213 protein-coding genes, 1 tRNA gene, 2 other RNA genes and 1 pseudogene (2 of these 217 only partly in view) are annotated in these 225,059 nt (G+C 61.9%); 106 read left to right on the top strand and 111 right to left on the bottom strand.

The features are described from left to right. The 4 genes from OIM99_RS22065 to leuD form a co-directional block, all read right to left on the bottom strand. A protein-coding gene (locus OIM99_RS22065) for a lytic murein transglycosylase (protein ID WP_311852635.1) crosses the window boundary here: on the bottom strand, nt 1-275 show its beginning. The gene continues 919 nt to the left of window position 1, outside the view; only the first 275 of its 1,194 coding nucleotides appear in the window; it begins with the start codon at nt 273-275; its stop codon lies off the left edge, out of view. 102 nt (nt 276-377) lie between these two features. Further along, nucleotides 378-797 carry a RidA family protein gene (locus tag OIM99_RS22060; protein ID WP_311852634.1) on the bottom strand — a complete coding sequence of 140 codons (420 nt, stop codon included), beginning with the start codon at nt 795-797 and terminating at the stop codon, nt 378-380. 23 nt (nt 798-820) lie between these two features. Next, nucleotides 821-2,203: a cytochrome P450 gene (locus OIM99_RS22055; RefSeq protein ID WP_311852633.1), complete on the bottom strand. Its 1,383-nt coding sequence runs from the start codon at nt 2,201-2,203 to the stop codon at nt 821-823. Nucleotides 2,204-2,388: 185 nt separating this feature from the next. Beyond that, nucleotides 2,389-2,994: a 3-isopropylmalate dehydratase small subunit gene (gene leuD / locus OIM99_RS22050; protein ID WP_311852632.1), complete on the bottom strand. Its 606-nt coding sequence runs from the start codon at nt 2,992-2,994 to the stop codon at nt 2,389-2,391. 239 nt (nt 2,995-3,233) lie between these two features. On the opposite strand from leuD, the gene OIM99_RS22045 reads away from it, so the two are divergent. The 4 genes from OIM99_RS22045 to OIM99_RS22030 all read left to right on the top strand — a co-directional run bounded on the left by OIM99_RS22045 (nt 3,234) and on the right by OIM99_RS22030 (nt 6,678). After that, on the top strand, nt 3,234-4,034 hold the full coding sequence (locus OIM99_RS22045) for an ABC transporter ATP-binding protein (RefSeq protein WP_311852631.1): 801 nt from the start codon (nt 3,234-3,236) through the stop codon (nt 4,032-4,034). Continuing rightward, the gene (locus OIM99_RS22040; protein ID WP_311852630.1) at nt 4,034-4,771 is read left to right on the top strand and encodes an ABC transporter permease; all 738 of its coding nucleotides are present in this window, start codon (nt 4,034-4,036) and stop codon (nt 4,769-4,771) included. Before OIM99_RS22045 ends, OIM99_RS22040 begins: the two co-directional genes overlap by 1 nt. Beyond that, complete coding sequence (locus OIM99_RS22035) at nt 4,762-5,589, top strand: ABC transporter permease (protein ID WP_311852629.1); 828 nt, start codon at nt 4,762-4,764, stop codon at nt 5,587-5,589. Before OIM99_RS22040 ends, OIM99_RS22035 begins: the two co-directional genes overlap by 10 nt. A gap of 69 nt (nt 5,590-5,658) precedes the next feature. Beyond that, the gene (locus OIM99_RS22030) at nt 5,659-6,678 is read left to right on the top strand and encodes an ABC transporter substrate-binding protein (RefSeq protein WP_311852628.1); all 1,020 of its coding nucleotides are present in this window, start codon (nt 5,659-5,661) and stop codon (nt 6,676-6,678) included. 633 nt (nt 6,679-7,311) lie between these two features. Here OIM99_RS22030 and OIM99_RS22025 read toward each other — a convergent pair. The 4 genes from OIM99_RS22025 to OIM99_RS22010 all read right to left on the bottom strand — a co-directional run bounded on the left by OIM99_RS22025 (nt 7,312) and on the right by OIM99_RS22010 (nt 10,513). Further along, complete coding sequence (locus tag OIM99_RS22025) at nt 7,312-7,734, bottom strand: metallopeptidase family protein (protein ID WP_311852627.1); 423 nt, start codon at nt 7,732-7,734, stop codon at nt 7,312-7,314. Beyond that, on the bottom strand, nt 7,734-7,901 hold the full coding sequence (locus tag OIM99_RS22020; RefSeq protein ID WP_311852626.1) for a hypothetical protein: 168 nt from the start codon (nt 7,899-7,901) through the stop codon (nt 7,734-7,736). The genes OIM99_RS22025 and OIM99_RS22020 overlap by 1 nt, the downstream gene beginning before the upstream one ends. Before the next feature lie 32 nt (nt 7,902-7,933). Further along, nucleotides 7,934-9,355: a 3-isopropylmalate dehydratase large subunit gene (gene leuC / locus OIM99_RS22015; RefSeq protein WP_311852625.1), complete on the bottom strand. Its 1,422-nt coding sequence runs from the start codon at nt 9,353-9,355 to the stop codon at nt 7,934-7,936. Between the two features lie 201 nt (nt 9,356-9,556). After that, nucleotides 9,557-10,513 (bottom strand): tripartite tricarboxylate transporter substrate-binding protein, encoded by a 957-nt coding sequence (locus tag OIM99_RS22010; protein WP_311852624.1) that lies wholly within the window; start codon nt 10,511-10,513, stop codon nt 9,557-9,559. Nucleotides 10,514-10,687: 174 nt separating this feature from the next. Between OIM99_RS22010 and sfsA the strand changes: the two genes are divergently transcribed. After that, nucleotides 10,688-11,395, top strand: a complete 708-nt coding sequence (gene sfsA / locus OIM99_RS22005) for a DNA/RNA nuclease SfsA (RefSeq protein WP_311852623.1) — start codon at nt 10,688-10,690, stop codon at nt 11,393-11,395. Between the two features lie 11 nt (nt 11,396-11,406). Here sfsA and OIM99_RS22000 read toward each other — a convergent pair whose 3' ends face one another. Continuing rightward, nucleotides 11,407-12,381: a tripartite tricarboxylate transporter substrate-binding protein gene (locus OIM99_RS22000; protein WP_311852622.1), complete on the bottom strand. Its 975-nt coding sequence runs from the start codon at nt 12,379-12,381 to the stop codon at nt 11,407-11,409. A 57-nt stretch (nt 12,382-12,438) separates the two neighbouring features. Then, a complete protein-coding gene (locus OIM99_RS21995) occupies nt 12,439-13,341 on the bottom strand; it encodes a LysR substrate-binding domain-containing protein (RefSeq protein WP_311852621.1) in 903 nt (300 codons plus the stop codon). Between the two features lie 175 nt (nt 13,342-13,516). Here OIM99_RS21995 and OIM99_RS21990 point away from each other — a divergent pair. From OIM99_RS21990 to OIM99_RS21970, 5 genes and pseudogenes are all read left to right on the top strand, one after another. Continuing rightward, nucleotides 13,517-14,517: pseudogene (locus tag OIM99_RS21990) on the top strand (AMP-binding protein); the annotation flags it as partial. Between the two features lie 195 nt (nt 14,518-14,712). Then, nucleotides 14,713-15,285 (top strand): AMP-binding enzyme, encoded by a 573-nt coding sequence (locus tag OIM99_RS27880; protein ID WP_409371559.1) that lies wholly within the window; start codon nt 14,713-14,715, stop codon nt 15,283-15,285. After that, a complete protein-coding gene (locus tag OIM99_RS21980) occupies nt 15,282-15,692 on the top strand; it encodes a nuclear transport factor 2 family protein (protein WP_311852618.1) in 411 nt (136 codons plus the stop codon). Before OIM99_RS27880 ends, OIM99_RS21980 begins: the two co-directional genes overlap by 4 nt. A gap of 8 nt (nt 15,693-15,700) precedes the next feature. Beyond that, complete coding sequence (locus tag OIM99_RS21975; protein ID WP_311852617.1) at nt 15,701-16,486, top strand: enoyl-CoA hydratase/isomerase family protein; 786 nt, start codon at nt 15,701-15,703, stop codon at nt 16,484-16,486. Then, on the top strand, nt 16,476-17,030 hold the full coding sequence (locus tag OIM99_RS21970) for a gamma carbonic anhydrase family protein (protein WP_311852616.1): 555 nt from the start codon (nt 16,476-16,478) through the stop codon (nt 17,028-17,030). The genes OIM99_RS21975 and OIM99_RS21970 overlap by 11 nt, the downstream gene beginning before the upstream one ends. A gap of 133 nt (nt 17,031-17,163) precedes the next feature. Here the strand turns inward: OIM99_RS21970 and OIM99_RS21965 are convergent, their stop codons facing one another. The 3 genes from OIM99_RS21965 to map all read right to left on the bottom strand — a co-directional run bounded on the left by OIM99_RS21965 (nt 17,164) and on the right by map (nt 21,031). Beyond that, complete coding sequence (locus OIM99_RS21965) at nt 17,164-19,287, bottom strand: EAL domain-containing protein (protein WP_311852615.1); 2,124 nt, start codon at nt 19,285-19,287, stop codon at nt 17,164-17,166. Nucleotides 19,288-19,520: 233 nt separating this feature from the next. Continuing rightward, nucleotides 19,521-20,201 (bottom strand): RadC family protein, encoded by a 681-nt coding sequence (gene radC, locus OIM99_RS21960; protein ID WP_311852614.1) that lies wholly within the window; start codon nt 20,199-20,201, stop codon nt 19,521-19,523. Beyond that, nucleotides 20,198-21,031 carry a type I methionyl aminopeptidase gene (gene map / locus OIM99_RS21955; RefSeq protein ID WP_311852613.1) on the bottom strand — a complete coding sequence of 278 codons (834 nt, stop codon included), beginning with the start codon at nt 21,029-21,031 and terminating at the stop codon, nt 20,198-20,200. The genes radC and map overlap by 4 nt, the downstream gene beginning before the upstream one ends. A 171-nt stretch (nt 21,032-21,202) precedes the next feature. Here map and OIM99_RS21950 point away from each other — a divergent pair, with 171 nt between their 5' ends. Then, complete coding sequence (locus tag OIM99_RS21950) at nt 21,203-22,042, top strand: FkbM family methyltransferase (protein ID WP_311852612.1); 840 nt, start codon at nt 21,203-21,205, stop codon at nt 22,040-22,042. Nucleotides 22,043-22,241: 199 nt separating this feature from the next. On the opposite strand, the gene OIM99_RS21945 is transcribed toward OIM99_RS21950, so the two are convergent. From OIM99_RS21945 to OIM99_RS21910, 8 genes are all read right to left on the bottom strand, one after another. Continuing rightward, the gene (locus OIM99_RS21945) at nt 22,242-22,862 is read right to left on the bottom strand and encodes a nucleotidyltransferase family protein (protein ID WP_311852611.1); all 621 of its coding nucleotides are present in this window, start codon (nt 22,860-22,862) and stop codon (nt 22,242-22,244) included. A gap of 74 nt (nt 22,863-22,936) precedes the next feature. After that, entirely contained in the window at nt 22,937-23,956 is a 1,020-nt protein-coding gene (locus OIM99_RS21940) for a molybdopterin-binding protein (protein ID WP_311852610.1), read from the bottom strand. Continuing rightward, nucleotides 23,953-24,681 carry an XdhC family protein gene (locus tag OIM99_RS21935; RefSeq protein ID WP_311852609.1) on the bottom strand — a complete coding sequence of 243 codons (729 nt, stop codon included), beginning with the start codon at nt 24,679-24,681 and terminating at the stop codon, nt 23,953-23,955. Before OIM99_RS21935 ends, OIM99_RS21940 begins: the two co-directional genes overlap by 4 nt. Further along, nucleotides 24,681-25,004 (bottom strand): XdhC family protein, encoded by a 324-nt coding sequence (locus OIM99_RS21930; RefSeq protein ID WP_311852608.1) that lies wholly within the window; start codon nt 25,002-25,004, stop codon nt 24,681-24,683. Before OIM99_RS21930 ends, OIM99_RS21935 begins: the two co-directional genes overlap by 1 nt. A 92-nt stretch (nt 25,005-25,096) precedes the next feature. Further along, nucleotides 25,097-25,744: a class II aldolase/adducin family protein gene (locus tag OIM99_RS21925; RefSeq protein WP_311852607.1), complete on the bottom strand. Its 648-nt coding sequence runs from the start codon at nt 25,742-25,744 to the stop codon at nt 25,097-25,099. Further along, nucleotides 25,741-26,832 (bottom strand): S-methyl-5-thioribose-1-phosphate isomerase, encoded by a 1,092-nt coding sequence (gene mtnA, locus OIM99_RS21920; protein WP_311852606.1) that lies wholly within the window; start codon nt 26,830-26,832, stop codon nt 25,741-25,743. Before mtnA ends, OIM99_RS21925 begins: the two co-directional genes overlap by 4 nt. Next, entirely contained in the window at nt 26,832-27,371 is a 540-nt protein-coding gene (locus OIM99_RS21915) for an adenine phosphoribosyltransferase (RefSeq protein WP_311852605.1), read from the bottom strand. The genes mtnA and OIM99_RS21915 overlap by 1 nt, the downstream gene beginning before the upstream one ends. A 16-nt stretch (nt 27,372-27,387) precedes the next feature. Then, entirely contained in the window at nt 27,388-28,263 is an 876-nt protein-coding gene (locus OIM99_RS21910) for an S-methyl-5'-thioadenosine phosphorylase (RefSeq protein ID WP_311852604.1), read from the bottom strand. A 214-nt stretch (nt 28,264-28,477) separates the two neighbouring features. Between OIM99_RS21910 and msrP the strand changes: the two genes are divergently transcribed. Beyond that, nucleotides 28,478-29,434: a protein-methionine-sulfoxide reductase catalytic subunit MsrP gene (msrP, locus tag OIM99_RS21905; protein ID WP_311852603.1), complete on the top strand. Its 957-nt coding sequence runs from the start codon at nt 28,478-28,480 to the stop codon at nt 29,432-29,434. Nucleotides 29,435-29,630: 196 nt separating this feature from the next. Here the strand turns inward: msrP and prfA are convergent, their stop codons facing one another. Together prfA and ptsP are read right to left on the bottom strand one after the other, a co-directional pair. Then, nucleotides 29,631-30,704: a peptide chain release factor 1 gene (prfA, locus tag OIM99_RS21900; protein WP_311852602.1), complete on the bottom strand. Its 1,074-nt coding sequence runs from the start codon at nt 30,702-30,704 to the stop codon at nt 29,631-29,633. Between the two features lie 70 nt (nt 30,705-30,774). Further along, nucleotides 30,775-33,045 carry a phosphoenolpyruvate--protein phosphotransferase gene (ptsP, locus tag OIM99_RS21895; RefSeq protein ID WP_311852601.1) on the bottom strand — a complete coding sequence of 757 codons (2,271 nt, stop codon included), beginning with the start codon at nt 33,043-33,045 and terminating at the stop codon, nt 30,775-30,777. Nucleotides 33,046-33,348: 303 nt separating this feature from the next. On the opposite strand from ptsP, the gene OIM99_RS21890 reads away from it, so the two are divergent. From OIM99_RS21890 to OIM99_RS21860, 7 genes are all read left to right on the top strand, one after another. Then, entirely contained in the window at nt 33,349-33,762 is a 414-nt protein-coding gene (locus OIM99_RS21890) for a hypothetical protein (RefSeq protein ID WP_311852600.1), read from the top strand. A 157-nt stretch (nt 33,763-33,919) separates the two neighbouring features. Continuing rightward, nucleotides 33,920-34,222: a hypothetical protein gene (locus OIM99_RS21885; RefSeq protein ID WP_311852599.1), complete on the top strand. Its 303-nt coding sequence runs from the start codon at nt 33,920-33,922 to the stop codon at nt 34,220-34,222. Between the two features lie 212 nt (nt 34,223-34,434). Next, nucleotides 34,435-35,409 (top strand): thioredoxin-disulfide reductase, encoded by a 975-nt coding sequence (gene trxB / locus OIM99_RS21880; RefSeq protein WP_311852598.1) that lies wholly within the window; start codon nt 34,435-34,437, stop codon nt 35,407-35,409. Between the two features lie 31 nt (nt 35,410-35,440). Continuing rightward, complete coding sequence (locus OIM99_RS21875) at nt 35,441-36,331, top strand: LysR family transcriptional regulator (RefSeq protein WP_311852597.1); 891 nt, start codon at nt 35,441-35,443, stop codon at nt 36,329-36,331. 356 nt (nt 36,332-36,687) lie between these two features. Further along, complete coding sequence (locus OIM99_RS21870; RefSeq protein ID WP_311852596.1) at nt 36,688-37,221, top strand: formylmethanofuran dehydrogenase subunit E family protein; 534 nt, start codon at nt 36,688-36,690, stop codon at nt 37,219-37,221. Nucleotides 37,222-37,299: 78 nt separating this feature from the next. Then, the gene (locus OIM99_RS21865) at nt 37,300-38,343 is read left to right on the top strand and encodes an ABC transporter substrate-binding protein (RefSeq protein ID WP_311852595.1); all 1,044 of its coding nucleotides are present in this window, start codon (nt 37,300-37,302) and stop codon (nt 38,341-38,343) included. A gap of 122 nt (nt 38,344-38,465) precedes the next feature. Continuing rightward, a complete protein-coding gene (locus OIM99_RS21860) occupies nt 38,466-39,458 on the top strand; it encodes a tripartite tricarboxylate transporter substrate binding protein (RefSeq protein ID WP_311852594.1) in 993 nt (330 codons plus the stop codon). 34 nt (nt 39,459-39,492) lie between these two features. Here the strand turns inward: OIM99_RS21860 and OIM99_RS21855 are convergent, their stop codons facing one another. The 5 genes from OIM99_RS21855 to htpX all read right to left on the bottom strand — a co-directional run bounded on the left by OIM99_RS21855 (nt 39,493) and on the right by htpX (nt 46,032). Then, nucleotides 39,493-39,774, bottom strand: a complete 282-nt coding sequence (locus tag OIM99_RS21855; protein WP_311852593.1) for a heavy metal-binding domain-containing protein — start codon at nt 39,772-39,774, stop codon at nt 39,493-39,495. A 156-nt stretch (nt 39,775-39,930) separates the two neighbouring features. Beyond that, on the bottom strand, nt 39,931-41,523 hold the full coding sequence (gene purH / locus OIM99_RS21850) for a bifunctional phosphoribosylaminoimidazolecarboxamide formyltransferase/IMP cyclohydrolase (protein WP_311852592.1): 1,593 nt from the start codon (nt 41,521-41,523) through the stop codon (nt 39,931-39,933). A gap of 87 nt (nt 41,524-41,610) precedes the next feature. Beyond that, nucleotides 41,611-43,311 carry a heparinase II/III family protein gene (locus tag OIM99_RS21845; RefSeq protein WP_311852591.1) on the bottom strand — a complete coding sequence of 567 codons (1,701 nt, stop codon included), beginning with the start codon at nt 43,309-43,311 and terminating at the stop codon, nt 41,611-41,613. Nucleotides 43,312-43,444: 133 nt separating this feature from the next. Then, nucleotides 43,445-44,809: a transcription antitermination factor NusB gene (locus tag OIM99_RS21840; protein WP_311852590.1), complete on the bottom strand. Its 1,365-nt coding sequence runs from the start codon at nt 44,807-44,809 to the stop codon at nt 43,445-43,447. 290 nt (nt 44,810-45,099) lie between these two features. After that, complete coding sequence (htpX, locus tag OIM99_RS21835; protein ID WP_311853154.1) at nt 45,100-46,032, bottom strand: zinc metalloprotease HtpX; 933 nt, start codon at nt 46,030-46,032, stop codon at nt 45,100-45,102. A gap of 183 nt (nt 46,033-46,215) precedes the next feature. Between htpX and OIM99_RS21830 the strand changes: the two genes are divergently transcribed. Both OIM99_RS21830 and OIM99_RS21825 read left to right on the top strand, forming a co-directional pair. Beyond that, on the top strand, nt 46,216-46,440 hold the full coding sequence (locus OIM99_RS21830) for a DUF1674 domain-containing protein (RefSeq protein ID WP_311852589.1): 225 nt from the start codon (nt 46,216-46,218) through the stop codon (nt 46,438-46,440). Nucleotides 46,441-46,447: 7 nt separating this feature from the next. Continuing rightward, entirely contained in the window at nt 46,448-47,704 is a 1,257-nt protein-coding gene (locus OIM99_RS21825; protein WP_311852588.1) for a VWA domain-containing protein, read from the top strand. 121 nt (nt 47,705-47,825) lie between these two features. On the opposite strand, the gene OIM99_RS21820 is transcribed toward OIM99_RS21825, so the two are convergent. The 5 genes from OIM99_RS21820 to OIM99_RS21800 all read right to left on the bottom strand — a co-directional run bounded on the left by OIM99_RS21820 (nt 47,826) and on the right by OIM99_RS21800 (nt 52,619). Continuing rightward, nucleotides 47,826-48,494, bottom strand: a complete 669-nt coding sequence (locus tag OIM99_RS21820) for a transglycosylase SLT domain-containing protein (protein ID WP_311852587.1) — start codon at nt 48,492-48,494, stop codon at nt 47,826-47,828. A gap of 278 nt (nt 48,495-48,772) precedes the next feature. Next, the gene (locus OIM99_RS21815; protein WP_311852586.1) at nt 48,773-49,378 is read right to left on the bottom strand and encodes a nuclear transport factor 2 family protein; all 606 of its coding nucleotides are present in this window, start codon (nt 49,376-49,378) and stop codon (nt 48,773-48,775) included. Between the two features lie 29 nt (nt 49,379-49,407). Continuing rightward, a complete protein-coding gene (locus OIM99_RS21810; RefSeq protein WP_311852585.1) occupies nt 49,408-50,427 on the bottom strand; it encodes a MaoC family dehydratase in 1,020 nt (339 codons plus the stop codon). Between the two features lie 42 nt (nt 50,428-50,469). Next, nucleotides 50,470-51,567: a redox-regulated ATPase YchF gene (gene ychF / locus OIM99_RS21805; RefSeq protein ID WP_311852584.1), complete on the bottom strand. Its 1,098-nt coding sequence runs from the start codon at nt 51,565-51,567 to the stop codon at nt 50,470-50,472. Nucleotides 51,568-51,743: 176 nt separating this feature from the next. Next, complete coding sequence (locus OIM99_RS21800; RefSeq protein ID WP_311852583.1) at nt 51,744-52,619, bottom strand: branched-chain amino acid aminotransferase; 876 nt, start codon at nt 52,617-52,619, stop codon at nt 51,744-51,746. A gap of 154 nt (nt 52,620-52,773) precedes the next feature. On the opposite strand from OIM99_RS21800, the gene OIM99_RS21795 reads away from it, so the two are divergent. The 4 genes from OIM99_RS21795 to OIM99_RS21780 all read left to right on the top strand — a co-directional run bounded on the left by OIM99_RS21795 (nt 52,774) and on the right by OIM99_RS21780 (nt 56,671). After that, nucleotides 52,774-53,307 carry a MarR family transcriptional regulator gene (locus OIM99_RS21795; protein WP_311852582.1) on the top strand — a complete coding sequence of 178 codons (534 nt, stop codon included), beginning with the start codon at nt 52,774-52,776 and terminating at the stop codon, nt 53,305-53,307. Continuing rightward, nucleotides 53,304-54,038, top strand: a complete 735-nt coding sequence (locus OIM99_RS21790; protein WP_311852581.1) for a response regulator — start codon at nt 53,304-53,306, stop codon at nt 54,036-54,038. The genes OIM99_RS21795 and OIM99_RS21790 overlap by 4 nt, the downstream gene beginning before the upstream one ends. Further along, the gene (locus OIM99_RS21785) at nt 54,038-55,402 is read left to right on the top strand and encodes an ATP-binding protein (protein ID WP_311852580.1); all 1,365 of its coding nucleotides are present in this window, start codon (nt 54,038-54,040) and stop codon (nt 55,400-55,402) included. Before OIM99_RS21790 ends, OIM99_RS21785 begins: the two co-directional genes overlap by 1 nt. A gap of 273 nt (nt 55,403-55,675) precedes the next feature. Then, nucleotides 55,676-56,671, top strand: a complete 996-nt coding sequence (locus OIM99_RS21780) for a cation diffusion facilitator family transporter (protein ID WP_311852579.1) — start codon at nt 55,676-55,678, stop codon at nt 56,669-56,671. A gap of 4 nt (nt 56,672-56,675) precedes the next feature. Here the strand turns inward: OIM99_RS21780 and OIM99_RS21775 are convergent, their stop codons facing one another. The 10 genes from OIM99_RS21775 to OIM99_RS21730 all read right to left on the bottom strand — a co-directional run bounded on the left by OIM99_RS21775 (nt 56,676) and on the right by OIM99_RS21730 (nt 63,101). Next, complete coding sequence (locus OIM99_RS21775) at nt 56,676-57,374, bottom strand: TetR/AcrR family transcriptional regulator (protein WP_311852578.1); 699 nt, start codon at nt 57,372-57,374, stop codon at nt 56,676-56,678. Nucleotides 57,375-57,438: 64 nt separating this feature from the next. Beyond that, the gene (gene proC / locus OIM99_RS21770) at nt 57,439-58,269 is read right to left on the bottom strand and encodes a pyrroline-5-carboxylate reductase (RefSeq protein WP_311852577.1); all 831 of its coding nucleotides are present in this window, start codon (nt 58,267-58,269) and stop codon (nt 57,439-57,441) included. Further along, nucleotides 58,266-58,763, bottom strand: coding sequence for a YbjN domain-containing protein (locus OIM99_RS21765; protein WP_311852576.1), 498 nt, complete (start codon nt 58,761-58,763; stop codon nt 58,266-58,268). Before OIM99_RS21765 ends, proC begins: the two co-directional genes overlap by 4 nt. 254 nt (nt 58,764-59,017) lie before the next feature. Then, nucleotides 59,018-59,278, bottom strand: a complete 261-nt coding sequence (locus OIM99_RS21760) for an accessory factor UbiK family protein (protein WP_311852575.1) — start codon at nt 59,276-59,278, stop codon at nt 59,018-59,020. Between the two features lie 76 nt (nt 59,279-59,354). Beyond that, the gene (locus OIM99_RS21755) at nt 59,355-59,810 is read right to left on the bottom strand and encodes a molybdenum cofactor biosynthesis protein MoaE (RefSeq protein WP_311852574.1); all 456 of its coding nucleotides are present in this window, start codon (nt 59,808-59,810) and stop codon (nt 59,355-59,357) included. A 5-nt stretch (nt 59,811-59,815) separates the two neighbouring features. Continuing rightward, on the bottom strand, nt 59,816-60,067 hold the full coding sequence (gene moaD / locus OIM99_RS21750) for a molybdopterin converting factor subunit 1 (protein ID WP_311853153.1): 252 nt from the start codon (nt 60,065-60,067) through the stop codon (nt 59,816-59,818). A 22-nt stretch (nt 60,068-60,089) separates the two neighbouring features. Further along, the gene (gene pgsA / locus OIM99_RS21745; protein ID WP_311852573.1) at nt 60,090-60,683 is read right to left on the bottom strand and encodes a CDP-diacylglycerol--glycerol-3-phosphate 3-phosphatidyltransferase; all 594 of its coding nucleotides are present in this window, start codon (nt 60,681-60,683) and stop codon (nt 60,090-60,092) included. A gap of 167 nt (nt 60,684-60,850) precedes the next feature. Beyond that, complete coding sequence (locus OIM99_RS21740; RefSeq protein ID WP_311852572.1) at nt 60,851-61,453, bottom strand: glutathione S-transferase family protein; 603 nt, start codon at nt 61,451-61,453, stop codon at nt 60,851-60,853. 5 nt (nt 61,454-61,458) lie between these two features. Further along, nucleotides 61,459-62,061: a glutathione S-transferase family protein gene (locus OIM99_RS21735; protein ID WP_311852571.1), complete on the bottom strand. Its 603-nt coding sequence runs from the start codon at nt 62,059-62,061 to the stop codon at nt 61,459-61,461. A 38-nt stretch (nt 62,062-62,099) separates the two neighbouring features. Beyond that, entirely contained in the window at nt 62,100-63,101 is a 1,002-nt protein-coding gene (locus OIM99_RS21730) for an AbrB family transcriptional regulator (protein WP_311852570.1), read from the bottom strand. Nucleotides 63,102-63,318: 217 nt separating this feature from the next. Here OIM99_RS21730 and OIM99_RS21725 point away from each other — a divergent pair, with 217 nt between their 5' ends. Further along, on the top strand, nt 63,319-64,584 hold the full coding sequence (locus tag OIM99_RS21725; RefSeq protein ID WP_311852569.1) for a low temperature requirement protein A: 1,266 nt from the start codon (nt 63,319-63,321) through the stop codon (nt 64,582-64,584). 966 nt (nt 64,585-65,550) lie between these two features. Further along, complete coding sequence (locus OIM99_RS21720) at nt 65,551-66,264, top strand: AprI/Inh family metalloprotease inhibitor (RefSeq protein WP_311852568.1); 714 nt, start codon at nt 65,551-65,553, stop codon at nt 66,262-66,264. Here the strand turns inward: OIM99_RS21720 and OIM99_RS21715 are convergent. Beyond that, nucleotides 66,247-67,206, bottom strand: a complete 960-nt coding sequence (locus OIM99_RS21715) for a helix-turn-helix domain-containing protein (protein WP_311852567.1) — start codon at nt 67,204-67,206, stop codon at nt 66,247-66,249. The two genes, OIM99_RS21720 and OIM99_RS21715, sit on opposite strands and share 18 nt — an antisense overlap. A 255-nt stretch (nt 67,207-67,461) precedes the next feature. Here OIM99_RS21715 and OIM99_RS21710 point away from each other — a divergent pair, with 255 nt between their 5' ends. Further along, nucleotides 67,462-68,295, top strand: coding sequence for an outer membrane beta-barrel protein (locus OIM99_RS21710; RefSeq protein WP_311852566.1), 834 nt, complete (start codon nt 67,462-67,464; stop codon nt 68,293-68,295). Nucleotides 68,296-68,493: 198 nt separating this feature from the next. Then, nucleotides 68,494-69,132 carry a hypothetical protein gene (locus tag OIM99_RS21705; RefSeq protein ID WP_311852565.1) on the top strand — a complete coding sequence of 213 codons (639 nt, stop codon included), beginning with the start codon at nt 68,494-68,496 and terminating at the stop codon, nt 69,130-69,132. Between the two features lie 51 nt (nt 69,133-69,183). Here the strand turns inward: OIM99_RS21705 and OIM99_RS21700 are convergent. Continuing rightward, nucleotides 69,184-69,260: transfer RNA gene (locus OIM99_RS21700), tRNA-Met, on the bottom strand. A 171-nt stretch (nt 69,261-69,431) separates the two neighbouring features. Next, on the bottom strand, nt 69,432-70,265 hold the full coding sequence (locus tag OIM99_RS21695; RefSeq protein WP_311852564.1) for a tripartite tricarboxylate transporter substrate binding protein: 834 nt from the start codon (nt 70,263-70,265) through the stop codon (nt 69,432-69,434). A 445-nt stretch (nt 70,266-70,710) separates the two neighbouring features. Here OIM99_RS21695 and ligD point away from each other — a divergent pair, with 445 nt between their 5' ends. Then, on the top strand, nt 70,711-73,305 hold the full coding sequence (ligD, locus tag OIM99_RS21690; RefSeq protein ID WP_311853152.1) for a DNA ligase D: 2,595 nt from the start codon (nt 70,711-70,713) through the stop codon (nt 73,303-73,305). 59 nt (nt 73,306-73,364) lie between these two features. Here ligD and OIM99_RS21685 read toward each other — a convergent pair whose 3' ends face one another. Further along, nucleotides 73,365-73,928: an NAD(P)H-dependent oxidoreductase gene (locus tag OIM99_RS21685; protein WP_311852563.1), complete on the bottom strand. Its 564-nt coding sequence runs from the start codon at nt 73,926-73,928 to the stop codon at nt 73,365-73,367. A 99-nt stretch (nt 73,929-74,027) separates the two neighbouring features. Between OIM99_RS21685 and OIM99_RS21680 the strand changes: the two genes are divergently transcribed. After that, a complete protein-coding gene (locus OIM99_RS21680) occupies nt 74,028-74,453 on the top strand; it encodes a helix-turn-helix domain-containing protein (protein ID WP_311852562.1) in 426 nt (141 codons plus the stop codon). Here the strand turns inward: OIM99_RS21680 and OIM99_RS21675 are convergent. Both OIM99_RS21675 and mnmA read right to left on the bottom strand, forming a co-directional pair. Beyond that, on the bottom strand, nt 74,425-75,084 hold the full coding sequence (locus OIM99_RS21675) for a class I SAM-dependent methyltransferase (RefSeq protein ID WP_311852561.1): 660 nt from the start codon (nt 75,082-75,084) through the stop codon (nt 74,425-74,427). The genes OIM99_RS21680 and OIM99_RS21675 overlap by 29 nt on opposite strands. 72 nt (nt 75,085-75,156) lie before the next feature. Then, complete coding sequence (gene mnmA / locus OIM99_RS21670) at nt 75,157-76,347, bottom strand: tRNA 2-thiouridine(34) synthase MnmA (protein ID WP_311852560.1); 1,191 nt, start codon at nt 76,345-76,347, stop codon at nt 75,157-75,159. 360 nt (nt 76,348-76,707) lie between these two features. On the opposite strand from mnmA, the gene OIM99_RS21665 reads away from it, so the two are divergent. Continuing rightward, a complete protein-coding gene (locus tag OIM99_RS21665) occupies nt 76,708-76,983 on the top strand; it encodes a DUF1153 domain-containing protein (protein ID WP_090696103.1) in 276 nt (91 codons plus the stop codon). 14 nt (nt 76,984-76,997) lie between these two features. On the opposite strand, the gene OIM99_RS21660 is transcribed toward OIM99_RS21665, so the two are convergent. The 4 genes from OIM99_RS21660 to OIM99_RS21645 all read right to left on the bottom strand — a co-directional run bounded on the left by OIM99_RS21660 (nt 76,998) and on the right by OIM99_RS21645 (nt 81,362). After that, nucleotides 76,998-77,750, bottom strand: a complete 753-nt coding sequence (locus OIM99_RS21660) for an SGNH/GDSL hydrolase family protein (protein ID WP_311852559.1) — start codon at nt 77,748-77,750, stop codon at nt 76,998-77,000. A gap of 3 nt (nt 77,751-77,753) precedes the next feature. Then, entirely contained in the window at nt 77,754-79,466 is a 1,713-nt protein-coding gene (locus tag OIM99_RS21655; protein WP_311852558.1) for a carbamoyltransferase C-terminal domain-containing protein, read from the bottom strand. 247 nt (nt 79,467-79,713) lie between these two features. Next, nucleotides 79,714-80,769 (bottom strand): YbhN family protein, encoded by a 1,056-nt coding sequence (locus tag OIM99_RS21650; RefSeq protein ID WP_311852557.1) that lies wholly within the window; start codon nt 80,767-80,769, stop codon nt 79,714-79,716. 197 nt (nt 80,770-80,966) lie between these two features. Further along, nucleotides 80,967-81,362 carry a flagellar export protein FliJ gene (locus OIM99_RS21645; RefSeq protein WP_311852556.1) on the bottom strand — a complete coding sequence of 132 codons (396 nt, stop codon included), beginning with the start codon at nt 81,360-81,362 and terminating at the stop codon, nt 80,967-80,969. 521 nt (nt 81,363-81,883) lie between these two features. Between OIM99_RS21645 and ctrA the strand changes: the two genes are divergently transcribed. Next, the gene (gene ctrA / locus OIM99_RS21640) at nt 81,884-82,585 is read left to right on the top strand and encodes a response regulator transcription factor CtrA (RefSeq protein ID WP_311852555.1); all 702 of its coding nucleotides are present in this window, start codon (nt 81,884-81,886) and stop codon (nt 82,583-82,585) included. Nucleotides 82,586-82,651: 66 nt separating this feature from the next. Here the strand turns inward: ctrA and OIM99_RS21635 are convergent, their stop codons facing one another. From OIM99_RS21635 to OIM99_RS21585, 11 genes are all read right to left on the bottom strand, one after another. Next, a complete protein-coding gene (locus tag OIM99_RS21635; RefSeq protein WP_311852554.1) occupies nt 82,652-83,494 on the bottom strand; it encodes a protein-glutamate O-methyltransferase CheR in 843 nt (280 codons plus the stop codon). Then, nucleotides 83,491-84,135 carry a CheB methylesterase domain-containing protein gene (locus tag OIM99_RS21630; protein WP_311852553.1) on the bottom strand — a complete coding sequence of 215 codons (645 nt, stop codon included), beginning with the start codon at nt 84,133-84,135 and terminating at the stop codon, nt 83,491-83,493. The genes OIM99_RS21635 and OIM99_RS21630 overlap by 4 nt, the downstream gene beginning before the upstream one ends. Before the next feature lie 18 nt (nt 84,136-84,153). Further along, entirely contained in the window at nt 84,154-84,519 is a 366-nt protein-coding gene (locus OIM99_RS21625) for a PleD family two-component system response regulator (protein WP_311852552.1), read from the bottom strand. 25 nt (nt 84,520-84,544) lie between these two features. Further along, on the bottom strand, nt 84,545-85,072 hold the full coding sequence (locus tag OIM99_RS21620; RefSeq protein ID WP_311852551.1) for a chemotaxis protein CheW: 528 nt from the start codon (nt 85,070-85,072) through the stop codon (nt 84,545-84,547). Beyond that, a complete protein-coding gene (locus OIM99_RS21615; protein ID WP_311852550.1) occupies nt 85,069-87,603 on the bottom strand; it encodes a chemotaxis protein CheW in 2,535 nt (844 codons plus the stop codon). Before OIM99_RS21615 ends, OIM99_RS21620 begins: the two co-directional genes overlap by 4 nt. Nucleotides 87,604-87,684: 81 nt before the next feature. Continuing rightward, entirely contained in the window at nt 87,685-88,344 is a 660-nt protein-coding gene (chpT, locus tag OIM99_RS21610; RefSeq protein ID WP_311852549.1) for a histidine phosphotransferase ChpT, read from the bottom strand. Between the two features lie 204 nt (nt 88,345-88,548). Beyond that, on the bottom strand, nt 88,549-89,352 hold the full coding sequence (locus OIM99_RS21605; RefSeq protein WP_311852548.1) for a class II aldolase/adducin family protein: 804 nt from the start codon (nt 89,350-89,352) through the stop codon (nt 88,549-88,551). A 12-nt stretch (nt 89,353-89,364) separates the two neighbouring features. Next, nucleotides 89,365-90,348, bottom strand: a complete 984-nt coding sequence (locus OIM99_RS21600) for a tripartite tricarboxylate transporter substrate-binding protein (RefSeq protein WP_311852547.1) — start codon at nt 90,346-90,348, stop codon at nt 89,365-89,367. A 177-nt stretch (nt 90,349-90,525) separates the two neighbouring features. Further along, nucleotides 90,526-91,500 (bottom strand): ABC transporter substrate-binding protein, encoded by a 975-nt coding sequence (locus tag OIM99_RS21595; protein WP_311852546.1) that lies wholly within the window; start codon nt 91,498-91,500, stop codon nt 90,526-90,528. Between the two features lie 123 nt (nt 91,501-91,623). Beyond that, nucleotides 91,624-92,205: a c-type cytochrome gene (locus tag OIM99_RS21590; RefSeq protein ID WP_311852545.1), complete on the bottom strand. Its 582-nt coding sequence runs from the start codon at nt 92,203-92,205 to the stop codon at nt 91,624-91,626. A gap of 5 nt (nt 92,206-92,210) precedes the next feature. Then, the gene (locus tag OIM99_RS21585; protein WP_311852544.1) at nt 92,211-93,497 is read right to left on the bottom strand and encodes a PQQ-dependent sugar dehydrogenase; all 1,287 of its coding nucleotides are present in this window, start codon (nt 93,495-93,497) and stop codon (nt 92,211-92,213) included. A gap of 186 nt (nt 93,498-93,683) precedes the next feature. On the opposite strand from OIM99_RS21585, the gene OIM99_RS21580 reads away from it, so the two are divergent. Continuing rightward, the gene (locus tag OIM99_RS21580) at nt 93,684-94,322 is read left to right on the top strand and encodes a cupin domain-containing protein (RefSeq protein WP_311852543.1); all 639 of its coding nucleotides are present in this window, start codon (nt 93,684-93,686) and stop codon (nt 94,320-94,322) included. After that, nucleotides 94,322-94,939, top strand: a complete 618-nt coding sequence (locus tag OIM99_RS21575; protein ID WP_311852542.1) for a cupin domain-containing protein — start codon at nt 94,322-94,324, stop codon at nt 94,937-94,939. Before OIM99_RS21580 ends, OIM99_RS21575 begins: the two co-directional genes overlap by 1 nt. Nucleotides 94,940-95,121: 182 nt before the next feature. Here the strand turns inward: OIM99_RS21575 and OIM99_RS21570 are convergent, their stop codons facing one another. Continuing rightward, entirely contained in the window at nt 95,122-96,165 is a 1,044-nt protein-coding gene (locus OIM99_RS21570; protein ID WP_311852541.1) for an extracellular solute-binding protein, read from the bottom strand. Nucleotides 96,166-96,191: 26 nt separating this feature from the next. Next, nucleotides 96,192-97,556, bottom strand: a complete 1,365-nt coding sequence (locus OIM99_RS21565) for an FAD-dependent oxidoreductase (RefSeq protein WP_311852540.1) — start codon at nt 97,554-97,556, stop codon at nt 96,192-96,194. Between the two features lie 159 nt (nt 97,557-97,715). Between OIM99_RS21565 and OIM99_RS21560 the strand changes: the two genes are divergently transcribed. Next, a complete protein-coding gene (locus tag OIM99_RS21560) occupies nt 97,716-98,750 on the top strand; it encodes a hypothetical protein (protein WP_311852539.1) in 1,035 nt (344 codons plus the stop codon). A 58-nt stretch (nt 98,751-98,808) separates the two neighbouring features. Here OIM99_RS21560 and OIM99_RS21555 read toward each other — a convergent pair whose 3' ends face one another. After that, on the bottom strand, nt 98,809-99,921 hold the full coding sequence (locus OIM99_RS21555; RefSeq protein ID WP_311852538.1) for an RluA family pseudouridine synthase: 1,113 nt from the start codon (nt 99,919-99,921) through the stop codon (nt 98,809-98,811). 67 nt (nt 99,922-99,988) lie between these two features. Between OIM99_RS21555 and OIM99_RS21550 the strand changes: the two genes are divergently transcribed. Continuing rightward, entirely contained in the window at nt 99,989-101,194 is a 1,206-nt protein-coding gene (locus tag OIM99_RS21550; protein ID WP_311852537.1) for a TIGR03862 family flavoprotein, read from the top strand. Between the two features lie 4 nt (nt 101,195-101,198). Here the strand turns inward: OIM99_RS21550 and OIM99_RS21545 are convergent, their stop codons facing one another. Both OIM99_RS21545 and OIM99_RS21540 read right to left on the bottom strand, forming a co-directional pair. Then, entirely contained in the window at nt 101,199-101,951 is a 753-nt protein-coding gene (locus OIM99_RS21545) for a class II aldolase/adducin family protein (protein ID WP_311852536.1), read from the bottom strand. Nucleotides 101,952-101,975: 24 nt separating this feature from the next. Beyond that, complete coding sequence (locus OIM99_RS21540; RefSeq protein ID WP_311852535.1) at nt 101,976-102,911, bottom strand: tripartite tricarboxylate transporter substrate-binding protein; 936 nt, start codon at nt 102,909-102,911, stop codon at nt 101,976-101,978. A gap of 220 nt (nt 102,912-103,131) precedes the next feature. On the opposite strand from OIM99_RS21540, the gene OIM99_RS21535 reads away from it, so the two are divergent. After that, the gene (locus OIM99_RS21535) at nt 103,132-103,983 is read left to right on the top strand and encodes an SDR family oxidoreductase (protein ID WP_311852534.1); all 852 of its coding nucleotides are present in this window, start codon (nt 103,132-103,134) and stop codon (nt 103,981-103,983) included. 148 nt (nt 103,984-104,131) lie between these two features. Here the strand turns inward: OIM99_RS21535 and OIM99_RS21530 are convergent, their stop codons facing one another. The 3 genes from OIM99_RS21530 to rnpB all read right to left on the bottom strand — a co-directional run bounded on the left by OIM99_RS21530 (nt 104,132) and on the right by rnpB (nt 107,209). Then, nucleotides 104,132-106,210 (bottom strand): tripartite tricarboxylate transporter permease, encoded by a 2,079-nt coding sequence (locus tag OIM99_RS21530; RefSeq protein WP_311852533.1) that lies wholly within the window; start codon nt 106,208-106,210, stop codon nt 104,132-104,134. A gap of 174 nt (nt 106,211-106,384) precedes the next feature. Next, nucleotides 106,385-106,687 (bottom strand): hypothetical protein, encoded by a 303-nt coding sequence (locus tag OIM99_RS21525; RefSeq protein WP_311852532.1) that lies wholly within the window; start codon nt 106,685-106,687, stop codon nt 106,385-106,387. Between the two features lie 139 nt (nt 106,688-106,826). Then, nucleotides 106,827-107,209: RNase P RNA component class A (rnpB, locus tag OIM99_RS21520), an RNA gene on the bottom strand. A gap of 411 nt (nt 107,210-107,620) precedes the next feature. Here rnpB and OIM99_RS21515 point away from each other — a divergent pair. Genes OIM99_RS21515 through OIM99_RS21505 form a run of 3 tightly spaced genes read left to right on the top strand, consistent with a single transcriptional unit; the run spans nt 107,621 to nt 109,452 of the window. After that, nucleotides 107,621-107,905, top strand: a complete 285-nt coding sequence (locus OIM99_RS21515) for a hypothetical protein (protein ID WP_311852531.1) — start codon at nt 107,621-107,623, stop codon at nt 107,903-107,905. A 42-nt stretch (nt 107,906-107,947) separates the two neighbouring features. Continuing rightward, nucleotides 107,948-108,751, top strand: a complete 804-nt coding sequence (locus tag OIM99_RS21510) for an N-acetylmuramoyl-L-alanine amidase (protein ID WP_311852530.1) — start codon at nt 107,948-107,950, stop codon at nt 108,749-108,751. A gap of 11 nt (nt 108,752-108,762) precedes the next feature. Continuing rightward, a complete protein-coding gene (locus tag OIM99_RS21505; protein WP_311852529.1) occupies nt 108,763-109,452 on the top strand; it encodes an SDR family oxidoreductase in 690 nt (229 codons plus the stop codon). Between the two features lie 9 nt (nt 109,453-109,461). Here the strand turns inward: OIM99_RS21505 and metH are convergent, their stop codons facing one another. The 5 genes from metH to OIM99_RS21480 form a co-directional block, all read right to left on the bottom strand. Next, nucleotides 109,462-113,217: a methionine synthase gene (metH, locus tag OIM99_RS21500; RefSeq protein WP_311852528.1), complete on the bottom strand. Its 3,756-nt coding sequence runs from the start codon at nt 113,215-113,217 to the stop codon at nt 109,462-109,464. After that, nucleotides 113,217-114,122: a methylenetetrahydrofolate reductase [NAD(P)H] gene (gene metF, locus OIM99_RS21495; protein ID WP_311852527.1), complete on the bottom strand. Its 906-nt coding sequence runs from the start codon at nt 114,120-114,122 to the stop codon at nt 113,217-113,219. The genes metH and metF overlap by 1 nt, the downstream gene beginning before the upstream one ends. Continuing rightward, nucleotides 114,122-115,126: a metalloregulator ArsR/SmtB family transcription factor gene (locus OIM99_RS21490; protein ID WP_311852526.1), complete on the bottom strand. Its 1,005-nt coding sequence runs from the start codon at nt 115,124-115,126 to the stop codon at nt 114,122-114,124. The genes metF and OIM99_RS21490 overlap by 1 nt, the downstream gene beginning before the upstream one ends. A 225-nt stretch (nt 115,127-115,351) precedes the next feature. Further along, complete coding sequence (locus OIM99_RS21485; protein WP_311852525.1) at nt 115,352-116,215, bottom strand: GDSL-type esterase/lipase family protein; 864 nt, start codon at nt 116,213-116,215, stop codon at nt 115,352-115,354. Nucleotides 116,216-116,223: 8 nt separating this feature from the next. Beyond that, nucleotides 116,224-117,588, bottom strand: coding sequence for an OpgC domain-containing protein (locus OIM99_RS21480; RefSeq protein ID WP_311852524.1), 1,365 nt, complete (start codon nt 117,586-117,588; stop codon nt 116,224-116,226). Nucleotides 117,589-117,735: 147 nt separating this feature from the next. Between OIM99_RS21480 and OIM99_RS21475 the strand changes: the two genes are divergently transcribed. The 21 genes from OIM99_RS21475 to OIM99_RS21375 all read left to right on the top strand — a co-directional run bounded on the left by OIM99_RS21475 (nt 117,736) and on the right by OIM99_RS21375 (nt 142,764). Then, nucleotides 117,736-118,224 (top strand): division/cell wall cluster transcriptional repressor MraZ, encoded by a 489-nt coding sequence (locus OIM99_RS21475; RefSeq protein WP_311852523.1) that lies wholly within the window; start codon nt 117,736-117,738, stop codon nt 118,222-118,224. Then, nucleotides 118,221-119,261 carry a 16S rRNA (cytosine(1402)-N(4))-methyltransferase RsmH gene (gene rsmH, locus OIM99_RS21470; protein WP_311852522.1) on the top strand — a complete coding sequence of 347 codons (1,041 nt, stop codon included), beginning with the start codon at nt 118,221-118,223 and terminating at the stop codon, nt 119,259-119,261. The genes OIM99_RS21475 and rsmH overlap by 4 nt, the downstream gene beginning before the upstream one ends. 2 nt (nt 119,262-119,263) lie before the next feature. Further along, nucleotides 119,264-119,665, top strand: coding sequence for a hypothetical protein (locus tag OIM99_RS21465; RefSeq protein WP_311852521.1), 402 nt, complete (start codon nt 119,264-119,266; stop codon nt 119,663-119,665). Nucleotides 119,666-119,700: 35 nt separating this feature from the next. Next, on the top strand, nt 119,701-121,470 hold the full coding sequence (locus OIM99_RS21460; protein WP_409371546.1) for a peptidoglycan D,D-transpeptidase FtsI family protein: 1,770 nt from the start codon (nt 119,701-119,703) through the stop codon (nt 121,468-121,470). 32 nt (nt 121,471-121,502) lie between these two features. After that, nucleotides 121,503-122,915 carry a UDP-N-acetylmuramoyl-L-alanyl-D-glutamate--2,6-diaminopimelate ligase gene (locus tag OIM99_RS21455; RefSeq protein WP_311853150.1) on the top strand — a complete coding sequence of 471 codons (1,413 nt, stop codon included), beginning with the start codon at nt 121,503-121,505 and terminating at the stop codon, nt 122,913-122,915. Next, nucleotides 122,915-124,354 carry a UDP-N-acetylmuramoylalanyl-D-glutamyl-2,6-diaminopimelate--D-alanyl-D-alanine ligase gene (locus OIM99_RS21450; protein ID WP_311852520.1) on the top strand — a complete coding sequence of 480 codons (1,440 nt, stop codon included), beginning with the start codon at nt 122,915-122,917 and terminating at the stop codon, nt 124,352-124,354. The genes OIM99_RS21455 and OIM99_RS21450 overlap by 1 nt, the downstream gene beginning before the upstream one ends. Beyond that, nucleotides 124,348-125,493, top strand: a complete 1,146-nt coding sequence (mraY, locus tag OIM99_RS21445; RefSeq protein ID WP_311852519.1) for a phospho-N-acetylmuramoyl-pentapeptide-transferase — start codon at nt 124,348-124,350, stop codon at nt 125,491-125,493. Before OIM99_RS21450 ends, mraY begins: the two co-directional genes overlap by 7 nt. A gap of 5 nt (nt 125,494-125,498) precedes the next feature. Beyond that, nucleotides 125,499-126,635 carry a putative peptidoglycan glycosyltransferase FtsW gene (locus tag OIM99_RS21440; protein ID WP_311852518.1) on the top strand — a complete coding sequence of 379 codons (1,137 nt, stop codon included), beginning with the start codon at nt 125,499-125,501 and terminating at the stop codon, nt 126,633-126,635. Beyond that, nucleotides 126,635-127,732 carry an undecaprenyldiphospho-muramoylpentapeptide beta-N-acetylglucosaminyltransferase gene (gene murG, locus OIM99_RS21435; protein ID WP_311852517.1) on the top strand — a complete coding sequence of 366 codons (1,098 nt, stop codon included), beginning with the start codon at nt 126,635-126,637 and terminating at the stop codon, nt 127,730-127,732. Before OIM99_RS21440 ends, murG begins: the two co-directional genes overlap by 1 nt. A 78-nt stretch (nt 127,733-127,810) precedes the next feature. Continuing rightward, nucleotides 127,811-129,214 carry a UDP-N-acetylmuramate--L-alanine ligase gene (murC, locus tag OIM99_RS21430; RefSeq protein WP_311852516.1) on the top strand — a complete coding sequence of 468 codons (1,404 nt, stop codon included), beginning with the start codon at nt 127,811-127,813 and terminating at the stop codon, nt 129,212-129,214. Next, nucleotides 129,211-130,158: a UDP-N-acetylmuramate dehydrogenase gene (murB, locus tag OIM99_RS21425; protein ID WP_311852515.1), complete on the top strand. Its 948-nt coding sequence runs from the start codon at nt 129,211-129,213 to the stop codon at nt 130,156-130,158. Before murC ends, murB begins: the two co-directional genes overlap by 4 nt. Next, entirely contained in the window at nt 130,155-130,640 is a 486-nt protein-coding gene (locus OIM99_RS21420) for a cupin domain-containing protein (RefSeq protein ID WP_311852514.1), read from the top strand. The genes murB and OIM99_RS21420 overlap by 4 nt, the downstream gene beginning before the upstream one ends. Nucleotides 130,641-130,751: 111 nt before the next feature. Continuing rightward, nucleotides 130,752-131,675, top strand: coding sequence for a D-alanine--D-alanine ligase (locus OIM99_RS21415; RefSeq protein WP_311852513.1), 924 nt, complete (start codon nt 130,752-130,754; stop codon nt 131,673-131,675). 104 nt (nt 131,676-131,779) lie between these two features. Further along, the gene (locus tag OIM99_RS21410) at nt 131,780-132,664 is read left to right on the top strand and encodes a cell division protein FtsQ/DivIB (protein WP_311852512.1); all 885 of its coding nucleotides are present in this window, start codon (nt 131,780-131,782) and stop codon (nt 132,662-132,664) included. Continuing rightward, nucleotides 132,661-133,977 carry a cell division protein FtsA gene (ftsA, locus tag OIM99_RS21405; RefSeq protein WP_311852511.1) on the top strand — a complete coding sequence of 439 codons (1,317 nt, stop codon included), beginning with the start codon at nt 132,661-132,663 and terminating at the stop codon, nt 133,975-133,977. The genes OIM99_RS21410 and ftsA overlap by 4 nt, the downstream gene beginning before the upstream one ends. Before the next feature lie 101 nt (nt 133,978-134,078). Continuing rightward, nucleotides 134,079-135,899 (top strand): cell division protein FtsZ, encoded by a 1,821-nt coding sequence (gene ftsZ, locus OIM99_RS21400; RefSeq protein ID WP_311852510.1) that lies wholly within the window; start codon nt 134,079-134,081, stop codon nt 135,897-135,899. Between the two features lie 379 nt (nt 135,900-136,278). Continuing rightward, complete coding sequence (lpxC, locus tag OIM99_RS21395) at nt 136,279-137,223, top strand: UDP-3-O-acyl-N-acetylglucosamine deacetylase (RefSeq protein WP_311852509.1); 945 nt, start codon at nt 136,279-136,281, stop codon at nt 137,221-137,223. 162 nt (nt 137,224-137,385) lie between these two features. Then, the gene (locus OIM99_RS21390) at nt 137,386-138,264 is read left to right on the top strand and encodes an outer membrane protein assembly factor BamD (RefSeq protein WP_311852508.1); all 879 of its coding nucleotides are present in this window, start codon (nt 137,386-137,388) and stop codon (nt 138,262-138,264) included. Between the two features lie 75 nt (nt 138,265-138,339). After that, nucleotides 138,340-140,010 carry a DNA repair protein RecN gene (gene recN / locus OIM99_RS21385; protein ID WP_311852507.1) on the top strand — a complete coding sequence of 557 codons (1,671 nt, stop codon included), beginning with the start codon at nt 138,340-138,342 and terminating at the stop codon, nt 140,008-140,010. 61 nt (nt 140,011-140,071) lie between these two features. Further along, nucleotides 140,072-142,183: an NAD-dependent DNA ligase LigA gene (gene ligA, locus OIM99_RS21380; RefSeq protein ID WP_311852506.1), complete on the top strand. Its 2,112-nt coding sequence runs from the start codon at nt 140,072-140,074 to the stop codon at nt 142,181-142,183. Between the two features lie 32 nt (nt 142,184-142,215). After that, nucleotides 142,216-142,764 carry a DUF3828 domain-containing protein gene (locus OIM99_RS21375; RefSeq protein ID WP_311852505.1) on the top strand — a complete coding sequence of 183 codons (549 nt, stop codon included), beginning with the start codon at nt 142,216-142,218 and terminating at the stop codon, nt 142,762-142,764. A 30-nt stretch (nt 142,765-142,794) separates the two neighbouring features. Here OIM99_RS21375 and OIM99_RS21370 read toward each other — a convergent pair whose 3' ends face one another. Both OIM99_RS21370 and OIM99_RS21365 read right to left on the bottom strand, forming a co-directional pair. Then, nucleotides 142,795-144,606, bottom strand: a complete 1,812-nt coding sequence (locus OIM99_RS21370) for an aminopeptidase P family protein (protein WP_311852504.1) — start codon at nt 144,604-144,606, stop codon at nt 142,795-142,797. Between the two features lie 20 nt (nt 144,607-144,626). Then, nucleotides 144,627-145,595, bottom strand: coding sequence for a 50S ribosomal protein L11 methyltransferase (locus OIM99_RS21365; protein ID WP_311853149.1), 969 nt, complete (start codon nt 145,593-145,595; stop codon nt 144,627-144,629). Between the two features lie 140 nt (nt 145,596-145,735). Here OIM99_RS21365 and OIM99_RS21360 point away from each other — a divergent pair, with 140 nt between their 5' ends. Both OIM99_RS21360 and OIM99_RS21355 read left to right on the top strand, forming a co-directional pair. Then, nucleotides 145,736-146,410, top strand: a complete 675-nt coding sequence (locus OIM99_RS21360) for a dienelactone hydrolase family protein (protein WP_311852503.1) — start codon at nt 145,736-145,738, stop codon at nt 146,408-146,410. 116 nt (nt 146,411-146,526) lie between these two features. Next, nucleotides 146,527-146,712, top strand: coding sequence for a hypothetical protein (locus tag OIM99_RS21355; protein WP_311852502.1), 186 nt, complete (start codon nt 146,527-146,529; stop codon nt 146,710-146,712). Nucleotides 146,713-146,862: 150 nt separating this feature from the next. Here OIM99_RS21355 and OIM99_RS21350 read toward each other — a convergent pair whose 3' ends face one another. Beyond that, nucleotides 146,863-149,253 carry a UvrD-helicase domain-containing protein gene (locus OIM99_RS21350; RefSeq protein WP_311852501.1) on the bottom strand — a complete coding sequence of 797 codons (2,391 nt, stop codon included), beginning with the start codon at nt 149,251-149,253 and terminating at the stop codon, nt 146,863-146,865. A 134-nt stretch (nt 149,254-149,387) separates the two neighbouring features. After that, a complete protein-coding gene (locus tag OIM99_RS21345) occupies nt 149,388-149,978 on the bottom strand; it encodes a hypothetical protein (protein WP_311852500.1) in 591 nt (196 codons plus the stop codon). A gap of 65 nt (nt 149,979-150,043) precedes the next feature. Between OIM99_RS21345 and OIM99_RS21340 the strand changes: the two genes are divergently transcribed. Beyond that, nucleotides 150,044-150,589 carry a DUF924 family protein gene (locus OIM99_RS21340; RefSeq protein ID WP_311852499.1) on the top strand — a complete coding sequence of 182 codons (546 nt, stop codon included), beginning with the start codon at nt 150,044-150,046 and terminating at the stop codon, nt 150,587-150,589. Here the strand turns inward: OIM99_RS21340 and OIM99_RS21335 are convergent. Then, nucleotides 150,569-151,336, bottom strand: a complete 768-nt coding sequence (locus tag OIM99_RS21335) for a helix-turn-helix domain-containing protein (RefSeq protein ID WP_311852498.1) — start codon at nt 151,334-151,336, stop codon at nt 150,569-150,571. The two genes, OIM99_RS21340 and OIM99_RS21335, sit on opposite strands and share 21 nt — an antisense overlap. A 198-nt stretch (nt 151,337-151,534) precedes the next feature. On the opposite strand from OIM99_RS21335, the gene OIM99_RS21330 reads away from it, so the two are divergent. The 3 genes from OIM99_RS21330 to OIM99_RS21320 are packed head-to-tail and all read left to right on the top strand — an operon-like array spanning nt 151,535 to nt 155,044. Beyond that, nucleotides 151,535-152,878, top strand: a complete 1,344-nt coding sequence (locus OIM99_RS21330) for an MFS transporter (RefSeq protein WP_311852497.1) — start codon at nt 151,535-151,537, stop codon at nt 152,876-152,878. Between the two features lie 52 nt (nt 152,879-152,930). Beyond that, nucleotides 152,931-153,983: an aromatic ring-hydroxylating dioxygenase subunit alpha gene (locus tag OIM99_RS21325; protein WP_311852496.1), complete on the top strand. Its 1,053-nt coding sequence runs from the start codon at nt 152,931-152,933 to the stop codon at nt 153,981-153,983. An 11-nt stretch (nt 153,984-153,994) separates the two neighbouring features. Next, nucleotides 153,995-155,044, top strand: a complete 1,050-nt coding sequence (locus OIM99_RS21320; RefSeq protein ID WP_311852495.1) for an aromatic ring-hydroxylating dioxygenase subunit alpha — start codon at nt 153,995-153,997, stop codon at nt 155,042-155,044. A gap of 196 nt (nt 155,045-155,240) precedes the next feature. On the opposite strand, the gene OIM99_RS21315 is transcribed toward OIM99_RS21320, so the two are convergent. Further along, nucleotides 155,241-156,929: an amidohydrolase gene (locus tag OIM99_RS21315; protein ID WP_311852494.1), complete on the bottom strand. Its 1,689-nt coding sequence runs from the start codon at nt 156,927-156,929 to the stop codon at nt 155,241-155,243. 17 nt (nt 156,930-156,946) lie between these two features. Continuing rightward, nucleotides 156,947-157,387, bottom strand: coding sequence for a hypothetical protein (locus tag OIM99_RS21310; protein ID WP_311852493.1), 441 nt, complete (start codon nt 157,385-157,387; stop codon nt 156,947-156,949). Nucleotides 157,388-157,605: 218 nt separating this feature from the next. Between OIM99_RS21310 and OIM99_RS21305 the strand changes: the two genes are divergently transcribed. After that, the gene (locus tag OIM99_RS21305) at nt 157,606-158,379 is read left to right on the top strand and encodes a hypothetical protein (protein ID WP_311852492.1); all 774 of its coding nucleotides are present in this window, start codon (nt 157,606-157,608) and stop codon (nt 158,377-158,379) included. Between the two features lie 2 nt (nt 158,380-158,381). Here the strand turns inward: OIM99_RS21305 and miaA are convergent, their stop codons facing one another. Further along, nucleotides 158,382-159,278, bottom strand: coding sequence for a tRNA (adenosine(37)-N6)-dimethylallyltransferase MiaA (gene miaA, locus OIM99_RS21300; RefSeq protein WP_311852491.1), 897 nt, complete (start codon nt 159,276-159,278; stop codon nt 158,382-158,384). Between miaA and serB the strand changes: the two genes are divergently transcribed. Further along, nucleotides 159,172-160,275, top strand: coding sequence for a phosphoserine phosphatase SerB (gene serB, locus OIM99_RS21295; RefSeq protein WP_409371545.1), 1,104 nt, complete (start codon nt 159,172-159,174; stop codon nt 160,273-160,275). The genes miaA and serB overlap by 107 nt on opposite strands. Before the next feature lie 73 nt (nt 160,276-160,348). Here the strand turns inward: serB and OIM99_RS21290 are convergent, their stop codons facing one another. The 5 genes from OIM99_RS21290 to OIM99_RS21270 form a co-directional block, all read right to left on the bottom strand. After that, nucleotides 160,349-161,902, bottom strand: a complete 1,554-nt coding sequence (locus OIM99_RS21290; protein ID WP_311852489.1) for a DegQ family serine endoprotease — start codon at nt 161,900-161,902, stop codon at nt 160,349-160,351. A 197-nt stretch (nt 161,903-162,099) separates the two neighbouring features. After that, on the bottom strand, nt 162,100-163,014 hold the full coding sequence (gene hflC, locus OIM99_RS21285) for a protease modulator HflC (protein WP_311852488.1): 915 nt from the start codon (nt 163,012-163,014) through the stop codon (nt 162,100-162,102). Next, entirely contained in the window at nt 163,011-164,189 is a 1,179-nt protein-coding gene (gene hflK, locus OIM99_RS21280) for an FtsH protease activity modulator HflK (protein WP_311852487.1), read from the bottom strand. The genes hflC and hflK overlap by 4 nt, the downstream gene beginning before the upstream one ends. 99 nt (nt 164,190-164,288) lie before the next feature. After that, complete coding sequence (locus OIM99_RS21275; RefSeq protein ID WP_311852486.1) at nt 164,289-164,831, bottom strand: dihydrofolate reductase; 543 nt, start codon at nt 164,829-164,831, stop codon at nt 164,289-164,291. Beyond that, nucleotides 164,828-165,622, bottom strand: a complete 795-nt coding sequence (locus tag OIM99_RS21270) for a thymidylate synthase (RefSeq protein WP_311852485.1) — start codon at nt 165,620-165,622, stop codon at nt 164,828-164,830. The genes OIM99_RS21275 and OIM99_RS21270 overlap by 4 nt, the downstream gene beginning before the upstream one ends. A gap of 297 nt (nt 165,623-165,919) precedes the next feature. Here OIM99_RS21270 and OIM99_RS21265 point away from each other — a divergent pair, with 297 nt between their 5' ends. From OIM99_RS21265 to OIM99_RS21225, 9 genes are all read left to right on the top strand, one after another. After that, entirely contained in the window at nt 165,920-167,098 is a 1,179-nt protein-coding gene (locus tag OIM99_RS21265) for an ABC transporter substrate-binding protein (RefSeq protein ID WP_311852484.1), read from the top strand. A 41-nt stretch (nt 167,099-167,139) separates the two neighbouring features. Then, nucleotides 167,140-168,336, top strand: coding sequence for an ABC transporter substrate-binding protein (locus OIM99_RS21260; RefSeq protein ID WP_311852483.1), 1,197 nt, complete (start codon nt 167,140-167,142; stop codon nt 168,334-168,336). Between the two features lie 78 nt (nt 168,337-168,414). Then, nucleotides 168,415-169,284: a branched-chain amino acid ABC transporter permease gene (locus OIM99_RS21255; RefSeq protein ID WP_311852482.1), complete on the top strand. Its 870-nt coding sequence runs from the start codon at nt 168,415-168,417 to the stop codon at nt 169,282-169,284. Further along, nucleotides 169,281-170,294, top strand: a complete 1,014-nt coding sequence (locus tag OIM99_RS21250) for a branched-chain amino acid ABC transporter permease (RefSeq protein ID WP_311852481.1) — start codon at nt 169,281-169,283, stop codon at nt 170,292-170,294. Before OIM99_RS21255 ends, OIM99_RS21250 begins: the two co-directional genes overlap by 4 nt. Then, nucleotides 170,291-171,049 (top strand): ATP-binding cassette domain-containing protein, encoded by a 759-nt coding sequence (locus OIM99_RS21245; protein WP_311852480.1) that lies wholly within the window; start codon nt 170,291-170,293, stop codon nt 171,047-171,049. Before OIM99_RS21250 ends, OIM99_RS21245 begins: the two co-directional genes overlap by 4 nt. Beyond that, nucleotides 171,046-171,750 carry an ABC transporter ATP-binding protein gene (locus OIM99_RS21240; protein ID WP_311852479.1) on the top strand — a complete coding sequence of 235 codons (705 nt, stop codon included), beginning with the start codon at nt 171,046-171,048 and terminating at the stop codon, nt 171,748-171,750. Before OIM99_RS21245 ends, OIM99_RS21240 begins: the two co-directional genes overlap by 4 nt. A 129-nt stretch (nt 171,751-171,879) precedes the next feature. Next, complete coding sequence (locus tag OIM99_RS21235) at nt 171,880-172,827, top strand: sulfurtransferase (RefSeq protein ID WP_311852478.1); 948 nt, start codon at nt 171,880-171,882, stop codon at nt 172,825-172,827. Nucleotides 172,828-172,832: 5 nt separating this feature from the next. After that, the gene (locus OIM99_RS21230; RefSeq protein WP_311852477.1) at nt 172,833-173,222 is read left to right on the top strand and encodes a hypothetical protein; all 390 of its coding nucleotides are present in this window, start codon (nt 172,833-172,835) and stop codon (nt 173,220-173,222) included. 129 nt (nt 173,223-173,351) lie between these two features. Further along, on the top strand, nt 173,352-177,056 hold the full coding sequence (locus OIM99_RS21225; RefSeq protein ID WP_311852476.1) for an AsmA family protein: 3,705 nt from the start codon (nt 173,352-173,354) through the stop codon (nt 177,054-177,056). A 1-nt stretch (nt 177,057) separates the two neighbouring features. Here the strand turns inward: OIM99_RS21225 and OIM99_RS21220 are convergent, their stop codons facing one another. The 11 genes from OIM99_RS21220 to OIM99_RS21170 all read right to left on the bottom strand — a co-directional run bounded on the left by OIM99_RS21220 (nt 177,058) and on the right by OIM99_RS21170 (nt 185,924). After that, a complete protein-coding gene (locus OIM99_RS21220; protein WP_311852475.1) occupies nt 177,058-177,315 on the bottom strand; it encodes a ribbon-helix-helix domain-containing protein in 258 nt (85 codons plus the stop codon). Further along, a complete protein-coding gene (locus tag OIM99_RS21215; protein ID WP_311852474.1) occupies nt 177,308-177,505 on the bottom strand; it encodes a DUF4169 family protein in 198 nt (65 codons plus the stop codon). Before OIM99_RS21215 ends, OIM99_RS21220 begins: the two co-directional genes overlap by 8 nt. Nucleotides 177,506-177,530: 25 nt before the next feature. Beyond that, nucleotides 177,531-178,163: a ClpXP protease specificity-enhancing factor SspB gene (locus OIM99_RS21210; protein ID WP_311852473.1), complete on the bottom strand. Its 633-nt coding sequence runs from the start codon at nt 178,161-178,163 to the stop codon at nt 177,531-177,533. A gap of 52 nt (nt 178,164-178,215) precedes the next feature. Then, nucleotides 178,216-178,571: a transfer-messenger RNA gene (gene ssrA / locus OIM99_RS21205) on the bottom strand. 60 nt (nt 178,572-178,631) lie between these two features. Beyond that, the gene (locus tag OIM99_RS21200; protein ID WP_311852472.1) at nt 178,632-179,375 is read right to left on the bottom strand and encodes a TerC family protein; all 744 of its coding nucleotides are present in this window, start codon (nt 179,373-179,375) and stop codon (nt 178,632-178,634) included. A gap of 43 nt (nt 179,376-179,418) precedes the next feature. After that, on the bottom strand, nt 179,419-179,739 hold the full coding sequence (locus tag OIM99_RS21195) for a hypothetical protein (protein ID WP_311852471.1): 321 nt from the start codon (nt 179,737-179,739) through the stop codon (nt 179,419-179,421). Nucleotides 179,740-179,996: 257 nt separating this feature from the next. After that, nucleotides 179,997-180,611 carry a response regulator transcription factor gene (locus OIM99_RS21190; RefSeq protein WP_311852470.1) on the bottom strand — a complete coding sequence of 205 codons (615 nt, stop codon included), beginning with the start codon at nt 180,609-180,611 and terminating at the stop codon, nt 179,997-179,999. Beyond that, nucleotides 180,608-182,263, bottom strand: a complete 1,656-nt coding sequence (locus OIM99_RS21185) for an ATP-binding protein (RefSeq protein WP_311852469.1) — start codon at nt 182,261-182,263, stop codon at nt 180,608-180,610. The genes OIM99_RS21190 and OIM99_RS21185 overlap by 4 nt, the downstream gene beginning before the upstream one ends. A gap of 19 nt (nt 182,264-182,282) precedes the next feature. Then, entirely contained in the window at nt 182,283-183,266 is a 984-nt protein-coding gene (locus tag OIM99_RS21180; protein WP_311852468.1) for a tripartite tricarboxylate transporter substrate-binding protein, read from the bottom strand. A 226-nt stretch (nt 183,267-183,492) separates the two neighbouring features. Then, a complete protein-coding gene (locus OIM99_RS21175) occupies nt 183,493-184,908 on the bottom strand; it encodes an FAD-binding oxidoreductase (protein WP_409371544.1) in 1,416 nt (471 codons plus the stop codon). Between the two features lie 65 nt (nt 184,909-184,973). Next, nucleotides 184,974-185,924 carry a helix-turn-helix domain-containing protein gene (locus OIM99_RS21170; protein WP_311852467.1) on the bottom strand — a complete coding sequence of 317 codons (951 nt, stop codon included), beginning with the start codon at nt 185,922-185,924 and terminating at the stop codon, nt 184,974-184,976. A 158-nt stretch (nt 185,925-186,082) separates the two neighbouring features. Between OIM99_RS21170 and glcF the strand changes: the two genes are divergently transcribed. Continuing rightward, on the top strand, nt 186,083-187,438 hold the full coding sequence (gene glcF / locus OIM99_RS21165) for a glycolate oxidase subunit GlcF (protein WP_311852466.1): 1,356 nt from the start codon (nt 186,083-186,085) through the stop codon (nt 187,436-187,438). A 13-nt stretch (nt 187,439-187,451) separates the two neighbouring features. Beyond that, nucleotides 187,452-188,972 carry an FAD-binding oxidoreductase gene (locus OIM99_RS21160; RefSeq protein WP_311852465.1) on the top strand — a complete coding sequence of 507 codons (1,521 nt, stop codon included), beginning with the start codon at nt 187,452-187,454 and terminating at the stop codon, nt 188,970-188,972. Nucleotides 188,973-189,107: 135 nt separating this feature from the next. Here the strand turns inward: OIM99_RS21160 and OIM99_RS21155 are convergent, their stop codons facing one another. After that, complete coding sequence (locus OIM99_RS21155) at nt 189,108-189,716, bottom strand: DUF1287 domain-containing protein (RefSeq protein WP_311852464.1); 609 nt, start codon at nt 189,714-189,716, stop codon at nt 189,108-189,110. Nucleotides 189,717-190,012: 296 nt separating this feature from the next. On the opposite strand from OIM99_RS21155, the gene OIM99_RS21150 reads away from it, so the two are divergent. The 14 genes from OIM99_RS21150 to OIM99_RS21085 all read left to right on the top strand — a co-directional run bounded on the left by OIM99_RS21150 (nt 190,013) and on the right by OIM99_RS21085 (nt 206,040). After that, nucleotides 190,013-191,077 carry an endonuclease/exonuclease/phosphatase family protein gene (locus OIM99_RS21150; protein ID WP_311852463.1) on the top strand — a complete coding sequence of 355 codons (1,065 nt, stop codon included), beginning with the start codon at nt 190,013-190,015 and terminating at the stop codon, nt 191,075-191,077. A 76-nt stretch (nt 191,078-191,153) separates the two neighbouring features. Continuing rightward, nucleotides 191,154-192,470 carry an ImmA/IrrE family metallo-endopeptidase gene (locus OIM99_RS21145; protein WP_311852462.1) on the top strand — a complete coding sequence of 439 codons (1,317 nt, stop codon included), beginning with the start codon at nt 191,154-191,156 and terminating at the stop codon, nt 192,468-192,470. A gap of 2 nt (nt 192,471-192,472) precedes the next feature. Further along, nucleotides 192,473-194,101 (top strand): adenylosuccinate synthetase, encoded by a 1,629-nt coding sequence (locus OIM99_RS21140; RefSeq protein WP_311852461.1) that lies wholly within the window; start codon nt 192,473-192,475, stop codon nt 194,099-194,101. Then, nucleotides 194,098-194,763 (top strand): DUF7002 family protein, encoded by a 666-nt coding sequence (locus OIM99_RS21135; RefSeq protein WP_311852460.1) that lies wholly within the window; start codon nt 194,098-194,100, stop codon nt 194,761-194,763. The genes OIM99_RS21140 and OIM99_RS21135 overlap by 4 nt, the downstream gene beginning before the upstream one ends. 257 nt (nt 194,764-195,020) lie before the next feature. Then, nucleotides 195,021-196,781 carry an acetolactate synthase 3 large subunit gene (locus tag OIM99_RS21130; protein ID WP_311852459.1) on the top strand — a complete coding sequence of 587 codons (1,761 nt, stop codon included), beginning with the start codon at nt 195,021-195,023 and terminating at the stop codon, nt 196,779-196,781. A gap of 110 nt (nt 196,782-196,891) precedes the next feature. Next, a complete protein-coding gene (gene ilvN / locus OIM99_RS21125; protein ID WP_311852458.1) occupies nt 196,892-197,440 on the top strand; it encodes an acetolactate synthase small subunit in 549 nt (182 codons plus the stop codon). A 211-nt stretch (nt 197,441-197,651) separates the two neighbouring features. After that, nucleotides 197,652-198,257, top strand: a complete 606-nt coding sequence (locus tag OIM99_RS21120) for a LysE family translocator (RefSeq protein ID WP_311852457.1) — start codon at nt 197,652-197,654, stop codon at nt 198,255-198,257. 169 nt (nt 198,258-198,426) lie between these two features. After that, nucleotides 198,427-199,446, top strand: coding sequence for a ketol-acid reductoisomerase (gene ilvC, locus OIM99_RS21115; RefSeq protein WP_090696195.1), 1,020 nt, complete (start codon nt 198,427-198,429; stop codon nt 199,444-199,446). Between the two features lie 74 nt (nt 199,447-199,520). After that, nucleotides 199,521-200,375, top strand: a complete 855-nt coding sequence (locus OIM99_RS21110) for an ABC transporter ATP-binding protein (protein WP_311852456.1) — start codon at nt 199,521-199,523, stop codon at nt 200,373-200,375. Further along, a complete protein-coding gene (locus OIM99_RS21105) occupies nt 200,372-201,160 on the top strand; it encodes an ABC transporter permease (protein WP_311852455.1) in 789 nt (262 codons plus the stop codon). The genes OIM99_RS21110 and OIM99_RS21105 overlap by 4 nt, the downstream gene beginning before the upstream one ends. A 34-nt stretch (nt 201,161-201,194) precedes the next feature. Beyond that, complete coding sequence (locus tag OIM99_RS21100; protein WP_409371543.1) at nt 201,195-202,172, top strand: Bug family tripartite tricarboxylate transporter substrate binding protein; 978 nt, start codon at nt 201,195-201,197, stop codon at nt 202,170-202,172. Nucleotides 202,173-202,231: 59 nt separating this feature from the next. Then, on the top strand, nt 202,232-203,254 hold the full coding sequence (locus OIM99_RS21095) for an ABC transporter substrate-binding protein (RefSeq protein ID WP_409371558.1): 1,023 nt from the start codon (nt 202,232-202,234) through the stop codon (nt 203,252-203,254). A gap of 108 nt (nt 203,255-203,362) precedes the next feature. Further along, on the top strand, nt 203,363-204,994 hold the full coding sequence (locus tag OIM99_RS21090; protein WP_311852453.1) for a hypothetical protein: 1,632 nt from the start codon (nt 203,363-203,365) through the stop codon (nt 204,992-204,994). A 44-nt stretch (nt 204,995-205,038) separates the two neighbouring features. Beyond that, nucleotides 205,039-206,040, top strand: coding sequence for a glycosyltransferase family 2 protein (locus tag OIM99_RS21085; protein ID WP_311852452.1), 1,002 nt, complete (start codon nt 205,039-205,041; stop codon nt 206,038-206,040). Between the two features lie 25 nt (nt 206,041-206,065). On the opposite strand, the gene OIM99_RS21080 is transcribed toward OIM99_RS21085, so the two are convergent. Then, entirely contained in the window at nt 206,066-207,583 is a 1,518-nt protein-coding gene (locus tag OIM99_RS21080; RefSeq protein WP_311852451.1) for a hypothetical protein, read from the bottom strand. Nucleotides 207,584-207,601: 18 nt separating this feature from the next. Between OIM99_RS21080 and OIM99_RS21075 the strand changes: the two genes are divergently transcribed. The 4 genes from OIM99_RS21075 (at nt 207,602) to OIM99_RS21060 (ending at nt 210,569) form a co-directional block, all read left to right on the top strand. Beyond that, entirely contained in the window at nt 207,602-208,426 is an 825-nt protein-coding gene (locus tag OIM99_RS21075) for a methyltransferase domain-containing protein (RefSeq protein WP_311852450.1), read from the top strand. Beyond that, nucleotides 208,423-208,773, top strand: coding sequence for a DMT family transporter (locus OIM99_RS21070; RefSeq protein ID WP_311852449.1), 351 nt, complete (start codon nt 208,423-208,425; stop codon nt 208,771-208,773). Before OIM99_RS21075 ends, OIM99_RS21070 begins: the two co-directional genes overlap by 4 nt. 135 nt (nt 208,774-208,908) lie before the next feature. Continuing rightward, the gene (locus tag OIM99_RS21065; protein WP_311852448.1) at nt 208,909-209,820 is read left to right on the top strand and encodes a PhzF family phenazine biosynthesis protein; all 912 of its coding nucleotides are present in this window, start codon (nt 208,909-208,911) and stop codon (nt 209,818-209,820) included. After that, complete coding sequence (locus tag OIM99_RS21060; protein ID WP_311852447.1) at nt 209,817-210,569, top strand: NUDIX hydrolase; 753 nt, start codon at nt 209,817-209,819, stop codon at nt 210,567-210,569. Before OIM99_RS21065 ends, OIM99_RS21060 begins: the two co-directional genes overlap by 4 nt. On the opposite strand, the gene OIM99_RS21055 is transcribed toward OIM99_RS21060, so the two are convergent. Then, nucleotides 210,554-210,925, bottom strand: coding sequence for a hypothetical protein (locus OIM99_RS21055; RefSeq protein ID WP_311852446.1), 372 nt, complete (start codon nt 210,923-210,925; stop codon nt 210,554-210,556). The two genes, OIM99_RS21060 and OIM99_RS21055, sit on opposite strands and share 16 nt — an antisense overlap. 141 nt (nt 210,926-211,066) lie before the next feature. Here OIM99_RS21055 and OIM99_RS21050 point away from each other — a divergent pair, with 141 nt between their 5' ends. The 3 genes from OIM99_RS21050 to OIM99_RS21040 are packed head-to-tail and all read left to right on the top strand — an operon-like array spanning nt 211,067 to nt 214,054. Beyond that, complete coding sequence (locus OIM99_RS21050; protein WP_311852445.1) at nt 211,067-212,035, top strand: tripartite tricarboxylate transporter substrate binding protein; 969 nt, start codon at nt 211,067-211,069, stop codon at nt 212,033-212,035. Nucleotides 212,036-212,091: 56 nt separating this feature from the next. Continuing rightward, nucleotides 212,092-213,063 carry a tripartite tricarboxylate transporter substrate binding protein gene (locus OIM99_RS21045; RefSeq protein WP_311852444.1) on the top strand — a complete coding sequence of 324 codons (972 nt, stop codon included), beginning with the start codon at nt 212,092-212,094 and terminating at the stop codon, nt 213,061-213,063. Between the two features lie 25 nt (nt 213,064-213,088). Beyond that, entirely contained in the window at nt 213,089-214,054 is a 966-nt protein-coding gene (locus tag OIM99_RS21040; protein ID WP_311852443.1) for a tripartite tricarboxylate transporter substrate binding protein, read from the top strand. A 4-nt stretch (nt 214,055-214,058) separates the two neighbouring features. On the opposite strand, the gene OIM99_RS21035 is transcribed toward OIM99_RS21040, so the two are convergent. Both OIM99_RS21035 and OIM99_RS21030 read right to left on the bottom strand, forming a co-directional pair. After that, a complete protein-coding gene (locus OIM99_RS21035; protein ID WP_311852442.1) occupies nt 214,059-214,928 on the bottom strand; it encodes a CoA ester lyase in 870 nt (289 codons plus the stop codon). 4 nt (nt 214,929-214,932) lie between these two features. Further along, complete coding sequence (locus OIM99_RS21030; RefSeq protein ID WP_311852441.1) at nt 214,933-215,433, bottom strand: MaoC family dehydratase; 501 nt, start codon at nt 215,431-215,433, stop codon at nt 214,933-214,935. 143 nt (nt 215,434-215,576) lie between these two features. On the opposite strand from OIM99_RS21030, the gene OIM99_RS21025 reads away from it, so the two are divergent. Both OIM99_RS21025 and OIM99_RS21020 read left to right on the top strand, forming a co-directional pair. Further along, nucleotides 215,577-216,809, top strand: coding sequence for a DUF2336 domain-containing protein (locus OIM99_RS21025; RefSeq protein ID WP_311852440.1), 1,233 nt, complete (start codon nt 215,577-215,579; stop codon nt 216,807-216,809). 364 nt (nt 216,810-217,173) lie between these two features. After that, complete coding sequence (locus OIM99_RS21020; protein WP_311852439.1) at nt 217,174-218,613, top strand: porin; 1,440 nt, start codon at nt 217,174-217,176, stop codon at nt 218,611-218,613. A gap of 135 nt (nt 218,614-218,748) precedes the next feature. Here the strand turns inward: OIM99_RS21020 and OIM99_RS21015 are convergent, their stop codons facing one another. After that, nucleotides 218,749-219,753, bottom strand: coding sequence for a hypothetical protein (locus OIM99_RS21015; RefSeq protein ID WP_311852438.1), 1,005 nt, complete (start codon nt 219,751-219,753; stop codon nt 218,749-218,751). Nucleotides 219,754-219,982: 229 nt separating this feature from the next. Here OIM99_RS21015 and OIM99_RS21010 point away from each other — a divergent pair, with 229 nt between their 5' ends. Both OIM99_RS21010 and OIM99_RS21005 read left to right on the top strand, forming a co-directional pair. Beyond that, on the top strand, nt 219,983-221,116 hold the full coding sequence (locus OIM99_RS21010; protein WP_311852437.1) for an NAD(P)/FAD-dependent oxidoreductase: 1,134 nt from the start codon (nt 219,983-219,985) through the stop codon (nt 221,114-221,116). After that, nucleotides 221,113-221,901: an enoyl-CoA hydratase gene (locus tag OIM99_RS21005; RefSeq protein ID WP_311852436.1), complete on the top strand. Its 789-nt coding sequence runs from the start codon at nt 221,113-221,115 to the stop codon at nt 221,899-221,901. Before OIM99_RS21010 ends, OIM99_RS21005 begins: the two co-directional genes overlap by 4 nt. A gap of 6 nt (nt 221,902-221,907) precedes the next feature. Here OIM99_RS21005 and OIM99_RS21000 read toward each other — a convergent pair whose 3' ends face one another. The 4 genes from OIM99_RS21000 to OIM99_RS20985 form a co-directional block, all read right to left on the bottom strand. Then, entirely contained in the window at nt 221,908-222,384 is a 477-nt protein-coding gene (locus OIM99_RS21000; protein WP_311852435.1) for a hypothetical protein, read from the bottom strand. Nucleotides 222,385-222,497: 113 nt separating this feature from the next. After that, nucleotides 222,498-223,493: an ABC transporter substrate-binding protein gene (locus OIM99_RS20995; RefSeq protein WP_311852434.1), complete on the bottom strand. Its 996-nt coding sequence runs from the start codon at nt 223,491-223,493 to the stop codon at nt 222,498-222,500. 26 nt (nt 223,494-223,519) lie between these two features. Continuing rightward, the gene (locus OIM99_RS20990) at nt 223,520-224,791 is read right to left on the bottom strand and encodes a Rieske 2Fe-2S domain-containing protein (RefSeq protein ID WP_311852433.1); all 1,272 of its coding nucleotides are present in this window, start codon (nt 224,789-224,791) and stop codon (nt 223,520-223,522) included. 240 nt (nt 224,792-225,031) lie between these two features. Further along, nucleotides 225,032-225,059 carry the 3' end of an ABC transporter ATP-binding protein gene (locus tag OIM99_RS20985; RefSeq protein WP_311852432.1) on the bottom strand. 761 nt of this gene lie beyond the right edge of the window, so only the last 28 of its 789 coding nucleotides appear in the window; its start codon lies off the right edge, out of view; its stop codon occupies nt 225,032-225,034.

Below are 225,059 nucleotides of genomic sequence, written 5' to 3'. Positions count from 1 at the left end.
CGGCCTTCGGCGACCTTCTGTTCATCGACCAAGGTGGCGAGATAATCCCAGATCGGCGTTTTGAATTCCGGCTGGGCATTCATCGATTCGATGACTTTGGGATCGGGCGTGACTCCGGCCATCACATTGTCGAACGTGCTGCCGGAGACACCCTGCTGGGCGGCGCTGGCGCGAATGCCGGCGAGGCAGGAGTTGAAATCGGCCTGTGCCCTCGCCGTTCCGGAGGTCGCCAGGGTGGCGGCGCAGAGGGCAGCAGCAAAGGGCAGGCGAGACATGGTGATCCTTCCTCAACAATAAATAGCGATCAATGCGCCCGATTATGTTTAACAAACCATGAAAAGCCGGCCTGTCTCTAGCCGTGCTTCTACGCCTGCGACTCATTGCGCCGCTTGCTGGGCTTCCCGCTCGACATTCTGGCGTTTCTTGGCGGTGATCTCGATTTCCACTTTCATCGCCGGATCGAGCAGGCCCGAGACGACGTAAATGGAGGCGGCGGGGCGAATGTCACCGAAGACCTGGCCGCACACTTCGATCACCGGCAGCATGTAACCGGCGTTGGTGACGAAGATCTGGCTGCGCACCACATCGGCATATTCGAAGCCGGCATCGGCGAGTACGCCGCCGATGGTCTTGAAGATGTTGCGCGCCTGGGCGCTGATGTCTTTTGGAATTTGCTTGGTCGCATAGTCGTAGCCGGTGGTGCCAGAGATGAAACACATGTCACCCTCGATCACCGCGCGCGAATAGCCGTAGCGTTGTTCGAACGGCGAGCCCGTCGAAATCAGTCGTCGAGTCATGGTCCTCCCCCCAAGAAGTGCGCTCAGCGCGGATGGATATGCATGGCCAATCTTTTGTCCGGTCGCAAAGTGATCCGTTGTAGCGGGCGGGGCTCCTGGCCTTCGACGAGGGACAGGCGCGCCTGCCGCAGTATTGTAGCCAAAACGATGATCGCTTCCATCATCGCGAAACGCATGCCGATGCAGACGCGCTGGCCGCCGCCAAACGGCAGGTAGGCAAAGCGGTCGATCTTCTCGCGCGCCTCCGGCAGGAAGCGTTCGGGCAGGAAGGTGTCCGGCCGCTCCCACAACAGCCGGTGGCGGTGCAGCAAATAGGGCGAGATGATCATGAAGGCGCCTTTCGGCACCTCGACGTCGCCGAGCCTGTCGGCCTCCTGCGCCTGCCGGGTGAGCGTGGCGGCGGGCGGATAGAGGCGCATGCTCTCTTCGAAAACCGCGCGGATGACAGGCATTTCGTCGAGCCAGTCGCCAGGATTTTCAGAGGCCGCATCGGCCTCCGCTTCTGCCTTGGTGCGCCAGTGGGGCGAACGCGACAGGAGATAGAGCGTCCAGGCCAGGGCGCGGGACGTGGTTTCGTGGCCGGCGACGATGAAGGTCAAGAGATTGGCAATGACGTCCTCGGTCGAGAGACCTACGCCGGTTTCCGGATCGCTGGCGCGCAGCAGCGCGGTCAACAGATCGTCCGGCGCTTCGCCGCCGTCGGCGATCTGGGCCTGGCGTTCCTTCACCATGCGCTCGGTGGTCTTGTTGAAGAAGGCGAGCGACTCACGGGCGCGGATGGCCGAGACGCGTGGCAGCCAGGACGGTGCATTGAACACGTCAAGCGGGTCGATCGTGCCTATGGCGTCGAGGAATTGCATCATCGCCCGCTCAAAGCCGGCGCTGTCGCCGGCGATGGCATCGGAGAACAGCGTTGCCGACAGAATATCATAGGTGACGCCGGTCATCTCACGATCGATTTCGAGGATGGCGCCGGGGCGGCGGCGCAGCCAGCGATCGACCCGCGCCTGCGCCAGCCGCTGCATCATCGGCGCGAAAGCGGCGACGCGTTTCGGCGTGAACAGCGGGCTCAGGGTGCGTCGTGTGCGCCGCCAGCTTTCGCCGGTTGCCGTGAACAGGCCTTCGCCGCCCGTCGAGCCGGTGCGTAGAATGCGCAATTGCAGCGGATCGCGCTCGTAATTCGCCACATTGTCGACGAGGACGCGGCGCACCGCCTGGGGATCGTTGACCACCACCGTATAGCCAAACAGCGACGATGGGCCGGCGAGCATCGGTTGTTCGAAATGCGCCTGCGTCCAGCTTTCCAGCGGATTGCGAGCCAACAGCCATAAAGTCTTCAATCGCCCCGCCGGCTTGGCGAGGGGCTTGGGCGCATAGGGAATGAACGGACGGGCTTCGGCGAGCATCAAACGCGGCTCCCTTGTTCCTAGTTTTGACGTGTCTTTGCGCGTTTGGCTAAGCCAAACTTGCAAAACGCTATCGAAACAAAAACGCCCGACGCGAAGGCCGGGCGCTTGAGCTTTACACTAGCTCGGAACGGAGGCGTTTCGAAGGCGAGAGTTCCTTCAGATGGCACTCTCGTTTCGAGGCATTAGAGCCAGGGACGCTCCGCCTTGGTCTGGGTCTCGAAGCCGCCGATCGCGGCGTCCTTCTTCAGGGTGAGGCCGATGTCGTCCAAGCCTTCCAGCAGGCAATGCTTGCGGAACGGATCGATCTCGAACTTCACCACGCCACCATCGGGGCCGTAGATTTCCTGCTTCTCGAGATCGACGGTCAGCGTCGCATTGGCGCCGCGGTTGGCGTCGTCCATCAGCTTGGCCAGGTCTTCCTTGGAGACCTTGGCCGGCAGGACGCCGTTCTGGAAGCAGTTGTTGTAGAAGATGTCGGCGAAATTGGTCGAGATGACGCAGCGGATGCCGTAGTCGAGCAGAGCCCAGGGGGCATGTTCGCGCGACGAGCCGCAGCCGAAATTATCCTCGGCGACGATGATCTGCGCCTTGCGATAGGCCGGCTTGTTGAGCACGAAATCCGGGTTCTCCGAACCGTCTTCCTTATAGCGCAGCTCCGAAAACAGGCCCTTGCCAAGGCCCGTACGGGCGATGGTCTTCAGGTACTGCTTCGGAATGATCATGTCCGTGTCGATATTGGTGATCGGCATGGGCGCGGCGACGCCGGTCAGCTTGGTGAACTTGTCCATGGGGCTCTTTACCCGTCCTCGGTTTTATAGCTGGGGCCTTCTACACCCTATGTTCCGGGTTGTCAGCTTTCCCGCAAAAGGTGGGCACCAGCCATGCATTTTTCCCACCTGTGACCCACTTGACTGAACCACTGGGCGGGCGGCTGGACGGTGAAAAAACCGGCGGTTAGGGTCAGTCTCCAGCGCGCCGGCCGGAGGGGCATGGTGGCGGGGCGCTGAAGGGTGAGGGAACAATACGTATGCAGGCGCCTGCCGCAGCACAAATCGTCGTCGATCAAATCACTCATATGTACCGCCCCGCTCATGGCCAGCCCGTTCTGGCCATCGACGATGTTTCGCTGGAGGTGCGACCGCGCGAATTTCTGGCGCTGCTCGGTCCCTCGGGCTGCGGGAAATCGACCCTTCTTTATCTGATGGGGGGATTCCTGCCGGTTGAAACCGGCCGCATTCTGATCGACGGCAAGCCGGTGACCGGGCCGGGGCCGGATCGTGGCGTGGTGTTCCAGCATTTCGCGCTGTTTCCGTGGAAGACGGTGCGCGGCAATGTGCTCTATGGGCTCGAGCGTGCCGGCATACCGAAGGAGGAACGGCTGAAGCGGGCGCAGGCCTATATCGACATGGTCGGCCTGCAGGGGTTCGAGAACAGCTATCCGTCGCAACTGTCCGGCGGCATGCGTCAGCGCACGGCGATTGCCCGCACGCTCGCCATCGATCCGAACATTCTTCTCATGGACGAACCGTTCGGCGCGCTCGATGCGCAGACGCGCAGTCTCATGCAAAGCGAGCTGCTCGCCATCTGGCGACGCTCGCCCAAAACTGTGATCTTCGTCACCCATGACGTGCAGGAAGCGGTTTATCTCGCCGAGCGCATTGCGGTGATGTCGGCGCGGCCGGGCCGGATCAAATCGATCATCGAGACCAATTTCGACCGCAGCGATCCCAATCTGTTCAAACAGCCGGCCTTCATCGAGAAGGTCGACGAGATCTGGGGGCTCGTGCGCAACGAGGCGATGTTGGCGCAGCGTTTGGCGGCCGGCTGATGCAACGTCTGATCCGTTACTCCCCTTTGCTCATCCTGGCGGTGGTGTGGGAAGCGGTGGCGCGTTCGGGTCTCGTGGCGCGTAGCGCCTTGCCGCCGCTGAGCGATGTCATCCTGGCTTGGGTTCAACTGGCCGGCACGTCGGATTTTTGGATTAACGCGGCGGATTCGCTCTATCGCACGTTCGCAGGTTTGATCCTCGCCATCGTGATCGGCGCGCTGATCGGCATCGCCATGGCCTCGTCGAGGCCGATCCGCACGCTGCTCAATCCGATCGTCGAAGTGTTCTATCCGCTGCCGAAATCGGCCTTGATCCCGGTGACGGCGCTGTGGCTTGGTTTGGGCGATGCGTCGAAAATCCTGCTGATCTTTCTCGGCTGCATGCTGCCGGTGACATTGGGCGCCTATAACGGGGCGCGCGGCGCCGAACAGAGCTTGATGTGGTCGGCGCGCTCGCTTGGTGCCAGCCGCTTGCGCATGCTGTTCGACGTGGTGGCGCCAAGTGCTTTGCCGGAAACGTTGAACGGCATCCGCACGGCGCTCGCCACCTCCTTCGTGCTGCTCGTCAGTTCCGAAATGATCGCGGCCCGCAGCGGCCTTGGCTTCATGATCGGCTTTCTGGGAGATGGCGGCAATTTCGACGCCATGTTCGCGGTGGTCTTCACGGTGGCTTTCATGGGGTTCATCGCCGATCGGCTTTATCAGGCGGCCATGCAGCGGGTGCTCAGATGGCGTTGACGCAAGCTTTCGCGCGATCCGGGCAGCGGCGTTCCTGGCGCTGGCAGACACTTGGCTACAAATTGCTCGCCTGGTCGCCGTTGATCATCCTGTTGATCGCCTGGGAAGCGACGACGCGGGCTGGCCTGTTCACGCCCTTCATGCTGCCGTCGCTCTCCTCCGTCTTCGGGCGCATCGCCGATGACTACGCCTCGGGCGATCTGATGCTGTCGATCGGCACGACCTTGTGGCGGGCGCTGGCTGGCTTTGCCATTTCGGCGGTGCTCGGCGTGGCGCTTGGCATTCTGATCTCGCAATATCGGTTGATGCGCTGGTTCTTCGATCCGATCATCTCGGTCGGATTTCCCATGCCGAAAATCGCCTTCCTGCCGATCATGATCCTCTGGCTTGGCCTTTTCGACGTGTCGAAGATCACCATGATCGCCTTCAATGCGATTTTTCCCGTCGTCACCGCCACCATCGCAGGCATCGAAGGCGTCGAGAAGCAGGTCATCTGGTCGGCGCGCAATCTCGGCACCAGCCGTCAAAGGCTGATGTGGGACATTCTGTTGCCGGCAGCCTCGCCGCAAATCCTCACCGGCCTGCAGGTGGCTTTGCCGATCGCTTTGATCGTCGGCGTACTCACCGAAATGGCGATGGGCGGCTATGGCGTTGGCGCGGTGATGCAAACCGCTTCGCGCATGGCGGATTCCCCTGGTGTTTTCGCTGGCATCATCGAGATCGCCATCGTCGGCTATGTGCTGGTGCGGCTGATGAACATGGTTCGGCGCTGGCTGTTGCGTTGGCACCCGGAAAGTCTGGATGCGACGGCCAGCTGAGCGCTTGACAAGGATGACAGGGCGGACCGACCCTCCGGGGAAGGGGAAGCCGAAACGAGGAGGGAGAGAATGAAAATAGCCAAATGGATCGCGCTCGCCGCGCTGGCGGCTCTGCCTCTTGTGGCAGCACCGGCGCAGGCGCAGGCGCCCGTCAAAATCCGCGTCGCCTGGGTGGTGCCGATCGCCAACCTGCCATCGCTCTTGATGGTGAAGCCGGAACTGATGCGCAACAACGGCAAGAGCTATGTGTTCGAGCCGGTGCGCTTCCAGGGCACGCCGCCGATGATCACGGCGCTGGCCACCGGTGAACTCGACATCGCCGACTTTGCCTATTCGTCTCTGGCGCTCGCCATTCAGAATGCCGGCATGAGCGATCTGAAAGTCATCGCCGATGAATCGCGCGATGGTTACGCCGATTATTATACGGCGCCCTATTTCGTGCTGAAGGACGGGCCGATCCAGACCGTCAAGGACCTCAAGGGCAAGAGCGTGGCGTCGGTCGGCGCCGGCTCGGCGGTTGATATCGCCTTGCGCGCCATGCTGCGCAAGAACGGCCTTGAGGACAAACGCGATTATAACGTGGTCGAAGCCGGCTTTCCGAACATGGCGGCCATGCTGACCTCGAAGAAGGTCGATCTGATTTCGAGCGTGCTGCCGTTCTCGCTCGATCCGGAATTGCAGAAGGTGGCGCGGCCGCTCTTCACCATCAGGGATGCGATCGGCCCGGCGCAGTTGGTCGTCTGGGCGGCGCGTGAACCGTTCCTCACCAAGAACCGCGCCGCGGTGCTGGACTTCCTGGAAGATTCCATCCGCGTGCAACAGTGGCTGGTCGATCCGAAGAATCGCGCCGAGGTGTTGCAGCTCGCTGGCAAAGTCGCCAATCAACCGCCGGAGCGCTTGTCGAGCTGGCTGTTCACCAAGGCCGACAACTACCGCGATCCCAATCTGGTGCCCGACATCAAGGCGCTGCAAAGCAATATCGACGTGCAAAGCGAGTTGGGTTTCCTGAAAGGCAAGATCGACATTAGCAAATATGTCGATCTCAGCCTCGTGCAGGAAGCGGCCAAGCGCTACGCGCAGAGTAAGTAAGCTAGCCGGCATGGGCCGACACCTTCGTGTCATTCCCGACGCGCCCAAAGGGCGCGAGCGGGAAGCCAGAGCGAGAGGTAGAGCCAAAGGAAATATGGTTTTGACGACGACCTTAAACTGAAGCGGTCGCTCTGGATTCCCGCTCAGCCGCTGCGCGGCCGTCGGGAATGACACGGAGGCGTCGGCAATGCCGCTGGCAAACGGAAGCGGCCATGATAGCGCCCTTGCATGGGGTTGTTCCTCAGAATCCCGTGCTACCCCCTCCCCAATGGGCGCAGTCGGGTGGCGACGTGCCGGTGGGTCTCGACGAAGAATTTCTGTTTCCCGGTCCAAACACCGTTCTCCCCGTTGCGGACACCGTGGCGCTCCCCGCGGTGAAATCGGGCTCAAAATACGAAAGCGGGGCGGCAGAATTATGTTCTTGTTTTGTTCTTTTTAATGAAGGCGTCCGCAAGATGACGCCGACACCTCCGTGTCATTCCCGACGCGCGAAGCGCGAGCGGGAATCCAGAGCAAGCGGTCGTGTCTGCGACGATCGGTTCCCTTACGGCAAGGATCATGCGGCTTGCTCTGGATTCCCGCCCAGCCGCTGCGCGGCTGTCGGGAATGACACAGAGGTGTCCGCGCCGCGCTCTAATCCGCCAGCTTTTCGATGTTCTCCATGTCCTCGTCCGAGAAGCCGAAGTGATGGCCGATCTCGTGCACGAGCACGTGGGTGATGATGGTGCCGAGCGCTTCTTCATGCGCGGCCCAATAGTCGAGGATGGGGCGGCGATAGAGCCAGACCATGTTGGGGAATTCACCTGTCTGGAGCGTCGCGCCGCGCTGGGCGAGGCCACGGCCCTGAAACAGGCCGAGCAGATCGAATTCGCTCTCGGCCTGCATTTCATCGAGAACTTCGTCGGTCGGAAAATCCTCGATGCGGATGACGACGCCTTCGCAGAGCGCGCGGAATTCGGCGGGCAGGCGGGCGAAGGCCTCATCGGCCATGGTTTCGAAATCTTCCAGCGTTGGCGCGGTGGCGGTGCGCCAGTCAGGCTTATCTGGATCAGCCATCAGAAAAACCAGCCCGTGACGAGATTGAGCGCCAGGATGGCGACAAGGACGAGGCCGATGATGCGGCCGATGCGCTTGGCCCAGACTTCGATCGGGTCAGCGCTTGTGGTCGGCGGCGGCGCGACGGTTTCGAGCTGGGTGGAGAAGAGGTCGGTGTCGCGGGGCATGGCGCCCCGCGACGATGCGTTTGGATCGCGGTTTATTTCCACGTCCGGACGTCGACGAAGTGGCCGGCGAGGGCCGCTGCCGCCGCCATCGCGGGGGAAACCAGATGCGTGCGGCCACGGAAGCCCTGGCGGCCCTCGAAGTTGCGGTTCGAGGTCGAGGCGCAGCGTTCGCCCGGCGCCAGCTTGTCCGGATTCATGGCCAGGCACATGGAGCAGCCGGGCTCGCGCCATTCGAAGCCGGCGGCGACGAAGATCTTGTCGAGACCTTCGGCTTCCGCCTGCTGCTTTACCAGGCCAGAGCCCGGCACGACCATGGCGTTGATGCGCTCGGGCACCTTCTGGCCACGGGAGACGGCGATCTTGGCGATCTCGGCGGCGGCGCGCAGGTCTTCGATGCGCCCGTTCGTGCACGAGCCGATGAAGGCGCGATCGATCGCAAGATCGGTCATCTTCTCACCGCCCTTGAGACCCATATAGGCCAGGGCGCGTTCGAACTTGGCGCGCTGCTGATCGGTCTTGGCATCTTCGAGGCGCGGCACGGTGCCACCGATGGTGGTGACGTCTTCCGGTGATGTGCCCCAGGTGAGCAGCGGCGGCAGTGCGGCGGCATCGAGCTTCACGTGACGGTCGAAATGCGCGCCGTCTTCGGTGCGCAGCGTGTCCCAATAGCGCAAAGCCTTATCCCAATCGGCGCCCTTCGGCGCTTTCGGGCGACCCTTGAGGAATTCGTAGGTCTTCTGGTCCGGCGCGACGAGGCCGGCGCGGGCGCCGCCTTCGATCGACATGTTGCAGACGGTCATGCGGCCTTCCATCGACAGGGACCGGATCGCCTCGCCGTCATATTCGATGACGCTTGAGGTGCCGCCGGCGGTGCCGATCTCGCCGATGATGGCGAGGATGATGTCCTTGGCGGTAACACCCTCCGGCAATTTGCCGTCGACGGTGACGCGCATGTTCTTGGACTTTTTCTGGATCAGCGTCTGTGTGGCGAGCACGTGCTCGACTTCCGACGTGCCGATGCCATGCGCCAACGCGCCGAAGGCACCGTGGGTGGCGGTGTGGCTGTCGCCGCAAACGATGGTCGTGCCCGGCAGGGTGAAGCCCTGTTCCGGCCCGATGATGTGGCAGATGCCCTGACGGACATCGACGCCGTCATAATATTCGAGGCCGAAATCGGCGGCGTTCTTCGCCATCTGCTCGATCTGGGCCTTGCTCTCCGGATCATCGATCGGCTTCGAGCGATCGGTGGTGGGGATGTTGTGGTCGACCACGCACAGGGTCTTTTCCGGCGCGCGCACCTTGCGGCCGGACATGCGCAGACCTTCGAAAGCCTGCGGCGAGGTCACTTCGTGGACGAGGTGGCGATCGATGTAGAGGAGGGTCGTGCCATCCGGCTGAGCCTCGACGACATGGTCGTCCCAGATCTTGTCATAAAGCGTGCGTGCCTTGGCCATTTCGGTCGGGTCTCTCTACTTGGGACCGCGCACGTGGAGCGCGCGGATTTTTTCTCGGCGGACTTCTAGCGGTTTGGATCGGCGGAAGGAAGAGGCGTGCATGGGTCGCAACGCAGGTATTCCTTCGCCGATTTCAGTCAGATAGGCGCGAGATTGGTAAAATTCCAGGGTGTCACGTCGGGCCTAAAAGCCGAGCTGGCGCTATTTCCCCAGCAATACCCGGTATTTTTCGACCTCCTTCGGCACGAGCTGGCGGACATAGTCCGCCGTCAGTTCCTCGCCGGAGGCGGGAAGGGCCGACAGCTCGGCCAGGCGCGATTGTACCGTGTCGCTCGCCACCGCTTTGCGCAGGGCCTCATTGAGCTTGGCGATGACCGGCTCCGGCGCGCCAGCCGGGAGGAACAAAGCGTTCCAGCCTTCGGCCTGGAAGGCGGGGACACCGGCTTCCTGGGCGGCCGGCACTTCGGGCAGGTTTTTCAGCCGCTGGTGGGCGGAGACGACGAGGCCTTTCACCTCGCCGGCATTGATGGCGGCGGCGACAGAGGTGGCGGCATCGCAGACGCCATCCACATGGCCGCCCATGGCGTCGTTGAGGGCAGGGGCGGCACCGCGATAGCTGACCAGCGACACGTCGATCGCAGCGGCCTTCACGAAGCTCATGCAGATCAAATAGTTGGACGAGCCGACGCCGGCATGGCCAAGCGTCATCTTGCCGGGATTCTGTTTCGCATAGGCGATTGTCTCGGCGACGGTCGCGGCGGGGAAGTTCTTGCGCAGCGCTATGACTGGTGAGGTCTTGGCGACCAAGCCGACGGGCGCGAAGGATTCCGGCTTAAAGGGCACGTTTTCCGTCGTCCAATAGACGGCGGCATTGGTGCCGGCATTGCCGATCGTCAGCGTATAGCCATCGGGCGCGGCGCGAGAGGCGCGCGTCAGGCCGATCGAACCGCCGGCACCGCCAACGTTTTCGATGACCAGGCGCTGATCGAGCGCCCGCCCCATTTCATCGGCGGCGAGGCGCGCGATGACATCGGAGGTGCCGCCGGCGGCAAAGGGGACGATGAAGGTGATCGGTTTGGAGGGATAGGATTGCGCCATGGCGAGACCGGACGACAAAGTCAAAGCCGCCACAGCCAAAAAACGTACCGATCCAATCATGCGCACCCCTCCGTTCGCGCCGTCTGAGGGGCAGGAGGTTAGGCAAGGGCGTCGTCCCTGACAATGCAACGGAAGGTGGATTTGAGACGTGCCGGGCGAAGAAAACGTGCGAACAAAAACGTGGATGAGCGCAGGGCGCTGCGGATTTGCCAGCGGGGCATGCGATAAGGCTCCATGAAATTCACCCCACCTCTCGTTCCCGGCCGCTTGATCGAACGCTACAAGCGCTTTCTCGCCGACATCACCCTCGACAGCGGTGAAACCATCACCGCCCATTGCGCCAATCCCGGCGCCATGCTCGGGCTGATCGATCCGGGCAATCGGGTGTGGCTGTCGAAGTCGAACAATCCGGCGCGCAAGCTCAGCTTTTCCTGGGAGATCGTCGAAGCCGATTTTGGTCGCGGGCCGGAATGCGTCGGCATCAACACGTCACATCCCAACGGCATCGTGTTTGAAGCGATCGGGCGCGGTTTCTTTCCCGAACTCACGGGCTATGCCTCGGCGCGGCGCGAAGTGAAATATGGCCGCAACAGCCGTGTCGATATTCTGCTCGAAGGCAATGGTCGTCCGTCATGCTATGTGGAGATCAAGAACATCCACATGATGCGCCAGCCAGGCCTGGCCGAATTTCCCGATTGTGTCACCGCGCGCGGCACCAAACATCTCATGGAACTCGGCGATATGGTGGAGGCCGGCCATCGCGCCGTGATGATCTATCTCATTCAGATGCAGGCTGACCGTTTCACGCTGGCGGACGACATCGATCCTGCCTATGCGAAAGCGTTCGCCCTGGCGCGCTCGCGCGGGGTCGAGGCCATGGCGGTGTGCTGCGAAGTGTCGCCGCAGGAGATCGAAGTCGATCGGCGGGTTGAGGTGGTGTGAGGGGCGCGAGGTCAATCGACAAAAGCCCCCGCCGCTTCGATCAAGGGTCGCCATTTTGCCACTTCCGCTTTCAGAAATGCACGATGGACATCACGCGACATGCGCTCTTCAGTAACAGGCTCGGTGCCGAGGTCGACGAAGCGTGCGATAACGCGGGGATCTTTGAGGGCATATGTAAGAGCGGCGTTCAGCCGCTCGAGAATATGTTTAGTTGTGCTCTTTGGTGCATAGAGACCATGCCAGACGCTGATCTCGAAAGCTTTGAGGCCGGCCTCGTCGGCTGTTGGGACATCCGCCATGAATTTCAGCCGAGACGGTGTCGTCACCGCGAAAACCTTGACTTGCTGCGATTGAATCTGGCTGCTGGTATTGGTTGTTTGATCGCATCCGATATCGATGTGTCCCCCGACTATATCTCGCAATGATTGGGAGCTGCCCTGGTAAGGGATGCTGGTGACTTGAGCTCCGGCAGTCGACATCAACAGGAGACTACATAGATGAGCAGCCGAGCCAACACCCGCATGCCCAAAGTTTATCGCCGGCCCTTTAGCCTTTAGAAGGGTGAGAAGCTCGCCCAGATTTTTAGCTTCAAGGCCAGTCCGTCCGATAATCGTCATAGGGACGTCGGTTACCAATCCAATCGGCTCAAAGTCGGAAATGACATTATACGGAAGCTTGCGAAAGAGCGTGGCGCTTGTGGCATGTCCAATGTTGTGTAGCAGCAATGTGTATCCGTCAGATGCAGATCTAGCCACGTAGCTGGCTCCTCGTGTGCCACCGGCGCCCGCTAGGTTCTCGATCAAGACGCGAGTCTTGAGGGGCTCCGACATTGAATCGGCTATCAATCTACCGACGACGTCGGTGGGCCCACCAGCCGCGAAAGGTACGACGATCGTGATCGGTCGGATGGGAAACTGGTCCGCCTGGGCGAAAGACGTGCCAAATGCTATCAGTATTCCAGCAATGCGGCCGAGGCTTGAAAGCATATCGCGCTCCAATGTCTTTGTGGTGGTCGGTGGTAAGGATTGGCTTGCCTGCGGCGATTAGGCTTTTGCGGCTTTGGCCTCGCGCTTCACAAAGGCGACAAATCTTTCCAAATAAAGCGGTCGCTCTTGTCCACGTTGAAGGCAAAGGCTGAGTTTCCGCTTGGCCCAACCGTCCGTGAGGCGGACGATTTTCAGTGGCATTGTCTTGCTGGCGCGTTGCGCGGCACTCTCTGATACAATTCCCGGTGCGACACCTTGTGAAACCATTCCGCAAACGGCGAGAAAGTTAGGTGCCTGAACGCGCCATCTTATCTTTCCGCCTATCTTGGCTGCCTGCGTTTCAAGATGTTCCGTCAAAGCATTCGTGCCGAGAAGGCCGATGAGTTCGCTCGCAATGGCCTTGGAAAAATCGATGGTCGTGCGGGGTGCAAAGAGATGCCCCTTTGGGACCACAAGGACCAGTTGATCAATCGTCAAGGGGAAGAGTTCAAGATCTCTTGCAGGTGTAAAGTCTGCGACGATACCCGCGTCTCGTTCGCCATTGCATATGGCCTCGATGATCTCGTGACTTTGCCGCTCTTCGACATCAAGATCGATGGCGGGATGTTCCATTAGATATTTGGCCATCAACGTGGGCAGCACCTCGGACAAGCCGGCGGTGTTCGAGAGCAGTCGGATGCGTCCTCTCAAGCCTTTAGAATATTCCGCGAGATCGCCCTTCATTCTCTCGCTTTGAGCGATGATCGTGCGTGCATGCTTGAGAAGGGCCATTCCTGCAGGCGTGGGACGCACGCCTTTCTTGTCTCGCACAAGGAGAGCGGTGCCTATATCGAGCTCCATATGCTTTATGCGTTCGCTGGCTGAGGCGGCGGTAATGCATGTATCATTCGCGACCAAACTAATGCTTGAGCGCTCAACGACATTGGCGAACAACCGTAGATCGGAGAGGTCAAACCTCATTTCGATTTCCTCTCATTTCATCTTCGCGATGCAGCAAGAGGATCAAATATTCCGCTGGTTAGGAAGTCCAAATTGTTATCAATTTGTGCTCAGTATTTGACGATTAGGATGTTCCTAAGCCTGAATTTGAATATTCCAGTTTGCGGCGTCGAAGAGAAACGGCCTAACTGGAAGCATGAACATTTTGCATGAAATCTTGCGCAACGATCCGCGATCGATTGCATTCGCCGATGCAATGAACGGCGGCAATGATCTTACATATGCCGATGTCTCGAATTGCGTCGAAGCCATTGCTTCCGCGTTTCGTTTAGAAGAGTTTTCCCCGTGCGATCGGATCGCCGTCACGACACCGCGCGGAAAGGATGGGCTTCTGGTCTTTCTCGCCGTGTCGTCCCATGCGATCTGTTGCCCTTTGGACCCACGACTCCTTGAGGATGAGATCATCGCCGCCCTGCGCGATCTTCAAGTCCGCGCCGTGATCGATACGACGGGTGAGCGACGGGTCGCCGATATTGTCGGCTCACTCGCCATTCCGTTTCAAAGCCTACGGCTTTCGGATTTATCTTTGAGCGGTCCCGTCAGGAAGACGAACGGAATAGGCAGCGGTGATGTGGCCCTATTGCTGCAAACCTCGGGCACTACATCGAAGCCGAAGCACGTCGCTCTCACCCATGCCAATATAATGGCGGCCGCTAGAGCGATAGGCTCAAGCTATGCGCTTGGCCCATCAGATATCTGCTTCAATCCCATGCCGCATCATCATGTCCATGGGTTGATCAGTGCCGGCATTTCCTCTCTGCTGGCGGGGGGGCGCAATATTGTGCGCCGTCCTTCGATCCCGCCGCTTTCGATCGGGCCTTGGCGGAGTTGGACGTGACTTGGTTTACGGGATCTCCTGCATTTCACCTAGGGCTTCTTGACTTCTACAAAGCTAACAACAGCCAGCCCCGATTTCGATCGTTGCGGTTCGTCCGCTCTTCTTCCGCGCCTTTTCCCGCGTCCGCCATCGCGCAGTATGAAAGGCTCTTCAACGTTCCATTGCTCGAAAATTATGGAATGACGGAAACCGCTTCCACGGTGTGCTCCAATTTATTGCCACCACGGCTGCGAAAGCCGGGATCCGTTGGATGCACCATCGGTGCGGAGATTCGCATCATTGATACCCATGGGGGGATCGCTGAGCGAGGCGCAGAAGGCGAAATCGTCCTGCGAGGCCCGAGCGTCATCACTCGATATGCCTCAGGCGAGTCGGGTTCGGATCATTTCATCGACGGGTGGTTGCGAACCGGGGATTTCGGTCGGATCGATGAGGATGGCTGCCTGTTCGTTCTTGGCCGCACCAAGGAGCTTATCAAACGTGGCGGACACTCGGTGTATCCTCTGGAAATCGACAGCGCCATCTTGTCCCATCCCGATGTGATGGAAGCCATAAGCTTCTCGCTGGAACATCCAACTTTGGGTGAGGAACTTGTTGCAGCCTTCGTCCCGCGAGCTGGGAGCTTGGTCGACAGCGGCAAAGTGAGGCGCTTCCTCGAAGATAAGCTTAGCACTTACAAGATTCCAACAGTGCTTCTTCGCGTTGCTGAGATTCCGAAGAACGCGACGGGAAAGACTGCGCGGCGCTCGATGCGCTCTGCTTTTGCCGACCATTTTCGCATTCAGGGAACTCCCGCCGCGTCTGAACTCGAGGGTGAGCTTGTGATGTACTGGCGACAGGTCATTTCGAAGCCGGATCTGGGCGTAACGGACAATGTTTTTATTCACGGCGCCGATCCCATTCGTGCTCAGCGCATGTGCGAAAAGATGCGGGCCATTCGAGGCTTGGAGTTGCGGTTGAAAGACATCATTCGCAATCCAACCGCCCGCGAGCAAGCGATCCTGCTGACTGAACTGGAGAAGCAGGCATCAAAGCCACGACATTCAACGATGGAGAACATGAAATGACGAGCCAAGCCTTTGCCTTCGTTCCGGAAGGTCGCGCGTCGGAGGCGAAAGATGTGGTAGCCCTCATTCGAAAATATCTGGCTGCCGTCAAGAATGGTGACGAGGTGGCGCTACGATCGACGTTTGAGCCGTCGGCCAATATCTCCCACTATTACGTAAAGGGCGATTCCGTTCGGGCCAACGATCTCGATGGTTTCATCAACGTTATTCGCTCCCTGCATGTCAAATACGATAATGCCGAGGAGATCGCCAAAGATATTGAAGTGCGGTTGGTCGGTCCACTGGCCAGCGTCAGGGTGCCGTTCGGCTTCGTGATGGGCGCAAATACTCTCGAAGGAGAAGACATCTTTAATCTCGCGTTCTGCAAGGGCGAGTGGAAGATCATTCATAAGAGCTATTATCTCTGAGCGCCGGCATGAAAAATATTGTCGAATATAGTTTGGATGGCCATGTCGCTCAAATATGTTTGAATCGGCCGGAGAAGCTCAATGCCTTCGATGCCGACCTTGTTCGCGGCTTGTCATCCGCCCTTCGCCAGTTTGATGAAGATCGAGAAGCTCGCGTGGCAATTCTCATGGGAGCCGGTAAGGCTTTTTCGAGTGGTGCCGACGTCAAGGCTCGGCAATGTCGAAGTCCGGAGGAGTTTGAGCGCCTTGGAGGTCCGCAAGAGCCTGATGCCCATTCCGGCGATCTCTTTACCAGGTCCGTGCAATGGAAGCCCGTGATCGCCGCGCCCCATGGCTATGTCATGGGATTGGCCGTGGGGATCGTGCTTGAGTGTGAGATCGTGGTGGCTGAGGCCGAAACGATGTTCCAAATCACGGAGACGCCACGCGGTCTTGGCGGCGCGCGCTATTGGGGCTTGGCGCATTACTGCGGTGCGGCTGCTTTTGCCACTGAGGTGGCGTTAACGGGCCGGTTCTTTTCGGCGGAGGAGGCCCATAGAGCTGGTTTGATCGCCCGGATTGGCAAGAAAGAAGAGTATCTTGAGATCGCCCGACAAATAGCGCGGGACATCGCGGCAAATCCGCCGTTAAGCGTGCGCGCTACGGTGCGTTCGCGGCGATATTTCATGGATAGTTTCGAGCGAGATATCGCGGCGCAGACCGATCCTCTTAAACTTTATCTGACAGAAGACTTTCGTGAATCCGTCAATGCCTATGTGGAAAAAAGACCAACGAGGCCGTTCAGTGGACGCTGATGTCAAAATACCAAGCGGTATGATCTACACGATCGGTTCTTCTCGGCCACGCATTGGGGATGCAGTATGGATTGCGCCCGGTGCTTTCGTCATCGGTGACGTTACTATCGGCGAAGGATCGAGCGTCTGGTTTAATTGTGTGCTGCGCGGAGACACAAACACGATTTCCATTGGCCGACGCTCAAATATTCAGGATGGAACGATCATTCACGTGGACCCGGGGCTGTCGTCAACGACGATTGGAGACGATGTGACGGTCGGTCACGGCTGTATCATTCACGGCTGCACGCTGATGGACCGTGTGCTGGTGGGTATGGGGGCGATTATTCTCAACGGCGCCACGATCGAATCAGACGGCATGCTGGCCGCCGGCGCTGTTTTGACTTCCGGGAAGCGAGTTCAGAAAGGGGAGTTGTGGGCGGGAGCTCCAGCAAAGCTTTTGAGAACACTTACTGAAGCCGAACGACGCGGATTGCGGGAAAATGCCGATCACTATTTGGGAAATGCTCGTCGCTTTCGAAAAGAACTCGACGTTTCTCGTTAGAGATCGAGGTTGTCGTAGCCCGAAGCCCCGCACGGCATTCCCTTTCACAAACGACTGTGCGCGCTGATCATCGGCCTAGTCGAGCGATTTGGCCAAGCGATCATGCCGGTAAGGCACCGATCGCCCCGGCCGCTCAAGCGCGGCCGGCCGCCGCCACGCGAATGGGGATGGAAGGTGTTTCCAACTTGGCCGCGTCCCGCAAAAGGCTGCCGAGTTCGCTTTGCCCGCGGCCCTTCAGGGTCAATTGACCGAGCGAGACGATGTGGCCGAGCGGCGCGGGATGGCCGAAATAATAGCCTTGTCCCTCATTGCAGCCTTCCGCGTTCAACACGGCAAGCTGCGTATCGGTTTCGATCCCTTCCGCCAAAACTGGAATTTGCAAACCCTCGCCCAACGCCAGCACGGCCCGCATGATCGCCTTGGACTGCGGGCTGGTTTCGATCTCGCTCATGAAGGAACGATCGAGTTTGATCTTATCGAACGGGAACGTCTTCAGCGTATCGAGCGAGGAATAGCCGGTGCCGAAATCGTCGAGCGATATTTCGACGCCGAGCGCCTTGATCTGCCGCAGCATGTGCAAGGAACGGACCTTATCGGAAATGATCGCCGATTCCGTCAGCTCCAATTCCAGGCGCGACGCCGGCAGGCCGGTCTCGACGAGAATTTCGAGAATAAGCTTCGGCAGATCCGGGTGTTTGAATTGAACCGGCGACAGATTGACGGCGACTTTATAGGGCGGTTCCCAATTGGCGGCGTCGCGGCAGGCGGTGCGCAGCACCCATTCGCCGATCTGCACGATGAGGCCGTTCTCTTCGGCCAGGGGAATGAATTCGGCCGGCGGAATAAGGCCGCGCACCGGATGTTTCCAGCGTAGCAGCGCTTCGTAGCCGGTGATCGCGCCTGTCGCGAGCGTGGCCTGCATCTGATAATGGACATCGAGTTCGCCCTGTTCGAGGGCGGCGCGCAATTCCGTGGCCAGGATGCGGCGCTGCCTGACCGTCTCGTCCATGGACTGATCATAAAAGCAGATGGCGCGCGCGATTTCCGCCTTGGCGCGATACATGGCGAGATCGGCATTGCTGATGAGCATTTCCTTGCTATCGGCATTGTCGGGATAAAGGGCGACGCCGATGCTGGCGCCGGTCGCCACCTCGAAATCTTCCACGGTGACGGGTTCGAAGAGCACTTTTTCGAGCTGCGTCAGAAAATCGAGCATATGTGCGGAATCGCTGACGCGAAGCGTGGCGCTGAATTCGTCGCCGCCGAGACGCGCCACGAATTCGTCCTTGCCAATCAGGCTGGCCATGCGCCGCGCCAGAATCTTGAGCGCTTCATCGCCGGCTTTGTGGCCGCGTAGGTCGTTGATCTCTTTGAAACGGTCGAGATCGATGCCGATGAGTGCGAACTTGCCGTTCGTCGCATTGGCCCAGGAGATTTCGCGGTCGAGATGATCGTGGAAACTGACGCGGTTCGGCAGTCCGGTCAGGCTGTCGTTCAGGGCCATGTGCCGTAAGCGGCGGTTGGACTCGATGCGTACCTGATCGTCGATGAGATAGCTGGTCAGGCCGGTGCCGACGATGACCAGAGCGGCGATGGCGACGGCGAAGGCCAGCACATGAAGCGCATCCGGATTGGTATAGGCGCCTTCAAGCAGGATCGGTTCGACCCGGAAAGCGGTCATCGCTGTGAAGTGCAGACTGACGATCGCGAGGACGAAAATTCCGGAGGCGGTCAATCGTGAAGAGGCCGAGACGTTGCGAGCCGCGACGTAGAGAGCGAGGGCGGACAGGACGATCGCCAGGACGATCGAGGCGATCAGGTAGGAAAGCTGCCAGTGGACGATGCCCTGAACGCGATAGGCGACCATGCCGGTGTAGTGCATGGCGGCTATGCCGAGCCCGACGACGGCGCCGCCGATCGTGGCCACCCGCACGCTGCGACCCTTGCTGGCAACAGCGAAGCCGAGCGCCGTTCCTACGACCGCCACGAGTAGGGAGACGATCGTCAGGACCGGATCGAGCTCCACCGGTGCTGCCGGTTCGTAAGCGAGCATGGCGATGAAGTGGGTGCTCCAGATGGAAGCGCCCGCCGCGACGGCGGTCAGGAACAACCAACCGGCGTGTTGTTGGCCAGATGTCCGATAGGCCCTGTGAAAGAGGCTCATGGTCGCCCAGGCGCCACAGGAGCAGACGATCGCAGCAACCAGAACGAGCCAGATGTTATGCTCGGTCGCAATGCATCCAAGAACGGTGATCATGCAAAAAATCGTCTTTCAAATATCGAAGCTTGAGCACGCTAATGCACATGCGAGCCAACCAGATGCGCGAAATAGATACGGATGGCTGATAAATTTGCGGTAAAAAAGCAGCGTTGAGTTTGACGATTTGGCCTGCAAATAGCAGGTTTCTTGCACTAAAATATGGGATACCGAAGTATCCTATGGTGTCGCGACGAATGCATCGTGACGGCGCGTCACACAGTGCCGGCGTCTCAGATCAACTTCAACGCGCGCAGGCTCGCGTGGCCGTTGCGGCCGACGATGATGTGATCGTGCAGTTCGATGCCGAGCGAACGCGCGATCACTTGAATGTCGCGCGTCATCTGGATGTCGGCTTGCGATGGTGCTGGATCGCCGGAAGGATGGTTGTGGACCAAAATAATCGCGGTCGCCGCCAGTTCCAGTGCCCGGCGCATGACTTCACGCGGATAGACCGGCGTGTGGTCGACGGTGCCGGTGCCTTGCACTTCGTCGGCGATGAGGCCGTTGCGCTTGTCGAGGAAGAGGATGCGAAATTGCTCGCGATCGGCGAAGGCCATGGCGGCGCGGCAATAGTCGACCACGTCCTTGCCTGAAGTCAGCACGCGCTTCTGCTTGACCTCACCCAGCGCCAGACGGCGGCCGGCGGCTTCGACGATTTTGAGGTCTATCGCCGTACTCTCGCCGACGCCTTTCACCTCAAGCAGGCGCTCGCGGCGCGCGCCGAGCACTTCGGCGAAGGAGCCGAACTGGGCGATCAGGGCTTTGGCCAGAGGTTTGACGTCGCGCTGCGGGATCGAGCGCATCAGAATGAGTTCGAGCAGTTCGTAGTCAGGCAGGCCTTGATCGCCGCCCTCGATGAAGCGCGCGCGCAGGCGCTCGCGATGGCCCTTGTAGTGCGGCTCGTCGCTCACGCCGCCGGCAGGATATAGGGCGGTTGCGTATAGCCGGCGGGGGAATTGGTGAAGATCTCGACGCCGGTCGCCGTCACGCCGACGCTGTGTTCGAACTGCGCCGACAGCGAGCGATCGCGCGTCACGGCGGTCCAGCCATCGGAGAGGATTTTCACCTGCGGGCGGCCGAGATTGATCATCGGCTCGACGGTGAACAGCATGCCTTCGCGCAGGACGATGCCTTCGCCGCGGCGGCCGTAATGCAGAATGTTCGGTTCGTCGTGGAAGAGCTGACCGAGGCCGTGGCCGCAGAAATCGCGCACCACCGAGCAGCGCTCGCCTTCTGCGAATTCCTGAATGGCGGCGCCGATGTCGCCGGTGGTGGCGCCGGGGCGGATGACGGCGATGCCGCGCATCATCGCTTCATAGGTAACTTCGACCAGGCGCTGGGCGCGGCGGTTGACCTCGCCGACGCAATACATGCGGCTGGAATCGCCATGCCAACCGTCGACGATCAAGGTCGCGTCGATGTTGACGATATCGCCGCTGCGCAGCGGTTTGGAATCGGGAATGCCGTGGCAGACCACGTGGTTGATCGAGGTGCACAGGGACTTGCGATAGCCACGGTAGCCCAGGGTCGCCGGATAGGCGTTGTGGTCCATGGCGAATTCGAACATCAGTTTGTCGAGCTTGTCGGTCGGCGTGCCGGGTTCGACATGGGACGTGAGCATGTCGAGGGCGGCGGCGGCCAATTGGCCGGCCTTGCGCATGCCGGCAAAGGCTTCCGGCCCGTGCAGCTTGATTTGTCCGGTCTTTCGGGTGGGCGCGCGTGCCGCGTCGACGAAGGTCATGGCTTCCAAGAATTTCCTGTGAGACCCAAGATTTAAGCCATTTAGGCGCTAGTGCAAGGGCGGAACCGGGCCTCGGCGGGGGCAGATTGCCCCATGGCGGGGGCGGCAGTCCTCTCAGGTGCTTTGCCTTCCGGCTGGCTTTTGGCCGGACCCGCGTGCTATGGCGCGGCCATGAAGCCTTTCCCTAACGATACCGGGCCGTTCGGCGCTTATGCGCCCGGCGCATTGGTGGCCAGCATTATTTCGCGTACCCGCCGGGCCTCCCAGAATTGGGCAGGCCGGCGCGGCGCCTTTGCGCTGCGCAAGGTCGCCTTGCGCCTGCTCGCGGGCCGGCCGGTCGACACCGAGGCGCTTGGCGCGCGGATGCGGCTCTATCCGTATAATAACGTTTGCGAAAAGCGTATTCTTTTCACGCCGCAATATTTCGACGAGCCGGAGCGGGCGCTGCTGGCCACGGCGATCAAGCCTGGTTTCGTCTTCATCGACATCGGCGCCAATATCGGCGGCTATTCCTTGTTCGTGGCGGCGACCGCCGGGCACGACGCGCGAATCCTGGCGATCGAGCCGCAGCCGGAGATTTTCGAGCGCCTCGTCTACAACATCCGCCAGAACGCATTCGCTTCGGTGAAGGCGCTCGATTGCGCCGTGTCGGACAAGGATGGCGAGATCACCCTGTTCCTGCCGACGCACAATCGCGGCGAGACCTCCATGCGCATCGTCAATTCCGATGCTGGCGGTCAAAGGCTGAAGGTGGCGGGGCGCACGCTGCTGGGATTGGTCCAGGATGAAGGCTACAGCCATATCGATGCGATCAAGCTCGATGTCGAAGGCGCCGAAGACCTGATCCTCGAGACCTTCTATCGCACGGCGCCACAGTCGCTGTGGCCTAAGCTGGTGCTGATGGAATATTCCAACGGCCGCTGGGCGCTCGATCTGCCGCGCATCATGCGCACGAACGGCTATCGCGAAACCCTGCGCACCAAGTCGAACGTGGCCTGGGTGCTGGATTAAAGCGTTTCATGGCAACATTGCCGACAGGCGGTGGGCAGGCTCCGTCATTGCGAACGAAGTGAAGCAATCCAGGAGTCAAGGTGCAGAGGCATTAATATAGATATGCCTGTACCACAGTCGCTTCTGGATGCCCTACCACGCGCTCCTGGATTGCTTCGTCACTGCGTTCCTCGCAATGACGGTTGATGATAAGAACGCTTTAGCCCTTCGCGGTGCGCAGCGCATCGAGTGCGTCGGGCGTGTCGACATCGGTGGCGATGGCTTCATTGTCCATCGTCACATAGATGATGCGCTCGTTCTTGGCAGCGGCTTCTATGATCGGCCTGGCGCCCTGGTCGCCTTTCAATTGCATGATCTGCGGGAACAGTGAGCGGGCCAGGAGCACCGGATTGCCGCGTGTGCCGTTGTAGACGGGCACCACCGCATCGGCGTCGGGATGGTCGATGAAAACTTCGATCAGCCGGTTGATGATCGCGCTCGAGACTTTCGGCATGTCGGCGAGCAGGACCACCGCGCCCTGGCTGTTGACCGGCAGGCGGCCGACGCCACGTTTGAGCGACGAAGCGAGGCCGGTTTCATAATCGGGATTGTGAACGAGGCTGACGTCGGCATCGGCCAGCGCCGCCTCCACCGCCTCATGGGCATAGCCCGTGACCACGACAACGGGCGCGCAGCGCGAGCACAAGGCTTCGTCGATGACATGGCGGACCAACGGCCGGCCATCGAGGTCAGCCAGCACTTTGGTGACGGCCTTGTCGTCTTGCGCCCGATAACGGGTGCCAAGACCGGCGGCGAGAATGACGGCAGCGACGTGAGCCATGGGGAAAAGTCTTTGTTTGAAGCGTCTTCATAAGTTCGGCGTCGCCCAACGGCCGAACACCGGAACGCTATGTATCAGTCTGACGGCGGGATGGCACGCGGCTGGCCGCGCTGGACGATTTCCATGAGCAGGCCTCCGGCACCCATGCGGCGGATGTCGCGGGCTTTCACGTCGAGACCGGCGAGCAGGCGTTGCAGCACCCAGTCGAAGCCGTTTTCCTTGGGCGAGCGGGCGCAGCCGGGGGCGCCGAGGACGGGTTTACGCTTGCCGTCGCTCTCGATGTCGCCGACCAGAAGCAGATTGCCGGGATCGACAGGCATGCCGAGCTGTTCGATGCGCCCGCCGGCCATTTCCAGCGCCGCCGGGATCACGTCGCGCCGATCGGTGATGGCCGAGGCGCCGAAGACGACGATGATGTCGCTTTCCTGTTTCACGTCGGCGATGGCGGCCGCGAGCGGGCCGGCCTCGTGCGGCACTCTGAGATCGGCGACGAGGGTGGCGCCGGCAGGCGCGATGCGCTCCTGCATGACGCGCAGCGTCTTGACGACGGTCGAAGGTTTCAGGCCGGGCAGCAGGGTGGAGACGACGCCGATCTTCATCGGCTTGTAGGCCGCGACATGTAGCGGCGCTTCTTTCGACGCGGCGATGGCTTGCTGGAGCAGGGTTTCGGGCACGGCGAAGGGAATGATCTTGACGGTGCCGATCATCTCGCCTTGCACCACCGCGCGCCACGGTTCGAGCGTCGCGACGGTGATGGATTCGTCGATGTCGTTGATGCCGTCGATGGCGGTGGTGTCGATCATCAACACGCCGGCCTGTTCGGCGAACAGATTGGAGCGGCCGGTGAAGGGTTTCTCGACGCTGACGTGATCGCCGGCGACGGTCTGGGCCAGGCGTAGCGCGGCATCGTCCTCGCCGACATCGCCGTTCTCCGCCTTGGCGACGACGATATCGAAAACACCAGCCGCCTTAAGGGCCTCGATCTGCGCCGCGCCGATGGTCTCGCCCTTTTTCAGGACCAGGCCATCCATGCGCACCGCATGGGCGACGATACCGCCCAGGGCCTCGTCTACCGGAATGGCACCAAATTTCACGCTGAGGCTCCAATCGCCGCGCCGGCGCGCTCTTTTTCGGCGCGCAGCGGTTTCTTGCGCAGGGACAGAATGATCTCGGCCAGAACCGAGACGGCGATTTCAGCCGGACTGACCGCACCGATATCCATGCCGATGGGGGCGCGAATGCGGGCGATCTGTTCTTCGCTAAAACCCTTGGCCTGCAAGCGTTCGACGCGGCGCGCATGGGTTTTGCGCGAGCCGAGCGCGCCGACATAGAAACAGTCGGCCGCGAGCGCCAGTTCCAACGCCGGGTCATCGATCTTGGGATCGTGAGTGAAACAGGCCAATCCAGAGTAGCGATCGAGCTTGAGACCGGGCAGGACATCCTGCGGCCATTCGGCAAGCAGTTTCACGTCGGCGAAGCGCTCCGGCGTGGCGAAGGCGGTGCGCGGATCGATGACGGTCATGTCGAAACCGGCGACACGGGCGAGCGGCGCCAAAGCTTGCGAGGCATGTACGGCGCCGATCACGAACAGGCGAACCGGCGGCACCTGCACGGTGAGGAAATAGCTTTTGCCGTCCACCTCCACCGTGCCGCTCTTGCCCGAGCGCAAGGCTGAATCCAGCACATCGGCCAAAGCGTCGCTGGCGATATCAGCGCCTTTGACCAGGCGCTGCGCGCCGTTCGACGTATCGGTGATCAAGATACAGGCGCGCCGAGCCGCGCGCTCGGTGTTCATCGCGGAGAGAAGTGCGAGATCCATTAGTCCACCTTCTCCACATAGACCTTGATGCGGCCGCCGCAGGACAGGCCGACCCGCCAGGCGGTCTCGTCGGCGACGCCGAATTCCAATGTCCGGGACTTGCCGTCGCCGATCACGTCGAGGGCTTCGGTGACGACTTCGCCCTCGACGCAGCCGCCGGAGACGGAGCCGAGAAACAGACCGTCCTCGTCGATCACCAGATGGCTGCCGACCGGGCGCGGCGCCGAGCCCCAGGTCTCGGTGACGGTGGCAATGGCAACGCCCTTACCGGCCTTCCGCCATTCCTCGGCTTTGGCCAGGATGTCTTCATCGGTCGCGAGCATGATTTCCTCACATGTCGGATGGTTCGGTGCTAAACCGCTATATATTCCCATATATAGCGCGCCCACCCGGAGATTTCCACTCCGGCGCCAGATTAGCCCTTGCGGCCATAAGTGGCGAATTGCACCAAAACCCTCTCCATTTCCGTTTTGCCTAGGATAACAGGTTTCAGTTTGGCGGCGAGCAGATCGAGATATTGGCCGCTCAGATTTTCGACTTCCTTGGCCACCGCCAGTGCGCCGTCGAGCGTGGCGCCGACGGCGATGACGCCGTGGTTGGACAAGAGCGTCGCCTTGCGCCCTTTGAGCGCACGCACCGCATGATCGGACAAGGCCTGCGTGCCGAACGTGGCATAGGGCGCGCAGCGGATGTCGTGTCCGCCGGCAATGGCGATCATATAGTGAAAAGCCGGCAGGCCGCGCCGCGCGCAAGATAAAGCCGTGGCGCGGGGCGAATGGGTGTGGACCACCGCATTGACCTCCGGCCGCGCTCGATAGATCGCCGCGTGAAAGCGCCATTCCGAGGAGGGCGGTCGTTTGCCAGTCAAAACCTTGCCGTCGAGATCGAGGAGAACGAGATCGGCGGGTTTGGTTTGCGCATAGGGCAGGGCCGAGGGCGTGATCAAAAGGCCGTGAGGGGCGCGGGCCGAGACGTTGCCGGATTTCGATGGCGCGAAGCCGAGGCGATCCATCTCCTGGGCGATGCTGATCACGTTGCGGCGAAGGGAAGCGTCGGTGCTCATATGCGCTCGGCTTGCGGATAAAGCGCGGCGAGGCCCTCGGCGGTGGCGGGCGTGACGCCGCGTTCGGTGATCAAGGCGGTGACGAGCCGGGCCGGCGTCACGTCGAAGGCCGGATTGGCGGCCTGCGATCCGGGCGCGACGATCCGGACGGCTCTCAGATGATCGTCCGCGTCGAGGCCGGTCATATGGGTGACTTCGCTGGCGGCGCGTTCCTCGATGGGGATGTCCTGCACGCCGTCGCCCAGCGACCAGTCGATGGTCGAAAACGGCAGCGCCACGTAGAACGGCACGCGATTGTCGAAAGCGGCGAGCGCCTTGAGATAGGTGCCGATCTTGTTGGCGACATCGCCCCGCGCCGTCGTGCGGTCGGAGCCGACGATGCACAGATCGACCTGGCCATGCTGCATCAGGTGCCCGCCGGCATTGTCGGCGATGACCGTGTGTTTGACGCCATGGGCACCCAGTTCATAGGCGGTGAGGGACGCGCCCTGGTTGCGCGGCCGTGTTTCGTCGACCCAGACATGCACGTCGAGGCCGGCATCATGGGCGAGATAGATCGGCGCCAGCGCGGTGCCATAGTCGACGCAGGCGAGCCAGCCGGCGTTGCAATGGGTGAGAATATTGAGGGGCCCGCTCTTGCGTGCGGCGGCCTTGTGCAGCAGCGGCAGACCCTGTTCGCCGATGGCGCGGCAAGTGGCGGCGTCCTCGTCGCAGAGGTTGAGGGCTTCCGTGCGGGCGCGCTCGGCGCGTTGCGCTGGCGGCAGCGGTAGCAGGACGGTCTGCATGCGGCGCAGCGCCCAATGCAGGTTCACCGCGGTGGGGCGTGTCGCACCGAGAGAGGCGAGGGCATAGGCCAAGGCGGCATCGGAAGGATCATCGCGCATGGCTAGCGCCACGCCCCAGGCGGCGGTGGCGCCAATGAGTGGCGCGCCGCGCACGATCATGTCCTTGATGGCTCGGGCCGCATCCGCCGAGGTGTTGAGCGTGACGGTCTCGAAGGCGAACGGCAGTTTCGTCTGGTCGATGACGACGACATGGCGCCGTTCGTCTTCCCAGATGGTGCGATAGGGCCGGCCGCCGATCTGCATCAGTGACCGTCGAACGCCATGAGCGTGCGCACGGGCACGCCGAGCGCCTGAATTTTCTTGGCGCCGCCAAGGTCAGGCAGATCGATGACGAAACAGGCGGCGACCACATCGGCGCCGATGGATTTCAAGAGTTTCACCGCCGCTTCGGCGGTGCCGCCGGTGGCGATGAGGTCGTCGATGACAATAACCCGTTCGCCGGCTTGAATAGCGTCGCTGTGAATCTCCATTTCGTCGACGCCATATTCAAGCGAATAGGCGATGGACGCTGTTTTGTGCGGCAGCTTGCCTTTCTTGCGGATGGGTACGAAGCCGGCCGACAATTGATGGGCGACAGCACCACCGAGAATGAAACCGCGCGCTTCGATGCCGGCCACCTTGTCGATCTTGGTGCCGGCGACCGGCTGAACCAATTCATCGACGGCGCGGCGGAAGGCTCGGGCATCACCGAGCAGGGTGGTGATGTCGCGAAACTGAACGCCCGGCTTCGGATAATCCGGAATGGTGCGGATTGCTTGCTTCAGATCATAGGTTGCGTTCATCGACAATCCATTCTGGTTAGGCGGCGTTGACGCGCGCCAGGATCACTTTCAACTTTTCCAATAGGGCGGGATCACGGGCCGATGGCGCCGTGATGAGTGCGGTGTCCAAGGCGCGATCGGAACCGACGGGGCAGGGTTCATGTTCGGCGGGAAAATCGCGCAGCACGCGCGCCAGCAGCTTCGCCGCCTTGCCGGCATTTTCATGGACGATCTTGATGACGGAGGCGACATCGACCGCGTCATGTTCGGGATGCCAGCAATCATAGTCGGTGACCATGGCGACCGTGGCGTAGGAAAGCTCGGCTTCGCGCGCCAGCTTCGCCTCCGGCATCGCGGTCATGCCGATGACGTCATAATTCTGCGCCTTGTAGGACAGCGACTCAGCATAGGAGGAAAATTGCGGTCCCTCCATGCACACGTAAGTGCCGCCTTTGACGATGGGCAGGCTTTCTGCCTCCGCTGCCTGCAACAGGCGTTGGCGCAAAAGCGGTGAGATGGGATGGGCCATCGACACATGGGCAACGCAGCCATTGCCGAAAAAGGATGAGGCGCGGCCGTGGGTGCGATCGACGAATTGATCGACGAGAACGAAGAGGCCGGGCACGAGTTCCGGCTTGAACGAGCCGCAGGCCGACACCGAAATCACGTCGGTGACGCCAACCTGCTTCAACGCATGGATATTGGCGCGATAATTGATGCCCGAGGGCGACAGGACATGGCCGCGTCCGTGGCGGGGCAAGAAAACCGCGTCGGTGGAACCGATCCGGCCGAAGCGCAATGCGTCCGATGGCTCGCCAAAGGGGGTGCTGACGCGTTCCTCGCGCAGGTTTTCTAGCCCTGGCAGGTCGTAAATGCCCGAACCGCCGATGATGCCGACAATCGCTTTGGTCATGGAATCCACCTTACCCGTCGAGTTATCCCGTCAATCGCGCGCGAATCAAGCGCCATCCGCCACCGAAAAAGCCAGCGATGACAGGCTCGTGACATCGGCCTGCGGCATCGTGATTTGCCGTGAACGGCGCATGGTCCTAAATTTTGGGCAGGAAAAGGGGGCGTATTCGCGCATCCAAGCAGGCATTGCGCGGAAAAGCTCATCGGAGGCCGTCATGAACGTCATTCACCGTCGCGGATGGGAAATTCCCGAACGCGAGGCGACGCCGGAACATTTGTTTTTCGATCGCCGCAACCTGTTGAAAGCGGGATTAGCCCTTGGCGCGGGATCGATGCTGCCGGGTGTCGCCGCGGCGCAGGCCGATAATCCGTCGGCGGCTCTGTTTCCGGCCAAGCGCAATGAAACCTACACGCTCGACCGGCCGCTGACGGCGGAAGACATCACGTCGCGCTACAATAATTTCTACGAGTTCGGCCAGGCGAAGAATATCTATCAGGCGGCGCAGCGTCTGGAGACGCGGCCGTGGGTGATCAAGATCGACGGCATGATCGAGAAACCCTTCGAGATCGGCATCGACGATCTGATGGCGAAGATGGGGCTCGAAGAGCGGCTCTATCGGCTGCGCTGCGTCGAAGCCTGGTCGATGACCATTCCCTGGACCGGCTTCCCGATGAAGAAACTGGTGGAACTGGCGAAGCCGCAATCGGGCGTCCAGTACCTGCGCATGGAAACCTTCCTCGATCCGAAAGTGGCGCCGGGCCAGCGGCAGGTCTGGTATCCGTGGCCTTACGTGGAAGGTGTCACCATGGCGGAGGCGATGAACGAACTGACCTTCGTCGTCACCGGCGCTTATGGCAAGCCGCTGGCAAAACAGCATGGCGCGCCGATCCGCCTGCACTCGCCATGGAAATATGGCTTCAAGGGCGTCAAGTCGATCAAGCGCATCACCTTCACCAATGAGCGGCCGAAGAGCTATTGGGAAGCCTTGCAGGCGTCGGAGTATGGCTTCTGGGCCAATGTGAACCCGGAAGTGGCGCATCCGCGCTGGAGCCAGGCGACCGAGGAGGTGCTCGGCACCGGCAATCGCGTGCCGACCCTGAAGTGGAACGGCTACGGCGAATATGTCGCCGACATGTACAAAGGGCTGGAGAAAGAAAAGCTCTATATGTGAGGGCTCGAGTTAGCCATCTCGGTGTCATCCCAGACGCGCGCAGCGCGATCTGGGATCCAGGGGCGACAGTTGAGAGCAATGTTATGTTGCCGCCGCATTGCATCGACAAGCAGCGCCGAGCCTTTGACTCCTGGATCCCGGATCACTTGCTGCGCAAGTGTCCGGGATGACACTGAGGTGTCGCGTGTAAGGCCGCTTACTTCTCGCTTTCCGCCAGCAGATCAGCCTGATGCTGGGTGATCAACGGATCGATCACTTCGTCGAGCGCTTCGCCGGTGATGATCTTATCGAGCTTGTAGAGCGTCAGATTGATGCGGTGGTCGGTGACGCGGCCTTGCGGAAAATTATAGGTGCGGATGCGTTCCGAGCGATCGCCTGAGCCGACCTGCGATTTGCGGTCGGCGGCGCGGGCGTTATCGAGTTTTTGGCGCTGCTCGTCATAGATGCGTGAACGCAGCAGCGCCATGGCGCGGGCACGGTTCTTGTGCTGCGAGCGCTCCTCCTGGACGAAGACGATGGTGCCGGTGGGAATGTGGGTGATGCGCACGGCGGAATCGGTCTTGTTGACGTGCTGGCCGCCCGCGCCCTGGGCGCGCATCGTGTCGATCTTGAGATCGGCCTCGTTGATCTCGATGTCGACATCCTGGGCTTCCGGCAGAACGGCGACGGTCGCCGCCGATGTGTGGATGCGTCCTTGCGTTTCCGTGTCGGGCACGCGCTGCACGCGATGCACGCCGGATTCGAATTTCAGCTTGGCGAAGACGCCGCGCCCTTCCACCTGGGCGACGATTTCCTTGAAGCCGCCGGCCGTGCCTTCGCTGGTGGAGAGAACTTCCATCTTCCAGCCGTGCAGATCGGCATAGCGCTGATACATGCGGAAGAGATCGCCGGCGAAGAGGGCGGCTTCATCGCCGCCGGTGCCGGCGCGCAGTTCGAGAATGGCGCCGTGTTCGTCGGCCGCGTCCTTGGGCAGCAGCGCCAGGCGCAGCGTGTGTTCGAGCTCAGCGAGCCGCGTTTCGGCGTCGGCTTTTTCCTCTTCGGCCAGTGCGCGCATTTCGCCGTCGATGGCGGGATCGGCCAGCATTGCCTCGACGCCAGCCAGATCGGATTGCGCCGTGCGCCAGCCGTCGATGGCGGCGGCCACCGGATCGAGTTCTGCCAGTTCGCGCGACAGAGCGACGAATTCGGCGCCGGTGGCGCCACCGGCCAGGCGCGCGGAAATCTCCTGATGGCGGCGGGAAATGAGATCGAGTTTGTCGGCGGGCAGCATGGGGAAACCTGAAGACGAGAAGACCTTGAGCGAAAACCTGGAGCGAAAACCTGAAGCGCGCGAAACGTCGCTACAACGGCACGCCCTTGGCTTCGGCGAAGGCGATCAGGTCAGGACGCAGCGAGGTCTGGCCGGTGCGCCGATCCAGGAGATCGCCGATGAATTCGGTGACTTCGCCGGCATCGACGCCCAGCACCATGGCTTTGACCGGTCCGATGCTGGCCGGCGACATGGACAGTGAACGATAGCCGATGCCGATGAGCGCCATCGCTTCCAGCGGCTTGCCACCGATCTCGCCGCACAAGGTCAGCGACTTGCCGGCGAGATTGGCGCGATCGGCGATGCGCTTGAGGGCGCGCAGTGCCGGCGGGCTCAGCGGATCGTAGCGCGACGACACGCGCTTGTTGTCGCGATCGGCCGCATAAAGATATTGCATCAGGTCGTTGGAGCCGACGGAGAGGAAGTCGGCGCGCTGCAGCAGTTCGTCGAGCTGCCACAGCAGCGACGGCACTTCGATCATGACGCCGAGCTTGAGGTCGGACGGCATGACATGGTTGTGGCGGCGCAGATGTTCGATCTCGCGGTAGACGCAGGCGCGCGCCGCGTCGAATTCCTCGACCGAGGCGACCATCGGAAACATGATGCGCAGCTGCCGCCCGGCACCGGCGCGCAACAGCGCGCGCAATTGCAAGCGCAAGAGGCCCGGCCGGTCGAGGCCGATGCGGATGGCGCGCCAGCCGAGTGCCGGATTCTCTTCCTCGAACGTCTTCATATAGGGCAGGATCTTGTCGCCGCCGATGTCCAAGGTGCGGAAGGTGACGGAACCGCCCTGCATCTGTTCCATCACCGCGTTGTAAAGCGCGTATTGCTTTTCCTGGCGCGGGAATTGCGGCGCCAGCATGAATTGCAATTCGGTGCGGAACAGGCCGATGGAGGTGACGCCGGCCTCGGCCATCAAGGGCAGATCGACCAGCAGGCCGGCGTTCATGTTCAAGCTGATGTCGACGCCATCCTTGGTCTTCGATGGCGTATCGCGCAAGGCGCGATATTGTTCCTGGCGGCGGGCGCGCAGCCGGGCCTTTTCGCTATAGGCCTGTTCGACGTCGTATTGCGGGCGCAGTTGGACTTCGCCGACGCTGCCATCGACGATGATCGCATCGCCTTGTTCGACCAGGCTGGTGATGTTCTCGACATCGCCGACCATCGGAATGCCAAGCGCGCGGGCGACGATGGCGACATGGCTTGAAGAGCCTGCGTCTTCGAGCACGAGGCCGCGCAGGCGCTTGCGGTCATATTCGAGCAGGGCCGCCGGCCCCATGCTGCGGGCGACGAGAATGGCGTTGTCCGGCAGGTTTTCCGGCGCGGTGATCAGTTCCTGCCCGGTGAGTTGATGGAGCAGGCGATTGGCGAGTTCGTCGAGATCGTGCAGGCGTTCGCGCAGATAGGGGTCGGCCTGGCGCTGCAGCCGGGCACGGGCTTCGTTCTGCACGCGCTCGACGGCGGCTTCGGCGGTGATGCCGCCGCGCACGGCTTCGCGCAGGCGGCGTAACCAGCCCCGGTCGTTGGCGACCATGCGGAAGGTTTCCAGTACTTCGCGATGTTCGCCACCGCCCATGCCGTCGTTGTCGAGCAATTCGTCGAGGTTGGCGCGCATCGCTTCGATGGCGGTGTTGAGGCGTTCCTCTTCGCGCTGGGTGTCTTCGGCGATGATCTGGGTAACGATGACGCGCGGCTCGTGCAGCACCACATGGCCAAGGCCGACGCCTTCCGAAACAGCACTTCCGCGCAAGGCCATCGGCTGGCGGTTGCTGAAGTCGACGCCGGGGCGCACGATCGCCTGCAATTCGCCCGAGGCGATCATCTCGGCCAAGAGCATCGAGATGGTTTCGAGAACCTCGATCTCTTCTTCCGAATAGATGCGCCGCGCCCGGTTCTGGACGACGAGAACGCCAAGCGTGTTGCCGCCGCGCAGGATCGGCACGCCGACGAAGGATTGGTAAATCTCTTCGCCCGTTTCCGGCTTGTAGGAGAAGGCTGGATGCGACTGGGCATCGCTCAGCGACAGGGGTTCGGCGCGCTGCGCGATCAAGCCGACGAGACCTTCGCCGATGCGCAGGGTGGTCAAATGGACCGCTTCGCGATTGAGACCTTCGGTGGCGAACAGTTCGAGCCGGCCGTCGTCGCGCGCCACATAGACCGAGCAGACTTCGGCGACCATGTTGGAGGCGATCTGAATGACGATCTTGTCGAGGCGCGCCTGTGCCGTCACCGGCTCCGCCATGACCTCGCGAAGCCGGCGGAGCAGAAGGCGGGGCCCGCCAATCGCGCCGCGCGTCGTCATACGGTTAACGCCCTCACATGCGGCCAATAATTGGCCAAATACCGGCAATCCCTCAGAAATCCCTGACGGTGCACCGATTCACCACCCCGGATAGGGAGACTGTCCGGCCCGTATAGCATGCAAGAGCCGTGCGGCAAGCTATCGGAGCAGCGCCGATCATCGGCGGGGAACTCCGAAATTGAACCATTTTTAGTCTCTTGCGTTGCAGTGACATGGTCGGGCCACCTTTGTCTTATATCGACTTTCGGTGGGTCGCGTGTAAACTAACCCCGTGCGGTCGGAAGGGGTCCAGAGGAGACTACGATGAAGAGTATTTATGGTCTTGCCGTTGGCGCGTCGCTCGCGGTCGCGGCTTTTGCGTCTGCTCCGGCATCGGCCATGCCGTTGTCTGCTGGCATGGCGCCGTCGGCCGCTGATGCTCACGCCTCGCCTTTGACTGAGCAGGTGCAATATCGCCGCTATGGTGGCCCACGCTACTACGGTGGTGGCCCGCGTTATTATCGCCGTGGCATCGGTCCGGGTGGCGCGATCGCCGCTGGTGCAGCGCTTGGCATCCTCGGTGCCGCAGCCGCGGCTTCCGCCGCGCCGGGCTATTACGCGGCGCCGGCTCCGGTCTATGGCTATGGTGGCGGCTATGGCTGCTACTGGGTCCGCCGGCCGGTGTATGACGCGTGGGGCAATCCGCGCGGCACCCATCCGTTCCAGGTTTGCAACTGAGTTTGCGCCTGAACTGCAACGGATCTGATTGAATCCATTGAAAGCCGCCGTCGGTTCACCGTCGGCGGCTTTTGAGTTTAATCGGAACGAATGTCGTCCCCAGGGGTTTTCATTCCAGACGCGTATTTGCGTCGGGGGGTCTATCCCTGGAGGAGCTATGAATATTCTCGTAAAAACCGCGTTGGCCTTTTCCTTGATGGCTGGCGCATCCGCTGTCGGCGCCGGGATGGCGCAGGCCGGGCCCATGAGCTTCGGCGCTGGCGGACACGACGCTGGATTGGTCCAGCAAGTCCAGTTCAATCCCGTGGAGCGGGCGATCCGCCACGAGGCCGATCGACGCGAGGCGCGTCGTGCGGTGCGTCATGAAATGATGCGTCGCGAAATGCGCCGGGAGATGCGGCGCGACGACATGCGCCGGGAAATGCGCCGAGACCGCATGCGGCGCGACATGTATCGCTGATCTAATCACCTGAATTGAAAAGAATTAAGGGCGTTTCGGCTGAAAGCCGGAGCGCCCTTTTCCTTTTTGGCAACGGGCCGCTGGTCAATTTGGCGTGCTTTCCCGCGCTCTGCGGCTTTCCGGCAAGCTCTGCATCTATTACATAACTGAGACGCCCTGGCGGCCGAGCGGGCCGTCGATTTCCCCGTATTCGTGCATTCTGAGCCCATAAGATGAGCAACAAGCAAGTTCCCCTGCACGCTAAAATGATCATCGTCGGTTCTGGCCCGGCTGGTTACACCGCCGCCATTTATGCCGCGCGCGCCATGTTGGAGCCGGTGATGATTTCGGGCTTCGAGCCCGGCGGCCAATTGATGATTACGACGGATGTCGAAAACTATCCGGGCTTCGCCGATCCGATCCAGGGGCCGTGGCTCATGGAGCAGATGAAGGCGCAGGCCGAGCATGTCGGCACGCACATGGTCTCCGATCACATCACGTCGGTGGATCTGTCGCGCCATCCGTTTCGCCTGAAGGGCGACAGCGGCGCCGATTACACCTGCGATACCTTGGTGATCGCCACGGGTGCGAAAGCCAAATGGCTCGGCATTCCCTCCGAGGAAAAGTTCAAGGGCTACGGCGTTTCCGCCTGCGCCACCTGCGATGGCTTCTTCTATCGCGGCAAGGAAGTGATCGTCGTCGGCGGCGGCAATTCGGCGGTCGAAGAAGCGCTTTATCTTGCCAATCTCGCCTCGAAGGTGACGGTGGTCCACCGCCGCGATGGGTTCAAGGCCGAGCGCATCCTGCAGGAACGGCTGTTCAAACATCCCAAGATCGAAGTGCTGTGGGATCACACGCTCGATGAAGTGACCGGCACCGCGACGCCGCCTGGCGTGACCCATGCGCGTCTGCGCAACGTCAAGACCGGCGAAGTCACGGAGAAGCCGGTCGACGGCGTCTTCGTCGCCATCGGCCACGAGCCGGCGTCGGAACTCTTCAAGGGGCAGATCGAGATGAAGCCGAACGGCTACATTCGTACCGCTCCCGATTCGACCGCGACCAACATCCCCGGCGTTTTTGCCGCCGGCGACGTGACCGATGACATTTATCGCCAAGCTGTCACCGCGGCCGGTATGGGCTGTATGGCGGCTCTGGAAGCCGAGCGCTGGCTCGCCGCCCATGAAGTGACCAAGGTGGCGGCGGAGTAAGCGCAGCGGGCAATTTGAAGGGCTGACAACGGTGGACTGGGACAAACTGAGAATATTCCACGCGGCGGCAGAAGCCGGGTCGTTTACCCATGCCGGCGAGGCGCTGGGGCTGAGCCAGTCGGCGGTGAGCCGGCAGATCAGCGCTCTGGAGGCCGATCTGCAGGTGCCGCTGTTCCATCGTCACGCCCGCGGCCTCATTCTCACCGAACAGGGCGACGTCCTGTTCCGCACCGTGCGCGACGTGGTGGTGAAGCTCGATGCCACCCGCACCCGCCTGTCCGACAGCCGCGAGCGGCCACACGGCGATCTGCGCGTCACCACGACGGTGGGAATCGGCACCAACTGGCTGACGCCGCGAATCGGTGAATTCCTGGAGCTCTATCCGGACATCAAACTGTCGATTCTGCTCTCCGACGACGAGCTTGACCTGTCGATGCGCGAGGCCGACGTGGCCATCCGCGTGCGCGAGCCGGTGCAGGCCGATATCATCCGCCGGCGCATCTTCACGATGCATTTTCATGCTTATGCATCAGTGGCTTACCTAAAGCGCTTCGGCGAGCCGAAGTCGCTTGAGGACCTCGATCATCACCGCGTTTTGACCTACGGGGTGTCGGCACAGAATTACCTCAGCAGCGTCAATTCCCTGCATTTCGCCGGTCGCGACGCCAAGAACCCGCGGCCCTCGACTTTGACGGTCAACAACATCTCGGCGCTGCGCCGGGCGGTGGAGAACGGCGTCGGCATCGCCGTGCTGCCCGACTATATCGCCCTGGCGGACACCCAGCTGGTCCGTATTCTTCCCCAGGCAGATATGCCTGAGCTCGAGTGCTACCTCGCCTATGCGGAAGAAATGAAGAACGTCGCAAGGGTTCGTGTCTTCAGAGACTTCCTGGTCGCGAACGCGCAACGCTGGGATTATTAAGCCTGTGCATAGCTGGAGCTAAGTTTGGTTACTGGCTATGCACTCTCTGCACAGGCACCATGCACATTGCGGCGTTGCGACGCACGACTGTGCCGCGCAATATGACTGGGTCGGCTGAAGTTTGAGCCAAGCCCCCTCCCTTCCGGTGAGGCTCGTAAAAGGACTTCATGCCGTTCCCCTCTGGAGACATCCGGCTTCCCCGCTGGATTGTCGGCCGGGCAGCAATGCCCGGCCTTTTTTCTTGCTCATTTTCTCGCCGATTTGCCTCAAATCCCGTTAGTCGCGCCCAAGCTCCGTTTTGCCCGCAGGCGGATTCCTGTTAGCGATGGGTGGGTATGAAAAGGGAGGCAAAACTTATGACAATGCATAGCTCGTTAAGCGATAGGCTTGTTTCGCGACTGGCTGGTGCTCTGGTCGCCCTGGCTTTTTCGGGCGGTCTGTCGATGGCGCAGGCGCAAAGCCGCGAGGAATGGATCGCGTTCGGCACGCGTGTGCACGGTGGCTTCGGCTCTTTCATTCCCGTTGGCATCCGCATTGGGCTCGACGCCCTGCAAAAGCTCAACGCCAAGCCGCGCGAGGTCAACGTCACTTTCTGGGCCGGGCCGAAAGCGCCCTGTGCTTGCCCGGCCGATGGCATCCTCATCGCCACGACCGCCAGCCCCGGCCAGGGCTCCTTGCGGGTGGCGGGGGAGAAGGCGCCGGACGGCACGTTCGCGGTCGCGGTTATCACCCATAAGCAGAGCGGCGCCTCGGTGAAATATACGATCGCCGAAAGCTGGATGCCGCGCCTGGTGGAGATGAACAAGACGCTCGACGAGGCCGGTCGCTTCGATGCAGTGATGAAAGCCGAAGGGCTCTTCCAAGCCGAGCTGACGCCCGCCAAGCCCTAACGTCGTCCTTGTGGTCGTGGTCTTGCTGGACCCGACGATCCTGCCTGGGCTATGAAATAAGGACCAGGGAGGACAATCATGATTACCAGACGCGCATTCGCGCTGTCGGGTGCGGCGGCAGCGACAGTGCTGGCCGCGCCCGCGCTCGCGCAAGGTCCAACCAAAGTCAAACTCGGCGTGCCAAACGCGGCCACGGATGTAGGCTATTTCGTTGCCCATGCGCGCGGCTATTTCAAAGACGAAGGGCTCGATGTCGAGATGATCCCCTTCGATTCCGCCGCCCGCATGATCGCGCCCATGGCATCGGGCGATCTGCAAGTGGCGGCCGGGGGCCCATCGGCCGGCTTCTATAACGGCTTCACGCGCGGTCTCGACATGCGCATGGTCGCCGACAAATCGCGCAACATCGTCAATCGCAGCAGCATTCGCTTGATGGTGCGCACCGCTTTGGTCCAGTCCGGCCGGGTCAAGACCATAGCCGATCTGAAGGGGCTGAAATATGCCAATGGCGCGCCGGGCAGCTCGGCGAGCACGCTGTTCTATCTGCTGTTCAAGAAAGCCGGCATCCGCATGGATGAAGTGCATGAAACATCCATGAGCTTCCCGCAGCAGGTGGCGGCTTTGGAAAGCGGCGCGATCGATTTCGCCATGCCGCCCGATCCCGCCGGCACGCTGGCGGTGAAGCGGGGCGCGGCGGTTGCGCTCATGCCGAGCTGGGAATTGATGCCCTCGCAGCAGGTAGCGGTGACGCTCTATGGCGGCAAGTTCATCAAGGAGCAAAACGAGCAGGGGCGGCGTTTCCTGCGCGCCTTCCTGCGTGGCGTGCGCGATCATAATGATTCTCTCGACGACACCGGCAACTTCAGCGGCGCCAAGGGCGATGCGATCATCGACATTCTGGTGAAATACGGGCCCTTCCGCGACCCGCAGATCTATAAGTCCTTCGTGCTGGCCTATTGCGATCCCGACGGCAAGCTCGACATGCAGGCCTTGCAGGCCGACATCGATGTGTTTGGCGAGCTGAAAATGCTGGAACGGCCGGTGGAGCTCGCCAAGGTCGTCGACACCAGTTTTCTCGATTGGGCCTTGCAGCAGCTCGGGCCCTATAAGAAAGCGGCGTAAACGCTGAGCGTGGAGCAGCTATGATGCGCGGACGTTTGAACGTTCGCGCATCACCTCTTTATAAGAGTGGCAGGCGATCGCCTAACAACAACAAATCGCCGCGATAAAAACAGGAGGAAACGATGCAGAACCCGTCCCGCCGGCGCGTCATCCAGGGATTGTCGGCTGCGACCGCCGTGCCGACACTTGCCATGCCCTCACTCATTTCGCCGGCCATCGCCCAGGATTATCCGACACGCGACGTGAGTTTTGTCTGCGCGTTTCCGGCGGGCAGCGGCGCTGATGTCATCGTGCGCTGGTATGCGGAGAAGATGCGGCCGCTGTTCGGGCGCACGGTCATCGTCGAAAACAAGACCGGTGCCATCGGCAATCTCGCCACCGAATATACGGCACGCTCGAAGCCCGACGGGCACACGATCTACGTCCATGGGGCGACGGCGGTGGCGGCCAATATGACCTTGTTCAAGCGCCCGCCTGTCGATGCGGAGAAGGAAATCCAGATCGCTGCGACCATCAACAAGCAGCCGACCATGCTCGTGGTGCGGCCCGATGCGCCCTGGCAGACGCTGGCGGAACTCACCGCCTATCTGAAGCAGAAGGGCGCTAAGGCGAGCTATGGCACGTCCAATCCGCTCGGGCGCGTCATGGGCTCGATCTACAATCAGACGATGGGACTGGAGTCGGTCGAGGTGGTCTATCGCACGGCGGGCGATTCATTGAACGATCTGACCAGCGGCGCGCTCGATTTCGCGACGCTCGACAATATCTTCAGCATCTCCCAGGAGCGCGAGAAGCGGTTGCGCATTCTGGCGATCAGCCCGCCGGAGCGCATGCAGGTGGTGCCGCAGTTTCCGACCATGACGGAACTGGGCGTGCCGATGAAGATCGTTGGGTGGTTTGCAGCGATGGTGCCGATGGCGACGCCGCGGCCGATCGTCGAGCGGTTGAACCGGATGTTCAACGAAGTGACCGGCAGCGCCGAAGGCAAGGCCTTTCTCAACAGCGTCGCCAGCGATCCCTGGATCACGACGCCGGATGAGGGGCAGGCTTTCCTGCGCGAACAGATCGCCGATTGGAAAACCTGGATCACCCAGGCGAAGATCGAGCCGCAATAGGGGCTCGATCAGCGCCGAGTGCTTAAAGGGTGGATCAGCCGCGGGCGAGGCGGACGGCGACGCCGCTGACGATGACGCGCTTCAGATCGCAGGCGGACAGGTCGCAGCTCTTGATGCCGTCGACCGAGTAATCGACGTCGACGATGGCATCGGCTTCGTAATCCTGCGCCTTGGCGATCAAGCGCCGCAGAGCCTGGGCACGCAATTCTTCCGAGGAGGCGCTGGCCACACCACCCCAGCCAGTGGCCGCCGAGATGCGTCCGATCTCGCGGACAACACGGCTACCTTGGATTTCATGGTTCGAACTGACTAACACGATAACTTCTCCTGGACCCCAACCTTGCTTGCTACGCGCCGCAGGTTTCGATCCCATTAATGGCAAGTTTGCGTCCGCTTTCTGTGCGGGCGCGCACTATTCGAAGACCAATAGTGTCTTGGATAGCGTCTTGCGCCTGAACCGCGTCTGAACGCGTCAGTGACGGAAGTGGCGGTGGCCGGTCATCACCATGGCGAGGCCAGCCTCGTCGGCCGCCTTGATCACCTCATCGTCGCGCATCGATCCACCGGGCTGAATGATCGCGGTGGCGCCGGCCTCGGCAGCTGCCAAAAGCCCGTCAGCAAAGGGAAAAAACGCATCGGAGGCGACAACTGAGCCCTTCGCCAAGGTCTCGGCAAGACCCGCCGCCTTGGCCGCTTCGGCGGCTTTCCAGGCGGCGATCCGCGAGGAATCCACCCGCGACATCTGCCCCGCGCCGATGCCTACCGTGGCCCCGTCCTTGACGTAGACGATGGCGTTCGACTTCACGTGTTTACACACTCGGAAAGCAAATTTGAGGTCGATCAATTCGCGTTGCGTGGGCGTGCGCTTGGTGACGACCTTCAGATTCATGTCGTCGACGACCGCATTGTCGCGACCCTGCACGAGCAAGCCGCCGGCCACAGTGCGCACCGTCAGCCCCTGAGCGCGGGGATCGGGCAGGCCGCCGGTGATGAGCAGGCGCAGGTTCTTCTTGGCGGCGACCAGGGCCACCGCCTCCTCATCGGCCTCGGGGGCGATGATGACTTCGGTGAAGATTTTGACGATCTCGCGGGCGGCCTCGGCGTCGAGGCGGCGGTTGAGGGCGACGATGCCGCCGAAGGCCGAGACGGGGTCGCAGCGCAGCGCCTTCTCATAGGCCTCACGCAGCGAGGCGCCCTCGGCGACGCCGCACGGGTTGGCGTGTTTGATGATGGCGACGGCGGCGGTGCGGGCCGGGTCGAACTCGGCGACGCACTCGAAGGCGGCGTCGGTGTCGTTGACGTTGTTGTAGGACAGGGTCTTGCCCTGGAGCTGCCGGGCGGTGGAGACGCCGAAGCGGCTTTCCGGCGTGCGGTAGAAGCCGGCCGCCTGATGCGGGTTCTCGCCGTAGCGCATCTTCTCGGCGAGCTGGCCGCCGATGGCGCGATAGTCGGGCGCGGTTTCGCCGATGGCATTGGCGAACCAGTTGGAGATCGCCGCGTCATAGGCGGCGGTGCGGGCATAGGCCTTCTGGGCGAGGCGCTGGCGCAGCGCCAAGGTGGTGGCGCCCTTGTTGGCCTGCAGCGCCTCAAGCACGGCGGCATAGTCGGCGACGTCGACGACGACGGCGACATCGGCGTGGTTCTTGGCCGCGCCCCGGATCATCGCCGGGCCGCCTATATCGATGTTCTCGATGCAATCGTCGTAGTTGGCGCCCTTCGCGACGGTGGCCTCGAAGGGATAGAGATTGACGACGAGAAGATCGATGGGGGCGATGCCGTGGGCGAGCATGGCCGCTTCGTGCTCAGGATTCTCCCGGATGGCGAGCAGGCCGCCGTGCACCTTCGGATGCAGCGTCTTGACCCGGCCGTCCATCATTTCAGGGAAGCCGGTGACATCGGATACGTCCTGCACCTTGATGCCGGCGTCGGCGATGGCCTTGCAGGTGCCGCCGGTCGAAATCAGCTCGATGCCGAGGCCGGTGAGGGCGCGGGCGAAGTCGATGAGGCCGGTCTTGTCGGAAACGGAAATGAGCGCGCGGGCAACGCGGCGGAGATCGCGGGGCATAGCGGGAGGGTCTCGGGCAGCAGGTGAAGCAATTGGTGGCCGGCGCTTAGCATGGGCGCGCGCCGGGGGAAAGCTTGGCTATTGCGGTTACTGTGACCGGCTCAAGACCCAGGCCACTTCCGGCTGGCTGGCGGCGTCGCCATGGACGACGATCTGGCTGGTGGCGCGGGGGCCGTCGAAGCCGGCGAAGAAAACGCTCTCTTCCAGGGTCAGCGGCAGGCCGGAGGCATGGAAAATCCAGGCTTCGCCGGTCGGCAGGGCGAGCAGGATGCCCTGGCCGTTTTCGATCAGGCCGGCGCGGACCTGCGGGTGCAGGTGGAACCGCAGGGCATAATCGACCGATTCGAGCCCCTGGCCGCCTTTGGCGGGCGACAAGGTATCGACGCCCTCCAGCCGCCAGCCGTCGGCGGCAAGCTTGAGGCGACGGCGGTGCAGCAGGTGGAAGGCCGTGCCATAGCCGTCGTGGCTGACATCGATTTCGCTGGCCAGTTCGTCATCGCCGCGGCGGGTCTCGACCTGGGACGGGCCCGCGATAATGGCGCCATCGCAGACGGCACGGGCGATGCCGCCGCTGGCAAAACGGCAGGACGACGTGTCGGCGACGGTCAGGGTCGAATGGGCGGCCGTCAGGCGCGCGGCTTCGCGCAGCGCGCCGCGCATCTGCGAGGGGGCGCCGCAATTGACGATGATGCGCTGGCCCTGGCTCGACATTTCGAAGGACAAAGTGCCGGCATGAGCCCTCATCGAATAGGGCGGCGGCGGCGGCGCGCCGGCATCGCATACGACAATGGTGTTGTCGCCTTCGAGCCGCTGATAACCGGCATAATGCGCGTTCATCACCGGCTGGCCGCGCGCGTCGTCGTAAGCGAGCACCGTCGCCAGCGTATCGGGCGCCGTCACGCCCATGCCGTTGAAGAGCGCCAAGGTCGCATCGCCATGGCGCATCATGCGCAGCATCGGCAGAACGCGATCGACGCAGGAGATGAGTTCCTGCGGGATCGACAGGCCGCGCGCGGTGAACGCCTGGCGCAGCGGCAGCAGATCGAGCAACAGATCGACGAGGACCTGCGGATTGCGCGAGATATGGGCGCCATCGGGCAGGACCTGCGCCTGCAAGGTGTTGACAAGCAGTTTCTCGTATTTGCGGCGCGAACTCTCCAGGCCCGTGGCGCACAGGCTCGCCTGCATCAAGGCGAGAACGGCGGTGAGTTTCGCTTCGCCGTCGAGACCGTCGGCCACCTGGCGTGACAGGAAGGTCACGTGACGGCCGATGCTCTTCATGAAGCGGCGATAGAATTGGGCGTCGGCCCCTTCGAGCGGCAGGGGCGAATGGGAAAGCCAGGAGATCAGCCGGCGTGCCGCCACCTGCGGCTGCCAGGCGACGCCACCGCTCTGGCGGCTCTGCCGAGTGATCCATTCGTCGATGAGCGAGCGGGCATTGGCCCGCGCGAGCGCGGTTTCGGCGGCGCGCAGATGGCGCAGCCAGACGAAGCCCATCAGCGCCGTTTCCCAATCCAATGGGGCTTCGGTGAAATCGAAAGGCGAGGTGCCGTGCGAATCGACGATGCGGCCGGCGAAATGGAAATGGCCGGCGTAGATGTCATCGGCGATCGCCGGATCGGTGGTGCGGATGTCCTGCGGCGCAATGGCCAGGGCGCGGGGGCCACGGGAACTCAGATCGGCGATTTGGCGGCCGGGCCATGCCAAGGCGCGCCGCGCGGCGCGCAAGCCCATTACCCACGCCAGACGGGCAACCGTCAGGCGTTCAGCCACGGTCACCGCCGTCACTGCGCCAAACCTCCTTCACACCCCGGCTGAAAGATCACCATGACCCTCTTGTCTCGACGACTCAGAGCCATTTCTTACCTGATTGGACGACGGAGAGCGAATGGAAGCTCATAAAACCGGCAATGTGTCTCGTTTAGATCGCCCGCCGCTGCAAACGCACCGCGAAGAAACCGTCGAGCCCGGCGAATCTTTTGTCCGCGTGGGGCAGGTGGGTCGGCAGCGTCCGCACTTCGCCCTCGTCGTTGATGCAGTCGGCCAAGCCGGTCTCGGCTTCTGTCACCGGCATGCGCAGCATGTCGGGGTTACGCCTTAGCAGCGCGGCGATGTGCTGTTCGCCTTCCTCGGGCTCGAGCGAACAGGTGCAATAGACCAGGCGGCCGCCGGGCTTCAGCAGGGAGCAGGCGCGGTCGAGCATTTTGGCTTGCAGCGTCGCGAGCGCGGTGATGTCGCTGATGCGTTTCGTCCAGGCGACGTCGGGATGGCGGCGAATGGTGCCCGTGCTCGAACAGGGCGCATCGAGCAGAATGGCATCGAAGCGTGCGGCGTCGAAACTCAATGCATCGCCGATGTGCAGTTCGGCGGAGAGGCCGAGGCGGGTGAGATTTTCCGCGACACGCTTCATCCGCTCGGCCGAGCGATCGAGCGCCACCACATGGGCGCCGTGAAGCGCGAGCTGGGCCGTCTTGCCGCCGGGCGCGGCGCACAGATCGGCGACACGCTCGCCGACGGCGGCGCCGAGCAGACGCGCCGGCAAGGCGGCGGCAGCATCCTGCACCCACCATTCGCCATCGTTATAGCCGGCAAGCGTCTCGATGGGCGCATGCGTGGCGAGGCGCACGGAACCGGTCGGCAAGACGATGCCGCCCAGTCGCTGCGCCCAGCCTTCGGCATCCGACTTCACGGTCAGGTCGAGGGTCGGCTCCTGCGCGTGCATCTGGGCGATGCCTTGCGCCGTCTCGTCGCCATAGGCTTTGCTCCAGCGCACGGCGAGCCATTGCGGCGTATCGGCGAATGGGTCGTCGAGCGTGGTTTCTCCGGCTTCGCTGGCGCGCACGATGGTGCGCAGCACCGCATTGGTCAGGCCGGCGAACGCGGCGGAACGGGGATCGCGTTTGACCGCATGGACGGCGAGATCGACCGCGGCGCGATCGGGCACATCCATATGAAGGATTTGCGCGACTGCGGTGATGAGATGCCATTCCAGCGCGCCCGACTTCTTCGGCAGGCCTTTGTCGAGCGCCTGGGCCAGGCGGGCGCGAATGGAGCCCAGATAACGCAGCGCCGTCGTAACGATCGAGCGGGCCAATGCCCGGTCGCGGGCATCGAGCTCGGACGTGCGCGTCGCAGCAAAACGATCCTCCACCGCATGGCCGGAAGCGAGAATGTCGGCGAGCGCTTGAGCGGCGGTGAGGCGGGCGGAGAGTCCGGGCGGTGGCGGCGGCACAGGCTCGGCGGAACGAGCACCAAAACCGCTGGAACGCTTTTTCAAGTCAGGCAACCCGCACCGTCCTACGAAGTCTGTCCCCACGAGGAAATGCGGGAACCGGTAAAGAGGCCGGCTGACGACTCAGCGTCGCTCGCCGGTGTGATGATGTTCAAGCTCTTGCGCGAAAGGCAACGCATTGCTTTGCGTTTTGTTCCCGCCACGGCTGATATGCACGCATCATCGTGCGCAAGTCAGGCCCATTTATGACCGGCCTTGCGATTGCGCCCGCTATTCGCAGCTATCCCCAAAGGGAGCGCTGCGAAAGCGGGCGCGGGACTCATCGTGAACCTTGTTATCCCGGCTTATCCCCAGGGGCCGCGCCGCGGATTTAGCGGATCGCCACCGCCGAGAAAGCCGCCCGCGCGTGTCGGCGCCGGTGCGCCACGGCCGAGGCCCATGCGCTGCGCCAGATCTTCCAGTGCGGCAATGCGGTTCTCCACATTTGGATGCGTGGAGAAGAGGTTATCCATGCCCTGGCCGATCAGCGGATTGACGATGAACATATGCGCCAGCGCCGGATTGGCTTCCGCCGCTTCGTTGGGAATGCGCTCGGCCGCGCCGGAAATCTTGGCCAAAGCCGAGGCCAGCCAACGCGGATTACCGCAGATTTCGGCGCCGAGACGGTCGGCTTCGTATTCGCGCGAACGGCTGATTGCCATCTGCACGATCATGGCGGCAAGCGGCGCCAGGATCATCAAGGCGATCGAGCCGATGATGCCGAGGCCGTTATTGTTGCGGTTGCCGCCGAAGAACAGGCCCCACTGCGCGATGGAAGAGATGGCACCGGCCAAGGTGGCAGTGACGGTCATCGTCAGCGTGTCGCGGTGTTTGATATGCGCCAGCTCATGGGCGATGACGCCGGAGAGTTCCTCGCGGCTCAACATGTTGAGCAGGCCCGTATGCACGGCAACGGCGGAGTTTTCCGGATTGCGGCCGGTAGCGAAGGCGTTGGGCTGAGGATCCTCGATCACATAGACACGCGGCGGCGGCAGGCCGGCGCGCTGTGCCAGGCCGTGCACCATGTTGACGAGATCGGGCGCCATGGTGGCGTCGACCTCATGGGCATTGGTGGAGGCCAGCGCCATGCGGTCGGAATTCCACAGGGCGTAGAGATTGGTCGCGGCTGCAATGGCGAGCGCGATCATCATGCCGGTGCGGCCACCCATCAGGGCGCCGACAACGACAAAAATGGCAGTCATGGCAGCAAGCAGGATCGCCGTGCGCATGATATTCATGGACTTCATCACCTCCGAATAACTTGGCTGGAAGACCAGCCGTTCGCGTCCTATGTGGGGAGGTGGAGGGGATTAGGGCAAGCTTGGCAGTTTGTATTGCCCTGTTCCTTTGTTAAAAACTGCCCAGAATTGGCGCCAAGGCCGGTTTTTGGCCTGGAAGCGCCCGATTTGGAGACGCTGGATATGTCTGAGCCGATCGATCAGCCCGCGCCGGAGGCCGTCCCCGCCGAACCGCGCAAGCCGCTGACGCCAGCGGCGCAGCGTGCCCTGGCGGAAGCCGAGGAACGCCGGCGCCAGGCGGAAGCCGCGGCCAAGGAACCGCCGCCGGTCGAACTCAACGGCCGAGGCGGGCTCGACCCGGTGCGCTATGGCGACTGGGAGAGCAAGGGCATCACCAGTGATTTCTGAGGCCGTGGTGGACGACGTCAGCGGTCTCGATCCAAGTTCCCCGCAAACCCCGGCGCCGGAAGGCACCCTGGCGCAGAACATCCTGCATTTTGCCCGGGCGTTGCGGGCCGCAGGCCTGCCGGTCGGCCCAGGCGCCGTGCTCGACGCGGTGCGAGCCGTGGAGATAGCGGGTGTGCGTCATCGCAGCGATTTCCGCGCGACCTTGGAGGCGGTGTTCGTCAGCAAGCGCGAGCATCTGGTCGTCTTCGATGCGGCCTTCCGCATGTTCTGGAAGCGGCGCGGCTTCCTGGAAAAGCTGATCGCGATGATGTCGCCTCTGGCCGAGCCGCAGCAGGAGGAACAGCAGAAGGCGAGCAAGCCGGAAGCGGGCTCGACCCGTGTCGCGCAGGCCCTGATGCCGCAGCGCGAGCCCAAGGAGATCGAGCAGGAGTTCGAGCTCGATCAGCGTTTCACCGTGTCAGCGTCCGAACTGCTGCAAAAGAAAGATTTCGCCCAGATGACCGCCGAGGAGATCGCGGCGGCAATGCGGGCCATCGATCGGCTCGATCTCAGCGACAATGAAGTGCGGACGCGCCGCTTCGTTGCGGATGCGCGGGGCGCGCGGATCGATCTGCGCCGTTCCCTGCGCCGCTCGCTGCGCGCCGGTGGTGCGACCATCGATCTGGCGCGCCGTTCGCCGGCCGTGCGTCATCCGCCGATCGTCGCCATCTGCGATATCTCCGGCTCGATGAGCGATTACACGCGGGTGTTCCTGCATTTCCTGCACGCGCTGACCAACGAGCGGCGGCAGGTGCAGACATTCCTGTTCGGCACGCGCCTCACCAATGTGACGCGCGCGCTACGCTATCGCGATCCCGATGAGGCCCTGAGCCAATGTTCGCTGGAGGTCGCCGATTGGTCTGGTGGTACGCGCATCGGTTCCTGCCTGCATCGCTTCAATCGCGATTGGTCGCGGCGAGTGCTGGGCCAGGGCGCCATCGTGCTTTTGTTCACCGATGGGCTCGAGCGGGAAGGCACGGAAGAATTGGCGCGCGAGATGGAGCGGCTGCACAAATCGAGCCGGCGTCTGATCTGGCTCAATCCACTGTTGCGGTTCGATCGCTTTGAAGCACGCGCGCTGGGCATTCGTGCCATGCTGCCGCATGTGGATGAGTTTCGCCCCGTGCACAATCTGTCGAGCATCGCGCAATTGTGCGAGGCGCTGTCGGCACATCGGCTGACAGCGAGTATCGATCCCAAACGCTGGCTCAAGCGCGCGGCTTGAGCCAAAGCGTTTTGCAGTTTGACTTTAGTCAAACGCCACAAAGACGCGTCAAAATAAAAGATGCTGGAGCAAATTGCGTTTCTGAAGAAACGCAATTTGCTCCAGCGTTTGGCTGTTCTTCTTAGAGATGGGCCATGTGCATGACGGAGCGGCCATAGGCCGAGCACGTCGGGCGCGCATAGATGCCACGCTCGTAAAGGCTCACGCCGGCGCATCCGGCGCCACCGCGCGAGATCGCCAATTTCAGATAGCGTGCGGCGGCTTCGACGCCGTTGTTGCAATCATACAGAGAGCCATGCACGCCGACGGAACGGGCCGTGGCGGTCTTGAGCTGGCCGACGCCATGCACCTGGCCGCGACCGTTGTAGGCGTTGCAGCGATAGTTGCTTTCCTTGCGGATGACGCCGTGCAGCAGCGCCGGCGGAACGCCGTTGCGAATGGCGGCGGCGGTGACGAGCGCATGAATGCCAGAGGCAGGCGCGGCGCGGCGCGTCAGGCGCGAGACGGGCGCGGCTTCAGCCGGTGCGCTCGCATCGTTCAGCGTGGTGCCGCTCACGGAGAGGCTGGCAACGCGAATGCGCTCCTTGCGGCTGGTCTTACGGTTCGGCTGCAGGCTCGCCTGTACTTGGGCGTTCGGCTGCGGATGTTCTTTTGCGAACATGGCGCGATCACGGGCGAAATATTCCGCCGACGATTCTTCTGCGCTGACATGAGTGGCGGCCATCGTGAGAAGCGCAGCCGGGATCAATGCCGAGGCCAAGCGGCCGCGGCGGAACAAAACGTCCCGCATTCGTGAGGTTTCCTTAGTCGATGTGATGGGTGAAGCCGCAGAATGCCGCAGATCAAGTGGGCGGCGCGGCGGGAACACGCGAAAGGACATTGCCTCTCGTCGCAGCGAAGGTGGCGGGCTTTTGCGGGCTAGTTTGGGCGAGAATGTGACGCGCGAGTCAAAAAGTGCCTGTGCCGCAAGGGTAATCTTTCCTAAGGATCATTAACGCGTTGTCATATTATTGTTTTAATTGATTAAATTCTGTCATTTGGCGCGCGGTGTGCGACAAGTCGAAGCATTCAGCGGGCGAGTTTTTTGCCCGCCAGCCAGGCATTTCCGTCGTCATAAAGGCCTAAAACCTCGGCGCCATGCAGGCCCGGCAGCGACGGATTGACCGTTCGTCCCTCTTTCGTCTGCGCATAACCCATGAAGCGATAGCCGACCGGAAAGCGTTCCAGCAGGCGCGGATCGAGCTTCGGTTGATGGCTGGGATCGAGCATATCGAAGCGATCCTTCTCATAGATCGGCTGGCGCAGAACGATGGCCCAGCGCCCTTCGCGCTCTTCGAAGAAATCATAGAAGCGGCCGACACAGGTGGTGTCGCAAGGCATGCCTTCAAGCGTCGATCGCGACAGGATCATCATCTTGGTTTGCGCGATGGCGCGCGCGCCTTTGAGCGTGATCGAGATGCCACCGAGAAAATGCTGCACGATGGCGCCTTTCTCAAAGCCGGCCTTGCAGCCAGCGATGAATTGCGCGGCGGGACCGGAGAACCATGTGGCGACCATGCGGCCATCGTCATGATAACAAGTGGCGAGGTTTTCGAAGTCGCCGCTGTCGCGCCAGATCGCCCAGTTCTCGATCACTTCACGGATCGCGACTTTCGCCTCGCTCTGGCTGCCCATGACGTTCCCCCTCTTTTGGCTTCGGCGGATTATCCGCGCATGGGCCAGAGACTCGAACTGGTGAACTCGAACACTTTGTCGCCGTTCTGGTTGATGCCTTCATTGCGATGAAAGGCGATGCCCCAGCCCTCGCGCGAGATATTGCGCTTTTCAAGCGGCGTCGTCGAATAGCTCAAAATATCGTCGACGTAGACCGGCTGGATCCATTTGAGATCGCGGAAGCCCGGCGAGGGACCGGCGGGCACGCGCGGCAGATTGCGCCGGCGCGCCTCGGCGGCATAGGCGTTGCGGGTGGCGACAAGCCGGCTCATGCAGGCTGCAGCCGTGTGCCAGCCGGACGCGGCAAGACCGCCGAAGAATGTCTGCTTCGCGGCTTCCTCATCGACGTGGAAAACCTGCGGATCATAGGCGCGTGCAAAGCGCAGCATGTTGTCGCGCGTGAACTGATAAGAGCCGATCTCGACGCGAAAGCCGATGACGAGATCGTCGAGCCAGCCGGTGAGAATGCCGTTGGTGTCGTCGATGGCCGAAAAATCCGGCGTGAATTCCGGAAGGACCGCAGGCGCGGGACGCGCGGGCGGCGTGCGCGGCGCCAGGGGCGGCGCGTCGCGTGTGCCCAGCATCATCAGTGAGCGCAGCCACATCACTTCCTGGCCGTTCTGGTCGAGCACGCCGAAACGCCACGTCAGAATGCCCATGCCGGGGCGCGAGCGCGACACGCGTGCATCGAGCACTTCGGCGCGCAGGCTCAAGATGTCGCCGGGGCGCACGGGCTTCAGCCAGCGCAATTCCTCGACGCCGGGCGAGCCGAGGCTCACCGCATCCTTCAGGATGCTCTCGAAGATGAGACGCATGGCGACGCTGGCGGTCTGCCAACCGGAACTGGACAGGCCGCCCAGGATGCTTTTCTTGCCGGCTTCCTCATCGAGGTGGAAGGGCTGGGGATCGAACTCGCTGGCGAATTCGATGACGTTTTCCTTGGTGACCAGATGAGCGCCGTATTCGCGCACGAAGCCTTTCGGGAAATCCTCGAAATAGAGCGACGGCATCGGCCCTCCCTTACAAATGCGGCTTGTACAATGCGCCTTGCTTTAATTGGCGAAGCGGAAATGCATCACGTCGCCGTCGGCAACCGTATAGTCCTTGCCTTCGAGGCGAAACTTGCCGGCCTCGCGGGCGCCGGCTTCGCCGTTGAAGGCGACATAGTCGGCATAGGCGATCGTCTCGGCGCGAATGAAGCCCTTTTCGAAATCGGTGTGAATGACGCCAGCCGCCTGCGGCGCGCGCGTACCGGTCTCGATGGTCCAGGCGCGGGCTTCCTTGGGGCCGACGGTGAAGTAAGTGATCAGGCCGAGCAGGCCATAGCCGGCACGGATGACACGATTAAGACCGGGCTCCGCCAGGCCCACGGCTTCCAGATAGTCCTTCTGCTCGTCGGCCGGCAGAATGGCGATTTCGCTTTCGATGCGCGCCGAGACGACGACTGAGACCGCGCCTTCTTCTTTCGCGCGCTGCGCGACGAGGGCGGAGAAATTATTGCCCTTGTCGGCGGAGGCTTCCTCGACATTGCAGACATAGAGCACGGGCTTGGAGCTCAGCAGGCCAAGACCGTCGAAGGTCTTGCGCTCTTCGGCTTTGACCTCGACGAGGCGCGCCGGCTTGCCGTCACGCAGCAGCACCAGGCAGCGGTTCATCAGATCGAGCGCTTCCTTGGCTTCCTTGTCGTTCTGCTTGGCCCTCTTCTCGAGGGCGGGCACGCGCTTTTCGAGGCTGTCGAGGTCGGCGAGCATCAGCTCGGTCTCGATGGTCTCGATATCGGCGACCGGATCGATCTTGCCTTCCACATGGGTGATGTCGCCGTCCTCGAAGCAGCGCACCACATGGGCTATCGCGTCGCATTCGCGGATGTTGGCGAGGAACTGGTTACCCAGGCCTTCGCCCTTGGAGGCGCCGCGCACGAGGCCGGCGATGTCGACGAAGGTCAGCCGCGTCGGGATGATCTCTTTCGAGGCGGCGATTTTGGCCAGCGCGTCGAGGCGTTCATCAGGGACGGCGACGTCGCCCACGTTGGGTTCGATCGTGCAGAACGGATAATTGGCCGCCTGAGCCGCCGCCGTTTGCGTCAGCGCGTTGAAAAGGGTCGATTTGCCGACGTTGGGCAGACCGACGATGCCGCATTTGAAACCCATGGAGCTATCCCGTTATCCCGTCGGCGCCAGGCCAGGCGGGCCAAAATCAAAATCCGCCCCGGCATATGCTGGTCGGGCCGGCAAAAGGCAAGGGCTACAGGCAAGGGCAAACGAATGCGGGCGGCGGAAAGGTCCGCCGCCCGCTTAAAACTCTATTTCTGTGCTGAAAACCCGGCTCAGTGCTTGTTCACCTCAGCCGTATAGTCTTCCATCAGCGTCCGCGAGATATTGCCCGGCGTGAAGCGGTAGGGGCCGATTTCCGACACCGGGGTCACTTCCGCGCCCGTGCCGGTGAGGAAGCACTCGTTGAAGCTCGCCAATTCGTCCGGCATGATCCGACGCTCGTGGACGCCAATGCCGCGGCGCTTAGCCAGATCGATGACCGTGCGGCGAGTGATGCCGTCGAGGAAGCAGTCGGCGATCGGCGTGTGGATCGCGCCGTCCTTGGTGAAGAAGAGGTTGGCGCCGGTGCATTCGGCGACGCGACCTTCCCAATCAAGCATCATCGCATCGGCATAGCCTTTACGCTCGGCCGCGTGTTTGGAGATCGTGCAGATCATGTAAAGGCCAGCAGCCTTCGATTGGCACGGCGCAGTGCGCGGATCGGGGCGGCGATATTCGGCGATATCGAGACGAATGCCGCGCATCTTCTCGTTGACGTCGAACATGCTCGGCCAATCCCACACGGCGATGGCAACATGGATCGTCGCGTTCTGCGCGGCGACCGCCATCATCTCGCTGCCGCGCCAGGCGACGGGGCGCACGTAGCAGCTCTGCATGCCGTTCTTGTCGACGACGAGCTGCTTGGCGGCTTCGATCTCCTCGATCGAATAGGGAATGGTGAAGTCGAGCAGCTTGGCCGAGTTATGAAAACGCTCGGTATGTTCGAGGCTCTTGAAAATCTTGCCGCCATAGGCGCGCTCGCCCTCGAATACAGAAGAGCCGTAATGCAGCCCGTGGCTCAGCACATGCAGATGCGCTTCCTTCCAGGGCAGCAACTTCCCGTTCATCCAGATGAAACCTTCACGCTGGTCGAATGGTAAAACGGACATCACAACTCCTCCTGGCGAACGGGGTTTCCCATATGAAACAGGGTGTTCGCCGCATTTCCGGCCGGTTTGCCGGTACTTTCGAGAGGCTTGACGAGTAGCAATCGACCTGAAATATGTCAATAGTGCTGACGTAATGGATTAGAGCGGATCAGCCATGACGCAGGCGCTTGACGATATACCCCTGGTCGGCGGGGCGGGACTGGCAGGCGCGGAGACGCCGGCGCCGCCGCATTATGACCTGATCGAACTTCTGTTCTTCGCCTATCGAGATTTCGTCGGCGATGCGGATCGTTTGCTGGAAACCTTACGGTTTGGCCGGGCGCATCATCGCGTGCTGCATTTTGTGCATCGCAATCCTGGCCTCACGATCGCCGAATTGCTCGACATTCTGCGTATCACCAAACAAAGCCTCAATCGGGTGCTGAAGGAATTGCTCGACGAACGTTTCGTCGAGGCGCGGACGGGCGCGACTGATCGCCGGCAGCGGCTCTTGTTCCTGACGGCGAAGGGCAAGGCTCTGGCGTTGGAATTGTCCGTCTTGCAATCGCAACGGTTCGCGCGCGTGCTGGCGGAATTGCCGAAGGGGGCTCAGGAAGCCGCTCAGCAATTTTTGCTGGCAATGATCGAGCCGGAAGAGAGGCCCAGAGTCGAAGCGCTGATCTGGCGCAACGAAAGGACCGGGGAATGAGCGAAGAGCAAAATGCAACGAGCGCCGAGCAGCCGACTTTCGTGCCTGCCGACGACGCGGCGCATCTGCTTGTCGTCGACGATGATAAGCGTCTGCGCGAACTGCTGTCGCGCTATCTGGTCCGCGAGGGCTATCGGGTGACGGCCGCCGGCGACGCGGCCGAGGCACGGCGCCATTTGAGCAATCTCGATTTCGATCTCATCGTCCTTGACGTGATGATGCCGGGCGAGAACGGTCTCGATTTCGCCCGTTCGCTGCGCGAGACGTCGCAAGTGCCGATCCTTATGCTGACGGCGCGAGCCGAGACGAGTGATCGCGTGCAGGGGCTCGAAACCGGCGTCGACGACTATCTGACCAAACCGTTCGAGGCCAAGGAATTGTCGCTGCGCATCGGCTCGATCCTGCGCCGCGTCGTGCCGAAGCCGCTCAATCAGCCGACCTTGGTGCGCTTCGGGCCGTTCGTCTTCCACTGCGAGCGCGGCGAATTGCGTCACGGCGAGGACGTGGTGCGGTTGACGGAACGCGAACGCTACATGCTGCAATTGCTGGCGAAGACGCCGGGCGAGCCGGTGGCGCGCGAATTGCTGGCTGGTTCGGCCGCCGCCGCCAACGAGCGCACGATCGACGTGCAGATCAATCGCCTGCGGCGCAAGATCGAACGCGATCCGGCCAATCCGATCTATCTGCAAACAGCGCGTGGCGCGGGCTATCGCCTGCTGCCCGAACGCTGATGAGCTTGGTGCTTCCCGGCTGGTTCGAGAGGCCGCGCGGCCTATGGCGCGGCTTTACCCGTTGGCTTGCCAGCCGTATGCCGAAGGGCCTGTTCGCGCGATCGCTTCTCATTGTCATTCTGCCGGTGGTGCTGCTGCAATCGGCCGTCGCTTACATTTTCATGGAGCGCCATTGGCAGCTCGTCACGCAGCGCCTGTCGGCAGCCGTCGTCGCCGACATTGCCGCCGTGGTCGATACCTACGAAAAGTTTCCGCTCGCCACCTTTGAACAGGTGGCGAAGATCGCCGGCGAGCGCTTTGAAATGGATTTCAAATTGCTGCCGAAGGAGCCGTTGCCGGCGACCTTGCCGAAGCCGTTCTTTTCGCTTTTGGACAGTTCGTTGTCGCAGGAGCTGTCGCGGCAGATCAACAAGCCGTTCTGGATCGACACCATCGGCAATTCCAATCTGGTCGAGATCCGCGTGGCGCTGAATGACGCGACCTTGCGCGTGATCGCGGCGCGCAATGCAGCCTATGCGTCGAACTCGCATATTTTCCTGGGCTGGATGGTCGGTGCGTCGCTGGTGCTGCTGGCAGTGGCGATCGCCTTCCTGCGCAATCAGATCAGACCGATCCTGCGCCTTGCCAAGGCGGCGCAGGACTTCGGCAAAGGGCGTGAGCCGGAATTCCGTCCGCATGGCGCGCGCGAGGTGCGCCAGGCGGGTTTTGCTTTCGTCGAAATGAAGCGACGCGTCGAGCGGGCGATGGATCAGCGCACGACCATGCTCAATGGCGTCAGCCACGATCTGCGCACCATCCTGACGCGCTTCAAACTGTCGCTTGTCATGCTGCCGCAAGGGCCGGATGTCGATGCGTTGCAGAAGGACGTCGACGAGATGCAGCGCATGCTGGAGGCTTATCTCGCCTTCGCGCGCGGCGACGGCGGCGAGCAGGCTTCCTCCATCGACATGCGCACCATGCTGGAAGAGCTGAAAGTCGATGCCGAGCGGCACGGCCATCCGACGCAGGTGTCGTTCAGCGGCGAGGCGATGGTAACGGTCCGACCCGATGCGTTCCGTCGTCTTCTCACCAATCTGATCGCCAATGCGCAACGCTATGGTCGCCAGATCGCTATCGAAGCGGTGTGCGAGCAGCGCTTCCTGACCATTCATGTGGATGATGACGGTCCTGGCATTCCGCCCGATCAGCGCGAAGAAGTCTTCCGCCCGTTCTTCCGCCTTGACGAAGCGCGCAATCAGGATCACGGCGGCACGGGGCTGGGTCTCGCCATCGCCCGCGACATTGCCCGCGCCCATGGCGGCGATGTCTCGCTGGCGTCCAGTCCGCTCGGTGGCCTGCGGGCGACGGTGCGCATCCCGCTTTAGCAGGTTGTCGAAACCCTTGGTGTCATCCCGGACGCCGCAGGCGATCCGGGAACCAGGAGCGCGTGGTAGAGTGAGGCGTCGCGAGTTACTTGATGGCTGGTCAAAGGTTCTACCGCTCGCCCCTGGTTCCCGGATCACGCTTCGCGTGTCCGGGATGACACCAAGGTTGCAGCAGGTGGGAAACGCTCCCTCGTCATCAACCGATCACGCTATATCATTACAGCAATATCATAACATGATGCCTTGCCGTTGCGGCGGTGCTATGGGGCCTTCATGACTGAAGCACATTCGCACGGCAATCACGGTCACTCGCATGCCCATGATCATGGGCATGGTCATTCCCATGGCCACTCCCATGAGCACACGCACGGACATGCGGGGCATTCCCATGCGCCGCAGGATTTTGGTCGTGCCTTCGCTATCGGCATCATTCTCAACACGCTCTTCGTGATCGTCGAGGCGGGCTATGGCTTCTTCAGCAATTCGATGGCGCTGCTTGCCGACGCCGGGCACAACCTGTCCGATGTTCTGGGCCTGCTCGTCGCCTGGGTGGCGGCGGTTCTCGCCAAGCGTCCGCCGACGGCACGTTACACCTATGGCTTGCGCAGTTCTTCGATCCTGGCGGCTTTAGCCAATGCGGTGCTGCTGCTCGTGGCGGTCGGCGCCATCATTCTGGAAGCGATCCAGCGCCTGCTCAATCCCGAGCCCGTGGCTGGCATGACGATGATCGTGGTGGCCGCCATTGGCATCCTCATCAATGGGTTCACCGCCTGGCTGTTCATGTCGGGCAAGGATGGCGACCTCAACATTCGCGGCGCCTATCTGCATATGGCCGCCGATGCGGCGATTTCAGCCGGCGTCGTCGTTGCCGGCCTCGTCATTCTGATGACCGGCTGGCAGTGGGTCGATCCGGTGGTCAGTTTGGTCATCGCCGTCGTGATCATCTGGGGGACATGGGGGCTGTTGCGTGGCAGCCTTGCCATGTCGCTGGCGGCCGTGCCGTCCAATGTCGATCCCGATCATGTGCGCGCTTTCCTGCTCAAACAGCCCGGCGTGTCGGCGCTGCACGATCTTCACATCTGGCCGATCAGCACGACGGAAACGGCGCTCACCGTTCATCTGTGCATGTTCGGCGGCCATCCGGGCGATGGCTTCCTGGTGCAGTTGGCGCAGGAACTCGAAATCCACTGCAGCATCCATCACGCGACGGTGCAGATCGAAACCGATCCGAATACCGTTTGCGTGCTGGCCGCCGATCACATGGTTTGAAGCTTCAAACCGGCGTCGCGTCGTCGCCTTGATCGCGCGTGCGCGCTCCCGGGCGTGGGCGGCCCGAGAGAACCGCATGGGCGAGCGAGCGCAAAGGCGCGGTGAGGCGCGTCATGTCGTCGAGGCGGGCGGTCAAGGTCTCGCCGCGGGACAATTCACGATCGAGCGCCGCCATGGTGCGATCGAGGCCCGGTTCATCGTCCTCGAACCAGACGTTCAAGACACGCTGCCAGGCGATGGCCAGCCCTTGCAGCTTCAGCGTGCCGGCGATGCCTTCGCTGTGCAGATGGGCGGCTTCGAGCATGAAACGCATGGAATTGAGCACGGTCGTGTTCAACGCCATGGCGCTGACAGGATCGCGCCGCACCCATTGCGAAATGCCCTTGAGGCCGGCCTTGTAGGGTCCCATGGCATCGATGCGGCGCATAAGGACGTCGAACAGCCGGTCGCGTGCGGTCTCGGCGGCGAGATCTTCGTTGGTGCCGTCGAGCACCTTGCGATCGATCATGCGGGAGAAGCCAGCGAGCACGGCGCCTTTGGAGGGAAATTGGTCGCGGAAATCGGCCAGCGAAATCCCGGCGCGCAGCGCCACTTCGCTGATCGTGATGTCTTCCCAGGGCATTTCGCCAGCCAGGGCCAACAGGGCATCGATGATGCGCTGTTTCACATCCGCCGGCGGGGCTTTCGTTTTGCTGTCGGCCATGGCGCGCTCCTGTCTCGTTTCCCTAAACTACGCCGGGAAGTCGACAGTTCCAAGGCGGGTCTGGTTAACCCGATAGCTCGCCGGCGCGCCGTTTCGCCGCGCCGATGGCCTTGGTCATCAGAGGCTCAAGGCCGTTCGGGTCCATGAGCACGTCGAGCGCGGCCGCCGTGGTGCCGCCGGGCGAGGTGACATTGACGCGCAATTGGCTGGCCGGTGTCGCGGCATCGCGGAACATCAGTTCGCCAGCGCCTTCGACGGTGGCACGGGCAAGCCGCATGGCGAGATCGGCCGGCAGGCCGGCGACTTCGCCCGCTTTTGCCATGCATTCGGCGAGATAGAAGACATAGGCCGGCCCGGAGCCGGAGACGGCGGTGACCGCATCGATCCAATCTTCCTGATCGAGCCATTCGACCGCGCCGATCGCCGACAGCAGAGCGGAAGCCGCCGCGCGCTGCGGCGCGCTGACACCGGCGCTGGCTGCGGCGCCCGTGATGCCGCGCCCGACGGCGGCTGGCGTGTTCGGCATCGCGCGCACGATCGCCTTGGCCTTCGGCAGGCGCTGGGTGATGTTGGCGATGGTCTTGCCCGCCATGATCGACAAGACAAGCGTGTTGGCGCCGACGAGCGGCGCGATGTCAGGAGCCGCGGCTTCAAGCGTCTGCGGCTTGATCGCCAGCACCAGAGCTTCCGGCGGCGAAATCGTGCCTGATGGCGGATTGACGAGGATGCCGTGTTCCTTGGCCAGTTCCATCAGATCGTCGGCCGGGTAAGGATCGACGATGGTAACGCCATGGCCGTCCATGCCGAGCGCAAGCCAGCCGCGCAGCATGGCGCTGCCCATCTTGCCCGCGCCGAGCAGGACTAGGGTCGTCGGCAGTGTGCTTGCGTCGTTCACGCTTCGCCCACGGTTTCAAACAAGGCGGTGTCGAGGGCTTCCTTGGCGGTGCGGCCGGACCACAGGACGAAATTGAAGCATTGATAGTAGCGGTCGCAGGCGGAAACACCGGCTTCGATCGCCGCTTCGCATTGCTCCGTCGTCGGCTCGAGGCCACCGGACAGGATGAGGGTGTGGCGGAAGATCACCACGCCTTCCTTCTCCCAGATGCCGAAATGGCCGATCCAGAGCTGTTCGTTGATGAGCGAGACCAGCTTGTTGAGTTCGTTGCGGCGGCGTTCGTTGATCTTCACCTCGAAGGCGCAGGCCAGATGCAGCGCTTCGACGCCTTCGAGCCAGGTGAAGGAAATCTGATAGGGCGACCAGCTGCCGTCGACGGAGATGCAGATCTCGTCCTCGGCGTCGCGGGCGAATGTCCAGTCGCGGACGGAAGCAACCCGCTCGATGACGTCGACGGGATGTTCGGAGCGGCTGGCTTCTGTTTCAATCATCATATGCTGTGGCCCAAAGGAGAAAGACTCGCGACGACACGCACAAGACGCTCGCGCGCCACACAATGATCCACGATCCAGCCCCGCCAGATTGCAGATTCTTATGACGATTCAGCGATTTGCCGACTCGTTACTTGCGTCAAGGTGCGAGATTCGACGGAATCCGTCCATCCCTGAACCTGCCCATGTCCACAACGTTCGGCCGACATGAGTCAATTTGCCGCGCCGGTTTGACGCAGGCCCGATTGCCGCAGCGCTCAGGACTGCTTTTGCGCCAGCTTCGCTTCGAGTTCGGCAATCTTCGCCGCAAGCTTGTCGTTTTCCTCGCGGGCGAGAACGGCCATTTCGCGCACCGCCTCGAATTCGTCGCGGGTCACCACATCCATGGACGACAGCAGCCGCTCCATCTGGGTTTTCACGACGGTTTCGACTTCCCGACGCACGCCATTGGCCATGCCGGCCGCATCCGTCATCAATCGGGCGAAGTCGTCGAAAATCGGTCCGCGCGTCTGGGGCATGGGAGGCTCCGGTGTTGTTCTCGCGAGGACATGGCAGGGGAATGCGGCCGATGCAAGGGCAGCAAGGTTAATCGGCTTATTTGGCCCATTTCTCCATTGCCTGGTCATCCGCCTCCTTGGCGTCGACCCAGCCGCCTTCGCTGCCGTCGGCACGAATTTCCTTTTTCCAGAACGGCGCTTGCGTCTTGAGATAGTCCATCAGGAAGGAGGCCGCCTCGAACGCGGCTTCGCGATGTGACGAGGCCGTGACGACAAGGACGATGTTTTCGCCCGGGCGAATGCGGCCGTAGCGATGAATGATGATCGTGCCTTGCAGCGGCCAGCGCCGTTCCGCCTCGGCGGCAACGCGGGCGATCTCTTCTTCCGCCATGCCGGGATAGTGTTCGAGTTCCAAGGCGGCGAGCGTGTTGTCCTCGCTGCGGCAACGGCCGGTGAAGGTGACGACGGCGCCGACATCGTTGCGGCCGGCCGTCAGCGCGGCGGCCGCGGCGGCAGCATCGAAGTCCTCGGCTTGAATGCGGATCGTGGCCATGGCGTTCAACCGCCGGTCATCGGCGGGAAAAAGGCGATCTCGCGCGCCCCGGCGATGGGCGTCTCGTGTTTGACGTGGACGCGGTCGATGGCGGCGCGGATGAACTGCGGGCGCTCGAAGGCATAGGCATATTCCTCGCCCCGGCCGCTCAACCAGGCGATGAGCTCGCCCACTGTACGCACCTCGGCCGGTGGCGTGATCTGTTCGCTGGCCAGTCCGATGCGTTCTCGCACCCAGGCGAAATAAGACAGTTTCACGGCTGCCGCATCCATCCGTTTCTCAATCTTCCGAGACGTGCTTGAGGCCCGCCTTGAGATAGTCCCATCCAGAGTAGATGGTGAGGATGGCAGAAATCCACAAAAGGGTCAGGCCGATCAATTCGGTGCCCGGCAGAACCTTTTCGCCGGCTGGTCCGGCGATCAGGAAGCCCAGCGCCAGCAATTGCACGGTCGTTTTCCACTTGCCGACCGCCGAAACCGGCATGGAGACACGCAGGCCGGCGAGAAATTCGCGCAGGCCCGAAACCAGGATTTCACGGCACAGAATGATGACGGCCGCCGCCAGCGACCAGCCGGCGATGGCACCATCCGCCGCCAGCATCAGCAGACAGGCCGAAACGATCAGTTTGTCGGCGATCGGGTCGAGCATGCGCCCCATCATCGATTGTTGCTGCCAGGCGCGGGCGAGGTAGCCGTCGAAAAAGTCGGTGATCGCCGCGACGGCGTAAACGCCAAGGGCCGTCCAGCGGGCCCAGTCCTTTTCCGGCCAGTAGAGCAAAGCGACGACAATGGGAACGGCGACGACCCTGCCATAGGTCAGCATGTTCGGCAGGCTGAAATGCTTGCTGCGGGCCGGGGTGGGGGCAGTCGTCATGGGGAGAACCGAACAGTCAGCGGCGGCGCACGTCAATAGCCAAGGGCATGGAGAACGGGGAAAAAGCTGAGGTCGTGGCAGAACCGTCAAGCCATCGTCCCCGGCTCCCAGGGTTTAGCTTGTTCTTGACCTTGTGCTGATCCATCTCGTCCATGCCGGCACTTCTTTCAGCTTTCAGCCTTGGTCGCGTCGAATTCCGGCACCTTTGCCCGGAACCTGTCGAGCCAAGCCACGAGGGCCGGATGGGTGCTACGCCAGTCGACCTGTTTGCGCCAGTCGAGATAGCCCAAGGCACACGCAAGTGTGATCGTGCCGACGTGGAAAGCCTCGGCATCAGGCGGATCTGCGGCGAAGGCTTCCAAAGCCCGCTCGATCTTGCCGCGCTGATAGGCAAGCCACGGTTCGTGATGGATTTCCTGCGGCCGATGACGGCTTTCATAAATGACGAGGATGGCGGCATCCATGATGCCGTCGGCGAGCGCCTGCTGGGTCAGTGCATCGAGCCGCGCTTGCCAATCCCGTGGCAGGATCGCGCCTCCGCCCATCAGATGGTCGAGATGTTCGAGGATGACGCGGCTGTCATAAAGGCGGCGGCCGTCATCGAGGATGAGCAGCGGCATTTTGCCGAGCGGATTGTCGCGACGCAGGATATCTGCCGCATCGAGAGGGTCGGCGGGCTCGATCCGCATTCGCTCGATGAGCTTGAGGCGCGTCGCCGCCAGCCGCACCTTGCGGCCGAACGGCGAGGTCAATGTGGAACGCAGCAGCACGACGCTTACCCTTCGGGCGTCGTCTGATCGAAGGCGGGCACGGCGGCGCGGAAGCGATCGAGCCAGGCGACAAGTGTCGGTTGGGCCGTGCGCCAATCGACCTGTTTGCGGAAGTCGAGATAGCCGAGCGCGCAGGCGAGCGCGAGGGTGCCGACGGTGAGCGTGGTCGGATCGGGCGGATTGGCGGCGAAAGCTTCGAGGCCACGTTCGACCTTGCCGCGCTGATAGGCGAGCCAGGGTTCGTGGTGAATTTCCTTCGGCCGATGGCGGCCTTCGTAGACGATCAACACGCCGGCATCGAGAATGCCGTCGCCGAGCGCCTGGCCGGTGAGCGCGTCGAGGCGCTTGTCCCAATCCTTCGGCAGCAGCCGGTCGCCGCCGGCGAGATGATCGAGATATTCGAGAATGACGCGGCTGTCATAGAGGCGGCGACCGTTGTCGAGACGCAGGACGGGGATTTTCCGCAGCGGATTGTCGGGACCGATCGATTCCACCGCATTCGCCGCATCGACCGTCACCAGGCTCATCTGGCTGTCGAGGTTCAAATGGTGCGCGGCGATGCGTACCTTGCGCACGAACGGCGAACTCGTGGTTCCGCGTAACAGCATAAAATCCTCCCGCAACCCTGCTTGTGATCCTCGCCCTCTTAACGTCCTTCGCTCTTGCGCATCCAGGACACCAAGAAAGGCAGGCTGAGACTGATCAAGAAAAACCGCGCCAGATGATGGGCGGCGACGAAAACCGGATCCGCGCCCAGCACCAAGGCAAGCACGACCATAACCTCCTGGCTGCCGGGCGCATAGCCGATGAGCGCGGCCCCGAACGGCACGCCGAGCAGTTTCGTTGCGGTCATGGCGAAAAGAATGGAGACGGCCAGCATGGCGGCGAGCGCGATGACCGTGCCGAGGCAGATGCGCGCGAACAGGCTCCAGTCGAAATTGACGAAACGCGAGCCGACCCAGGCGCCGAGCAGGCATTGGCCAATATTCATCAGCCAGGTCGGTGAGCGGCCGGGCGCGATGCCGAAATAATGCAGCGCGCCGGAGGCGACCATCGAACCGATGATCATGCCGCCGGTGATGTTGAAATAAGCAAAGAAGCCGCCGACGGCGAAGCCCGCCGCCAGCGACAGGACGATGGCGAGCGGCGGATCGATCGTCAGCGTGGTCAGCACGGCGAAATCGGCGCCAACCTCATGGACGATGATCCACGGCAGGACGGTGGCAAGAAAAATGACGCGCGACATCTGCACCACGGCGATGCGCGCCGCATCGGCACCCATGCTCATCGATACCGAGACGATGTAGCTCATCGATCCCGGCACCGAGGCGAGCATGGCCATGGACCGCGGCCAACCCATCAGCCAGACCCACACCGCAGTGGAGGCGAGCGTCATCATCACCACGCAAATGGCCATCAGCGCGATGCTCGCCGGATAGGCGGCGATGTGAGAAAAAGTGTCGGGGCCGACGACCGAGCCGATCGCCGTGCCGATGATGCCCATGGCGAGATAGCGCAAGGGCGCGCTAATGCTGGTTGCCCAGCCGAAGACCGACAGGAGCGCCACCGCCACCACCGAGCCGGACATGGCGCCGCCGGGGATGTTCAGCCAGGCGAACGTCAGGCCGCCGATCGCGCCAACTGCCACGGTGAAAGCCTCGCCCAGGGCTCCGAGGGCAGTGTAGTTCGACCTTTTTCCTGATGTCATCGTGCTAGGGGCTGCGGGGTGTATCGGGGCCGTGAGGGCGGCCGGGCTCCTGTCGCACGGAGGCGGCGGGGGAGCAAGCCCGGGGGATTTCCAAGCCCCGGTTCCGCGTTCTACTTTGCGGGTGTTTTCGTTTGGCGCTTATCTTGAGAGATTTTCAATGACGCAAGAGCATTCCGTTGCCGAAACACCCGCGCACCGCGCCGCCGCCCTGCGGGGCCGTGACCGGCACGAGGCGCATCGGGCGGCAACACCGCTCGAACTCCTGTTCGATCTCACCTTCGTCATCGCTTTCGGCATTGCTTCCGCGCAATTCGCGCATCAACTGGCGGAGGGCCATTACCAAGCGGGGTTGATCGGCTTTGGCCTGGCGATGTTCGCCGTGTGCTGGGCCTGGGTGAATTTTTCCTGGTTCGCCTCCGCCTATGACAACGATGACTGGATTTTCCGGGTCACCACCATGGTGCAGATGGCCGGCGTGCTCATCCTCGCCCTCGGCCTGCCGCGCATGTTCAAGTCGATCGACGGCGGACCCTATCTCGACAATATGATCATGGTGCTCGGCTATGTGGTGATGCGGCTGGCGATGGTGTTTCAGTGGCTGCGCGCCGCCGTGCAGGATCCCTCGCGCCGCCGGATTTGTCTGACCTATGCGATCAGCATCGTCATCGCGCAGGTCGGCTGGATCATCCAGGCCGTCGCCGACATTACCGTGCTGCAATCCTTCCTGTGCGGCGTTCCCTTGATCGCCATCGAACTGCTGGGGCCTGTCTTCGCCGAGCGGCAGCAGGGCGGCACGCCCTGGCATGCGCACCACATCGCCGAGCGCTACGGCCTGCTCGCCATAATCGCGCTCGGTGAAAGCGTCGTCGGCACGGTGGCGTCGATTTCGGCGATCGTCGAACAGCAGGGCTGGAGCGTCGACGCCGTGCTGATCTGTTTCGCCGGCACCGGCCTGACGTTTGGCATGTGGTGGGTCTATTTCGTCGTCCCGTCGGCGCAGGTGCTGCACGCGCATCGCGAGCGGTGCTTCGTGTGGGGTTACGGTCACATGTTCATCTTTGCCGCCATTGCCGCGATTGGCGCCGGCCTGCACGTGGCGGGGCTCTACATCGAGCATAAGGCGCATATCAGCGCGCTGGCGACGATGCTCACCGTGGCTGTTCCCGTCGGCTTTTATCTATTGATGATCTACGCGCTCTACACCTATCTGATGCAGGAGTTTGATCGCTTTCACTTCTGGCTGCTGGCCGGAACAGCCATCGTGCTGGCGGCGACGATCGTGATGGCGGCGGCTGGCGTGCGGATGACGCTCTGCCTTGCCGCGCTTACCTTGGCGCCGTTGGTGACGATCATCGGCTATGAATTGGTCGGATACCGCCATGGTTCGGTTGCGTTGCAACGCATGTCCGACCCGCATGAATAGCGCGTGAGACGACATGTCGGCGTTCAAGTTGCGACGGCGTGGAGACGCGCAAGTGCACAACTTCTGAGCGTCGGCGTGGAGCTGTTGATTGCGAGGATGATTGCCATACTATGGATAGACTGCGACTCACGTGCTGCGATTAACGCCCTAATAATCTTGCCCTCTGATGCTTTCTGAAGCTTTCTGAAGACAACGGCTTTGTCATTGCATGCGTGTCGTATTGATGTCACTTTCTGCAAGCCAGCCGGCGATGTTGTTTCTGGCTGGCCGTGGGAGTGGGGGAGGTTTGCATGAGCACTTATGAAGCGCTGCTTGCTTGCCGTCTTTCTGGTCAAATTTCAGATCGCAAATGGATCGAACATTTGCAGGATGTGCTCTTCCGCAAATGGCTCGTACGCCGAGGCTATAAGGTTATATAGCCGTTTCTCTCCGCTCGTTTGGAAAGCCGCCTCTCAGGGCGGCTTTTTTGTTGCCATATTTGCCGCAGTGGGGCCGGGAAGGGGCCGCAAAAGGTTGATAGCTACGGGCCTAAGGGTGGTCTGGAGGGCAGTGATTTAGGTACGCGCATGAGCGAATACGAAGCACTTTTGGCTTGCTGGCGATCGGGCCAGATCCCGGAACGAGCCTGGATCGAACATTTGAAGGACGAGGTTTTCCGGAAGTGGCTTGCCAAGCGCGAGGCCTCTTCCAATCCTCCCGACAACGACCGTGGCTGCAATCGAGCGCATCGACGGCTTCCGGCTGTAAAGCGGATCGCCCGCTGATGTTGCGCTGCAAAGAGTGGTGGCAAGATGAGACGACATGACCAGCGCGCGAGACGCTGCGCCTAACGCTCAAGTTGATGCTGGTCTAGGCTGAGGTGCATTTGCTTCAGGGACAGCCAGCACTGCTTCGATGTCGAGGATCGTTCTTTCCCGCTTCGCGAGGCTCCGGTCGACATGGTGCGTGATCGCATTGACGTTGGCTGTGACCACTTTGCCCCGTCCGGCCGAGGCGCAGTTCGATGATGTGAGTGGCACCTGGTCGATGATTATGACCGATCAATTCGGTCTTCGGCAGCAGTGCCGGTTGGAACTGTCGGGTTCGAGCAGTCTTCTCGGCGGCTATCGCGCCAATGTCTCTGGCTGTGGCGGGACGTTTATGTCGGTTTCGCGCTGGCAGATGGGCCGGCGCGGTCTGACGTTGACCGATATGTCGGGCAGCCCGGTGGTGACGCTGCGCCGGTCCTATGGCGGTTTTTCGGGCCGCAGCCGTTCCGGCCAGCGCGTGCAACTGCGTGGTGGCGGCTCGTCGGCGTCGCCGTTTGGGGAGTTCGGGCCTCCGATCGCCCCGCCGGCGATCAGTGCGCCGCGGGGCTGCGCCATCTACTATGGTGTGTCGCAACGCTGCGCCGGGGAGGACGACATTTATGCGCCGCGCCTGGCGCCGGGGCAATCCGTATCCGTGCGGCTGGTTTCTCCGGTCAATCTGCGACAGAGGCCGGCGCTCAGCGCGCCTCTCCTGACCGTGATGCCGCTCAATACGTGCGTGGTCGCCGACGCCTGCGGTCCGCAAGCCGACGGTGCGGAATGGTGTCGGGTGCGCTATGGCGATCAGATCGGCTACATGGCGAAAGTGTTCGAGCGCGACGGGCGCCGCTACACCTTGTTCTCCAACGCGTGCTCAGCGCCGCGAATGTAGGCTCGTGCGTGCGGCGGGCTCGCCGCCATCGCGCACTTGGCCGGGCGCCATGCCGAACCGCCGCTTAAACATTTTGTTGAAGCTCGATTGATCGAGAAAACCGCAGCGAAAAGCGAGATCGCTGATGGAAGCCAAGGGCTCGTCGATCAGCATGTCGCGAACCGAGTCCAGGCGGCAATCGCGGATCGTTTCGACGACGCCCGCGCCATCCCGTTCGAAGTGACGATAGAGCGTGGCGCGCGAGCAGCCCAGCGCGGCGGCGATCTGATCGGGCGTCAGATCGGGATCGCTCAACCGTTCGGCGATCAGCCGGCGCGCGGCGGCCATGAAAGCCGTGCCATCGAGCTTTTCAGGCGCGACCGGTTCTGACCGCAGCATCAGGAGCGCGAGCTGAATCGCGACCTCGATGACATCGCTCTGTTCGTCTGCGGAAAGGTGTCGGGCCTCGTTGGCAAGAAGCCGCAGATGCGAGGCAAACAGCGCCGTGAAGCCGGATCGAGACCGAAAGGCTTCGCGAGGTTTGGTGCAGGTAGTCTGGCCGAGCCTATCGATGACATGCTGCCGGTTGATGAGCAGGCCGAGTTCGCGATGAGGCAGCCATTCGGCGCGGACCGGCTCGCGGAAATCGACGACATAGATGTCGCCGGGCCGCAGAGCGAGCCGTTGATCGCCGAATTCAAGGTTGGAAAAGCCGTCGACGATCAGGCCGACATAGATTTCCTCGCCACCATCGCGGGCGCAGCGTTCGCGGGAGCGATCGACGTAGAGCGTATCCGAATAATGATCCCAGAATTCACCGCTCGGGCTGAGCGAACGACGCAACCGCGCCTGGAATGGCTTGGACGCCGATACGGCGCGCTCCACGCCCATGCGCTTGAGCACCGTCGCACTCCAATAGTGCAACGTGTCCCGTGCTGCCAAACCGTCAGTGGTGAATTCCATCGTAAACTATCAGCCCGCCGCCATGCCGAGGAATCATCATCGAGTATTGTCGATTCACAAGAGCGGTCAAGGCGTAGGATAAAGGGAGAAGAAACGCTTTCCTTAAAATGCCACCGGTATGAGACGGCGTGACCAGTCATCGTGAGATCGCAAGCCTAACAGGGCGATTGCCGCCGCGGTTATCCCTTATGCGCCGCCCATGCGAGCCGTGTTCGCAGCTTCAGGCGCGGCGCCATCTCACGAGTAGGGTGAAATATGAGGAAGACAGTTTTGCTGGCGGGCATCCTGGCCGCCAGTTTCAGCGGTATGGCCTGGTCGGCGGATCTGCAGGTTCGAACCGCGCCCATGCCGGCGATCATGGCCTATAACTGGTCAGGCTTCTATGTCGGTCTCAACGCCGGTTATACCTGGAGCCAGAACCGGACACGCTACAACTACGCGCTTGATGGTGCTGCCGATGCTGGGGACATCGCTGAGTTCAACGCGGCCGGTCTGGTGCCGTTGAGCTTTGGCGGCGCGCGTGGCGGTTTCGCGGGCGGCGCGCAGCTCGGCTACAACTATCAATTCGGTTCGCTGCTGTTCGGCCTCGAAGGCGATCTTCAGTATCTCGACTCCAAACGGTCAGCCAGCCAGGTCTTTAAATTTGCGGATGGCGTGGACGATCTGTCGATCGTCACGGCCGCGCGCTCCCGTCTCGATTGGCTGGGCACTGTGCGAACACGTGTCGGTCTGACCTTCGATCGCGCTTTGATCTACGCGACCGGCGGTCTGGCGATCGGCCGGGCGAAAGACGGAACGTCCATGTCGTCAATCGGCATCAGCAACGGCGTCGCCTATACCGGCCTGTGGAATGGCGGAAAGACGGGAACGCGCGTCGGCTGGGCGCTCGGCGGCGGTGTCGAATATGCGATCACGCAGAGTCTCTCGCTGAAGGCCGAATATCTCTATTACGACCTCGGCACGACGCGATACGCGATCGCCGGTGGATCGAGCGATCCGGCGGAAGGTTTCCTTGGCGGCGTGGCGAAAGCCAGGCTGAATGGCAGCCTGGCGCGCGTCGGTCTGAACTGGAAATTTGGCGCTTATTGAATGCAGCAAGCGCCGCAGCGATGTGTCGCTAGGCTCCTCATTTCCTTGCGATTGGGCATTTCCATAGCCCTCAGGTTCGTTTGAATTGATCTGACTTGAAGGGTTAAGTTGAGGAAATAATAATGAAATTTTGGCCTCGCGAATAGACAAGCTTGCCGTAAGCTGGTTAGATGCCATCAGTTCAAGTGGCGAATGATCATGCTTACGGCTTGGTGGGGCTGTTCACAGATCAGACTACGACTTGCGCTCCTGGCGGTGATGGCGCTCGCGCCCTTGCGGGCTGAGGCCGGTCTCCTGGACTTCCTGTTCGGCAATCGCCAACCAGAGCCGGCCGTCGCGCCTGCGCAGCCGTCAGCACCTCATCTGCGCATGAAACAGGCCCGCAAAGTGCGGCTCGAAAAGTCGAAGCTTGCGAAACCGAAAGTGGTGAAGGCCGAGCGCGATACGCCGGTCGCTGAAATCAAACGACAGCTTCAGCAAATCAAGGCGCTTGCCGACGTCGCCGAGGAAAGCGGCATCACAGCGGCCTTCATGCAGGATCCGACCTTGCGTTCGGGCGACATCGTCGTGACGCCGTCTGGGATCGCCGTCTTTCAAGGCGGCGAGGTTTCGCAGCGCAAGCTCGCACAATTCAAACCGTTGGCCGTGTCACGTTTCAGCCGCCGCAAGGATCTTCTGGCTCTCCAGCGCGCCAGCGGCTTTGACTTCGTGCGTTCACTGGCAGGCGAGCGCATGTCGCCGCTGGTCATCCATGCGCGAGGCAGAACCCCACCGCCATCGGCCGACGATCCGCGAACGACCGCGCAGGAGATCGAAGGCGTGACACGCTTGCCGTGACGCTGAACGAAAGCGTTGGCTGCGACGATCAACTTTCGATGGATCAGAAAGTGGTAGCGGAGGAGGGATTCGAACCCCCGACCCCAGGATTATGATTCCCGTGCTCTAACCAACTGAGCTACCCCGCCACGGGGTCTCCGGCGTGCCGGATGTGGCGGGGGTATAGGGGGCAGGCGGCGGCGGTGTCAAGCAGTGGCGGGCCGATCAGGCGGGAATAGCTTGTGCCTGGGCCTTTCTCACGGAAACTGCGGGATTTTTGGGGCGATTGGCCGTCGAGCCAGTTCGCCCCAAGGAGGGCTTTATTGGCCTGGTGACAGGTTGAGGTTGCCGCGTTCGATGATCGAGCGATAGCCCCGCAGATCGGTGTCGATCAGTTCGGCAAGCGCCTTGCCGGGCTGCGCCAGCACCACATAGCCGATCTGCTCCAGCCGGGCTCTGACGGCGGGCGCCTGCACCGCCGCCAAATAGGCCTCCGCCAGTTTGTCGACGGCGCCGGCCGGCGTGGCCGCCGGGACGGAAATGCCGGACCAGACGCGGAAGACCATGTCGAGACCGGCTTCGCGCAGGGTCGGAACATCGGGGGCGGTGTGCCAGCGGTTCGGCCCGACGCTCGCGAGCATGACCAATTGGCCGGCCTGAACGAAATCGTTCGGTGGCAGGCCCAGGAAAGCCGCCTGGATGCGGCCCGCCAACAGATCCTGCAGCGTCGCCGATTCACCTTTGTAAGGCACGTGGACGGCGCTGATGCCGGTGATCTGCGAGAGCTGTTCGAACATCAGATGATTGACGCTGCCGAGGCCATAGCTGCCGTAGGAAACCTCCTTCGGCCGGGCTTTCGCATAGGCGATGAAATCGGCTGTTGTCTTGACGCCAAGGGCGGGGTGGACGGCGAGCACGCCGTAGAATTCGGCGAGCAAGGCCACGTGGATGAAGTTCGTCTGGAAGTCGAAAGGCAGTTTTGGATTGATGGCCGCCAGCATCGGCGCGCTCGTGCTGAGATAACCGGCGGTATAGCCATCGGGCGCAGCTTGCCGCAGCGCGTCGAAGGCGATGCGGCCGGCGGCGCCAGGGCGATTGTCAACGACGATGGGCTGTCCCAGCCGCTTGCCCGCCTCTTCGGAGATGATCCGCATCATGACGTCCGAAGGGCCGCCAGGCGAAAACGGCAGAAGCAGACGGACCGGACGGGCCGGCCAATCATTCGCATGGCTCAGCAGCGGCCAACACGCGAACAACGCGGTGGCGATTGTAAAACGTTGAAGCCAACGGAGCTTGGAGCTTCGTTGCGAAAAGAAGTTTGAACGCACGACAGGGCCTTTCCTCACCAGAGGCCGGTCGGATGGCACACGCAGAGTCGAAGCTTCAAACGAACAAGCTGCAAACTCAGTCGCGCCCTTCCACACGACAGTTTCCGCCTTATTCAGATAACTTCATTTAATGTAGTAAACTTGCAGCGTCAAGGCGGCGCGCCGCGAAGCTGCCTTCGCGATGGTTTCTCCCGCCGATTTCTGCGCTATCGTGCGGCGCTTGGTGGATCGGGCTCGGAAGGCCGGTCGCCTGTTGCGGAAAGGCCGGCTGGTGGCGTCAGGCAAGCTCAAGACGTATCGCGCCAAACGCGATTTCGCGAAGACGAAGGAGCCGCAGGGCCAAGAACCGCGGAGGACTGCCGGTACGGTGCAGTCGAAGGCGCTGCGCTACGTCATCCAGAAACATGATGCGACCCGATTGCACTACGATCTGCGCCTGGAACTCGACGGCGTGTTCAAATCCTGGGCGGTGACGCGCGGGCCCTCGCGTGACCCTTCGGTCAAACGGCTGGCGGTCGAGGTCGAGGACCATCCGCTCGACTATGGCGATTTCGAAGGCACGATCCCCAAGGGCGAATATGGCGGCGGCACGGTGCAGATCTGGGATCGCGGCTATTGGCTCTCGGCCGATCCGCACAAGGAATTGCTGAAGGGCGATCTGAAATTCGTGCTCGAGGGCAAGCGGCTGAAAGGCGGCTGGGTGCTGGTGCGCATGAAACATGATCGCAACGGCAGCAATCGCACCAACTGGCTTCTGATTAAACATCGCGACGAATATGCGGTCGAGGGCGATGACGATGCCCTGCTTGAGGACGATCGTTCAGCCGCCTCCGGGCGATCGATGAAGACGATCGCGGCCGGGCGCGGCAAGGCGCCGGACGCGTTCATGACACGCAAAGGGCCTTCGCCCGATGCGATCTGGCATTCGAAACCGAAGGAGACCGTAGGCGCGCGCAAGCTGGCGAAACATCGCGAGAAAGTGGCGATGCCGCCCTTTGTCGAGCCGCAGCTCTGCGCGGCCTTCGATCAGCCGCCGACGGGCGCGGGCTGGGCGCATGAGGTGAAGCTCGACGGCTATCGCGTCATCCTGCGCGTCGAAGCGGGCAAGGTCGCGGTTTTGACGCGCACCGGGCTCGACTGGTCGAAGCGTTTTCCCGAAATCGCCGAAGCGGCGCGGGCTTTGCCCGATTGCATGATCGACGGTGAGATTGCCGCGCTCGATCAGGATGGCCGAACCGATTTCTCCATGTTGCAGGCGGCGCTGTCGGCTTCCGATACCGGGGAACTGGTTTTTTTCGGTTTCGATCTGTTGTTCCTGAAGGGTGAGGATTTGCGTGAGGCGCCGCTGGAGGAACGCAAACACCGGTTGAGCGTTTTCCTGCGTGGTCAGAAAGACGATCGTCTGCGCTATCTCGAACATTTTCTGTCCGATGGCGCGGATGTCCTGCAATCGGCGCGCGAGCTGCATCTCGAAGGCATCGTCTCGAAACGTCTGGAAGCACCTTACCGCCCCGGCCGCAGCGATCTGTGGCGCAAGATCAAATGCCGCGCCGGGCATGAAGTCGTCATTGGTGCCTGGACGTCGAACGGCAAAGCGTTCCGCTCGTTGCTCGGTGGCGTCTATCGCGATGGCAAACTGGCTTATGTCGGGCGCATCGGCACGGGCTATGGCCAAAGCGTCGTGCAGAAGCTGATGCCGGTGCTGAAAGCCCATGCGGCGCGGCGCAGTCCGTTCAGCGGCAAGAATGCGCCGAAGGCCGATAAGACGATTCATTGGCTGAAGCCGGAGCTGGTGGCCGAGATCGAATTCGCCGGCTGGACCGATGATGGCATGGTCCGGCAGGCGGCATTCAAGGGACTGCGCAGCGACAAACCGGCGAAAGAGGTGGAGGTCGAAATGCCCAAGCCCGCGCAACATGCGACCGCCGCGCCCGTGGCGCAGCCCTTGCCGCGCGCCGGCTCCCTGTCGCGGGTGATGGGCGTCGACATCTCCAAGCCCAACAAGGCGCTATGGCCGGATGGCGGTGACGGCAAGCCGGTGACGAAGCTCGATCTGGCGCAGTATTTCGAAGCGGTCGGCGATTGGATGATGCCGCATCTTTTCGGCCGGCCGTGTTCCATCGTGCGCATGCCCGATGGCATTGGCGGCGAGAGCTTCTTTCAACGCCATGCCATGCAGGGCATGTCCGATCTCATCGATCTGATGAAAGTGTCGGGCGAGAAAGTGCCTTATGTCACCATCGATCATAAGGAGGCGCTGGCGGCTCTGGCTCAGGTGGCGGCGCTCGAACTGCATCCGTGGAACGGGGTGCCGGGCGATCCTCTGCATGCCGGCCGCCTGGTCTTCGATCTCGATCCCGGTCCTGACGTGCCCTTCGATGCGGTGATCGACGCGGCGAAGGATTTGAAGGAACGGCTCGCGGCGGTGAAGCTTGAAAGCTTCTGCAAGACCACCGGCGGCAAGGGGCTGCATGTGGTCGTGCCGCTGGTCGAGAAAGGCCGGGGTCTTGCCGATTGGCCGACGGCGAAGAATTTTGCTTATGCGCTGTGCCTGGCGATGGAGGCCGATGCGCCCGAGCGCTACGTGGTCAATATGGCGAAGGCGAAACGCGGCGGGCGGATTTTTCTTGATTATCTACGCAACGATCGCAAGTCGACGGCGGTCGCCGTTCTATCGCCGCGCGGCCGTCCTGGCGCGCCGGTGTCGATGCCGCTGCCATGGACGCGTGTGCGCAAAGGTCTCGATCCGAAAGCCTTCACGGTGCGTACCGTGCCGGCCTTGCTGAAGAAGAGCAAGCCTTGGGAGGGCTATGACGATGCCCGTGGCTCCCTGGCCGATGTGCTGAAGCGGATGAAGAAAAACTAAAACACTCCCGGCCGTGCGACCGGGAGTGCCGATGGTTCACGCAATCTATTTCTAGAAGATCAGCGCAGCGTCTTGAGCGCCGAGTCCCACTTGACCATTTCGTCGAGCAGGGTCTTGGCCGACAGTTCGATGGCGTCGTTGGCCTTGAACTCTTTCTTGTCGTCGAGCAACGTGCCGACGGCGGGGACGGGCACGCCTTCCGGCGGCGTCACGAGTTTCATAGTCGTGGCCATCGAGCGCGCCACTTGCGCCGAACGCAGGCCGCCGGACACGCCGCCATAGCTGATGAAGCCGGCGACCTTGTAGTTCCACTCGTTGTAGACGTAGTTCAGCGCGTTGAAGAAGGACGGCGGCGGGTTGTAGTTGTATTCGGGAATGACGAAAGCGTAGGCATCGGCCGACTTGACGCTTTCGCTCCACGCTTTCGTATGCGCGTGTTCATATTTCTGCATGCGCGGATGCATCGGCTCGTTGAAGACCGGCAGATTGAATTCCGCCAGATCGACCAGCGTGGCGTCGAACCCGCCATGCTTTTGCGCATAGCCATGGAACCATTTGGCGACGGCGGGGCCAACACGGCCGGGGCGGGTGCTGGTGATGATAACGTGAAGTTTCGACGGCACGGGATGCTCCAGTTGCGGAAAAGGCAGTTCCTGGGCTTGAACCCCAGTTACTAAATGTTACCTAGCTTTGGCGCGATCTCAGCGCAAGAAGGCACAGACATGGAACGAAGGCACATGAGTGTCACCGGCGGCTGTCAGCACGTCCGGGAAACCCTGACCCGTATCGGCGACAAATGGTCGGTTCTGGTCATTATGACGCTCGGTCGTGGTCCGATGCGGTTCAACGAACTGCGCCGCTCGATCGAGGGCGTCTCGCAGCGGATGCTGACGCTGACCTTGCGCGGTCTCGAACGCGACGGTTTCGTGACGCGCACCGTGCGGCCGACGGTGCCGCCGCAGGTCGATTACGAGCTGACGTCGCTCGGCGTGTCGTTGCAGGCGCCCGTGCGGGCCTTGGGCGAGTGGGCCTTCACCCATCAGCCCTTGGTCGAGCAAGCCCGCCAACGCTACGATGGCCAGACGGCACCGAAGCCGGAGCCGCGATCGATGCGTGACTCTATTTCCGCCGCAGCCGCACGAGCGTGAACAGGCCGAGCGGCGGCAAGGTGCGCCGTTCGAGCAATTCGACCTGCGGCCGCGCGGCAATCCAATCGCCGATGATCGACCAGGGGAATTGCGGCCGCCAGCCGAGTTTGGCGGCTCGATTGCTCATCGCCGCTTCGATCCAGCAAACGGGGCCGCTTTCCGCGCCGATGTGATTGACGATGATGATTTCGCCGCCAGGGCGCACCACGCGCACCATCTCATCGAGCGTGCGCGCCGGATCCGGCACCGTGGTGATGACGTAAGGGGTGACCGCCGCATCAAACGTGTGATCGGCATATTCGAGGTTCATCGCGTCCATGACGCGCAGTTCCTCGACATTGCGCAGGCCGAGATCGGCGACACGCCGGCGGGCGATGTCGAGCATGGGCGCGGAGAGATCGATGCCGGAAATCTTCACATGGTCGGAGAACATCGGCAGTTCGAGGCCGGTGCCGATACCCACGTCGAGCACGCGGCCGTTCAGCCGATTGACGGCATCGGCGGCGGCCTGGCGGCCGGGCCGCATGATCAGCGCGAAGACATTGTCGTAGATCGGCGCCCAGCGCGCGTAGGCGTCCTCGACATTGGAACTGGTAATGGTCTGCACGCGCTTGTCGTTGCCCCCGGGCATGATGTGGTGTTCTTCCACTCTACCGTGGCATGCTTGCCTTGCACAGGCATTACACGCAAGCGTGGGCTTGTCTTAAGCGGTGGCGCGGATGAAACCGCCGCCGAGCACGCGGGCGCGGGGCGAGGCGTCTTCGTAGAAAACGCAGGCCTGACCGGGCGATACACCATCCTCGCCGGACAAAAGTTCCACGATGGCGGCGCCCTTGTCGTCGCGACGCAAAACCGCAGGTGCCGGCGCGCGCGTGGACCGCAGACGCGCGGCGATTTCAATGCCGGCCTCGGGAATCGTTGAGAAATCGCCGTCGCCGATCCAATTGACGTCCCGTAGATATACGGAGCGTGTGGCCAGCGCGTCGCGCGGCCCGACGATCACCTGGCGCTTGCCGGGATCGAGTTTCACGACGAAGAGCGGCGTACCGCCGGTCTGCGCGTGGTCGGCGAGGCCGAGGCCACGGCGCTGACCGATGGTGTAGCGGACGATGCCGGTGTGGCGGCCGAGCACGCGCCCATCGATGTGGACAATGTCGCCGGGCTCGCCGGCTTCGGGCCGCAGACGGGCGATGATGTCGGTGTATTTGCCCGAGGGCACGAAACAGATGTCCTGGCTGTCGGGCTTGTCGGCGACGACGAGGCCGAACTCACGCGCCAGGTCGCGCACCTGCGCCTTGGGCCGGTCGCCAAGCGGAAAGCGCAGCATGCGCAGTTGATCGCGGGTGGTGGCGAACAGGAAATAGCTCTGATCGCGATCAGCGTCGGCGGCGCGATAGAGCGCGCGCTCCTCCGAACCGTCCGTGGCGCGAGAGGAAATGTAGTGGCCGGTCGCCAGCACATCGGCATTCAAATCGATAGCGGTGTCGAACAGATCGGCGAATTTGATGTGCTGATTGCAGGCGACGCAGGGAATCGGCGTCTCGCCGGCCAGATAGGAATCGGCGAACGCGTCGATGACTTTTTCCCGGAACAGCCCCTCATAGTTGAGGACGTAATGGGGAATGCCGATGCGCTCGGCGACCCGGCGGGCGTCGTTGATGTCCTGGCCGGCGCAGCAGGCGCCTTTGCGGTGGGTGGCGGCGCCATGGTCGTAAAGCTGCAGGGTGACGCCAATGACGTCATAGCCCTCGCGGGCGAGCAGCGCCGCGACAACAGACGAATCAACCCCGCCCGACATGGCGACGACCACGCGCGTTTCCCCCGCCGGCTTGGGCAGGCCAAGCGAATTCAGCGGGGCGCCGGATGCTTCTGCGAGGCTTCGGGCGGAAAACATGGGGTCAAAACTCGTGGAACAGGCCGATGTCAAAGACCATTCCGGCCGCAAATGCAACCGCCAAACAGTCAGGCTCGCGCCCTGTTTTATTTGGGGACGATGGGGGCGCTAGGCAAGGCGCCGAGAACCGTCGCCGGATTGGGGCAAAAATCTGGCTGCCCGTCCGTATGGTTAACCATCCGTTTGCGCCTGTTTCGAAGGGGTACGCTTTAGTGGGGTGTGGAAAGAAATTGGCAATAAATGGCAGGGTTTTAGGCGATTTTTACGGTAAAAATCCGCGCCTCACTTAGGCAAATTTTAAATCGGCGGCGGTAGCTTTCATGACAGTTGAGGTCACCATTTAGTACGCGAGTGAGTAACATGACCGAGCCCCACCGCCCGAGGGTCAAATATGTCATCGGGCCCGATGGAAGTCCTCTGACGATCGCGGATCTCCCGCCGCCGACCACCAAGCGCTGGGTGATCCGGCGCAAGGCCGAAGTTGTGGCCGCGGTGCGCGGCGGCCTCTTGTCCCTGGACGAGGCCTGCTCCCGCTACACCTTGACCGTGGACGAGTTCTTGAGCTGGCAGATGTCGATCGATCAGCACGGTCTGGCTGGTCTGCGGACCACCCGCATTCAGCAATATCGCCAGTAACGCTCAGAAGCGTTTCAAGCTTGGAAAGGCCGGTCCGCAGGGGCCGGCTTTTTGCTGTCCGGGTCCAATACGCTGGCGATGCGCTGGCGCAGTGCCTGGGTGATTTCCCGGGACGCGTCGGGCGTCAGGTGCAAACCGTCCAGCGACGCCATGGGTTGGCCGTCCCGGGCGGCCGCGTCGCAGATCTGGGCGCCGTCGACATAGATCCAGCGCTGTTCGCGGGCAAAGGCGCTGACTTCCCGGTTGAGCCGATCCATGGCGGTGGCGCGATGGGAATAATCGGGCGAAGCCGCGTCGATGCGCGGTAGGGAAAGAATGAAGGTGGCCTGGGTGCCGGCAACTGTGCGGGCGATCTTACCGAGATTATCGCGGAAATGGCCGCGTGTCGTCTCGCCTGCGCCGTTCTGCAGGGCATCATTGGCGCCGATCGACAGTACGGTGATGCGCGGGCGGCGGCCGGCGAGAATGCTGGCGATGCGGGCATGGAATTGATCGCTGGTCAGACCCGGCAAAGCAACCTCGATTACCGGCAGATCGGCGATCGGATTCAAGACCAGATGCGCCACGGTGGAATCTCCAGCCAGCAGCACGAACTCGCCATCGATCTGGCTGAGGCGGGCCTGCGCGTTCAATGTCGCGCGATTGGCATCGCGGCGAATGAGATTGCTCTTGCGCCGTGCACTGCGGATCCACCCCACCATGAGGCAGATGGCCAGGGCCAGCGCGAGACCGACGCAGAAAATGATGATTTCGCGCGCGGTGAACATGCGTCACCTGTTCGCCATCAAAACCGCATCACCCGTGACCAGGAAGTCGACGCGATCGTCGACGAGAGCGGTGGCCGCTTCTTCCGGTGTGTTGATGATCGGCTGTTCGTGGACGTTGAAACTGGTGTTGATCAGCACGGGCGTGCCGGTCTGGTGTTTGAAGGCGTCGAGAATGTCGAAATAGAGCGGGTTGGGGGCGCGGCTGATGATCTGCGGCCGGGCGGTATTGTCGACATGGACGACCGCGGGAATGCGCTCGGCCCATTGGGCCTTGACGTTGCAGGTAATGGTCATGAAACGGCTGGCATAGGCATTGGCCGACGTGACGTCGAAGACATCGGCGGCATCGCTCTCCGGCACCACCGGCGCGAAGGGCATGAACTCGGTACGGTTGAGACGCTTGTTGATGGAATCGTTGATGTCGCGGCGATGCGGCGAGGCCATGATCGAGCGCGCGCCCAGCGCGCGCGGACCATATTCCATCGGCCCGAGAAAGGTGGCGACGACCTGACCGTCCGCAATGAGGCGGGCCGATGTCGCCGCGGGCGAGCCTTCGATCACGCGAATGCGTTTGTCGTGGGCGAGGATACGGGCGGTCGCCTGGTCGCTGAAATCGCGACCTGTGTAGATACTGTCGAGACGACGGCGTTGGCGCAGCCATGCCGACATGCCGTCTCGCCGCAGCAGATAATCGAGCGCGCCGCCGATGGTCAGGCCTTCGTCGCCCATGGGTGGAACGACGAAGACCTCGGCGATGCCGGTTTCCTCGGCGATGCGCTGGTTGAGTTTGACGTTGGCGAAAAGCCCACCAGCAAGACCGATGTGCGACACGCGCTCGCGTTCCAGAATGCGGTTGATCGATTCAAGAATGACCGATTCCGTCGCCACCTGAATGGAGGCGGCGCAGACTTCGCGCGGTTGATCGGCGCAAGCCTTGAAGTAATAGGCGCGCTGTTCGTGCGCACTGCTGAACGTGCTCGAGATGATGCCGCGCTTGTCGACTGTGAACGGCTTTCTGAACGTCTCCGCCAGCGCCGGTTCGCCAAACGCCGCGAGGCCGGTGATCTTGCCTTCGTGATGCAGCGGTTTGAAGCCGAGCGCCTCGGTCACATACATATAGGCGCGGGCGATGCTGTCGTGCCGATAGGGCGTGAGCAGCCAGCGATCGTCGCCGAACAGGCAATCGATCTGCTCGTAGCGAAAGATGCGTTGGCTGTAGTTGACGTTGTCGCCATAGCCGTCGGCCGTGTAGAGCAGCGCATTGTCCCAATCGGTGTGGAACAGCGCCGGCAAGGCATGGGCTTCATGGTGATTGGCGAAATGCATCGTCGTGTGGCGCGGCAGACCAAAATGCCGGCGCAGAGCTGCGACATTGACGACGCGCGTGACATCCATGCTGACTGCGCGTTGCATGCGCGCGGCGAGATCGGTCGTCTTGCTGGATTTGCCTTGCAACCTCTCGCCTAACGAACGCAGCAGCGGCTGGCGCAACATCCCGCGCTCGACAAGCATGCGGCTGAACACGGCCACGTCGATGGCGGACCGATCGAGACCGGCGATGTTGAGCACTTCATCGATGCAGATGCTGGGGTCGCCGCCATCCTTCTTGATGCGGGTCAGACGTTCCTTCTGCACAGCTGCCAGAAGAGTATAATCGTCGAACAGGGCCGCGCTCGAATCGTGCACGCCCCAGTGAACGCTTAGGATAACCGCCATGTCTCCTCACAGGCCGATGCCTGAAACGGGGGCCGTGGCGGCCGTCCAAACGTGTTCGGGCAGTATGGTCACAATCACAACGCGCAAAGGCGCATGTTCGATCCATCTGACCGTAAAAGTTGGAAATAATGAGATTTTTTAAAGACAAATGCGGCGCAGCTTGGCTGTGCCGCATAGAGATTTGCGTTTCGGCATGTCGGAATCAGAGATTCTCAAACAAAAATCGCATTCGGACTGAAATGCGATTCTAATGTTTGAGAATCGAGCTTGGCGGCTCGATGTCCTTCGTCGCCTGTCCGAGTTGCGAGCGTTCGAACAGGAGAATGACGGGTAGGGACAGGATCAGCGGAATGATCAGATAGAATAGCCGCCAGACCAGCAAGGCCGCGAAGACCGATGTCGCGGGGATCTGCGGCATGATCGCGAGGAAGACCGCTTCCATCACGCCAACGCCGCCCGGCACCTGCGACAAAAGGCCGGCCGAGAACGACAGCAAGAAGGCGCCGAGCACGACGGCGAAGCCTGGATTGCCATCGGCCGGTAGCGCGAAATAGATGATGCCGGCGGCGCCGGCGAGTTCGAGAGGCGCCGCGAGATATTGGCGCGCCACGACGGGCATGCGCGGATAGACCAGTTTGAAGCCGCCGATCTGCAGCGGCTTGAAGTGCAGCCAGGCGCCGATGGTGTAGAGCGCGCAGAGCACCAGCAGGCCGACACCGATGATACGGGCCGGCGTTTCGCCGAGATCGAATTTCGCCGACAAACTGGTCAGCGGTTTCAAGATCTGCGGCTCCCACAGCAGCACCCAACCGAGCAGGATGATCGTGCCGAAGGCGAAGGTGAACGAGCAGAGCGCGACGAGGATGGCGACCTCGGCGCCGGTCAGTCCCTTGGCCGTATAGGCGCGAAAGCGCACCATGCCGCCCGAAAACACCGAGGCGCCGATGTTGTGCGACAGCGCATAGGTGACGAAGGAACAGACCGACACGTAAATCCAGGAAATGCCCTTCTGCCGGTCGAGATGGATGAGGGCGATGCGGTCGTACCAAGCCAAGGCGGCATAGGCGACGAGGGTGGAGAGAGCGGCAAGAAGATAACTGTGCGCGGGAATGGCGGACAGCTTGCTGCCGATCGATGTGGCGATGATGCCGAGATCGCTGAAAAAGCCGCTCGTCTTGAGCATGGCTTTTACGGATGGATCGGTCGCGACTTCCGCGAGAAGTTTCGCGTAGAGCAGTTTGAGCGACCAGACGACCGCCACCAGACCGATGACGGGCCAAAAAAATTTCTTCAGTTGTTTCACATTCGCTCTCGTGCGCAGTCCCTGGGGCGCCCCTCGTTCGGCAGGGCCGAGGCCTCGCCGAAGTCATGCGATCCGTGCATGACTTCGTGACCGATGCAAGACATTCCGACGGAAATTGCGGAAAATGCGCCATAAAAACGCAGCACGGCCCGAACCCACCTAGGTCCGGGCCGTACGAGAGGCAAAAAGGCGAAAAATCAGGCGCCGGCTGGGCGCAGCATCATCGCGTCCGCGCGCGGAACCTCGACAAGGCGCTCGCCGCTTTTGTCACGGCCTTCGAGGTTCTGGACCTTGGCCAGTTCCTCCACGGCGGCCTCGAGCTGGAGCTTTGCTTCCTCGAGCTGGGCCCGCAGTTCGTTAGCGGAATTGGTGATGTTGTCGCGACGGCCGCGCGCGGCGCGGGCATAGGTGGAATAAGCGAAATGGCTCGGATCGGCATTGCCGGAGCGCTGCTCTTCGGTCGCGATCTCGCGGTCGAGTTCGGACTGCATGCGCGAGAATTCGGCGATCATCGCCTCGATCTGGCTGACGCGGCGACGCTTCTCGTCCGCTTGAAATCTCTTGAGTCGAATGAGGGTATCCCGCGATTTCATTACGCGAACTCCAAACGCTGACGAACGCCATGCCAGTGATCCCCCCAGGGTTTTCACCGGCTGTTTACTTTTGACCGCGAGACAGATTCACCATGCCACAGCATCGTAACCGCTTCGTTACCGCGGGACGGATTTCGCGAGTGGCGGCAACAGATTTCGACAAGCGATTCGCGCGATTTGCGCGATCCGGCGTCGTGCCCATTCAGATGACCAAGGGAGCGCCCGGACCGGGGCGATCGGGCCATTCGTTACCAGGATGAGTCCGCAGAATCCCTTATAGGGCTTTGTTCATCCAAAACTTTAATTCGAATTCACATGCGAACTCACTGATTCTGAAAGATTTGCACGATGAATCGTTTTCTATGTATGAATGAGTCAGGCGAAAAACACGCTTTGTTAACCAATCGCCGTTAACACTACCAAGCCGGTAGAAGACACGGGATTGCTCCGTTGGCGATTTGTCTGCGGCCGCGACGCTCCAGTTGGGTGGTCGAAGTTGCGGGACAAGGTGGGGACACGACATGCGCGTATTACTGATCGAAGACGACAGCGCGACGGCTCAAAGCATCGAACTGATGCTTAAATCTGAGAATTTCAATGTTTACACGACCGATCTCGGCGAAGAAGGGATCGATCTGGGTAAGCTATATGATTACGACATCATCCTTCTCGATCTGAACCTGCCGGACATGTCCGGCTATGAGGTGCTGCGCACATTGCGCGTCGCCAAGGTGAAGACGCCGATCCTGATCCTCTCGGGTCTGGCCGGTATCGAGGACAAGGTGAAGGGTCTCGGCTTCGGCGCCGACGATTACCTCACCAAGCCTTTCCATAAGGACGAACTGGTGGCGCGTATCCACGCCATCGTGCGCCGTTCGAAGGGACATGCGCAGTCGGTCATCACGACCGGCGATCTGGTCGTCAATCTCGACCAGAAGACGGTGGAGGTCAGCGCCAACCGCGTGCACCTCACCGGCAAGGAATATCAGATGCTGGAGCTGCTCTCCCTGCGCAAGGGAACGACGCTCACCAAGGAAATGTTCCTCAACCATCTCTATGGCGGCATGGACGAGCCGGAGCTGAAGATCATCGACGTCTTCATCTGCAAGCTGCGCAAGAAGCTCGCCAATGCCAGCGAAGGCCGCAACTATATCGAAACCGTCTGGGGCCGCGGCTATGTGCTGCGCGAGCCCAGCGACGCGGACGAACGCATCACGGCGTGACCCGCCGGTTCATCTCGATCGAAAAAGCCCCGGCATGCCGGGGCTTTTTTATTCCAGGATGATGTTTCAAGCGGTGGCGAGGCGGCTGGCCGGTGCTTCGGACTTCGATTTGCGCAGCCGCAGCAGGGCCGGGCTTTCCGGCAAAGCCGCGAAGGCGCAGTCACCGGGCGTGAACTCGGTCGCGCCGAGCATCAAAATGCCATCCGGCGTCAAGGTCCTGGCCAGACGGTTGAGCACGGTCTTGCGGGTCGCCTGATCGAAATACATCAGGACATTGCGGCAGAAGATCACGTCGAACGGACCGAACCGGCTGAAGTCGTCGATCAGATTGACCTGTTGGAACTGCACCTGCGCGCGCAGGCGCTCGGTGATCCGCCATTTTTCCAGGTCGCGCTGGAAATGGCGCAGCAAGAGGGCGACGGGCAGGCCGCGCTGCACTTCGAACTGATTGTAGAGACCGCCGCGCGCGGTCTCTAAAGCGGAAGCGGAAATGTCCGAGGCGACGATCTCGATCGTCCAGTCCTTGAAACGATGGGCTTCCTCGTCGAGCACCATGGCAAGCGAATAGGGTTCCTGGCCGGTGGCGCAGGCCGCCGACCAGATGCGCAGGCGGCGCTCTTCGCCTTTGCGCTCGAGCAGGCGCGGCAGAATGACCTCGCGGAACAGTTCGAACGGTTTGCGGTCGCGAAAGAAGAAGGTTTCGTTGGTCATCATTGTGTCGACGACGGCGGCGGATAATCGGGGATCGCTATGCCGCAGAAACCGGTCGATCAGATCGTCGATCGAAAGGCCCAGGCGCCCCGCCACCGGGGCCAGGCGTTGTTCAGCCGCTTGCCATTGATCGCTTTCAAGCGCGACCCCCGTGGTGGCTTTGAGAAAGGTCCGGAATTGATCGAACCGGTTGGTCATGCGGCGCGTCCGGGCTCGACGGGACGAAACAACGACGCGATTTTCAGGCCCATGACTTTGATGGGCAGCACCATCGTCGCATGGCCGTGTTCGACGACGGCGCCGGGCATACCCCAAGCGGCGCTGGATTTCTCGTCCTGGGCGATGATCGTGCCGCCGGCCGCGGCAACGGCGGCGGCGCCGGCAAGCCCGTCGTGGCCGGTGCCCGTGAGCACCAAAGCCAGCAAGCCATGGCCATAGGTCGCGGCGGCGGAGCGGAAAAGCACATCGACGGCCGGCCGGCAGAAGTTTTCGCTGTCGCCGTCATCGAGACGCATCATGGCGCGGCTGGGGCGGCCGGTGATCCGCAAATGCCGTCCGGCGGGTGCGACATAGATATGGCCGGGGAGCGGTGCGCCGTCGGTTGCGGTGCTGGTCGGCCGGCCGCTGACGCGTTCGATATAGGCTGCGACCATGGCCGAGAAATCCGTCGGCATATGCAGGACGAGGAAGATCGGGGCGGGAATATTGCAATCGACGAGCGACTCGAAAAGCGTCGCCAAGGCCTCGGGACCGCCGGCGGATGCGCCGATGACGATCGCGCGCGGCTGCGCGATCGCGGCGGACTTACTGGATTTCGCTTTGGCGTTTTCTTTGGTCATGCCGGCTGAGCCACGCCGTTAGGCGAGGCCGATTTCCTCGAATTTGGATTGAACGATGCGCGTGTCGAAAGGCTTCATGATGTATTCGTCGGCGCCGGCGTGCAGGGCGCGGGCGATGTGCGAGACATCATTCTCGGTCGTGCAGAAAATGACCTTGGGGTGCGTGCCGTCCGGGCGGCTGCGCAGGTTCTGCAGGAAGGTCAGGCCGTCCATCACCGGCATGTTCCAATCGAGCAGGATGCCGTCGGGCATGCGCTCCATGCACATGGCGAGGGCTTTCTCGCCATCGTCGGCTTCCGAGGTCTCGAAGTGAAGCGATTCCAGGATGCGCTTGGCGATCTTGCGGATGACGGTGGAGTCATCGACGATCAGGATGTGCTTCATGATAGGTCTCCGTCCATTTCACTGGTCAGGCGGCTTGCGCCGCGGTGCTGGCCAAAACTGTTTTCGCGATGTCGAGCACAGGCAGGAGCGTTTCGCCCTGCCGATAGATTGAAAGGGTGAGCTGCGCCCGCGCATCGGCGATGTGCGGGGAAGCGGGGAGCCGATCGGCTTCCCGTACTTCGACGACGTCCCGAACCGTATCGACGATCAAGGCGAAATCCTCGTCCTCATATTTCAGGCATACGGCGAAAGCGTTGTTCACCGTATCGGTGGGCAGGCCGAGCCTCTGGCGCAGGCTGACGGCGGTGAGAATCTTGCCGCGCAGATTGATCAATCCGACCACATAGGGGGGGGCCAAAGGCACGGGCGTGACATCGGTGACGCGAAACACCGTTCGCACATGTTCGATCGGCAGGCCGAACGTTTCACCGTTGATGGTCACGACGAAGACGAGCAGCGCGGAAACGCTATCGGTGCGTTGCGCGAGTGCCGATGAAACGGGGGCACCGGTGCGCCGTTGCAGTTCGGGGCGGTTCATGTCGGGACGATTCATGCGGCCGCTCCGTTCATGGCGCTGCCTTCAATGGATGAAGCGCCGAAGGTATCGGCTTCCAGCGCCGTGCTCAGTCTGTCGATCAGGGCGGTGCGATCGAACTTGCCGATCACATCGGTCATACCGGCCTTGCGCGCCGCGGTGGCGATGGTGGGGCCGGCGTAAGCATCGATGGCGATGATCGGCCGCGATCCGAAAGCGTGGTCGGCGCGCAAGGTCTGCGCCAGCTGATAGCCGGTCATGCCGGGCATATCGATGTCGGAGATCACCGCGTCGAAATCATGCCCGCGCTCGACGAGGCTGAGCGCTTCGGCACCGCTGGCCACGGAGGTGACGTCATAACCGGCGGCGGAAATGACAGGAGCGAGCAAATCGCGGAAGAACTGCTTGTCGTCGACGAGGAGAATGTTGAACTTGCGCGCATGGCCGCGCTGGAAGGCCTTGGGCAGCGTGATCTGCATGTAGTGGGCGAGATCGACGATCTCAGTCGCTTCCCCGGCCAGGATCGTCGAGCCAAGCACGGTGGGCACGGACGCGGGAATGTTGATGTTGAGCGGCTCGTCGACGACGTCGATGATCTCCGATACGGCCAGCCCCATGGGTTCGCCGCCGACGCCGATGATCAAAACCGGCCATTGCGTTTGGGTGGAGAAATCGGCGTCCCAGCAGGCGGCGAGCGGAATGATGGAGCTGCCGCGCTTGAGGACATAGGCGCCGCCGGATTGATCGATATCGGCGGTGGCGACATTTTCGATGCGAGAAATCTGCGACAGCGGCACGGCCTTGCGCGGGCCGGGGCCGGCGCGGAAGACGATCATGCGCGTCGCTTCCTTGACATAGGCGCTGTCGTCTCGCTGCTTCGGGCTGAAGTTGGTCGATGTCGACAGGCCGAGCGTCGTCGCAAGGCTGGCGATATCGAGTATCAGCACCACCGAGCCGTCGCCGAGAATCGTATTGCCGGCGAAGCCGGCGATATGCGCCAGAGACGGACCCAGCGGCTTGACGACGATTTCCTGAATATCGGCGATTGTGTCGACGGTGGCTGCGAAGGTCGCGGTGCCCGAGCGCAGCACGATGACCAATTGTTCGCGATCGATAGCGATGGGCGGCGCTGCTCTGTCGAAGTGGCTGGCGAGGTCGATGACCGGCAGGATTTCATCGCGCAAATGCAGGACAGGGGCGTTTTGCATCAGGTCGAGACGGCAGGATCCGCCAGGCTGGCAGGCGACGGCCTCTATGACGGCGTTTTGCGGCACGGCGAAGCGATGGCCGCGCGAGGTGACGACGAGCGCCGGCGTGATCGCCAAGGTCAGCGGCAGTTTCAGCTTGAAGACGCTGCCGATGCCCGGCTGGCTCGACATGTTGATCCGGCCGCCGATGGACTCCACGGTCTGCCGGACGATGTCCATGCCAAGGCCACGGCCGGACACCTGCGTCACGCGCCGTGCGGTCGAGAAGCCCGGCGCGAAGATGAAATTGTAGATTTCATCGCGCGTCATGGTGGCGATATCGGCCGAACTGGCGAGGCCGAGCGACAGGGCTTTGGCGCGGATCTTGTCGGCGTCGAGACCACGGCCGTCATCGGCGATTTCGATCGTGACGTGGCTCGCTTCATGGGCGGCCGAAACGCGAATGCGGCCCACAGCCGACTTGCCGGCGGCCAGACGTTCGGCGGCCGGCTCGATGCCATGGTCGGCGCAATTGCGGATGATGTGGACGAGCGGCGTGCGCAACAGTTCGACGAGCTGGCGATCGAAATTGGTGTCGGAACCTTCGACGATGAGGTCGATTTTCTTGTCGAGTTCGTGGCTCAGATCGCGCACCAGGCGCGGCAGGCTCGAGAACAGCCGATCGATCGGCTGCATGCGCACCTGCATCACACCGTCCTGCAGATCGGTCGTGATGGTCGATAGGCGCTGCATCGACAGTGCCAATTCGCCAGTGTTGCTGTGGCGGCTGATCTCGGAGAGCTGGTTGCGGGTGAGTACCAGTTCGGACACCAGCCGCATCAGCCGTTCGATAGTGCCGACCGCGATGCGAATGCTGGCGCTGTCGCGGTTCGACGCGGGCGCGTTGGCGGGCTTTGCGGCGGTTGGGCTTTCGCCCGCCGGTTCGGCCGATGCCGGTGCTTCCGCCTTCGGTTCCTCGCTCGGAGCGGTCACGATCGCCATGCCTTCCAGGGCGGCGATCAGCTCGCTGTCGTCTTGCACCGGTTCCTTGCCGGTCTTTTCCAAGCCTTCGAGGATCGATTGAATACGGTCGACCGTGGAGAGGATCAGGGAAACGGCGGCGGGGGTGGCGACGCGATCGTCGCGAATGCGCGAAATGAGGGTTTCGGCCGCATGGCTCAGGCGTGCCAGGCGGTTCAGGTCGAGAAAGCCGCAGGTGCCCTTGATCGTGTGGATCAGGCGATAGATGGCGGTGATGCTGTCGAAGTTAGAGGGCGTGCGTTCGAAGGCGACGAGCTGCGAGGCAACGGCTTCGATCTGCTCGTTGGTCTCGACAATGAATTCGTTGAGCAGTTCGTCCATTACGCACGCCTATCCCGCCGCGGTTCATGCGGCCATAGAACAGAGCACACAATGGGTTAAGGCCTGGTTGTCAGGGCTTCTTCAGGCCGCGGCGGCCATGGTCGCCGGGCGGGCGTCGATCGACACCTTTTCCGGGGTCACGGCGATTTCAACGTTCATGTCGCACGCCCGGGCGACGAGGCCGGTGTAATAGGCCTGGATGCCGTGGGCATCGATATTGCCGGTTTCCGGTTCCCCAGCCAGCAAAGCGGGAACGCCGTTGGCCAGCCGCAGATTGGGGCCGGAGGCTTCGAGCGCCACGTTGGTGGTGTCGTTCTCGCCGGAGATGACAACGCGCAGCAGGCCGCCACGGGGAATGCAGGCGGAGGCGATCAGGCACAGGTTGAGGATCAGCTTAACCTTGTTCTTCGGCATGAGCTGGCGGGTGCCGACCCATTCGAACTTCAGCCGGTCGTCGGCCAGAAGATTGCGGGCCACCTGTTCGGCATCGCCGGTATCGATGGAGGCGCCCGCCGATCCGGCGGCGCCGAAGGCGAGGCGGCAGAATTGCAGTTTGGCGGAAGCCGTATGGGCGCTCTTGCGGATCAGATCGTTGGCGAACTTCCGCATTTCCGCGTCTTTTTCCTCTTCGAGGACTTCCAGACCGTTGATGATGGCACCAACCGGGCTGATGACGTCGTGGCAGACCTTGGAACAGAGCAGGGCGGCCAGATCGAGAGCGTCGAGCGAAAAGGTCGGCATGTGAAAATCCCAATGGCTGCGATGAGACAGACGACCAGCGACGGCCGGACGCAGACTGTCAAAATGGCGGAAATCTGGTGAACAAATCCCTAACGCCGTTAGCGAATCATCACGCTTTCGTAGCCTTAAGGAATAGTCGCGCTCGCCCGCGATGGCCAGACCCGATCGCGGTTCCCCGTCAGGTTTTGCGATCGGGTGCCATAATCACGTGCGATAAGAGGGATCGCGGCGATCGAGCATGCGCTTCAAAGCCGGCCATTCGATCGCGCCCTGCGCGCGCACCTGGCCTTTGGCATCGCGCGTCGGCGAAACAGCGAGCTGCTGGTTGGAACGCGCAATGATATCGCCCGCTGGAATATTCAACTCAGAATTGCAGGCGAGTGCCAGGAGCTGCGTGCGACAGGCGCGTTCCAATCGGTAGATATTGCTGAAGGCTTGGGGAATGCTGGCGCCGGTGGCGAGCAAACCGTGATTGCGCAGGATCATCACCTCGCTATCGCCGAGATTGGCGACGAGGCGGCCGCGCTCGTCGAGATCGACGACCACGCCTTCAAAGTCGTGATAGGCGATCTTGCCCCAGCGCATGGCCGTCTGCGTCAGCGGCAGCAGGCCGCATTTGAGCGATGAGACCGCCATGCCCGCATCGGTATGGGTGTGGACGATACAGGTGACGTCGTGCCGGGCGCCATGAATGGCGCTGTGAATGACATAGCCCGGCAGATTGATCGAATAATCCGGATTGGAATTGGCGATGATATTGCCGTCGAGATCGATCTTGATCAACGACGAGGCGGTGATCTCCTCATACATCATGCCAAACGGATTGATAAGGAAATGCTCCTCCTTGCCCGGCACGCGGGCCGAGATGTGGTTGAGGTGCAGATCGCACATGCCGAAATGATCGACCAGACGATAACAGGCGGCGAGATCGACGCGGGTCTGCCATTCGGCTTCGTCGATATCAGCCGGTCTTGCCGAGCGGCTGTCGATGCGCGGATCGGTATTCATGATCGTTTATCCCTATTGCTGGGGGATATTGGCATCGGCGATCACTTTGCGCCAGCGGGCAAGATCGGTGTCGTAGATCGCCTGGAGAGCCTCTGGTGGCCCCGGCCGCGGATTGATGCCGATGCCGCTGAACATCTTGCTGACATCGGGCGCATTCAGCGCCTCGTTGATGGCGCTGTTGAGGCGCGCGATGACGGAGGCCGGCGTCTTCTTCTGCACGACGACGCCATTCCACGAGATCAGCGAATAGCCGGGAACACCGGCTTCGACGAGGGTCGGCACCTCGGGCATGAACGACACCCGTTTATCCGAGGACACGGCTAGGGCGCGCAGGCTTCCCGACTGAATCTGGCCCATGACGCCCGGCAGGGTTTCGAAGGCCGCCTGAATCTGATCCGACAGGACATTGGTGGTGACGTCGCCGGTGGTGCGGAAGGGCACGATTTGCATTTTGACGCCGGCCATGGAGGAGAACAGCAGCGCCGCGAGATTTTGTGCGCTGCCGGTGCTGATCGTGCCCATGTTGAAGGCGGCGGGATTGGCCTTGGCGCGCTGCAACAGGTCGGACACCTGTTTCAGCGGGCTGTCCTTGCCGGTGACGATGACGAAATCGAAAACGCTGATCGTGGCCACGGGCGCGAAATCAGTGTGCCAATCGAACGGCACCGATTTGAACAGCGAGGGCGAGATGGCATTCTGGCCGCTGACGAGCAGCAGCGTGTGACCGTCCGCTTCGCCGCGCGCCACCATGCCGGCCGCCTGCATGCCGCCGGCGCTGGGCATGTTTTCGATCACCACGGGCTTGCCGAGTGACACGGACATTTTTTGCGCGACGGCCCGCGCGGCAATGTCGCCCAGTCCACCGGGGCCGAAGCCGACGACGAACTTAAGGGGACGTGTTGGGAAGTCTTGTGCGTTTGCGACGCCAGATAGCAAGCCGACAACAACAGACGCGGATAGCGCGATGATGCCTTTGGCGATCTTTTCCCCCAGCATGGTGTCACCGTTCCCCTGCAAATTGCTTGTTATCGCATGACTATAAAATCTCTCTTGCAAACACGCAATTTGCAGGCGCGTTTTGATTGATGAAACGATCCCCGTTGCGCCGAAGCTCTCAGCTATCGACGGCGACGCCAACAGCTCTCTCAAGCGAAGCCGATACCCATGCGTCCTTCACTTGTAGTAATATTTGAATAGCTCGTCCTGTTCGGCTTGGGTCAGCGGCTTGCTGATGAACTTCAGCGCCAGCGCATCTTCCATGGCGACGTCGATGCCGACGCGGCGTTTGAGATCGAGCGCTTCCTTGGGGGTGAACTGATCGCGCGCGATGCGGATTTCCTTCTCTGGCAGATTGTAGATCTTGCAGAAGGTCAGCAATCCCTCGTCGCCTTTGTACATCCAGTTGAGCGTTTCGTCGTAAGCGGCGAGGAAACGTTTCAGCACGTCCGGACGCTTCTCGATGAAGGTGAGATTGGCGACATGCATGCGCGCCGTCATGTTGCGATACTCGGGAATGTCGTCGTAGCGCGCCAGCAGACGGATCTTCTTGTCTTCGAGAAGATCGATGCCGAAGGGCACCGCCGACCAGCCGATGTCGATCTGGCCGGACATCACCTGCGCATAAGTGGCTTGCGACGTGCCGGTGGCCACGGGCTTCATCGCCGTGCCGGATTGCTTGATGAGTTTGAGGGTGGCGATGTTCGAGGACGAGCCGCCGGCCGAGAAGCCGATGGTCTTGCCGGCGCCGTCTTTCAGCGATTGGATCGGCGAACTGGCATTCACATACCAGAAGATGTCGCGCGCGCCCGATGTGGACGAGGCGATGGGTCGGATCGGCGCGCCCTTGGCGAAGGCCGCCATGATCGAAGCGGTGCCTGTGCCGATAGCGACGTCGACGCTGCCGGAGATCAAAGCCTGCAAGGTTTCGCCGCCGCCCGATGTGTAGAGCACCTCGACCTTGATGCCGTGTTTGGCGAAAATGCCGGCTTGCTGGCCGACGTCGGCGACCGATGTCTCCCAGTTTCCGCGCTGCGGAATGGCAACCTTGACCACATCCTGAGCGCTGGCCAGCGAGGGCAGAGCGGTTGCAACGACAAGGCTGAACAGCGCAGGCAAATAGGCCGGCACATATCTCGTGCGATATGCCATCAAGTCCTCCCTTCAAGAGCGATCACGCTCTAGGGCGCGATGCGCAATCTATCCTCCGGAGGGCAGTTTGCCTTGGTTCCGGCCAGCCGTCGAGAGTGGTCGGGCGATCTTTTTTTCGCGGGCCTATTTCGTGCTGGCGTATTGAGCCAAGGCCAGAAGATCTTGGTCTGAGACGCCGACGATCACCGCCGTCATGGCGGTGTCGGCACCGCTGCGGCGATTGTCGCGGAAAGCCTGCATGGCTTCGAACATATAGTCGATGCGCTGGCGTGCCAGGCGCGGCATCTGCTCGCGTCCTTCCAACCCGTCGCCATGACAGGAGGCACAGCGCAGCCGCTGCGCCAATTCGGCGCCGCGTTTGACCAAAGCGGGATCGACCGTTTCATCTGTTGGCGCGGGCTTGAGGCCTGCATAGTGCTGCGCCAAGCCCTGGATCTCCTCGTCCTTCAGGTCCTTGACGAAGGTCATCATCTGCTCGACCTGGCGCACGTTCTCGCGCATCAGCACCAATTGATTGAGCACGAAGAATTCCGGCTGACCGGCAAGGGAGGGGATTTTTTCCATTTTGGAATTGCCGTCTTCGCCATGACAGGCGGCGCAGGTTTGCAGTCGCTCGTTCAGCGCCTGCGCCATCGCGGGCGGTGCGGAAAAACTGGCGGCCCACATAAGGGCCGCCAATCCGAACATGCCGTTCAATCGCTGCATCATTCTCACCGTCTGGCGGTCCGGCCCGCATAGCTGATGCGATAGATCGCGCCATTCTGTTCGTCGGAGACGAGGAGGGCACCATCGGGCATCGGCAGCACATAAGCCGGGCGACCGTAGAACTTGTTGTCCTTGGCGCCGAGCAGGCCGGTCATGAACGGTTCGATCTTCGCGCGGCTTCCCGAAATGCGGGCGACGACCACATCGTAACCGAACTTCTCTTCGCGGTTCCACGAGCCGTGCCGGGCGATGAAAGCAACGTTCTTGTAGGAAGCCGGGAACATCGAGCCGGTATAGAAGCGGATGCCCAGGCCAGCCGCGTGCGGTCCGGTGAGCGCGGCGGGCAGAATTACGCCCGCGCAGGCATTGGGCTTCTTGATGTCGGGATCGGCAATGCCGTTGGCGTGGCAATAGGGGAAACCGAAATTGGCGCCGACCATGTTCTTGGGCAGCCGGTTCAGCTCGTCTTCCGGTCCGGCATTGCCGGCCCAGTCGCGACCGTTGTCGGTGAACCACAATTCGCCGGTGACGGGATGCCAATCGAAGCCGACCGTGTTGCGCACGCCGCGCGCGACGATTTCCATGCCCGAGCCATCGGGATTGTAGCGGCGGATCTGGCCGTGAACGCCGGGATTGATCTCGCAGATGTTACAATTGGCGCCGACCTGGATGTAGAGCTTTCCATCCGGACCGAAGGCGGCATATTTCCAATTGTGGTGAACTTCCGGCGGCAGTTTGAACTTGTCGGTGAGATCGATGGGTTCGCCCGGACTGGCCAGCTTGTCCTCGATATTGTCGTAACGCAGCACGCGATTGATCGCGAGCACATAGAGCGCGCCATCCTTGACGACGAGGCCGTTTGGCTGCGTGAGCCCGGTGAGCAGGGTCTTCACCTCGCGCTTGCCGTCCTTGTCGGTGATTGCATAGACGCGACCGAGCGTGCGCGTGCCAACGAACATGGTGCCCTTCGGGCCGACGACCATGGTGCGCCCGCCGGGATGACCGCTCGACCACACTTCCGCTTTGAAGCCTGGCGGCAGTTTGATCTTGTCGAGTGGCAGACGATCGACCGCGGTGGCAAGCGGCGGAACGGGAATTGGCGCGAGCTTCGGATCCTGCTTGCTCCCGGTGGGGTTCGAGAGATCCATCTGGCTGAGACCCGGCGGCCCGGACGGCGCGGCCGCGGGTGGTGCTGGCGGTGTGGCTGGAGCGGGCTGCTGGGCGAGTACCGCAGTGCTGAGCGCCAATGTTGCCGACAGGGAAAGCGCCGTGAATGCAATCGTGCGATGCATGATAGTTCCTCCTCCGCTTCAGCCGGCTGCAAGTTTTTGCGCAATTTACCGGCCCCATCAGCAACTTAGGGGGCTCCATACGCAGTGGCAATGGGCCAAAGGTCGACACATGACATCCGCTAAAGGCGCGCGTATAGACAGGCTGCAAACGCAAGCCGAGCTCCAGCCTTGGCGCGGGAGGAACCAATGACGACGGATTCCAGAGTACAAAAAGGCGGTGCGCAACCCGCCGACATCGGACACAATTCGGCGGTGCTCGAAGAGAAGCGCGAAACGCTCTATCACCGCAAGAAAGACCGCGTTTTCGTGCGCGGCATTCAAGGCGAATATAACGTCAAGCAAGAACTCGATCGGTTGCGCTCGGTGCCGCGCGTGCGCAAGGCGAAGGACATCAAGTTCGTCGACGGGCCGCAGGCGTTCAGCCGCCACTATGTCGAACCGAAAGACGGCATCACCCAGACCTTTCACATGCATCTGGAAGAATATGCGCCGGGCGCCTCGTCGCAGAAGCATGGTCACGTCAACGAAGCGGCTTTCTATATTCTCGACGGCGAAGGCTACGAGATTCACGATGGCGTGCGTTACGATTGGAAGGCCGGCGACATCGCCATCGTGCACAACAATTGCGTGCATCAGCATTTCAATGCATCGAAGGACAAGCCGGCGCGCGCACTCGTGATCAAGACGAAGCCGATGTATCTCTTCCTCAACATGCTGTTCCAGAAGACGGTGAAGGAACGTCCCGTCGACGTGACGCCCGAGTGCGAAGGTTTCGAGGCGCGCGAGATCGAGGACGATTTCAACCATCCCAAGGGAGGTTACTGATGGCCTGGGGCGAAAGCGCAAGCTGGCTCACCGGCCAGAACAACGAACATCTCTATCAGCGCCTGTTGGACGATGCGCGCGATGCGCCATCACGCAATGCGCGCCGCAAGAAGGTCGTCCATCCGCACGAAATGCCGTGGGAGATGTCGCGGCAGGGGCTGCTCAAACATCTGCTTAACGAGCAGATGAACACCCGTATCGAGACGGTCGACGCCTATATGCAGATCATTCCGCCTGGCTCGCGCTCGGGCCGGCATCGGCATCTGGCCGAGGAATGCGTCTATGTGCTCGAAGGGCGTGGCTACGACCTGCATCAGGACTGCGACGTCGAGATCACCGACGTGTTCTCCTGGACGCCACAGGACGAGATCAAGAAACTCGAATGGGAAGCCGGCGACTATATCTACATTCCGCCGAATACCATTCATCAGCATTTCAATGCCGATCCGAAGCTGCCCGTGCGGCTGATTTCCTCGACCGCGCGCATCTTCAAACAGATGGGGCTCAACACGCTCGATCAGATGGAAGACGCGCCGGAATATGATCCGACCGTGACCTTGAACGAGCAGGTGATCCGCGAATTCCTGCGCGGTGAGCGCAAGGGCAAGAATCTATAAGGTCGGAAGGCGAACTCTCCGTGTCATTCCCGACGCGCCGTAGGCGCGAGCGGGAATCCAGGGGCGAGCGGTAGAGCGTGGCAGTCTGCCGTGCGTTACGACAGTTTCGCTGCAAGCATTCTACCACGCGCCCCTGGATCCCCGCTCAGCCGCTACGCGGCTGTCGGGGATGACACTGCGGACTACTGATAAATCTTCTTGGCGAGGGCGATGCCCTCGTTCTGCCGGTCGGGATCGGTGGTGCCGAGCAATTTGGCGTTGGCGAAGGGCCTGACCTCCGGCGGAATCTTATCGGCCAGGCCGTCGCGCACGACGCCCATGCCGGTCTTCGCCCAAAGCAATTGCGCTTCCTCCGACATGCCGTAATCGATGTAGAGGCGTGCCGCATTGGGATGCGGCGCATTGCGCATCAGCACATTGCCATAGAGCACGAAGGGCACGCCTTCGGCCGGAATGATCGGCTTGACCGGCAGTCCCTTCAGATTGGCGATGTCGGTGAGGATGAAGGGCACATAGATCGGATATTCGCCACGCGCGACGCGCCGGCCGGCTTCCCGCATGTCGCGGGTGAAGGACGGCTCGTTCTTCGCAAGCTCCTGATGATATTTTTCGCCGAGGCCCGCTGCATTGAGCTGTGCGAAGAACATCAGATAGCCTCCGCCGACGGCGCGCACGTCGTCGGAGAGAATCTTGCCCTTCCATTTCGGATTGGCCAGATCGGCCCAGCTCTTGGGTTCGTCTTCCGGCTTGATCATCGAAGCATTGATGAGAATGCCGTAGGGGATGGTCATCGATGGGGCGAAGAGATTGTCGCTCGTCATCTTGGCGAATTCAGGCTTCAAGGTGGTGATATTGGGCACCGCCTCGTGCTGCACATAGCTCTTGTCCTCGCGGGCGATCAGCCTCGCCTGGCCTTCCGACGTATAGGTGACATCGGCGATGAAGCGGCCGGCGCCTTGTTCGACGCGGGCACGTTCGCGAATGTCGGACCCGCGACCCTCCAGCACGTTGACCGTGATGCCATATTTGCTTTGGAAGCCCTGAACGATGGCTTTCAAGGTCGGATCGCCGACGAGTGCCGTGTAGAGAACGAGCTCCTTCTCGTTCTTGGCATCGGCGATCACCTTGTCCCAAGCCGCATTTTGAGCCAAGGCCGGTGGCATCGTCAAAGACAGCGCCAGAGCCAAGGCCATTAAGGCCGTCCCACTCTTTCTGATCGTTTTCATAATTTCCCTCCCTTCCAGTCTATCCCCTAATTCAGATTTCTATCCTTTCCGCCGCCGTCGGTGCGGTCGAGATTGGCGCTGAGGCGCTTCTGTAAAGCACCGACATCGATCTGTTGCACGCTGCCGGAACCCGCGAGATCCAGCGCGTGCGCGGCGGCCGCGCCCATGGCCATGCAAGGCCCCATCACGCGCACGCTCGAGAGCGCCGCGAGGTCGGCATCGATGCAGCGGCCGGCGGCGCAGAGATTGTCGGCCTCTTCCGGGATGAGCGAACCGAGCGGAATGTAATGGGCGTGATCTTCCGGAAAGGTCTGCCAGGCATAGCCAGCGCCGTGGTCATGCAGTTCCACCGGCCAGGCGGTGCGGCCGATGGCATCGGGATGACGGAAGCCTTGCCGCACTTCTTCGAGCGAGAGCTGATGCCGGCCGACGATCCAGCGTGTCTGCCGGATGCCGGGCATGCCGTAGCTGCGGATTTTCGCTTTTCCGAAACAGTCTGGAAATTGTTCCATCAGGAATTTGACCGAAAGATCGGCCTGCGCCTTGCCGTCGAGCGTCGATTTGGAGGCAGCGAGCGGCTCGAGCGGCGTATCCGTATGGGTCATGTTGAGCGCGGCGATGTTGCGGCCAGGAATGACGAAGGACACGCAATTGCGGCGCAGCAGGCCATAGGCCTCACCCTTCTCCTCCATCTTCTGCGCCAATTGCGCGCGCGTCGGATGAGCCGCTTCATCGATGTTCTCGACCACCACCATCTGTGTGCCGAACACCGGATTGCCTGAGGGTTCGCGGCAGGCGAAACCGCCGAGCCACGCGAGGGCGGCATCGCCAGAGGCATCGACGAAGCCTGTCGCTTCGACGATGACGTCGCCATAGCGCGTCGCCAGCTCGATCGATTTAACGCGCCGGCCGTCCCGCTCGACCTTGCGCATGATGGCGCCGAGAATGGTGACGATACCAGCCTTGCGCACGCTCTCTTCGACCCAGCGACCGAGCGCCACTTCATCGTAATAGACGACCGTCGTCACCGGGCCGTGGCGATAGTAGAGCGCCTTATCCATGGCGCCGAGGTCGCGCAGAATATCGTCGGCAATGCCATGGGTGAATTGATAGCCATAGTCGCCATTGGAAAAGAGGCCGCAGAACGTGCCGATGATCGAGTTGACGGCTTGTCCGCCAAGCACCGGTAGGGAATCGACAAGAATGACGCGGCGGCCGAGACGCGCGGCTTCGATGGCCGCGGAAATGCCGGCGGCGCCGGAGCCGATCACGCAAATGTCACAGGAAACCCGTTGTGTGGGGGCATGAGCGTCGCGGCGGACGATGCGCGTTCCCGTTGCGACCTCGCCGACCGTCTCGGGATTGGAATGTTCGGAATGCGCAAGCCCCATCAGACGTCCTCTTTTGTTTCTGTCTCTTTTGTTCTTGGCCGGGCAGGTTAGCGGCGTAACCGAGGCAAGCAAGAGATTTGTGCAAGTGAATGGTTCTTCAACAGGAACCTCGTGGGACGGTAGCGGTTTTTGTAACAGACGAAACAGAAGGAGATTGCAGTGGGCAGGTTCCTGGTTGCGGCTGTTTTCGCAATGGTGACGGCCTTTCAACAGGCTGGCGCACAAGAGGCGGTCGGACAATTCTACAAGGGTCGTACGATTGCCATTTTGGTCGGGACGTCAGCTGGTGGCGGCTACCATGTCTATGCGCGGCTGATGGCGCGTTTTCTGAGCGCGCATGTGCCCGGCGCGCCGAATGTCGTCGTGTCCAACATGCCGGGAAATGCCAGCAATGTGATGGCAGCGCATGTGGCAACGACCGCCGTGAAAGATGGAACCATTATCGGCGCCGCCTTTTCGACACAGCCACTTGCCGCCATTCTCGAAGATCCCTCGCGGCTGCGTTATGACCCGATGCGCTTACGCTATCTTGGCAGTGCGAGTGCTGATCTTTTCGTCTGCGTGGCGCGTCCCGATGCGCCGGCCAAGACGTTCGCTGACACGTTCAAGGCGGAACTGGTCGTCGGTGGCACGAGCGAGACCGAGGCGACGGGCTATCTGCCTCTTCTGCTGAACAATGTGCTGGGCGCCAAATTCAAGCCGGTGCTCGGCTATCCCAGCAGCCGTGAGATCATGGCCGCCATCGAGAAGAACGAAATTCACGGCATGTGTGGCATGAATTGGACGAGCCTCTCCACGCAATATGCGCCACTGCTCGACGAGAAGAAGATCCGTGTGATTGCCCAGGAAAATGCCCGGGGTGCCGATGAACTCGACAAGCAAGGCGTGCCGCGCACCTTGGAATTCGCCAAGACCGAGGAACAGCGCACCATCCTGAACACGATCTACGCGCAGGAGATATTCGCGCGGCCTTATTTCGTCGCGCCGGACGTGCCGCACGAACGCGTTGCTGCCTTGCGCAAGGCCTTTATGGACACATGGCAGGCGCCGGAGTTGCAGGCGGAAGCCAAGCGCATGGGGCTTGAGGTCGACCCGACCTCCGGCGAAGATCTGCAAAAGCTGCTGGAGAAAATCTATGGCGCCTCGCCGGATCTTTTGACCAAGATCCGGGACGCGATCCGGACGAAAAACTGAAGTTTTGTGTTTGACGCGTTCTCTTCACGCGAACCGGCGTCCACTTCGCTCGAAAACGCTACTCCGCTTGCGTGCGCAGCGCTTCGAGAAGCACGGCCATGTCCTGCGGCAGTTCGCTTTCAAAGGTCAGGGCCTCGCCGGTGATCGGATGGTCGAAGCCGAGCACGGCGGCATGCAGGGCTTGCCGGCCGAGCTGTTCCAGCCGTTGACGCGGTTCTTCGTCGAGCCGCGCGGCTTTGGTGCGAAATCCCGTGGCATAAACCGGATCGCCGAGCAGCGGATGGCCGATGTGGGCCATGTGAACACGGATCTGATGCGTGCGGCCTGTTTCGAGGTGGCAGGCAACGAGGGCAGCGATCGGTGCATCTCGCTTGCCGAAGGTCTCCTGCAATTCCCAATGGGTGATGGCTTCGCGGCCGCGATCGTCGCGCACGACGGCCTGTTTCTCGCGGTGGGTGGGGTGACGGCCGATGGCAGTCTCGATGGTGCCGTGGCCGCGTTGCGGAGCGCCCCAGACCAGCGCCAGATATTCGCGCTCGAGCCGCATCGTGCGGCCATGATCGGCGAAGAGCGCGGCAAGCCCTTGATGCGCCGCATCGGTCTTGGCGACGACGAGCAGGCCAGAAGTGTCCTTGTCGATGCGATGGACGATGCCGGGCCGCCTGACGCCACCGACGCCTGAGAGCGAGGCGCCGCAATGGGCGATGAGTGCATTGACGAGCGTGCCTGTCTCATGGCCGGCGGAGGGATGCACGACCAGGCCCGCCGGTTTGTCGACGATGATGAGATGCTCGTCCTCGAAGACGATGTCGAGCGGGATGTTCTCGCCTTCCGGCTCGGCCGCCACCGGGGGCGGTACGTCGATGGTGACGATCTGTCCGGCACGCACCTTCGATTTGGCGTCGCGGGCGGCCCGGCCGTCGATGGTGACCTGGCCATCTTCGATCAGGGCCTGGATGCGCGTGCGCGACAAAGCTTCGCCGGCGGCATCGGCAAGGCCCGCCAGATAGCGATCGAGCCGCTGGCCGGCGCCGGTCTCATCGACGGTGTGGCTGCGTTTACCGGCCTCCGGCGTCGCTAAAAGACGCGGCGGCGGCCGTGGCAGATCGTCATCGTCGTCAGGCAGGTCGAAAATACCCGCCTGGTGGCGGCGCTTGGCATGCTGGTTCATGGGCGGAGGGATAGCACAGCGACACCGATCGGACTAAGGCTTTGGCGTGATTCAGCGGGGCAGTGGATTGGGCCAGAAAAGCGCATGTGTCGTCGGAGCGGGGCCCGCGGGGTTGATGGCCGCCGAGCGTCTGGCCCGCGCCGGGCTCGCCGTGACCGTTTTCGACCGGATGGCCTCGCCGGCGCGTAAATTCCTGCTCGCCGGGCGGGGCGGCCTCAATCTGACCCATAGCGAGGATTTCGAGCGTTTCGTGACGCGCTATGGTGCGGCGGCCGAGGTTTTGCGGCCGATCCTGGCCGGGTTCCCGCCACAGGCCCTGCGCGACTGGAGCGCGGAGCTCGGCGTGCCGACCTTCGTCGGGTCGAGCGGGCGGGTGTTTCCGGAGAGTTTCAAGGCCTCGCCGCTGCTGCGCGCCTGGCTACGGCGCCTGGACGAGCTGGGAGTGGTCCTGCGGCCGCGCCATATGTTCACGGGCGTTGCTGACGGGGCCGTGCTGCTGAACGATCCGTCCGGCCAGGTCCTCAAGCTGACGGCAGATGCCATCGTCCTGGCGCTCGGCGGCGGCTCCTGGCCGCGCTTGGGGTCCGATGGCGCCTGGGCGTCGACGTTCGAGACGCAAGGGGTGGCGATCAGCCCGCTGCGGCCGTCCAATTGCGGCTTCGAGATCGCATGGTCGGCACATCTGAGACAACGTTTCGCCGGAACGCCTTTGAAGAATATCGCGCTCGATTTTGGCGGCGAGCGCGTGCGCGGCGAAGCGGTTGTCGCCGACTATGGGATCGAGGGTGGGGCGGTCTATGCCCTGTCGCCTGTGCTGCGTGAAGCGATCGCCCGCGACGGACAGGCGATGCTGTCGATTGATCTGCGCCCCGACCTTGAGGCCGCGCAACTCGCCACGCGTCTCGCCGCGCCGCGCGGCAAGGCGTCGATGTCATCGCACTTGCGCAAAGCGGCCGGATTGACGCCGATCGCCTCGGCTCTGCTCTATGAAGCGGGTGCGTTGCCGAGCGAGCCTGCTGCTCTCGCGGCGCGCATCAAAGCTCTGCCGCTGCACCTGTTGCGCCCACGACCGATCGAACGCGCCATTTCCACCGCCGGGGGTGTCAGCTTCACCGAAGTCGACGAAACGCTGATGCTGAAACGATGGCCGGGCCTGTTCATCGCCGGCGAAATGCTCGATTGGGAAGCACCGACCGGCGGCTATCTGCTGCAAGCCTGTTTCTCGACCGGCTTTGCCGCGGGCGAAGCCGCGGCAAAATGGGCTCAGCGGTAAAGCTTCAGGCAGTTTCTTCCGCCCATTCCGGCGGGATGATGCCGATTTTCTCGGCCTTGTTCAGATAGTATTTCCAGAGCTTGCCGACGTGGAATTCGCGCATCTCGGATTTTTCCAAGAGGTCGAGTTCTTCCGGCGTGAGCGGCTTGATCTTCCGGCCAGCCTGCATCACCTGCATCTGCGCGCGGGCGTTTTCGTCGAAATGGACGGCATCGACCAGAAGGGCCGGCACCGATTCCGCCACCAGGATGAGACCATGGGCGCGCATCAGCGCCGCATGATGGGGGCCGAGATCGTCGGCTAAAATCTTGCCCTGTTTCTTGGTCTTGATATGGGTCGGATCATTGCTCGTTGGGATGCCGCTTGCCCAGCGGGCGGCGCGCGAACGCATAGGCACGAGCTGCACGTCTTCCATCATGGTGAACATGATGGCGAGTTCCATGTGGCAGTGAACGAGGGACTGCACGTCCGGCCGTGCCTTGTAGATTTCGCCATGGATCGGAATTTCCACCGGCGGCTTGCGATCGTGATCGCCGAGAATATTGCCTTCGAAATCGACCATGATCAGCCGTTCCGGATCGATGTGCGAACGCGGATCGGTCGAGGGTTGGATGTAATAGGCATCTTGGCCCGGAATGCGGACGCTGACGTGGCCGGAATAATCCAGCATGCCTTCCATCACAAGAATGCGCGAGGTGATCGCCACTTCGCGACGCAGTCGCGCCAGTGAATTCGATGTCGATTGTGTGCCAGTCATGGTCGTTTCGTTCCCTTAGACTACTTATTTTGAACTTGTGTTCTGTTCGACTTCGCCAATGATCTCGTTGAGGCGCTGGGTGATGTCCTTCGGCGATGCGACGATGTCGGCGACGATCTTCTGCATCTGCGCTCCGCTCACCGGATCGATCTCGAATTTTTCGCGCTTGGCTTCTTCGACGAATTTCGGATCGGCCACCATGGTGTCGAAGGCGTCGCGCAAAGTCTTGACGCGATCGGCCGGCGTGTCGGGCGTGGTGAAGATCGGCCGGCCGATTTCGGTGGGCGACGAGAGCAGTTTGAGGACGGCGCGGTCCTGATCGTTCTTGGCGAGGTCCATCAAGAGCGGTACATCGGGAAGATCCTCGGCCTTGTTGAGACCGATCTGCACGAGAATGTTGATCTTCTTGTCACGCAGCCAATCGGCGCGCGTCGACTTCCACGACTGCCAGGTGTTGGATCCCCGCACGGCGACCTCGCCGCGCTCCAGCGCGATATTGATGTCGTTGCCGCCGGGATAGCCAAGGATGATTTTGAACTTGGTGCCGAGAATGGCATTCATCGCTTTGGGATATTGCGACGATGTCGAGCCGCCGGTGGCGCCGACCGTGACTTCCTGTTTCATCGCATCTTCGATGGTGCGAATCCCTGACGTGTGCCACGCGACTGTGGTATTGTTCTCGCGACTTGGGTTGCCGATATAGATCAGCTTGTTCACGTCGAAGCGGATCTGCGGGTCACCCAGGGCTTGCGCGATGGCGAGCGATTGATCGGCTGTCGCCAGCACGGAGCCGTCTTTGGGGGCGGCGGAATAGACCCAAGCGGTTGCTGTCCGGCTGCCGCCGCCCGGCATGTTGCGCGGCACGATCACCGGATTGCCGGGAATGTAGTTCGCCAGGAACCGGGCCATCAGGCGCGCGTAGAGATCGTAGGTGCCGCCGCTTGAATAGCCGATGATCATGTCCATCTTCCGGCCCTTGTAAAAGGCTTCGGGAGACTGGGCGGCCGCTGGCCATGCACTGAGGACGGCAAGTGCCGTTACGAACGATAGGCGCGGGAATCGTGCCATACGAGGTTTCCTCCAGAAATGATTTTGATGCTGTTTCTCGACAGCTATGACTGGCGATATACTGTCCCTTGACGGTTTGTACAATCGGCCCTCGCGCAAATAGGAGCGAGTGATGAATCGGGACAAACGATTGCACGGACGAGTGGCGCTTGTCGTCGGTGGTGGTGGCGAAATCGGCGGTGCCATCGCACGTCGCTTTGCCTATGAAGGCGCCAGCGTACTTGTTGCCGATCTGCGTTTGGCATCGGCGGAAGCCGTGGCCGACGATATTCGCACCGGTGGCGGCAATGCAGGTTCCATCGCCATTGACGTTGCCAGTCCTGAAGCATGCGAACGCGCCTGCGCCAAAGCGGTGGATTTATTCGGTAAACTGACAACTTTGGCGAATATGGCCGTGGCTGTGACGCCGACGCAGACTGTCGAAGAGCTAGCGATCGGCGATTGGGCCGAAGCTTTGGCCGTGAATCTCACCGCCACCTTTCTGACGGTGAAATATGCTGCACCTTACATGCGCAATGCGGGGGGCGGATCGATCGTCAACATCGCTTCGCAGCTTGGCCATATTGGTGTGGCGCGACATTCCGCTTACGCGACGACCAAGGCCGGTTTGATTCAATTGACCAAATGTATCGCGGTGGAACTGGCGCCCGACAACATTCGCGCCAATACGATTTCGCCCGGTTCCATCGATACCGATCGCAGCAGTCGCGCCTATGGCTCGCGCGAGAATGCAAGGCGCATCCGCGGGCCGGCACATCTTCTGGGCCGGACGGGCCGCGTCGATGAAGTGGCCTTCGCAGCGGCTTTTCTCGCCAGCGACGAAGCCTCGTTCATCACTGGTACTGATCTTCTGGTGGATGGCGGCTATCTCGCTTTCAAAGGCGAGATGCCGGTGAAAGGGAGTGCCACGCCCGTATTGGAAGAGGTCATTCCAGAAGGGCAACGACCCATAACAAAAGGCTAGCGATCGTCGTCACGAATGCCGCGAGGCGATCGCCGTCGAGGCAGAGCACGATGGCTGCAATGACCAAGGCGGCCAGTGGCATGTGCCACCAGCCGCCTTGCACAGGCGGACCGTCTTGTGAGTTCATTCTCGCGACGTCATCCGAAGCCTACATGGACGGTATGTTGTCACGCAGCCAGGGGAAGGTGTCTCCCAGCAGTGATCCCGGCCACGGGATCGCCAGCAACTGATCGAACAGGCCATAGACGAACAGCATCATGACGAGCGCCATGGTCAGCGTCAGTGTCCAGCGCTCGCGTCCTTCGACGCGCATGAACGCGACGATGAAGATCGGCACCGTTGGAATAAGCCCGATCAAGGCCATCGAAATCAGGAAGGCGACCATCCAGCCGAAGAAGATGGCACCCCGCAGAACGATGGTGCGCGGCGGCAGATGGGTGATGTTCGACGCGATGTCCATATGGACCTTGGCGTTGGGATCCGATGCGATTTCGCTGGTTTCTCCCGGCTTGATCGGTTCGGCTTCTTTCTCCGGACGTTTGAAGATCTCGTTCAGCAGCGACAGCGAGCAGAACAGGATCGCGCCGGTGCCGACGATCACCGGAATGATCTTAGCCGAGAAGTTCCACTGCACCGCCTCGATCATCATCACCGAGAACAGGCACAGGAGCCCGATCGGGAAGATATGCGAGGGGCGCAGCCGTGGCGCAGACAATTCTCCGATCATGCCGCGGAACCCGCCGTGACGCCGCACGTCCTGCAGGAACGGTCGTAGGATGCTGATCGCCGACATCAGGAAGAGAATGATGACGATCGGGCGCAGCATCCAGCTGGTGCCGTAGCGTTGGATCGAGATGAACATGTAACGTTCGAGAATGCTGCCCAGGATGAAGCCGAGCACCAGCGGCGGGCGCGGCCATTTGAAGTGCTTGGCACCCCAGGCCATGACGCCAAAGCACAGCAGCGAAATCAGATCGCCCCAGCTCCGGTGGCCTTCGAAGGCGCCGATATAGACGAAGCATAACACCACCGGAAGGATCAGCGTGTAGCGCAGCGTCGCCATTTTCGCGAACTGGCCCGAGAACAGGAAGCAGAGGCCGGAACCGAGAATGTTGGCGATGGCGATGCTCCACACCATGGAATAGGTGAGGCCGAGGTTCTTGGTCAGCATTTCCGGACCCGGCACCAGGCCGTGCATCAGGAAGGCGCCGAGCAGGATCGCCATGCCGGCGGAGCCGGGCACGCCAAAGACCACGGTGGGCACCAGCGCGCCGCCTTCGCGGGAGTTGGTGGCGCTTTCCGCCGCGATCACGCCGCGCACGTCGCCGCTGCCGAAGGTCTGCTGCGCGCCTTTTTCGGTGCGGATCGCATGACCATAGGAGATCCAGTCGATGACCGAGGCGCTGATGCCGGGGATGGCGCCGATGACGGAGCCAATCCAGGCGCAACGCAGCACCAGGAACCAATGGCGAAAGCAGTCCTTGCAACCGGCCCACAGCCCGGCGCTGGTGTCCATCATCTGCTCCGACTTCACCACGGCGGTGCGCGCCACGGCGAGATCGCACAGTTCCGGCAGCGCGAAGACGCCAAGAGTGACGGGCACCAGCGGCAGGCCTTCCCATAGATACAGGCTGTCCATCGTCCAGCGCAGCGTGCCGGTCTGCGGATCGGAGCCGATCATGGCGATCATCATGCCGAAACAGGCCATGGTGAGACCGCGCAGCGGTGTGTTGCCGGAGAGAACGGCGACCATGGAAATGCCGAAGACGGCAAGGCCGAGCAGTTCCGGCGAACCGATGAAGAGAATGGCCGGGCGAATGATCGGCAAGGTGACGCCCATCAAAATGGCGCCGAAAATGCCGCCCATCAGCGCCGACATGTAAGCGGCGCCAAGGGCCCGTCCGCCTTCGCCGCGCTTCGTCATCGGATAGCCGTCGATGGCGGTGGCGGCGGATGCGGCATGGCCTGGCGCGCCGAGCACGATGGCCGATATCGGGTCGGCGGTGGTGGTCGTCGCGCCCAGCCCCAGAAGCAGAGCCATGGCAGTGGTGGGATCGAGATTATAGGTAAAGGGCAGCAGCAGGGCTGTGCCGGCCACGCCGCCAATCCCGGGCAGGATGCCGAGCGCCAGGCCCATCACCACGCCGCCGAAGAGATAAATCAGGCGGTGTAATTCCATCATCGAGAGAAAGGCCGATCCGACAGTCGAGAGCAGGTCGGTTTCCATGGTCAAATCCTGAAAAAGCAAAGTCGCTTGTGAACGATGTCGCCGAAGCGCGACGTTGGGCGCGACGGGACATGCGAATGTTTGAAAAGGCTACGGCGGGCCGGCGTGGGCGCACCGTGTCACGCGGGTCGTGTCACGCGCTTGGATAGACGGTCGCGTGAGAAACGGGCGTGATCAGTTCCGCGCCGGAGGTCCGCGCGCGCTGAGGCCAAGCAACGATGCCGGGATGATGCTTTGCGCATCGAGCGACAGGAAGGCGAGCGCGACACCATGCAGGATGGGTGTCGGCAGGGGAGCGGCGGCAAGCAACGTGTCGTCGCTGTCAAAGGCCGACGTTTCGTCGTCACCACCGTCGAGAGGATCGAGGCCCGTGCTTTCGATGACGGAGGCGATTTGCGATGGCGCTTGCCACGTGCGATCGAATTGCAGACTGAGCAGTGCGAGGAAGACGAGCGCAAAGCCGGCAAGCCAGGCCATCGGCCTGCTCGAAGCGGCAGTGTTGCGGTGTCCCCAAACCATTGTCGGCCGTTCGCCTTTGACGTTTCCCCTGCGGCCGTTTGCCCGGCCGCAGGGAAGCCTTTGCACGTTCGGGCAGATAAGTCCAATAGTGAACAATAGTGCCAGTCGGCCTGTAAGCCGGGTTCTGTAGGGCCGCAGCGCAAGGCTGCGACGTGACGGCCATTCCTCTGGGACGGCTGTTACCAGCCGCCTCAAGCAACCAACCCGGGCGACGATCCGGAGAGGATCCGGACCCGAAGGTCCTCGTCGCCCCTATTCGGTTTTGCTCCCGGCGGGGCTTGCCATGCCGCGTCCGTTGCCGGACGCGCGGTGCGCTCTTACCGCACCTTTTCACCCTTACCGTCCGGAGTTGCCTCCATCAGGCGGTTCGATCTCTGTGGCGCTATCCCTGGGGTCACCCCCGCCGGACGTTATCCGGCGCCGTTTCTCCGTGGAGCCCGGACTTTCCTCTGCGTGAGCAGCGGCCGTCCGGCCGACTGGCGGGGCAACTCCTAAGGCACCAGGCCCAGGATGACAATGGCAGTGTCAAAGCTGCGACTGTGCCCTTTGGGACTGCGTAGCATCGCGGAGGCAGAGTTTCGCGCGACGCCGTTCATGCTGCAGTCGCAAGGTCGATCATCAATACGGCCGAATTCCGGTTGTTGCAGCACAGCATCGGATCATCGTGGATTTGCTTGCTGAAGGCGCGGGAAAGAAGCAGATTTGATTGGCTTGGGCCCGTTAGTTGACATGTTTCATCCATGTCCTTGCGTTGAGGGGACCTGGAGGGAGCGCGTGGCTGGAACCAAGCCGGCGGCCCATGCATTTCCATATAGCCGCATGAAACAGTTCGGACTTTGCTCGTTGGATTGTCCAAGGGCCCGTCCGTTCGCTCAGATGAAGGAGGCTCATATGAAGAAGTTTGCCCTGGCAGGTGCTGCGCTTGCCGCGGTGCTCTCGCTGGCTGCCTGTAACACTCCGGGTGAACGGGCCGCGGGTGGCGCCGTGATCGGTGGTGCGGGCGGCGCGCTTGTCGGCGCGGCGGTGTCCGGCGGTTCGGCGGGCGGCACGCTCGCGGGCGCGGCCATTGGCGCGGCGGGTGGTGCTGTCATCGGAGCCAATACGGCGCCGCGCTATGGATATGGTTGCCGTCGCTGGGGGTATGACTATTACGGCCGCCGTGTCTGCGTCCGTTAAGGCGGACTGTTCAAATCGCGCCATTCAGCTTAGCTATCGGGCATGGATGATTTCACGCCCGATAGCTTTTTAGTCTGCGACCTGCACCCTTCGCCGAACCATGGCGAACGGCGTGGATGCGATGGCCCCGATGCCATCATCCTGCATTACACCGGCTTGCGCACAGGCGACGCGGAAGCCTCGTGGCGCGCCGATCCTGGCGGCGAAGCGCTGCGCTGGCTGATCGATCCGGTCTCGCAGGTCTCAAGCCATTATCTCGTTCATGAAGATGGGCGCATCGTGCAGCTGGTGCGCGAAGCGCGGCGCGCCTGGCATGCGGGGCGTTCGTCCTGGGCGGGCGAAACCGACATCAATTCCTTTTCGATCGGCATCGAGATCGCCAATCCAGGACATGATGGCGGTCTGCCGCCGTTCGCCGACAAGCAGATCGAAGCGGTTATCGCACTCTGCCGGGATATATCGGCACGCCATCGTATCGTGCCGCAACGGGTTCTCGCCCATTCCGATATCGCGCCGGGACGCAAGATCGATCCGGGCGAGCGCTTTCCCTGGGATGAATTACACCGGCAGGGCGTCGGCCATTGGGTGAAGCCGGAAGCGATCAGCGGCGGCCGTTTCTTCGCGCGAGGCGACAGTGGCCAGCCGATCGAAGCGCTGCGCGCCATGCTCGCCATGTATGGCTATGGCATCAGCATCGAACCGGAATTCGACGAGGCGACCGAGAATGTCGTCGCGGCATTCCAGCGCCACTTCCGGCCGGCCCGCGTCGATGGCGTGGCCGACAGTTCGACCATTCTTACATTGCGCAATCTGATCGCGGCGCTCGATGCGCCTGCGATCGTTTAGGAGGGAGCGACATGGCGACCTTTTTGATCACAGGGGCCAATCGCGGCATTGGCCTTGAACTTGTCCGACAGGCGGCTGCTGCCGGGCATCACGTGTTGGCGGCGTGCCGTGGTCCTGGACGGGCGAAGGAATTGAAGGCGCTCGAAGCCCGGGACGATTGCGATGTCGAAGTCGTGCCGATGGATGTGAGCGAGGCCAATTCGATCGGCACGGCCAAGACGCATATCGGTACCAAGCCGATCCACGTGCTCATCAACAATGCGGGCATCATGGGCGACGATCCGCAATCGCCGCTGGATATGAATTTCGACGTGCTGACGAAGGTGCTGGCTGTCAACACCGTCGCACCCCTGCGGGTGACGAAGGCCTTCCTGCCCAACCTGGAAGCGGCGAAGGGCAAGGTCATCGTCATCTCCAGCGGCATGGGCAGTTTCGGCTACGAGGAAACCTCGAAAATGGCCTATTGCACGTCGAAGACCGCCGTGAACCGCCTGTTCCATGGCCTGGCGAGCGCATTGCGGCCCAAGGGCGTGGCCGTCGGCATCTATTCGCCGGGCTGGGTGCGCACCGCCATGGGCGGGCCAGGCGCGACCTTGTCGGTCGAAGAAAGCGCGCGCGGACTGTTGCAGCAGATCGAGCAGCTCGATCTGGCTCATAGCGGCAGTTTCAGCAATTACGCCGGTCGCCAGCTCAACTGGTGAATGCCGCGGCTATTCAGCCGCGGCGCGCGCGTTGCTTGCCGGATCGTAATTGAGGATCGGCGACAGCCAGCGCTCGACTTCCGCGATTTCCATGCCCTTGCGCAGCGCATAATCGCAGACCTGATCATATTCCACCTTGGCGACGCCGAAGTAATGGGAGTCGGGGTGGGAGAGATAAAGGCCTGAGACCGACGAGCCCGGCCACATGGCGAAACTCTCGGTCAGCTTGACGCCGACGCGGCGCTCGGCGCCCAGCAGATCGAACAATGTGCGCTTCTCGGTGTGGTCGGGCTGCATCGGATAGCCCGGCGCCGGGCGGATGCCCTGGTAATCCTCGTTGATGCGCTGTTCGTTGGTGAGTGTTTCGTTGGCGGCATAGCCCCAGAACTCGCGCCGCACGCGCTCATGCATGCGCTCGGCGAAAGCCTCGGCAATACGATCGGCCAGGGCTTTGACCATGATCGAGGCATAGTCGTTGTTGGCGCGCGCGAACCGTTCGGCGATGCGTTCTTCTTCGGCGCCGGCGGTGACGACGAAGCCGCCGACATAATCGGCGAGGCCCGTGGCGCGCGGCGCGACGAAGTCGGACATGGCGAGATTGGGTCGCCCGTCGCGACGCAGCAGTTGCTGGCGCAAGGTGTGCAGCGTGGCGATTGTCTCGCTGCGCGATTCACCATTATAGAGTTCGATGTCGTCACCGACAGCATTGGCTGGCCAGAAGCCGACAACCGCTTTCGGATTGAACCAGCGCTCCTCGACGACGCGTTCGAGCATGGCGCGGGCATCGTCATAGAGCTGACGGGCGGCTGCTCCCTGCTCTGAATCATCGAGCAGCGCCGGGAATCGGCCTTTCATCTCCCAGGTCTGGAAGAAGGGCGTCCAGTCGATGTAATCGACCAGCTCGGCGACGCTGTAATTGGAGATGATGCGCGTGCCGAAGAAGGTCGGCTTCGGCGGCGTGTAATTGCTCCAATCGATTTTCATCGCGTTGGCGCGGGCGCGCTCCAGCGGCATGCGCTGCTTGTCGGCTTCGGCGCGCGCATGGGCATCCGCCACCTTGCGATATTCCGTCCGGATGCCTTCGATATAGCCGTCGCGGGCCGTCGGCGACAGCAGCGAGGAGACGACGCCAACGGCGCGGCTGGCGTCGGTGACATAGATCGCCTGGCCGCGCTGGTAGTTGGGGTGAATTTTCACGGCGGTGTGGACGCGGCTGGTCGTCGCGCCGCCGATCAGCAGCGGGATGTCGAAGCCTTCGCGCTCCATCTCGCCACCGACGAAACACATTTCGTCGAGCGACGGGGTGATCAGGCCAGACAGGCCGATGATGTCGACATTCTCCGCGCGCGCGGTGTCGAGAATCTTCTTGGCCGGCACCATGACGCCGAGATCGATGACATCGTAATTGTTGCACTGGAGCACGACGCCGACGATGTTCTTGCCGATGTCATGCACGTCGCCCTTGACGGTCGCCATCAGCACTTTGCCGGCGGCGGTGCGCCCACCCGTGCCGCCATTGGCGAGGCGCTCGGCCTCCATATGCGGCATCAGGAAAGCGACGGCCTGTTTCATCACGCGGGCGGATTTCACCACCTGCGGCAGGAACATTTTTCCCGAGCCGAAGAGATCGCCGACCACGTTCATGCCGGCCATCAGCGGCCCCTCGATCACATCGAGCGGGCGCGTGGCGGCGAGGCGCGCCTCTTCCGTGTCGGCCTCGATGAAATCGGTGATGCCGTTGACGAGAGCATGTTCGAGGCGCTTCTCGACGGGGAGTTCGCGCCATTCGAGATCCTTGCCTTTGACCTCGGCGCCGGCGCCGCGGAATTTCTCGGCCACCGCGAGCAGGCGATCGGCGGCATCCTCGCGGCGATTGAGCACCACGTCCTCGCAGGCCTCGCGCAGCTCCGGATCGATCTTCTCATAGACCTGGAGCTGGCCGGCATTGACGATGCCCATGTCCATGCCGGCGCTGATGGCATGAAACAGGAAAACCGAATGCATCGCTTCGCGCACGTGGTCGTTGCCACGGAAGGAGAAGGACAGATTGGAGACGCCGCCGGAAATATGGGCATGGGGCAGGCTGCGGCGGATTTCGCGCGTCGCTTCGATGAAGGCGACACCGTAGGAATTATGTTCTTCGATGCCGGTGGCGACGGCGAAGATGTTGGGATCGAAGATGATGTCCTGCGGCGGAAAACCGACCTGCTGGGTCAAAATCTCGTAGGCGCGGGTGCAGATCTGCACCTTGCGCTCATAGCTGTCGGCCTGGCCCTGTTCGTCGAAGGCCATGACGACGACCGCCGCGCCGTAGAGCAGCACCTTGCGGGCTTCGGCCAGAAACTTCTCCTCGCCTTCCTTGAGCGAGATGGAATTGACCACCGCCTTGCCCTGAATGCATTTCAGGCCGGCTTCGATCACGTCGAACTTCGACGAGTCGACCATGATCGGCACGCGGGCGATGTCGGGCTCGGAGGCGATGAGATTGAGGAAGGTGATCATCGCCTGCTTCGAATCGAGCAGGCCTTCGTCCATGTTGACGTCGATGATCTGCGCGCCGTTGGCGACCTGATCTCGCGCGACATCAAGCGCGGCCGGATATTCGCCGTTCTTGATCAGTTTGCGGAAACGGGCGGAACCGGTGACATTGGTGCGTTCGCCGACGTTTACGAAGCGGATATCGCTCGTCAGCGTGAAGGGTTCGAGGCCCGAGAGTCGCAGGCGCTGCGTGATCTTCGGGATATTGCGCGGCTTGACGCCTTTGACGCGATCGCGGAAGGCGGTGATATGGGCCGGTGTCGTGCCGCAGCAGCCGCCGACGATGTTGACGATGCCGGCATCGGCGAATTCGCCCAGCAGCTCCGACATATATTCGGGGCTCTCGTCGTAGAGGCCGAATTCGTTCGGCAGGCCCGCATTGGGATAAGCGCAGACGAGCGTGTCGGCGATGCGCGACAGTTCGACGATATGGGCGCGCATTTCCTTGGCGCCGAGAGCGCAATTAAGTCCCACGGCGACGGGCTTGATGTGGGACAGGGAGTTCCAGAAGGCTTCCGGCGTCTGGCCCGACAGAGTGCGGCCGGAGAGATCGGTGATCGTGCCCGAGATCATCACCGGCAATTCGAGGCCGGTCTTTTCGAAGGCATCGCAGATGCCGGCCCAGGCGGCCTTGGCATTCAACGTATCGAAAATCGTTTCGATCAGCAGGAGATCGCTGCCGCCTTCGATGAGGCCGACAGTCGCTTCGGCATAGGCGGCACGCAATTCGTCGAAGGTGACGGCGCGGAAGCCCGGATCGCTGACATCGGGTGAGATGGAGGCGGTGCGGTTGGTCGGCCCCAGCGCGCCAGCGACGTAGCGGCGCACGCCGTCGGTTTCCTCGGCCTTGATGGCGGCAGCGCGGGCGAGGCGCGCGCCCTCATAATTCAGCTCGTGGACATAGGCTTCGCAGCCATAGTCGGCCTGGGCGATGCTGGTCGAGGAAAAGGTGTTGGTCTCGCAGATGTCGGCGCCGGCGAGAAAATATTGCAGGTGAATGTTATAGATCGCATCCGGCTGCGACAGGATGAGAATGTCGTTGTTGCCCTTGATGTCGCGCGGATGATCGAGGAAGCGCGTGCCGCGAAAGCCTGCGTCATCGAGCTTCAAATCCTGGATCATCGTGCCCATGGCGCCGTCGAGCACCAGCACGCGCTCGCTGGCGGTCTTGCGGATGGCGGCGCGGATTTCCGCACCGTTGCGCTGACGTTGCGAGGCGGCACTCATCAGGCGGCCTCGCGGGCCGGCTGCGGCTTGAGGCCGAGCAGATGGCAGATCGCGAACACCAGTTCGGATTTGTTCATCGTGTAGAAATGGAAATCCTGGACGCCGCGATCAAGCAGGTCGAAGACCTGTTCGGCGGCAACGGCGGCGGCGACGAGACGGCGCGTCGTCGCATCGTCATCGAGGCCATCGAAACGATCGGCAAGCCATTGCGGCACATAGGCGCCGGCGCGCTTGGCGAAAGAGGCGGTCTGGCGGAAATTCTCCACCGGCACGATGCCCGGCACGATCGGAATGTGAATGCCGGCGGCGCGCACGCGATCGACATAACGCAGATAGTGATCGTTCTCGAAGAAGAATTGGGTGATGGCGCGGGTCGCGCCGGCGTCGATCTTCGCCTTCAACACATCGATGTCGTCATCGAGGGTGGCGCTTTCGGGATGCTTCTCCGGATAGGCGGAGACGCTGATCTCGAAATCGCCGAGGCGCTTGAGGCCGGCGACGAGGGCGGTGGAATTTTCATAGCCGCCGGGATGGGCAGCGTAAGTCGTGCCAATGCCGCCGACGGGGTCGCCGCGCAGCGCCACCACATGGCGCACGCCGACATCCCAATAGGCGCGCACCACGTCGTCCACTTCATCCTTGGTCGCGGCGACGCAGGTGAGGTGCGCGGCGGGTTTCAGGTTGGTCTCGCGGATAATGCGCGAAACGGTCGAGTGGGTGCGCTCGCGCGTCGAGCCGCCCGCGCCATAGGTGACAGAGACGAAGCTTGGGCCGATGGGCGCCAGCCGTTCGATCGCGTGCCAGAGCGAGGTTTCCATCTCCGCCGTCTTCGGCGGGAAGAATTCGAACGAGACGCGAAGCGGCCGATTGCTCTGGCGGCTGGGGCGAACAACGTCGAGGCTCATCAGGCAATACTCACGGTTGCTGGAACGAGATCGGAAATGATGCGTGGGTCGCGCGCGACCCACAGCGACACGGTCAGTTTTTCGGGATCGCGCGTGCGTGGCGTCAGGCTGCGGTAGCTGACGTTTTCGAGGCCGACGTCGCGCATCATCTGTTCGATCTCCTCGCGCGAGAAGCCGAGACGGCGATGCGCATGATCGGTGCGCAGGAATTCCAGCGAGTGCGGCGCGAAGTCGACGACGATCAGACGGCCGCCGGGGCGCATGGTGCGCGCCGCTTCGCGCAGCGCGCGCAGCGGATCGTCGAGATAATGCAAAACGAGATGGACGAGCACGAGATCGTAGCTGTCGCGCTCGACGGGCAGGGCGTAGATGTCGCCCTGGCGCAATTGCACGTTGCGCAGGCCCGCCTTGTCGATGCCGGCGCGGGCGACGGCGAGCATGGCGGTGGAGAGATCGACGCCAACGGCGCGTTCGGCGCGCGGCGCCAGCAGTTCGAGCATGCGGCCGGTGCCGGTGCCGAGATCGAGAACCGAGCGGATCTCCTGTTTGCCGACGATGTCGCGGATCGCCGCTTCGAGCTGCTCTTCGGGCACGTGCAGCGAGCGGATGCGGTTCCAGTTGTCGGCCTGTTCGGCAAAATAGCGGGCGGCCTGTTCGGCGCGGGTGCGGCGCGCTTCGGCGAGGCGGGCGCGATCGGAAACGAATTGCGGATCGGAGGGATCGATACGGCGCAGGATGTCGCGGGCGAGCGCCGCGACGGCGCCGGACTGGGCGAGATGGAAAAAGGCCCAGGCGCCCTCGCGGTGGCGGTCGATAAGACCGGCTTCCGCCAGCAGCTTCAGATGGCGGGAAATGCGTGGCTGCGACTGGCCGAGAATAGCGACCAGTTCCGAGACGGTGATTTCCGCTTCCGCCAAAAGGGCGAGCAATCGCAGCCGCGTCGGCTCGCCCGCCGCTTCCAGGGCGCCGAGAATCTGAGACAGGGGTGCGATATCGGTTGGCATCGTTAGGTTTCGCAGAAAGACATAAAGATATCTTTATACTATACCAGGGCGAGACGCAAGGATATATCCCACTCCAATGCAGCAAAGCGCCAAATTGTGGGCAATTGCCCCATTAAAACGTGAGGCGTTTCAATGGGCGGCCATTGCGGGCCGTCACAGTCGCTGCGTGAATAGGGGAGGGGGCTCAGTGGGCCGCCGGAACGGCCTCAGCACAGGCGATTTGCTTCAGGACGCCGGCTTGCGGCGGCGCACGAAGAGATTGGCCGTCACCGCATTGGCGATGTGCTCGGCCATGCACTGATAGCCCATATCGTTGAGATGAAAGCCATCGTCGGCCAGCATCTTCATATTGGCCTTGGTGCGGGCGATGAATTCCATCGCCGAATAGCGCTTGACGTAGAGCACGTTGAGATCGGCGGCGATGCGGTTGAGGGCATCGCGAATAGCGAAGTAATGGGTGTCGCGCGAGTAGTTCGGCGTATATTGCAGGCCGACCAGGACCACGTCGATCCCTTTGCGCCGCAGTGCTTTGATGGTCTTGCGCACGTTCAGTTCGAACGTGTCGACAGGCACGTGCTGAATGGCGTCATTGGTGCCCAGCTGCCACAACACGACGTCGGGCTTGATCAGGACAGCCTCGGTTTTCAGGCGATCGGCGGTGGTTTCGCTGGTCTCGCCGGAGACGCCGCGATTGACGACCTCGATGTCGACGCCGCGCATCGACTTTTCGAGCATGGTCTCGAGCTGCGAGGGATAATTCTTCTGGCGCGTCGAAGCGCCGATGCCCCAGGTGGAGGACGAGCCGATGGCCAGGATGCGCAACCCTTTGCCGGCTTCGAGCTTCGACACCATGGCCGACAGGGGCGCGGGCGAGGCGATTTCCTTACTCGGCACCGAACATTGCGAACTCAGCGCATATTGCACGACGGCATTGTTGGGGTCCGGTGGGGCCGGTGTCGGGACGGCGGCGTCGATCGCTGCGGCAGGATCGTTCGTGGCGGAGGATGTCGCGGCAGGAGCTTGGCTGTTGTCCACAGGGGTCGACTGCGCCTGCGCCGTTCCCACGAAGAGAACAGCGGCGAGAAACATACCCGCTTTCAATCCTTTAGACGCGTGCGCCATTCGGACACCCAGGCCGTCGCGCTCATGGCGCTAATTCCGACGATTACCACAATTGTATCGACTAACAAACTGTGGGCAACGGCGAATCTGACAATCTGACCGCCGAGGCTCAAGAGGGAGCCTACGCAAAAAACGTTGAGGGAATTGCGACCCAACATGGAGAAAAAGCGGGCCAGCGGTTGGGCATATTTAAGGATGAGCCAGAAACTGCCGCCGACGAAAGCCACGAGACCGAGCGCATGGATGTAGCGCAGCGGCGTCAGGAAGGTCTTGTCCGCGACGAAAAACAGAAAGGGCTCAGGGACTTCGAGGGGTTCAGGGTACCAGTGGCGGACGGTGCCGATATAGCCGACCAGGACGATGGCGCCGCCGATCACCCGGATGGGGGCCTTCCAATCCTCGATGGCCGATTTGATCGGACCGCGCCCGCCCAGGACGAAACCGGTGACGAAAATCAACTGCCAGGCGAGTGGATTGAAATACCAGCGGCCTTCGACCGGATAGGTCGGAATGTTGATGCCGGTGGCCAAAGTCACGGCCCAGATGAGCAGGGAGAGTGGCAGCAGCGCGGACGGCAGGAAGCGATGAATCAGCGCGATGATGGGGCCAAGCGCCATCAGCACCACATAAAGAGGCAGAATGTCGAAATAGCCGAGCTGATGGGACAGGATGACCAGGCCGATGTGCGCCGGCCCTGGTGCTTCGAACACAGCTGCCGCGTTATTCCATTGTAAAATAAGGGCATTGTCGAGCAACAGAGCGGTCGCGGCGATCATCGCGATGGCGATGGCGGAAATGCCCAACTGCGCGAAATAAAGCGTCAGCGCGCGGCCGCCGAGGCGCATGGTGAGGCGCATCGGCGAAATCCCCAGGGGCTGATTGTCGACGAGAATGCGCAGCGACCAGCCGGCGAGGAGCACGAAAAGCTCGGCGGAATCGGTGTAGCCGAAATTCTTGTGGGTAAACTGCTCGTACCAGAGCCCAGGGATGTGATTCATGAAGATCGAGACGAGCGCGAAGCCGCGCCAGAAATCGATCTCGTTGGGCGCGCGCGTCGACTTTGTTCGCGGTGCGGCCCGAATGGCCGTGGCTGCAACGTCGTTCATGCTGAAGGCGAACCGGTTCCCATGCGGCGAGCGAGCGAAGCGGCTACCACTAAGGGCTGCCCGATGTGGTGTCGATAGGTGGAAATCCCAGGAAGCGACTGATCCGCTTAAGTTGATTGGAATGTGAACGCGATCTCTCAACCATTCATTAACGTCAACGAGAGCTAATGCAGGGTGAAATGGGAACGTCCCATTTCGATTCACCTGCTCAATCCCTTGCTCGTTGACGCCCATATTTTCCCATGCTATCCCAAATCATACCGCGCGTTTCAGTGATTTGGCGTAACGGAGCGACGGGGCTGCCTGCGCAGTCGGCGTTGTTTTCCGAGGCCGGCACCATTGCGTCGCGCGGTTTTGCGTCTGCGTCGCCGGGTGAATGCGTTGGATCGGTTCGTCTCGAATTTCACCAACCGGCTCGACAGCAAGGGTCGGATTTCCATCCCAGCTTCGTTTCGAACGGTGCTGGCGAAGGATGGATTCGAGGGGCTCTACGTGCATCGCGCGTTGGATGCGCAGGCGCTGGATTGCGGCGGCCACGCTCTGATGCGGGAGATCGACGGGGTTCTGGGGCGCTTCGCGACCTATACGGACGATCACGACGTCTATTCGACGGCCCTGTTGGGAACGAGCGAGATTCTGAAAGTCGATCCGGAGGGCCGGATCATCCTTTCGGAAGCGTCGAAGGTCTGGTTGGGCATCGAAGCCGAAGCGACCTTCGTCGGGCAGGGATACAAGTTTCAGATCTGGGAGCCGAAGCGTTTCGAAGCGTATCTGGACGAGGCCAGAAACCGGGTACGCGACCTTCGAAAGCAGATCGGCGCCAGTCACGCGGGGACGGTTCCACCGCAGCCTCGGGGAGTGCGGGAATGACATCGGGTCGCGGGAACGAATCTTCGGTTCCCGATGGCGGACTGACCCGACATATTCCTGTGCTCCTCGAGGCGGTTCTTCAAACCCTCGCGCCGGTTTCCGATCAGCTCTATCTCGACGGCACGTTCGGGGCGGGCGGCTATAGCCGCTCTATCCTGTCGGTCGCCGGCACGCGGCTGCTCGCGCTCGATCGCGATCCCAATGCCATCCGCGACGGTCAAGCTCTGGTCGCCGCCATGGGCGGCCGGCTGATGCTGGAACAGGCTGAGTTTTCGCAGATGGATGCGGTCGCCGCACGGCTGGGGCTTCGGGCTTTCGACGGCATCGTGCTCGACATCGGCGTGTCGTCGATGCAGATCGACGACGGCGCGCGCGGCTTTTCCTTCCGCCACGACGGGCCGCTCGATATGCGCATGGCGCAAGCGGGACGCAGCGCCGCCGACATCGTCAACATGGCGAGCGCCGAAGAGCTGGCTGACATCCTCTATTATTATGGCGAGGAGCGGCAGTCGCGGCGCATCGCACGCGCCATCGTCGCGGCGCGGACGCAGGCGCCGATCACGACGACGCGAGCCTTGGCCGATCTCGTGCAGAAGGCCGCACCGGCGAAACCGACGCAGATCCATCCGGCGACCCGCACGTTTCAAGCATTGCGCATTGCCGTCAACGACGAGCTTGGCGAATTGGTGCGCGCGCTGGGCGCGGCTGAGGCGCTGTTGCGGCCGGGCGGGCGGCTCGTGGTCGTGAGCTTTCATTCGCTCGAAGACCGCATCGTCAAACAGTTTCTGGCCGAGCGTTCAGGCCGCGGGCAGGCGCGTTCGCGGCTGCTGCCTGGCGAGCCCGTGCCGCCGCCAGCGACCTTTGATCTGCCGTCCGGACAGCCGATCGGCCCGTCCGAAACGGAAATGGCCGGCAATCCCAGGGCGCGCTCGGCCAAGTTGCGCTGGGCCGTGCGTAACACGGCATCGTCCCGGCCGGTCTCCGATGATGTTTTTCGCCTCGCGGCTCTGCCCGTGCGCGAACCCAAGAGAGGGTGAAAATGTTCCGTACTCTCAACGTGGTCGCAATCTTGGCGCTGATCGGCTCGGCGATCTACGCCTATTCGATCAAATACGAGACCATCCTTTTCGCCGAACAGATTTTGAAGATGAAGAACGCCAACCAGCAGGAGCGCGATCAGATCGCCATGATGCGGGCGGAATTCGCTCATCTTATCCGCCCCGGCCGCATCCAGGCCCTGGCGGACAAACATCTCGACCTGAAACAGCTCACCATTGATCAGATCATCCAGCCGCAGGACCTGCCGGAGCGAGCGCCCAAGGTCGATAGCATCGGCCAGAAGCTTGACCTGCTGGGCCTGGGCGAAGCCACGCCATTGCCGCGCGACATCACCGGATCGATCCGTGGCGCCACACCGAAACAGAACGCGGAGGCGCGCTGATCATGTCCCATCCGCATTCGTTTCCTGAGGACAGCATGCAGGACGTTGCTCCCCCGGCGCGCCGCCGTTCGATCGGCGCTTGGCTGATGCCATTTCTGCGTGGCGTGCTGGGTACGCGCATCGGCAAGAGCGGTTCGCGCGTCCGGCTGATCACCTTGGCGTTTGGCGCGGTGTTCGTGTTTCTTGGTGCCAAACTGGTCTGGCTGGGCATGAAGCCGGAACAGAACGGCTTGAAGCGCGCGGCCACCGAGGCCAGTTCGCGCGCCCGCCCCGATATCGTCGATCGCAACGGCGACATTCTGGCGACCGACATCAAGATCGATTCCGTTTTCGCCGAGCCGCGCCGCATCATCGACAAGGATGAAGCGGTGGAATTGCTCACCGCCGTTCTGCCCGACGTGAATGCGCGCGAATTGCGCGAGCGGCTGGGTTCGCGCAAGGGCTTCATCTGGGTGAAACGCGGCATCACGCCGAAGGAGCGCGAAGAAGTCTTCCGCCTTGGCCTGCCCGGCGTCGGCTTCCTGCCGGAGCACAAGCGCGTCTATCCGAACGGTCCGGTCGCGGCGCATGTGCTTGGTTTCACCAACACCGACAATATCGGCATCGCCGGCGTCGAGAAATATATCGATGGCACGGGCCTCAACGATCTGGCGCTTGCGGGTTTCACGGCACGCTCTACCGACTTGAAGCCGATCAAACTGTCGCTCGACATCAAGGCGACCTATGCGGTGCGTGACGAACTCGTCAAAGGCCTGGAGAAATTCAAGGCCAAGGCCGCCGCCGCCGCGATCATGGATGTGAACACGGGCGAAGTCATCGCGATTGCCTCATTGCCCGACTACGATCCGAACAACCCGGTCGATGCGCTGGAGCCGAACCGCATCAACCGCATGACGGTCGGCGTGTTCGAAATGGGCTCGACCTTCAAGGCGCTGACCATGGCGATGGCGATCGATGCGCGCAAGGTCACGGTCAATTCGAAGATCGATGCACGCGGCGCTCTGCGCTATGGTCGCTTCGCCATCAACGACTTCCACGCCCAGAACCGGGTGTTGTCCGTGTCGGAAGTCTTCACCTATTCATCTAACGTCGGCACTGCCCGCATGGCCCTGATGATCGGTGTAGAAGGGCACAAGGCGTTCCTGCGCAAGATCGGCCAGCTCGATCGCATGCGCACCGAACTGCCGGAAAGCGCCGAGCCGATCGTGCCACGCAACTGGGGCGATCTGAACACGATGACCATCGCCTTCGGTCACGGTCTGGCGGTGGCGCCGTTGCAGGCGATGATGGCGGTGTCCGCCTTGGTCAATGGTGGCCAGTTGATCAAGCCGACGTTTCTGATGCGCACGGAGCAGGAGGCGCGTGCCACCGCGCCGCAAGTCATCCGCCCCGACACATCGGAGAGCATGCGTTATCTGATGCGCCTCAATGCGGAAGTGGGATCAGCCAAGACGATCAACGTGCAAGGCTATTTCCCCGGCGGTAAGACCGGTACGGCGAATAAGGTGGTCAACGGCCGCTATGCCAACGATCGCGTGTTCACCACATTCACGGCCGTCGCGCCGGCCGACAAGCCGAAATATCTGTTCCTGACCGTCTATGACGAGCCGCAAGGCGTGCCTGAGACGGGCGGTGCGCGCACCGCTGCTTACAATGCCGGCGCGACGACAGGGCGGATCATCGAACGGGTGACGCCGATGCTGGGTCTGCCGCCGCGCGTTGCATCGCCGACGATGACGCAGGTTTTCCCAACGGTCGCACGCCTCGGCGTGGGGCTGCCTTCGAGCGGGAGCGCGTGGCGGTGAGCAAACTGCGTGACATTCTGCCGTCCGCCGCGATGCCTGAAGGCGTCGCGGTGCTCGACGTTGCAGGATTGACCGCCGATAGCCGGGCGGTGCGTCCGGGTTTTGTGTTCTTCGCCGTGCCGGGTGCCAAGGCTGACGGGCTGAGCTTTGCCGCTCAAGCGCAGAGCAATGGCGCTGTGGCGATCGTGTCGGAACGGCTGCCGGAAACGCCGGTCGCCGGTGCCACCTATATTAAGGTCGCGGATGTGCGCGCGGCCTTGGCGCAAGCGGCCGCCCGTTTTCATGCGCGCCAGCCTGACGTCATCGCGGCGATCACCGGCACCAGCGGCAAGACCTCGACGGCTTCCTTCGTGCGCCAGATCTGGCAGAAACTCGGTTTCCCTTCGGCGGCGCTCGGCACCACTGGCGTGGTAACGGCACAAGGCGTTGCCTATGGTTCCTTGACGACGCCCGATCCGATCACGCTGCACGACGTGCTCGATCGCCTGGCTGGTGATGGCATCAGCCATCTCGCCATGGAAGCCTCGTCGCATGGCCTCGAGCAGAAGCGTCTCGATGGTGTGCGTCTGGCGGCCGGCGCTTTCACCAATCTGTCGCGGGATCATCTCGATTATCACCCCGACATGGAAAGCTATCTGAAGGCCAAGCTGCGCCTCTTCGACACGCTGCTCAAGGCTGGGCAGCCGGCGATCGTCGACGTCGATGGCGAATATGGGCCGCGCGTTGCCGCCGCCTGTGCGGAGGCTGGTCTGCGTGTCTGCACCGTCGGGCGCCAGGGAGAATTTATTCACATCGAAACCATCGAAGCGCAGGCGCTTTCGACACGTCTGGTCGTCAGCCATGGTGGTCACCGTTTCGATATCGCGTTGCCTTTGGCCGGTGATTTCATGGCCTCGAACGCGCTGGTGGCCGCGGCGATTTGTCTGGCCACGGGCGGCAAGTCCGATGAGGTTTTTGCGGCTTTGGCGAGCCTTGAAGGTGCGCCGGGGCGCTTGGAACGGGTCGGCCAGCGCCATGGAGCGCCGATTTTCGTCGATTATGCCCATAAACCCGATGCGCTGGAGAAAGTGCTGGAGGCGCTGCGGCCGTTGGCGAAAAGCCGTTTGATCGTCGTCTTCGGTTGCGGTGGTGACCGCGATAAGGGTAAGCGTCCGATCATGGGGGCCATCGCGGTGAAATATGCCGATGTGGCCATCGTCACGGACGACAACCCACGCTCAGAAAATCCGGCGACCATCCGGGCGGAGATTCTTGCCGCCGCGCCTGGCGCCCTTGAAATCGGTGATCGCGCTCAGGCGATCGCCCAGGCGGTTGCGATGTTGAAGGAAGGTGATGTTCTGGTCATTGCTGGCAAAGGACATGAGACAGGTCAGATCGTTGGCGGCACGGTGTTGCCGTTCTCCGATCATGAAGAGGCGCGTCGCGCCCTGGCGGAGGCCGCTTGATGGACACGCCTGAACTCTGGTCCGGCCTCGGCCTGTTCGTGCCGCTGGAAGCGCGCATGTCGGGCACCATTCCCGCTGGCGTCACCGGCATATCGATCGACACGCGCACTCTGCAGCCGGGCGATCTGTTCTTCGCCATCAAGGGCGAGAACAGCGATGGGCATGATTATGTCGAGACGGCCTTTAACAAAGGCGCGGCCGCATCGGTGATCGATGAAGCGCATGCCAACGATCTCAGAGGCCTTGGATCGTTCTATGTGGTCAATGACGTGCTGCCGGCGATGGAACGGCTCGGCCGCGCCGCGCGCGAGCGCAGTCCCGCCGGCGTCGTTGCCGTCACCGGCTCGGTCGGCAAGACCAGCACCAAGGAAGCGCTGCGTGTGGTGCTGTCGCGCTTCGGCGAGACGCATGCCTCGGCCGCGTCCTATAACAACCATTGGGGCGTGCCGCTGACTTTGGCGCGCATGCCGCGCGAAGCACAGTTCGGCGTGTTCGAGATCGGTATGAACCATGCGGGCGAGATCACGCCGCTGGTCGACATGGTGCGTCCGCATGTGGCCATCGTCACCACGGTGGCGCCCGTGCATTTGGAATATTTCGCTTCTGTCGATGCGATCGCCGAAGCGAAGGCTGAAATCTTCAGCGGTTTGGAAGACAACGGTGTGGCGATCATCCATCGCGATGTCGCTCAGTTCGATCTGCTCAATGCGCGGGCGCAAGCGGCGACCACCGGCAATGTCTGGAGTTTCGGTCTGCACGCGGAAGCCGATGCGCGCTTGATTTCCAGCGAGCGTGACGGCGATGGATCGCGGGTGCAAGCGCGCATTCTCGGCCGCGACATCACTTATTTCGTCGGCGCCCCGGGTACGCATCTGGCGATGAATTCCTTGGCCGTGCTGCTGACCAGCCAGGCCTTCAGCCTTGATCTTGATGACGCGGCGGCAGCCATGGCCAGTTTCTCGGCGCCGACCGGGCGTGGACAGACCGTGTCGCTGAAGACGCCGCGCGGCGACGTCATGCTGATCGACGAAAGCTACAATGCCAATCCGACGTCGATGCGCGCGGCACTGGCGCTGCTCGGCCAGACGCCCGTTGCGATGGATGGCCGGCGCGTCGCGGTTTTGGGAGATATGCTGGAATTGGGCGCGCAGGCGGCCGACCTGCATCGCGATCTCGCCGCCGACATCGAGGCGGCCAATATCGATCTCGTCTTCGCCTCCGGTCCGATGATGAAACATCTGTTCGATGCGCTGCCCGAGCGTCTGCGTTCGCGTTGGTCGCCGACCTCGGCCGGTCTGACCGACGCGGTGCTCGAAGCCGTCGGCGGCGGCGATGCCGTGATGATCAAAGGTTCGAACGGCAGCCGCATGGCGCCGATCGTGGCCGCACTCAAGGAGGCCCACGCGCCGAAGGCGCAGGGAGTTGATGCCGCATGCTGACATTCCTGACGGACCTCTCTCCCTATCTGTCCGGGCTGAATCTGTTCCGCTACATCACGTTCCGTACGGCGGGCGCGACGGCGACGGCTTTACTCTTCGTCTTCCTCTTTGGTCCTCGCATCATCGATGCCTTGCGGGCAAAGCAAGGCAAAGGCCAGCCGATCCGCGAAGACGGGCCGGAAAGCCATCTGCTGACCAAAAAAGGCACGCCGACCATGGGCGGCCTGATGATCCTGTCGGGCATGATCGTCTCGACGCTGCTCTGGGCCAACCCCAAGAGCGTCTATGTCTGGATCGTCCTGTTCGTCACCGTCGGCTTCGGCGCCATCGGGTTCTACGACGACTATCTGAAGGTGACGAAGCAGTCGCATAAAGGCTTTTCCGGCCGCATGCGCCTGTCGGGCGAAGCCATCATCGGCATTCTCGCCTGCTATTTCCTGATGTGTGCCAGCGTGACGCCGCCGGTGAATACGATCGGCGATTTCTTCAACGCGTTCGGCGCGCCGTTCCGTGGGCAAGTGCCGGCGGCGCGGCTGTTCGTGCCCTTCGTCAATGAAGCGGTGATCTACTTCGGCTGGTTCTTCCTGGCCTTCGGCGCGTTCGTCATCATCGCGGCCGGTAATGCGGTCAATCTCACCGATGGTCTCGACGGCCTGGCGATCGTGCCGGTGATGATCACCGCCGGCACCTTCGCGATGATCGCTTATCTCGCGGGTAATTCGATCTTCTCGTCCTATCTCGGCATCAATTTTGTGCCCGGTACGGGCGAACTCGCGGTGGTGTGCGGTGCCTTGATCGGGGCGGGCATCGGCTTCCTCTGGTTTAATGCGCCGCCAGCCCTCATCTTCATGGGCGACACCGGCTCGCTCGCCTTGGGCGGCACGCTTGGCACCATCGCCGTGGCGGTGAAACACGAGATCGTTCTGGTTGTCGTCGGGGGGCTCTTCGTCATGGAAGCGCTCTCGGTCATCATTCAGGTCGGTTATTTCAAAGCCACCGGCAAGCGCATCTTCCTGATGGCGCCCTTCCATCACCATCTCGAGAAGATGGGCTGGAAGGAACCGCAGATCGTCATCCGTCTCTGGATCATTTCCTTCGTGCTGGCCCTCATTGGCCTCGCGACCCTGAAGGTAAGGTGAGCGCCATGTCTTCACGCGCCGAACGCACATTCGTCTCGGATTGGTGGTGGACCGTCGATCGTTGGATCCTTTCCGCCATCGCCATCTTGATGGTCTCGGGGATCGTGCTGACCATGGCGGGTTCGCCCGCCGTCGCCGAACGATTGGGGTTGTCGACCTTCCATTTCGTCAACCGGCATCTGGTCTATCTCGTTCCGACCATCGCTTTGATGGTGGCGACCTCCTTCCTGTCACCGCGCATGGTGCGCCGCGCTGCTCTGGTCGTCTTTATCCTCGGCATGGTGCTGATCTTCGCGGGGCTACAGTTCGGCGCCGAGATCAAAGGCGCGCGCCGCTGGATTTTCGGTGTTCAGCCGTCGGAATTCGTCAAGCCGGCCTTCGTCATTCTGGCGGCCTGGGCTTTTGCCGAAGGGGCGCAACGCAAGGAAATGCCAGGTACGTTCCTGGCGCTGCTGTTGCTGCCGGCGACCATCGTGCCGCTGATGCTGCAACCCGACTTTGGCCAGACCATGCTGATCTCGCTGGTGTGGGCTGGTCTCTTCTTCATGGCCGGGCTGCATTGGTTCTGGGTCGCTGGCATTGGCGGCCTTGGCGCTGGCGGTGTGTTCTTCGCCTATAAAACCTTGCCGCACGTGCGGCTGCGTATCGACAAGTTCTTGGATCCGCCGCCGGCGGCTTCGAACGGTGGGCCGAGCGCGACCTTCCAAAGCGATACGGCAGTGGAAAGCATCATCAATGGTGGCTGGTTCGGGCGTGGTCCGGGCGAGGGCACGGTGAAGCGCATTCTGCCGGACTCGCATACGGACTTTATCTTCGCCGTCACCGGCGAAGAGTTCGGTATCATCTTCTGCATCTTCCTCTTGTCGGTGTTCGCCTTCATCGTCTTGCGCGGGCTCATCGTCTCCTCGCGCAACGAAGACGGCTTTTGCCGCTTCGCCACGGCCGGCCTCGTCATGCTGTTTGGCCTGCAAGCCATCATCAATATGGCGGTGAACCTGCATGTCATCCCGCCGAAGGGCATGACCTTGCCGTTCATTTCCTACGGCGGTTCGTCCTTGTTGTCGCTGGCACTGACCATGGGCTTCCTGATCGCGGTGACGCGGCGGCGGCCACGCTCAGAAATTGCGGAGCGTCTGAGCTGATGGCATCGGACAGAGCGATTTTCGTGGCCGCCGGGGGAACCGGCGGCCATCTGTTTCCGGCCGAGGCGCTGAGTGCGGAACTGGCAGCGCGTGGCTATCCGGTTGAGCTTGTCACTGACACGCGGGCGCTGAAGTTTGGCGCGAATTTTCCGGCGCGCGCCATTCATGGCGTGCGCGCGGCGACGCCGACCGGCGGTTCCATTGTCTCGAAGGCTTTGGCTGCGGTGCAACTGGGGCTCGGTGTGCTCGAAGCCCGTTCGTTGATCGGCAAGGCGAAGCCGCTGTGCGTCGTTGGTTTCGGCGGCTATCCCACGGTGCCGCCGGTGCTCGCCGCCAGCATGCTCGGCGTTCCCACCATCCTGCACGAGCAGAATGCGGTGATGGGCCGGGCCAATCGTTTCATGGCCAAGCGGGTGACGCGCATCGCCACCGGCTTTCAGGCGCTGGGCGGTGTTGCGCCGGCGTTGCTGGCCAAGACCGTGCACACGGGCAATCCGGTGCGTCCCGCGGTGATCGCGGCGGCGCAGATTCCTTTTCCGGCCGCCGACGGTTCCTTGCGTCTTCTGATCACCGGCGGGTCGCAGGGCGCGCGAGTGATGTCGGACGTGGTGCCGGCGGCCATCGCTCTGTTGTCCGACGAACAGCGGGCGCGGCTCGTCGTCACGCAGCAGGCGCGCGGCGAGGACGAAGCGCGGGTGCGTGACGCCTATGGCAAATTGCACTTCGCTGCCGAAGTGGCACCGTTTTTCAAGGATCTGCCCGAGCGCATGGCGCGCTCGCATATCATCATCGGCCGTTCGGGCGCCTCCACCGTGTCCGAATTGGCAGTGATCGGCCGGCCCAGCATCCTGGTGCCGTTTCCCTTCGCGCTCGACCAGGACCAGGCGGCGAATGCCGAACATTTGCGGGCGACGGGGGCCGCTCAGGTGGTGCCACAGCCGCAATTCACCCCGGAATGGCTGGCGGATGCCCTGAAGACGGCCCTTGATGACCCGCAGGGGTTGACGCGGCGGGCGCAAGAGGCCAAGAGCGCCGGAATTCCCGACGCAGCCGCGCGTCTCGCCGATCTCGTTTTGGAGACGGTCCGCGCGGGCTAGACTGTTTTCCCTCGATGCGTCTTCATGGGGTTCGGCGATCCCGCCAGCCTACGAAACGCGGTAACACCAGAGTCCTTCATGAAACTGCCTCGCGAACTTGGTCCGATTCATTTCATCGGTATCGGTGGCATTGGCATGTCGGGCATTGCCGAAGTGCTGCTCAACCAGGGCTATGCGGTGCAGGGCTCGGATGCGAGCGAGAATGCCAATGTGCAGCGCCTGCGTGAGCGCGGCGCCAAGGTCTTCGTCGGCCATAACGCCGACAATCTCGGCAAGGCGGAAGTGCTGGTCGTCTCCACGGCGATCCGTCGCGACAATCCGGAACTGGTGGCGGCGCGCGAGAACCGCATTCCGGTGGTGCGGCGCGCCGAAATGCTGGCCGAGCTGATGCGCCTGAAGCGCTCGGTGGCGGTCGCCGGCACCCATGGCAAGACCACGACCACGTCGATCATCGCCACTCTGCTTGATGGCGGCGGTCTCGATCCCACGGTGGTCAATGGCGGCATCATCAATGCCTATGGGACGAACGCACGCCTGGGCACCGGTGAATGGATGGTGGTCGAGGCGGATGAGAGCGACGGCACGTTCCTGAAGCTTCCCGCCGACGTGGCTGTCATCACCAATATCGATGCCGAACATCTCGATCACTTCAAGACGTTCGACGCGGTCAAGGATGCGTTCCGCGCGCTGGTGGAAAACCTGCCGTTCTATGGTTTCGCGGTGATGTGTCTCGATCATCCGACCGTGCAGGAGCTGGTCGGGCGGGTCGAGGATCGGCGCGTCATTACGTATGGCGTCAATCCGCAGGCCGACGTGCGCCTGCTCGATGTTGACCTGTCGGGCGGTTCATCGCGCTTCAACGTTCTGGTGCGCGACCGCAAGACGTCGAAGGCGACCTATCTTGAAAATCTGGTGATGCCGATGCCCGGCCATCACAATGCGCTGAATGCCACGGCCGCCATTGCGGTCGCCTATGAGCTGGGCGTCACGCCGGAGACGATCGCCAAGGCGCTCGGCGCTTTCGGTGGCGTCAAGCGACGGTTCACCAAGACGGGTGAATGGAACGGCGCGCAGATTTTCGACGACTATGGCCACCATCCGGTTGAGATCGCCGCCGTGCTGCGCGCGGCACGAGCCTCGACTAAGAATAAAGTGATCGCGGTGGTGCAGCCACATCGTTACAGCCGCCTGCAATCGCTGTTCAATGAATTCGCGAGCTGTTTCAACGATGCCGATGATGTCATCATCACCGATGTCTATGCGGCCGGCGAAAAGCCGATCGAGGGCGCGGACAAGGCAGGGCTCGTTGCCGCCGTGCGGGCGCATGGCCATCGCAATGCCATGGCGCTCGAATCGCCGGAAAAACTGCCGGAGATGATCGCCGGCCTAGCCGGGCCGGGCGATTATGTGGTGCTGCTTGGCGCCGGCAATATCACCCAATGGGCGGCTTCCTTGCCGGCGGAACTGGCAGCGCGCAAATGACCCTTTTCACTGACATCACGGCGGATATCCGCGCTCGCGTGCCGAATTTGCGCGGCAAACTCGTCGCCAATCATCCGCTGGGGCCGAACACCTGGTTTCGTGTCGGCGGCCCGGCGCAAGTTCTGTTCACGCCGGCTGATGAAGACGATCTCGCGGCGTTTCTGAAAGCCTTGCCGGCGGAAATTCCTGTCACGGTGATCGGTCTCGCTTCCAATCTCATCGTGCGCGATGGCGGCGTCGAGGGCGTGGTGATCAGGCTGACGAGCAAGGCTTTCGGCGAGGTGACGATGCTCGATGGCCATCGGCTGCGCGCCGGTACCGGCGTGCCCGACATGCGTTTGGCCCGCGCGGCGGCGGAAGCGGGGATCGACGGTCTGGCGTTCTATCGCGGCATTCCCGGCTCGATCGGCGGCGCGCTGCGCATGAATGCCGGCGCGCATGGCGGCGAAACCACTGATGTCCTGGTCGAAGCGCGCGGCGTCGATCGCCAAGGCAATATCCGCACCTTCAGCCATGCCGACATGGGCTTTTCCTATCGGCACAGTGAAGCGCCGGAAGATGTGATTTTCACCAGTGCGGTATTTCAAGGCCGTCCCGGCAAGCCGGAAGATATTGCCGTCGAGATGGAGCGCATCACCGCGGCGCGCGAGGCGTCGCAGCCGATCCGCGAAAAGACCGGCGGTTCGACCTTCGCCAATCCAAAGCCGCAAAGTGCATGGAAAGTCATCGACGCGGCGGGCTGCCGTGGATTGACGATGGGCGATGCGCAGGTGAGCGAGATGCATTGCAACTTTCTCATCAACAAGGGCAGCGCGACTGCGGCCGATATCGAGGGCCTCGGTGAAGAGGTGCGGCGGCGCGTGAAAGCCAATTCGGGCGTTGAATTGCGGTGGGAAATTCGCCGGATCGGCGTGCCCGCGGCAGGCGTGGAGAACATCACATGAGCGAGCACCATCATCATTCTCACGACGAACCGCGCTGGAAGCATGATGGCGTGCGCGTCATTCCGGGCAATTCGCTCGATGCGGGCAGCGTGCCCTCGACCACCGGCATGGATCGCAAGGCGGCGATCGATTTCGCCCGCGCTGGCGCGCAGAAGCTTTGGGCCGGCACGGTAACGATCAAGCCCGATGCCAAGACCGGCGCCCATCATCATGGCCATCTGGAAAGCGTCATCTATGTGGTGCGCGGCAAAGCGCGCATGCGCTGGGGCGACAAGCTTGAATTTACCGCCGAGGCCGGCCCGGGCGATTTCATTTTCGTGCCGCCTTATGTGCCGCACCAGGAAATCAACGCCTCGCCCGATGAAGTGCTGGAATGCGTACTGGTGCGCAGCGACGGCCAGGCCGTGGCGATCAATCTCGACATCGAGCCGGTCGAGAAGCCGGAGACGGTGAAGTGGATCGATCCGGTTCACCGCGAATAGGCGGTGACCTGCTCGCCGGGGACTGAAATTTCCATTCCGTTAACCAAGTTGTAGACCCCGGCGTCGCACTCTGGGTGGGCGATTCGCCCGTGACGGGCTCGGAGATTTGGAATGTCGAAGCATGTTGCCGTCCTGATGGGCGGCTGGTCGTCGGAGCGGGAAGTTTCCATGCGCTCCGGTGTGGCCTGTGCTAATGCCTTGGAAGGCATGGGTTATCGGGTGACGCGGGTGGATGTCGACCGCAACGTCGCCAGTCACCTGACCGAGCTGAAGCCGGATGTGGCGTTCAACGCCCTGCATGGGCCGGCGGGCGAGGACGGGTCGATCCAGGGCATCCTCGAGGTCTTGCAGATCCCCTACACCCATTCCGGCGTGCTGGCTTCGGCGGTCGCCATGAATAAACCGATGGCCAAAACGGTGATGGCGGCGGCCGGAGTTCCGGTTCCAACGGGCAAAGTCGTTAACCGTTTCGACGCAGCTCGGTCACATGTGTTAACGCCGCCGTATGTGCTGAAACCGATCGCCGAGGGGTCTTCCTACGGGGTTTTCATCGTCGGACGCGACCACCAGCACCCGCCGCAGGAACTGACCCGTGAGGACTGGCCATACGGCGATGAAATCCTTGCAGAATCATTTGTTGGCGGGCGCGAATTGACCTGCGCCGTGATGGGCGATCAGGCGCTCGGCGTCATCGATATCCGGGCGGCGGACGGCGGCTGGTACGACTACAATGCAAAATATGCAAAAGGTGGGTCGATTCACGTCCTTCCGGCAAAAATTAAAGAAAATATTTACCTAACGATTCAACAGTTGGCGTTAAGGGCTCATAAAGCTCTCGGCTGTCGCGGCGTGAGTCGCAGCGACCTCCGCTACGACGATGGACCCGGGGGGACCGGCGAATTGGTCGTACTGGAGGTCAATACCCAACCGGGTATGACCGAGACCTCTCTTGTGCCCGAGCTTGCGGCTTATGCCGGTTATTCGTTCGGTGAGCTTGTTCAATGGATGGTGGAAGACGCCTCCTGCGGCCGGTAGAGGAGGTTCTGGCTTCGTTGACTCCTGCAGCGCCCTTGGCTGTCGCCACGGCGCCTGCGTCAAAACGAGGTCAGGCCCGCAGCCAAGCCAGGGAGCACGCGCTCGTGCCCGCGCCACGACGGTTGCCCGTCGTCGCGCCACGACGTCGCGTGCGCCGGGGCGATCGGCTGGGTCGGATCGTCGCGTTCGTGACGCGGCGCGGCTTCGGCACCGTGCTGGTTCTGGTGTTCGCGCTCTCCGTCGGTATCTACGGGGCGCTGCGCGGTGGCGCCTATGATCGCTTCGTGGCCGAGAACGGCAGCCTGCAGGATGCGGTGGCGAGCGCGTTCGGCTTTGGCGTTCATGCCATCACCATCAGCGGCCAGCGCGAATTGACTGCGGCAGAAATTCTGGCGGCCAGCGGCATCAGCGAGCGCAATTCGGTTCTGTTCCTCAATGCTGGACAGGTACGCGACAGTTTGAAGCTCGTGCCGTTGATCGATGATGCAAGCGTGCGCAAGCTTTATCCGGATCGCTTGCTGCTCGACATCAAGGAGCGCGGGGCTTCGGCGCTGTGGCAGAAGGACGGTGAGGTTGCAGTGATCGCCGCTGACGGCACGGCCATCGATGCGGTCAAGGATGACCGCTTCGCGCATTTGCCTTTCGTCGTTGGCGACGGGGCCAACAAGCGCGTCAATGAATATCAGAAGATCGTCGAAGCCGCTGGCGACATGCGTTCGAAGATTCGTGCCGGCGTTTTGATTTCGCAACGGCGCTGGAACTTGAAGCTGACATCTGGCATTGACGTGAAATTGCCGGAAGAAGCGCCGGAAGTGGCCATGGCCCGTCTTGCTAATTTTGCTCATGACTATCGATTGCTCGACAAGGATATCATCATCATCGACATGCGTGTACCCGGCAAAGTGGTGTTGCGACTGTCGGAAGAGGCTGCTGCTCAGCGCGCTGAAGCGCTCGCCAAAACCAGCAAGAACAAGCGGGGGCCGGCATGAGCGGATATAGCGTCGCGCCACGCATCAAACCGTTGTCGGCGCGCAAGAGCGCCATTTTGTGCGTTCTCGACGTCGGTACGTCGAAGGTCGCTTGTCTGATCGCGCGGCTCGTGCCGATCGAAGCCTCGGACGTGCTGCGTGGGCGCACCCATCGTTGCCGTATTCTGGGCATCGGCCATCAGCGTTCGCGCGGCATGAAGGGCGGCGCGGTCGTCGATATGGACGAGGCCGAACAGGCGATCCGCCATGCGGTGGACGCGGCCGAACGCATGGCCGGCGTGCAAGCCGAAAGCGTCATCGTCAACATCACCGGCGGCCGGCTGACCTCGCATCGCTATAGCGCCTCGATTCCGATCGGTGGCGTCAGTGTCGGCGAATATGAGATTCATCGGGTGCTGGAAGCTGCCGCTTCGCGCACCGCCGTCGAAGGCCGCATGGTGCTGCACTCGCTGCCGACCAGTTTCGCCGTCGACGATACCTCGCAGATCAGCGATCCCAAGGACATGATCGGCGAGGAATTGAGCGCCGGCATGCATGTGGTCAGCTCCGACATCGCGGCTGCGCGCAATCTGATGCTGGCCGTCGAGCGTTGCCATCTTGACGTCGAAGCCATGGTCGCCACGCCTTACGCGGCGGGCCTTGCGGCGCTGGTAGATGACGAAGCCGATCTCGGCACGACGGTCATTGATCTTGGCGGCGGCACCACGTCGATGGCGGTTTTCGCTGGTGGCCGGATGGTGCATATCGATGCCATCGCCGTCGGCGGCAATCACATCACCATGGACATTGCCCGTGGCCTGACCATGCGGCTTGCCGACAGCGAACGTCTCAAGACCTATTATGGTTCGTGCATTCCCTCGCCGTCGGATGAACGCGAAGTCATCGCCGTCACCCATGTCGGCGAAGATGCCGATCATCCGACCCATATGCCGAAGTCGCAATTGGTGCGGATCATCAAGCCGCGCGTCGAAGAGATTTTGGAATTGGTGCGTGATCGTCTGGCGGCAGCGGGATTTGCTGCGCAGGCGGGTCATGGCGTCGTGCTGACGGGCGGTGCCAGTCAGCTCACAGGTTTGCCGGAACTGGCTCGGCGCTTGATGCCCGGTCAGATCAGGCTCGGTCGCCCGTTGGGTGTGCAGGGACTTCCGGCATCCGCCGACAATCCGGCCTTCTCGGCCGCTGTCGGCATGCTCGTCTATCCGCAGGTTTCGGGCATCGAACATTTCGAACCGCGTGCCCGCGGTCTGATGCAGATGACGGGAACGGACGGCTATATCGGCAATGTGGTGAATTGGTTGCGGAAGAATTTTTGAACGCAATTTCTGAATGTCTTGGAGGCGGGGCGGCAGCCGCTTCTTGGAAAGCAGATCAGGTGAAACCCGGGCGCGCGTCGTCCAACTAAAGTGAGGCCAATATGTCTATCAATCTCAAGGCGCCCGAACTGAGGGAATTGAAGCCCCGCATCATGGTGTGCGGTGTCGGCGGTGCTGGCGGCAACGCCGTCAACAACATGATCACGTCGGGTCTGTGCGGCGTCGACTTCATCGTCGCCAATACGGATGCGCAGGCGCTGACCGCCTCGCGCGCCGAACGCATCATCCAGATGGGCCTGCAGGTGACGGAAGGCCTCGGCGCCGGTTCGCATCCGGAAGTCGGTCGTGCGGCGGCGGAAGAAGCGATCGATGAGATCCGCGATCATCTGGCGGGCGCGCATATGGTGTTCGTTACCGGCGGCATGGGCGGCGGCACCGGCACCGGCGCAGCACCTGTGATCGCGCGCTGCGCCCGTGAGATGGGCATTCTCACTGTTGGCGTCGTCACCAAGCCGTTCCAGTTCGAAGGTCAGCGCCGCATGCGCACGGCCGACAACGGCATCACCGAATTGCAGAAGTCGGTCGATACGCTGATCGTCATTCCGAACCAGAATCTGTTCCGCGTCGCCAACGAGCGCACCACCTTCGCCGATGCTTTCGCCATGGCCGATCAGGTGCTCTATTCGGGCGTCGCCTGCATCACCGACCTGATGGTGAAGGAAGGCCTCATCAATCTCGACTTCGCCGACGTGCGCGCCGTTATGCGCGACATGGGCAAGGCGATGATGGGCACGGGCGAATCGTCCGGCGAGAAGCGCGCCATCCAGGCGGCGGAAGCTGCGATCTCCAACCCGCTGCTCGATGAGACCTCGATGCGCGGCGCGCGCGGCCTGTTGATTTCGATCACCGGCGGCAACGATCTGACGCTCTATGAAGTCGACGAAGCGGCGAGCCGTATCCGTCAGGAAGTCGACGAAGACGCCAACATCATCCTCGGCGCCACGTTCGATGAATCTCTCGACGGCATCGTGCGCGTCTCCGTTGTGGCGACGGGTATCGATCAGCCGGCCGGCGCGCGGGAAATCAACCCGGGCGAGCAGCGCGTGGCGGAAGTCGCCCAAAAGCTGCGCCAGCAGGCGGCGGCCCGTCAGGAAGCCGTGGCCCATCAGGCACCGATCGAAATCGTGACCGCGCCGGCCCCGCAGGCGGTGCAGGCTCCGGCTCCGGTCGCCGCGCAGCAGGCCGCGCCGGTCCAGACCATGCCGCAGGAAGCCGCGCTCGAAGCGCTGCGTCAGCGCGCGGCGGCGGTTCTGCGCGAGCGCGACGAGATGCTGGCGGCGGTTCAGCCGATGCCGCAGCCGGTCGCGCCCCAGCCGGTTCATCACCAGCAGGCCTTGCACCAGCAGGTTGTGCACCAGCCGGCGCCCCAGGCGCACTATCAGCCGCAGCCGCAAGCCTATGCGGCGCCGGACGTTGCCGAAGAGGCTTTCGTTCCCCCGGTCGCCATTCGTCCGGCGCGTATGCCGCGGGTCGAGGAGCTGCCGCAGCCGGTCCAGGATCAGATCCGGGCCCAGCGCGAAGGCCAGCCGAATCAGTTCGAAAGCCGCCGCCGCGGTCTGCTCGAGCGAATCGCTGCTTTCGGCCTCAACCGGAACGAAGAGCCTCCCGCGCCGCAGCAATTGCACGCCCAGCCGCAAGTGCATGCCCAGCAGGCCCGTCCGGCGGCCGTCGCCCCGGTCGCGATTGCTCCGGCGGCCCAGCGCCAGCCCTCGCAAGTACATGCTGAATACGCAAAACGGCCGCAGGCGGTGCGTGCGCCGCAGGCTCAACTCGACCTGCACGGTCGGGTTACGCCACAGGCCCGGCTGAACGATGACGATCAGTTCGAAATTCCGGCGTTTCTGCGTCGCCAGGCGAACTGATCGGCTCTGATCGCGCGGTTTAAAAAGAGAGCCCGGCACGGATTCGTGCCGGGCTCTTAATTATTTGAAAACTAAAGTGAATTTTCTGGCAATATTTCCTCAATAAGATCGGTTTATTTGTAACAGAGCGTTAGAAAGCGTGATTTTGATATGGCGTTTGGGACGCGTATTTTGACGATCGAAGTTGGGCGAGGGTTTGTCTTTGCGCTCGCCTAGCTTGAGGTCGCCGGCATGGTGGCGTCGGACGCGGAGTATCGCGAAGAGGTTCGTGCCGTAAGTTCGACGGTCTTGGCTGTATCTGATGCGTAAGGTCAGGGCAGCGGCGGTCTGATCGAAATTGTGGCCATGAGTGCAGGCCATCAGGGGTTATCGGGATTTAATGCTCTACTCTCGTCAGACGACTTTGCGCGACAGCGCCGTATTTTGCGGTGCGGGCGTCCATTCCAATGCGCCCGTGCGCATGGTTCTTCACCCGTCTGACGCGGACACGGGTATCGTTTTCCTGCGCCGGTGCGAGAACGGCACCGAAAAGTTCATCCCGGCGCTGTGGTCCAATGTCAGCAAGACCGAGTTGTGCACCGTCGTTGGCCAGGGGCCGGACGGCAGCGTTTCCACGGTCGAGCACCTTTTGTCCGCCCTGGCTGGCCTGGGCGTCGACAATGTGCTGGTCGAGATCGATGGGCCGGAAGTGCCGATCATGGATGGTTCCGCCGCCGCCTTCGTCGAGGGGATCGACCGGGTTGGCGTCGTCGAGCTGGCGGCGCCGCGCTCTTATATTCGCGTTTTGAAGCCGGTTCGGGTCGAACATGGCCTGATGTTCTCAGAATTGCGTCCGGCCGCTCAGGGCTTCCGCCTGGAAGTCGAGATCGATTTCACCCAGGCGGTGATCGGCCGCCAGAAAGCGGTCGTCGACCTCGATGCCGGCACGTTCCGCAGCGATATCGCGCGTGCCCGTACCTTCGGCTTCCTGCGCGACGTGGAACGGCTGTGGAATGCCGGCCTGGCGCTCGGTTCGTCTCTGGAAAACTCCGTCGCCATTGGCAACGACGATCGTATTCTCAACCCCGAAGGTCTTCGTTTCGCTGACGAATTCGTCCGTCACAAGACGCTCGACGCGGTTGGCGATCTGGCTCTGGCCGGCCGTCCCATCATCGGTGCCTACCGCTCCTACCGCGGCGGTCACAAGATGAATGTCGCGGTGCTCGAAGCCCTGTTCGCCGATTCAACCGCTTATGAGATCGTCGATGCGCCGCGTCCGCGCCGCGCCGGGGCGGTCGAGACCGTTCTGGCCGCTGCGCCGGCTTTTGCCGCCGATCATTCCTGAAAACGGGATAACCAGCGGTTCAGGCTGACTTTGGCCATATTTACCTTGTCCATATGACATTGGTGGGACTGTGGCTTTCGGGCTGGTCTTAAGGTAAAAGCAGCGTGAATTTTCCGGCGTGGCGCCTGGCAGGGGCCACCGCATGAGGGGCGAGTTTTGACGATGATGCGTGTCGAACAGTTTTTTTCCGCTTCCCTCGGCGCACGGGTCGTGGCGCTCGGGCTTTTGGCATTGCCGGCGGCGGGCTGTTCGGGCGGCATGGATTCGCTGAGCGCGCTCAACCCCTTCGGCGGCGAGAAGTACGAGACCAAGATTCTGCCGGACGAACCGGCCGATGGGATTTACGACCAGGGCTTGGCTCGCCTGCAAAAGAAAGACTACGACGGCGCGTCCAAGAAATTCGCCGATCTCGAAAAGCAGTTCCCGTTCTCGCAGTGGTCCCGCAAGGGCCTCATCATGATCGCCTATTCGAACTACGAAGGCGGCAAATATGACGAGGCGGTCGCGGCGGCGCGCCGTTATGTCGGCCTCTATCCGTCGACGCCGGAAACGCCCTATGCCTACTATCTCGCTGGCATGTCGATGTATAACCAGATCCCGGACATCACCCGCGATCAGGAACGCGCCGAAGAGGCGGTGAAGATTTTCCAGCAGCTCATCGAGAAATTCCCCAAGTCGGAATATGCCGAAGAGGCGAAATTCAAGATTTCCGTGGCGCGCGATCAGCTCGCCGGCAAGGAAATGTCGGTCGGCCGCTTCTATCTCGGCCGCAAGAATTACACGGCGGCGGTCAATCGCTTCCGCGAGGTTCTGGCCAAGTACCAGACCACCCGCCATGCCGAAGAGGCGCTCTATCGTCTGACCGAGGCCTATCTGGCGCTTGGCATCACCAACGAAGCGCAGACGGCCGCGGCGGTCCTCGGGCACAATTTCCCCGATGGCCAGTGGTATAAGGATGCCTATGCTCTGCTCGAAGGCGGCGGTTTGAGGCCGAACGAGAGCCAGGCCTCCTGGATTTCTCGGCTCTTCCGGCGCGCCTGACACGTTCCCCACAAGAGTGGGGAAAACCCAGTCCAATTTGACAGCGGAATCAGCTAAGCAAGGGATGTTGAGCCCATGCTGATTCAGCTTTCCATCCGCGATATCGTCCTCATCGACAAACTCGACCTCGCGCCCGGCGCGGGGCTGACGGTGCTGACCGGTGAGACCGGCGCCGGCAAATCGATTCTGCTGGATGCTTTCGCGCTGGCACTGGGCGGACGCGGCGATGGCTCGCTTGTGCGCCAAGGCCAGCCGCAGGGTCAGGTGACCGCGTCGTTCGATCTTGCCGCCGATCATCCGGCGATCCAGCTTGCCCGCTCCCATGACATCGAAGCCGATGGCGAATTGATCATGCGCCGCGTGCAATTGGCCGACGGGCGCACGCGGGCTTTCGTCAACGATCAGGCGGTGAGCGCGCAGACGGCGCGGGCCATAGGCGCCTGCCTCGTCGAGATCCACGGCCAGCATGATGATCGCGCGCTGGTCGATCCGGCGATGCATCGGGCTTTGATCGATGCCTACGGCGGCCTCGACAAAAAGGCGGCCGAAGTGCGCGCCGCCCATGCGCGCGTGCGTAGCGCGCAGAGCGAACTCGCCAGCGAGCAGGCGCGCATCGAAGCGGCCCGCAAGGAAGCCGATTTCCTGCGCCATGCCCATGCGGAACTGACGAAGCTGGCGCCGATCGCGAATGAAGAACAAGAACTGGCAGCGCATCGCACGACGATGATGCAAGGCGAGAAGGTTACGACCGAACTGCGCGAAGCACATAATGCGCTGCGCGGCGACGATTCTCCGGGGTCGATTCTCTCCTCCGCCCTGCGGCGGCTAGAACGGCGTGCGCCGCAAGCCCCCGCGTTGATCGAACCGTCGCTCAAGGCGCTCGATGCGGCGTTGAACGCAGTTGAAACGGCGGCGCAGAGTGTCGAATCAGCGCTGCAATCCTGTGACTTCGATCCGCGCGAATTGGAGCGCGCCGAGGAGCGCTTGTTCGCGCTGCGCGCGGCCGCGCGCAAATATGCGACGCCCGTCGATGATCTCGCGGCACTGGCAGCCCGTTACGCAGCTGACCTGGCGGCGCTCGATGCGGGCGAGGCGCATCTCGTCAAACTCGATAAGGCTTTGGCCGAAGCGCGCACGTCTTTCGATACGGCGGCCGCTGCGCTTTCAGCCTCCCGCCGTAAGGCTGCGGCGCAGCTCGACAAGGTGGTGAATGCCGAACTGCCGCCCTTGAAGCTGGAACAGGCGCGCTTCACTACCTCGATCGAGAGCGATCCCACCAGTCCCACCGCCGATGGCATCGACCGGGTGGAATTCTGGGTGCAGACCAATCCGGGCACGCGGCCGGGCCCGCTGCTCAAAGTGGCGTCAGGTGGCGAACTGGCGCGCTTCATGTTGGCGCTGAAAGTGGTGCTGGCCGACCGTGGTTCGGCGCCGACCCTGGTCTTCGACGAAATCGACACCGGCGTCGGTGGCGCGGTGGCCGATGCCATCGGCCACCGTTTGGCGCGGCTCGCGGCCAAAGTGCAGGTATTGGCCGTCACCCATGCGCCGCAGGTGGCGGCGCGGGCCGGGGGCCATATGCGCATCGCCAAAGCGGCCGCCGACAAGGGCAAGCGGGTGGCGACGCGGGTCGAGGCGCTCGATGCGGCCGACCGGCGGGAAGAAATTGCCCGCATGCTGGCCGGTGCCACCATCACCGAAGAGGCCCGCGCGGCGGCCCGGCGGCTGATCGAAAGCGCCAAATAGAAGTGGCTTACAACGCTGGTCCTGGCTTTTACGAGACCCGCGTCCGCGCTAATTTGATGGCATGAAGAAGCCTGTTTCCATCGACGACCTGTCCGCTTCCGAGGCCAAGCGCAAACATGCGCGGCTCGCCCGGGAGATTGCCCAGCACGACATCGCCTATCATCAGAACGATGCGCCGACGATTTCGGACGCGGACTATGACGCGTTGCGTCGCGATCTCGAAAAGCTCGAAGCACGCTTTCCCGAGCTTCACGAGACTGCGGAAGTTTCCAAGAGCGTCGGCGCAGCACCGTCGGAAAAATTCGCCAAGGTGCGCCATGTGGTGCCGATGCTCTCTCTCGGCAATCTTTTTGAGGATGGCGAAGCAGCCGAGTTTATCGCGCGCGTGCGCCGTTTTCTTGGTCTCGCCGCCGATGTACCGCTGCCTTTCACCGCTGAACCTAAGATCGACGGTCTGTCCTGCTCGCTGCGTTATGAACACGGCAAGCTCGTGCAGGCGGCGACGCGCGGCGATGGTTACGAGGGCGAGGATGTCACCGCCAATGTGCGCACCATCGCTGAAATCCCGCATGTGCTGAAAGGGCATCCGCCCGAGATTCTGGAAGTGCGCGGCGAGGTCTATATGCGCCACGCCGATTTCACGGCGATGAATGCGCGCCAGGCGGAAGCGGGCGAGAAGACCTTCGCCAACCCGCGCAATGCGGCCGCCGGCTCATTGCGGCAGCTCGATTCCTCCATCACCGCGAAACGGCCGTTGCATTTCTTCGCCTATGCCTGGGGCGAGGTGAGTGCTTTGCCGGGCAAGACGCAGATGGAGATGGTGGCCGCCTTCAAGCGTTATGGCCTGCCGACCAATGAGCTGACGACGCTCTGCGAAAATGCCGACGATCTTTTGGCTTTTTATCGCAAGATCGAGGGGCTGCGCGCTTCGCTCGGCTATGACATCGACGGTGTCGTCTACAAGGTCAACGATCTGGCCTTGCGCGAGCGCCTCGGCTTCGTGTCACGTTCGCCGCGCTGGGCGGTGGCGCACAAGTTCGCAGCCGAGAAGGCGACGACCATTCTGCGCGATATCGAAATCCAGGTCGGCCGCACCGGCGCGCTGACGCCGGTCGCCAAACTGGAGCCGGTCACGGTTGGTGGCGTCGTTGTTTCCAACGCGACTTTGCACAACGAGGATGAGATCGAGCGCAAGGGCGTGCGTATCGGCGACACGGTGATCGTGCAGCGGGCGGGCGATGTCATCCCGCAGATTATTGGGCCCGTTTTGGAGAAGCGTCCGGCCGGCACCAAGCCTTATGAATTCCCGCAGGTCTGTCCGCGCTGCGGCTCGGCCGCGGTGCGCGAGATCGACGAGAAGGGCGTGGCCGACGTGGTGCGCCGCTGTACCGGCGTGCTCATCTGTCCGGCGCAGGCCGTGGAGCGGCTGAAACATTTCGCTTCGCGCAACGCGCTCGATATCGAAGGCCTGGGCGACAAGCAGATCGAGTTCTTCTTCGAGAAGGGGCTTGTGCGCACGGCCGCCGATATTTTCACGCTCGAAGCGCGCGACGGTGCCAAAGGCAATCTGACGTCGATCCGCAATTTCGAAGGGTTCGGCGAAACCTCGGTGCGCAATCTCTTCGCCGCCATCGCGGCGCGGCGCAGCGTGGCGATCAATCGCTTCATCTTCGCGCTCGGCATTCGCCATATCGGCGAGACCAATGCGCGTCGCCTGGCGCGACATTTCCATACGATGGAGGCGTTGCAGACCACGGCCAAAGCCGCTGCGGCCGGCGATGCGGAGGCGCGGGCCGAGATCGAGAATATCGATGGCATCGGTGGCGTGGTCGCCGAAGCGCTCGTCGATTTCTTTGGCGAGGAGCACAATCTAAAAGTGCTTGACGCCTTGCTTGAACATGTGACGCCCGAGCCGATGGAGGCCGTCGTTCAAGACAGCCCCGTCGCCGGCAAGATCGTCGTGTTTACCGGTGCGCTGGAGCGCATGACGCGCGAAGAGGCGAAAGCCATGGCCGAGCGGCTAGGGGCCAAGGTCGCAGGATCGGTGTCGAAGAAGACCGGGCTCGTCGTCGCGGGTCCAGGGGCCGGCTCGAAGCTTGCCAAGGCCAGCGAGTTCGGCGTCGAAGTGATCACGGAAGACGATTGGTTCAAGCTGATCGGGCAGGATACATGAGTTTTTGACTAGGGACGGAAGGGGGGAGCGTCATGATCACAATGGATCGTCGCCGGGCTTGTTGGGTTCTCGCTGCGCTTCTCCCTGCCGGGATGGCAGCGGCGCAAACTGCGGAAACGCCGGTGCAGGTGGTGACGGCGATCTACAAGGCCTCGGCCGGCAAGAACGGCAAATATGAAGGCCCGACCGCGGTCCAGGACAAGCGCATGCGTGGCCGCTATTTCTCGGCCAAACTCGCGTCCCTGTTCGATCGTGCCCAGAAAGAGGAACGGCGCACGGGCGATGTCATCATCGATTTCGATCCGATCACCAATTCACAAGATCCCAGCGTCATCGGTCTGTCGATCACCAGCGAGAAAGAAGACGATAAGAGCGCCGTCGTCGCGGCGAAATTCCGCACGACATTGCAAGGTCGGGATTCGATGACCGTGCGCTATGATCTCATCCGCGAGAAAGGCGGGTGGCGGATCGATGATATCAGAGGCACGGTGGACAAGGATTCCTGGTCGTTCCGCCAGATTTTGACTCAGGGCATCGCCGAGACGGCCAAGCAGCCGGCGCAGCCGAAAGGCCGGACCTGATCGGTTTGGGTTTGGCGATCCCGCCAACCCCTATAGCGGCTTGGTGGCCTTGATCAGCCATTTGCGTGTGGCCGGGCTCACCAAGGGTGAGAGGGCTTTGCGCACGCGCTGATGATAGGCGTTGAGCCAACGCACTTCGTCGCTGGACATCAGGCTTTTGTCGATCGGGCGCGTATCGATGGGCACGAGCGTCAATGTCTCGAAGCCATACATCTCGCGTTCGGCGCCGGGGATTTTGCGTTCTTCGACCAGCACCAGATTTTCGATGCGGATGCCGAAGGCGCCGGTGCGATAATAGCCGGGCTCGTTGGAGAGGATCATGCCCGGTTCGAGCGGGCAGGAGCCGCGCTTGGAAATGTTCTGCGGGCCTTCATGCACGGAAAGAAACGAGCCGACACCGTGGCCGGTGCCGTGATCGTAATCGAGGCCGGCCTGCCAGAGCGCTTGACGGGCGAAAGCATCGATCTGCGCGCCGCTTGTGCCCTTGGGAAAGGTGGCGGTGGCAATGGCGATATGGCCTTTCAGCACGCGCGTATAACAGGCGCGCATCTCCTTGGTCGGCGTGCCCACCGAGATCGTGCGGGTGATGTCGGTGGTGCCGTCCTCATATTGCGCGCCGGAATCGAGGAGAAACAGACCGCGACCGATGCGGCGGTTGGTCTTTTCCGTCACGCGATAGTGGACGATGGCGCCATTGGGGCCGGCGCCGGAAATGGTCGGGAAGGAGACGTCCTTCAATTGTCCGGTCTGGCGGCGGAAGGTTTCGAGAGCCTCCACTGCATCGATTTCGCTGAGGCGCCCTTTGGGTGCGGCTTCGTCAAACCAGGCCAGGAAACTTGCCACTGCCGCGCCATCGCGCAAATGCGCGGCGCGTGTGCCGGCAATTTCCGCGTTGGATTTAAGAGCCTTCATCAGCGTGATCGGATCTTCGCCGACCACGGCCCGGCCACCGGCCGATTTCAAGGCATTGATCAAAGCGGCGGGCGCACTGCCAGCATCGAAGCGCACGCTGGCGCCATCGCGGCCAAAGCGCGACAAGCTCTGCCGCAATTGCGCGGGATTTTCGATGACCGCCAGTTTGGCGAGGCTGTCCCTCGTCTTGGGATCGAGCTTGCGCTCGTCGACGAAAAGATGGCTGCCGTCCTTGCTGATGATGGCGCGGCTCAAGGGCAAAGGCGTGTGGCCGACATCGCTGCCGCGAATGTTGAAGGCCCAGGCGACATTGTGCGGATTGGTGACGACCAGGGCTTCGCCCTTGTCGAGCGCGGCGACGATGCGATTGAGTTTCTGCTTGGCGTCGGTGCCGGTGAATTTTTTCGGATGCAGGCGAATGGCGCCGAGCGGTTCCGGCGGGCGATCGTACCAGACCGTATCGAGCGGATTGTCGTCGACGGCGACGAGTTCGGCGCCGGCCTGGCGCAAAGCCCGCTCATAGGCTTCATAGGTCTGCGACGTGGTGAGCCAAGGATCGCAGCCGATCTTCATGCCCTTGTCGACATTCTTTACGAGCCACTGAGCGGGCGTGATGTCGGCGATGGGTTGCGGCGCGAACAGGCGCGTATCGACCTGGTCTTTCACCTGCAGCGTATAGCGGCCGTCGACGAAAATCGCGGCGCGATCCTTCAGGACGATGGCGAGGCCGGCCGAGCCGGTAAAGCCGGTGAGCCAGGCGAGCCGTTCGGCGGAGGCTGGCACATATTCGTTCTGATAGTCGTCGGTGCGCGGCACGATGAAACCGTCGAGACCACGTTTTGCCAGTTCGGTGCGCAGAGCCGCGAGCCTCGGTTTTCCCTGCGTCGGATCGGCGCTCTCGGTGAAGGTCTGATAGAGGCTTTCAAACATGATGCGCTTCGCCAGATTTGTTATGGGGGCCAATGAGCCTTGCGGACGAACGGGCGCTTCGTCGGCTTGGGGCCGCCAACGCGCATGAGCAGAGTGGCCCAGCCTTCGAGATCGATACGGCGCACCAGAGCAAAGCCTTGCGCACCATAAGAGGAGAGAACGCCGGGTACGTCGCGGCTGAGAAGGCCGGACAGGATGATTTCGGCATCGTCGGTGGCGACGGCGGCGATGTCGGGCGCCATCTGTCGCAGCGGCCGCGCCAGGATGTTGGCGAAGATCAGATCATAGGGGCCGGACATGCGCAGCGACGGATGCAGGACGCCGCGCGCCGTGAACGCCTCGACCCAGGGGCGGGCACCGTTGAGAACGGCATTGGCCTTGGTGGCTTCCACGGCGATCGGATCGATATCGCCGGCCATGATCGGCTGGCGCAAGGCGCGCGCGGCGGCCAGTGCGAGCACGCCGGTGCCGGTGCCGACGTCGAGAATGTCCTTCGGGCGGCGGCGCTTCAACACCCAGTCGAGCATCAGCAGGCAGCCGCGCGTCGTACCGTGATGGCCGGTGCCGAAGGCCAGCGCCGCTTCGATTTCCAAGGCGATGTCATTAGGGGCGGCTTTGCCGCGATCATGCGAGCCGTGAACCAGGAAACGGCCGGCGCGCACGGGCGCCAGGCCTTCGAGCGAAGCGGCGATCCAGTCACGCTGCTCGATGAGCGAAAAGACGACGGCTTTCGCCGCGTCCGCGCCGGCGACAGTTTCGACCAGCGAGCGCACATAATCCTCGTCCGGCGGATCGCCGAAATAGGCTTCGACGATCCAGTCGCCGCTCTTCCACTCCTTCGTGTTCTCTTCCAATTCGAAGGCCGATGCGGCGGCATCCGCCGGATCGAACATTTCGACGATCAGATCGGCGATGGCGCGGGCCTGCGTCTCGTCACAGACAAGTCGCATACGGTGGGCAGCATTATTGGGAGGTAGTCCTTCGAGCATAGCGCTGTGTAGCACAGGGAATTTGCTCAGGGAACGTGCTCCACCCAGGGATACCCCGTCTCGACGGCGGCCGTTGGCCGATGCTATGACACTTGCGATATAGCGCCGTCGTGGCGAGAAAATATGAGAGGAAGTGGCCGATGGGGACCAGGATCAGTTGGAAGCGACCGGATGGCAAGGAAGCCTCGGGTTATTTCGTTGCCGCCGGCGCGCCGAACGCCCCCAGCGTCGTCGTGATCCAGGAATGGTGGGGGTTGCAGGACCAGATTACCGGCATCGCCGATCGTTTCGCCGCTGCCGGCTACAATGCCCTGGCGCCCGATCTCTATGGCGGCGTGGTCGTGCCCTATCACGACCGGGAAGCGGCCGGAAAGCAGATGGGTTCGCTGAATTTCCTCGATGCGGTCGATCAGAGCGTGCGCGGCGCGGCGCAGTTCCTGCAAGGGTTCGGCTCGAAGGTGGCGATCACTGGCTTCTGCATGGGCGGTGCGGTGAGCATTCTTGCGGCTTGCCGCGTGTCGGAATTCGCCTGCGCGGTTCCTTTCTACGGGATTCCGCCGGAGGCGGTGGCGAAGCCGGCCGATGTCAAGATTCCGTTGCAGTGCCATTTCGCCAATACGGACGATTGGTGCACGCCAGCGGCGGTCAATGGTTTCGAGGCCGGCCTGAAAGCGGCCGGAAAATCCTTCGAACTTTATCGATATGACGCCGAACATGGCTTCGTGAACGAGCAGCGCACGTCGGCGCACGCGCGTCAGGAAACGGAACTCGCCTGGAGCCGCACGCTGGCTTTTCTGAAAAAACACCTCGCCTAATTCGCGAGCGACAGAACAGGGGCCGCGTGTCTATCATGCGAGTTATGATTCGAGCGGCCCTTTTTCTTGTCTTGGCGATTGCGCCGGCCTTGGCCGATGCGCCGAGACCTGCGTCGATGCCGAAACCGACTTTGCTTCCCGTCGAAGCCTGGGGTGCCCGCAATCCGTCGTGTCTCGAATGGACCGACGCCTGTCACATCTGCGCGCGTGGCCCAAGCGGCAAGCCGCAATGTTCGACCGTCGGCATTGCCTGCGTGCAAAAGGCGGCGACCTGTACGAAACAGGCGCCCGCAAAGCCCTGAGAGCTGTTGGGTTCCTCTCCGTCATTGTGAGGAGCGTAGCGACGAAGCAGTCTACGGGCGTGTGGTGCATGCCGGCCCACTGGTGCCCATGGCTCTACACCTTCGACGCCTGATTGCTTCACTGCGTTCGCAATGACTGGGTGGCGTCCGTCACGCGGCCTGGACAAATCCTTCCAGCACCATTTTGCGGCCGGCTTTATCAAAATCAACAGTCAGCTTGTTGCCATCGACGGCGGAGACGGTGCCCGAGCCGAATTTCTGATGGAAGACGCGGGCGCCCTTGGCATAGCTCGACGATGCACTCGATTTGGCGACGAGTTCGCCTTCGATGGTCTGCGGGCCACGTTTCGACGAGGCGTTCCAGGTGGATTTGCCGCGTTCGCTGAAACCGCCGCTCTTCTGCGCCCGCTGCCAGCCCGGCGTGTTGTAGGAGGAGCCGAAGGTTTCAACCGCGTTGAAGCGCGAGGCGGCATAGCCGCCATAGCTCGTTTGTCCGCCATCGACCACGTCGACATGGGCGGCCGGCAGTTCGTCGAGGAAACGCGACGGGATCGTCGATTGCCAGAGGCCGCGAATGCGGCGGTTGGTGGCGAAATAAATCTTGGCGCGCAGGCGGGCGCGGGTGATGCCGACATAGGCGAGCCGCCGCTCTTCCTCGAGGCCGGCGCGGCCCTGTTCGTCGAGCGAGCGCTGATGCGGGAAGAGGCCTTCTTCCCAACCGGGCAGATAGACGGTTTCGAATTCCAGGCCCTTGGCGGCATGGAGCGTCATGATCGAGACGCGCTCGCCGGTGTCGTTATTCTCCGCGTCCATCACCAGGGAGATGTGTTCGAGAAAGCCTCCGAGATCGGGGAATTCTTCCATCGAACGCACGAGTTCCTTCAAGTTTTCCAGTCGCCCGGCCGCATCGGCCGAACGATCCTTCTGCCACATATCGGTGTAGCCGGATTCTTCGAGAATCTGTTCGGCCAGTTCGTTGTGCGGCTTGCTGTCGATCAGCGACGACCAGCGGGTGAAGTCATCCATCAAAGCGCGAATGGTTTGGCGCGGCTTTGGCTTCAGCTCTTCGGTTTCGATCAATTCGCGCGCCGCCTGCATCAGCGGAATCTTCTGTCGGCGGCCGTGATCGTGCAGCACCTGCAAAGTGGCATCGCCGAGCCCGCGCTTGGGCACGTTGAAGATGCGTTCGAAGGCGAGATCGTCGGCCGGCTGCGCGACGCAGCGTAGATAAGCCAATGCATCGCGGATTTCGGCGCGCTCATAGAAGCGCGGACCGCCGATCACTTTATAGGGCAGGCCGAGTGTGATGAAGCGTTCTTCGAACTCGCGCATCTGGAAGGACGCTCGCACCAGGATCGCCACTTCGTCCAGCGATTGGCCCTGGCGCTGCAACTGCTCGATGTCTTCGCCGATGGTGCGGGCTTCTTCTTCGGAATCCCACACGCCGGCAACTGTCGGCTTCTCGCCATCCTCGCCATCGGTGAACAGGGTTTTGCCGAGCCGGCCTTCGTTATGGGCAATGAGATGGGCGGCGGCGGCGAGGATATGCGCGGTCGAGCGATAGTTGCGTTCGAGGCGGATGACGGTGGCGCCGGGAAAATCCTTCTCGAAACGCAGGATGTTGTCGACGTCGGCGCCGCGCCAGCCGTAGATCGACTGATCGTCGTCGCCGACGCAGCAGATGTTGCGCGGACGATCCGGCGTGCCTTGCGCCAGCAGGCGCAGCCACAGATATTGGACCGTGTTGGTGTCTTGGTATTCGTCGACGAGAATGTAGCGAAAGCGGCGCTGATAGTCGGCGAGAACATCGGCATTCTCGCGCAGCAGGCGCAGGCCTTCGAGCAGCAGGTCGCCGAAATCGGCGGCGTTGAGAATCTTCAGCCGCTCTTGATAGAGCTGATAGAGGTGGCGGCCCTTGCCATTGGCGAAAGCTTCCGCTTCGCCGGCCGGCACCTGCGCCGGGCCAAGGCCGCGGTTCTTCCAATTGTCGATCTGGATGGCGAGGGCGCGCGGCGTCCAGCGTTTATCGTCGATATTTTCCGACTGGATGACCTGGCGCAGCAGGCGGATCTGGTCATCGGTGTCGAGAATGGTGAAGCCGGACTTCAGGCCGACGAGTTCGGCATGGCGGCGCAGAATCTTGGTGCCGATGGCGTGGAACGTGCCGAGCCAGGGCATGCCCTCGGCGACGGGGCCGGCGAGTGCGGCCACACGTTCCTTCATCTCGCGCGCCGCCTTGTTGGTGAAAGTGACGGCGAGGATTTCGTGGGCGCGGGCACGGCCGGTGGCAATGATATGGGCGATGCGCGTGGTCAGAACGCGGGTCTTGCCGGTGCCGGCGCCCGCCAGCACCAGAACCGGCCCGTCCATGGCTTCCACGGCGGCGCGCTGTTCGGGATTGAGGGCTTCGACATAGCGCGGCACGCCCATGGCGGCTTGGACGGCTGCTTGGGCACGGGCGGCGATGCCCCCGGCGCGCGGCGTCGGCACACGGGAGAAATCGGGCTCGTCGGCATCGTCGAAGGAAAAAGGGTCGGCCAAGGTTCAAGCTCTGCGGCAAATCTCAGGGGTCATCGCGAGGCCGGACTCACGGCCATTTTTCACGAATCAATCAGTACAAATGTGGGGTGTCGAGCCGGGAATGTCGAATGGCTGATACTCAAGCCCCAGCTCCCTCACAGCCCCATGCGAAACCGCGCCATGATGACCATGATCGCCACCTGCAACACCCCCTGGCTGGCGATCAGATAGAAGTAATTGCGCGATATGGCGGCAATATGGGCCGGATCGGGGTTGGGTTTGCGCAATTCTCTGTAAACGCGGATTTGCGTCGGCAGGAGCAGGCCGATCCCCTGGATGGTCAGGATGGTGACGATGGCGAGCGCCGCGGCGACCCAGCCATAGGCCGGCCATGGGGTATCCAGGTATCCCATGGCCTTGGCGAGGAACCAGCCGGTGGTACCGGTGACGATGGACAACACCGGCATGATGAAAATCGTGCGCGGCGTCAGGCGCGTCAGCACGGCGCGCCGGGTTTCGAACGGCGTGCGCCGCAGGATCGGCCCAACGACGAACCCCATGAACAGATCGATGCCGGTCCACAAGCCGCCAGCGAAAATATGCAGGAAGACCAGGGCCCAGAGATTGCCCGACGCGATGACGCCGATCATCACCATCAGCGCCAGGGCGCACCAGACGAGATTGAAGAAATTGATGGCCGGCGCGTCGGGCGCCAGATGGCCGTTGGTGAAGGTGCTGTCAGTCAAGGCTGGCTCCGCGGTGGTCGGCCATCCTATAAACCCCTGCAAGAACGGGCACCACTGGAGACAGGATGATGAATATCGAACCGGCAGATGTCGTGCGGTTTTGGTTGAATGCCGGGCCGGACAAATGGTTTGCCAAGGATGATGCTTTCGACGCGGCGATCAAGGCGCGCTTTCTCAACGCGCATGAGGCGGCCGCGCGTTGCGAATTGAGCGATTGGGCGCAAAGCGCGGAAGGCGCCTTGGCCTTGCTGCTCCTGCTCGATCAGTTTCCGCGCAATCTGTTTCGCAATTCGGCGCATGCCTTCGCCACCGATGGTCTGGCCCGCCAGATCGCGCGCGAAGCGCTGGCGCGCGGATTCGATCGTCAGGTGGCCGAGCCGCTGCAAGCGTTTTTCTATCTGCCGTTCATGCATTCCGAAGCGCTGGAAGATCAGGTTCTGTGCACGCGGCTTTGCGCGCGGCCGGGCCTTGAGAACAATCACAAGTTCGCTTTGGAGCACCAGGAGATCATCGAACGCTTCGGCCGCTTTCCCCATCGCAACAGCAGTCTGGGGCGTGAAACAACCGCTGAGGAACGGGCGTTTCTTGAATCAGGCGGCTTTGCCGGATGATGGCTCGGGGATAAGGGCATAGGGGTTCTGCCCCGATGGCGAATAGATGCTGAACTCGCGGTTGATCGTGTCGGCGGCGGCGAGAACGGCTTGTTTCATCTGTTCGAGATCGGCGCCGTCGCTCACCGTGGCGACGCCGATGCTGGAGTCGACGCGCATCCAGGATTGCGAGAGGAGAGGCGCCGCGACACCGACGGCACCGCGATGCAACTGGCCGGCGGTGACGGCGACGCCGGTGCGCCGCGCTTCTCTGACATCGTCGGTTTCGAGCGGGCCAGGTTCGCGTGTTGCCAGAATGGCGACGCCGCCAGCGCCGCGATTCAAGGGATAGCGCGCGCCCTGGCTGAAGGTGAGATGCACGTCGGTCGTTTGCGGCGGCGTCAACAGCACCACCACCGCTTCATCGCCTTCGCGCACGAAGTAGAAGGCCGTCGCGCGGCAGGCTTCGGCCAAAGCGCGCATGTGCGGGCGGATGACATCCTGCAAGCGCGGCACGAGTGAGCCGGTGAGATTGAGCGTGCCGAAGCCAAGGCGATAGCGGCCGGGGCTCGATTGCACCGCCAGCGCATGATCCACCAGCGTGCCGAGCAGCCGATAAACCGCCTGCCGATGCAGCCCTGCGGCGCGGGCGATTTCGGCCACCGACAAATCCTGTTCGCTGGCCGCCAGCAGTTTCAGCACTTGCAAACCGCGATCGAGAGTCATGGCCCGATCGTTTGGCGTCGGCGCGGCATCCGGCTTGGTCATCTGCTTTTCCACGGCCCCCGGTTGACATTTAGAAAGAGTCGAAGACACAATAACAATACATAACGTCCGATAATGTGTCAATCATCGTTGAGGGACGAGGTTGGCCGGGTCGCCCAGGGAAGGGGCGAAGTCGGAGTTGTGCGGGAGATGAGGGCGCGCGCGCCCGCCGGCCCGGCCGGCCAAATGAGGGAGGGAGCCTTGACCAGTACAGCGACCGTTTTGCCCATGGATGCGGACAAGCCGCAGACCGTTTCAAACTCTGAGCGGCGTCGCATCCTCGCGGCCTGTTTGGTCGGCGCCACCATCGAGTGGTATGACTTCTTCATCTACGGCGCCGCCGCTGCCTTGGTGTTCGCGCCGCAGTTTTTCCCGAATGTCTCGCCGCTCGCCGGTACGCTGGCCGCCTTGGCCACCTTCAGCGTCGGCTTCATCGCGCGGCCTTTGGGCGGCGCGGTCATGGGGCATTTCGGCGATCGCATCGGGCGCAAGCCGATGCTGGTGCTGACGCTCGCCATCATGGGCGTGTCGACCCTGCTGATCGGTCTTCTGCCAAACTATGAATCGATCGGCATCGCCGCGCCGATCCTTCTCGTTCTGCTGCGCCTGCTGCAAGGTTTCGGTGTCGGTGGCGAATGGGGGGCCGCCGTGCTGATGGCGGTCGAACATGCGCCGCCGCGCAAGCGTGCGGTCTATGGCGCCTTTCCGCAGATGGGTATTCCTGCCGGCATCATTCTTTCCGTTCTGGCCTTCATCGCCGTCGGCTCCTGGTTGCCGAGTGAAGCTTTCCAGAGCTGGGGCTGGCGCATTCCGTTCCTGCTGTCGGCGATCCTCATCGTCGTCGGCTTCGTCGTGCGCATGACCATTTCGGAAAGCCCGGTGTTCGCGAAGATGGAACAGAAGCGAGAAATCGCGCGCTCGCCGTTGATCGCCGTCATCATGGAACATCCGCTGGCCCTGATCGCCGGCACGGCGACCATCATCGGCTCGACGACGCTTGGCTATCTCGTGCTCGTCTATATGCCGTCCTACGGCACGTCGGTGTTGAAACTGCCGCGCAACCGGATGCTCGATTTCACTTTGCTGGCGGCGACGATCTGGTTTTTGACGACGTTGATCTTCGCCTACTTCTCCGATCGCTTCACCGTGCGGAAAGTCTATCTGCTGGCGGCAACGGTCGGCATCCTGTGGGCCATTCCGTTCTTCTGGCTGGTCGACAGCACCAGCATTCCGGCGATGATCCTGGCCTATTCGGTGACGGCCGTGGTGATCGCGGGCATGTTGGGCGCGCAGTCCGCCTTGATCGCGGCGCTGTTTCCGCCGTCGATGCGCTTCAGCGGTATTTCCATCGTCGCCAATGTCGGCGCCATTCTGGGCGGCGGTATCGCGCCGGTGATCGCCACATCGCTCTATGCCTATTACGGCTCGTCGATGGCGATCGCCCTCTATGTCGCGGCCATGGTGGTCATCAGTTTCCTGGGGACGCTCTACCGCAGTCCTTACAACGAGGAGTTCTTCTCCTCGTCGGCCCAGGAGCGTCATTAGAGAGAGCGTCATTAGAAATCGTCATGAGAAAACGCCTCTGAAAGGGCATCCGATGAATGTTGCTACGCACGCCACGAAGCCTGGCTATCCGTTGGAATTTCCGAAGAACCAATGGTACGTCGCCGGTCATGCCGAGGATTTCGGATGCGATTTGAAGTCGCGCTGGATTCTGGGCGAGCCGATTTGCTTCTATCGCACGCAAGACAATACGGCCGTGGCTTTGGCCGATCGCTGCATTCATCGGCAGATGCCGCTTAGCAAGGGCTTCCTGCAGGGCGACAATGTGCGTTGCTCCTACCATGGCATTCTTTATGCGAATGACGGGCGTGCGGTGGAGATTCCCTCACAAAGCAGCATTCCGGAGAAATGCCGGGTCCATCGCTATCCCCTGGTGGAGAGCGGTGGACTGCTGTGGATCTGGATGGGGGAGGAGAATGCCGCTGACAAAAGCATGATCCCAGGCCACCCCTGGCTGGACGATCCCAAATGGAAGGTCGTGCGCGGCACCTTGCACATGAAAGCAAGAGCGCAATTGCTGAACGAGAATCTTCTCGATCTGTCGCATCTTTCTTATTTGCATCCCGGCTCCATCGGTTCCGACGATGTGGTGAGCGCGCCGACGAGCATGGAGTTCGACGAGCGTTCGGTGCGAGTCACTCGCGACATGAACAATGCCATATCGCCGCCGATGTTCATCCGCGCCATGGGGCTTGACGGACGTATCGACCGGCATCAGGTGGCAGAGTTCATCGCGCCCGGCTTTCACATCACCCATCTCGATGCCAAGGCGACGGGGCAAGCGGGCGCGCAGGTGTTCAGCCATAAGGCCATTCACTGCATCACGCCGGAGCGGGCGCACAGCGCTCACTATTTCTGGGCGATCACGCGCAACTATCGCACCGAGGATGAAGAGGTCAGCCGGCTGTGGCGCGAAGGCGCCCCCAGAGTCTTCACCGAAGACATCGATGCCAGCGAAGCGATCGAGGAAATCATCACGGCCTATGAGCCGGGCTATCCGCCGGAGCTTGATCTCAAGGTCGATGGCGGCTCGTTGCGGGCGCGTCGCATCATCGAGCGCCTGATCGCGCAGGAACGCCGGGCCTGAGGGGAGGCGGCATGTATCCGTTCAATTCAGACCGGCCCTATATCCGCAACGCCTGGTATATGGCGGCCTGGGGCCAGGAGATCAGCCGGCAGCCGTTCGAGCGCACGATCATGGACGAGCCGATTGTCTTCTACCGCAAGGAAAATGGCGAGCCGGTGGCGATGTTTGGACTGTGTCCGCATCGCACCCATCCGCTCAGGGATGGGCGGCTGATCGGCGACGACATCATGTGTCCCTATCACGGCTTCACCTATAATCCGCAGGGCGCCTGCGTGCGTATTCCGGCGCAGGATTCTTTGCCGCGCAATTTTCGTCAGCGCATCTATCCGCTGATCGAACGCGGTGGCGCTATCTGGATATGGATGGGGCGCACGGAACAAGCCGATCCGGACTTGATGCCGGCGCTAGCCGAGATTGGCATGGGGGTATCAGGTTGGAAGACAGTCGACAACGGTCTTACCAGCATCAAGGCGCGCTGGTCGCTGGTTATCGATAATGTGATGGACCTGAGCCACGTCGGCTTTCTGCATCTCAAGACGATTGAAGCTCCGGCTGCGGGCGATACCGCGCCGTCGGATGAAGCCGATGAGCGGATTCGCTGCATTCGCATGATGACAGATCAGAGTGCGGACATGCCCTATGCGCGGCAAGCTTTTCCGGAGAATGTCGAGCCGCTCGATATCGAAATCGGCTCGATCTTCCATGGACCCGGACTCATCGTCACCTTCTTGCGCTTTCATACCGCGGCGAGCCGTGGGGCGCGCCGACTGCTCGGCATTTCAAATCATTTGCAGGGCGTCACGCCAGCCAGTCCGCACGCGACCCACGATTTCAGCGGCATCGTCCGCAATGTGCGGTTGGACTCAGTCGAGTTCGATGACTGGCTGCGTACGGCGGTGATCAAGACCCGCGAGGAAGACGTCGAAGCGCTCGAAAAGATCGAACCATTGGTCGATCGCTATGCCAATGCGCGCAGCGAATTGTCCGGCGTCGGCGATGTCAGCGCCATCCGCGTGCGGCGGCAGTTGGCGGCTCTTCTGGCTCAGGAAGAAGCGGCTTAGCAGGCTGTTGCGCAACTCTCCGTGTCATTCCCGACGCGCCGCAGGCGCGAGCGGGAATCCAGGGGCGAGCGGTACAACGTTGCATGAATGCAGCAGGATCGTTTCGCCGGCGTTCTACCACTCGCCCTGGATCCCCGCCCAGCCGCTGTGCGGCTGTCGGGGATGACACCAAGGTTTTTCAACATCCTGTTAGAGTCTATATCTCTCTGCGGTGCACCACTTTGCCGCCGAGCAAAGTCATCAGCGCCTTGGTGTCGCGGATTTCCGCCGGCGGGATCGCCAGAATGTCTTTCGACAGGACGACGATATCGGCCAGTTTGCCCGTCTCGATGGAACCGCGTTCCTTTTCCACACCCATGAGAATGGCATTGTTGATGGTGTAGAGCGTCAGTGCCTCGCGCGGCGTGATCGCCTGTTCGGGGCCCAGCGCATAGCCGTTCAAGGTCTGGCGGGTCGTCATCCACCACATGGATTGGAAGGGATCGAATGGCACGACAGGCCCGTCGGAACCGCCGCCGGTCATGATTTTGGCATCGAGGATCTTGCGGATCGGGATGGCGTAGGCGGCACGCGCATCGCCCCACCAGCGCCGCTGGTTGTGGCCGAGGAGGACGGCGTGGTCCTGCACGGTCGCCATGATGCCGAGGCTGCTCATGGTTTTGAGCGCGGCATCGCTTGGCAGGAAGATATGCATCACGGTCCAGCGCAGATCGCGGATGGGCCTTGCAGCATTGACCTTCTCGTAATTGCGCACGACGACGTCGATGGTTTCGTCGCCGACCGCATGGGTCTGCGTCTGCAATCCCGCTTCGGCGATGAGTTGCAGGGCTTTCGACCATTCGTCCTCGCCGCCGGGCGGCAGCAGGAGGAGACCGCGGTAGTCTTTGTCCGGCTGTTCGCCGGGAACGATCTGATAGGGCTCGCGCAGGCGGGCGCCTTCGACGCCGCCGTCGAGCAGGAATTTGAAGCCGACGAAGCGCAGCATGTCGTCGTTCTTCATCTCGCGCATGGCGAGGCCTTTTTGCACCTGTTCGAGGCTTGTCGCGCGATACAGCAGGTCGGTGCGCACTGTCATGTCGCCGCTTTCGCGCAGGCGCTGGTAGAGGCCGGCGATCCGCTCGTCGATGCCCGGTTCAACCACGCCGACAATGCCGAGCGCATTCAACTGCTGCATTTGCGCTTTCAGAAGTTCGAGAAAGCGTTCGGGCGGCGGGGGCGGCGGCTGCACCTTGCGGGCGAAATAGGCAGCGGATTCCAGGAGAACGCCGGTCGCTTCGCCGGTCGCGGGATCGCGCACGATCACACCGCCGGCGGGGTTCTTCGTCTCCTTGGTGATGCCGGCGAGTTCCAGCGCCTTGCTGTTGACGGTCACCACATGGCCGCCGCGCGGGATGATCACCGGATTGTCGGGCGCGGCTTTGTCGAGTTCGTAACGGGTCGGCAGACGGCCTTCGGACAGCAGGCTTTCGTGCCAGCCGGAGGAGGCGACGATCCACTGGCCGGCAGGTGTTTGTGCCGCGCGCTCGGCGATGCGCTGTTGCACGTCGGCGACCGAGCGGGCCTCGATGAGCTGGACGGCTGGCAGGTTGGTGGCGGCGAAGGATTGATGCAGGTGGGTGTCGGTGAGGCCAGGGATGACCGTGCGGCCGGCGAGATCGATGATCTGCGTCGTCGGCCCGGCCTCCTTCATCACGGTTGCATCGTCGCCGACGGCGCTGATGCGGCCGTCGCGAATGGCCACGGCCTGGGCGGTGCGGAAATCCTTGTCGACCGTATAAATCTTGCCATTACGCAGGATCGTGTCGGCGTTCTGTGCTTGCGCGGTGAAGATTGTAAGCGCGAGCGCACACACGCCAATGCTCAGGTGAGCCATGAAGCGGGGCATGGGATGGGCCTTTGAGATTAAGCGACGGAGGCGGTGGCGGCGATGAGGCGCGGCGGCTCTCCGGCCGTGGCCGCGAGCCGGCCGGTCACTTCGATCATTTTTGTCATGGCGGCATCGGCCGGTGCCTCGGCTTCGACGCTGATATTGGTGCCGGCATCGTGGATCATGCCGCAGAGTTGGCAGGGGGCGGCGGGGCCTTCGTAGAGATCGAAGCGGCCGTCGGCGGTCGTCGGGGCGTAATAGCCGCGCAGGGTAATGGATTGGCCATTGGCCGCAACGGCTTGCGCGCTGGCATGACCCTGCGCATCGACGAGCGTGCCGATTTTCAGACCTTGCTCGGCGCGCGCGCGACGGGCGAGCAAGGGCAGGGCGGCCAGGGCGAGGAGGAGATGACGGCGACCGAGGGTGGGGGCAATGGCGTCACAGCGGAATGTCGAGCGACCAGCGGGCTGCTTCATGGCGTTCTCTCCTCATCGTCTGAACGAAGTAGAGCCCCGCGCGCCGGGGCCGTCAATGGTCAAGGTCGGCCCAGGCCAGTTGAAAATGTTTGCGGATGCGAAGATGATTTGCGCCGACGGGGCGAAGGCGGGGCTCAGCGATGATGGTGGTTCGGAATGGGCTTTGGGCGTTGGTGGGGATGATGGTCCTGGCCATGCCCGCGACGGCGGAAATTCGTATGGCTATGGGCTCCGTCCTGGTGATGAACCCAGGTGATACGGCGCCGGGCCAGGTCGCCAGTTTCGAGAATGCGCTGCGCTCGGCGATCGCGGCGGCGGTGGAGAAGGCGCAGAGCAACGGCCGCTGCGACGTCAAGGCTGTCGATGTCAGTCAAGAGGCGATCAGAGGGCGTCAGACCGAAGAGATGCTGCAGAACAAAGGGTATTCGCAGAAGAATGGCCTTTCACAGAGCAAGGTCGTCGTCTCCGACGCGGTCAATGGCGCGGCCGGCTTCGATAACGACGGTGGTCTCGACTATGTGCTTGACGTCACCAATCTGGTGACTGGCAAGACGGTCGCGTGGCTTGAGGGCAACGTCAAGAACAGCAATCTCATCGAAACGGCTGACAAGATTGCCGCCGATCTCGTCGATCAACTGTGCAAGAAGAAAGTGTATCATTACACCGTGAGCGCCCACGATCTGGTGATCGATCATATGATCTGCGATCTCACCAAGCCGTTCAGCCTCAGCCCCAAGGGCAAGATGTCGGGGCAGCGTTATACGTTCACGCCGTCCGGCGAGACTGGCGGCGCTTTTTCGCTCGGTGGCTCGGCGGGTGGCGTGCCCTGGTCGGGCGGCGGCAGCTATACGCAGACGGTCTCCGATACAGGTGGCACGCTGACGATGAATGGAACGTGGAAAGTCTCCGCGCCAGTCGGTGGCTTCAGCCGCAATGCCTCGATCCCCGGCCGTTTGGAGGCGGTGACTTCGACGCAGTGCGCGGGCGATTGAAACTACAGCATGAGCCCTTGCGCCGCCTCGACGCTCATCCATTCAAACTCGGGAAGCTGGTGACGGAACCAGGTGAACTGGCGCTTCGCATAATGGCGCGTGTCGAGCTTGCCTTTGGCGACCGCGTCTTCGCGTGTCGCCAGTCCTCGTAAATAAGCGATGAGCCCAGGCACGCCGTGGGCGCGCATGGCGGGCAAAGCCGGATCGAGATCGCGGGCGGCGAGCGCTTTGACTTCGTCCAGAGCGCCCGCTTCCATCATTATGTCGAAACGCCGGTCGATACGGTGGAAGAGTTCGGCACGCTCCGGCGCGAGGAAAATGCAGCGGCATTGCGCGGCATCGAGCAGAGGCGCGGCGCGTTTCTCCTGAAAGCTCTTGAGCGGCTGGCCCGTCGCTTCGAACACCTCCAGGGCGCGCAGGATGCGTTGCGGGTCGCTCGGGCGCAGGCCTGCCGCCGTCAGCGGGTCGAGCGCTTTGAGGCGTTCATGCAGGACGGCCGGCGGCAGCCCCTCGGCCTGCGCCCGCACGCGGGCGCGGATGTCATCGGGCACTTTCGGGATGTCGGACAGGCCGCGCAGCAGGGCCTTGAAATAGAGCCCGGTGCCGCCGCACAGGATCGGCAGGCGGCCCTGCGCCCGCTCGGCCTTGATGGTCGCGATGGCGTCGGCGATCCAGAAGCCGGTAGAGTAATTGGTGGCGGCATCGACATGGCCAAACAGGCGGTGGGGCAGGGCCGCCTCCTCCTCGGCCGTGGGGCGCGCGGTGATGACCCGCAGATCCCGGTAGACCTGCATGGAATCGGCGTTGATCACGGTCCCGCCCAGGCGGCTCCCGAGGGAAATCGCCAGCGCGGACTTGCCGCTTGCCGTCGGGCCTGCGATGAGAACGGCAGAAACCAAATTTTTGCTCCGTAGCGGGCCGGACAACTCCGGTCGCTCCTCTGATGGATGCCCTGTGGAACCCTATATCGCAACCCTGATCGCCAAACCCGGTAGCAAGGCCCTCAGCGCCGACATCGTGCGCAAGGCCGCCCGTATCGTGCCCCATGGCACGGTGGCGGCCTGGCTCGCGCCCGACGAGGCCGTGGATATCACATTCGACCTCGGTGGCACGCGCATCGAACCCGATTCCGACATCGAGCGCGAATTGGTGTCTTCCTATGCGGAGGATATGGCGCAGGAGATGAAGAGCCTGCCGATCGATGTGGTGTGCCAGCGCAACGGCCATCGCCGCAAGAAGCTGTTCGTCGCCGACATGGATTCGACCATGATCGGCCAGGAATGTATCGACGAGCTGGCGGCTTTCGTCGGCATGAAGGACCATGTGGCGGCGATCACGGAACGCGCCATGCGTGGCGAGATCGCCTTCGAGCCGGCGCTGCGGGAACGCGTCGCCCTGCTCAAAGGACTGTCCGCCGACGTGGTCGATAAGGTGATCGCCGAGCGCATCACCTTGACGCCGGGTGGACGCGAACTGGTGATGACCATGCGCGCCAATGGGGCCTATACCGCTTTGGTCTCGGGCGGCTTCACTCTGTTCACCACGCGCATCGGCAAGATGATCGGTTTCCAAGAAGACCGTTCGAACGAGCTGATCGTCGAAGACGGCAAACTGGCAGGCCTCGTGCGTGAGCCGATCCTGGGGCGCGAGGCGAAACTGGCTTCCTTGATCGAACTGCGCGATGCGCGTTCCATCGCCCGCCAGGACACGATGGCCGTCGGCGATGGTGCCAACGATCTCGCCATGCTGGGCGAAGCGGGGCTTGGCGTCGCCTTCCATGCCAAGCCGGCGGTGGCGGAAGCCGCCCATGCGCGCATCGATCATAGCGATCTCACCGCGCTCCTGTTCATCCAGGGCTATCGCCGCGACGAATTCGTCTCCGGCCAGGTCCAATAAAGAAACCACAATAAAAAATTGCTCCGCGTGAGGGCACGCGGAGCGATCCGTTTTGGTTCGTTTTGAGTGGCGCTTATTCCACCGGCAGCGCGACGAAGCGCACTTCGCCCTGGGAGTTGGCGACCAGGAACAGCGCCGATTTGCGGCCCTGTTCCTTCGCCGTCTTCATCTTGTTGGCCACGTCGGCCGGCTGATTGACGGCTTCTTGATTGATTTCGACGATCGTATCGCCAGCCTGGATGCGCTTGTCGGCGGCCGGCGAATTGGGATCGACATTGGTCACCACCACGCCCTTGATGCCGTCCTTGATCGAATATTTCGTGCGGTTGGCATCGTTGAGGTTGGAGAATTCCATCCCCAGCGCCTTTTGCGTCGTCGTGCGGGGCTCCGGCACGGCATCGTTGCGGCCGGAGTTCAGCGAAGCCTGACGTTCGCCATCCTCGAGGCGGCCGAGCTTCACCTTCAGGGTCTGCTCCTTGCCGCCGCGCACAATGGCGACGTCGACTTCCTTGCCGACAGCGGTGCTGGCGACGATGCGCGGCAGGTCGGTGGAGGTCTTTACTTCGTTGCCGTCAAATTTGACGATGACGTCGCCGGCCTTGATGCCGGCGGGCTTGGCCGGGCCTTTGTCGTCGACGCCGGCGACCAGCGCGCCGCGCGCCTTGCCGAGACCAAGGCTGTCGGCGACATCGTCATCGACCGCCTGGATCTTGACGCCGAGCCAGCCGCGACGGGTCTCGCCGAATTTCTGCAGCTGCTCGACGAGCGGCGCGATGATGTTGGAGGGCGAGGCGAAGCCGATGCCGACCGAGCCGCCCGAGGGCGACAGGATCGCGGTATTCACGCCGATCACTTCGCCGTCCATGTTGAACAGCGGACCGCCGGAATTGCCGCGATTGATCGAGGCGTCGGTCTGCAGATAGTCGTCGTAGGGACCGCTGTTGATGTTGCGGTTACGCGCCGAGAGAATGCCCACGGTCACCGTGCCACCGAGGCCGAAGGGATTGCCGACCGCCATCACCCAGTCGCCGACGCGGGTCTTGTTGCTGTCGCCGAACTTCACCGCCTTGAGCGGCTTTTCCGGCTTCACGCGCAGCACGGCTACGTCGCTCTTGGAATCCTTGCCGATGATCTCCGCCTTCAGGCGGCTGCCGTCGGTGAAGATCACCGTCACGTCGGTGGCATCGCCGACCACGTGATTGTTGGTGACGACGATGCCCGAGGGATCGATGACGAAGCCGGAACCGAGCGAGTTGGAGCGGCGCTGCGGACGCTGCGGACCGTTGTCTTCCTGGCCTTGGCCCTGGCCGCGGCGGCGGAAGAATTCCTCGAACAGATCGTCGAAGGGGGTCCCGCGGGGAATGTTCGGGCCGAGACCCGGACCGGTGCGGCGGTCGGCGACGGCCTGGGACACGGAAATATTGACCACGGCGTCGGAAACCTGGCTCGCCAGATCCGCGAAGCTTTCCGGCGTGGCGCGGGCGTAGGCCGGGACGGGCGCCAAGGGTACGAGGGTGGCCGATCCTGCGCCGAGGGCGAGCAGCAGCGCCGCGGAGGCGCGCCGCAGGCGCGGGGCCAGGGAGCGCGGGGCAGAGGTGCCTTTCGCCAAGATCACCGGTTTGGTCATCGACATCTTCTCCTCGATTGGCCCCTCTCAATTTTGGGCCGACCTTTGTTTTACCTTACATTCCGGCGGAAAAGCGGACGTTTTTCCGCCTGATCACGGGAATGTCAGTCCCATATAGGACATTCGGCGCAGACTTGAAGTTCAAGTCTGCGCCGAAACAGCTGTCTTACTCAATCGTCATGGGGCGAAAGCCCATATCAATTGCCTGGTTTGGGCGCTGCCGGAGCGGCCATCCCGCCGCTGGGACGATTGAAATAGCGGAAAAACTCCGAGGTCGGGCTGATGACCATGCGGGTCTCGCCTGGCTTCAGGCCGGCTTCATAAGCCTGCATGGAGCGGTAGAACGCGAAGAAATTCGGGTCCTTGCCAAAGGCTTCGGCGAAAATCTTGTTGCGCTCCGCATCGCCTTCACCGCGGGTCTGGTCAGCTTGGCGTTGCGCGTCGGCGCGCAGCACGACGACGTCGCGGTCCGCCTTGGCGGTGATGCGCTGCGCCTGCTCGGCGCCCTGGGCGCGGTAGTCGGCCGCTTCCCTGGCGCGTTCCGTCTGCATACGGCGGTAGACCTGTTCGGAAATCTGCGGCGGCAGGTCGGCGCGGCGGATGCGCACGTCGTTGATCTCGACGCCGAACCTGGTCGATTCCTGGTTCACCTGTTCGCGGATGCGCCGCATCAGGTTGGAACGGTCGTCGCGCACCAGTTGAACCATGGTGGATTCGCCGAGTACGCGGCGCACCGCCGAGTTCAAGATCGACGAGAGCTGGTTGTTGCCGCCGTTGATCGTGCGCACCGAACGGTAGAACTGCAGGATGTCGGTGATGCGGTAGCGCAGGAAGGCATCGACCTCGATACGATTGTTGTCGGAGGCGAGCACCTCTTGCTTCGGCGTTTCGAGGTCGAGGATGCGGTTGTCGAAATAGACGACGTTTTCGATGAACGGCGCCTTGAAGTGCAGGCCCGGCTCCTTGACGACGGCGCGGCCGGGAACCGGCTCGCCGAAGCGCAGCAGCAGGGCATATTCGGTCTGATTGACCGTGAAGAGCGAATTGTAGCCGACGAACACCAGGGCCACGAGAACGATGATGCCGGCGAAGCCGAAGATCGAGCGGTTCATCGGCGGGCTCCCTGCGGTTGCGTGGGCGCCTGCGTGGCGGCACCCGATGCGGTCGAGGAGTCAAGCAACTGGCCGAGCGGCAGAACCGGCACGACGCCGCCCTGGCCTTGGCCGGCGCTCTGATCGAGGATGATCTTATTGGCGCCCGCCAAAACGCGCTCCATGGTTTCGAGATACATACGTTCGCGCGTCACGTCCGGAGCGTTTCGATATTGCTCGTAGACCTGCGTGAAGCGTGAGGCCTGACCGCGCGCTTCGGCGACAGTCTGTTCGCGATAGGCGTCCGCTTCTTGCAAGATGCGGGCGGCACTACCGCGTGCTTCCGGCACGACGCGATTGGCATAAGCTTCGGCTTCATTGCGCAAACGATCGAGATCCTGCTGCGCGGCGGTTACGTCGCGGAAGGCGGCGATCACCTGGTCCGGCGGGTCGACCGAGAGCAATTGGACCTGCAGGATCTGTACGCCGGCCTTGTAATCGTTGAGCACGCGCTGGGTCAGTTCCTGCGCGGCCGGTTCGATCACCTTACGTTCGGCGGTCAGAATCTTCTGGATCTGCGTGCGGCCGACGATCTCGCGCATGGCGCTTTCCGAAACCGCCTTGATGGTTTCGCGCACGTCGCGCACGTTGAAGGCATATTCTTCCGGCTTGGTCGGGTCGATCTGCCAGATGACGCGGAATTTCACGTTGGCGATGTTTTCATCGCCCGTGAGCATCAGGCTTTCCTCGGGCACGTCGCTCTGGGTCTGGTTGTTGGGGCGACGCGGGTCTTCGCGAGTGCGGAAGCCGATGTCGATGCTGTTACGGTCGGTGACGCGCAGCTTGATGACGCTGCCGATCGGCGCCGGCCAGTTATAGCGCAGGCCGTTCTCGGTGCGGTTGGTGAAGCGGCCGAAGACCATTTCGAGGCCGGCTTCGTTGGGTTGCACGGTGTAAATGCCACTGGCGAGCCAGATGGCCGCAGCAGCCGCGGCGACGAGCGCGAAACCGGCGCCGCCCATGAAGCCGCCCGGAACCACCTGTTTCAGGCGATCCTGGCTGCGGCGCAGCAGTTCCTCCAGATCCGGCGTCGGGCCACCGGGGCCGCCACTGCCTGACGGACCTTGTCCCCACGGGCCTGGGTTATTGTTCGGACGCCAGGGTCCGCCCCCGCCGCTCTGATTATTCCAGGGCATGAATTTCCCTTCGTTCCCCTCGCCGCGGACGCGGCCAATCTGCGCAAAGCCCTAGGCAAATAAGCGCTATTGGGCTGGTTTTCAACGTATAGGCCGGATTTACGATCGTTCGTAGGTGACGAAGGTAAATGGCGCCTGGTCGTTGGGGCCGAGTTCCAGGCCGCCAGGTCCATGGGCGATGCGTTGGACCAGACGCCAGGCGCTGGCGTCAACCTCGGGGAAATACGTATCTCCTGGGGGGGCCAAGTCGACCTCGGTGATTTCAAGCCGCGTGGCAAATGGCATGGCCTGGGCGTAAATCTCGCCGCCGCCGGCGACGATGATGGCGTCGGCGCCCATGGCCTCGGCGCGGGTGCTGGCGAGGTCGAGCGCCGCCTCCAGGGTCGGGGCGGTCAGGACGCCGGGCGCGGCGAAATCGGCATTGCGGGTAATGACGATGGTTTCGCGGCCGGGCAGGGCCTTGCCGATCGATTCAAAGGTCTTGCGGCCCATCACCATCGGCTTGCCCCAGGTCAGGGCCTTGTAGCGCTTCAGATCGGTGGACAGGCGCCAGAGCAGCCGGTTGTCGCCGCCGATGACGCCGTTGCGGGCGACGGCGGCGACCAGGACGATGGGAAGGGAACCGGATTTGTCGGCGTTCACACCGCCACCGGGGCTTTGATCAGCGGATGCGGATCGTAGTTCTCGAAGGCAATGTCGTCATAGTGGAAATCGAACAGCGATTTCACCGCCGGATTGAGTTTCAGGCGCGGCAGCGGCCGCGGTTCGCGCGACAATTGCAGGCGGGCCTGTTCGAAATGATTGTTGTAGAGATGCACGTCGCCGAAGGTGTGGACGAAATCGCCAACCTCAAGCCCGCTGACCTGAGCGATCATGTGGGTGAGCAAAGCATAGCTCGCGATATTGAACGGCACGCCCAGGAACATGTCGGCCGAGCGCTGATAGAGCTGGCAGGACAGGCGGCCGTTGGCGACGTAGAACTGGAACAGGCAGTGGCAGGGCGCCAGTTTCATGGCCGGCAGATCGGCGACGTTCCAGGCTGAAAGAATCAGCCGACGCGAATCAGGGTTGCGCTTGATGTCGGCGAGCAGCGTCTTGAGCTGATCGAAGGTCTGGCCGTCGGCGCCCGTCCAGGAGCGCCACTGATGGCCGTAGACGGGCCCCAGATCGCCTTTTGCGTCGGCCCACTCGTCCCAAATGGTGACGCCATTGTCGTTGAGATAGCGGATATTGGTGTCGCCGGCGATGAACCATAGCAGTTCATGGACGATGGATTTGATATGGACGCGCTTGGTGGTGACCAGCGGAAAGCCTTCGCTGAGATCGAAGCGCATTTGCGCGCCAAACAGCGAGCGGGTGCCCGTGCCGGTCCGGTCGGATTTGTCCGCTCCCGTTTCCAGAATGCGGCGCATGAGATCAAGATAAGGGCGCATGGCGTGCTGGCTCAGTCCGGCCGAATAGGATTCGAATCAGTCTAGCGCGACGGTGGCCTTTCGTCGCGGTCCAAGGCTAGGCAGTTCACAGATGGTGATGGGTTCCGCCGCGACCAAGTGGCACGCCGCCCACTGTCGTGAATGGGTCGGAGAACGCCGAAAACTTGGTCATTTCCGGCGATTGACAGGGCGCGGATAGCTGTTTCAACTGCTGGAGCATTCGTGAGGGGCGAATGCGGTGACGGCCGGTGATCGAGGGGATGACCGGTGGTTCACCGTGGACGTTGGGAGGGGACTATGAAGCGCACTCTAATTGCGTCCGCTGCGGCGGCGCTCGTATCGCTGTCGTCGGCAGCCTATGCCGATGTCGTGAAATTCGGCATCATCGCACCGTTTTCCGGACCGTTCGCCGTTTGGGGCACACAGTTCAAGGATGCGGTCGAGGCCTTCCAGAAACTCAACGGCAAGACCGTCAATGGCCACGAGGTGCAGATCATCTGGCGCGACGAGGGCGCCGGCGATGCCTCCAAGTCGCGGCAGTTCGCGGAAGAACTGGTCCTGCGTGAGAAGGTCAATGTATTGGGCGGTTTCGCGCTGACGCCCGATGCTTTGGCCGTGGCGGAAGTGATTTCCGAATCGAAGACGCCGACGATCATCCTCAATGCGGCCACCTCGATCGTCACGCGCAAGTCGCCCTATTTCATCCGCGTCAGCATGACGGTGGCGCAATATATTTCGCCGCTCGGCGCCTGGGCGACGAAGAACGGCGTCAAATCGGCTTATGTGATGGTCAGTGATTATGCGCCGGGCCATGACGCCGAGGGCGAGTTCATCAGCGGCTTCGAGAAGACCGGCGGCAAGATCGTCGGCAAGGACCGCATCCCGCTGAACGTCACCGACTTCGCGCCTTACATGGAACGCGCGCTGCAATCGAAGGCGGACGGTCTCTTCATCTTCGCGCCGGCCGGCGCGCCCTCCGTGGCGATGGTGCGTGAATTCGAACGGCGCGGCCTGAAAAAGGCCGGCATGAAACTGATGGGCTCGGGCGAGATGCAGGAAATCTTCCTGCCGTCGTTCGGCGATTCCATCATCGGCGCCATTTCCTCGACGCACTACACGGAATCGAACCAGCGGCCGGAGAATATCGCGTTCCGCAAGGTGCTGAACGAAGTGAACAAGGATGCCGTGCCGGACATGGCTTCCATTGCCGCCTGGGATGCGATGGGGCTCGTCTATTCGACGGTGAAGTCGCTCGGTCCGAAATTCACCGGCGATCAGGCGATCGATTTCATGAAGGGCCAGACCATCAACAGCCCGCGTGGTCCAGTGAAGTTCGATCCGAAGGAACGCGACATCATCCAGAATGTTTATGTTCGCGAGGTCAAGAAGGTCGACGGCAAATTGATCAACGTCGACATCTCCACGACCGAGAACGTCCGCGATCCGTGGAAGGACAACAATCCGAACGCCAAATAGTTTGGCGATGATAGCTTGAACCAATATTGCAGGAGAGGTTGATGAAGCGTGTGCTGGCCGCAACGACTATTGCGGCGGTGATGTTCAGCGTATCGGCGGCAAGTCTTTCGTCTGCCCATGCCGATGTGGTGAAGTTCGGCATCATCATGCCGTTTTCCGGACCGTTTGCCGTTCTGGGCAAACAGGCGAAGGAGGCGGTCGAAGCGTTTCAGAAACTCAACGGCAAAACGGTCAACGGCCATGAAGTCCAGGTGATCTGGCGCGACGAGGGGGCGGGTGATGCCGCCAAGACGCGCCAGTTCGCCGAGGAATTGATCCTGCGCGAGAAGGTCAATGTACTGGGCGGTTTCGCGCTGACGCCCGATGCTTTGGCGGTGGCCGAGGTCATCAGTGAGGCGCAGACGCCGACGGTGATCCTCAATGCGGCGACGTCGATCATCCCGCGCAAGTCGCCGTATTTCATTCGCGTCAGCATGACGGCGGCACAGTATATTTCGCCGCTTGGCGGCTGGGCGACGAAGAACGGCGTCAAGACTGCTTATACGATGGTCAGTGACTACGGTCCCGGCATCGACATGGAAGGTGAGTTTACCTCCAGCTTTGAAAAAGGTGGCGGCAAGGTCGTTGGAAAGGACCGGGTGCCGCTGAACGTCACCGATTTCGCGCCTTATATGGAACGGGCGCTGCAATCGAAAGCGGATGCGCTGTTCATCTTCGCGCCCGGTGGCGCACCGTCGGTCGCGATGGTGCGTGAGTTCGAACGTCGCGGCCTGAAGCAGGCTGGCATGAAACTGATGGGCTCGGGCGAGATGCAGGAAATCTTCCTGCCGTCGTTCGGCGATTCCGTGCTCGGCGCCATCTCCTCCAATCACTATACGGAATCAAACCAGCGGCCGGAGAATATCGCTTTCCGGAAGGCGCTCAACGAGTCCACCGGCCGCGAAGCGGTTCCCGATATCGTCGCCGTGGCGGCATGGGATGGCATGCAGCTCGTTTATGAGACGGTGAAATCTCTGGGGCCGAAATTCACCGGAGATCAGGCCATCGACTTCATGAAGAAGCAGACGATCAACAGTCCGCGCGGCCCGATCTCCTTCGATCCGAAGGAACGCGACATCATCCAGAATGTTTATGTGCGCGAAGTCCGCAAGGTCGACGGCAAGGTCATCAATGTCGATATCGCCACGGTCGAGCAGGTGCGCGATCCGTGGAAAGACAATAATCCGAATGCCAAATAGCGATCGTCGGTCTCGATCCGGCCTGCGCGAGAGCCTTTATCGCGAGAGCCTTTATCGTATGGCAGTAGGGGAGTTCCTGTGACGCAGCTTTTAACGATCCTGTTGGACGGTATGTCCTACGGGATGGTGCTGTTCATCATCTCGGTCGGATTGACCGTGACGATGGGCCTGATGCGGGTGGTCAATCTCGCCCATGGCGCCTTTGCCATGATCGGCGGCTATATGGCCACCGTCCTGGTCTTGAAACTGGGCGTGCCGTTTCTCCTGGCCTGCGTGCTGGCTGCGATCGCTGCTGGCATTCTCGGCGGTCTTGCTGAAATGACGGTCTATCGCCCGCTTTATCGCAAGGGCGAGCTGCCGCAGGTTCTGCTCACCATCGGTCTGTGTTTCGTCGCCATCGCCGCGCTGACCTTCTTTGTCGGTCCGACGCCCTTGCCGGCGATCGTTCCCGCCTGGCTCGATCAGATGGTCGATATCGGCTTTCGCCTCTATCCGGCCTATCGCCTGTTCTTGATCGTCGTCGGCGGTCTGTTGGCTTTCGTCGTCTGGCTGATCATCGAACGTTCGTTGTTTGGCGCGCGTCTGCGCGCGGCGGTCGATGATCCGCAGATGGCGCGATCGGTCGGTATGGATGTCAGCCGCATGTTCACCATTACCTTTGTTGGCGGCTGCGCTCTGGCGGGCTTTGGCGGTGCTATTGGAGCGGGTGTGTTGCCGCTCGAACCGTTCTATGCGCTGCGCTATCTCGTTTACTTCCTGATCGTCGTTGCCGTCGGCGGCATGGGCAGTTTCCGGGGTTCGCTGGTCGCGGCGCTGGCCATCGGCATCGTCGACACGGCGGGCCGTTATATCGTGCCGCAGTTCGGCGGCTTCCTGCTTTATCTCCTGGTGTTCGCGCTGCTCTTGTGGCGGCCGAACGGTCTCTTGCCGCCGAAGTCCGTCGCATGACCCCGATCACGCAAAATCCCCCTGCTGCCGCGGTGCCGGCGCAATCGTTCAAGCCCAGCATGCTCTGGCATGCGCTGCCCTGGGCATTGGCCATAGGCATCTATTTCATAGCCGACGGCTATCATGGCCTCGGCACCAATATCATGATCTGGATCCTCTTCGCCGTGTCGCTCGATCTGGCGCTGGGATATGGCGGCATCATCACTCTGGGCCATGCGGCGTTCTTTGGAGCGGGCGCCTATTGCGCCGGCATTTTCGCCATTCACGTTAACAACGATCCGCTGCTCGGTCTGTTGGTGGCGACGCTCTTTGCCGGATTGCTGGGGTTCATCACCGGCATGCTGATCCTGCACACGCGGGGCGAAACGCTGCTGATGCTGACGTTAGCGATCGCCGCGATTCTTTATGAGGCGGCCAACCATGCGCGCTGGCTGACGGGTGGCGATGACGGCCTGTCCGGCATTCGCGTCGCGCCGGTGCTGGGCCTGTTTCGTTTCGATCTCTGGGGCAAGACGGCCTATCTTTATACGCTCTCCGTTCTGTTCGTGTGGTTCGTCATCGCCTTTTTCGTGGTGCGCTCGCCGTTCGGGCGCTCGCTCGACGGCATCCGCCAGAATGCCAAGCGCATGCGGGCGATCGGCACGCCGGTGTGGTGGCGGCTTGTCGCCATGTATGCGCTGTCGGCGGCGATGGCCGGCACGGCCGGCGCCTTGATGGCGCAGACGACGCGCATCGTCGGCCTTTCTTCGCTGGAACTGCTCACCTCCGGCGTCGTCGCAGTGATGCTGGTGCTGGGCGGCGAGCGGCGGCTCTATGGCGCCTTCATCGGGGCAACGATCTACGTGATCGTGCAGGATCTCGCCGGCGCTATCAGCCCGTTTATCTGGATGTTCGTCATCGGCTTCCTGCTGATCATCATTGTCTTGTTCTTCGAAGGCGGTTTGATGGGCATTATCGACGATGTGGTGAACCGGCTGAAAGGCCGCGGACGGAAGGATCAGCGCTCGTGAGCGAAGCCGATCCGATCCTCAAAGTCCGTGGCCTGTGCAAGAATTTCGGGGCGCTGGCGGTGACGCAGCAAGTCGATCTCGATCTGGCGCGTGGCGCGCGCCTCGGTTTGATCGGACCTAATGGCGCGGGCAAGACCACGCTGGTCAATCTTCTGACCGGGATGCTGTCGAGCGATGCCGGCACGATCGTTGTCGACGGGCAGAATCTCGAACAGGCCAAACCGGAGACGCGGGTGCGGCACGGATTGGTGCGCACCCACCAGATCAATACGCTGTTGATGGAGTCGAGCGCGCGCGACAATGTGGCGGTCGCCGTCGCTGAGCGCGAGAATTTTGCGTGGCGCATGCTGCGCTTCGGGCGCCAGTGGCGGGCCTGTCAGACCGAGGCGCAGCACTATCTTGAGGAAATGGGCATCGGCCATGTCGGCGATCGGCGCGTGTCGCAGATGCCCTATGGTGAGCAACGTCTGCTCGAAATCGCTATCGGTCTGTCGTTGAAACCGCGCATCCTGCTGCTCGACGAGCCGGCGGCGGGCATTCCCTCTACCGAAGCGCATGTCATTCACGATGCGCTTGAACGCCTGCCGCGCGACATCGCCATCCTGCTCATCGAACATGACATGGACCTCGTGTTTAAATTCGCCAAAGAGATCGTCGTGCTGGTCACCGGGCGGGTACTGACCCGCGACGTGCCGGCCAATATTTCCGCCAATGCCGAAGTGCGTTCGGTCTATCTGGGACGGAGCGCCGTATGAGTGTCGGAATCTCAGCGCAAAATCTGGTGGCGGGCTATGGGCCCACCGTCGTGCTCGACGGTCTGTCGTTCGAGGCGCCGGCCGGTTCGACATTGGCGGTGCTGGGGCGCAATGGCGTCGGCAAGACGACGCTGCTGTGCACTTTGATGGGCCTCACCAATCTAAGTGATGGTGCGATCCAATTGGGTCAGCGCGGCATCGCCGCCTTGCCGACCCATGAACGGGTGAGGTCGGGCCTGTGCTACGTGCCGCAGGAGCGGCGCATCTTTCCCTCGCTCACGGTGGCGGAAAATCTCGCCGTCTCGGTCATCCCTGGTGGATGGACGCCGGAAGCGGTGTTCGATCTGTTTCCGGGCCTGGCGGCGCGGCGCAACAACGCGGGCAATCAATTGTCGGGTGGCGAACAGCAGATGCTGGCTGTGGGACGGGCGCTGGTCGGCAAGCCCGACGTGCTGCTGCTCGACGAGCCGATGGAAGGGCTGGCGCCGATCATCGTCGAAAGCCTGTTCGATGCGCTGGGCCGCATCCGTAAGGAAAGCGGCATGACCATGCTGCTGGTCGAACAGAAGGTCGATCTGGCGATCGATTTCGCTCAGGATGCGATCGTGCTCGATCGCGGCAAGGTGGTCTGGACGGGAACGACCGCCGCGCTCAAGGCAGACGAGGAAGCCCAGCACAATTATCTCAGCGTCGGCGTATAAACCCGGCGTTATTTCGCGGGCCGATCACGTGAAATTGTAGGCTTTTACCGGTCGGCGGTGCGCACTACATTATGGCCATCTGCCGGATGCGGCGCGGTCGCGCGCTCTTGCTGGCATTGGAGTTCCATGATGCCTCGGATTTTCTCAAACCTGCTGCTGGCAGCCGCCGTGCTGTTGGGCGCTTCTTTCGCGCCGGCTGTGGCGCAGCCGCTCGTCGACATCGACTGGGCCAAGGCCAATCTCGGCAAGCCCGGTATCGTCTTTCTCGATCTGCGCAGCGGTGGCGGCCTGACCAAGGAAGGCTATCTCAAGGAGCATATCCCTGGCGCGATTTTCACCGACTATGCCAAGGACGGCTGGCGCGAGAAGATCGACGGCGTCGAGGGCATGCTGCCGCCGCCGGAAAAGGTGGCCAAGCTCATCGGTTCGCTTGGCATTACCAATGCCTCGCATGTGGTGATCGTGCCAATGGGCCGCGCGGCGGTCGATATGGGCGCGGCGACGCGCATCTACTGGACGTTCAAAGTGCTCGGCCATGACAACGTCTCGATCCTCGACGGCGGCTATCAGGCCTGGGCGGCGGTCGATGAGAAGACCAAGCAGCCGATCAATCCGATTGCGTCGGGTGGCGCCGAATTGCCGCCGACCACGTTCACGCCGCATTTCCGCAAGGAGATGGTGATCGATCGCAACGACGTGAAAAAGGCCATGGAGGCCGGCGTGCCGCTGATCGACAATCGCCCGAATGATTTCTACGTCGGTCTGACGACGAGCCCGGTGGTGAAGCGTGCTGGCACCATTCCCGGCGCGAAGAGCCTGCAGGAGAGCTGGCTGACGAAGAACAACGGCGGTTCGTTCCGCTCGAAGAGCCAGTTGCAGGCGCTCTACAAACAAGCGGGCGTGCCGGTCGAGGGTGAGCAGATCACCTTCTGCAACACCGGCCATTGGGCCTCGCTTGGCTGGTTCGTGTCGTCGGAAATCCTCGGCAACAAGAACGTGAAACTCTACGACGGTTCGATGGCGGAGTGGTCGCAGCATCCGGAACTGCCGGTCGAACAGAAGTTCAAGCTGGACTGAACGTCTTGAAGCCGTTCGCGGTCACGATCGGGCTGGCGCTTTCGGTGGGCGGAGCCCTCATTGGGTTGAGTGGCAAGCCTGTCGCTCAACCTGCCGTTTCCTTCACGTCGAGCTGCGAGGACTTGCGCGCCAATCTGCAAAAGCTCGGCGCCACCGGCGACGAGCTGGTGACGATCGAAATCGTCGGTGCGCTCACTCTGGTGAAATCGGGCAGCGGCCTGGCTTATCTCGGCATGTGCGAGGCGCCGGCGCCGCGCGTTTTGTGCGTGACTTATGATGCCGAGGATCTGAAGCCGGGCGATAAGGTGTCGATCAGCGGCAGCCTTGCGCCGCGCGGTCCCGATCACGTGCTGCTCGATCCCTGCCTCTATCACCGCGAAGGGACGCCGCCCTAGAAGGCCTGGAATTGTTGCTTTTAGGCATCTTTCTGGCGTTTGGTCGGTGCGTAAACGCTATAATGCCACGAAATGCGGTATAAACTGCGGACAAGCGGTCATCTGTAACGGACAGGGCGATCTGGCGATTTGGCGTTTTTTCGGGAAATTCTGACCATTGTGGCGCTGGTGCTGCTGGCGGTGTTGACGGCACTGCTGGTCGGTCCGTGGTTCATCGACTGGAACGCCCGGCGTGGCGAGATCGAAGCCCTGCTCGGGGAGGCAACCGGCCTCACCGTGTCGATCGCGGGCGATCTCGACGTCAAATTGCTGCCGGTGCCCCGGATGCATCTCGGCCAGGTGTCGGTACGTCAGGCGGCGAGCGGGCCAGTGGTGGCGACCGCCGCCGACGTCAATCTGGAAATGGCGGTGGCGCCGCTGCTGCACGGCGCTTTCCGTTTCGTCGATATGCGGATCGTGCAGCCGCGCGTCACTTTGGCGGGCGATGGGGCGGGTGGCGTCATTCTGCCGAGCCTCTCGGTCGCCGGATCGCCGGACGTGACGTTCGAGCGGATTTCGGTCAGCGACGGCGCGGTCGTTGTGACGCGGCCAGGCGCGGCGGCACTCACCTTCGACCAACTCACCTTCGATGCCGACAGCCCCTCCCTGGATGGGCCCTATAAGGGCCAGGGCTGGGTGCGGGCGTTCGGGCGGGTTTTGCCGTTCCGTTTCGCGACGGGCGTGCGGGAGGCGGCGGGGCTGCGCAGCAAGCTCGTTGTCGAACAGGCGGAACCGACGGTGCGCGCCGAACTCGACGGGCTAGTGACCTTGTCGCCAGGCAAAGCTGGCGGGCAGGTGCCGGGTTTCGAGGGCAGTCTGACCCTGGCCGGCACGGTGACGCCCTCGGGCGAAGCGGTGTCCTGGCGTCTCAATGGCCCGCTGCGCCTGGGCGATGGCGCGCTGCAGCTCGAGCCGGCGGAACTGCGTTTGGGCGCGGAAGGGCGGGCGATCACCGCCAATGGCTCCGCCTCACTGATGTTGGGACAGGCGCCGCAAGTCTTCGTGCGGCTGACGGCGGCGCAGGCCGATCTCGATCTCTTCGCCAGCGAGAAGCGCGATCCCGCCGCCGGCATGGCGCTGCTGCGCGGCATGATCACAGCTTTGTCGGCGCAAGGTGATGCCGCGCTGCCGGGCATGATGTTCTCGTTCGAGGGCTCGGTGCCGGCTCTGATGGTGGGTGGTGAGGCGATCAGCGATGCCCGCGTGCGCCTTGAGCGCCCGGCCGATCGCGCCAGCGTCGATCTGGGGCTGGACGCGGTTCTGCCGGGACGCGCCGAGGTTAAGGCATCCGGCGTCGTGCAGACCGGTGCCGCCCTGCGCTTCAACGGCCAGGGTGCCTTGAGCCTGCGTGATCCCCAGCGCTTCGGCCAATGGCTGGGGCGCGGCTGGCCCGATCTGGCCGGCAAACTCGATGTCCTGGCCTTTCGCTCCCTCGATGTCAGCGGCCTCGTCGATGCGTCGCCTGCGTCGGTGAGCGCACAGGAACTCAAGATCACCGCCGATCGCTCGGCGCTGACGGGTTCGGTTGTTTTCACGCAAGCTATGGGCACCGCGCGCGGCAAGCTGACGGCGGATCTGCGGGCGCAGGCGCTCGATCTAGAAGGGCTTCCCGACATAGGCACGCCTTTGCGCTCGAGCGCCGGACTTGATCTCGATCTGTCGCTCGACGCGCGGGCCGTGCGCATCGCCCGTTTCGGCGCCGGCATGGTCGATTCCGGCCGCATTCGCTTGCGGGTGTCGCGCAGCGGCGACGAGCTGACGCTCAACGATCTGACCATCGATAATCTCGGCGGCGCCAATCTGTCGGCGCGCGGCGAAAGCCGGCCGGGCGCAGCGCGTGTCGAGGCGCAGCTCAATGCCGACCGGCTGGTGGAACTGGCGGCCTTGATCCGCCGCGTGGCACCGGGGCCGGCGGCGGAGGCGCTGGCCAGCCGGGCCGTCGCCTTGTCGCCCGCGCGCTTGACGTTGAATGCGGAAGGTACGGACGCGACGCTGGCAGCCATAGGTACTTTAAAACTTGAAGGCAGCGCACGCGGCACGACTGTCACTGGCACCGTCAGTCCCGGTCGCGATGGGCGTGCCGTGGCGGCGCAGTTCAGTTTCGACAATGCCGATGCGCATCTGCTGCTGCGGCAGATGGGCTTCGACACGGTGGCTCTATCGCGCTTTGGCGCGGGGCGCATGCAAGTGCAGGCCAATGGCCGCAATGATGGCACCTATGCCGCCAAGCTCGAAGCCGCGCTGGCCGGCAGCAGTTTCACGTTCGATGGTGCGGTGACGCCGCGCGACAGTACGTTGGAGGGCAATGGCCGCGTGCGGTTGGCCAGCGGCAATCTGGCGCCGCTGTTGCAAATTCTCGCGCTGGCCTTGCCTGATCCCACCGCCAGTCTGGCCGCCGAGGGCAATGGCAATTTGCGCTTTGGCAATGGCGGTTTTGTTCTCGCCGATGCCGCGGGCAAGATCGGCGACACCGCCGTGTCAGGACGTCTTGAGCGCGCTGTCGGCACCGCGCCGGTGAGCGGTGCCGTCGATGTCGACCAATTGTCCTTGGGCACACTGGCCAGTCTCGTCTTCGGCCCCGCGCAACCGCCGCGCGCCGGGCAGCGTTGGGCCGATCTCAAATTCGCGCCCGCGCCGATCGATGCGCCGAAGGCCAGTCTGGCCGTCAAAGTCGGTCGGTTCGAGCCAGGGGCCGGGCTGCCACCGGGGCCGGCGCAGTTTCGTCTGGGCCTCGATGCTGGTGCGGTCTCCCTTGACGATCTGCGGTTGAAGTCCGGCGCGGCAAGCGTCTCCGGTTCCCTCAATCTGCGCCGCGATCGCGATCAAGGCTCGCTGTCGGGCAAGCTGGCGGTGGCGATACCGCTCGCCGGTCATTTCGGCATGGAGGGACAGGCCGACGGCACGTTTGAATTCGCCGGTTCGGGCATGAGCGAAGCCGCTTTGATGGCCGGGCTTGGCGGACGCGGCAGCGTCACCGTGTCGGCGCTGCGCATGGCCGATGCCGATCCCGCCGCGCTTGATCAGACGATCGCGACCATCGAGCGCGAGCAATTGGCCGTCGAGCCGACGAAGGTCGAAGCGCAGATGCAGGCGGCGCTGAATGGTGGCCGGCTGACCCTCGACAAGACGATGTTGGAGGCGACGATCGCCGGCGGCGTCGTGCGCTTGCAATCGCCGGTCTTCGCGACAGCGGCGGGGCCGCGCGCGCAACTCGGAGCCAGCCTCGATGTGCGGACGCTGACGGGCGAAGCGACGCTCGATCTGACATCGACCAAGCCACCGAAAGATTGGACGGGTGAAGCGCCCAAGGTGCGTCTCGTGCGTCGCGAAAGCGATGGCAAGATGGAGCGTGCCTTGGATGTAGCGCCGCTGGCCAATGCGCTCTCTGGCCGCGCCATCGAGCGCGAGGCAGCACGGGCGGCTGAGCTGGAAGCCGACATCCGCGAGCGCGCCATGTTCAATCGCAAGCTGCGGGCGCAGGAATTCTTGCGCCGCCGCGCCGCCGAGATCGCCGCCTGGCGGCAGGAGCAAGCGCGCCTCGCCGAGCAGAAGGTGGCCAAGGCCCGGGAAGCTGAGCGGCTGGCCCAAGAAGCAGCGCGACAAGAGGCGGCGCGGCAGGAGGCAGCACGGCAAGAGGCGGCGCGCGCCAAAGCCGAAATGGAACGTCGTGCTCAAGAGACAGTGCGCCCGGCGCCGGCCATACGGCCGCCGGTCGAGGTCGTGCCGCGACAGCCGCCGCGCGCACCGACGGTGATCACCCCGTCGCGCGACGGCTCGCCGTCGGGGATTTATTGAGTCAGTTGAGTTTGGGCAATTTCGCTTGCGTCTGGCGCAAGACGAAAACGCGCAGCGCCGACGACAGATTGGCTTCGCCGCGCTTTTCGTCGATCGCGCCGACAAGGGCCGCCAGGGACTGATTGCGCTCGCGTGCCAGGTCTTTCAGCGCTTCCCAGAAGGGCGCTTCGAGCGAAATCGAGGTGCGATGGCCGGCGATCACCAGCGAATGTTTGGTGACGGGCGCGAAGGGGGCAGCATCGTCCGGGCCATCAGTCATCGGAGCGTCTGTCGCTGGTTTCGCGGCGATGGCCCTCGATGTGTCGCTCGTCGAGAGTCCGTAGCGCTTTGACGTGTTGCTTCTCAGCTTTGGTGCGGCCTGATGTCAGGCGTGCGGCATCGGCGGCGCGGGCTTCATCATCGCGCTGCTTTGCCTTGCGGGCTCGTCGCAGATTGATGATGTCGCCCATGACGGCCTCTCGACTGGCTCTCGGCTCAGGTCTTCTTACGAAATGCGTCGATGGAGACAACGTTGCCCGGCTGACTCTCTTCGACAGGTTCTGACGCGGGTTCTGCCTTGCGGGCGGCCGGTTTCTCCGCCTTCTCGGCCTTGTCCTTTTCGACGCGCTCTTTCTCGGTCCGCTCTTTTTTGGCAGCGGGTTTGGTTTTGGCCGGCGGCGGCTCCGCGGTGGCTTCGCTCGTATCGGGAACCGAAACCAGCGTTGGCGCAGGTGTTTCGGCTTTCTCCGTTTCGGCTTCCTCCGTCTCGGTCGGCCGCGGCTCGAATTTCACGCCGAAGGGACCGGCGGGATCCTCGAAACCGGTCACGGCGTCGAAGGGGACGATAAGCCGCTCGGGAATGTTGTTGAACGACAGGTTCACCTCGAAGCGGTTTTCGCTGACGTTGAGGTCCCAGTATTGGTGTTGCAGGACGATGGTGATTTCTTCGGGATATTTCGCCTTCATCCGCTGCGAGAGCTGGACGCCCGGCGCCGTGGTGCGGAAGCTGATGAAGAAATGATGTTCGCCCGGGGTGCCTTCGCGGGCCGCATCGGCGAGCACCTTGCGCACCACGCCGCGCAGCGCGTCCTGAACCAGAAGATCGTAGCGGATAATCGGGCCTGTCATTCAAAAACCTTTGCACCGGACCGTCACCGGCTGCACCGGCCCATGGAATGAAAGTGGAGGCTTCTGTTGCCAGGCGCCTCCGAGCCCCGCCTGTAAGTGCTACCCTACAGGGCTTGGTACCAGTATCGGCACCGCATTACGCGGCGACGGCCACCGGAGCATAGTTGTCGTTGGCAACTATAAGTTTGACCCGATAACGGCGGTATCATGCCGGGCAAAAGAGCACCTTTTACACCCCCGTCGATCCTATTTCGCCCCCGCCGAAACCCACCGTCTCGGGTGGGCTTGGGTGGAGGCGCCGGGTACCGCCCCCGGGTCCGGATGGTTTATTACGATGTCCGTTTATCGCCATAGTCTCCTTGCGGAGACAGGCTGAATATAAGCATCCGGCTCGGGTAAGGGAAGAGCGCGAAGCAAAACAGCCGGCTGCGAGCAGCCGGCTGTCGTTCTGTCCACATTTTTGCCAGATTAACTGGCCGTATGCCGCCGCCGGTAGAAATTGGCGAAACCAACGATGGCGACCAGGCCAAGTAGTCCGGCCGCCACGAAGGGGACCATGGCCGCGAAATCGGGGCTGACGACGCGGGCGGCCACCGGGCTGACTTCGGTCCAGCCACGCCACACCATTTCGAAGGCCACGTAGACGATGATCGCGAGGCCGGCGTAGCCAATCCAGCGATAACGCTGCAGCAGGCTGGCGATCCAGGTCGCGGCGAGGCCCATCAGCGCGATCGACAGGGCAAGGCCGAACACCAGCACCCAGGGATGTTCGCGCGCTGCGCCGCCAACGGCGAGCACGTTGTCCAGCGACATCGAGAAGTCGGCGACGATGATCTGCCACACGGCGGCACGGAACGATTTGCGCGGAGCGCCACTATCGACCGCGGCCTCGACATGGTCGGCTTCCGCTTCTTCGCTGTGGCCGGAGCGCAATTCGCGCCACATCTTCCAGCTCACCCACAACAGCAAGATGCCACCGGCGAGCAGCAGGCCGACGACTTGCAGCAGTTGCGTGGTCATCAAGGCGAGGACGATACGGAGCACCGTGGCGGCGACGATGCCGATAACGATCACTTTGCCGCGTTGTTCTTTCGGCAGACCAGCGGCGGCGAGGCCGATGACGACGGCGTTATCGCCGGCCAGCACCAGGTCGATCATGATCACCTGGAACAGCGCCGTAAGGACGCTTGCTGAGAACATTTCCTCAAACATCAAACTGCACCTGAATCTGCTTACGGCGCTGTGTCACGCCCTGTTACTGAAACCAATGCGCGACATGATCGGGATCGCCGATCATGCTGGCGGCGAGGCCGACGAAGGTGAGCGTGGCAGCGAAGATCAGAGCTGGAAGCCGCTGTTCGGCTGGACGCAGCGAGGCATAGAGCCCAGCCAAGGCCGCGAGCACGATCGTGCCGAGGCTGACCGCTGGCAGGAACACCGGATGTGGCAGGGCGATAGCGGCGACAAGGCCGATACCCGCCGCGACAGCCAGAGCCCATAGGGCGGCTGTCACCAGATGCGGATCCTCCTGATGGTCGATCGATTTTCCAAAGCTCTGCGAATGCGACAAGGCCATGTTCGCCTCCCTCGAAGGCAAGCAAAGCCGGCCATACGCTCCCGTTCGCCGCTCTGCATGAGAGCGGCGTTCTAGGCGCATCGACGGTTGCTTGAAGATGACTCTAGGAGGGTGACCCGTGTTTTTGTATTCGCAATGATTGCGTCGTGAGATTACCCGTTGCGATAAAGGCAATCCCCGTACGTAATCATACCTTGTAAAAATACGGGTCACTGCAAATTGCGCTTCTGTCGAAACGCAATTGCTCGAGGATCGTTTTAGGGCGCGATCCGGCCGAGACGGATGGCGAGACGGACCAGCGATGCGACGTTGTCGATCTGCAATTTATCCATGATCTGAGCGCGATAGCTTTCCACCGTGCGCGAGGAAATGCCGAGCGTCTTGGCAATCACTGGGCTGGTGTGACCCTCGACCACGAGGTCGAACACTTCGCGTTCGCGTGTCGTCAGATTGTCGAAACGGGTTTCGCTTTCGCGCGATGTCTTTTCCGCGGCATTGATCTGCGCGGCGCGGGCGAGGCCGCGATTAATGGCCGCAACCAGTTTGATGTCATCCACGGGTTTTTCGATGAAATCCTCGGCGCCGGAGCGAATGGCGGCGATCGCCATGGGAATATCGGCGTGGCCCGAGATCAGAATCACCGGAATGGCGGGCTTGCGCTCGCCGAGCCGGCGCACGAGCTCGACGCCATCCATGCCGGGCATGCGCACGTCGCTGACGATGCAGGCGAACTTTTCATCGACGGTCGCTTCCAGCAAAGCGTCCGCTGTTTCGAACAATTCAGTGACATAGCCGTAGACGCCTAACAGTTCGCCGAGCGCCCGGCGTACCTCCGCCTGGTCGTCAACAATGGCGATTCTGGCTCCGCTCACGTGTCATCTCCCGATTGATCAGCCGGCAACCAAAACCGGAATTCGGTGTCGCCGGGCTTACTCCGTTCTAGCCATATCCGGCCCGCATGAGCCTGCGCGATATTGGCGCAGACCGCCAGCCCCAGTCCCAAGCCATTGGCGCGAGAGGTGAATAGCGGCTCGAACAGCCGCTCGCTGGCTGAAGGATCAATACCTGAACCATTATCCTGGACAAGCACTTCGATCCGGGCGGGATCGTCCAGCAGGGTGGCTGCGATGCGGATGCGGCCATCGGTACGTCCGGTAGAATTGATGGCATCGACCGAATTGGCGACCAGATTCATGACGATCTGCTGGATCTGAATGCGATCGCATTGCAGGCGCAGGGGACCGGCAAAGCGTGGCTGTTCGACGACGATCCCTTGCTGCGCGATCAGCGGGCGCTGCAAAGCCATCGCATCGGCGATGATGTCGCGCATGTCGGCTTCGCTCTTTTCCGGTTCACCGCGCTTGAGGAATTCGCGCATGCGCCGCAGGATTTCGCCGGCCGTGTCGATGTTCTGCACGACGCCGCGCAGATTGTCCTGCAAGCGCGAGGGGTCGATTGCGCTTTCCTGTTCGCTGCGCACGGCGGCGGTGCGCGCCAAAGCGCGTGCGGCCGTCAACGGCTGACTGATCTCGTGCGCGAGGGTCGAGGTCATGCCGGAGACGAGATGAAACCGGTCGGCGCGGGCGGCGCCACGTTCGGCTTCCTTCAATTTTTCCGCCGCATCGGCGGCGGCGTGTGCGGCGGCGTCGCGTTCGGTGACGATGGAGCCAATGAGCAAGGCGGTCGCGGTCAGCACGATCATGCCGCTCTGATAGACGCTGAACAGGCTGTCGTCAGGACTGCTGCCGGCCAGGCTGGCATCGGCGACGAAAGCGACTTGCACGCAGGCCAATGTCATGCAGGCGCCATCGATGCCATAGATCAGCGCGACCGCGATGACGGGCAGAAACAACAGATAGAAATAAGACGTGCCGACCATCGGAAAGGTTTTCAGCACCAGGCCGATCAAGAGACCGGTGGCGATAGCGATGATCGGCGCGCTGAGGTCCGAGGGGCTTGGTTTGCGATCGAACAGCGTCGCTTTGATCTTGGGCCAGCGCAGCACCAAGGGTGTGACCACGCCAACGCCGATCAGTTCGCTGATCAGCAGGGGGATCGTGACATAGGGGATGTCGGAGACGGTGATATTGTCCGACATCAGGAATGTGCCCGTCACCAGCGACGAGGTGAGCGCGGAGGCGACGAGGCCGCTGCCGAGCAGCACGGCGATATCGCCGATGCGGGCGAGCGACGGATTGAAATCGAAATAACGCCGGGCCACCAGGCTGGCGCCGGCATAGCTTGCAGTGGTGACGGCGGCGACCACGCCGATCATCGGCCAGCCCGGCGCGCGATCGATGAAGATCGTCTCGGCCAGCATGATGCTGACCAACATGGAAACGCTGCCCGCCGTCAGATTGCGGAACATGATGCCGAAGAGCAGGCCAATGCCTGGGCTCCAGGCAGTGACATGCAGGCCCTTATGCTCGTGGATCTCGCTGATCCATTCGAGCGCCACGAAAGCCAGGGTTAGAACGATAAGGTCCGACCGTTTCGGCAGGCCCGGGAATTTAAACTTCGTCATCACTCCAGGAAAACCAGTGCTATTTACTCTCTTCGGCCTTCAGGCCGACGGCCCGTACCACCTCTTCCCATTTTTTCGTCTCGCTGGAAACATAGGCATTGATTTCCTCCAGGCTGCCGCCCAGCGGGCTCATGCCGGCGCGATTGATGAGCTGGACGGTGGCGCTGTTCTTGAGGGCCGCATTGGCGTCGGCATTGATCTTGGCGACGATGGCGTCCGGCGTCTTGGCCGGCACGAACAGGGCGATCCAGGTGGCATCGTCGACCTGGCCGATGCCGGTTTCGGCCATGGTGGGCACGTCGGGCAGTTCGGGGGTGCGCTTTGTGGCGGTGATGGCATAGCCCTTGAGCTTGCCGGCCTTCACCAGCTCGATCGCAGGCGTCATGGCGACCACGCCCAATTGCACATGGCCGGCTGTGACGGCGTTCATGGCGGGGCCGGCGCCGGTGAACGGCACGTGGCGGATGTCGACCTTGCCGATGAGGCGGAAGATGCGCTCGGCGGACAGATGCGGCGTCGTGCCGGCACCAGGGCCCGCATAAGCGAGGGGCTGGGTCTTCGCCAGTTTCAGCACGTCAGCGAGATTGGCGGCCGGCAGATCGGGCGCGCCGACGACGATATTGGGCGTGGTGGCGACGAGCGCGGCCACTTTGAAATCCGAAGCGCTGTAGCCGGGATTCGGATAATAGCTGAGGTTGACCGAGAAGGAGCTGGTGGAGGCGAGCACCGTATAGCCGTCGGCCTCGCCGCGGGCGACGGCGACCGTGGCGATATTGCCGCCGGCCCCGCCGCGATTTTCGATCACCACCGCCTTGCCCCAATGGTCTTGCAGCGCCTGGCCGATGATGCGCGCGCCGACATCGGCAGGGCCGCCGGGCGCGAAGGACACGACGAAGCGCACGGGACGATCGGGGTAGGTGGTCTGCGCCTGCGCGACCGTGCCAAGCACCCCCAGGATGAAGCCACCGCACAGGGCCGTCCGCATCGTCCTTTGCATCGTCATGTTTGTTTCCTCCTCATTTTTGAGCGTGTCGCCGAAGCCTTCGTGTCATCCCGGGCGCCGCAGGCGACCCGGGATCCAGGGGCTACAGAGTAGAAAGGTGTATTGCTGGTGGCCGCTCCCAATTCATCAGCAACATCGTGGCCTTCGACCCCTGGATCCCGGATCACTTGCGCTGCAAGTGTCCGGATGACACCGAGGTTTCTGCCTTTAAAAATCTATCAACGTATCAGACGGCGACCACCTTGCCCGGGTTCATGATGTTGAGCGGATCGATCGAGCGTTTCAGCGTGCGCATCAGATCGAGCGTCGCGGGCGCATGTTCCTTGGGCAGATATTTCATCTTGGCCTGGCCGACGCCATGTTCGCCGGTGCAGGTGCCTTCCATGGCGATGCCGCGCAGTACGAGGCGCTCAAGGAATTGCTCGGTGCGGGTCACTTCGTCCTTGTTGTCCATATCGACCAGAAGATTGACGTGGAAATTGCCGTCGCCGACATGGCCAAGGATCGGCGCGACGAGGTTTGCCTCGGCGAGGTCGCGATAGGTTTCCTCGACGCAATCGGCGAGGCGTGAGATCGGCACGCAGACGTCCGAGGCCAATGTCTTGGCGCCGGGGCGCAAGGTGAAGCCGGCCCAATACGCATCATGACGTGCCTGCCAGAGCTTGGTGCGATCTTCCGGCTTAGTGGCCCAGGCGAAATCGCCGCCGCCGAATTCCCGGGCGATTTCGCCGAAGCGTTCCGCCTGTTCCTTCACGCTGGCATCGGTGCCGTGAAACTCCAGCAACAGCATCGGTTCTTCCGGCAGGCCGAGCTTGGAATGCAGGTTGACGGCGTGGACCATGAGCGCGTCCAAGAGTTCGATGCGCGCCACCGGCAGGCCGCTTTGAATAGTGGCGATGGTGGCATCGCAACAAGCGCGCACCGATGGGAAGGTGCAGACGCCTGCCGAAATCGCTTCGGGAATGCCGTAGAGGCGCAGTGTGATCTGCGTGATGACGCCAAGCGTGCCTTCGGCGCCGACGAACAGGCGGGTGAGATCATAGCCGGCGGAGGATTTCTTGGCGCGGCTCGCAGTCTTGACGATTTCGCCGTCGGGCATGACCACGGTGAGCGAGAGCACATTGTCTTTCATCGTGCCGTAGCGCACCGCATTGGTGCCCGAGGCGCGCGTCGACACCATGCCGCCGATCGAGGCATCGGCGCCGGGATCGATGGGAAAGAACAGGCCGGTGTCGCGCAGATATTCGTTCAGCTCCTTGCGGGTGATGCCGGGCTCGACGACGACGTTGAGATCTTCCGCATGAACGGCGACGACCTGCTTCATCTGGGAGAGATCAATGCAGATGCCGCCGAAAGGCGCGTTGACGTGGCCTTCAAGCGACGTGCCCGTGCCATAGGGAATGACGGGCACGCGATTTAAGGCGCAGAGCTTGACGATCTCGGCCACTTCCTCGGTCGACTGTGCGAAGACCACCGCGTCCGGCGCCTGGGTCGGCGTCCAGGTGAGGGTGTGGCCATGCTGCTGGCGCACGGTCTCGTTGGCCGAATAGCGATTGCCGAATTTTTTGGCCAAGGCGTCGCGCACGGTGTCGAGGGCGGCTTGGGGCGGGCGCGTCGCGGAGATGGTCTGGTGCGTGTTCAAGAGCGTTTCCTGAGATCGATGCCGAAAGAGGACCTTAGAAGGGTTGGCGCGGCGGAACAATCCGCTTAATTGCGGCGGCCGCGCCACGCGCTGGCGCTTACGCCATAGCGGCGTTTGAAGAGCCGGCAGAAATGCGAAAGGTCGTTGAAGCCGGCACGATAGGCGATCTGGGAAATGTTCTGATCGCCCTGGCGCGGGTCGCTCAGCGCTTCGCGGCAGCTTTCTAAGCGTCGCTCGGTCACCCAGTCGCCAAAGCTCAGTCCGGTGCTTTCGAAGCGTTTGTGCAATGTGCGTAGCGAAATGCCGAAACCGCGCGCGACCAGCGCCGGCGCAAGTTCCGGATTGAACAGATTGCTGCGGCAGAAGGCGAGGATGTTTTCGAGCTGCACTTCGTGATCGGGCCGGCCTGCATCTTCACTCCGGGTGGAAAGCGCCAGGAGGTTGTAAAGATTTTCGACGAGCAGATGCGCTTCGATGCCAGGCAAGGCATCGCTCCCCACCAGTTGGCGGATATGCTGCTGCGTCATCGCGGCATAGGGCGCGCTCGTCTCGATCTTGACGGTGCGTGCGCGCTTCAATCGAGGAATGCGCGGTTCCAAAACGGTGCTCGGAACGATGGCGATCAATCGCTGCACCGGCGCCTCGAAGCGCATCTCGAACGGCCGGCGGCTGTCCATGATGGCGATTTCGCCGGGGTTGAGGGCGAAGCGTGTTTCGTCCTGGGCGATGAGGCTTTGCCCGGCCACTTGCAGGCTCACCAGATAGGTTGGCTCATCCTCGCGCCGAATATGCTGCGGCCGGCGCAGGATGCGGTGACGCTGCGAGCGAAACTGCGCCACTTTGAACGCGCCATAGTTGTGCGCGGCGATGCTGGCCTGGAAGGCGGGCTGTGCTTCGCTTTCCGGCGAGACGTTGAGAATGGTCTGGCAGACGATCTCGCGCCAATAGGCCAGGCGATCCACCGTCCGCACGGTCTCCGTCGTCCAAGTCTCGTTGGTCGCGCCCGTCACAGCCATCCCACTGCTTTCTCGCTTACGCTGGCAGGAGCTTACACGAAATTTCAAGCCTGAAATATATGCATTTGGGCTGCGCGGACGGTCAAATCGCCTGCGCTGGCGTCCAAGCCGGGCGAAGGGCGATCTGCAAGGGTGATGCGTCAACCAAGCGGCACGGCATGCGCACCCATTTTACCCCTGAACAGCTTGAGCGGCCCGACATCGCCGAGGCCAATGCCATTCTCGAAACCTGCGTTCATTATGGCTTCTGCACCAATGCCTGCCCGACTTACGTTCTGACCCGCGACGAGAACGAAGCGCCGCGCGGGCGCATCGATCTCATTCGCGAAATGCTGGAGCAGGGCGGCGTGCCGAAGCCCGAGACGGTGCGCCATCTCGACAATTGCCTGTCCTGCCTGTCGTGCATGACCACCTGCGCGGCGAAGGTCGATTATGTGCATCTGATCGACCGCGCCCGCATCTATATCGAGGAGCATTATCGGCGGGCGCCGGCTGCGCAACTGTTGCGGGCGGCGCTGGCGCGCATCCTGCCATATCCGCAGCGTTTTCGTGGTGCGCTGATGCTGGGCCGTCTCGGCAAGCCGCTGCGTGGCTTAATGCCGGCGCCGTTGCAGCCGCTCCTCGACATGGTGCCGGATGAGACGGCGACGGACATTCTGCCGCCGCAGGTGTTCAAGGCGCAAGGTCAAAGGCGGGCGCGTGTCGCTCTGCTCGCGGGCTGCGCGCAGCAGGTTTTGAATGGCGCGATCAATGCGGCGACCATCCGCTTGTTGCAGCGCCATGGCTGCGACGTGGTGATCGCTCAGGAGGCCGGCTGTTGCGGCTCGCTCACCTTGCATATGGGCCGGGAGCAGGATGCCAAGGCCTCGGCGCGGGCCAATGTACTGGCATGGCAGCGCGAGATTGTGGCCGAAGGTCTTGATGCCGTCATCGTCAATGCATCGGGCTGCGGCACGACAGTGAAGGACTATGGCCACCTGTTTGCGCGCGACGCGCAGATGGCGGCTCCGGCGCGCGCTGTGGCGGCGCTCGCTTGCGATGTCACGGAGTTTCTGGCGCGGCTTGGTCTGCAAGCGCCGACGGAGACACGCGCCTATAAAATCGCCTATCACGATCCCTGTTCCATGCAGCATGTGCAGAAGGTGATCCGGCCGCCGCGCGATCTGCTGCAGGCGGCGGGCTATCGCGTGCAGGACATCGCGGAAAAGCATTTCTGCTGCGGTTCGGCCGGCACCTATAATCTGCTGCATCCTCAGATGGCCGAGCAATTGGGGCGGCGCAAGGCCGCGCATATCGCCGGCGCCGATCCCGACATTCTGGCGACGGGCAATATCGGCTGCATGATGCAGATCGGCCGCTATCTGCCGCTGCCCATTGTTCACACGGTGGAACTGCTCGACTGGGCGACGGGCGGCCCGATGCCGCCGGCCTTGCAGGGCCGCACGCTGCGTGCGCCACCGCCGCCCGTGGCGATCAAGGACGAGCCGCCGAGCGGCGGCGACAATTTCTGGTAATTGGGAGGAGCGCATGAACGCCGCAGCACTCGAAGCCTTTCTGAAAGACGTCGTCCGCGATGTCGGCCCTGATGCGGTCAATGTCAGCGCCGAGACCATCGCGCGCTATGGCGAGAACACCATGCCGGGCGGCGACCGGCCGCCGGCCGCCGTGGTCTATCCCTCCTTCACTCGGCATGTGCAGGCCATCGTCAAGGCGGCCAACGCGCATAAAATTCCGCTCTATCCGATCAGCACCGGCAACAACATTGGCCTCGGCAGCCGCTCGGCGACGTTGGCGGGGCAAGTGGTGGTCGATCTCGGCGCGCGGATGAACCGCATTCTCGAAGTCAACGAGCGTTTGGGCTATGCGGTGGTGGAGCCCGGCGTCAGCTATCAGATGATGCATGACGAGCTGGTGCGGCTCGGCAATCGCTACATGGTCGATGTCACGTCGGGGCCGCCGCAAGGCGGCGTCATCGGCAATGCGCTCGACAAGGGCGCCGGCTACGGGCCTTACTTCGATCATTTCGGCACGGCCTGCGGCATGGAGGTGGTGCTCGGCAATGGCGACATTTTGCGCACGGGCGACGGCGCGCTGGCGAGCGACACGCCGACCAACTGGCACACGTCGAAATATTCCTATGGGCCTGTCATCGACGGCCTGTTCGCGCAGTCGAACTATGGCATCGTCACCCGCATGGGCATGTGGCTGATGCCGCGCCCGCCGGCGGTGCGCAGTTTCCACTTCGCCTTTCCCGACGACGGCGATCTGGAAGAAATTGTCGAACTGTGCCGGCCGCTGAAAATGTCGAATTTTGTGCCGACCCTGTTTCGCCTCGCCAACGATCTTTATCTCTGCGGCTCGGAAGGCGAGAGCGCCGAATATCGGACGAACCCGCGCAAGGCGATGAGCGACGAGGGGCGCCGCGCTCTCCGTGAACGCCATGGCCTCGGCGCCTGGACCGTCTCCGGCGCGTTCTATGGCGCCAGCGCCGAAGCGGTGGAACCGATGATCCGGCGCGTGCGCGATGTCTTCGAGCGCTCCGGCAAGGCGAAATACATTGCGCATGAAGAAGCGCAGGCGATCGGGCCATTGCAGGTGGCGATCAACGCTTTCTCCGGCGTGCCGAGCCATGGCGAACTGGGCCTGTTGAAATGGCGGCCGGGCGGCGGCAACACCTGGTTCCTGCCGGGCACGCCGATGGACGGCAAGGTGGCCCATGAATTCCAGGCGCTGTGCCGCAAGATCTATGAGGATCACGGCCTCGATTACATGGTGATGAATGTGTGCAGTGCCCGTTTCGCGCGCGGCCTGCATGTCATCGTCTTCAATCGCGAGGATGAGGACGAGCGCCAGCGCGCCGATGCCTGCTACAAGAAAATGTCGGAAGCGGTGGCCAGCCGCGGCGTCTTCGTCGGCCGTGCGCCGATCGATTATCACGCCTTCCACATGCAACAGACGGCGGCGAGCTTTCAGGGCGCCTGCAACGGCATCAAACAGGCGCTCGATCCCAACGGTGTGATCGCGCCGGGGCGGTATGGGATTGGTTAGTAACCGTCATTGCGAGGAGCGCAGCGACGCGGCAATCCAGGGGCGTGTGGGATGTCGGCGATCCTACATCTTGACTCCTGGATTGCTTCGCTTCGCTCGCAATGACGGTGAGCGCTTCTTTCCGTCATTGCAACCTCACGCCACCGGATAGCGGTAGTGGCCGGTGAGGGGGAAGTCGAACAGGCGGTTTTCCAGGCGTGCGCCCTGGCCGATGTTGTGGATGATCAAAGGCGTCGCGCCATCGCTGCCAGTTTTGTCGGCGACGAAGCCGATATGCGGCAGGTTGCCGGGCAGCATGCAGGTGTAGATATCGCCCGGCGCGTAATCGGCGGCGACGCGTGTCACCGGCAGGGCGCGGCCGTGGCGGCGCAGGAAGGTTTGCAGATTGCCGACGCGGCGGTGATCGATATTGGGGTCGGGCCGGCTGAGCCCCCAGGTCTTGGGATAGAGCGCGAAATTCGCCGCCATGTCGCGATGGACCAATTGCTGGAGATCGCGCGCGAAGGCATCGCGATAGGCGCGGACGATCACATCGGTGCACACACCCCCTTCGCGCGCCACGTCGCCATTGGGAAAGCCGATGCGCGCATAGGCGGGCGCATAGCGCGTGGTGACGCCGATCTGCGCCTGCGCCGCCTGCAACAGTTTCTTCGCCCATGGTTCGGCGGGGGCGGCCGTGGCCGGCACCAGGTCGAGCGCGGCCAGGCCGCCGGCGGCGGTCAGAAAATGTCGTCGTGAAAGCATCGCAGGGCCCCGGAGAGGAAGGAGCGCGCAGGATCGATGGCGATCGTGGCGAGGGTGGGGCGGGGCCGCAGGGAATGACACAGAACGTTCTTCAACGGCCAGCTAAATTCTGTCTTGATGATGGAAGCCCACCGTCATTGCGAGGAGCGTAGCGACGAAGCAATCCAGGGCAGGTGTCGAGCGTCATGGTTTTACTCCTTGGCTTCTGGATTGCTTCGCTGCGCTCGCAATGACGGGGCGCTTCCGTCACAACGCGAAACGCTCTAGTCTGTCTTCTCGTCACAGTGGGGGCTGCGATGGTTCAATATTCCGGGCTGCGGTTCTGGCAGGATACGGGGGCGCGCGATCGCGCGATTGATCGCTTGCTGGCCTTGCGCGCCGGGCTCGCGCAAAACGTCTCGCCCAACAACAAGCAGGACAGCTTTCACCTCGCCACGTGGAACATCCGCGATTTTGGCGGGCATCGGCTCAATCCGTCGCCGCGCCTGCCGGAAACCCTGCTTTATATCGCCGAAGTGATCTCCGCCTTCGATCTCGTCGCCGTGCAGGAGGTGAACGAGGACATGGCGGAGTTTCAGCAGGTGATGCGCCTGCTCGGGCCGCATTGGGACTATATCGTCACCGATCAGAGCGGCAATATGGAGCGGCTCGCCTTCGTCTTCGACACGCGCAAGATCAGGTTTCGCCATGTGGCGGGCGAGATCGTGCTGCCGCCGAAGAAAGGCGTGGAGCCGCCGCAGTTCAACCGCACGCCGTTCCTCGTCGCCTTCCAGGCCGGCTGGTTCAAGTTCAATCTCTGCACCGTGCATATCTATTATGGCTCGGCTGCGGATACGACCAAGCGCAAGCGCGAGATATCGGACATCGCCAATTTCTTCACGGCACGGCAGAAGAAGGACGGCGAGACCTATATCCTGCTCGGCGATTTCAACATCCTCAATCCGACCGATCCGACGATGAACGCGCTTTTGGGCGGCGGCTTCGAAGTGCCGGCACAATTGCGCAAGCCCACCGCTTTGTCGGGCGCGCATTATTACGACCAGATCGCGCTGCGCACGCAAAACAAGCTCGTCGAAATCCGCAAGGCCGGCAATTTCCCCTGGCAGGACTATGTGTTCCGTGAGGCGGATTTTTCAGCCTATAAAGCGGCGATGCCGAAGACAACCAAGACCGGCAAACCGGCCAAGACCGATGCGGCGGCCTACAAGACATGGCGCACATGGCAGATGTCCGACCACCTGCCGCTGTGGACCGAGATCAAGATGGATTTCACCGAGGCTTATCTGGAAAGCCTGAAGGTGGGCGAGAAGCCGCTGGCCGAGTTTAAGCCGGCGTCAGGGGCGAAGCCGGAGGTGGGGTGATCAGAGCGCATTTAGAGACTCGTCGAGCCGAGTGAGTATTGTTAAAGTGTAAGTCATAACTTTGGTAGAATCAGCTATGGTCAAGTGGACCAATCCATCGGTAGTCGCGTTTTCTGGAACGGATGATCCGGTAGTAAAAATTCAAGCGCGGGCGCAGCAGCTTACACTGGCAGCGTTTGAGGATGGCTGGGTGGGGCCTCCGTACAATCCCATCAAGATTGCTGAGATGCTCGGTGCTACAGTCGTGCCGAATTCCGATATTTCAGATGCGCGGACAATCGCGGTAGCTGGCAAAGCCGTAATTGAATTTAATCCAAACCGTGTGAGAGAGCGAGTTCGCTTTTCTATCGCTCATGAAGTTGCACATTTGCTTTTTTCCGATGCGCTGGACGAAATTCGCCATCGAGGAGGAAGCGGAAACAAGAGGGACGAATGGCAACTTGAGATGCTTTGCAATATGGCCGCTGCCGAGTTTGTGATGCCAATTGGCAGCTTTCCAACCATAGAAGAGACCGTTAGCCTTGCTGCCCTGATGAAGCGGCGAGTTGACTTCGACGTATCTGCTGAAGCGTTTATGATTCGGTTGGCGAAGTCAGTTAGCACATCAGTAGGCGTTTTCTGTGCTTCGCCATTCGAATCGGAGGGGGCCTGGTCGTACAGGATTGACTACTATATTCCTTCTGCGATGGCGCCGACGCCAAACATCGTTGGTAGAATAATTCCAAAAGAGAGCTCGGCCTATCGATGCACCGCTATCGGTTTTACCGACTTCGGAACTGAAGCTTGGGTCAGTGATCGGCCCCTGGATGTCGAGTATGTAGGTATCCCCGCCTATCCTGGGGCCTCGCTTCCTAGAGTGATAGGATTGATTCATTATGAGCGTTCTGTAGAAGGGCATTCGCCTATTAAGTTCGTCCAGGGTAACGCTCTATTGGCTAGAGGCGATGGCCCTAAGATTATTTGCCAATTGGTCAACGACCGGGCGTCCAAGTGGGGCGGAGGTTTGGCAAGTCAAACGGCGCGCAAATATCCGTTTGCGGAATCGTCTTTCTCAGAATGGATGATCGCATCACGGAAGGAAGCGCTAGGCCAAATGCATCTGGTCGATATTGATGATACTACCGCTATTGCGAGTTTAGTGGCGCAGGCTGGCTTTGGATCGTCCGTTACCCCGCGTATTCGATATAATGCGTTAGAGAGCGCGTTGCTAAGGCTCAGCGAGGCTGCTTCAGCAAGAGGTGCTTCAGTACATATGCCCCGTATCGGAATGGGGAGCGCCCGTGGTGATTGGGGGACTATAGAGAGCCTCCTTCAAGATACATTAGTGCGGCGTGGGGTTAATATTACCGTCTATGAAATGCCTCCAAAGCGCCAGCAGCTAGAGCTTTTTTGACGATGAAGAATTCGGCGCTTCAGATCGTTCTGCTATCGGGCGCAGTTTGCTCTGGAAAGTCGGCGCTGGGGAAGTTGTTGCAGGAGCGTTATGGCGCCAAATTGATCAAGACGAGAGATATAATACTTGAAGCGCGTCCAAGAGTTCAAAAAAATCGACAGTCTCTACAGCGTGCCGGCGATGCCCTCGACCGAGAAGACGGAGGGAAATGGGTAGCGGCTGCACTCTCTCGTTTTATTGATAAATTTTCTGATGCCAACTTTCCTGCGGGCTTGTTTGTTGTCGATTCAGTTCGCATCGTTGAGCAGGTCGATCAGATACGATCCGCTTTTGGCACAGACGTACACCATATACACGTAACGGCTGAGATTGAGGAGTTGCAACGCAGGTATGAAGAGCGTTCGCGCTCCTCCGGCGAGGTAATGACTTACGAGCAAGTCAAAAGAAACAAAACGGAACAAAATGTCGAAGGCCTTGCGACAATAGCAGACATAGTGGTTGCTACCGATCGATGTTCCGAAGAGGCGGTTCTTGTTCGGGCAACTGCTCTTCTAAACTTGTATCCTCGAAGCAACACCGAGCTCGTGGATGTCTTGATCGGAGGTCAATACGGTTCCGAAGGCAAAGGCAACATCGTTGGACATATAGCATCGGAATATGACTTGCTCGTTAGGGTCGGCGGTCCCAACGCAGGTCATCAAGTTTTCGCACTTCCGCAAGCTGAAAAATATTTTCACCTTCCTTCTGGTACAGGGCGGGCGCCTAATGCTCAACTTCTTCTTGGCGCGGGCGCAGTTATTTATGTGCCTAAACTTCTGGAGGAGATCGCGGCGCATCAAGTCGATGTGGCCCGCTTAAGTATAGATCCTCAGGCAATGATTATAGAGGAGGCGGATCGTGAATCTGAAGCGTTAGCCTTGGGAAGTATAAGTTCAACGGCACAAGGGGTTGGATTTGCGAGTGCGCGCAAAATTACAGAACGAGGGGTCTATCAGACAAACGGTAGCCAAATTCGCCTAGCGAAAGATATTCCTCAATTGAGGCCTTTTATACGCGAAGGGCAGCAATTGCTCGAAGATCATTTCGTAAAAGGCAAGCGAATAATGCTCGAAGGCACCCAGGGAACGCTGCTTTCAATTCATCATGGAATCTACCCGTTTGTTACTTCGAGAGATACTACAGTAGCGGGATGTTTAGCGGATGCCGGTATTGCGCCGACAAACGTACGAAAGGTGATAATGGTTTGCAGAACTTATCCGATACGGGTCGGAGGTCCTTCTGGGCCGATGAAGATGGAAATTGATTACGCAAAACTTGCTAGGCGTTCGGGGATTGATGAACAAGAGTTATTGCAAACGGAAAAGACAACAACGACCAACCGGCAACGACGATTAGCTGAATTCGACTGGGTTATGCTGAAAAGGGCCGTGCAATTAAATGGCCCGACAGATATTGCGCTGACTTTCGCGGACTATATTTCGATCAAAAATAGAAAAGCTTATCGTGTCGAGCAATTGACGGAAGAAACTAGGCGCTTCATCGAAGAAATTGAACGAGTTTCTGGGAGGCCTGTGTCAATGATATCAACAGCCTTTAATTGGCGTAATGTCATTGACAGGAGGAACTGGTGACGTCTGCTGAACTAGCCGAACTCATTTCAGACTGCCCGCAAATATACCATATGGCAGAACGTGGTGCCTGGGACGGAATCAAACGTCACGGCTTGATGAGTACTTGCGCGCTCCTAGATCTGTTTAAAATCGATGGTCAGTCCAAAATTCAAATCTCAAAAATGCATCGACCTGCTATTGTTGAGATATCGGATGAGGATGCGGGACTGGCGCGAATTCGCGATCAAATCCCGATGAGCGATGCTGGTCTGCGCCGCGCACTGCCGGCCGATATCACCCCTGCAGATTGGTATTTGCGATTGAATAAGATGGTCTTCTTTTGGATGTCAAAGGAAAGACTTCTACGCTTGACGAATGCTAAAGCGTATCGCACCTCCGAACACGAGGTACTAGTATTAGACACTCGCAAGTTCATCGACGCATTCTTTGAAAAGATATGGCTGTGCGCAATTAATAGCGGATGTACAAAGCCCTTTCCGCATCCCCGTGATTTTGAAGCCTTCAAGAGAATTCCGGATTATGACTATGCGTTATGGCGGCGCCGGAGGCCTAGGGGAGAGCGAGTTGTTGAGCTTTGCGTCGATAACGTGGTGCCCGACGTCGAGCGGTTTCTCCTAGATGGATTTGTTATTCGAGGCGAAGAACGTTTGAGGGCTCTTTAGGCAAAGCCTCTCCCCCTCCTTGACCTCCCTCCTTCCTTCCTCTACAAACACGCCCCACAACCGGAGTGCCCCACGTGGCCCGTAAGCTTATTGTAGTATCGTCAGCGCCGCAGCAGGGACGGGGGTAACCCCCGGCACTCCCTCCATAGGCGCTGATCCCGAAGGCCCCCTCAGAGGGCCTTTTTTGTTGCCTAAATTCCTAAAAACCACGAAGAAAACCGCAAAGAACGAACAGAATTAAGCCGTTGGAGCGTATCATGAGCAAGCAGATGACCGGCGCGGAGATGGTGATCGAAGCCCTGAAGGATCAGGGGGTCGATACGGTGTTTGGATACCCTGGCGGCGCTGTCCTTCCGATCTACGACGCCATGTTCCACCAGAACTTCGTCAAGCACGTGCTGGTGCGCCATGAGCAGGGCGCGGCCCATGCGGCCGAGGGCTATGCGCGCTCCACCGGCAAGGTCGGCGTGCTGCTCGTCACCTCCGGCCCCGGCGCCACCAATGCGGTCACCGGCCTCACCGACGCCTTGATGGATTCCATTCCCCTGGTCTGCCTCACCGGCCAGGTGCCGACCCATCTGATCGGTTCGGACGCCTTCCAGGAGGCCGATACGGTCGGCATCACCCGCCATTGCACCAAGCATAACTATCTGGTGCGCTCGATCGAGGACCTGCCGCGCATCCTGCACGAGGCCTTCCATGTTGCCCGCTCGGGCCGGCCGGGGCCGGTCGTCGTCGATCTGCCGAAGGACGTGCAGTTCGCCACCGGCGCCTATGAATTCCTGCAGAACATCGAGCACAAGACCTATCGTCCGCGTCTGAAGGGCGACGAGGCCAAGATCGAGGCCATGGTCGAGATGATGGCCAAGGCCAAGCGGCCGGTGTTTTACACCGGCGGCGGCGTCATCAATGCCGGGCCGAAGGCGTCGGACCTGCTGCGCGAATTCGTCGAGCTGACCAATTTCCCCATCACCTCCACTTTGATGGGACTCGGCGCCTATCCGGCCTCGGGCAAGAACTGGCTCGGCATGCTCGGCATGCACGGCACGTTCGAAGCCAACAACACGATGCACGATTGCGACCTGATGATCTGCGTCGGCGCGCGCTTCGACGACCGCATCACCGGCCGGCTCGATGCCTTCGCGCCGGGCGCCAAGAAGGTGCATATCGATATCGATGCTTCGTCGATCAACAAGAACGTCAAGGTCGATATCGGCATCATCGGCGATTGCGCCCATGTGCTGGAACAGGCCATCGGCCTGTGGAAGGCGCGCAAGCTGAAGAGCGATGCGGCGGCGCTGGCTGAATGGTGGAAGCAGATCGACATCTGGCGGGCGCGCAAGTCCTTGGCTTTCCGCACGTCGAAGACGACGATCAAGCCGCAGCTCGCCGTCCAGCGTCTCTATGAGCTGACCAAGGATCGCGACACCTATATCACCACCGAGGTCGGCCAGCATCAGATGTGGGCGGCGCAGCACTTCCACTTCGAGGAGCCGAACCGCTGGATGACGTCTGGCGGTCTGGGCACCATGGGCTATGGCCTGCCGGCGGCGCTCGGCGTGCAGATGGCGCATCCGAAGGCTCTGGTCATCGACATCGCGGGCGAAGCCTCGATCCTGATGAACATGCAGGAAATGTCGACGGCGGCGCAGTATCGTCTGCCGGTGAAGATCTTCATCCTCAACAACGAATATATGGGCATGGTGCGCCAGTGGCAGGAGCTGCTGCATGGCGGGCGCTATTCGGAGAGCTATTCGGCGGCGCTGCCGGATTTCGTCAAACTGGCGGAGGCCTATGGCGCCAAGGGCATGCGCTGCGACGACCCGGCCAAGCTCGACGATGCCATCCGCGAGATGATCGACCATCCCGGTCCGGTGATCTTCGACTGTCTGGTCGACAAGGAAGAGAACTGCCTGCCGATGATCCCGTCGGGCAAGGCCCATAACGAGATGATCATGCCGGACTTCTCCGACGATATCGGCTCGGTCATCGACGAGAAGGGCAAGATGCTGGTCTAAAACCCGGGTGCAGGGGGGCTCCACGGCAAAACCGAGGAACAACCCCATGCAAGCGGCATTTCAGCGATCACAATGGGCGCAACGGCCCGAGCTTTGAACGGAAAAAAGTCATGAACGTCCCGGCTTCCCTGTCCCCCTATTCGTCGTCCACCGGCAAGTCCAACACCGTGCGGCGGACCTTGTCGGTGCTTGTCGACAATGAACCAGGGGTTCTCGCGCGGGTCGTGGGGCTCTTCTCCGGCCGCGGCTACAATATCGAAAGCCTGACGGTTGCAGAGGTGGCGCATCTCGAACATTGGTCGCGCATCACGATCGTCACCGTCGGCACGCCCGAGGCGATCGAGCAGATCGGCCATCAGCTCGAACGCATCGTGCCGATCCATAAGGTGACGGACTTGACGCTTCGCGGCCGCTCGATCGAGCGCGAACTCGCCATGATCAAGGTGCGCGGCAAGGGAGACAACCGGGTCGAGGCGCTGCGTCTCGCCGAAGCCTTCAAGGCGAAAGTGGTCGACGCGACGATCGAGAGCTTCATTTTCGAACTGACCGGCAATTCGACCAAGATCGACGATTTCGTGGAGATCATGCGGCCGCTCGGCCTGGTCGAAATCGCGCGCACGGGCGTCGCCGCCATCGAGCGGGGCGCCGAGGCGGGCTGATGATGGACGATCGCGTTTCTTCCCGTCATTGCGAGCGCAGCGAAGCAATCCAGGGGCAAAGGTGTGGAAGCATAGAAGGAAACCGGCCTGTGTGGCCGGCATTTCTTGATGCTCTACCACGCGCTCCTGGATTGCTTCGTCGCTTTGCTCCTCGCAATGACGGTGAAGAGTTCGACAAAAGGTACATGGGCAGGTTCATGGGCGGGTTGATATGACCTTCGAACTCGCCCTCGCGGCGGCAGCCTTCTGCTTCGCGGGGGCGCTGACGCCCGGACCCAATAACGTGATGCTGCTCGCCTCGGGCGTGAACTTCGGTTTCGCCCGCACGGTGCCGCATATGGTCGGCGTCGTGCTGGGCTATGCCTTCCTGCTCTTGGTGATCGGCATGGGGCTCGGCCAGACGGTGGTCGAGCATCCGCTGGCCTTCCAGGCGCTGCGCATCATCGGCGCGCTCTATATGATCTGGCTTGCCTGGAAGATCGCCACGTCGCGGGGCGGTTCGGAGGGGCAGGGGCGCTCGTCGCCGCTCACCTTCTTCCAGGCCGCCGCCTTCCAATGGGTCAATGTCAAAGGCGTCCTGGTGGCGATCAGCGGCGTCGCCGCCTTCACCCGGCCGGGGGAATTCATCGTCACCCTGGGGGCGCTTTTGGTCATCGCCACCGTGGCCACCCTGGTCTCGGTTCTGGTCTGGACCTCGTTCGGCACCGGTCTGCGTCAGCTTTTGACCGATCCGCGCAAGGCCCGCGTTTTCAATGTGGTGATGGCGGTGTTGCTGCTCGCTTCGCTCTATCCGATGCTGCTGGAGGTGCGATCCTAAACTCAAAACCCCAGCCGGCGGGCGCCTGTCGCCCCCACCACCTTTGACGCAGGCTCCGGGGCCGCATAGAACGGCGCCCGAACGGGGCCGGACGGCACGGAAATCTGTACTCCCGCTTTAGAAATCCCGCGCGGCCCCGCCGCGCACCAACCCGAGGAAGACGCTGACAATGCGCGTTTATTACGATCGTGATGCGGACATCAACCTGATCAAGGGCAAGAAAGTGGCCGTCGTCGGCTACGGCTCGCAAGGCCATGCTCATGTGCTCAACATGCGCGACAGCGGCGTCAAGGACGTGGTCGTCGCCCTGCGCAAGGGTTCGCCGACGGCCAAGAAGGCCGAGGGCGAAGGCCTCAAGGTCATGGACGTCGCCTCGGCCGCCAAGTGGGCCGATGTGGTGATGATGCTGACGCCGGACGAACTCCAGGCCGACATCTACCGCGACGAACTGGCCGCCAACATGAAGAACGGCGCCGCGCTGCTCTTCGCCCACGGCCTGAACGTGCACTTCAACCTGATCGAGCCGCGCAAGGACATCGACGTGCTGATGGTCGCCCCGAAAGGCCCCGGCCACACGGTGCGCGGCGAATATCTGAAGGGCGGCGGCGTGCCGTGCCTGATCGCCATTCATCAGGATGCCTCGGGCAATGCCCATGACCTCGGCCTCAGCTACGCTTCTGCCATCGGCGGCGGCCGCGCCGGCATTATCGAGACCAATTTCAAGGAAGAGTGCGAGACCGATCTGTTCGGCGAACAGGCCGTGCTCTGCGGTGGCCTCGTCGAGCTGATCCGCGCTGGTTTCGAAACCCTGGTCGAAGCCGGCTACGCGCCGGAAATGGCCTATTTCGAGTGCCTGCACGAAGTGAAGCTGATCGTCGACCTCATTTACGAGGGCGGCATCGCCAACATGAACTACTCGATCTCGAACACTGCGGAATACGGTGAATATGTCACCGGCCCGCGCATCATCACCGCCGAAACCAAGGCCGAGATGAAGCGCGTGCTCACCGACATTCAGTCGGGCAAGTTCACCCGCGACTGGATGCTGGAAAACAAGGTCAACCAGACCTCGTTCAAGGCGACCCGCGCCCGCAACAATGCGCATCAGATCGAAGAAGTCGGCGCCAAGCTGCGCGCCATGATGCCCTGGATCACCAAGAACAAGCTGGTCGATCAGGAACGCAACTAAAGTACGCTTCTCTGCCGCCGCCGGGCCTGTTAACTGGGTTCGGCGGCAGGTAGGGAGCAAGTGGTGCGATTGGGATGGGAGGCCAAGTGAGCGCAGACAAAACTGCCGCCGCGGTATCCCTGTCCGGTGTCGCCATTTCCTTCGGATCGGGCGCCAGCCTTTATCGCGCCGTGGCCGATGTCGATCTCACCGTTCAGCCTGGCGAATTCGTTGCCATCGTCGGCCCCACGGGCTGTGGCAAATCCACCCTTCTCAATGTCGCCGCCGGCCTCTTGGTGCCGAGCGCTGGATCCGCTCAGGTGAGCGGGCGCAAGGTCGAGGGCATCACCCGCGCGGCGGGCTATCTGTTTCAAGCCGATGCGCTGATGCCGTGGAAGACGGCGCTTGCCAATGTCGCCGTGGCGCTGGAAGTGGCGGGTGTCGGCCGTGCCGAGGCGCGCGAGCGGGCGCTGGCCTGGCTGGCGCGGGTGGGGCTGAAAGGCTTTTCCGAGCGCTATCCGCATCAGCTCTCCGGCGGCCAGAAGAAGCGCGTGGCGCTGGCGCAGATGCTGATCCGCGATCCCGCCATTCTCTTGATGGACGAGCCGTTCGGCCCGCTCGATGCGCAGACCCGCACCCTGATGGGCGATCTTCTGCTGTCGCTGTGGCAGGCCGATCGCAAGGCGGTGCTGTTCGTCACCCACGATCTCGACGAAGCGATCGCGCTCGCTGACCGGGTGGTGGTGATGTCGGCGGGGCCGGCCTCGCGCATCATCGCCGATCATCGCATCGATCTGCCGCGCCCGCGCGAGATCGTCGATATTCGCCTCGATCCGCGTTTCCACGCCTTGCAGAGCGCCATCTGGCGAGATCTGAAAGCGGAAGTCATGCGCGCCTATGGCGATGAATTCGCGGCGATGGGTTTGGCCAAAACCACAGGTGCGGCATGAAACGCACGACGCTTCTCGCCTGGCAGATTGGTCTGGCCATCGCGATCATCGCCGTCTGGCACGTGCTGACCACCTATCCTCTGATCTCCGACGTGAAGCAGGCGCGCTTCTTCTTCTCGACGCCAGTGGATGTGGCGGTGCGGGTGTGGCGCTTCTTCGCCACCGGCATGATCTGGCGGCATCTGTGGATCACGCTTCTGGAAACGCTGCTCGCCTTCGGCATCGGGTCGATCGCCGGCATCGTCATCGGCTTCTGGCTGGCGCGCCAGCCGCGTGTCGCCGCCGTGCTCGATCCCTTCGTGAAAATGGCGAATGCGTTGCCGCGCGTCGTGCTGGCACCGATCTTCATGCTGTGGTTCGGCCTCGACATCTGGTCGAAGGTGGCGCTGGGCGTGACGCTCGTCTTCTTCATCGTTTTCTTCAACGTCTATCAGGGCGTGAAGGAAGTGAGCCCGGTGATCCTGTCGAACGCCCGCATGCTCGGCATGAACGAGCGGCAATTGTTCCGCCATGTCTATTGGCCATCGGCTTTATCGTGGATGTTCTCGTCTCTGCACACGTCTGTGGGTTTCGCGCTGGTGGGTGCGGTGGTCGGCGAATATCTCGGTTCCGCCGCCGGGCTTGGCTATCTGATCCACGAGGCGGAAAGCACTTTTGACATGACCGGCGTCGTTGCCGGCATGGTGGTGCTCTCGGTCGTCGTTGTACTGATTGACTGGCTCGTTACACTGATAGAGGTTCGGCTGCTGGCCTGGCGGCCGGAAGCCACGGCCCACGGCGCGTGAGGGAAGCGGTCGCGGGCGCAGCAAGGAGGGAAGTATGAAGCGTCGCAGTCTGTTGACTGGTGTTCTCGCTATGGGTCTGGCGTCGGTGGTCAGCGTTCCGTCATGGGCGCAGAATTTTCCGACACGCCCCATAACCATCGTCGTGCCGTTTGCCGCGGGTGGTTCCACCGATATCGTCGCGCGCGTCATTGCCCAAAAAATGACCGAAGTCCTGGGCCAGTCGGTGGTGGTGGAAAACCGCGCCGGCGCGGGGGGCGCCACGGGGGCGAGCGCCGTCGCGAAGTCGGCGCCGGACGGCTATACGCTGCTGCTCGCTACCGTCGCGACCCATGCAATCAATCCGGCGGCATTCAAGAAACTGCCGTTCGATCCGGTGAAGGATTTTTCCTCGGTCGCGCTGCTCGCCTATGTGCCGAATGTCCTGATCGTGACGCCGAAGTTTCCGGCGAAAGACGTGAAGGAACTGATCGCGCTGCTCAAGGCGAACCCTGGCAAGTATAGCTATGCCTCGTCGGGTGTCGCCACGCCGCTGCATTTGTCTGGCGAACTGTTCAAATCGCTGACACAGACCGACTTCGTCCACGTGCCTTATCGTGGCGGCGGTCCGGCCCTCGCCGATCTGATCAGCGGCCAGGTGCCGATCATGTTCGACAACCTGCCATCGGCGATCGAGCAAATTCGCGGTGGCGGTGCCCGCGCTCTGGCGGTGACGACCAAGGAACGCAGCCCGGCCGCGCCCGATATCCCGACCATGATCGAGGCCGGCGTGCCGGGCTATGAGACCTATACCTGGAATGCCTTCCTGGCGCCGGCCAATACGCCCAAGAACGTGATCGCCGTTCTCAACGATGCGTCGAACAAGGCGACCAGCGACCCGCAGGTGAAGCAGAAGCTGGCCGATCTCAGCGCCATGGCCGCCGGCGGAACGCCGGAACAGCTCGACGCCCACATCAAGGCGGAACTGGCCAAATGGGCGCCGATCGTCAAGGCGGCCGGCGTTTCCTTGGATTAAGATGAAGAGCGGCATCGCCACACGGGCGATGCCGCATACGACAGCGGGAGGAAGAGATGATGACGTCGAAGATGTTCGGGCGGTTGTTGGTGGCGGCCTCCGTCGCTGTTTTGGCTTTCGCGGCACAGGCGCAAACCGGACCGGAAAAGCCGAACATCAAGCTCGGCGTCGGCGGCAAGGCGCTGCTCTATTACCTGCCGCTGACGATTGCCGAGCAGAAGGGCTTCTTCAAGGATGAAGGACTGAACGTCGAGATCCAGGATTTCGCCGGTGGCTCGCGTTCGCTGCAAGCCTTGGTCGGCGGTTCGGTCGATGTTGTCACCGGCGCCTATGAACATACGATCCGCATGCAGGCCAAGGGGCAGGACATTCGTGCCGTGCTTGAACTCGGCCGCTTCCCCGGCATTGCTGTCGCGGTGAAGAAGGGCGTCAAATGGGACGGCCCGGCCGATTTCAAAGGCATGAAGATCGGCGTCACCGCGCCAGGTTCATCCACCAATATGCTGATGAATTTCATCATGGCGAAGTCGGGCCTGGCGCCGTCGGACGCCGCCTATATCGGCATCGGCTCGGCGCAATCGGCACTGGCGGCGATTCAGAAGGGCGAGATCCAGGCGATCTCCCATCTCGAGCCTGTCCTGTCTTTCCTTGAGCGTTCGGGCGATGTGCGCATCGTCTATGACACGCGTACGGAGGAGGGCACGCGGGCGCTGTTCGGCGGCTCCAATCCGGCGGCGGTGGTCTATCTGAAAGCGGATTTCGCCGAGAAATCGCCGCGCACCACCCAGGCCGTGGTCAATGCGCTCTACAAGGCCCTGGTCTGGCTGAAGACCGCGAGCCCGGCCGATGTCGCCGCCACGGTGCCCGAGCAATATCTGCTCGGCGACAAGGAGCTTTACATGCTGGCGGTGAAAAACTCGCTGCCGTCCTATTCGCAGACGGGTCTCATTCCGCGCGAAGGCATGCAATCGACCCTCGATATGCTGGTGAAGTTCGATCCGGAAATGAAGGACGCCAAGGTTGATCTTGGCCAGACCTTCGATGATCGCTTCGCCAAGAAGGCGGCGGGAGCGGTGAAGTAGGCCCTGCGGCCGTGTTCCACCGTTCAGGTTAAATCTGCATTAATGGCGTCGGGCTAACCTGAGGGGGCTGCGATCCGGCTGGTCGCGCTCGCCAAGCGGGATAGCGCTGTGTCCGATCATGTCGCCCTCAATACAAATCGGCGTGCCGAGCCGCAGCGCCTCGATACGTTTGACATGGGGCCGCGCACCTTTGAAAGGGCCGATATTTGGATCGGCTGCGCGTTGATCGCGCTATTGGCGGGATTTGCGGTGTTTCTGCGTTACATCACCGTGTTGAACGCGGATACGAGCTGGCTCATCACCGTCTCCGAACAAATTCTTGCCGGCAAAAAGCTCTATGTCGATGTTGCGGAGACCAATCCTCCGGCGTCGGTGTGGCTTTACTTGCCGATTGTGGCTTTGGCTCACGTGCTCCGCGTTTCGCCTGAAGCGGCGGTCACAGTTTACATATTCGCGGTCTTCTTTTTCAGTGTTGGCTTGACGGGTATGATCCTGTCGCGCGCCGATGGCTTGCGCCGCTACGACGTCTTCCTTCTCATTCCAATTCTTCTCGCGCTCTTTGCGGTCATGCCTGGTGAGGTGTTCTCGCAGCGTGAGCATATCGCAGTGATGCTCTGCCTGCCGTTTCTTGCTGCAACATGGGCACGGGCGAATGAAAGAGTTTTGAGTTGGCCGTTTTTGATCGCAGCCGGTGTATGTGGGGCCGTTGTCGCCATCATCAAACCGCACTTTGTGCTGGCGTTGGAACTACCGGTTTTGATCGCGCTCCTCGCGCGACCGCGATGGCACACGCTGTTCAGCCCTGAAAATGTTATCGCGGGTCTTCTCACCGCGATCTACAGCGCGATGACGTTCATGCTCTATCCGGAGTATTGGACGGTTACGATGAAGACGAACGTCTTGCTTTATCTTCCCGTGGCTGACCGATGGCGGGCCTTCACATCGATTACCACCCCGATATTGCTGGCAGCTTTCTTGACGTCCTGGCTCTATTGCGGCCGTTCCTTCCTGCGCCATCCGACTTTAATACTCCTTGCGGCCGCAACGGGCTTCTGCGTGGCATTCGTCGTGCAGGGCAAGATGTGGCTGTATCACGTTTATCCCGTGGTTGCCTTGGTGGCTCTCGCCGGAGTGCTGGCTGTTTTCGATCGTTCGCTTTCGCCATCGGCCGGGCGTCAGAGCGAAGTCAGCCCTCTATTGGCCAAACATCGATTGCTATGCCGCCTTTTGAATCCTGGCATGGCCAGCATAGCTGCTCTGATCTATTTCGTGCCGTTGTTCTTTGTCGATTTCGATAGCCATAAGTTGAGCGCCGCCGTCATGCGGCTCCAGTCGAAGCCGACGATGGCAATTTTGTCAGGTGAAAGCTGGCTCGGTCATCCGGTCGTTCGCCTGGTGAACGGGCGGTGGGGGATGACGCAGCCCTCACTTTGGATTTTGGCGAATGGCCAATTTCTGCGGCATCATCCGATGTTTGATCAAGCAACTTTGCCGGCTATCGAAGCAATCGAAAATGCCGACCTGGCTCGTCTCCTCGCCGACCTGCAACGCAACCGTCCGGACATTTTGCTTCGACTGACAGAGGAGCGCGGGCTGTATGATCGTGTGCGAGCCTTTCCAGGAATGGCGGACGAGCTCGATCGGTACGAGCTGGCAAGCGCGTTTCCCGTCGCGCAGGACAGATTCACGGTCAATATCCTTCGGCGTCGCCCTGACCTACGAACTTCAATAAATCCTTAATGGTGCCGCGCTTATTTTAAGCCGCCGTCATGTGGGGTAGAGGCATGCAGACCGCCGTTTCTCCTGTCTACAGTATCGTCATTCCGCTCTTCAATGAGGAGGCGGTCCTGTCGGTGCTTGCGTTGCGGCTGGAAAAGCTGATGACCCAACTCGATGGGTCGGCCGAAGTCATTTTCGTCGATGACGGCAGCACGGACACAACCGGAATATTTCTGCGTGCCAAGGCGCGGCAGGATAGCCGCTTCAAGTACATAGGCCTTTCGCGCAATTTTGGTCAGCAGTGCGCCATGTCGGCCGGCATGGAAGCGGCGCGTGGCCAGGCGGCGATCGTGATGGACGGCGATCTGCAGGATCCGCCCGAGCTCATCCTGGAAATGATCGCGAAATGGCGCGAAGGCTATTCAATCGTCTATGCGAAGCGTCGTGCGCGAGAGGGCGAAACGCCCTTCAAGCTGCGCAGCTCCCGTCTCTTCTATCGTTCGCTGAACAAATTGTCCTCGGTGCCTATTCCAGAAGATGTCGGTGATTTTCGTCTCGTCGGGCGAGATGCGCTCGACGCCTTCCTTCGAATGCCTGAACGCGATCGCTTCGTGCGCGGCATGTTTGCCTGGCTTGGCTTTAAACAAGCCGCGGTGGAGTTCGATCGGCCCGGACGAGCGGCCGGCATCACGAAATATCCTTTGCGGAAAATGCTGCGCTTGGCGCTGACTGGATTGGTCAGTTTCTCGGATGTGCCTCTGCGATTGGCAATTTGGGGAGGTATTGGCGTTTCGTTCCTGGCGTTGCTCTATGGCTCTTATGCCATCAGCCTTAAGCTGATCGGCGGTCATGTGATCGAGGGATGGGCGTCCACGGTTGTCATTGTTTCTTTCCTCTGTGGTGCCAATATGCTGATGACCGGCATTATCGGCCTTTATATTGGGCGTATCCACAGTGAAGTGAAACGGCGGCCACTCTACATCGTAAGCGAGCGTGTCGGCTTCGATGAAGCCGGGGCACGTCCCCAACTTGAATCATTCGCTGGGCCGCGAGCGGTTGGCAACTGATCCTTTTGAGCGGCTGTCCCGGTCGTCAGTTGCAATCCCTTCGTTTTAGCAAAGTCCATTCTGCTTCTTGAGCGATTACCTCCGTTCCACAAGGAGGCGCTTTTGCGACACCAGCAGCATTTTCGCGCGAGCCGCGAATGAAGGCATAGCGATAGACCTGCGTGCTTGGATCTCCCCAATTGAACGCCTCGGCATGAAAGCCGAGACTGTCGGATACGACAGGGCCGATATCTTTCCGGAATCTTATGACCTGGGGAAAGAAATACGCAAAATTGAAATCCACAAAGCCATTTTTCTCTGCCTGATACCATAGGCTCATATGCAAATAGGCATTGTTGTCGTTCATCGCATCGCTCTTGCGATTGAACGTCAGATTGATGGCGCGCTCTCCCGGTTCTGCCACCGCGAGAATCTTCTCAAAGCTCGCGGTTTCTTTGGCAAAGGCCAGAATAAAGTTGGCTCTCACCGCCAATATGCCTGCGCATAAGAGGATGAGGAGGCAGGTACTCGCCACGGCTATGCTGCTTGGCTTTTGCGGGGGCTTCCACATCAACGCCCAAAAAATGGGAAGGAAGAGCGCGAAGCGGCTCGACACAAAGCCCGTGCCGAACAGCAGGTCTGGCGTGAACCCCAATATGCCGATCAAGACGGCGAACATGACGAGCGGAGCACCTTTTTGGATGCGTCCTCCCATCAGGACTGAAATTAGCAAAGCGCCTATCGCGAGCAGGTAGCTTAAATTGGATAGGGCTGACGTGGCCGTGAACAGAATAGCTGGGCCCCAACGGTCTTGCGGCGAAATGCCGAAGGACGAAGTCGTCGAAGCGACTTGATCGAGATTCACTGCATCGTTGAAGTCGTGCGCGAAGAAGCGAAATACCACCAGAACGGCTGCCAAAATCACATATGGCGCGCTTGCGGCAATTAAATTGAGAATGCGACGTTGCTCGATCAGAACAATCAATCCGCCGATACCAACAGCGAAAACGAAAAGGAGAGCATGAGAAAAGAGCAGAATGATGCCGAGGCCAATGAGTCCGGCGCCCTTTGCCATGTTGGGTTCTTTTGCATACCTCCACGCGAACAGCAGAAAGAGGATGGAGATGGGTGCGCTGACCAGGAAGGTCATAAAGCCCCACTGCCAGGCAAAACCAAAGAAACTGTAGAGGAAAAGAAATTCCAGGCGTGGATCCGAACCTGTTTCCTTGCGCAAGGCGCGACAGGCGAAAATCCATCCGATATAGGAGATGGTCAAAATAATCTTAACGGCGATTAATGGACCAAAGAGAGCTGTGAAAGGTAAAGCGGCGGTGTAGCCGATGAGGTAGGGCGTCAGCATGTTGACGCGTATCAGGCTCTCCCAGGGTGATGCCCCCTTCAATAGATCGAGCCATAAGGTGATTTGCCCGGCGTGCTGCGGCAGGTCGACCATCGGCGGGCGGTGAGCCAGCCAGATCAAACTGGCACCAAAGGCAACCAGCGCCCAAAAGGCCGTCTTCAAGATGCGATCAAACAGGGTTGGTGTCGCAATGTCGGATTGCATTCTCGGCGGCCTGGCGCGGTGGCGGTGATATTTCGTAAAATTTTGGGTGCTATGGCTTTCCGACTCGACTGTTTTGACGGCGCCGGTCCTATGTCCCACATTTACGACAACAGCTTTTATGATTGGGTAAATATGACCGCGCTGCGCTCAGCGCGGCGCCTGATACCTGTGGTGGCGGCAAACGCGGACATTCGCAGTGTCGCGGATGTCGGCTGCGGCCAAGGCGCTTGGCTATCGGTTTGGGCTGAGAACAGCGTCAGCGATTTGCATGGGTTTGACGGGGCCTATGTCGACCGGGACCGCCTGCTTTTTAAAGGGGCATTCAGCCCGAGCGATCTGACCGGCCATTTCGAAGCGGAGCGCCGGTTTGATCTAGTGCAGTCGTTGGAGGTCGCCGAACATCTGCCGCCCGATTGTGCTCAGTCTTTCGTCGAACGCCTCTGCGCCCTGAGCGACTTGGTGATGTTTTCAGCCGCGCGTCCGGGGCAGGGCGGCGAGATGCATATCAACGAGCGGCCTCCGTCCTTTTGGGCGCGGCTTTTCAAAGAACGCGGTTATACGGCTTACGATTTCGTTCGTCCGGCCTTCGTCCACGATAGCGAAGTCGATCCGTGGTATCGGTATAATACGGTCGTTTATGCCTCCGAGACCGGTGCGACACGTCTGTCTCAGAAGGCCCTGGCTTCTCGCCGGGAAGATCTCGCGCAACTGGATGGCGGAGGCGATCTCGCCTGGAAGCTGCGTCTGGCTTTGCTGGCGCCGTTACCTGTGAGCGTCGTTACAACCTTGTCTCGCTGGCGCTATAGCGCTGTATGCGCCTTGCAACGCAAGGCCGGGTCATGAATGGCATTACCCTAGTCGCTATTCTTGTCAGCGCCTGCCTCGCGGCGTTGGGGCAGATCTGCCTGAAGCTCGGGGCGCAGGGGCAAACGGCAGCTACCGGCTTTGTCAATTGGGGCATTGCTTCCGGCTTGGCGTTCTATGCCATTGGCATGTTGCTTTGGCTTTATGCTTTGTCGCGGGCGCCTCTGCATGTGGTGTATCCCTTCACGCTGCTGACGCTCGCTCTGGTTGGCACGCTGGGCATATTTATCCTTGGCGAGCGGCCTTCGCCGACGTCCCTGGTTGGCTGGGCGGTTGTCGTGCTCGGTGTCGGCATTGTGTGGCTTGGATCGCAGGGAAGCGCTTAGAAAAAGCTGACTGCTTCATCCGCGCGCAGTCCCGATCTCTCCCGAGAACGGGCGACGGGCTGTATGCTTCTCAGGTCAATCGCTTTTTCTTGGCAGACTTGCACCAGTCCGACAGATATGCGCCAATTGTGAGCCATGCGACGCAAGTTTCAAACTCTCGACGTGTTCACCGAACGCCGTTTTGGCGGCAATCCGCTGGCTGTCGTGATCGACAGCGAAGGACTGTCGGGCGACGACATGCAGCGCATCGCGCGTGAGTTCAATCTATCGGAAACGATTTTCCTGCTGGAAGCGCGCGATCCTGTGAATACGGCGCGCGTACGCATTTTCACGCCGGGCGCCGAATTGCCTTTTGCCGGTCACCCGACGATCGGGGCGGCCGTGGCCATCGGCTTGATGAAAGCCCCTCGGCTGATCCAGGTACAAGACGTCGGCCTCGTGATCGAAGAGGAAATTGGGGCGGTTTCCTGCACGGTGCGGCAGCGCAAGGGGCGGCAAGCCGAAGCTGAATTTATTTTGCCGCACCTGCCACAGCGGCTCGGCGATACGGGAACCGTTGCGGAGGTGGCGCAAGCTCTCTCGCTGGATGAAAGCGATATCGGCTTTGACGACCATCAAACCGGGGTGTGGTCTGCCGGCGTGGCCCTGAGCTTCATACCGGTTGCCTCGCTCGCGGCTGTCGCGCGTGCGCGCGTCAACCTCGCCCATTGGGATGCTGCCTTTCCGGGCGAGGGCGGCTTCGGTGCCTTGCTTTACACCAAGCAGGTGTCGGACGAAGGCCATCACGTTCATGCGCGGATGTTCGCGCCGAAGCTCGGCATCGCCGAGGATCCGGCCACCGGATCGGCCGCCGCCGCTTTTGCCGGTGTCTGCATGGCCTACGAGAAGCCCGAGGATGGCGAACATCTCATCGTCATCGAACAGGGCTATGAAATGGGACGGCCGAGCCAGATCATGTTGAAACTGAGCGTCGTCGACGGCGTTCTTCAAAGCGCCGCCATCGGCGGTGCGGCCGTGCCGGTCATGGAAGGCACGATTGAAGCATGAATGTCCGTGTCGAGACGGTCGATATAATCGAAAGTACTTATGTACCGCGCGAATGGGCATTCGCCGTCGAGCGCAAGGCAGAGATCGATGCGCATTGGGCGAAGCTCATCGCGCAAAAGCCGTTGCTGTATGACGGGCGCGTCCTGCTGCTTGATCACTTCGAGATCACGGAACGCCGTGGCCAGCGCGTGCTCACCACGCGACATTTCCCGACCAACTATCGCGATTTCCTGGCCTGGCGCGATTTCGGCTTTCCCGACCCGACGGTTCGAAACTGTTTTGCCGCCGCCGCGCTGGCGTCCCGCGATGACGTCTTTCTGCTCGGCGAAATGGCCCCGCATACCGCCAATGCAGGCAAGATCTATTTTCCGGCCGGCACGCCCGACCTGGGCGACGTTTTGGGTGATCAAGCAGGTGCGCGTGTCGATCTCGCCGGCAGCGTCTTGCGCGAGCTCACTGAGGAAACCGGGATCACGGCCGAACAGGTTCAATGCGAAGCGGGCTGGACGGTCGTGTTCGACGGGCCGCGTGTCGGTTGCATGAAGATCGCGCGCTCCCCGCTCGATGCGGCGACGATCATCGCACAAGTCGACGCGTTTCTGCGTTCGGACGCACAAGCGGAACTGGTGCGCCTGCATGGGGTGAGGCGAGCTAGCAATTTGCGGCCGGAGGTCATGCCGAGCTTTGTCGTTGCTTATCTCGACTTGATGTTGTCGCGGATGAACGATCCGGTTCAGCCCGCCGGATAGCCATGACGGGCCCGGCTGGCGCGCACGATGGCGCGCGCTTCGCCATCGCGACCGGCCTGGCAGGCGGCCGAAGCCTTATCGATATCCGCTTTAATCTGGTTGTAGACCGATTGATTGACGTTGCCGGTCTGGCGATCGTTATCCTGAATGGCCTGCCAGCGGGCGACCTCGCCGGCGCAGCCTGAGCCTTCCGGCATGCGAAAACTTGCAGGCGTGACGCTGGAATAGGTTTCGGTCGGCGCGGCGGCGCTGACCTGCGGCTGCGTGCTGTTGCAGCCGGTCAGAACCGTGGCTGACAGAAGCAGAAAGGGCAGTGTCAGGCGTAAGGTGGGACGCTGTGGGCGGTAGGTGATCATTGTCAGCCTCTTGCGAAGAGTCTCGTCAAGTTAGCGCCACGAGATGATGCCGACAATCGTTCAAGCGCCGTTAAAGCCATTTCCGATCGACGCCGAGCCGGTTAAGCTGGCTACGACATATGGGCGAAGGGAGGCGCGCCAATGCCGATCAAATTTTTGCACATCTTGGCATCGCTGGCGCTGGCTGTGGGCTGTATGCCGGTCGCCGCGCAAACTTATCCGGATCGACCGGTGCGGATCATCGTGCCGTCGTCGCCCGGCGGTGGCTTTGATGTTGTGGGCCGCGTCTTGGCGGAACGTTTGCAACGCATCTACGGCCAGGGATTTGTCGTGGAAAACCGGACGGGCGCTGGAACCTTGGTGGGAACCGAAGCCGTGCTGCAATCGCCGGCCGATGGTTACACTTTGTTGGTCGGTGGCCTTTCCAACATGGCGCTCAACTCAGGTCTCTATGCCAAGATCGCCTACAATCCGGTGAAGGATTTCACGCCGCTCGGCTTGGTGGTGAGCTGGTCCTATACGCTGATCTCGCGCAAGGATGCGCCTTACAAAGATTTGCACGGCATGATCGACTATGCGCGTGCCAATCCAGATAAAGTCACCGTCGCTTATGGCAAAGGTTCCGGCCAGCATATTGCGATCGCGACATTGGAGAATGCGACGGGCGTTAAATTTCTCTATGTGCCCTATCGCGGCGCGCAGCCCGCGTATCAAGACCTCTTGACGGGACGCATCGATTTGTATTTCGACAATTCGCAGACAGCGATGCCGCATGTGGAGGGAAAGGCGGTGATTCCGTTGGCGGTGTCGTCACGTATGCGGCAGGCGTTTCATCCCGATGTGCCGACGGTGGCTGAAACCGGCCTGGCACCGATGGATATGGAAACGTGGTTTGGTCTTTATGCGCCGGCGGCAACGCCTAAAGCTACGGTCGAAAGTCTACGAGCCTCGGTTGCAAAGATCGCTGTCGATCCGGAAGTGATGGCGTTGTTCCGCCAGATCGGTGGCCGGCCATTGCAGATGACACCGCAGGAAACAGAAACATTCGTTCGCAATGAACTTGAGCGATGGACGAAATTGCTCAAGACCATCGGTGTGACGGCTGATTGAAGGGGAGCGTCCACGAGGCGCAAAGGAGGGAGCAGGTGATGCGAGGGATGCAAGGGATGAATCTGATCAGGCGTGGGGCTTTGGCTTTAGCATTGGCCGTGACGGCTTTCGCGGTGCAGGCGCAAACTTTTCCTGATCGTCCGCTGAAGTTGATCGTGCCGCAACCGCCCGGCGGCGGCTTCGATACGGCAGCACGTATTATCGCCGATCGTGTGGGGCCAATTCTCGGTCAGCCGGTGGTGGTCGAAAATCGCACAGGCGCTGGCACGCTCGTCGGTACGGAGGCGGCGGCAAAGTCGCCGGCCGATGGCTATACGCTGTTGCTTGGAGGCCTTGCCAATATCGCTCTCAATCCAGGCCTCTACGATAAGCTGAGCTACGATCCGTTGAAGGATTTCAAACTCGTCGGTCTTGTCGTCGGTAATCCCTACATGCTGATCGCGCGTCCGGGTCTACCGCAGAAGTCGCTGAAGGAATTGATCGACTATGCGCGCGCCAATCCGGAAAAGGTGACCTACGCGTCGGGTGGGCGCGGCACGGGCCAGCATATCGGCATGGCGATTGTCGCGGAACTTGCGGGCGTGAAGATGACACACGTGCCCTATCGCGGGGCGCAGGCGGCTTATCAGGATATTCTCGGCGACCGGGTCGATCTGTTTTTCGACAACTGGGGCACCGCGCAGCAGCTCGTCGACGACAAGCGCGTGATGGCGCTCGCTGCTTCGACGGCACAGCGTTTGCCGGGCGCGCCAAATGTCGCCACGATCAAGGAGTTGGGCATCGGCGATCTCGACATGGAAACCTGGTTCGGCTTGTTCGTGCCGGCGGCGACACCAGCGCCTGTGCTTGAAAAGCTGCGTGCGGATGTACGCAAGGCCGGCACGCAAGCTGACGTCGTCGCGCTGTTCGAAAAGACCGGCGGTCGCTCTCTCAGCGCCATGTCGATCGCCGACATGGAAGCACTGGTGGCGCGTGACGTGGCCACCTTCACGAAACTGATCCGTGCGGCCGGCATCAAGGCCGAGTAATGGGCTTATGAGAGGGAGAATCCCTATGTTGACGCGGCGGCATTTTACCATCGGCGCGGCGACGGCTTGCGCCGTCGGTGTGCCGGCCTGGGCGCAGGCCTATCCGACCCAGGATATTCGTTTCGTCTGTGGTTTCGCGGCCGGTAGCGGTGCTGATGTGATCGTGCGCTTCTTCGCCGAGAAGATGAAGCCGTTGGCGAAACGCAACATCATCGTCGAAAATAAGGTCGGAGCGGTGGGCAACATCGCCACCGAATATACGGCAAGGTCGAAGCCCGACGGCCATACGGTCTATGTCACAGGTGGCAGTTCGCTAGCCGCCGCGCATAACATGATGAAACAGCCGAGCGTCGATGTCGGCAAGGCATTGCTGCCGATTGGGACGATCAATCGGCAGCCGGTGATGATCGCTGTGCGCACCGATGCGCCCTGGAAAACCTTTCCTGAATTCGTGGAAGCGATGAAGGGCAAGGGCGACAAGGCAAGCTATGCGACGGCCAATCCCGCCGCACGGGTCGTCGGTGCCATGTTCACCAAGCTCGCGGGGCTGCGGTCAGTCGAGGTGCAGTATCGCACCGGGGCGGACTATCTCAACGATCTGGCTGCCGGCAATGTCGATTTCGGTATTCCCGACAACGTGATGGCGGTGGCGCAGGAGAAGGCGGGGCGGCTGCGTGTTCTGGCGGTCTCGACGCCGGATCGCCTGCAAGCGGCGCCCGACTATCCGACCATTCGTGAATTGGGGTTTGACGTCAGCCTCTCCGGCTGGTTCGCCGGTTTCGTGCCGGTGGCGACGCCGCAGCCGATCGTGTCACAGCTCAATGGCTGGCTTAACGAAGTGGTGAAAAGTCCGGAGGGCAAGGCCTTCCTCAATACCTTCGCCAGTGATCCCTGGGTCAGTACGCCCGAGGACGCGCAGGCGCTCTTCCTGCGCGAGATCAAGAATTGGGAAGACTACGTCAAGCTCGCCAATATCGAGAAACAGGGCTGAGGCTTCAGCCTGCCGCCAAACGCGCCAGAAGCCGCTGCGCTTTGCGCAGATGCGGACGGTCGACCATGGCGCCGGCGATCGACAGAACGCCGGCGTCGGGATTGGCCTTGAAGGCCTCGACGATGGCGCGCGCTTTGTCGACTTCCTGCGGCTGCGGCGAAAACACCTCGTTGATGATGGTCACTTGATCGGGATGAATGGCCATTTTGGCGACGAAGCCGTCGCGGCGTGCGGCAAGACATTCGCGGCGGAAGCCGTCGCTGTCGCGGAAATTGGCGAAGACTGTATCTATCGCGTCGACCTCGGCACTGGCGGCCGCAAATAGCATCAGATTGCGGGCCAAGGCGAAGGGCGGCGTATAGGTGGCGTCGTCGAAGCGATTGGTTTCGGCGCCGATATCGGCGGCGAGATCTTCGGCGCCCCAGGTGATCGCCATCAGGCGTGCGCTGGCGTTGCGGTAGCTGCCGAGTTGAAACATTGCCGCCGCGGTTTCGGTGACGATCGGGATGATCGAGATCGCATCGGCGGGCAGGCCGCGCTCGGCCTCGCGCACACTTAGTTTTACCGAGAGATGTTGCACGTCTGTGCCGCCTTGCGCCTTCGGCAGCATGATGGCCGAAGGCGCAAAGGGCACGATCGCATCGAGATCGGCGTCGGTGAGCCCGGTATCGAGCGCATTGACGCGCACGATCAGTTTCGGCGTGCCAGGCCCGCGATGGGTGGCCAGAAATGCGGCCGCGCCGTCGCGGCCCTGTTGTTTGGAACTGGCGGCAACGGAGTCTTCCAGGTCGAGGATCAGCGCATCGGCGCCGCTGGCCAAGGCCCGCTCGAGCTTGCGCGGACTGTCGGCCGGAACGAAGAGAAGCGAGCGCATGCGCTCACGCTTTGGGGCGTTTCAGGATGAACGCCTGCCGCTTGGTCTCGGCGACGAGCTTGCCATCCTGTTTGAAGGCCTTGTGATGAAATTCGACGATGCCGGCATCCGGCCGCGATTTCGACTCGCGCTTACCAAGAATTTCCGTGGTGCAATAAACCGTGTCCCCTTCGAAGAGCGGATTGGGGAAACGCGTTTCGGTCATGCCGAGATTGGCGATGGTGGTGCCGTTGGTGAGGTCGGTGACGGCGATGCCGATCATCAGGCCGAGGGTGAACAGGGAGTTCATCAGCGGCTGGCCCCAGTCGGTCTCGGTCTCGCAAAAATGCCGGTCCACATGCAGGGGCTGCGGATTCATCGTCATGTTGGAGAACAACATATTGTCCATCTGGGTGACTGTCCTGGTCAGGCGATGCTTCCAGACCACGCCGACCTCGAAATCCTCCAGATAGAGGCCGCCGCGCCAGTGGCGCTTGTCGTCGGCGGTGATCGGCGTCTTGCTCATCGCAGGTGTCTCCTAATGATACAGATGCCCGGCCTTATGGCGGTCGAGTCTTAAACGGGCATTTACCATAAAATCCCATTCTAGGGCCGGACCTACTTTGCCCGGCGGGCTGGCGAAGTGTCCAGACAGAGTTGCTGATCATCATGATCGTCCGTTCGTTTCTTGCCTGGTCCGAAACCGCGACCGTGGCGCAGCGCTCGCGTGCTGCGGGCGCCCTGGCGCGGGCTTTTCTGGTTTCCGATCTGAGCGAAACCGAGCGTGCCGATGCCTTGGTGGCGATGGCGGTTTTGCTCGACGATCCTTCGCCGTTGGTCCGGCGTGAACTCGCCGTGGCGCTTGCCCTGTCGGACGCAGCGCCGCACCACATCGTCGCGTCACTTGCCGCCGACCAGTTCGATGTGGCCCTGCCGATCCTGCAGCATTCGCCGGTGCTGGAGGATGGAGATCTGATCGACATCGTTGTCGGAGGCTGCGCCGAGGCGCAGGTGGTGATCGCGCGCCGTGCCGGTCTGACCGCGCCCTTGCGAGCGGTGCTGGCCGAGATCGGTTGCCGCGAAGCCGTGCTGACGATCATTGACGCGCATTTGCCCGATGCCGTGCTGGCGCGGCTGATCGATCGTTTCGCGGATGATGGCGAGATCAGGGAAGCCATCCTGCAACTGTCGGAACTGCCCGCGGACCTACGCGTGCGCCTGGTTGAGGCGACGGCGACGGCGCTGGCGAGCTTCGTTGCCGGTTGGATTCCGCAGGAGCGGTTGACGCGGGTGAAGCGCGAGGCCTGCGAACGCGGCGCGGTGATTATTGCCAGCGACAGCGACTACCAGGTCGAGGATCTCTGTGCGCTGGTCCGGCATCTGCGCGACGGCCGGCAGCTCACGGCGGCCCTGTTGTTGCGCTCGCTCCTGTCGGGTGACCGATTGTTGCTCGAGGCAGCACTGAGCGAACTGTCGGGCTTTTCGGCTGAACGCGTCGCCGGTCTCACGCGGTTGTGGAAGGGGGCCGGCTTCCGGGCTCTGTTCGCCCGCTCCGGTTTGCCGGATTGGCTGATCGTCCCGATCAAGGCGGCGCTCGACGTCTTCGATGAGCTGGGGATCGAGGACAGCTACGGTCATACAGGGGCCCTGAGATTAAGTGTGGTGGAGCCCGTGCTGGCGGCCTGTGAGGCGCGGCATGATCCGGCGCTGCGGCCAGTGATCGCCACTTTGCGCCGGTTCCAAGCCGAGGCGGCGCGCGAGGAAGCCCGGCAAAGGGCGATGACCATGACGCCGATCGTCCGACCAGATCTTGCCGCAATTGCTCAGCCGGTTCAGGTTCGTCCGCCGATCGCGATCGATCTGAAAGCGATCGAAGACGAGCTTTTTTGCAACGCCGCATGACAGTTTTTTACCGTTAAGCCACAGTCTTTAATTTGAATTTATTATTTAAAATCATATACTTATAATTTTTCTCCCCACTATGTGGAGAAATTGTGGCTGTAAAGTCACACTCCGGGAAGAACACGCCTTTTGGAAGCGTTTTAAGGCATTTGGAAGTTCGCCGCTCGCCATGTTTCGGTTACATTGTCCTTCGCGAACGGAATCACCGGGAGCAAAATTGCGTCAGGTCTGCTGCTCAGAGGGAGCGGACCCGGGGCAAGGGGCAGAGATGAAGGATCAAATGGTTCGGCCTGTGGGAATTGCGCCCGCCGGTCAGGCTCGATCCGGATCCTCTATCTCGTAGTCTTAATCTGGAGGTTAAGTAATGACGCTCACCAAGAGCCTTCTGCTCGGCACCTCGGCGGCTCTGCTCGCCGTGGCCGGCGCGCAGGCAGCGGACCTGCCGTCGCGCAAGGCCGCGCCTGTTGAATATGTGCGAGTTTGCGACGCTTACGGCGCAGGCTTCTATTGGATTCCCGGCACCGACACCTGCTTGAAGGTCGGTGGCCGCGTCCGTGTCGACATGTGGTACACCCCGGCGAAGAATGCGGTCTCGCATCGTTCGACCACCGGTGGCGCCGGCACGTTCATCTCGTCGAACGCGGTTGACCAGAATGGCTGGTACGCTCGCGGCATCGTCAACATGGACGCCCGCACGCAGTCTGCTTGGGGCACCGTGCAGACCGTCTTCGCGCTGCGCCTGATGGCCGCTTCCGGCCTCGGCAACACTCCTCCGGGCTACACCGGTGGCGTTTTCGCCGCCGGCAACGCCAACTCGGCAACCATCGAAGCGGCCTACATCCGTTTCGCCGGCTTCACCGTCGGTCAGGCGGCTTCGAACTTCACGTTCCTGCCGCCGTATCAGTACCATGCGATGGTGACCGCGGGCTTCCCGAACGGCATCCGTCAGTTGGCTTACACCGCCACCTTCGGCGGCGGCTTCTCGGCGACCATCGCCCTGGAAAACCGCGCTGAACTGACCAACTCGACGGCCGCCAACACGCTCGGCGCCAACCCGTTCACCGCTACGGCGGCGACCGCTGGCCCGAACGCGCAGCGTCTGCCGGCCCTCGTCGGTAACGTCCGCATCGACCAGTCGTGGGGTTCCGCGATGCTGTCGGCCGCGGTGCTCGAGAACAACGCCACGTTCGGCAACGCCGCTCTCGCGGTCGTTGGCAACGCCGGCCCGCGCGTCAGCCGTACCGGTTGGGCGGTCAGCGGTGGTCTCCGTGTCAACCTGCCGATGCTCGCTGCTGGCGATCACATCCAGGGCTGGGTCGCTTATGGCGTCGGCGCGCTCGACTACGTGACGACTTCGGGTATCAACTCGAACCCGCCGGTGTCGGCTAACTGGCTCGGTGGCTTCCTGCGTGCCGACCGCAACGTGACGCTGTTCTGCGTGAACGCGGCTTGTACGGTTGGTGGCGCGGAGCAGACCAAGGCTTGGTCGGCTGCTGCCATGTTCACCCACTACTGGACCCCGTCTCTGCGTTCGAACTTGATCGGTTCGTATGCGCGCATCATGCCGGGTTCGGTTACCCGCAACACGGCTTGGGCGAACGGCGGTCTGTCGAATGCCACGGTCTGGACCCTCATGGGTAGCCTGATCTGGTCGCCGGTTCGTAGCTTCGACATCGGTGTCGAACTGTCCTACTCGCGCCTGAACCAGAGCCTGCCGCTCTCGGTTCCGGTTGGTCTCGGCACGCTGGCTTCGGTCAGCCCGAGCAACTGGACGGGTCGTGTTCGCGTCGAGCGCACGTTCTAAAGCGAAGAATTTCGCTAATCTGCTCTTCGCCTGATCAAACAGGCTTAGAAACAAGAACCCCGGTGCGAAAGCACCGGGGTTTTTCTTTGCTGGCATTATCCGAAGTAAAATTGCTTCCGCGTGTGAGGCGCTTCTTTATTCCTTCAGCAGATCCGCGGTCTTCTTGATGACCTCTGGCGGCATCGCATAGGCGTCGGCGACGATCTTCTGCACGTCCTCGCCTGACACCGGCGTGATTTCCAGCTTGGCGCGATCGGCCTCGGCCAAAAACTCCTTGTCTTGCATCGTATCCATGAAAGCCTTGCGCAGGATGGCGGCGCGTTCGGGCGGTATGCCGGGAGGCGCGAGGAAGGGGCGTCCCAAGACCTGCCGGGCAAAGACCAGTTGGAAGATGCCTTTCTGCTCAGGCGTCTTGGCCAGATCCAGGACCAGGGGCGTGTTCGGCAGATCGGGATGCTTGTTCAAGGACAATTGCATGAGGACTGAGATCTTCTTGTCCCGTAGCCACTCTGACGCGGTCGACTTGACGCTCGACCAAGACCAGCCGCAGCGTCCTTGTACTTCACCGCGTTCCATCGCGAGATTGACGTCGCTGCCGCCAGGATAGCCGACGACGAGTTTCATCTTGGTGCCGAGAACGCCGTTGATGAGCTTGGGATATTGATCGGTGTCGGCGCTGCCGCCGGTGCCGCCGACAATCCACTCCTGCGAGAAAATCTGGTCGACGGTTTTGATATTGCTGGTGTGCCAGGCGACGCAAACGCTCACTTCATTGGCGGCACTGCCGAGCCAGGTGAATTTGGTGGCGTCGTAATTGGTGCCGGGCATGCCGAGCAGGGTATCGAAGGCGACGCCGCGTGCGACGATGCCGAAATTATTGCCGTCCTTCGGCGCCACGGCATAAAGCCAGTTGGCAAGCCGCAGACTGCCTGCTCCGGGCATGTTCTGGATCAGGATCGTCGGGGAGCCAGGCAGATGGCGGCTCATGAAACGGCCGACCATCCGGCCATAAACGTCGTAGCCGCCGCCCGCCGAATAGCCGACATAGAGATTGACCGTTGATCCTGATTGGGCGTTCGCCGCCGAGACGAACGCAGCAATACCCAATGTGGCCGATGCAAATACAGCCTTGGCGCGCATAAACCCTCTCCGTTTCCTCTGATCGCCGCGACGTGAATGATGGCCGGGCGATCCTGTGCCGCGAGCAGGCTTTTTATGGCGTCCTGCTTCGCTGGCATCTTTTCTAGCTCATTGCCAGGGAGAGGAAAACCGCTGTCTCAGGCTGCCCGCTAAGCCTCTCGGCTCCTGGTCTTATTTGCACCGGCCTCGCGCTGGGGTTATCCCGATGGTGGAAGCGGATGGGTCGATCATGAATGCTGATATCGACTGCCTGGTGATTGGAGCTGGCGTTATCGGTCTGGCTATCGCGCGGGCCTTGGCGCGTGCAGGCCGCGAGGTCGTGGTGGTCGAACGCGAGCGCGCCGTGGGCCAGGGTGCGTCGTCGCGCAACAGCGAGGTCATCCATGCCGGCATCTATTATGCGCCAGGCTCACTGAAGGCCAGGCTCTGCGTCGAAGGCCGCCAACGGCTCTATCGCTTCTGCGCCGATCATCACGTTCCGCATGCGCGCTGCGGTAAAATCATTGTTGCCGCCAGCGCCGAGCAACGCGACACGCTGCTCGCGATCACCGCGCGCGCTCATGCCAATGGCGCGACCGATGTGCGCGAAATTGGGCGCGACGAGATGAAGGCGATGGAGCCGGAGATCGAAGGCGTCATGGGGCTCGCCTCGCCGTCGACCGGCATCGTCGATACCCATGCGCTGATGCTGGCACTGGAAGGCGATGCGGCGATGCACGGCGCTAGCACAGCTTTCGCGACGCCGTTTCTGGGCGCCTCGCGCGCAGGGGAACATTTGCGCGTTCGACTTGGCGGTGATGAGGCCTGCGACATGTCGGTCAACACTTGCGTGCTGGCGGCGGGCCTCGCTTCGCCCCGGCTGGCGCATATGATTGAAGGCATCGCCCGCGACAGCATCCCGCAGCCGCATTTCGCCAAGGGCAATTATTTTACGCTTGGCCGTCGCTCGCCGTTTTCGCGACTGATCTATCCGGTGCCGGAGCCGGGGGGCTTGGGCACCCATTTGACCATCGATCTGGCCGGCCGGGCGCGATTTGGCCCGGATGTCGAATGGCTCGATACGCAAGACGATCTGGCGATCGACTATGCGGTCGATCCGGCGCGGGCGAACAAATTCTATCGCGCTATCCGACGCTACTGGCCGGGCTTGCAGGATGGCGAACTGTTGCCGGACTATTCGGGCGTGCGACCGAAGATCGTGCCGCAAGGCGCGGCGGAAGCCGACTTTATGGTTCAAGGGCAAGATGTGCATGGTGTGCGCGGGCTTGTCGCGCTCTATGGTATCGAAAGTCCAGGATTGACCAGTGCGCTTGCGATCGCCGAGCGCGTGGCGGATATGGTTGCAGCAGAGGCGAATGCATGAGCGAGCCACGCATTGATTATCAAGTCGGAAATGGCGTTGCTACGCTGACGATCAATCAGCCGGCGAAGATGAATGCCCTGACTTTCGAGATGTGGAGTGCCATTCCCGGGCTTGTTGCGCAGGCTGAAGGAGATCACTCGGTTCGATTGATCGTCCTGACCGGTGCTGGCGACAAGGCCTTCTGCGCCGGTGCCGATATTTCGCAGTTCGGCACGAAGCGCACGGGCGAAGCCGCCGTACAGGCCTATGAAGCGGCAGTGCTCGCCGGCATGGAAGCGCTGATGCACGCCCAAAAGCCCGTGCTCGCGCGCATTCGCGGCATCGCCTTCGGTGGCGGTTTGGCGCTGGCACTGTGCTGTGATTTGCGGATCGCTTCCTCGGATTCGCGCTTTCGTATTCCAGCGGCGCGGCTGGGGCTTGGTTATGCGTTTTCCAATGTCGAAGCCTTAGTGCATCGCATCGGTTTGGGACCGGCGAGCGACATGCTGCTCAGCGCACGCATTGTGGACGGCGCCGAGGCCGAACGATTGGGGCTCGTCAACAAGACATGGGATGCGCCGTCGTTCGATCAGGCTGCCGATGACTATATTGCCGCCATCGCCACCAATGCGCCGCTCACTCTGATGGCGTTGAAGAAATCGCTGGCTGAAACCGCCAAGCCGCATGATGAGCGCGATCGCGCCGGCGCTGATGCGCTTGTGGCGCGTTGTTTCAGCAGCGAAGACTACAAGGAAGGGCAGGCGGCTTTCAAAGAAAAACGCGTGCCACAGTTCAGGGGCGTTTGAGGCCGCTCAGGTTTCCGCCGAGGGTGCATCGGCGATGAAGCGACGGCGGGCGACGGGATCGTTGCGCAGATGCATGAAGCGCGCATCGTTATCGATCAGGGCATCGCAAAGTTCGAGCAGCCGCGCATAGTCCTTATGCTCGTGCGCAACCTCCGGCTCGATCGTTTCGCCGAGCAGAGGGAACTCGGGAAAACCGAGCAGAAAGGGCGTGGTCGGCACAGTTTGGCGCGGCGCATTGTCGGGCTTGCTGCATGCGAAGACGATGGCGGTGCGCTGCGATTTGGTGGTTCCCGCCTCCCAGGCGCCCATGGCGATGCCGACGAGCACAACGGGCATGTTCGACATGCCGCCGGCCTCTGCATAATAGATCGCCAGCGGGTCTTCATTGTCATAGATGAAACCGCGCACGCCGCCGTCGCTGCCGCAGCAGGCGCAGCCGAAGCCGAGCATGTCTTCGCCGGGTTCAACCCTGATCTGGCTCATCTTTCCGTTCCGACCGGGGCGATTTCGCTCCCTATTCAAACCCCATATTGGGGCGGGCGAACGGCCTGTCAATCTTGGCAGTCTGCCCATCCGCGGGTTCCAACAGGTGCCCGCTACAGATTGAGGGTGGCTGGCGCGAAGATTTCCTCCACCTCCACCTGCCGGTCGGTAAGGCCTTGTTCGTGCACGTATTGCGCGATGGTTTCGATGACCTTGCGGTTGTGGCGCAGGCCGTAGCTTTTCGGGTCGGTGGCGAAGAGTTTGGCGGGTTCCGCCGCGACGAGGCCGCAGGCGGCATAGTCCTTCAGGGTCGCCTGGGCGGTTTTCTCGACTTCGGCCTTGGCGGCCATGAAAGCGTGATAGACGTTCACCGCCACCCAGGGATATTTCTCGTGCACCTCGCGCTTGATCACCATGGCGTGGTTGATCGGATAGAGCCCGGTTTTTTGATAGAAGCGGGTCGATTCCGCGATGGCGTTGGGAAACAGCGGTTCGCAAACCTCGGAGACGTCGGCGCTGCTGCGATCGACCAGATTGCGTTCGTTGAGATAGAGCAGGGCGCCGTCGAGTTCGCCCTTCACCAGCATGTCGCCGATATTGGTCGACAGTGGAATTTGATTGATCCTGACACCTGGCGGCGGTTTGAAGCCGGTGGAGCCGCCGTGGCTGATATCCGGTACGCGCTCCATGTACCAATCGATGTCGCGGGCATGTACGCCGAATTCATGTTGCAGCACGCCGCGCGACCAGATGGCCGATGTTTGCTGATATTCGGGGACACCGATTTTCTTGCCGATGAGATCGGACGGCTTTTTGATGCCGCTGTCTTTGCGCACGATGATGCGGGTATGAAAGAACATGCGCGCGGTATAGATCGGCAGACCGACGAAGCGCTGATCGCCTTTCGACACCGCGATGAACAAGGACGACAGCGACATTTCCGAAATGTCGAACTCGGCGAATTTGAGCTGACGCCAGAACATTTCTGAGGGATGAACCACGGTCGGCAGAAGCCTGACGCCTTGCGGCTGGTGGCGTCCCTCGATCACGGGGCGGGTACGCTCGTTGTTGGAAAGCGCGATGCTGAGCGGCAAAAGATCAATCGTCATTCAAGTCTCCAAAGTTTCGCGGCCTTTCACCAACGCGGGGTGAGTTCGGCGGCGAAGACTTCTTTCCAGTTATCGTTGGTTTGCATGAAACCGTCGTAAGGCCTGATCTGCGCATGAATTTTGGGATCGGCGCCTTTGGGCCTGCGCCCTTCCTCGACATCGGTAACGGCCTCCAACATCAAGCGCCGCATGGCGACGATGGCTTTGTCGGAGCTGCCGAGATGTTCCAGGGAGCGGTCGACGATGGGCCCCATGCCTTCCTGCAAGGCGAAGTCCTGCGTATTGATGCCCTCGATGCCCGTATAGGTCTCGGACTTCTGCTTATTGCGATCGATGAAATAATCGTTCGATTTGTTGGCTTTCAATTGGAACGTGCCGGGGATCATCTGATCGGGGCCACGGCCGTAGAAATATTCACGTTCGAGGATGTTGTCCTCGCTGAAATTGGCGTCGGCATCATAGGCGCAAGCCCAGTTGTAGACATAGGTCGTGGTGTCGTCGATGGGCACCCAGATATGGCCATTGAGTTCCGGATAGTCGCGGCGCGACCCATCGAACTTATGAATGCCGCCGCGAAACTGCTGGAACGGCATGACAAAATGATAGATGCGCATGTAATAGTTGCCGTCCTTCAGGTCGCGGAAGGAGACGTAGCAATAGCCATATTCGGTGCGCTCGACGTCAAGTCGCGGCGAGCGATCGCGGAGGCGCGGCTCATTGCGATTGCCGAGATTGTTGTTATGGGCGAAAGACGAATGCGCGGTGTCGAGGCCGCCTTCCATCGCCTGGAGATAATTGCATTCTTCATAAGTTTTCGAGACATGCCGATGGGTTATGGGTGCGCGCATCCATTCATAATCCGGCGGCTCGGGCATGGTCTCCTTGGGACCCATATAGGTCCAGACGATGCCGCCTTTGTCGATGCAGGGGTAAGCCTTGATCTTGACCCGCTGGTGCAGCGTCGACCCTTCAGGTTCTGAGGGCATGTCGACGCAATGGCCCCGGGTGTTGAACTTCCAGCCGTGATAGACGCATCGCAATCCGCACTCTTCGTTGCGGCCGAAAAACATCGGGGCGCGGCGATGCGGACAAAAGGCATCGACGAGGCCGACATCGCCGTTGCTATCACGGAAAGCGATCAGATCTTCGCCGAGTAAGCGCACGCGCACAGGCGCTCCGTCGTTTTCCGGCAGTTCGGAGGACATCAGTGCGGGGATCCAGTAGCGCCGGAAGAGTTCTCCGCCGGGCGTCCCGGCGCCAACGCGCGTCAGCCGCTCGTTATCCTCGTGTCTCAGCATGATATCCTCCCGCTGTTCGGCGCGGCGCGGGTCGGAGAGGGATCGAACTGGGGCGCGTGTTCTTGCGTTGGTTTGGCATGACCATGCCACCGCAAGCGATGCGCCAATTGTCCTCCCTGGACGAGGCCGTGTTCGCCAGCCTTCGATATTCCTTAGCGCATTCGCGGGCGCGTGAGAATGGCTTTAGAGATGAGGAGGAGCTCGCTCGTCACGCCGGCAAGATAGTGCATATCTGTGCGATTACGCGCCCTGTTTCACGCCGGCGCGC

Source organism: Methylocella sp. CPCC 101449 (assembly GCF_031921685.1).
Lineage (GTDB): Bacteria > Pseudomonadota > Alphaproteobacteria > Rhizobiales > Beijerinckiaceae > Terripilifer.
The sequence above is the reverse complement of the archived record's forward strand: the minus strand, read 5'-3'. Positions and strand labels throughout refer to the sequence as shown.

What these genes read in the sequence shown, in the direction of transcription:
- OIM99_RS22060 (WP_311852634.1), bottom strand. Translation starts at nt 797, where the DNA reads ATGACTCGACGACTGATTTCGACGGGCTCGCCGTTCGAACAACGCTAC.
- OIM99_RS22055 (WP_311852633.1), bottom strand. Translation starts at nt 2,203, where the DNA reads ATGCTCGCCGAAGCCCGTCCGTTCATTCCCTATGCGCCCAAGCCCCTC.
- leuD (WP_311852632.1), bottom strand. Translation starts at nt 2,994, where the DNA reads ATGGACAAGTTCACCAAGCTGACCGGCGTCGCCGCGCCCATGCCGATC.
- OIM99_RS22045 (WP_311852631.1), top strand. Translation starts at nt 3,234, where the DNA reads ATGCAGGCGCCTGCCGCAGCACAAATCGTCGTCGATCAAATCACTCAT.
- OIM99_RS22040 (WP_311852630.1), top strand. Translation starts at nt 4,034, where the DNA reads ATGCAACGTCTGATCCGTTACTCCCCTTTGCTCATCCTGGCGGTGGTG.
- OIM99_RS22035 (WP_311852629.1), top strand. Translation starts at nt 4,762, where the DNA reads ATGGCGTTGACGCAAGCTTTCGCGCGATCCGGGCAGCGGCGTTCCTGG.
- OIM99_RS22030 (WP_311852628.1), top strand. Translation starts at nt 5,659, where the DNA reads ATGAAAATAGCCAAATGGATCGCGCTCGCCGCGCTGGCGGCTCTGCCT.
- OIM99_RS22025 (WP_311852627.1), bottom strand. Translation starts at nt 7,734, where the DNA reads ATGGCTGATCCAGATAAGCCTGACTGGCGCACCGCCACCGCGCCAACG.
- OIM99_RS22020 (WP_311852626.1), bottom strand. Translation starts at nt 7,901, where the DNA reads ATGCCCCGCGACACCGACCTCTTCTCCACCCAGCTCGAAACCGTCGCG.
- leuC (WP_311852625.1), bottom strand. Translation starts at nt 9,355, where the DNA reads ATGGCCAAGGCACGCACGCTTTATGACAAGATCTGGGACGACCATGTC.
- OIM99_RS22010 (WP_311852624.1), bottom strand. Translation starts at nt 10,513, where the DNA reads ATGATTGGATCGGTACGTTTTTTGGCTGTGGCGGCTTTGACTTTGTCG.
- sfsA (WP_311852623.1), top strand. Translation starts at nt 10,688, where the DNA reads ATGAAATTCACCCCACCTCTCGTTCCCGGCCGCTTGATCGAACGCTAC.
- OIM99_RS22000 (WP_311852622.1), bottom strand. Translation starts at nt 12,381, where the DNA reads ATGCTTTCAAGCCTCGGCCGCATTGCTGGAATACTGATAGCATTTGGC.
- OIM99_RS21995 (WP_311852621.1), bottom strand. Translation starts at nt 13,341, where the DNA reads ATGAGGTTTGACCTCTCCGATCTACGGTTGTTCGCCAATGTCGTTGAG.
- OIM99_RS21980 (WP_311852618.1), top strand. Translation starts at nt 15,282, where the DNA reads ATGACGAGCCAAGCCTTTGCCTTCGTTCCGGAAGGTCGCGCGTCGGAG.
- OIM99_RS21975 (WP_311852617.1), top strand. Translation starts at nt 15,701, where the DNA reads ATGAAAAATATTGTCGAATATAGTTTGGATGGCCATGTCGCTCAAATA.
- OIM99_RS21965 (WP_311852615.1), bottom strand. Translation starts at nt 19,287, where the DNA reads ATGATCACCGTTCTTGGATGCATTGCGACCGAGCATAACATCTGGCTC.
- map (WP_311852613.1), bottom strand. Translation starts at nt 21,031, where the DNA reads ATGACCTTCGTCGACGCGGCACGCGCGCCCACCCGAAAGACCGGACAA.
- OIM99_RS21950 (WP_311852612.1), top strand. Translation starts at nt 21,203, where the DNA reads ATGAAGCCTTTCCCTAACGATACCGGGCCGTTCGGCGCTTATGCGCCC.
- OIM99_RS21945 (WP_311852611.1), bottom strand. Translation starts at nt 22,862, where the DNA reads ATGGCTCACGTCGCTGCCGTCATTCTCGCCGCCGGTCTTGGCACCCGT.
- OIM99_RS21935 (WP_311852609.1), bottom strand. Translation starts at nt 24,681, where the DNA reads ATGGATCTCGCACTTCTCTCCGCGATGAACACCGAGCGCGCGGCTCGG.
- OIM99_RS21930 (WP_311852608.1), bottom strand. Translation starts at nt 25,004, where the DNA reads ATGCTCGCGACCGATGAAGACATCCTGGCCAAAGCCGAGGAATGGCGG.
- OIM99_RS21925 (WP_311852607.1), bottom strand. Translation starts at nt 25,744, where the DNA reads ATGAGCACCGACGCTTCCCTTCGCCGCAACGTGATCAGCATCGCCCAG.
- mtnA (WP_311852606.1), bottom strand. Translation starts at nt 26,832, where the DNA reads ATGCAGATCGGCGGCCGGCCCTATCGCACCATCTGGGAAGACGAACGG.
- OIM99_RS21915 (WP_311852605.1), bottom strand. Translation starts at nt 27,371, where the DNA reads ATGAACGCAACCTATGATCTGAAGCAAGCAATCCGCACCATTCCGGAT.
- OIM99_RS21910 (WP_311852604.1), bottom strand. Translation starts at nt 28,263, where the DNA reads ATGACCAAAGCGATTGTCGGCATCATCGGCGGTTCGGGCATTTACGAC.
- msrP (WP_311852603.1), top strand. Translation starts at nt 28,478, where the DNA reads ATGAACGTCATTCACCGTCGCGGATGGGAAATTCCCGAACGCGAGGCG.
- prfA (WP_311852602.1), bottom strand. Translation starts at nt 30,704, where the DNA reads ATGCTGCCCGCCGACAAACTCGATCTCATTTCCCGCCGCCATCAGGAG.
- ptsP (WP_311852601.1), bottom strand. Translation starts at nt 33,045, where the DNA reads ATGACGACGCGCGGCGCGATTGGCGGGCCCCGCCTTCTGCTCCGCCGG.
- OIM99_RS21890 (WP_311852600.1), top strand. Translation starts at nt 33,349, where the DNA reads ATGAAGAGTATTTATGGTCTTGCCGTTGGCGCGTCGCTCGCGGTCGCG.
- OIM99_RS21885 (WP_311852599.1), top strand. Translation starts at nt 33,920, where the DNA reads ATGAATATTCTCGTAAAAACCGCGTTGGCCTTTTCCTTGATGGCTGGC.
- trxB (WP_311852598.1), top strand. Translation starts at nt 34,435, where the DNA reads ATGAGCAACAAGCAAGTTCCCCTGCACGCTAAAATGATCATCGTCGGT.
- OIM99_RS21870 (WP_311852596.1), top strand. Translation starts at nt 36,688, where the DNA reads ATGACAATGCATAGCTCGTTAAGCGATAGGCTTGTTTCGCGACTGGCT.
- OIM99_RS21865 (WP_311852595.1), top strand. Translation starts at nt 37,300, where the DNA reads ATGATTACCAGACGCGCATTCGCGCTGTCGGGTGCGGCGGCAGCGACA.
- OIM99_RS21860 (WP_311852594.1), top strand. Translation starts at nt 38,466, where the DNA reads ATGCAGAACCCGTCCCGCCGGCGCGTCATCCAGGGATTGTCGGCTGCG.
- purH (WP_311852592.1), bottom strand. Translation starts at nt 41,523, where the DNA reads ATGCCCCGCGATCTCCGCCGCGTTGCCCGCGCGCTCATTTCCGTTTCC.
- htpX (WP_311853154.1), bottom strand. Translation starts at nt 46,032, where the DNA reads ATGAATATCATGCGCACGGCGATCCTGCTTGCTGCCATGACTGCCATT.
- OIM99_RS21830 (WP_311852589.1), top strand. Translation starts at nt 46,216, where the DNA reads ATGTCTGAGCCGATCGATCAGCCCGCGCCGGAGGCCGTCCCCGCCGAA.
- OIM99_RS21820 (WP_311852587.1), bottom strand. Translation starts at nt 48,494, where the DNA reads ATGCGGGACGTTTTGTTCCGCCGCGGCCGCTTGGCCTCGGCATTGATC.
- OIM99_RS21815 (WP_311852586.1), bottom strand. Translation starts at nt 49,378, where the DNA reads ATGGGCAGCCAGAGCGAGGCGAAAGTCGCGATCCGTGAAGTGATCGAG.
- OIM99_RS21810 (WP_311852585.1), bottom strand. Translation starts at nt 50,427, where the DNA reads ATGCCGTCGCTCTATTTCGAGGATTTCCCGAAAGGCTTCGTGCGCGAA.
- ychF (WP_311852584.1), bottom strand. Translation starts at nt 51,567, where the DNA reads ATGGGTTTCAAATGCGGCATCGTCGGTCTGCCCAACGTCGGCAAATCG.
- OIM99_RS21800 (WP_311852583.1), bottom strand. Translation starts at nt 52,619, where the DNA reads ATGTCCGTTTTACCATTCGACCAGCGTGAAGGTTTCATCTGGATGAAC.
- OIM99_RS21795 (WP_311852582.1), top strand. Translation starts at nt 52,774, where the DNA reads ATGACGCAGGCGCTTGACGATATACCCCTGGTCGGCGGGGCGGGACTG.
- OIM99_RS21790 (WP_311852581.1), top strand. Translation starts at nt 53,304, where the DNA reads ATGAGCGAAGAGCAAAATGCAACGAGCGCCGAGCAGCCGACTTTCGTG.
- OIM99_RS21785 (WP_311852580.1), top strand. Translation starts at nt 54,038, where the DNA reads ATGAGCTTGGTGCTTCCCGGCTGGTTCGAGAGGCCGCGCGGCCTATGG.
- OIM99_RS21780 (WP_311852579.1), top strand. Translation starts at nt 55,676, where the DNA reads ATGACTGAAGCACATTCGCACGGCAATCACGGTCACTCGCATGCCCAT.
- OIM99_RS21775 (WP_311852578.1), bottom strand. Translation starts at nt 57,374, where the DNA reads ATGGCCGACAGCAAAACGAAAGCCCCGCCGGCGGATGTGAAACAGCGC.
- OIM99_RS21765 (WP_311852576.1), bottom strand. Translation starts at nt 58,763, where the DNA reads ATGATGATTGAAACAGAAGCCAGCCGCTCCGAACATCCCGTCGACGTC.
- OIM99_RS21760 (WP_311852575.1), bottom strand. Translation starts at nt 59,278, where the DNA reads ATGCCCCAGACGCGCGGACCGATTTTCGACGACTTCGCCCGATTGATG.
- OIM99_RS21755 (WP_311852574.1), bottom strand. Translation starts at nt 59,810, where the DNA reads ATGGCCACGATCCGCATTCAAGCCGAGGACTTCGATGCTGCCGCCGCG.
- pgsA (WP_311852573.1), bottom strand. Translation starts at nt 60,683, where the DNA reads ATGACGACTGCCCCCACCCCGGCCCGCAGCAAGCATTTCAGCCTGCCG.
- OIM99_RS21735 (WP_311852571.1), bottom strand. Translation starts at nt 62,061, where the DNA reads ATGCTGTTACGCGGAACCACGAGTTCGCCGTTCGTGCGCAAGGTACGC.
- OIM99_RS21725 (WP_311852569.1), top strand. Translation starts at nt 63,319, where the DNA reads ATGACGCAAGAGCATTCCGTTGCCGAAACACCCGCGCACCGCGCCGCC.
- OIM99_RS21715 (WP_311852567.1), bottom strand. Translation starts at nt 67,206, where the DNA reads ATGGAATTCACCACTGACGGTTTGGCAGCACGGGACACGTTGCACTAT.
- OIM99_RS21710 (WP_311852566.1), top strand. Translation starts at nt 67,462, where the DNA reads ATGAGGAAGACAGTTTTGCTGGCGGGCATCCTGGCCGCCAGTTTCAGC.
- OIM99_RS21705 (WP_311852565.1), top strand. Translation starts at nt 68,494, where the DNA reads ATGCTTACGGCTTGGTGGGGCTGTTCACAGATCAGACTACGACTTGCG.
- OIM99_RS21695 (WP_311852564.1), bottom strand. Translation starts at nt 70,265, where the DNA reads ATGCGGATCATCTCCGAAGAGGCGGGCAAGCGGCTGGGACAGCCCATC.
- OIM99_RS21680 (WP_311852562.1), top strand. Translation starts at nt 74,028, where the DNA reads ATGGAACGAAGGCACATGAGTGTCACCGGCGGCTGTCAGCACGTCCGG.
- OIM99_RS21675 (WP_311852561.1), bottom strand. Translation starts at nt 75,084, where the DNA reads ATGCCCGGGGGCAACGACAAGCGCGTGCAGACCATTACCAGTTCCAAT.
- mnmA (WP_311852560.1), bottom strand. Translation starts at nt 76,347, where the DNA reads ATGTTTTCCGCCCGAAGCCTCGCAGAAGCATCCGGCGCCCCGCTGAAT.
- OIM99_RS21665 (WP_090696103.1), top strand. Translation starts at nt 76,708, where the DNA reads ATGACCGAGCCCCACCGCCCGAGGGTCAAATATGTCATCGGGCCCGAT.
- OIM99_RS21660 (WP_311852559.1), bottom strand. Translation starts at nt 77,750, where the DNA reads ATGTTCACCGCGCGCGAAATCATCATTTTCTGCGTCGGTCTCGCGCTG.
- OIM99_RS21655 (WP_311852558.1), bottom strand. Translation starts at nt 79,466, where the DNA reads ATGGCGGTTATCCTAAGCGTTCACTGGGGCGTGCACGATTCGAGCGCG.
- OIM99_RS21645 (WP_311852556.1), bottom strand. Translation starts at nt 81,362, where the DNA reads ATGAAATCGCGGGATACCCTCATTCGACTCAAGAGATTTCAAGCGGAC.
- ctrA (WP_311852555.1), top strand. Translation starts at nt 81,884, where the DNA reads ATGCGCGTATTACTGATCGAAGACGACAGCGCGACGGCTCAAAGCATC.
- OIM99_RS21635 (WP_311852554.1), bottom strand. Translation starts at nt 83,494, where the DNA reads ATGACCAACCGGTTCGATCAATTCCGGACCTTTCTCAAAGCCACCACG.
- OIM99_RS21630 (WP_311852553.1), bottom strand. Translation starts at nt 84,135, where the DNA reads ATGACCAAAGAAAACGCCAAAGCGAAATCCAGTAAGTCCGCCGCGATC.
- OIM99_RS21625 (WP_311852552.1), bottom strand. Translation starts at nt 84,519, where the DNA reads ATGAAGCACATCCTGATCGTCGATGACTCCACCGTCATCCGCAAGATC.
- OIM99_RS21620 (WP_311852551.1), bottom strand. Translation starts at nt 85,072, where the DNA reads ATGAATCGTCCCGACATGAACCGCCCCGAACTGCAACGGCGCACCGGT.
- OIM99_RS21615 (WP_311852550.1), bottom strand. Translation starts at nt 87,603, where the DNA reads ATGGACGAACTGCTCAACGAATTCATTGTCGAGACCAACGAGCAGATC.
- chpT (WP_311852549.1), bottom strand. Translation starts at nt 88,344, where the DNA reads ATGCCGACCTTTTCGCTCGACGCTCTCGATCTGGCCGCCCTGCTCTGT.
- OIM99_RS21605 (WP_311852548.1), bottom strand. Translation starts at nt 89,352, where the DNA reads ATGAATACCGATCCGCGCATCGACAGCCGCTCGGCAAGACCGGCTGAT.
- OIM99_RS21600 (WP_311852547.1), bottom strand. Translation starts at nt 90,348, where the DNA reads ATGCTGGGGGAAAAGATCGCCAAAGGCATCATCGCGCTATCCGCGTCT.
- OIM99_RS21595 (WP_311852546.1), bottom strand. Translation starts at nt 91,500, where the DNA reads ATGGCATATCGCACGAGATATGTGCCGGCCTATTTGCCTGCGCTGTTC.
- OIM99_RS21590 (WP_311852545.1), bottom strand. Translation starts at nt 92,205, where the DNA reads ATGCAGCGATTGAACGGCATGTTCGGATTGGCGGCCCTTATGTGGGCC.
- OIM99_RS21585 (WP_311852544.1), bottom strand. Translation starts at nt 93,497, where the DNA reads ATGCATCGCACGATTGCATTCACGGCGCTTTCCCTGTCGGCAACATTG.
- OIM99_RS21580 (WP_311852543.1), top strand. Translation starts at nt 93,684, where the DNA reads ATGACGACGGATTCCAGAGTACAAAAAGGCGGTGCGCAACCCGCCGAC.
- OIM99_RS21575 (WP_311852542.1), top strand. Translation starts at nt 94,322, where the DNA reads ATGGCCTGGGGCGAAAGCGCAAGCTGGCTCACCGGCCAGAACAACGAA.
- OIM99_RS21570 (WP_311852541.1), bottom strand. Translation starts at nt 96,165, where the DNA reads ATGAAAACGATCAGAAAGAGTGGGACGGCCTTAATGGCCTTGGCTCTG.
- OIM99_RS21565 (WP_311852540.1), bottom strand. Translation starts at nt 97,556, where the DNA reads ATGGGGCTTGCGCATTCCGAACATTCCAATCCCGAGACGGTCGGCGAG.
- OIM99_RS21555 (WP_311852538.1), bottom strand. Translation starts at nt 99,921, where the DNA reads ATGAACCAGCATGCCAAGCGCCGCCACCAGGCGGGTATTTTCGACCTG.
- OIM99_RS21545 (WP_311852536.1), bottom strand. Translation starts at nt 101,951, where the DNA reads ATGACTGGCACACAATCGACATCGAATTCACTGGCGCGACTGCGTCGC.
- OIM99_RS21540 (WP_311852535.1), bottom strand. Translation starts at nt 102,911, where the DNA reads ATGATCATCGGCTATTCAAGCGGCGGCACCTACGATCTCTACGCGCGC.
- OIM99_RS21535 (WP_311852534.1), top strand. Translation starts at nt 103,132, where the DNA reads ATGAATCGGGACAAACGATTGCACGGACGAGTGGCGCTTGTCGTCGGT.
- OIM99_RS21530 (WP_311852533.1), bottom strand. Translation starts at nt 106,210, where the DNA reads ATGGAAACCGACCTGCTCTCGACTGTCGGATCGGCCTTTCTCTCGATG.
- OIM99_RS21525 (WP_311852532.1), bottom strand. Translation starts at nt 106,687, where the DNA reads ATGGCCTGGCTTGCCGGCTTTGCGCTCGTCTTCCTCGCACTGCTCAGT.
- OIM99_RS21515 (WP_311852531.1), top strand. Translation starts at nt 107,621, where the DNA reads ATGAAGAAGTTTGCCCTGGCAGGTGCTGCGCTTGCCGCGGTGCTCTCG.
- OIM99_RS21510 (WP_311852530.1), top strand. Translation starts at nt 107,948, where the DNA reads ATGGATGATTTCACGCCCGATAGCTTTTTAGTCTGCGACCTGCACCCT.
- OIM99_RS21505 (WP_311852529.1), top strand. Translation starts at nt 108,763, where the DNA reads ATGGCGACCTTTTTGATCACAGGGGCCAATCGCGGCATTGGCCTTGAA.
- metH (WP_311852528.1), bottom strand. Translation starts at nt 113,217, where the DNA reads ATGAGTGCCGCCTCGCAACGTCAGCGCAACGGTGCGGAAATCCGCGCC.
- metF (WP_311852527.1), bottom strand. Translation starts at nt 114,122, where the DNA reads ATGAGCCTCGACGTTGTTCGCCCCAGCCGCCAGAGCAATCGGCCGCTT.
- OIM99_RS21490 (WP_311852526.1), bottom strand. Translation starts at nt 115,126, where the DNA reads ATGCCAACCGATATCGCACCCCTGTCTCAGATTCTCGGCGCCCTGGAA.
- OIM99_RS21485 (WP_311852525.1), bottom strand. Translation starts at nt 116,215, where the DNA reads ATGTTTCTCGCCGCTGTTCTCTTCGTGGGAACGGCGCAGGCGCAGTCG.
- OIM99_RS21480 (WP_311852524.1), bottom strand. Translation starts at nt 117,588, where the DNA reads ATGGGCGTCAACGAGCAAGGGATTGAGCAGGTGAATCGAAATGGGACG.
- rsmH (WP_311852522.1), top strand. Translation starts at nt 118,221, where the DNA reads ATGACATCGGGTCGCGGGAACGAATCTTCGGTTCCCGATGGCGGACTG.
- OIM99_RS21465 (WP_311852521.1), top strand. Translation starts at nt 119,264, where the DNA reads ATGTTCCGTACTCTCAACGTGGTCGCAATCTTGGCGCTGATCGGCTCG.
- OIM99_RS21460 (WP_409371546.1), top strand. Translation starts at nt 119,701, where the DNA reads ATGCAGGACGTTGCTCCCCCGGCGCGCCGCCGTTCGATCGGCGCTTGG.
- OIM99_RS21455 (WP_311853150.1), top strand. Translation starts at nt 121,503, where the DNA reads ATGCCTGAAGGCGTCGCGGTGCTCGACGTTGCAGGATTGACCGCCGAT.
- OIM99_RS21450 (WP_311852520.1), top strand. Translation starts at nt 122,915, where the DNA reads ATGGACACGCCTGAACTCTGGTCCGGCCTCGGCCTGTTCGTGCCGCTG.
- mraY (WP_311852519.1), top strand. Translation starts at nt 124,348, where the DNA reads ATGCTGACATTCCTGACGGACCTCTCTCCCTATCTGTCCGGGCTGAAT.
- OIM99_RS21440 (WP_311852518.1), top strand. Translation starts at nt 125,499, where the DNA reads ATGTCTTCACGCGCCGAACGCACATTCGTCTCGGATTGGTGGTGGACC.
- murG (WP_311852517.1), top strand. Translation starts at nt 126,635, where the DNA reads ATGGCATCGGACAGAGCGATTTTCGTGGCCGCCGGGGGAACCGGCGGC.
- murC (WP_311852516.1), top strand. Translation starts at nt 127,811, where the DNA reads ATGAAACTGCCTCGCGAACTTGGTCCGATTCATTTCATCGGTATCGGT.
- murB (WP_311852515.1), top strand. Translation starts at nt 129,211, where the DNA reads ATGACCCTTTTCACTGACATCACGGCGGATATCCGCGCTCGCGTGCCG.
- OIM99_RS21420 (WP_311852514.1), top strand. Translation starts at nt 130,155, where the DNA reads ATGAGCGAGCACCATCATCATTCTCACGACGAACCGCGCTGGAAGCAT.
- OIM99_RS21415 (WP_311852513.1), top strand. Translation starts at nt 130,752, where the DNA reads ATGTCGAAGCATGTTGCCGTCCTGATGGGCGGCTGGTCGTCGGAGCGG.
- ftsA (WP_311852511.1), top strand. Translation starts at nt 132,661, where the DNA reads ATGAGCGGATATAGCGTCGCGCCACGCATCAAACCGTTGTCGGCGCGC.
- ftsZ (WP_311852510.1), top strand. Translation starts at nt 134,079, where the DNA reads ATGTCTATCAATCTCAAGGCGCCCGAACTGAGGGAATTGAAGCCCCGC.
- lpxC (WP_311852509.1), top strand. Translation starts at nt 136,279, where the DNA reads ATGCTCTACTCTCGTCAGACGACTTTGCGCGACAGCGCCGTATTTTGC.
- OIM99_RS21390 (WP_311852508.1), top strand. Translation starts at nt 137,386, where the DNA reads ATGATGCGTGTCGAACAGTTTTTTTCCGCTTCCCTCGGCGCACGGGTC.
- recN (WP_311852507.1), top strand. Translation starts at nt 138,340, where the DNA reads ATGCTGATTCAGCTTTCCATCCGCGATATCGTCCTCATCGACAAACTC.
- ligA (WP_311852506.1), top strand. Translation starts at nt 140,072, where the DNA reads ATGAAGAAGCCTGTTTCCATCGACGACCTGTCCGCTTCCGAGGCCAAG.
- OIM99_RS21375 (WP_311852505.1), top strand. Translation starts at nt 142,216, where the DNA reads ATGATCACAATGGATCGTCGCCGGGCTTGTTGGGTTCTCGCTGCGCTT.
- OIM99_RS21370 (WP_311852504.1), bottom strand. Translation starts at nt 144,606, where the DNA reads ATGTTTGAAAGCCTCTATCAGACCTTCACCGAGAGCGCCGATCCGACG.
- OIM99_RS21365 (WP_311853149.1), bottom strand. Translation starts at nt 145,595, where the DNA reads ATGCTCGAAGGACTACCTCCCAATAATGCTGCCCACCGTATGCGACTT.
- OIM99_RS21360 (WP_311852503.1), top strand. Translation starts at nt 145,736, where the DNA reads ATGGGGACCAGGATCAGTTGGAAGCGACCGGATGGCAAGGAAGCCTCG.
- OIM99_RS21355 (WP_311852502.1), top strand. Translation starts at nt 146,527, where the DNA reads ATGCCGAAACCGACTTTGCTTCCCGTCGAAGCCTGGGGTGCCCGCAAT.
- OIM99_RS21340 (WP_311852499.1), top strand. Translation starts at nt 150,044, where the DNA reads ATGATGAATATCGAACCGGCAGATGTCGTGCGGTTTTGGTTGAATGCC.
- OIM99_RS21335 (WP_311852498.1), bottom strand. Translation starts at nt 151,336, where the DNA reads ATGACCAAGCCGGATGCCGCGCCGACGCCAAACGATCGGGCCATGACT.
- OIM99_RS21325 (WP_311852496.1), top strand. Translation starts at nt 152,931, where the DNA reads ATGAATGTTGCTACGCACGCCACGAAGCCTGGCTATCCGTTGGAATTT.
- OIM99_RS21320 (WP_311852495.1), top strand. Translation starts at nt 153,995, where the DNA reads ATGTATCCGTTCAATTCAGACCGGCCCTATATCCGCAACGCCTGGTAT.
- OIM99_RS21315 (WP_311852494.1), bottom strand. Translation starts at nt 156,929, where the DNA reads ATGCCCCGCTTCATGGCTCACCTGAGCATTGGCGTGTGTGCGCTCGCG.
- OIM99_RS21310 (WP_311852493.1), bottom strand. Translation starts at nt 157,387, where the DNA reads ATGAAGCAGCCCGCTGGTCGCTCGACATTCCGCTGTGACGCCATTGCC.
- OIM99_RS21305 (WP_311852492.1), top strand. Translation starts at nt 157,606, where the DNA reads ATGGCTATGGGCTCCGTCCTGGTGATGAACCCAGGTGATACGGCGCCG.
- serB (WP_409371545.1), top strand. Translation starts at nt 159,172, where the DNA reads ATGGAATCGGCGTTGATCACGGTCCCGCCCAGGCGGCTCCCGAGGGAA.
- OIM99_RS21290 (WP_311852489.1), bottom strand. Translation starts at nt 161,902, where the DNA reads ATGACCAAACCGGTGATCTTGGCGAAAGGCACCTCTGCCCCGCGCTCC.
- hflC (WP_311852488.1), bottom strand. Translation starts at nt 163,014, where the DNA reads ATGAACCGCTCGATCTTCGGCTTCGCCGGCATCATCGTTCTCGTGGCC.
- hflK (WP_311852487.1), bottom strand. Translation starts at nt 164,189, where the DNA reads ATGCCCTGGAATAATCAGAGCGGCGGGGGCGGACCCTGGCGTCCGAAC.
- OIM99_RS21270 (WP_311852485.1), bottom strand. Translation starts at nt 165,622, where the DNA reads ATGCGCCCTTATCTTGATCTCATGCGCCGCATTCTGGAAACGGGAGCG.
- OIM99_RS21265 (WP_311852484.1), top strand. Translation starts at nt 165,920, where the DNA reads ATGAAGCGCACTCTAATTGCGTCCGCTGCGGCGGCGCTCGTATCGCTG.
- OIM99_RS21260 (WP_311852483.1), top strand. Translation starts at nt 167,140, where the DNA reads ATGAAGCGTGTGCTGGCCGCAACGACTATTGCGGCGGTGATGTTCAGC.
- OIM99_RS21250 (WP_311852481.1), top strand. Translation starts at nt 169,281, where the DNA reads ATGACCCCGATCACGCAAAATCCCCCTGCTGCCGCGGTGCCGGCGCAA.
- OIM99_RS21240 (WP_311852479.1), top strand. Translation starts at nt 171,046, where the DNA reads ATGAGTGTCGGAATCTCAGCGCAAAATCTGGTGGCGGGCTATGGGCCC.
- OIM99_RS21235 (WP_311852478.1), top strand. Translation starts at nt 171,880, where the DNA reads ATGCCTCGGATTTTCTCAAACCTGCTGCTGGCAGCCGCCGTGCTGTTG.
- OIM99_RS21220 (WP_311852475.1), bottom strand. Translation starts at nt 177,315, where the DNA reads ATGACTGATGGCCCGGACGATGCTGCCCCCTTCGCGCCCGTCACCAAA.
- OIM99_RS21215 (WP_311852474.1), bottom strand. Translation starts at nt 177,505, where the DNA reads ATGGGCGACATCATCAATCTGCGACGAGCCCGCAAGGCAAAGCAGCGC.
- OIM99_RS21210 (WP_311852473.1), bottom strand. Translation starts at nt 178,163, where the DNA reads ATGACAGGCCCGATTATCCGCTACGATCTTCTGGTTCAGGACGCGCTG.
- OIM99_RS21200 (WP_311852472.1), bottom strand. Translation starts at nt 179,375, where the DNA reads ATGTTTGAGGAAATGTTCTCAGCAAGCGTCCTTACGGCGCTGTTCCAG.
- OIM99_RS21195 (WP_311852471.1), bottom strand. Translation starts at nt 179,739, where the DNA reads ATGGCCTTGTCGCATTCGCAGAGCTTTGGAAAATCGATCGACCATCAG.
- OIM99_RS21185 (WP_311852469.1), bottom strand. Translation starts at nt 182,263, where the DNA reads ATGACGAAGTTTAAATTCCCGGGCCTGCCGAAACGGTCGGACCTTATC.
- OIM99_RS21180 (WP_311852468.1), bottom strand. Translation starts at nt 183,266, where the DNA reads ATGACGATGCAAAGGACGATGCGGACGGCCCTGTGCGGTGGCTTCATC.
- OIM99_RS21170 (WP_311852467.1), bottom strand. Translation starts at nt 185,924, where the DNA reads ATGGCTGTGACGGGCGCGACCAACGAGACTTGGACGACGGAGACCGTG.
- glcF (WP_311852466.1), top strand. Translation starts at nt 186,083, where the DNA reads ATGCGCACCCATTTTACCCCTGAACAGCTTGAGCGGCCCGACATCGCC.
- OIM99_RS21160 (WP_311852465.1), top strand. Translation starts at nt 187,452, where the DNA reads ATGAACGCCGCAGCACTCGAAGCCTTTCTGAAAGACGTCGTCCGCGAT.
- OIM99_RS21155 (WP_311852464.1), bottom strand. Translation starts at nt 189,716, where the DNA reads ATGCTTTCACGACGACATTTTCTGACCGCCGCCGGCGGCCTGGCCGCG.
- OIM99_RS21150 (WP_311852463.1), top strand. Translation starts at nt 190,013, where the DNA reads ATGGTTCAATATTCCGGGCTGCGGTTCTGGCAGGATACGGGGGCGCGC.
- OIM99_RS21145 (WP_311852462.1), top strand. Translation starts at nt 191,154, where the DNA reads ATGGTCAAGTGGACCAATCCATCGGTAGTCGCGTTTTCTGGAACGGAT.
- OIM99_RS21140 (WP_311852461.1), top strand. Translation starts at nt 192,473, where the DNA reads ATGAAGAATTCGGCGCTTCAGATCGTTCTGCTATCGGGCGCAGTTTGC.
- OIM99_RS21130 (WP_311852459.1), top strand. Translation starts at nt 195,021, where the DNA reads ATGAGCAAGCAGATGACCGGCGCGGAGATGGTGATCGAAGCCCTGAAG.
- ilvN (WP_311852458.1), top strand. Translation starts at nt 196,892, where the DNA reads ATGAACGTCCCGGCTTCCCTGTCCCCCTATTCGTCGTCCACCGGCAAG.
- OIM99_RS21120 (WP_311852457.1), top strand. Translation starts at nt 197,652, where the DNA reads ATGACCTTCGAACTCGCCCTCGCGGCGGCAGCCTTCTGCTTCGCGGGG.
- ilvC (WP_090696195.1), top strand. Translation starts at nt 198,427, where the DNA reads ATGCGCGTTTATTACGATCGTGATGCGGACATCAACCTGATCAAGGGC.
- OIM99_RS21110 (WP_311852456.1), top strand. Translation starts at nt 199,521, where the DNA reads ATGGGAGGCCAAGTGAGCGCAGACAAAACTGCCGCCGCGGTATCCCTG.
- OIM99_RS21105 (WP_311852455.1), top strand. Translation starts at nt 200,372, where the DNA reads ATGAAACGCACGACGCTTCTCGCCTGGCAGATTGGTCTGGCCATCGCG.
- OIM99_RS21100 (WP_409371543.1), top strand. Translation starts at nt 201,195, where the DNA reads ATGAAGCGTCGCAGTCTGTTGACTGGTGTTCTCGCTATGGGTCTGGCG.
- OIM99_RS21095 (WP_409371558.1), top strand. Translation starts at nt 202,232, where the DNA reads ATGACGTCGAAGATGTTCGGGCGGTTGTTGGTGGCGGCCTCCGTCGCT.
- OIM99_RS21085 (WP_311852452.1), top strand. Translation starts at nt 205,039, where the DNA reads ATGCAGACCGCCGTTTCTCCTGTCTACAGTATCGTCATTCCGCTCTTC.
- OIM99_RS21080 (WP_311852451.1), bottom strand. Translation starts at nt 207,583, where the DNA reads ATGCAATCCGACATTGCGACACCAACCCTGTTTGATCGCATCTTGAAG.
- OIM99_RS21070 (WP_311852449.1), top strand. Translation starts at nt 208,423, where the DNA reads ATGAATGGCATTACCCTAGTCGCTATTCTTGTCAGCGCCTGCCTCGCG.
- OIM99_RS21065 (WP_311852448.1), top strand. Translation starts at nt 208,909, where the DNA reads ATGCGACGCAAGTTTCAAACTCTCGACGTGTTCACCGAACGCCGTTTT.
- OIM99_RS21060 (WP_311852447.1), top strand. Translation starts at nt 209,817, where the DNA reads ATGAATGTCCGTGTCGAGACGGTCGATATAATCGAAAGTACTTATGTA.
- OIM99_RS21055 (WP_311852446.1), bottom strand. Translation starts at nt 210,925, where the DNA reads ATGATCACCTACCGCCCACAGCGTCCCACCTTACGCCTGACACTGCCC.
- OIM99_RS21050 (WP_311852445.1), top strand. Translation starts at nt 211,067, where the DNA reads ATGCCGATCAAATTTTTGCACATCTTGGCATCGCTGGCGCTGGCTGTG.
- OIM99_RS21045 (WP_311852444.1), top strand. Translation starts at nt 212,092, where the DNA reads ATGAATCTGATCAGGCGTGGGGCTTTGGCTTTAGCATTGGCCGTGACG.
- OIM99_RS21040 (WP_311852443.1), top strand. Translation starts at nt 213,089, where the DNA reads ATGTTGACGCGGCGGCATTTTACCATCGGCGCGGCGACGGCTTGCGCC.
- OIM99_RS21035 (WP_311852442.1), bottom strand. Translation starts at nt 214,928, where the DNA reads ATGCGCTCGCTTCTCTTCGTTCCGGCCGACAGTCCGCGCAAGCTCGAG.
- OIM99_RS21030 (WP_311852441.1), bottom strand. Translation starts at nt 215,433, where the DNA reads ATGAGCAAGACGCCGATCACCGCCGACGACAAGCGCCACTGGCGCGGC.
- OIM99_RS21025 (WP_311852440.1), top strand. Translation starts at nt 215,577, where the DNA reads ATGATCGTCCGTTCGTTTCTTGCCTGGTCCGAAACCGCGACCGTGGCG.
- OIM99_RS21020 (WP_311852439.1), top strand. Translation starts at nt 217,174, where the DNA reads ATGACGCTCACCAAGAGCCTTCTGCTCGGCACCTCGGCGGCTCTGCTC.
- OIM99_RS21015 (WP_311852438.1), bottom strand. Translation starts at nt 219,753, where the DNA reads ATGCGCGCCAAGGCTGTATTTGCATCGGCCACATTGGGTATTGCTGCG.
- OIM99_RS21010 (WP_311852437.1), top strand. Translation starts at nt 219,983, where the DNA reads ATGAATGCTGATATCGACTGCCTGGTGATTGGAGCTGGCGTTATCGGT.
- OIM99_RS21005 (WP_311852436.1), top strand. Translation starts at nt 221,113, where the DNA reads ATGAGCGAGCCACGCATTGATTATCAAGTCGGAAATGGCGTTGCTACG.
- OIM99_RS21000 (WP_311852435.1), bottom strand. Translation starts at nt 222,384, where the DNA reads ATGAGCCAGATCAGGGTTGAACCCGGCGAAGACATGCTCGGCTTCGGC.
- OIM99_RS20995 (WP_311852434.1), bottom strand. Translation starts at nt 223,493, where the DNA reads ATGACGATTGATCTTTTGCCGCTCAGCATCGCGCTTTCCAACAACGAG.
- OIM99_RS20990 (WP_311852433.1), bottom strand. Translation starts at nt 224,791, where the DNA reads ATGCTGAGACACGAGGATAACGAGCGGCTGACGCGCGTTGGCGCCGGG.